Annotated in this window: 196 protein-coding genes, 1 pseudogene and 1 riboswitch (2 of these 198 only partly in view); of the genes and pseudogenes, 112 read left to right on the plus strand and 85 right to left on the minus strand. The window is 54.6% G+C overall.

All coding sequences use genetic code 11. The features are described from left to right. From dedD to hisP, 8 genes are all read left to right on the plus strand, one after another. On the plus strand, positions 1-107 hold the final stretch of the coding sequence (gene dedD, locus AC0Z7K_RS10510; RefSeq protein ID WP_485614324.1) for a cell division protein DedD. The gene continues 724 nt to the left of window position 1, outside the view; the window shows 107 of its 831 coding nt (coding positions 725-831); the start codon falls outside the window, past its left edge; it ends in the stop codon at positions 105-107. Positions 108-373: 266 nt separating this feature from the next. Beyond that, on the plus strand, positions 374-865 hold the full coding sequence (gene cvpA / locus AC0Z7K_RS10515) for a colicin V production protein (protein ID WP_034791821.1): 492 nt from the start codon (positions 374-376) through the stop codon (positions 863-865). A 30-nt stretch (positions 866-895) separates the two neighbouring features. Next, positions 896-2413, plus strand: a complete 1518-nt coding sequence (gene purF, locus AC0Z7K_RS10520) for an amidophosphoribosyltransferase (RefSeq protein WP_413529278.1) — start codon at positions 896-898, stop codon at positions 2411-2413. A gap of 130 nt (positions 2414-2543) precedes the next feature. Continuing rightward, complete coding sequence (locus AC0Z7K_RS10525; RefSeq protein WP_413529279.1) at positions 2544-3116, plus strand: UbiX family flavin prenyltransferase; 573 nt, start codon at positions 2544-2546, stop codon at positions 3114-3116. Between the two features lie 323 nt (positions 3117-3439). Continuing rightward, entirely contained in the window at positions 3440-4222 is a 783-nt protein-coding gene (locus AC0Z7K_RS10530; protein WP_485614327.1) for a lysine/arginine/ornithine ABC transporter substrate-binding protein, read from the plus strand. A gap of 105 nt (positions 4223-4327) precedes the next feature. After that, positions 4328-5014, plus strand: a complete 687-nt coding sequence (locus tag AC0Z7K_RS10535; RefSeq protein ID WP_112166868.1) for a histidine ABC transporter permease HisQ — start codon at positions 4328-4330, stop codon at positions 5012-5014. After that, positions 5011-5727 carry an ABC transporter permease gene (locus AC0Z7K_RS10540; protein WP_112166869.1) on the plus strand — a complete coding sequence of 239 codons (717 nt, stop codon included), beginning with the start codon at positions 5011-5013 and terminating at the stop codon, positions 5725-5727. Before AC0Z7K_RS10535 ends, AC0Z7K_RS10540 begins: the two co-directional genes overlap by 4 nt. Before the next feature lie 36 nt (positions 5728-5763). Then, positions 5764-6537, plus strand: coding sequence for a histidine ABC transporter ATP-binding protein HisP (gene hisP / locus AC0Z7K_RS10545; protein ID WP_413529280.1), 774 nt, complete (start codon positions 5764-5766; stop codon positions 6535-6537). A 40-nt stretch (positions 6538-6577) separates the two neighbouring features. Here hisP and pepT read toward each other — a convergent pair whose 3' ends face one another. Then, positions 6578-7810, minus strand: a complete 1233-nt coding sequence (gene pepT, locus AC0Z7K_RS10550; RefSeq protein WP_485614330.1) for a peptidase T — start codon at positions 7808-7810, stop codon at positions 6578-6580. Positions 7811-7967: 157 nt separating this feature from the next. Between pepT and AC0Z7K_RS10555 the strand changes: the two genes are divergently transcribed. After that, positions 7968-9563, plus strand: coding sequence for an ABC transporter substrate-binding protein (locus AC0Z7K_RS10555; protein ID WP_485614332.1), 1596 nt, complete (start codon positions 7968-7970; stop codon positions 9561-9563). A gap of 235 nt (positions 9564-9798) precedes the next feature. Here the strand turns inward: AC0Z7K_RS10555 and AC0Z7K_RS10560 are convergent, their stop codons facing one another. Both AC0Z7K_RS10560 and yfcG read right to left on the minus strand, forming a co-directional pair. Then, positions 9799-10695, minus strand: a complete 897-nt coding sequence (locus AC0Z7K_RS10560; RefSeq protein ID WP_485614334.1) for a TIGR01777 family oxidoreductase — start codon at positions 10693-10695, stop codon at positions 9799-9801. Between the two features lie 156 nt (positions 10696-10851). Beyond that, positions 10852-11496, minus strand: a complete 645-nt coding sequence (gene yfcG, locus AC0Z7K_RS10565) for a GSH-dependent disulfide bond oxidoreductase (RefSeq protein ID WP_413529284.1) — start codon at positions 11494-11496, stop codon at positions 10852-10854. Positions 11497-11824: 328 nt separating this feature from the next. On the opposite strand from yfcG, the gene yfcD reads away from it, so the two are divergent. Then, complete coding sequence (gene yfcD / locus AC0Z7K_RS10570; RefSeq protein WP_485614335.1) at positions 11825-12457, plus strand: NUDIX hydrolase YfcD; 633 nt, start codon at positions 11825-11827, stop codon at positions 12455-12457. A gap of 54 nt (positions 12458-12511) precedes the next feature. Here yfcD and AC0Z7K_RS10575 read toward each other — a convergent pair whose 3' ends face one another. Beyond that, entirely contained in the window at positions 12512-13528 is a 1017-nt protein-coding gene (locus AC0Z7K_RS10575) for a LacI family DNA-binding transcriptional regulator (protein ID WP_413529286.1), read from the minus strand. Positions 13529-13857: 329 nt separating this feature from the next. Here AC0Z7K_RS10575 and AC0Z7K_RS10580 point away from each other — a divergent pair, with 329 nt between their 5' ends. The 5 genes from AC0Z7K_RS10580 (at position 13858) to AC0Z7K_RS10600 (ending at position 18010) form a co-directional block, all read left to right on the plus strand. Beyond that, entirely contained in the window at positions 13858-14301 is a 444-nt protein-coding gene (locus AC0Z7K_RS10580) for a PTS sugar transporter subunit IIA (protein ID WP_112166883.1), read from the plus strand. A 119-nt stretch (positions 14302-14420) separates the two neighbouring features. After that, positions 14421-14702: a PTS sugar transporter subunit IIB gene (locus tag AC0Z7K_RS10585; RefSeq protein ID WP_413529287.1), complete on the plus strand. Its 282-nt coding sequence runs from the start codon at positions 14421-14423 to the stop codon at positions 14700-14702. A 46-nt stretch (positions 14703-14748) separates the two neighbouring features. Then, positions 14749-16125, plus strand: a complete 1377-nt coding sequence (locus tag AC0Z7K_RS10590) for a PTS ascorbate transporter subunit IIC (RefSeq protein WP_413529288.1) — start codon at positions 14749-14751, stop codon at positions 16123-16125. Positions 16126-16230: 105 nt separating this feature from the next. Beyond that, on the plus strand, positions 16231-17064 hold the full coding sequence (locus AC0Z7K_RS10595; protein WP_413529289.1) for a transketolase: 834 nt from the start codon (positions 16231-16233) through the stop codon (positions 17062-17064). After that, positions 17057-18010 carry a transketolase family protein gene (locus tag AC0Z7K_RS10600; RefSeq protein WP_485614337.1) on the plus strand — a complete coding sequence of 318 codons (954 nt, stop codon included), beginning with the start codon at positions 17057-17059 and terminating at the stop codon, positions 18008-18010. The genes AC0Z7K_RS10595 and AC0Z7K_RS10600 overlap by 8 nt, the downstream gene beginning before the upstream one ends. Before the next feature lie 97 nt (positions 18011-18107). Here AC0Z7K_RS10600 and pta read toward each other — a convergent pair whose 3' ends face one another. Next, complete coding sequence (pta, locus tag AC0Z7K_RS10605) at positions 18108-20246, minus strand: phosphate acetyltransferase (protein ID WP_413529530.1); 2139 nt, start codon at positions 20244-20246, stop codon at positions 18108-18110. Between the two features lie 183 nt (positions 20247-20429). Continuing rightward, positions 20430-21632, minus strand: a complete 1203-nt coding sequence (gene ackA, locus AC0Z7K_RS10610; RefSeq protein WP_413529291.1) for an acetate kinase — start codon at positions 21630-21632, stop codon at positions 20430-20432. A gap of 106 nt (positions 21633-21738) precedes the next feature. Here ackA and AC0Z7K_RS10615 point away from each other — a divergent pair, with 106 nt between their 5' ends. The 5 genes from AC0Z7K_RS10615 to AC0Z7K_RS10635 all read left to right on the plus strand — a co-directional run bounded on the left by AC0Z7K_RS10615 (position 21739) and on the right by AC0Z7K_RS10635 (position 25877). Beyond that, complete coding sequence (locus AC0Z7K_RS10615; protein ID WP_413529292.1) at positions 21739-21924, plus strand: hypothetical protein; 186 nt, start codon at positions 21739-21741, stop codon at positions 21922-21924. Between the two features lie 171 nt (positions 21925-22095). Then, positions 22096-22551: a terminus macrodomain insulation protein YfbV gene (yfbV, locus tag AC0Z7K_RS10620; RefSeq protein ID WP_112166900.1), complete on the plus strand. Its 456-nt coding sequence runs from the start codon at positions 22096-22098 to the stop codon at positions 22549-22551. A 199-nt stretch (positions 22552-22750) separates the two neighbouring features. Beyond that, positions 22751-23245 (plus strand): YfbU family protein, encoded by a 495-nt coding sequence (locus AC0Z7K_RS10625; protein ID WP_112166902.1) that lies wholly within the window; start codon positions 22751-22753, stop codon positions 23243-23245. A 27-nt stretch (positions 23246-23272) separates the two neighbouring features. Beyond that, the gene (locus tag AC0Z7K_RS10630) at positions 23273-23926 is read left to right on the plus strand and encodes a sugar phosphatase (protein WP_485614338.1); all 654 of its coding nucleotides are present in this window, start codon (positions 23273-23275) and stop codon (positions 23924-23926) included. A 118-nt stretch (positions 23927-24044) separates the two neighbouring features. Next, positions 24045-25877, plus strand: coding sequence for an SLC13 family permease (locus AC0Z7K_RS10635; protein WP_485614339.1), 1833 nt, complete (start codon positions 24045-24047; stop codon positions 25875-25877). Positions 25878-25921: 44 nt separating this feature from the next. Here the strand turns inward: AC0Z7K_RS10635 and yfbR are convergent, their stop codons facing one another. Beyond that, a complete protein-coding gene (gene yfbR, locus AC0Z7K_RS10640) occupies positions 25922-26521 on the minus strand; it encodes a 5'-deoxynucleotidase (protein ID WP_413529295.1) in 600 nt (199 codons plus the stop codon). A gap of 111 nt (positions 26522-26632) precedes the next feature. Then, positions 26633-27847 carry a pyridoxal phosphate-dependent aminotransferase gene (locus AC0Z7K_RS10645; RefSeq protein WP_485614340.1) on the minus strand — a complete coding sequence of 405 codons (1215 nt, stop codon included), beginning with the start codon at positions 27845-27847 and terminating at the stop codon, positions 26633-26635. Between the two features lie 990 nt (positions 27848-28837). On the opposite strand from AC0Z7K_RS10645, the gene lrhA reads away from it, so the two are divergent. From lrhA to nuoN, 14 genes are all read left to right on the plus strand, one after another. Next, positions 28838-29782: a transcriptional regulator LrhA gene (gene lrhA / locus AC0Z7K_RS10650; RefSeq protein ID WP_485614342.1), complete on the plus strand. Its 945-nt coding sequence runs from the start codon at positions 28838-28840 to the stop codon at positions 29780-29782. Between the two features lie 705 nt (positions 29783-30487). Then, positions 30488-30931, plus strand: coding sequence for an NADH-quinone oxidoreductase subunit A (locus AC0Z7K_RS10655; protein WP_112166913.1), 444 nt, complete (start codon positions 30488-30490; stop codon positions 30929-30931). 19 nt (positions 30932-30950) lie between these two features. Continuing rightward, the gene (locus tag AC0Z7K_RS10660) at positions 30951-31625 is read left to right on the plus strand and encodes a NuoB/complex I 20 kDa subunit family protein (RefSeq protein ID WP_112166915.1); all 675 of its coding nucleotides are present in this window, start codon (positions 30951-30953) and stop codon (positions 31623-31625) included. A gap of 68 nt (positions 31626-31693) precedes the next feature. Then, complete coding sequence (nuoC, locus tag AC0Z7K_RS10665) at positions 31694-33505, plus strand: NADH-quinone oxidoreductase subunit C/D (RefSeq protein WP_485614545.1); 1812 nt, start codon at positions 31694-31696, stop codon at positions 33503-33505. Positions 33506-33507: 2 nt separating this feature from the next. Next, positions 33508-34044, plus strand: coding sequence for an NADH-quinone oxidoreductase subunit NuoE (gene nuoE, locus AC0Z7K_RS10670; protein ID WP_244207705.1), 537 nt, complete (start codon positions 33508-33510; stop codon positions 34042-34044). Beyond that, complete coding sequence (gene nuoF / locus AC0Z7K_RS10675; protein ID WP_112166919.1) at positions 34041-35411, plus strand: NADH-quinone oxidoreductase subunit NuoF; 1371 nt, start codon at positions 34041-34043, stop codon at positions 35409-35411. Before nuoE ends, nuoF begins: the two co-directional genes overlap by 4 nt. Positions 35412-35554: 143 nt before the next feature. Further along, positions 35555-38281 (plus strand): NADH-quinone oxidoreductase subunit NuoG, encoded by a 2727-nt coding sequence (nuoG, locus tag AC0Z7K_RS10680; protein ID WP_485614343.1) that lies wholly within the window; start codon positions 35555-35557, stop codon positions 38279-38281. Then, positions 38278-39255: an NADH-quinone oxidoreductase subunit NuoH gene (gene nuoH / locus AC0Z7K_RS10685; protein WP_485614344.1), complete on the plus strand. Its 978-nt coding sequence runs from the start codon at positions 38278-38280 to the stop codon at positions 39253-39255. The genes nuoG and nuoH overlap by 4 nt, the downstream gene beginning before the upstream one ends. Positions 39256-39269: 14 nt before the next feature. After that, positions 39270-39812 (plus strand): NADH-quinone oxidoreductase subunit NuoI, encoded by a 543-nt coding sequence (gene nuoI, locus AC0Z7K_RS10690; protein ID WP_413529301.1) that lies wholly within the window; start codon positions 39270-39272, stop codon positions 39810-39812. 12 nt (positions 39813-39824) lie between these two features. After that, positions 39825-40382 carry an NADH-quinone oxidoreductase subunit J gene (gene nuoJ / locus AC0Z7K_RS10695; RefSeq protein WP_112166925.1) on the plus strand — a complete coding sequence of 186 codons (558 nt, stop codon included), beginning with the start codon at positions 39825-39827 and terminating at the stop codon, positions 40380-40382. Continuing rightward, positions 40379-40681, plus strand: a complete 303-nt coding sequence (gene nuoK, locus AC0Z7K_RS10700; protein ID WP_004936014.1) for an NADH-quinone oxidoreductase subunit NuoK — start codon at positions 40379-40381, stop codon at positions 40679-40681. The genes nuoJ and nuoK overlap by 4 nt, the downstream gene beginning before the upstream one ends. After that, entirely contained in the window at positions 40678-42525 is a 1848-nt protein-coding gene (nuoL, locus tag AC0Z7K_RS10705; RefSeq protein ID WP_413529302.1) for an NADH-quinone oxidoreductase subunit L, read from the plus strand. Before nuoK ends, nuoL begins: the two co-directional genes overlap by 4 nt. Positions 42526-42621: 96 nt before the next feature. Next, positions 42622-44151, plus strand: a complete 1530-nt coding sequence (gene nuoM / locus AC0Z7K_RS10710) for an NADH-quinone oxidoreductase subunit M (protein ID WP_413529303.1) — start codon at positions 42622-42624, stop codon at positions 44149-44151. Between the two features lie 6 nt (positions 44152-44157). Continuing rightward, complete coding sequence (gene nuoN / locus AC0Z7K_RS10715; RefSeq protein ID WP_413529304.1) at positions 44158-45618, plus strand: NADH-quinone oxidoreductase subunit NuoN; 1461 nt, start codon at positions 44158-44160, stop codon at positions 45616-45618. A 75-nt stretch (positions 45619-45693) separates the two neighbouring features. On the opposite strand, the gene AC0Z7K_RS10720 is transcribed toward nuoN, so the two are convergent. Then, positions 45694-48084, minus strand: a complete 2391-nt coding sequence (locus tag AC0Z7K_RS10720) for a putative mucin/carbohydrate-binding domain-containing protein (protein WP_485614360.1) — start codon at positions 48082-48084, stop codon at positions 45694-45696. Positions 48085-48486: 402 nt separating this feature from the next. Here AC0Z7K_RS10720 and AC0Z7K_RS10725 point away from each other — a divergent pair, with 402 nt between their 5' ends. The 8 genes from AC0Z7K_RS10725 to menE all read left to right on the plus strand — a co-directional run bounded on the left by AC0Z7K_RS10725 (position 48487) and on the right by menE (position 56696). After that, positions 48487-49002: a DUF1097 domain-containing protein gene (locus tag AC0Z7K_RS10725; protein ID WP_413529306.1), complete on the plus strand. Its 516-nt coding sequence runs from the start codon at positions 48487-48489 to the stop codon at positions 49000-49002. A 103-nt stretch (positions 49003-49105) separates the two neighbouring features. Further along, positions 49106-49414 (plus strand): DUF883 family protein, encoded by a 309-nt coding sequence (locus tag AC0Z7K_RS10730; protein WP_112166932.1) that lies wholly within the window; start codon positions 49106-49108, stop codon positions 49412-49414. 260 nt (positions 49415-49674) lie between these two features. After that, a complete protein-coding gene (gene menF, locus AC0Z7K_RS10735; RefSeq protein WP_485614362.1) occupies positions 49675-51012 on the plus strand; it encodes an isochorismate synthase MenF in 1338 nt (445 codons plus the stop codon). A gap of 22 nt (positions 51013-51034) precedes the next feature. Then, positions 51035-52708, plus strand: coding sequence for a 2-succinyl-5-enolpyruvyl-6-hydroxy-3-cyclohexene-1-carboxylic-acid synthase (gene menD / locus AC0Z7K_RS10740; RefSeq protein WP_485614364.1), 1674 nt, complete (start codon positions 51035-51037; stop codon positions 52706-52708). Further along, complete coding sequence (menH, locus tag AC0Z7K_RS10745; protein ID WP_485614547.1) at positions 52705-53502, plus strand: 2-succinyl-6-hydroxy-2,4-cyclohexadiene-1-carboxylate synthase; 798 nt, start codon at positions 52705-52707, stop codon at positions 53500-53502. Before menD ends, menH begins: the two co-directional genes overlap by 4 nt. Beyond that, positions 53489-54346: a 1,4-dihydroxy-2-naphthoyl-CoA synthase gene (gene menB, locus AC0Z7K_RS10750; RefSeq protein WP_213052189.1), complete on the plus strand. Its 858-nt coding sequence runs from the start codon at positions 53489-53491 to the stop codon at positions 54344-54346. The genes menH and menB overlap by 14 nt, the downstream gene beginning before the upstream one ends. Continuing rightward, positions 54346-55335 carry an o-succinylbenzoate synthase gene (gene menC, locus AC0Z7K_RS10755; protein WP_485614366.1) on the plus strand — a complete coding sequence of 330 codons (990 nt, stop codon included), beginning with the start codon at positions 54346-54348 and terminating at the stop codon, positions 55333-55335. The genes menB and menC overlap by 1 nt, the downstream gene beginning before the upstream one ends. Then, positions 55320-56696, plus strand: a complete 1377-nt coding sequence (menE, locus tag AC0Z7K_RS10760) for an o-succinylbenzoate--CoA ligase (RefSeq protein WP_485614367.1) — start codon at positions 55320-55322, stop codon at positions 56694-56696. Before menC ends, menE begins: the two co-directional genes overlap by 16 nt. Positions 56697-56768: 72 nt before the next feature. Here the strand turns inward: menE and AC0Z7K_RS10765 are convergent, their stop codons facing one another. Continuing rightward, positions 56769-58202, minus strand: coding sequence for a catalase (locus AC0Z7K_RS10765; RefSeq protein WP_485614369.1), 1434 nt, complete (start codon positions 58200-58202; stop codon positions 56769-56771). 336 nt (positions 58203-58538) lie between these two features. Between AC0Z7K_RS10765 and AC0Z7K_RS10770 the strand changes: the two genes are divergently transcribed. Together AC0Z7K_RS10770 and AC0Z7K_RS10775 are read left to right on the plus strand one after the other, a co-directional pair. Then, a complete protein-coding gene (locus tag AC0Z7K_RS10770) occupies positions 58539-59084 on the plus strand; it encodes a YfaZ family outer membrane protein (protein WP_413529312.1) in 546 nt (181 codons plus the stop codon). Between the two features lie 130 nt (positions 59085-59214). Then, positions 59215-60420 (plus strand): nicotinamide mononucleotide deamidase-related protein YfaY, encoded by a 1206-nt coding sequence (locus AC0Z7K_RS10775; protein WP_485614370.1) that lies wholly within the window; start codon positions 59215-59217, stop codon positions 60418-60420. Positions 60421-61100: 680 nt separating this feature from the next. Here AC0Z7K_RS10775 and yfaE read toward each other — a convergent pair. The 4 genes from yfaE to ubiG all read right to left on the minus strand — a co-directional run bounded on the left by yfaE (position 61101) and on the right by ubiG (position 66093). Beyond that, on the minus strand, positions 61101-61361 hold the full coding sequence (gene yfaE / locus AC0Z7K_RS10780) for a class I ribonucleotide reductase maintenance protein YfaE (protein ID WP_413529314.1): 261 nt from the start codon (positions 61359-61361) through the stop codon (positions 61101-61103). After that, positions 61362-62492, minus strand: a complete 1131-nt coding sequence (gene nrdB, locus AC0Z7K_RS10785; protein ID WP_413529315.1) for a class Ia ribonucleoside-diphosphate reductase subunit beta — start codon at positions 62490-62492, stop codon at positions 61362-61364. Positions 62493-62556: 64 nt separating this feature from the next. Further along, positions 62557-64839 (minus strand): class 1a ribonucleoside-diphosphate reductase subunit alpha, encoded by a 2283-nt coding sequence (gene nrdA, locus AC0Z7K_RS10790; protein ID WP_413529316.1) that lies wholly within the window; start codon positions 64837-64839, stop codon positions 62557-62559. 504 nt (positions 64840-65343) lie between these two features. Further along, entirely contained in the window at positions 65344-66093 is a 750-nt protein-coding gene (gene ubiG / locus AC0Z7K_RS10795; protein ID WP_485614372.1) for a bifunctional 2-polyprenyl-6-hydroxyphenol methylase/3-demethylubiquinol 3-O-methyltransferase UbiG, read from the minus strand. A gap of 260 nt (positions 66094-66353) precedes the next feature. On the opposite strand from ubiG, the gene gyrA reads away from it, so the two are divergent. Both gyrA and rcsC read left to right on the plus strand, forming a co-directional pair. Next, positions 66354-69005: a DNA topoisomerase (ATP-hydrolyzing) subunit A gene (gyrA, locus tag AC0Z7K_RS10800; protein ID WP_413529318.1), complete on the plus strand. Its 2652-nt coding sequence runs from the start codon at positions 66354-66356 to the stop codon at positions 69003-69005. A gap of 143 nt (positions 69006-69148) precedes the next feature. Further along, entirely contained in the window at positions 69149-72025 is a 2877-nt protein-coding gene (gene rcsC, locus AC0Z7K_RS10805; protein WP_413529319.1) for a two-component system sensor histidine kinase RcsC, read from the plus strand. Between the two features lie 92 nt (positions 72026-72117). Here rcsC and rcsB read toward each other — a convergent pair whose 3' ends face one another. After that, positions 72118-72768, minus strand: a complete 651-nt coding sequence (gene rcsB / locus AC0Z7K_RS10810) for a response regulator transcription factor RcsB (RefSeq protein WP_056782307.1) — start codon at positions 72766-72768, stop codon at positions 72118-72120. A 4-nt stretch (positions 72769-72772) separates the two neighbouring features. Then, positions 72773-75463 (minus strand): phosphotransferase RcsD, encoded by a 2691-nt coding sequence (rcsD, locus tag AC0Z7K_RS10815; RefSeq protein ID WP_485614374.1) that lies wholly within the window; start codon positions 75461-75463, stop codon positions 72773-72775. A 621-nt stretch (positions 75464-76084) separates the two neighbouring features. Here rcsD and AC0Z7K_RS10820 point away from each other — a divergent pair. From AC0Z7K_RS10820 to AC0Z7K_RS10835, 4 genes are all read left to right on the plus strand, one after another. After that, positions 76085-89884: an Ig-like domain-containing protein gene (locus AC0Z7K_RS10820; protein ID WP_485614375.1), complete on the plus strand. Its 13800-nt coding sequence runs from the start codon at positions 76085-76087 to the stop codon at positions 89882-89884. Between the two features lie 197 nt (positions 89885-90081). Beyond that, a complete protein-coding gene (locus AC0Z7K_RS10825; RefSeq protein ID WP_485614549.1) occupies positions 90082-91380 on the plus strand; it encodes a TolC family outer membrane protein in 1299 nt (432 codons plus the stop codon). 50 nt (positions 91381-91430) lie between these two features. Next, the gene (locus AC0Z7K_RS10830; RefSeq protein WP_485614377.1) at positions 91431-93608 is read left to right on the plus strand and encodes a type I secretion system permease/ATPase; all 2178 of its coding nucleotides are present in this window, start codon (positions 91431-91433) and stop codon (positions 93606-93608) included. A 17-nt stretch (positions 93609-93625) separates the two neighbouring features. Further along, entirely contained in the window at positions 93626-94795 is a 1170-nt protein-coding gene (locus AC0Z7K_RS10835; RefSeq protein WP_413529323.1) for a beta-barrel domain-containing protein, read from the plus strand. Between the two features lie 440 nt (positions 94796-95235). On the opposite strand, the gene AC0Z7K_RS10840 is transcribed toward AC0Z7K_RS10835, so the two are convergent. Then, the gene (locus AC0Z7K_RS10840) at positions 95236-96015 is read right to left on the minus strand and encodes an ABC transporter substrate-binding protein (RefSeq protein WP_485614379.1); all 780 of its coding nucleotides are present in this window, start codon (positions 96013-96015) and stop codon (positions 95236-95238) included. A gap of 51 nt (positions 96016-96066) precedes the next feature. Then, positions 96067-97221: a methionine aminotransferase gene (locus AC0Z7K_RS10845; protein WP_485614380.1), complete on the minus strand. Its 1155-nt coding sequence runs from the start codon at positions 97219-97221 to the stop codon at positions 96067-96069. 156 nt (positions 97222-97377) lie between these two features. On the opposite strand from AC0Z7K_RS10845, the gene AC0Z7K_RS10850 reads away from it, so the two are divergent. Beyond that, a complete protein-coding gene (locus tag AC0Z7K_RS10850) occupies positions 97378-98340 on the plus strand; it encodes a LysR substrate-binding domain-containing protein (protein ID WP_413529326.1) in 963 nt (320 codons plus the stop codon). Positions 98341-98352: 12 nt separating this feature from the next. Here the strand turns inward: AC0Z7K_RS10850 and bioA are convergent, their stop codons facing one another. Beyond that, positions 98353-99630: an adenosylmethionine--8-amino-7-oxononanoate transaminase gene (gene bioA / locus AC0Z7K_RS10855; RefSeq protein WP_485614382.1), complete on the minus strand. Its 1278-nt coding sequence runs from the start codon at positions 99628-99630 to the stop codon at positions 98353-98355. 137 nt (positions 99631-99767) lie between these two features. On the opposite strand from bioA, the gene bioB reads away from it, so the two are divergent. The 4 genes from bioB to bioD all read left to right on the plus strand — a co-directional run bounded on the left by bioB (position 99768) and on the right by bioD (position 103572). Further along, positions 99768-100805 (plus strand): biotin synthase BioB, encoded by a 1038-nt coding sequence (gene bioB, locus AC0Z7K_RS10860; RefSeq protein ID WP_112166958.1) that lies wholly within the window; start codon positions 99768-99770, stop codon positions 100803-100805. A gap of 3 nt (positions 100806-100808) precedes the next feature. Further along, positions 100809-101960 carry an 8-amino-7-oxononanoate synthase gene (gene bioF / locus AC0Z7K_RS10865; RefSeq protein ID WP_485614384.1) on the plus strand — a complete coding sequence of 384 codons (1152 nt, stop codon included), beginning with the start codon at positions 100809-100811 and terminating at the stop codon, positions 101958-101960. Then, on the plus strand, positions 101944-102750 hold the full coding sequence (gene bioC / locus AC0Z7K_RS10870) for a malonyl-ACP O-methyltransferase BioC (RefSeq protein WP_485614386.1): 807 nt from the start codon (positions 101944-101946) through the stop codon (positions 102748-102750). Before bioF ends, bioC begins: the two co-directional genes overlap by 17 nt. Before the next feature lie 144 nt (positions 102751-102894). Continuing rightward, a complete protein-coding gene (gene bioD, locus AC0Z7K_RS10875; protein ID WP_485614388.1) occupies positions 102895-103572 on the plus strand; it encodes a dethiobiotin synthase in 678 nt (225 codons plus the stop codon). A gap of 18 nt (positions 103573-103590) precedes the next feature. On the opposite strand, the gene AC0Z7K_RS10880 is transcribed toward bioD, so the two are convergent. After that, positions 103591-104301, minus strand: coding sequence for an ABC transporter ATP-binding protein (locus AC0Z7K_RS10880; RefSeq protein ID WP_213052199.1), 711 nt, complete (start codon positions 104299-104301; stop codon positions 103591-103593). A 989-nt stretch (positions 104302-105290) separates the two neighbouring features. Here AC0Z7K_RS10880 and uvrB point away from each other — a divergent pair. The 3 genes from uvrB to AC0Z7K_RS10895 all read left to right on the plus strand — a co-directional run bounded on the left by uvrB (position 105291) and on the right by AC0Z7K_RS10895 (position 108381). After that, positions 105291-107297, plus strand: coding sequence for an excinuclease ABC subunit UvrB (gene uvrB, locus AC0Z7K_RS10885; RefSeq protein WP_485614390.1), 2007 nt, complete (start codon positions 105291-105293; stop codon positions 107295-107297). Between the two features lie 77 nt (positions 107298-107374). Then, entirely contained in the window at positions 107375-107743 is a 369-nt protein-coding gene (locus AC0Z7K_RS10890; RefSeq protein ID WP_485614391.1) for a VF530 family protein, read from the plus strand. Positions 107744-107856: 113 nt separating this feature from the next. Then, positions 107857-108381: an isochorismatase family protein gene (locus AC0Z7K_RS10895; RefSeq protein ID WP_413529332.1), complete on the plus strand. Its 525-nt coding sequence runs from the start codon at positions 107857-107859 to the stop codon at positions 108379-108381. 62 nt (positions 108382-108443) lie between these two features. Here the strand turns inward: AC0Z7K_RS10895 and AC0Z7K_RS10900 are convergent, their stop codons facing one another. After that, complete coding sequence (locus AC0Z7K_RS10900; RefSeq protein WP_485614394.1) at positions 108444-109352, minus strand: gluconeogenesis factor YvcK family protein; 909 nt, start codon at positions 109350-109352, stop codon at positions 108444-108446. A 258-nt stretch (positions 109353-109610) separates the two neighbouring features. Beyond that, positions 109611-109766: riboswitch (molybdenum cofactor riboswitch) on the plus strand. Between AC0Z7K_RS10900 and moaA the strand changes: the two genes are divergently transcribed. The 6 genes from moaA (at position 109756) to AC0Z7K_RS10930 (ending at position 113302) form a co-directional block, all read left to right on the plus strand. Further along, positions 109756-110742, plus strand: coding sequence for a GTP 3',8-cyclase MoaA (gene moaA / locus AC0Z7K_RS10905; protein ID WP_485614395.1), 987 nt, complete (start codon positions 109756-109758; stop codon positions 110740-110742). It overlaps the preceding riboswitch by 11 nt. Positions 110743-110774: 32 nt before the next feature. Beyond that, positions 110775-111287 (plus strand): molybdenum cofactor biosynthesis protein B, encoded by a 513-nt coding sequence (moaB, locus tag AC0Z7K_RS10910; protein ID WP_485614396.1) that lies wholly within the window; start codon positions 110775-110777, stop codon positions 111285-111287. A 2-nt stretch (positions 111288-111289) separates the two neighbouring features. Then, the gene (moaC, locus tag AC0Z7K_RS10915; RefSeq protein WP_485614397.1) at positions 111290-111781 is read left to right on the plus strand and encodes a cyclic pyranopterin monophosphate synthase MoaC; all 492 of its coding nucleotides are present in this window, start codon (positions 111290-111292) and stop codon (positions 111779-111781) included. Next, positions 111778-112023 (plus strand): molybdopterin synthase sulfur carrier subunit, encoded by a 246-nt coding sequence (gene moaD, locus AC0Z7K_RS10920; protein WP_485614399.1) that lies wholly within the window; start codon positions 111778-111780, stop codon positions 112021-112023. Before moaC ends, moaD begins: the two co-directional genes overlap by 4 nt. A gap of 1 nt (position 112024) precedes the next feature. Then, complete coding sequence (moaE, locus tag AC0Z7K_RS10925; RefSeq protein ID WP_485614400.1) at positions 112025-112477, plus strand: molybdopterin synthase catalytic subunit MoaE; 453 nt, start codon at positions 112025-112027, stop codon at positions 112475-112477. Positions 112478-112591: 114 nt separating this feature from the next. Beyond that, complete coding sequence (locus tag AC0Z7K_RS10930) at positions 112592-113302, plus strand: Bax inhibitor-1/YccA family protein (RefSeq protein WP_013576373.1); 711 nt, start codon at positions 112592-112594, stop codon at positions 113300-113302. A 511-nt stretch (positions 113303-113813) separates the two neighbouring features. Here the strand turns inward: AC0Z7K_RS10930 and AC0Z7K_RS10935 are convergent. Then, the gene (locus AC0Z7K_RS10935; RefSeq protein ID WP_485614402.1) at positions 113814-115019 is read right to left on the minus strand and encodes a multidrug efflux MFS transporter; all 1206 of its coding nucleotides are present in this window, start codon (positions 115017-115019) and stop codon (positions 113814-113816) included. Positions 115020-115397: 378 nt separating this feature from the next. Here AC0Z7K_RS10935 and rhlE point away from each other — a divergent pair, with 378 nt between their 5' ends. Then, on the plus strand, positions 115398-116795 hold the full coding sequence (gene rhlE / locus AC0Z7K_RS10940; protein WP_413529340.1) for an ATP-dependent RNA helicase RhlE: 1398 nt from the start codon (positions 115398-115400) through the stop codon (positions 116793-116795). Positions 116796-116852: 57 nt separating this feature from the next. Here rhlE and AC0Z7K_RS10945 read toward each other — a convergent pair whose 3' ends face one another. Next, positions 116853-117509, minus strand: coding sequence for a helix-turn-helix transcriptional regulator (locus tag AC0Z7K_RS10945; protein ID WP_485614403.1), 657 nt, complete (start codon positions 117507-117509; stop codon positions 116853-116855). A gap of 120 nt (positions 117510-117629) precedes the next feature. Between AC0Z7K_RS10945 and AC0Z7K_RS10950 the strand changes: the two genes are divergently transcribed. The 4 genes from AC0Z7K_RS10950 to pbpG all read left to right on the plus strand — a co-directional run bounded on the left by AC0Z7K_RS10950 (position 117630) and on the right by pbpG (position 121779). Further along, the gene (locus tag AC0Z7K_RS10950) at positions 117630-119075 is read left to right on the plus strand and encodes an MFS transporter (RefSeq protein WP_485614405.1); all 1446 of its coding nucleotides are present in this window, start codon (positions 117630-117632) and stop codon (positions 119073-119075) included. Between the two features lie 58 nt (positions 119076-119133). Continuing rightward, the gene (gene dusC / locus AC0Z7K_RS10955) at positions 119134-120063 is read left to right on the plus strand and encodes a tRNA dihydrouridine(16) synthase DusC (protein WP_485614406.1); all 930 of its coding nucleotides are present in this window, start codon (positions 119134-119136) and stop codon (positions 120061-120063) included. 51 nt (positions 120064-120114) lie between these two features. After that, the gene (locus tag AC0Z7K_RS10960; RefSeq protein WP_413529344.1) at positions 120115-120540 is read left to right on the plus strand and encodes a VOC family protein; all 426 of its coding nucleotides are present in this window, start codon (positions 120115-120117) and stop codon (positions 120538-120540) included. Between the two features lie 300 nt (positions 120541-120840). Continuing rightward, on the plus strand, positions 120841-121779 hold the full coding sequence (gene pbpG / locus AC0Z7K_RS10965; RefSeq protein ID WP_413529345.1) for a D-alanyl-D-alanine endopeptidase: 939 nt from the start codon (positions 120841-120843) through the stop codon (positions 121777-121779). An 83-nt stretch (positions 121780-121862) separates the two neighbouring features. Here pbpG and AC0Z7K_RS10970 read toward each other — a convergent pair whose 3' ends face one another. After that, the gene (locus AC0Z7K_RS10970; RefSeq protein ID WP_019105993.1) at positions 121863-121946 is read right to left on the minus strand and encodes a small membrane protein YohP; all 84 of its coding nucleotides are present in this window, start codon (positions 121944-121946) and stop codon (positions 121863-121865) included. Between the two features lie 111 nt (positions 121947-122057). Further along, positions 122058-122699, minus strand: coding sequence for an aspartate/glutamate racemase family protein (locus AC0Z7K_RS10975; protein ID WP_485614408.1), 642 nt, complete (start codon positions 122697-122699; stop codon positions 122058-122060). A 270-nt stretch (positions 122700-122969) separates the two neighbouring features. On the opposite strand from AC0Z7K_RS10975, the gene AC0Z7K_RS10980 reads away from it, so the two are divergent. The 5 genes from AC0Z7K_RS10980 to AC0Z7K_RS11000 all read left to right on the plus strand — a co-directional run bounded on the left by AC0Z7K_RS10980 (position 122970) and on the right by AC0Z7K_RS11000 (position 128445). Next, positions 122970-123689: a gluconate 2-dehydrogenase subunit 3 family protein gene (locus tag AC0Z7K_RS10980; RefSeq protein WP_485614410.1), complete on the plus strand. Its 720-nt coding sequence runs from the start codon at positions 122970-122972 to the stop codon at positions 123687-123689. Between the two features lie 116 nt (positions 123690-123805). Beyond that, positions 123806-125515 (plus strand): GMC family oxidoreductase, encoded by a 1710-nt coding sequence (locus AC0Z7K_RS10985; RefSeq protein WP_485614552.1) that lies wholly within the window; start codon positions 123806-123808, stop codon positions 125513-125515. Between the two features lie 2 nt (positions 125516-125517). Further along, positions 125518-126828 carry a c-type cytochrome gene (locus AC0Z7K_RS10990; protein WP_485614411.1) on the plus strand — a complete coding sequence of 437 codons (1311 nt, stop codon included), beginning with the start codon at positions 125518-125520 and terminating at the stop codon, positions 126826-126828. A 222-nt stretch (positions 126829-127050) separates the two neighbouring features. Beyond that, positions 127051-127659, plus strand: a complete 609-nt coding sequence (locus AC0Z7K_RS10995; protein ID WP_485614412.1) for a hypothetical protein — start codon at positions 127051-127053, stop codon at positions 127657-127659. A 195-nt stretch (positions 127660-127854) separates the two neighbouring features. Further along, positions 127855-128445 (plus strand): Yip1 family protein, encoded by a 591-nt coding sequence (locus tag AC0Z7K_RS11000; RefSeq protein ID WP_485614413.1) that lies wholly within the window; start codon positions 127855-127857, stop codon positions 128443-128445. A gap of 144 nt (positions 128446-128589) precedes the next feature. Here AC0Z7K_RS11000 and dld read toward each other — a convergent pair whose 3' ends face one another. Further along, the gene (dld, locus tag AC0Z7K_RS11005) at positions 128590-130281 is read right to left on the minus strand and encodes a D-lactate dehydrogenase (protein ID WP_485614414.1); all 1692 of its coding nucleotides are present in this window, start codon (positions 130279-130281) and stop codon (positions 128590-128592) included. A gap of 161 nt (positions 130282-130442) precedes the next feature. On the opposite strand from dld, the gene phnC reads away from it, so the two are divergent. The 4 genes from phnC (at position 130443) to phnE (AC0Z7K_RS11025) (ending at position 134230) form a co-directional block, all read left to right on the plus strand. Then, positions 130443-131279: a phosphonate ABC transporter ATP-binding protein gene (gene phnC, locus AC0Z7K_RS11010; RefSeq protein ID WP_413529351.1), complete on the plus strand. Its 837-nt coding sequence runs from the start codon at positions 130443-130445 to the stop codon at positions 131277-131279. 68 nt (positions 131280-131347) lie between these two features. Continuing rightward, positions 131348-132280, plus strand: a complete 933-nt coding sequence (gene phnD / locus AC0Z7K_RS11015; RefSeq protein WP_413529352.1) for a phosphonate ABC transporter substrate-binding protein — start codon at positions 131348-131350, stop codon at positions 132278-132280. Between the two features lie 160 nt (positions 132281-132440). Then, entirely contained in the window at positions 132441-133304 is an 864-nt protein-coding gene (phnE, locus tag AC0Z7K_RS11020; RefSeq protein WP_112167018.1) for a phosphonate ABC transporter, permease protein PhnE, read from the plus strand. Then, positions 133304-134230: a phosphonate ABC transporter, permease protein PhnE gene (gene phnE / locus AC0Z7K_RS11025; RefSeq protein ID WP_413529353.1), complete on the plus strand. Its 927-nt coding sequence runs from the start codon at positions 133304-133306 to the stop codon at positions 134228-134230. Before phnE (AC0Z7K_RS11020) ends, phnE (AC0Z7K_RS11025) begins: the two co-directional genes overlap by 1 nt. 66 nt (positions 134231-134296) lie before the next feature. Here phnE (AC0Z7K_RS11025) and AC0Z7K_RS11030 read toward each other — a convergent pair whose 3' ends face one another. Together AC0Z7K_RS11030 and AC0Z7K_RS11035 are read right to left on the minus strand one after the other, a co-directional pair. Continuing rightward, positions 134297-135418 (minus strand): ribosomal protein uL16 3-hydroxylase, encoded by a 1122-nt coding sequence (locus tag AC0Z7K_RS11030; protein WP_485614417.1) that lies wholly within the window; start codon positions 135416-135418, stop codon positions 134297-134299. A 153-nt stretch (positions 135419-135571) separates the two neighbouring features. After that, a complete protein-coding gene (locus AC0Z7K_RS11035; protein WP_413529355.1) occupies positions 135572-136951 on the minus strand; it encodes an NAD-dependent succinate-semialdehyde dehydrogenase in 1380 nt (459 codons plus the stop codon). A gap of 360 nt (positions 136952-137311) precedes the next feature. On the opposite strand from AC0Z7K_RS11035, the gene AC0Z7K_RS11040 reads away from it, so the two are divergent. Together AC0Z7K_RS11040 and ddlA are read left to right on the plus strand one after the other, a co-directional pair. Continuing rightward, a complete protein-coding gene (locus AC0Z7K_RS11040) occupies positions 137312-137641 on the plus strand; it encodes a DHCW motif cupin fold protein (protein WP_485614418.1) in 330 nt (109 codons plus the stop codon). A 60-nt stretch (positions 137642-137701) separates the two neighbouring features. Continuing rightward, positions 137702-138799 carry a D-alanine--D-alanine ligase gene (gene ddlA / locus AC0Z7K_RS11045; protein ID WP_485614420.1) on the plus strand — a complete coding sequence of 366 codons (1098 nt, stop codon included), beginning with the start codon at positions 137702-137704 and terminating at the stop codon, positions 138797-138799. A gap of 189 nt (positions 138800-138988) precedes the next feature. Here ddlA and bhsA (AC0Z7K_RS11050) read toward each other — a convergent pair whose 3' ends face one another. The 4 genes from bhsA (AC0Z7K_RS11050) to AC0Z7K_RS11065 all read right to left on the minus strand — a co-directional run bounded on the left by bhsA (AC0Z7K_RS11050) (position 138989) and on the right by AC0Z7K_RS11065 (position 140787). Further along, the gene (gene bhsA, locus AC0Z7K_RS11050) at positions 138989-139246 is read right to left on the minus strand and encodes a multiple stress resistance protein BhsA (RefSeq protein ID WP_413529359.1); all 258 of its coding nucleotides are present in this window, start codon (positions 139244-139246) and stop codon (positions 138989-138991) included. Between the two features lie 151 nt (positions 139247-139397). Then, entirely contained in the window at positions 139398-139655 is a 258-nt protein-coding gene (bhsA, locus tag AC0Z7K_RS11055) for a multiple stress resistance protein BhsA (protein WP_413529360.1), read from the minus strand. Between the two features lie 168 nt (positions 139656-139823). Then, positions 139824-140081 carry a multiple stress resistance protein BhsA gene (gene bhsA / locus AC0Z7K_RS11060; RefSeq protein ID WP_413529361.1) on the minus strand — a complete coding sequence of 86 codons (258 nt, stop codon included), beginning with the start codon at positions 140079-140081 and terminating at the stop codon, positions 139824-139826. Between the two features lie 448 nt (positions 140082-140529). Further along, entirely contained in the window at positions 140530-140787 is a 258-nt protein-coding gene (locus AC0Z7K_RS11065) for a hypothetical protein (protein WP_413529362.1), read from the minus strand. Positions 140788-141019: 232 nt separating this feature from the next. On the opposite strand from AC0Z7K_RS11065, the gene AC0Z7K_RS11070 reads away from it, so the two are divergent. Then, positions 141020-141679 carry a TetR/AcrR family transcriptional regulator gene (locus AC0Z7K_RS11070; protein ID WP_413529363.1) on the plus strand — a complete coding sequence of 220 codons (660 nt, stop codon included), beginning with the start codon at positions 141020-141022 and terminating at the stop codon, positions 141677-141679. Between the two features lie 3 nt (positions 141680-141682). Then, positions 141683-142564, plus strand: a complete 882-nt coding sequence (locus AC0Z7K_RS11075; RefSeq protein WP_413529364.1) for an oxygenase MpaB family protein — start codon at positions 141683-141685, stop codon at positions 142562-142564. 5 nt (positions 142565-142569) lie between these two features. Here the strand turns inward: AC0Z7K_RS11075 and abgT are convergent, their stop codons facing one another. The 3 genes from abgT to AC0Z7K_RS11090 form a co-directional block, all read right to left on the minus strand. Continuing rightward, positions 142570-144093, minus strand: coding sequence for a p-aminobenzoyl-glutamate transporter (gene abgT / locus AC0Z7K_RS11080; RefSeq protein WP_485614421.1), 1524 nt, complete (start codon positions 144091-144093; stop codon positions 142570-142572). Between the two features lie 93 nt (positions 144094-144186). After that, positions 144187-145638 (minus strand): M20 family metallopeptidase, encoded by a 1452-nt coding sequence (locus tag AC0Z7K_RS11085; protein ID WP_485614554.1) that lies wholly within the window; start codon positions 145636-145638, stop codon positions 144187-144189. Beyond that, positions 145638-146954 carry an amidohydrolase gene (locus tag AC0Z7K_RS11090; RefSeq protein ID WP_485614423.1) on the minus strand — a complete coding sequence of 439 codons (1317 nt, stop codon included), beginning with the start codon at positions 146952-146954 and terminating at the stop codon, positions 145638-145640. The genes AC0Z7K_RS11085 and AC0Z7K_RS11090 overlap by 1 nt, the downstream gene beginning before the upstream one ends. A 178-nt stretch (positions 146955-147132) precedes the next feature. Between AC0Z7K_RS11090 and AC0Z7K_RS11095 the strand changes: the two genes are divergently transcribed. Next, positions 147133-148029 (plus strand): LysR family transcriptional regulator, encoded by an 897-nt coding sequence (locus AC0Z7K_RS11095; RefSeq protein ID WP_485614424.1) that lies wholly within the window; start codon positions 147133-147135, stop codon positions 148027-148029. A gap of 141 nt (positions 148030-148170) precedes the next feature. Further along, on the plus strand, positions 148171-149277 hold the full coding sequence (locus AC0Z7K_RS11100; RefSeq protein WP_112167052.1) for a suppressor of fused domain protein: 1107 nt from the start codon (positions 148171-148173) through the stop codon (positions 149275-149277). A 637-nt stretch (positions 149278-149914) separates the two neighbouring features. Here AC0Z7K_RS11100 and AC0Z7K_RS11105 read toward each other — a convergent pair. Beyond that, positions 149915-151411, minus strand: coding sequence for an MFS transporter (locus AC0Z7K_RS11105; RefSeq protein WP_485614425.1), 1497 nt, complete (start codon positions 151409-151411; stop codon positions 149915-149917). Between the two features lie 371 nt (positions 151412-151782). Here AC0Z7K_RS11105 and osmF point away from each other — a divergent pair, with 371 nt between their 5' ends. From osmF to AC0Z7K_RS11125, 4 genes are read left to right on the plus strand one after another with little or no spacing between them, the layout of a single operon-like run. Further along, entirely contained in the window at positions 151783-152697 is a 915-nt protein-coding gene (osmF, locus tag AC0Z7K_RS11110; protein WP_413529534.1) for a glycine betaine ABC transporter substrate-binding protein OsmF, read from the plus strand. 60 nt (positions 152698-152757) lie between these two features. Then, positions 152758-153927, plus strand: a complete 1170-nt coding sequence (locus AC0Z7K_RS11115; RefSeq protein WP_485614426.1) for an ABC transporter permease — start codon at positions 152758-152760, stop codon at positions 153925-153927. Beyond that, positions 153924-154868: an ABC transporter ATP-binding protein gene (locus tag AC0Z7K_RS11120; RefSeq protein WP_485614427.1), complete on the plus strand. Its 945-nt coding sequence runs from the start codon at positions 153924-153926 to the stop codon at positions 154866-154868. Before AC0Z7K_RS11115 ends, AC0Z7K_RS11120 begins: the two co-directional genes overlap by 4 nt. Then, positions 154865-155623, plus strand: coding sequence for an ABC transporter permease (locus AC0Z7K_RS11125; protein WP_413529371.1), 759 nt, complete (start codon positions 154865-154867; stop codon positions 155621-155623). The genes AC0Z7K_RS11120 and AC0Z7K_RS11125 overlap by 4 nt, the downstream gene beginning before the upstream one ends. A gap of 78 nt (positions 155624-155701) precedes the next feature. Here AC0Z7K_RS11125 and AC0Z7K_RS11130 read toward each other — a convergent pair. Then, a pseudogene (locus AC0Z7K_RS11130) lies at positions 155702-155803 on the minus strand (hypothetical protein); the annotation flags it as partial. A 224-nt stretch (positions 155804-156027) separates the two neighbouring features. On the opposite strand from AC0Z7K_RS11130, the gene yedA reads away from it, so the two are divergent. Continuing rightward, the gene (yedA, locus tag AC0Z7K_RS11135) at positions 156028-156942 is read left to right on the plus strand and encodes a drug/metabolite exporter YedA (protein ID WP_485614428.1); all 915 of its coding nucleotides are present in this window, start codon (positions 156028-156030) and stop codon (positions 156940-156942) included. A gap of 4 nt (positions 156943-156946) precedes the next feature. Here yedA and AC0Z7K_RS11140 read toward each other — a convergent pair whose 3' ends face one another. The 9 genes from AC0Z7K_RS11140 to AC0Z7K_RS11180 form a co-directional block, all read right to left on the minus strand. Then, positions 156947-157450, minus strand: coding sequence for a DUF3833 domain-containing protein (locus tag AC0Z7K_RS11140; protein WP_413529535.1), 504 nt, complete (start codon positions 157448-157450; stop codon positions 156947-156949). Positions 157451-157517: 67 nt separating this feature from the next. Further along, positions 157518-158045 (minus strand): chalcone isomerase family protein, encoded by a 528-nt coding sequence (locus tag AC0Z7K_RS11145; RefSeq protein WP_485614429.1) that lies wholly within the window; start codon positions 158043-158045, stop codon positions 157518-157520. Continuing rightward, on the minus strand, positions 158042-158533 hold the full coding sequence (locus AC0Z7K_RS11150) for a DUF2878 domain-containing protein (protein WP_485614430.1): 492 nt from the start codon (positions 158531-158533) through the stop codon (positions 158042-158044). The genes AC0Z7K_RS11145 and AC0Z7K_RS11150 overlap by 4 nt, the downstream gene beginning before the upstream one ends. Next, positions 158530-159762 carry a class I SAM-dependent methyltransferase gene (locus tag AC0Z7K_RS11155; protein ID WP_485614431.1) on the minus strand — a complete coding sequence of 411 codons (1233 nt, stop codon included), beginning with the start codon at positions 159760-159762 and terminating at the stop codon, positions 158530-158532. The genes AC0Z7K_RS11150 and AC0Z7K_RS11155 overlap by 4 nt, the downstream gene beginning before the upstream one ends. A gap of 2 nt (positions 159763-159764) precedes the next feature. Further along, complete coding sequence (locus tag AC0Z7K_RS11160; RefSeq protein ID WP_485614433.1) at positions 159765-160481, minus strand: DUF1365 domain-containing protein; 717 nt, start codon at positions 160479-160481, stop codon at positions 159765-159767. Next, entirely contained in the window at positions 160478-161839 is a 1362-nt protein-coding gene (locus AC0Z7K_RS11165; RefSeq protein WP_485614434.1) for an NAD(P)/FAD-dependent oxidoreductase, read from the minus strand. Before AC0Z7K_RS11165 ends, AC0Z7K_RS11160 begins: the two co-directional genes overlap by 4 nt. Before the next feature lies 1 nt (position 161840). Continuing rightward, positions 161841-162557, minus strand: coding sequence for an SDR family NAD(P)-dependent oxidoreductase (locus AC0Z7K_RS11170; protein WP_485614436.1), 717 nt, complete (start codon positions 162555-162557; stop codon positions 161841-161843). Next, the gene (locus AC0Z7K_RS11175) at positions 162557-163009 is read right to left on the minus strand and encodes a nuclear transport factor 2 family protein (protein ID WP_413529379.1); all 453 of its coding nucleotides are present in this window, start codon (positions 163007-163009) and stop codon (positions 162557-162559) included. The genes AC0Z7K_RS11170 and AC0Z7K_RS11175 overlap by 1 nt, the downstream gene beginning before the upstream one ends. Continuing rightward, positions 163009-163842: a MerR family transcriptional regulator gene (locus AC0Z7K_RS11180; RefSeq protein WP_485614437.1), complete on the minus strand. Its 834-nt coding sequence runs from the start codon at positions 163840-163842 to the stop codon at positions 163009-163011. The genes AC0Z7K_RS11175 and AC0Z7K_RS11180 overlap by 1 nt, the downstream gene beginning before the upstream one ends. Before the next feature lie 177 nt (positions 163843-164019). On the opposite strand from AC0Z7K_RS11180, the gene AC0Z7K_RS11185 reads away from it, so the two are divergent. Both AC0Z7K_RS11185 and AC0Z7K_RS11190 read left to right on the plus strand, forming a co-directional pair. Then, positions 164020-164589 carry a helix-turn-helix domain-containing protein gene (locus AC0Z7K_RS11185; protein ID WP_413529381.1) on the plus strand — a complete coding sequence of 190 codons (570 nt, stop codon included), beginning with the start codon at positions 164020-164022 and terminating at the stop codon, positions 164587-164589. Positions 164590-164616: 27 nt separating this feature from the next. Continuing rightward, a complete protein-coding gene (locus AC0Z7K_RS11190) occupies positions 164617-165153 on the plus strand; it encodes a GNAT family N-acetyltransferase (protein WP_485614440.1) in 537 nt (178 codons plus the stop codon). A gap of 688 nt (positions 165154-165841) precedes the next feature. Here the strand turns inward: AC0Z7K_RS11190 and AC0Z7K_RS11195 are convergent. Further along, positions 165842-167827, minus strand: a complete 1986-nt coding sequence (locus AC0Z7K_RS11195; protein WP_485614441.1) for a DUF4034 domain-containing protein — start codon at positions 167825-167827, stop codon at positions 165842-165844. Between the two features lie 18 nt (positions 167828-167845). Between AC0Z7K_RS11195 and AC0Z7K_RS11200 the strand changes: the two genes are divergently transcribed. Beyond that, entirely contained in the window at positions 167846-168049 is a 204-nt protein-coding gene (locus tag AC0Z7K_RS11200) for a hypothetical protein (RefSeq protein WP_485614443.1), read from the plus strand. Positions 168050-168605: 556 nt separating this feature from the next. Next, the gene (ompC, locus tag AC0Z7K_RS11205) at positions 168606-169733 is read left to right on the plus strand and encodes a porin OmpC (protein WP_112167089.1); all 1128 of its coding nucleotides are present in this window, start codon (positions 168606-168608) and stop codon (positions 169731-169733) included. 162 nt (positions 169734-169895) lie between these two features. On the opposite strand, the gene AC0Z7K_RS11210 is transcribed toward ompC, so the two are convergent. The 3 genes from AC0Z7K_RS11210 to AC0Z7K_RS11220 form a co-directional block, all read right to left on the minus strand. Continuing rightward, positions 169896-170282 carry a helix-turn-helix domain-containing protein gene (locus AC0Z7K_RS11210; RefSeq protein WP_056778417.1) on the minus strand — a complete coding sequence of 129 codons (387 nt, stop codon included), beginning with the start codon at positions 170280-170282 and terminating at the stop codon, positions 169896-169898. Positions 170283-170767: 485 nt separating this feature from the next. After that, on the minus strand, positions 170768-172540 hold the full coding sequence (locus AC0Z7K_RS11215; RefSeq protein WP_413529384.1) for a penicillin-binding transpeptidase domain-containing protein: 1773 nt from the start codon (positions 172538-172540) through the stop codon (positions 170768-170770). A gap of 220 nt (positions 172541-172760) precedes the next feature. Then, positions 172761-173003 (minus strand): DinI family protein, encoded by a 243-nt coding sequence (locus AC0Z7K_RS11220; protein WP_413529385.1) that lies wholly within the window; start codon positions 173001-173003, stop codon positions 172761-172763. A 195-nt stretch (positions 173004-173198) separates the two neighbouring features. On the opposite strand from AC0Z7K_RS11220, the gene AC0Z7K_RS11225 reads away from it, so the two are divergent. Genes AC0Z7K_RS11225 through AC0Z7K_RS11240 form a run of 4 tightly spaced genes read left to right on the plus strand, consistent with a single transcriptional unit; the run spans position 173199 to position 176741 of the window. After that, the gene (locus AC0Z7K_RS11225; protein ID WP_485614444.1) at positions 173199-173576 is read left to right on the plus strand and encodes a copper resistance protein; all 378 of its coding nucleotides are present in this window, start codon (positions 173199-173201) and stop codon (positions 173574-173576) included. A gap of 54 nt (positions 173577-173630) precedes the next feature. Next, positions 173631-175670 carry a protein-disulfide reductase DsbD family protein gene (locus AC0Z7K_RS11230; RefSeq protein WP_485614446.1) on the plus strand — a complete coding sequence of 680 codons (2040 nt, stop codon included), beginning with the start codon at positions 173631-173633 and terminating at the stop codon, positions 175668-175670. Further along, positions 175670-176254 carry a DsbA family protein gene (locus tag AC0Z7K_RS11235; protein WP_413529388.1) on the plus strand — a complete coding sequence of 195 codons (585 nt, stop codon included), beginning with the start codon at positions 175670-175672 and terminating at the stop codon, positions 176252-176254. Before AC0Z7K_RS11230 ends, AC0Z7K_RS11235 begins: the two co-directional genes overlap by 1 nt. Continuing rightward, a complete protein-coding gene (locus tag AC0Z7K_RS11240) occupies positions 176241-176741 on the plus strand; it encodes a protein disulfide oxidoreductase (protein WP_485614448.1) in 501 nt (166 codons plus the stop codon). Before AC0Z7K_RS11235 ends, AC0Z7K_RS11240 begins: the two co-directional genes overlap by 14 nt. Positions 176742-176823: 82 nt before the next feature. Here AC0Z7K_RS11240 and yejM read toward each other — a convergent pair whose 3' ends face one another. Together yejM and AC0Z7K_RS11250 are read right to left on the minus strand one after the other, a co-directional pair. Continuing rightward, positions 176824-178605, minus strand: coding sequence for an LPS biosynthesis-modulating metalloenzyme YejM (gene yejM / locus AC0Z7K_RS11245; protein ID WP_485614450.1), 1782 nt, complete (start codon positions 178603-178605; stop codon positions 176824-176826). A 24-nt stretch (positions 178606-178629) separates the two neighbouring features. Next, on the minus strand, positions 178630-178857 hold the full coding sequence (locus AC0Z7K_RS11250) for a YejL family protein (RefSeq protein WP_112167111.1): 228 nt from the start codon (positions 178855-178857) through the stop codon (positions 178630-178632). Between the two features lie 220 nt (positions 178858-179077). On the opposite strand from AC0Z7K_RS11250, the gene yejK reads away from it, so the two are divergent. Continuing rightward, the gene (yejK, locus tag AC0Z7K_RS11255; RefSeq protein ID WP_413529391.1) at positions 179078-180079 is read left to right on the plus strand and encodes a nucleoid-associated protein YejK; all 1002 of its coding nucleotides are present in this window, start codon (positions 179078-179080) and stop codon (positions 180077-180079) included. 93 nt (positions 180080-180172) lie between these two features. Here yejK and rplY read toward each other — a convergent pair whose 3' ends face one another. After that, positions 180173-180463, minus strand: coding sequence for a 50S ribosomal protein L25 (rplY, locus tag AC0Z7K_RS11260; protein ID WP_413529392.1), 291 nt, complete (start codon positions 180461-180463; stop codon positions 180173-180175). A 136-nt stretch (positions 180464-180599) separates the two neighbouring features. Continuing rightward, positions 180600-182363, minus strand: a complete 1764-nt coding sequence (gene radD, locus AC0Z7K_RS11265) for a DNA repair helicase RadD (RefSeq protein ID WP_413529393.1) — start codon at positions 182361-182363, stop codon at positions 180600-180602. 367 nt (positions 182364-182730) lie between these two features. Here radD and rsuA point away from each other — a divergent pair, with 367 nt between their 5' ends. Both rsuA and AC0Z7K_RS11275 read left to right on the plus strand, forming a co-directional pair. Further along, positions 182731-183438, plus strand: coding sequence for a 16S rRNA pseudouridine(516) synthase RsuA (gene rsuA, locus AC0Z7K_RS11270; RefSeq protein WP_485614452.1), 708 nt, complete (start codon positions 182731-182733; stop codon positions 183436-183438). Positions 183439-183470: 32 nt separating this feature from the next. Continuing rightward, a complete protein-coding gene (locus AC0Z7K_RS11275) occupies positions 183471-184676 on the plus strand; it encodes a Bcr/CflA family multidrug efflux MFS transporter (RefSeq protein WP_413529395.1) in 1206 nt (401 codons plus the stop codon). Positions 184677-184708: 32 nt separating this feature from the next. Here AC0Z7K_RS11275 and AC0Z7K_RS11280 read toward each other — a convergent pair whose 3' ends face one another. Together AC0Z7K_RS11280 and AC0Z7K_RS11285 are read right to left on the minus strand one after the other, a co-directional pair. Continuing rightward, entirely contained in the window at positions 184709-186064 is a 1356-nt protein-coding gene (locus AC0Z7K_RS11280) for an MFS transporter (RefSeq protein WP_413529396.1), read from the minus strand. A gap of 184 nt (positions 186065-186248) precedes the next feature. After that, positions 186249-187232 carry a LacI family DNA-binding transcriptional regulator gene (locus AC0Z7K_RS11285; RefSeq protein WP_485614453.1) on the minus strand — a complete coding sequence of 328 codons (984 nt, stop codon included), beginning with the start codon at positions 187230-187232 and terminating at the stop codon, positions 186249-186251. Between the two features lie 219 nt (positions 187233-187451). Here AC0Z7K_RS11285 and idnO point away from each other — a divergent pair, with 219 nt between their 5' ends. From idnO to AC0Z7K_RS11300, 3 genes are all read left to right on the plus strand, one after another. Then, a complete protein-coding gene (gene idnO, locus AC0Z7K_RS11290; protein WP_485614454.1) occupies positions 187452-188216 on the plus strand; it encodes a gluconate 5-dehydrogenase in 765 nt (254 codons plus the stop codon). A gap of 12 nt (positions 188217-188228) precedes the next feature. Then, positions 188229-188972 (plus strand): SDR family oxidoreductase, encoded by a 744-nt coding sequence (locus AC0Z7K_RS11295; RefSeq protein ID WP_485614456.1) that lies wholly within the window; start codon positions 188229-188231, stop codon positions 188970-188972. Positions 188973-189135: 163 nt separating this feature from the next. Next, positions 189136-189306, plus strand: a complete 171-nt coding sequence (locus AC0Z7K_RS11300) for an Ig-like domain-containing protein (RefSeq protein WP_485614457.1) — start codon at positions 189136-189138, stop codon at positions 189304-189306. Between the two features lie 65 nt (positions 189307-189371). Here AC0Z7K_RS11300 and AC0Z7K_RS11305 read toward each other — a convergent pair whose 3' ends face one another. Genes AC0Z7K_RS11305 through AC0Z7K_RS11315 form a run of 3 tightly spaced genes read right to left on the minus strand, consistent with a single transcriptional unit; the run spans position 189372 to position 193044 of the window. Further along, positions 189372-190775 (minus strand): c-type cytochrome, encoded by a 1404-nt coding sequence (locus tag AC0Z7K_RS11305; RefSeq protein ID WP_485614459.1) that lies wholly within the window; start codon positions 190773-190775, stop codon positions 189372-189374. Continuing rightward, the gene (locus tag AC0Z7K_RS11310; protein ID WP_413529401.1) at positions 190772-192427 is read right to left on the minus strand and encodes a GMC family oxidoreductase; all 1656 of its coding nucleotides are present in this window, start codon (positions 192425-192427) and stop codon (positions 190772-190774) included. Before AC0Z7K_RS11310 ends, AC0Z7K_RS11305 begins: the two co-directional genes overlap by 4 nt. Beyond that, positions 192427-193044 carry a sorbitol dehydrogenase family protein gene (locus AC0Z7K_RS11315; RefSeq protein ID WP_413529402.1) on the minus strand — a complete coding sequence of 206 codons (618 nt, stop codon included), beginning with the start codon at positions 193042-193044 and terminating at the stop codon, positions 192427-192429. Before AC0Z7K_RS11315 ends, AC0Z7K_RS11310 begins: the two co-directional genes overlap by 1 nt. 644 nt (positions 193045-193688) lie before the next feature. On the opposite strand from AC0Z7K_RS11315, the gene AC0Z7K_RS11320 reads away from it, so the two are divergent. After that, positions 193689-194033, plus strand: coding sequence for a YejG family protein (locus AC0Z7K_RS11320; protein ID WP_112167136.1), 345 nt, complete (start codon positions 193689-193691; stop codon positions 194031-194033). Positions 194034-194066: 33 nt separating this feature from the next. On the opposite strand, the gene yejF is transcribed toward AC0Z7K_RS11320, so the two are convergent. The 8 genes from yejF to AC0Z7K_RS11360 all read right to left on the minus strand — a co-directional run bounded on the left by yejF (position 194067) and on the right by AC0Z7K_RS11360 (position 204346). Beyond that, positions 194067-195680 (minus strand): microcin C ABC transporter ATP-binding protein YejF, encoded by a 1614-nt coding sequence (gene yejF / locus AC0Z7K_RS11325; protein ID WP_485614460.1) that lies wholly within the window; start codon positions 195678-195680, stop codon positions 194067-194069. Between the two features lies 1 nt (position 195681). Further along, complete coding sequence (locus AC0Z7K_RS11330) at positions 195682-196725, minus strand: ABC transporter permease (RefSeq protein ID WP_485614461.1); 1044 nt, start codon at positions 196723-196725, stop codon at positions 195682-195684. Beyond that, entirely contained in the window at positions 196725-197819 is a 1095-nt protein-coding gene (locus AC0Z7K_RS11335) for a microcin C ABC transporter permease YejB (protein WP_413529405.1), read from the minus strand. The genes AC0Z7K_RS11330 and AC0Z7K_RS11335 overlap by 1 nt, the downstream gene beginning before the upstream one ends. A 10-nt stretch (positions 197820-197829) precedes the next feature. After that, entirely contained in the window at positions 197830-199635 is a 1806-nt protein-coding gene (locus AC0Z7K_RS11340; RefSeq protein WP_485614462.1) for an extracellular solute-binding protein, read from the minus strand. A gap of 196 nt (positions 199636-199831) precedes the next feature. Beyond that, complete coding sequence (locus AC0Z7K_RS11345; protein ID WP_485614463.1) at positions 199832-201415, minus strand: cyclic di-GMP phosphodiesterase; 1584 nt, start codon at positions 201413-201415, stop codon at positions 199832-199834. Between the two features lie 178 nt (positions 201416-201593). Further along, entirely contained in the window at positions 201594-202169 is a 576-nt protein-coding gene (mepS, locus tag AC0Z7K_RS11350; RefSeq protein ID WP_112167147.1) for a bifunctional murein DD-endopeptidase/murein LD-carboxypeptidase, read from the minus strand. A 428-nt stretch (positions 202170-202597) separates the two neighbouring features. Then, positions 202598-203311 carry a phosphatase PAP2 family protein gene (locus tag AC0Z7K_RS11355; protein ID WP_413529408.1) on the minus strand — a complete coding sequence of 238 codons (714 nt, stop codon included), beginning with the start codon at positions 203309-203311 and terminating at the stop codon, positions 202598-202600. A gap of 51 nt (positions 203312-203362) precedes the next feature. After that, positions 203363-204346, minus strand: a complete 984-nt coding sequence (locus AC0Z7K_RS11360; RefSeq protein WP_485614464.1) for a CobW family GTP-binding protein — start codon at positions 204344-204346, stop codon at positions 203363-203365. 215 nt (positions 204347-204561) lie between these two features. On the opposite strand from AC0Z7K_RS11360, the gene AC0Z7K_RS11365 reads away from it, so the two are divergent. Both AC0Z7K_RS11365 and AC0Z7K_RS11370 read left to right on the plus strand, forming a co-directional pair. Beyond that, positions 204562-204870, plus strand: coding sequence for a hypothetical protein (locus tag AC0Z7K_RS11365; protein WP_485614465.1), 309 nt, complete (start codon positions 204562-204564; stop codon positions 204868-204870). Positions 204871-205109: 239 nt separating this feature from the next. Beyond that, positions 205110-205841, plus strand: a complete 732-nt coding sequence (locus AC0Z7K_RS11370; RefSeq protein WP_485614467.1) for an FCD domain-containing protein — start codon at positions 205110-205112, stop codon at positions 205839-205841. 65 nt (positions 205842-205906) lie between these two features. Here the strand turns inward: AC0Z7K_RS11370 and AC0Z7K_RS11375 are convergent, their stop codons facing one another. Together AC0Z7K_RS11375 and yeiP are read right to left on the minus strand one after the other, a co-directional pair. After that, positions 205907-207376 carry a mannitol dehydrogenase family protein gene (locus AC0Z7K_RS11375; RefSeq protein WP_485614468.1) on the minus strand — a complete coding sequence of 490 codons (1470 nt, stop codon included), beginning with the start codon at positions 207374-207376 and terminating at the stop codon, positions 205907-205909. Between the two features lie 270 nt (positions 207377-207646). Continuing rightward, on the minus strand, positions 207647-208219 hold the full coding sequence (gene yeiP / locus AC0Z7K_RS11380; protein ID WP_112167405.1) for an elongation factor P-like protein YeiP: 573 nt from the start codon (positions 208217-208219) through the stop codon (positions 207647-207649). A gap of 245 nt (positions 208220-208464) precedes the next feature. Here yeiP and AC0Z7K_RS11385 point away from each other — a divergent pair, with 245 nt between their 5' ends. Next, a complete protein-coding gene (locus AC0Z7K_RS11385; RefSeq protein WP_413529413.1) occupies positions 208465-208719 on the plus strand; it encodes a YkgJ family cysteine cluster protein in 255 nt (84 codons plus the stop codon). On the opposite strand, the gene AC0Z7K_RS11390 is transcribed toward AC0Z7K_RS11385, so the two are convergent. After that, positions 208716-209930: a sugar efflux transporter gene (locus tag AC0Z7K_RS11390; RefSeq protein WP_485614470.1), complete on the minus strand. Its 1215-nt coding sequence runs from the start codon at positions 209928-209930 to the stop codon at positions 208716-208718. The two genes, AC0Z7K_RS11385 and AC0Z7K_RS11390, sit on opposite strands and share 4 nt — an antisense overlap. A 472-nt stretch (positions 209931-210402) precedes the next feature. Between AC0Z7K_RS11390 and fruB the strand changes: the two genes are divergently transcribed. Genes fruB through fruA form a run of 3 tightly spaced genes read left to right on the plus strand, consistent with a single transcriptional unit; the run spans position 210403 to position 214184 of the window. Beyond that, positions 210403-211533 (plus strand): fused PTS fructose transporter subunit IIA/HPr protein, encoded by a 1131-nt coding sequence (fruB, locus tag AC0Z7K_RS11395; protein WP_485614471.1) that lies wholly within the window; start codon positions 210403-210405, stop codon positions 211531-211533. Then, complete coding sequence (gene fruK, locus AC0Z7K_RS11400) at positions 211530-212465, plus strand: 1-phosphofructokinase (protein WP_112167162.1); 936 nt, start codon at positions 211530-211532, stop codon at positions 212463-212465. The genes fruB and fruK overlap by 4 nt, the downstream gene beginning before the upstream one ends. Positions 212466-212480: 15 nt before the next feature. Next, positions 212481-214184: a PTS fructose transporter subunit IIBC gene (gene fruA, locus AC0Z7K_RS11405; RefSeq protein ID WP_413529416.1), complete on the plus strand. Its 1704-nt coding sequence runs from the start codon at positions 212481-212483 to the stop codon at positions 214182-214184. Between the two features lie 188 nt (positions 214185-214372). On the opposite strand, the gene AC0Z7K_RS11410 is transcribed toward fruA, so the two are convergent. The 14 genes from AC0Z7K_RS11410 to rutA all read right to left on the minus strand — a co-directional run bounded on the left by AC0Z7K_RS11410 (position 214373) and on the right by rutA (position 228376). After that, a complete protein-coding gene (locus AC0Z7K_RS11410) occupies positions 214373-215218 on the minus strand; it encodes a VOC family protein (protein ID WP_485614473.1) in 846 nt (281 codons plus the stop codon). After that, positions 215211-216320, minus strand: a complete 1110-nt coding sequence (locus AC0Z7K_RS11415; RefSeq protein WP_485614474.1) for an alkylhydroperoxidase domain protein — start codon at positions 216318-216320, stop codon at positions 215211-215213. Before AC0Z7K_RS11415 ends, AC0Z7K_RS11410 begins: the two co-directional genes overlap by 8 nt. After that, positions 216317-217378 (minus strand): putative FMN-dependent luciferase-like monooxygenase, encoded by a 1062-nt coding sequence (locus tag AC0Z7K_RS11420; protein ID WP_485614475.1) that lies wholly within the window; start codon positions 217376-217378, stop codon positions 216317-216319. Before AC0Z7K_RS11420 ends, AC0Z7K_RS11415 begins: the two co-directional genes overlap by 4 nt. A 10-nt stretch (positions 217379-217388) precedes the next feature. Next, positions 217389-219008 carry a dipeptide ABC transporter ATP-binding protein gene (locus tag AC0Z7K_RS11425; RefSeq protein WP_485614476.1) on the minus strand — a complete coding sequence of 540 codons (1620 nt, stop codon included), beginning with the start codon at positions 219006-219008 and terminating at the stop codon, positions 217389-217391. Continuing rightward, positions 219005-219868, minus strand: coding sequence for an ABC transporter permease (locus AC0Z7K_RS11430; RefSeq protein WP_485614478.1), 864 nt, complete (start codon positions 219866-219868; stop codon positions 219005-219007). Before AC0Z7K_RS11430 ends, AC0Z7K_RS11425 begins: the two co-directional genes overlap by 4 nt. Then, positions 219865-220821 carry an ABC transporter permease gene (locus tag AC0Z7K_RS11435; RefSeq protein ID WP_485614556.1) on the minus strand — a complete coding sequence of 319 codons (957 nt, stop codon included), beginning with the start codon at positions 220819-220821 and terminating at the stop codon, positions 219865-219867. The genes AC0Z7K_RS11430 and AC0Z7K_RS11435 overlap by 4 nt, the downstream gene beginning before the upstream one ends. Before the next feature lie 16 nt (positions 220822-220837). Further along, complete coding sequence (locus tag AC0Z7K_RS11440) at positions 220838-222478, minus strand: TIGR04028 family ABC transporter substrate-binding protein (RefSeq protein ID WP_485614480.1); 1641 nt, start codon at positions 222476-222478, stop codon at positions 220838-220840. Positions 222479-222714: 236 nt separating this feature from the next. Further along, positions 222715-224061 (minus strand): pyrimidine utilization transport protein G, encoded by a 1347-nt coding sequence (gene rutG / locus AC0Z7K_RS11445; RefSeq protein ID WP_413529423.1) that lies wholly within the window; start codon positions 224059-224061, stop codon positions 222715-222717. A 24-nt stretch (positions 224062-224085) separates the two neighbouring features. Continuing rightward, positions 224086-224649, minus strand: coding sequence for an NADH-dependent FMN reductase RutF (gene rutF, locus AC0Z7K_RS11450; RefSeq protein ID WP_485614482.1), 564 nt, complete (start codon positions 224647-224649; stop codon positions 224086-224088). Positions 224650-224678: 29 nt separating this feature from the next. Next, the gene (locus AC0Z7K_RS11455) at positions 224679-225269 is read right to left on the minus strand and encodes a malonic semialdehyde reductase (RefSeq protein ID WP_485614483.1); all 591 of its coding nucleotides are present in this window, start codon (positions 225267-225269) and stop codon (positions 224679-224681) included. Beyond that, complete coding sequence (gene rutD / locus AC0Z7K_RS11460) at positions 225254-226093, minus strand: pyrimidine utilization protein D (RefSeq protein ID WP_485614485.1); 840 nt, start codon at positions 226091-226093, stop codon at positions 225254-225256. The genes AC0Z7K_RS11455 and rutD overlap by 16 nt, the downstream gene beginning before the upstream one ends. Before the next feature lie 9 nt (positions 226094-226102). After that, a complete protein-coding gene (gene rutC / locus AC0Z7K_RS11465; RefSeq protein WP_485614487.1) occupies positions 226103-226492 on the minus strand; it encodes a pyrimidine utilization protein C in 390 nt (129 codons plus the stop codon). Positions 226493-226517: 25 nt separating this feature from the next. Then, positions 226518-227285 (minus strand): pyrimidine utilization protein B, encoded by a 768-nt coding sequence (gene rutB, locus AC0Z7K_RS11470; protein WP_485614489.1) that lies wholly within the window; start codon positions 227283-227285, stop codon positions 226518-226520. Continuing rightward, on the minus strand, positions 227285-228376 hold the full coding sequence (gene rutA, locus AC0Z7K_RS11475) for a pyrimidine utilization protein A (RefSeq protein ID WP_413529429.1): 1092 nt from the start codon (positions 228374-228376) through the stop codon (positions 227285-227287). Before rutA ends, rutB begins: the two co-directional genes overlap by 1 nt. Positions 228377-228803: 427 nt before the next feature. Between rutA and rutR the strand changes: the two genes are divergently transcribed. Both rutR and AC0Z7K_RS11485 read left to right on the plus strand, forming a co-directional pair. Beyond that, positions 228804-229484 carry an HTH-type transcriptional regulator RutR gene (gene rutR / locus AC0Z7K_RS11480; RefSeq protein WP_485614558.1) on the plus strand — a complete coding sequence of 227 codons (681 nt, stop codon included), beginning with the start codon at positions 228804-228806 and terminating at the stop codon, positions 229482-229484. A 10-nt stretch (positions 229485-229494) separates the two neighbouring features. Further along, entirely contained in the window at positions 229495-230484 is a 990-nt protein-coding gene (locus tag AC0Z7K_RS11485) for a metal-dependent hydrolase (protein WP_485614491.1), read from the plus strand. Between the two features lie 9 nt (positions 230485-230493). Here AC0Z7K_RS11485 and AC0Z7K_RS11490 read toward each other — a convergent pair whose 3' ends face one another. Beyond that, a protein-coding gene (locus tag AC0Z7K_RS11490; RefSeq protein ID WP_485614492.1) for an HVO_A0114 family putative DNA-binding protein crosses the window boundary here: on the minus strand, positions 230494-230686 show its 3' portion. The gene runs 188 nt beyond the window's last position; the window shows 193 of its 381 coding nt (coding positions 189-381); its start codon lies off the right edge, out of view — the gene reads right to left on this strand; it ends in the stop codon at positions 230494-230496.

The raw sequence follows: 230686 nt of genomic DNA on the forward strand, positions 1-230686 counted from the left end.
TTTACGTCGGCCCGGATGCGTCGAAGCAAAAACTGGAAGCGTCGCTGCCGCAGTTGCAGCAGCTCAGTGGATTAGGTGGGCAGGTGCGTGCCTACAGTGCGCACTGATTAAACTTCCTCGCCCTTCACAGGGTGAGGGGCGAAAACCCATCATTTAATCAGTATGAGGGCACAAGCGATTTGTGCCCTTTTTCTATAGAATAGGTTCGCTGAATTTTTATAGGTTTATGCTGCGATTGAGGTTTTTTTAATCGCTATTATTAATTTGTCTGACCGGCAGATTTCCCCTACGCAAACGTTTTCTTTTTCTGTTAGAATTCGCAGCGATTTGGATGCCGGGGTAGACGTGACTGGATTAGACACTGGAATAGTTAATGGTCTGGATTGATTACGTCATCATTGCGGTTATCGGATTTTCTGCCTTAGTCAGTTTGATTCGTGGCTTTGTTCGTGAGGCTTTATCGTTGGTAACCTGGGCTTGCGCCTTCTTCGTTGCCAGCCATTATTACCCTTACCTCGCCATCTACTTCACGCGTTTCGAAGATGAGTTAGTTCGAAACGGGATCGCAATTGCCATCTTGTTCATCGCGACGTTGATCGTAGGTGCAATTGTCAACTATGTGATTGGTTCGCTGGTGGAAAGAACCGGGTTGTCCGGCACTGACAGGGTGTTAGGTGTGTGCTTCGGTGCACTGCGCGGTGTGTTGATTGTCTCCGCGATGCTGTTCTTCCTGGATACCTTTACCGGCTTCTCACAAAGTGAAGACTGGAAACAATCTCAGTTGATCCCACAGTTCAGTTATATCATCAGGTGGTTCTTTGACTACCTGCAGAGCACGTCGAGTTTCTTGCCAAAACATCTTTAGTTTTGGCAGCGCTGAAGAGGAAAAGACAACATGTGCGGTATTGTCGGTATCGCCGGTTTCATGCCGGTAAACCAGTCGATTTATGACGCGTTAACGGTGTTACAACACCGTGGGCAGGATGCCGCAGGCATCGTCACCATTGACGCCAATAATAACTTCCGTTTACGGAAAGCGAATGGCCTGGTGAAGGATGTGTTCGAAGCCCGCCATATGCTTCGCTTGCAAGGCAACATGGGCATTGGCCATGTTCGCTACCCAACGGCTGGCAGTTCCAGCGCTTCAGAAGCTCAACCCTTTTATGTCAACTCTCCGTTCGGCATCACCCTGGCCCATAACGGTAACCTGACCAATGCCCATGAACTGAGAAGTAACCTGTTCGAAGGCCAGCGTCGCCATGTCAACACGACTTCCGATTCTGAAGTTCTGCTGAATATCCTGGCCAGCGAGCTGGATCGTTTCCAGCATTATCCGCTGGAAGCTGACAACATTTTCGCTGCCGTCTCGGCGGTGAATCTGAAAATCCGCGGTGCGTATGCCTGCGTGGCGATGATCATCGGCCACGGTATGCTGGCGTTCCGCGACCCGCACGGCATCCGCCCGCTGGTGATCGGCAAGCGTACGCTGGAAGGCGACCGTAACGAGTACATGGTGGCGTCTGAGAGCGTCGCGTTAGACACGCTGGGCTTTGAGTTCCTGCGTGACGTAGCGCCGGGCGAAGCGGTTTACATTACCGAAAAAGGCCAGCTGTTCACCCGCATGTGTGCTGAGAATCCGCAGTACAATCCATGCCTGTTCGAGTACGTGTATTTTGCACGTCCTGACTCATTTATCGACAAAATTTCCGTTTACAGCGCCCGTGTTCGCATGGGTGAAAAGCTGGGCGCGAAAATTGCCCGTGAATGGGAAGATCTGGATATCGATGTGGTGATCCCGATCCCGGAAACCTCCTGCGATATCGCGCTTGAAATCGCGCGTATTCTGAATAAACCGTACCGTCAGGGTTTTGTGAAAAACCGCTACGTGGGGCGTACGTTTATCATGCCGGGTCAGCAGGAACGTCGTAAATCGGTGCGTCGCAAACTGAACGCTAACCGCGCTGAGTTCCGTGATAAGAACGTATTGCTGGTCGATGACTCCATCGTGCGCGGTACTACTTCTCAGCAGATCGTTGAGATGGCGCGTGAAGCGGGCGCGAGACGCGTTTATCTGGCTTCTGCCGCACCGGAAATTCGTTTCCCGAACGTGTACGGTATTGATATGCCAAGCGCGAATGAGCTGATTGCGCACGGTCGTGAAGTCAGTGAAATCAATCAGATCATCGGTGCGGATGCGTTAATCTTCCAGGATCTCAGCGATCTGATCGCCGCAGTGAAAGAAGATAACAGCGATATCGAGAAATTTGAGTGTTCCGTATTTGACGGTATTTACGTCACCAAAGACGTTGACCAGAATTACCTGGAATATCTCGAAGCTCTGCGCAACGACGACGCTCAGGCGTTACGTGGCCAGCAGGAAGCCGAAAATCTTGAGATGCACAACGAAGGCTGATTAGCCGGTTGCTGACATCCGCTTAAACGCGCCCCTCCGGTGAACAGCCGGGCGGGCGCGTTTTTTTATGCCTGAATTTATGTCAGTATTAGCAGCATCGGGTCAGGTAACATTTTTCTAAGGCATTTTCATGAAACGACTTATTGTCGGCATTTCAGGCGCCAGTGGCGCAATTTATGGTGTCCGGTTATTGCAGGTGCTGCAAAACGTGCCCGATATTGAAACCCATCTGGTCATGAGCAATGCCGCACGGCAAACGTTGACCCTGGAAACCGATCTGACGCTGCGCGACGTTCAGGCACTGGCGGATGTGGTGCATGATTCCCGCGATATCGCTGCCAGTATCTCTTCCGGCTCATTCAAAACCACCGGCATGGTGATTTTACCTTGTTCGATTAAAACGTTGTCCGGCATTGTGAACAGTTACACCGACGGTCTACTGACGCGCGCCGCCGATGTGGTGCTTAAAGAAAGCCGCCGTCTGGTGCTGTGCGTGCGCGAAACTCCGCTGCATCTCGGGCATCTGCGCCTGATGACGCAGGCTGCGGAGCTCGGCGCAATTATCATGCCGCCGGTACCGGCGTTCTATCATCGCCCTGAATCGGTGGACGATATCATCAATCAAACCGTTAACCGTGTCATAGACCAGTTTGATATTGAGCTGCCCCAGGACTTATTTGTTCGATGGCAGGGCAGCCACTGAGAATTCCCTCTCTGTTACGCACCTATTTCTAGCATTTCACTAACATTGCACCAACGGTGATCACAAATTGATTCATTACGGTGCATTGTTAAGCGACCCTTACGCTATCCTTTCTACAGACCTCTGAATACTTTCAACTTCCTGATGTTTTTTTGACCGGTTTTCACTCTCTTTCCAGGGAAATTGCCCTTGCAGAGAAACGGCACGAAAAGTGCATGAGAGAATCTGGCAAAAAAGCCATTTGCATCGTTCAGCAAACTATAAAAAGACGTTCATTCACGCACACACAACCACAACAGATGAATAATCACTGAGGCTAATGTATGAAAAAGTTGTTCAAGGTTCTTCCGCTGGTTCTGGTCTTAGCCAGTGCAGGCAGTGCATTTGCTGCTGCGCCTAAAGCAATTAATATCGGCACCGATCCGACTTACGCCCCATTTGAATCAAAAGACTCCAGCGGTAAGCTGGTCGGTTTTGATATCGATCTCGCTAACGAAATGTGTAAGCGTGCGGCCATCAAATGTACTTATATTGAAAGTGATTTCGATGCGCTGATCCCTTCCCTGAAAGCCAAAAAAATTGATGCGATTATTTCCTCACTGTCGATCACTGAAAAGCGTCAGCAGGAAATTGATTTCACTGAGAAACTGTACGCCGCCAACGCCCGTCTGATCGCGCCAAAAGGCTCAAAAGTGTTGCCTGAACTGGACGCGCTGAAAGGCAAAAACGTCGGCGTATTACAGGGTTCCACTCAGGAAGCGTATGCCAATGCAATGTGGCAGCCAAAAGGCATCAATGTGGTGGCTTACCAGAACCAGGATCTGATTTATGCGGATCTGGCATCTGGCCGTCTCGACGCTGCATTCCAGGATGAAGTCGCAGGCAGCGAAGGCTTCCTGAAACAGTCTGCGGGTAAAGATTACGCGTTTGCGGGCCCTTCCGTGAAAGACGATAAATTCTTCGGCGTGGGTACTGGCATGGGTTTGCGCAAGACCGACACCGACCTGAAAGCTGCGCTGAACAAAGCGTTTGATAGCATGCGTAAAGACGGGACTTACGACAAGCTGGCGAAGAAATACTTCGACTTTGACGTATACGGCGGCTAATTGCCCGCTGTGTGATGTGCCGCAGGGGGCGGTGCGCCGCTCCCTGAGGTTCTGACGTGGGCCCTGTCTGGCCTGCGGCGGGATCCACTGAGACAGGAAAAAACCATGCTGTATGGGTATTCCCAGGTAATCATCCAGGGCACATTGGTGACTCTGGAACTGGCGATTTCGTCAGTGGTTTTAGCACTGGTGATAGGGCTCATCGGAGCGGGTGGGAAACTGTCAAAAAGCCGGGTTATCTCTGGTTTCTTTGGTTGTTACACCACGCTTATCCGCGGCGTACCTGATCTGGTATTGATGTTATTGATTTTTTACGGCTTGCAGATTGCGCTCAATAGCGTAACGGAATCCCTGGGATTGACCCAAATTGATATCGACCCGATGAGTGCCGGTATCATTACGCTCGGCTTTATCTACGGTGCCTATTTCACCGAGACATTCCGTGGGGCGTTTATGGCCGTACCTCGTGGACAAATCGAAGCGGCGACCGCCTTTGGTTTCTCCGGCTCACAAATTTTCCGTCGTATTCTTTTTCCGGCCATGATGCGTTTTGCGCTGCCCGGTATCGGCAACAACTGGCAAGTGATTTTGAAAGCCACCGCGCTGGTGTCATTGCTCGGTCTTAATGATGTGGTCAAAGCCACTCAGCTGGCAGGCAAGGGTACATATCAGCCGTTTTACTTTGCGATTGTCGCGGGTGTGGTTTATCTGATCTTTACCACGCTGTCGAACGGCGTGTTGTTATGGCTTGAACGCCGCTATTCGCTGGGTGTGAAGAGGGCTGAGCTATGATCGACATTCTTCAACAATATGGCTGGTCGCTGCTCTATAGCGATGGCTACCGGTTTACCGGTCTGGCTGTCACTCTGTGGCTGCTGATTAGCTCCGTCGTCATTGGTGGATTGCTGGCCGTACCGATGGCGGTGGGCCGTGTTTCTTCCAATAAATTTATCCGCTATCCGATCTGGTTATACACCTACATTTTTCGCGGCACGCCGCTGTACGTTCAACTGCTGGTGTTTTATTCCGGGATGTACAGCCTGGAAATCGTGCGTGGAACGGATTTTCTGAACGCGTTCTTTCGCAGTGGTCTGAACTGTACGATCCTGGCGCTAACACTCAACACCTGCGCGTATACCACGGAGATTTTCGCCGGTGCCATCCGTTCGGTGCCGCACGGCGAAATCGAAGCAGCGAACGCCTACGGATTTTCGCGCTTCAAACTCTACACCTGCATTATTTTGCCTTCTGCGCTGCGCACGGCGCTGCCTGCGTACAGTAACGAAGTTATCCTGATGCTGCACTCCACCGCGCTGGCCTTCACCGCCACCGTGCCGGATGTGCTGAAGATTGCCCGTGATATTAACTCGGCGACCTATCAGCCGTTTTACGCCTTCGGTATCGCGGCGGTGATTTATCTTTGTGTTTCTTTTGTTCTGATTGGTCTGTTCCGCAAGGCGGAAAAACGCTGGCTGGCGCATGTTAAGCCTCAGTCCGCTCATTAAAAAAAGCCAACTATCGACACCATTGCGGGAAACGTTATGTCAGAAAACAAATTAGCTGTTCTCGATTTACACAAGCGCTACGGCGACCATGAAGTGCTGAAAGGCGTGTCGCTTACGGCGAATGCCGGGGATGTGATCAGCATTATCGGGTCATCAGGCTCCGGTAAAAGTACCTTTTTGCGCTGTATTAACTTTCTCGAAAAGCCAAGCGAAGGCTCGATCAGCGTCAATAATCAGGACATCCGTATGGTGCGCGACACCGACGGCCAGCTGAAAGTCTTCGATAAGAAGCAGCTGCAACTGTTACGCACCAAACTGACAATGGTGTTTCAGCATTTCAACTTGTGGAGCCATATGACGGTGCTGGAAAACGTCATGGAAGCGCCGGTGCAGGTGCTGGGGCTGAGCAAAGCGGAAGCGCGCGAACGTGCCGTGAAGTATCTGGACAAAGTCGGGATCGACGCGCGTGCGCAGGGCAAATATCCGGTGAACTTGTCCGGTGGCCAGCAGCAGCGTGTCTCTATTGCCCGTGCGCTGGCGATGGAGCCCGAAGTGCTATTATTCGATGAACCGACCTCCGCGCTCGACCCGGAGCTGGTTGGTGAAGTGCTGCGCATTATGCAGAAGCTGGCGGAAGAGGGGAAAACCATGGTTGTGGTCACCCATGAAATGGAATTTGCCCGTCATGTGTCAAATCACGTGATTTTCCTGCATAAGGGTGTGATCGAAGAGCAGGGCAATCCTGCCGAAGTTTTCAGCAATCCGAAAAGCACGCGTCTGCAACAGTTTTTGTCGGGTGCGTTGAAGTAATAAAAGCTCCTCCCCTTCGCAGGGGAGGAGCTTAAAATCGTTAACCTTTCGCGGCCAGCAGGCACAGCTGCACGGTCAGTTCGTAGGATTTCACAAACGAATTGACGGGCAGAAACTCGTACTTTGAGTGGAAATTGTGCGCGCCGGTGAAGTAGTTCGGCGTCAGCAGACCTTTGGCTGACAACGCCGCGCCGTCGGTGCCGCCGCGCATCGGGATCACCTTCGGCTCAACGCCGATCTCTTTAAGCCCGGCAAAAATCAGATCAATCGCCCGGCGATCTTCGCCGATCGCACTGCTGATATTGCTATAGGTATCGCTGATATCCACCGAGACTTTGGCCGTCGGATACTGAGCGGCAATGGTCTTCGCCACATCCTGAATTTTCTGTTTACGCGCCGCGAAGCTGGCACTGTCGAAATCACGGATCGACGCTTTCAGCTGTGCGCCCTGCTGCGAAGCGCTCATGCCGTTGAACCAGACGTAGCCTTCGCGACCGTCGGTGTTTTCCGGCGTTTCTGCACGATCGAAATGGCTGATAAAATCTTGTGCCATCAGCAGCGGATTCACCAGCACGCCTTTGGCCGACATAGGATGCGCCGTCACGCCGGTAAAATCGATTTCCACCGCCGCTGCATTAAAGTTTTCATATACCACTTCACCCAATTCGCAGCAGTCGATGGTGTAAGCGAAATCCACGTCGAACCGCGCGAGATCCAACGCTTTTGCACCGCGCAGGCCGATCTCCTCATCGGGTACGAAGGCTACGACGATATCGCCGTACGCCTGATCAGCCGTGAGATTCTCAAGTACGGTCATCACCACGGTCACGGCAGCTTTGTTATCGGCACCGAGCACGCTGGTGCCGTCGCTGAAAATGATCTCCTCGCCCTGATAGGGCAAAATTTCCGGGCGTTCTGAAGGGCGCAGCCAGATGTCTTTTTCTTTGTTCAGGCAAACATCGTCGCCGGTGAAACGCAGCGTTTGCGGATGAATATCCGGGCTCAGGCCCACATCGACGGTATCAATATGCGTAATGAAACCAATGCGCGGGCCGCCCTGTTTGGTGCCCGGCTTCACCGCTGTGACGGTTGCATATTCATCAATCTGAATGTTTTCTAAGCCGAGCTGATGTAGCTCATCGGCCAGCAAACGCGCCATGTCGTGCTGACCTGGCGTGCTCGGTAAGGTATTCACACTGGCGTCACTTTGTGACGTCACGGAGAGATAGCGGTAGAAACGTTCGGTAAGCTGTTTTGCGAGAGTTGTCGACATCTTGACCTCTGAATGATCGCCAATGGGTTTACTTGTTATAAGATTTTCATATATAACAGAGTATTACTAGTTGTTACTCAGATGTTAATCTGTTTTTGCTTTGGGTTCCATGATGAAGAACTTTTAAATATTCTCCGGACAGGGGAAAAGGGAAAAAATGAAACACAACATCCTCAAAATAAGCACAGGGTTACTGGCTCTGGCAATCACTGGTGGTGTCTCCGCCAAAACGCTGGTTTATTGTTCGGAAGGTTCGCCGGAGCAATTCAATCCGCAACTTTACACCTCGGGAACGTCGGTTGATGCCAGTGCGGTGCCGATTTATAACCGTCTGGTCGATTTCAAAACCGGCACAACTGAGCTGGTGCCGAGTCTGGCGGAAAGCTGGGACGTCAGCCCGGACGGTAAAACCTATACCTTCCACCTGCGCAAGGGCGTGAAATTCCAGAGCAGCAAGCTGTTCAAACCTACCCGTGATTTCAACGCAGACGACGTGATCTTCTCGTTCATGCGCCAGAAAGACGAAAATAACCCGTACCATAAAGTTTCCGGCGGCACCTACCTGAACTTCGACAGCCTGAAGATGGGCGATTTGATTGGCAGCATTGATAAGGTTGATGACTACACGGTGCGTTTCAATCTGACCCGCCCGGAAGCGCCGTTCGTCGCCGATCTGGCCTGGTATTTTGCGTCCATCCTCTCGGCAGAATATGCCGATCAGATGCTGAAAGCCGGTACACCGGAAAAGCTCGACCTGAACCCGGTAGGCACCGGTCCGTTCGAGCTGGTTCAGTACCAGAAAGACACGCGCTTGCTGTACAAAGCCTTCCCGGAATACTGGCAGGGTAAATCTAAAATTGATCGTCTGGTGTACACCATTACCCCGGATGCCTCGATGCGTCTCGCAAAACTGGAAAAAAATGAGTGCCAGGTGATGCCGTTCCCAAATCCGGCAGATCTCGAGCGTATGCGCGCCAATAAAGATATCAATCTGATGAGCAAATCGGGCCTGAATACCGGTTTCCTGTCCTTCAACACCCAAAAGCCACCGCTGAATAACGTGAAAGTGCGTCAGGCACTGAGCATGGCGATCAACAAGCCGCAAATCATCGAGGCGGTATTCCGCGGCACCGGCACCGCGGCGAAAACGCTGTTGCCGACCGGTGTCTGGGGTTACAACGACAAGGTGACGGATTACGATTATTCACCGGAGAAAGCCAAAGCTTTACTGGCAGAAGCTGGCATGCCAGACGGTTTCGACATCGATCTGTGGGCGATGCCGGTACAGCGTCCTTACAACCCGAATGCCCGTCGTATGGCGGAGATGATTCAGTCTGACTGGGCGAAGATTGGCGTGAAAGCACACATCGTCAGCTATGAGTGGGGCGAGTATCAGACCCGCATCCGCAATGGCGAGCACATGGCCGCGCTGATGGGCTGGACCACCGCCAACGGCGATCCAGACAACTTCTTTGGCCCGTTGTTTACCTGCAACGCCGCGAAGGGCGGTTCTAACTCAGCGAAGTGGTGTTACGCACCGTTTGACCAGTTGATCACTGAAGCCAAAGAAACCACCGACCACGCCAAACGCGTCGCGCTTTACGAGCAGGCGCAGCAGATGATGCACGATCAGGCCCCTGCGGTGATGATTGCGCACTCGACGATTTTCGAACCGGTTCGCAAAGAAGTGAGCGGGTATGAGATTGACCCGTTTGGTAAACATGTGTTTTATCAGGTGGATGTGAAGGAGTAGGGTGAGATCGAGGAAATTCCGGTTTCTCATCGCTCTAACTTGCTGAATTTAAATGTATAAAACGAAACGCTTTGCGCCTCCCCCTGAGAAGGGGGAGGCTGAGAGGCGGTATGGCTGGTGATAAATTTGTCAAAGCACACTTCAGCTTTTTTGATTTGATCTTAATCTCCCACTCCAGCTCTCCCCTTCGCAGGGGTGGGCGCCGATCGATCCGTTTTGAAAAAACGCCAGTTCATCACCCCAGTAAATCCTCCAGCGCCCCCTTCAGTTCCTGATGCTGATACATAAACCCGGCTGCTTCCAGCCGTATCGGGACGGCCCGCTGGCCGCCCAGTACCAGTACTGATGATTCTCCCATCAGCAACCGTACAACCCCGGCAGGAGCCCGCATAAACGCCGGGCGGTGCAGGACTTCACCGAGCAGGGCGCTGAACTGTTCATTACGCGCCGGATATGGCGAGACCATGTTGAACGGACCCGTGAGGGTTTCATGCATCAGCAGGAAAATGATGCCGCTGACCATGTCGTCGATATGGATCCACGGCATGTATTGCTGACCATCACCGATCGGTCCGCCAAGACCGGCGCGGAAAGGCAGAACGATTTTTGCCAGTGCCCCGCCTTTGGCCGCCAGAACGATGCCCGTTCGCAGCAGACACACGCGGGTGCGCGGGCTTTCTGCCGTCAGCGCCAGCGCTTCCCAGCGGGCGCAAAGCTGCCAGGTAAACTGCTTATTAGGGGGTTCATCTTCCGGGACTAACGCCTGCCCCTGATCGCCGTAATAACCCACTGCCGAACCTGAAATAAAGACTGATGGTGGTGTCTGACTGGCGTTGATGAGCTGGGCCAGTTTTTCGGTTAACTGCCAGCGGCTTTCGCAAAGTTTGGCTTTGTATTCTTTCGTCCAGCGCTTATCGGCAATCGGCTCGCCTGCGAGATTGATCACCGCATCGAAACCGTCCAGCGACGTTTTGCCGTCCAGCGTTTCCCAGAGCTGAACCTGTGAACCCAGTATTTTTGCAGCGCGTTCGGGAGCACGGGTGAGGGCGGTAATCTGATGAGATTGCTCAACAAGTCTCTCCGTGAGCCTGCGACCAATGAGCCCGGTAGCGCCCGTTATCAGGATTTTCATATCAGGTTCCTTAACTGTCTGAATACGCGAATGAACTGTCTGTAATCATAGTTGAGTCGCCGCGTTTAACGCGCGATATGGAGCACAATTAGTGGAAATTATTTAAAGCGGGATTTTTAAAAGGAGAACCCCCGGCAGACACCGGGGACAGAGCGGTTATCGATTATTGATGCGGGTGGTATCGGCCAGTGCGTAGGCTTTTTGCGTCGCCGGTCGGGCTTTGACGCGCTCGAACCAGTTGCGAACCGCCGGATATTCCGCCAGATCAATGCGCTGTCGCTCATGCGCCACAATCCACGGGTAGGTCGCAATATCTGCAATACTATAAGTGTCTCCGGCGATATAGGCGTTTTTGGTCAGTTGGGTATTGAGCACGCCATACAGACGTTTGGTTTCCTGCTGAAAACGCTCGATGGCGTAGGGGACTGGCTGCGGGGCGTAATGGGTGAAGTGATGATTCTGTCCGAGCATCGGACCCAGTCCGGCCACCTGCCATGTTAACCACTCCAGCGTGGTTGTGCGTTCGCGCAGTTCTTTACTGAGGAATTTGCCCGTTTTTTCCGCCAGATACTGCAAGATTGCACCAGATTCAAATACGCCTATGGGTGCGCCGTTGTCTACCGGCAGGCTGTCGACAATGGCCGGGATTTTATTGTTAGGCGAGATGGCGAGAAACTCGGGTTTAAACTGGTCGCCTGCGCTGATATCAATTCGGTGAAGGCGGTAGGGCAATCCGGCTTCTTCCAAAAAGAGGGTGATTTTGTGGCCGTTCGGGGTGGGTGCGTAATAAAGATCAATCATATTGCCTCCTGCGTTATGTTAATCACTCTGTGGGAGCTGCGGGACGAGATACGCCAATGTGGAATCGTCAATCACACGTTTTTAAAGTGATTGAGTAGGGTATCATAACGCTGATGAATACCGGCCTGCGTCAGACCTTTGTCGGAGTTGTCTTATGGCGAAGTTTGTGGGGTGACATAACGTTTACCTGTCACCAACGCATCCATTGCTATTGAAGCCATGTGGCAGACCCAGATAGAATCTCCGGACATTGTCGACGTGTTGCACCAATTACTGCGCACAGACCCATTGCGCACAGACCAGCGCTTAAAACAGAAGGTTTCAGCGGATGTCAGAACAAGAGCAAAACATCAGTACGGAAGAATGGGTTGATATCGTCAACGAAGACAACGAGGTCATTGCCCAGGCCAGCCGACAACAAATGCGTGCTCAGGTCCTGCGTCACCGTGCCAGCTACATTGTGGTTCATGACGGAATGGGCAATATTTTGGTTCAGCGCCGTACAGAAACCAAAGACTTCTATCCTGGCTGGCTTGATGCAACGGCGGGTGGGGTGGTGCAAAGCGGCGAAAACATTCTTGATTCAGCTCGCCGTGAAGCGGAAGAAGAGTTAGGAATTGCCGGTGTGCCTTTTGCCGAACACGGCCAGTTCTACTTCGAGGAAGAGAACAAATGCCGCGTGTGGGGCGCGCTGTTCAGCTGTGTATCGCACGGCCCGTTCGCGCTTCAGGAAGAAGAGATTGATTCGGTGCGCTGGATGACGCCGGAAGAAATCACCGCGCGCTGCGACGAATTCACGCCGGATTCTCTGAAAGCGCTTTCGCTGTGGATGACTCGCAATAATGAGAAAGAACACGGCAAGCCGTTAACCCGCGAAACGGCTGCACCGGTTGCTGAAACGCAAGACGCTGAAACAGTCGATGTGGATGATGTGGGAAAAAATCAGAGTCCTTCTGTCTGATGATCTGAGAAAAGCGGGCGATATCACGTCGTCCGCTGCTTTTAAGCCCGAGCCTTAACAGCTGTCCCGCTTACACAATGACGAGGCGATCGTCACCTCTTCCCACTCTTCATCATGAATTCTTGCCAGCAATGCCTGCGCCGCGCGCGTGCCAATTTCTTTATGAGGAATAGCAATGGTGGTCAGCGGTGGCTGACAGACTTTGCTCACGTCGGCATTGCCAAAACCGACGACCGCCAGACTGTCCGGCACCTTGATACGCCTGCGCTGGCATTCATACAGCGCACCGCATGCGAGATCGTCGGAAACGCACACCAGCGCGTCGATCTCAGGCCACGCCAGCAGAAACTCCGGCAACTGCTGAGCACCGGTAGAGAAGCTCGCGGGCTCGGCGGCGTTGATCACCCGATGCGGGGACATATGCGCTTTCAGCATCGCTTTGCGCCATCCCTGCAAATGTTGCTGGAAAATCCACTGCTCCTGATTGGCGCACAGCATGCCGATGTTCTGGTATCCCTTTGCGACCACGGTCTGCGTGAGCTGAAACATCGCTTCGACATAATCAATGCCGATGTTCATATCAATGGGAGAATCGGTCAGAGCACCGATTTCCAGAACCGGAATCGTCAGATTGTCCAGCCACTGCCGCACGTTAGCGGAGTGCTCGACGGAGAGCAAAATCGCCGCGGCCAAATTGTATGACAGCAGCGTTTCCAGCAGCTTTTCTTCGCGCTCAATACGGTGCTGGGATTCAGCCAGCATTATCTGATAACCGGCGGGTTGCAGCACTTTTTGCAGGCCAGCGAACATCTCAGCACAGCCCGGTTCTGAGAGGCTCGGTACGATCATTGCGATGGTATAAGAAGAGGCGGAGGCCAGTGAACTGGCTGCCTGGTTGGGTAAATAACCCAACTGGCTGACAGCTTCTTCGATCTTTTCACGCAGCTTATCGGAGACTTGTTCAGGCGTGCGCAATGCGCGGGAGACGGTCATGCTACCCACGCCCGCCAACTGCGCCACATCAGCCAGCGTTACCCTCCCGGTACTGCGTCTTTTCTTATTAATGGACATTCACAATCCTGACTCCTATACCCGCAGGTATAGCGAAAAAAGCAAGCCGCAGCAGGGTGATACCCGAAGGTTCTGCGGCAGAATTGGGTAAATTATCGGTGATTTCCCGACAAAGTATACCGTTATTTGTGCGAACTGCTGTCAGGCGATACCGGAAGGTGACTATTTTTGATAGCGCTATCACAGTTCCCAATGATAGAAGTTTGGTAGCGCTATCTTTGTGAGATGTATCACAGATGTTAACGCTACCGGTGAGTAGAGTCAGGGCGTTGGTGTGGTCTCGGAGAATTCGGCACGCCAGCTCTTAAAAATAAACCGGAGCCCTACCTATGCTGAATGATTGGCTGACGTCTGACAGGATTCAGATCAGAACAGATATCACGGACTGGCGGCAGGCAGTGGAAGTCAGCGCTGAACCACTGTTGAAAGATGGCACTATCACGCCTGACTACCTGACGGCGATTTTTGCCCAGAGGGAAAAGTTGGGCCCATACTTCGTTCTGGCCCCGGGGATTGCGATGCCACATGCCCGGCCGGAAGAGGGCGCGAAAGGATTAGGACTGTCGCTGCTCACGTTGCCACACGGCGTGAAATTTAATTCCGAAGATAATGACCCGGTGTATACGGTGGTGATGTTATCGGCACCGGATAAACACAGTCATATCGAGTTAATTTCTGAACTGGCGGAGTTATTCTCCAGCGATGAAGAGATGCAGAAAATACATCAGGCAGCAGATATTAAAACCATTCAGGATGTCATCGCGAAATTCTGACCCTGAGCTCATCATTAATGGAATGACGTTAATTCATCACGGAAGTAGTGACCAGTAATGACATCAGAAAAAATTCTGATGCGTGAACCTACAAACTTTTAAAAACACAGGTGAATAAAATGAAAATCATGGCAATTTGCGGTTCCGGTTTAGGCAGCAGCTTTATGGTCGAAATGAACATTAAAAAAGTGCTGAAAAAATTAAATATTCAGGCTGACGTTGAGCACTCTGATTTGTCTTCGGCCATTCCCGGCGAGGCCGATCTGTTCGTGATGGCGAAGGACATTGCCGCCAGCGCTAACATCCCGGAAAGTCAGCTGGTTGTCATTACCAATATTGTGGATATTAACGAGCTGGAAGCTAAATTAGTGGCACATTTTGAAAAGCATCCGGTGTCCTGACGGTCACTAAACCCTACATATAAAACTAATAAAGTATGAGGTGGATATGTTTATCCAGGAAACGCTCAAGTTTGTGGTTGATATATTAAAAGTTCCGGCTGTTCTGGTAGGGCTCATCGCATTAATCGGCCTGGTCGCACAAAAGAAAAACTTTTCTGATGTGGTAAAAGGTACGGTAAAAACAATTCTGGGTTTTCTTGTTTTAGCAGGCGGTGCGACGGTATTAGTCGGCTCTTTAAATCCGTTAGGCGGAATGTTCGAGCACGCCTTTAATATTCAGGGCATTATTCCGAATAACGAAGCGATTGTTTCTATCGCGATGGAAAAATTCGGTGCACCCACCGCATTAATTATGGCCTTCGGTATGGTCGCGAACCTTATCGTGGCACGTTTCACCCGCCTCAAATACGTTTTCCTGACAGGGCACCACACGTTCTACATGGCCTGTATGATCAGCGTCATTCTGACGGTAGCCGGTTTTGAGGGCGTGGCGCTGGTCTTCACCGGTTCCCTGACACTCGGCCTTATCATGGCGTTCTTCCCGGCACTGGCGCAGCGTTATATGCGTAAAATTACCGGCAATGATGACATCGCTTTCGGCCATTTCGGCACCATCGGCTATGTGCTTTCCGGCTGGATAGGCAGTAAGGTCGGTAAAGGGTCACGCTCTACCGAAGAGATGAATCTGCCGAAAAACCTCAGCTTCCTGCGCGACAGCTCGATCTCCATCTCACTCACCATGATCATCATTTATCTGATCATGGCGGTGTTTGCCGGGCAGATTTTCGTCGAATCCACCTACAGCGCAGGCCAGAACTATCTGGTGTACTCCATCATAATGGCAATTACGTTTGCGGCCGGTGTATTCATCATCCTGCAAGGTGTGCGCCTGATTCTGGCTGAAATCGTTCCTGCATTCGTCGGCTTCTCCGAGCGACTGGTGCCGAATGCGCGTCCTGCACTGGACTGCCCTGTGGTGTATCCGTATGCGCCGAACGCAGTGCTGATCGGCTTCCTGTTTAGCTTCCTCGGCGGTCTGGTCGGGCTGTTCCTGCTGGGGCAGATGCACATGGTGCTGATCCTGCCGGGCGTGGTACCGCACTTCTTCACCGGCGCAACGGCGGGTGTGTTCGGTAATGCCACCGGCGGACGTCGCGGCGCGATGTTCGGTGCTTTTGCAAACGGTGTGCTGATCACCTTCCTGCCGGTTCTGTTGCTGCCGGTGCTCGGTGCCCTGGGCTTTGCCAACGCCACGTTCTCTGACGCGGACTTCGGTGTCATCGGTATCCTGCTGGGCAATCTGGCTCGCTTCATGTCGAAAGAAGCCATTATGGCGCTGATTGTCGGGATCTTTGCCGTTCTCGTCGCTTACAACTATCTCGGTAAAAAACCTGCTGCGGCGAAAGCAGTCAGCGAAGAGTAATTCATTCACTCATTACGTCTCTTATCACCATCCGGGAAACACCATTCAGACCTGTCAGCAATGACAGGTCTGGATAAGTGCTCACTAAAATAAGGACCCAACAAGATGAAAGATGTCCACGAGGTTCGTGATCTGGCCCGTCATATCCGCATCGAGACGCTGAAAATGCTGACCGGTCTGGGGTTCGGGCATTATGGCGGCAGTATGTCAGTGGTGGAAACGCTGGCGGTGTTATACGGCGATGTCATGCGCATTGACCCGAAAAAACCTGACTGGCAGGAGCGCGATTATTTTGTGCTCTCCAAAGGCCATGCCGGTCCGGCGCTGTATGCCACGCTGGCGCTGAAAGGGTATTTTCCGGTCAGCGAACTGAAAACGCTGAACGAAAATGGCACCAAATTGCCAAGCCATCCCGATCGCCTTCGCACCATTGGCGTCGATGCCACCACCGGTTCGCTCGGGCAGGGCGTGTCTATCGCCGCCGGTATGGCGCTCTCACATAAGCTGGCAGGTCGTACTAACCGCGTGTTCTGCATTCTCGGCGACGGCGAACTGAACGAGGGCCAGTGCTGGGAAGCCTTCCAGTTTATCGCGCACCACAATCTGCATAACCTCACGCTGTTTATCGATTACAACAAACAGCAGCTCGACGGCACGCTGGATGAAGTGATCAGGCCTTTCGACCTGGCCGGTAAATTCAGTGCCTTTGGGTTTGATGTGCAGACGATCAAAGGCGACGATGTGGTCGCAATCAGCGATGCGGTCACCCCGGTACGTCAGGGCGAGCAGCGCCCGCTGTTAGTAATCCTCGACAGTATTAAAGGGCAGGGCGTGACCTATCTCGAGCAACTGGCGAATTCCCACCATTTGCGCTTAACGCCGGATGTGAAACTGGAAATCGAAAACGCGATCGCTGAGCTGGAGGCCGCCCATGTTTGAAGTCTCTCTGGAATTACAAAAAGACGCCGTGGAAATGCGTAAAGTCTACGCTAACACCGTGCGTGAAAAGATTGTTGAGAACACGCCGATCATCGCGCTGGAAGCGGATCTGATGAGCTCAATGGCGATGGATGGCGTGCATAAAGACCATCCTTCCCATGTCATTAACTGCGGCATCATGGAAGCCAATGTGATCGGCGTGGCTGCCGGGTTATCTCTCACCGGCCGCGTGCCTTTTGTGCATACCTTTACCGCTTTTGCCAGCCGCCGCTGCTTTGATCAGTTGTTTATGTCGCTGGATTACCAAAAGAATAACGTCAAAATTATTGCATCCGACGCTGGCGTCAGCGCCTGTCACAACGGCGGTACGCATATGTCTTTCGAGGATATGGGCATCGTGCGCGGGCTGGCGAACTCGGTAGTGATGGAAGTGACCGACGCGGTGATGTTCCGCGATATTCTGTTGCAGCTAATGGATCTGAAAGGATTCTACTGGGTGCGGACAATACGTAAACAAGCGACACAGGTTTATCAGGAAGGTTCGACCTTCACCATCGGCAAAGCGAATGTGCTGCGTGACGGTACCGACGTGACGCTGATTGCCAACGGCATCATGGTGGCTGAAGCGCTGAAAGCGGCAGAAATGCTGGAGCGCGAGGGTGTGAGTGCGGCGGTGATCGACATGTTTACGCTTAAACCGATCGATAAAGATATCATCCTTAAATACGCCGCCAAAACGGGCAAAATCGTCACCTGCGAAAACCACAGTATTCATAACGGGCTTGGTTCGGCAGTGGCGGAAGTGCTGGTAGAAAACCATCCGGTGCCGATGCGTCGCGTGGGCGTGAAAGAGCGTTATGGTCAGGTCGGCACGCAGGAATTTTTACAGCAGGAATACGGGCTGACCGCCGAACACATTCTCGAGTCGGCAAAACAGTTGCTGTGAACGAGAAGTGTGGAAAGCAGAAAATAAAAACGCCGACGTGATGTCGGCGTTTTGCTGTCTTGCATACTGCTATTCGGACGTAAAATAATTCAGGGAATTATTTTGCTGCCTCTTCTGCCTGAGCAGACTGAATCGCAGTCAGTGCCACGGTGTAGACGATATCGTCTACCAGTGCGCCACGAGACAGGTCGTTAACCGGTTTGCGCATACCTTGCAGCATCGGCCCGATAGAGACCAGATCCGCAGAACGCTGTACCGCTTTGTAGGTGGTGTTACCGGTGTTCAGATCCGGGAAGATGAACACAGTCGCCTGACCTGCCACCGGTGAGTTCGGTGCTTTGGACAGAGCAACGTCAGCCATGATCGCGGCATCGTATTGCAGAGGACCATCGATGATCAGGTCAGGACGTTTTTCCTGCGCCAGACGGGTCGCTTCACGCACTTTTTCAACGTCGCTGCCCGCGCCTGAATTACCAGTGGAGTAGGAAATCATCGCCACGCGCGGTTCGATACCGAATGCTGCAGCGGAATCCGCAGACTGGATCGCGATTTCAGACAGCTGTTCAGCCGTTGGATCCGGATTGATCGCGCAGTCGCCGTAAACCAGAACCTGGTCAGGCAGCAGCATGAAGAACACTGAAGACACCAGGGAGCTGCCCGGTGCGGTTTTGATCAGCTGCAACGGTGGGCGGATGGTGTTAGCGGTGGTGTGAACAGCACCGGAAACCAGACCGTCAACTTTGCCTTGTTCCAGCATCAGAGTACCGAGAACCACGTTATCTTCCAGCTGTTCGCGCGCAACCACTTCGGTCATGCCTTTGCTTTTACGCAGCTCAACCAGACGTGCCACATACTCTTCGCGCACGGCAACCGGGTCGATGATTTCGATGCCTGCACCCAGAGTCACGCCCTGAGCCGCTGCAACGCGTTTGATCTCATCCGGATTACCCAGCAATACGCATTCTGCGATACCACGTTCAGCGCAAAGTGCTGCCGCTTTCACGGTACGCGGCTCGTCGCCTTCCGGCAGGACGATACGTTTACCGGCTTTACGCGCCAGTTCGGTCAGCTGATAACGGAACGCTGGCGGAGACAGACGACGTGAACGCTCGGAGTGCGCGCTCAGGGAGTCGATCCAGTCTGCGTTGATGTGAGAAGCCACGTACTGTTGCAGTTTCTCAACGCGCTGATGGTCGTCCGCAGGGACTTCCAGATTGAAGCTTTGCAGGCTCAGGGAGGTCTGCCAGGTGTTGGTATCTACCATAAATACAGGCAGGCCAGTCTGGAAAGCACGTTCGCAGAGGCTGTTAATACGTTCGTCGATTTCGTAGCCACCGGTCAGCAGGATAGCGCCGATTTCTACGCCATTCATTGCCGCCAGACAGGCTGAAACCAGCACGTCTGGACGGTCAGCGGAGGTCACCAGCAGTGAACCTGGACGGAAGTGTTCCAGCATGTGCGGAATGCTACGCGCGCAGAAGGTCACGGATTTCACGCGGCGGGTTTGCACGTCGCCTTCGTTGATGATGCGGGCATTCAGGTGCTTCGCCATGTCGATTGCGCGGGTGGCAATCAGCTCGAAGCTCCATGGAATGCAGCCCAGCACTGGCAGCGGGCTGTTAGCGAACAGCTGAGTCGGATCGATATTCGCCACGCTGGCTTTGTTGGAATCATCGAAGATTTCAGAAAGGTCCGGACGTGTGCGGCCCTGATCGTCAACCGGTGCGTTCAGTTTGTTGATGATAACGCCGGTGATATTGGTGTTTTTGCTGCCGCCGAAGCTGGAACGGGCCAGTTCGATTCGTTCTTTCAGCTGCGCCGGAGAATCGTTGCCCAGCGCCAGAACGAAGACGATTTCTGCGTTCAGGGTTTTAGCAATTTCGTAGTTCAGCGCGTTAGCAAACTGGTGTTTACGCGTTGGAACCAGACCTTCCACCAGCACCACTTCTGCGTCTTTGGTGTTTTCGTGATAACGCGCGATGATTTCTTCCATCAGCACGTCTTGCTGGTTTGAACTCAACAGCGCTTCAACGTGGCTCATTTTCAGCGGTTCAGCTGCGGTCACGGAAGAGTTGGCGCGAATGATGGTAGTGGTTTGATCAGGTGCATCGCCGCCGGCACGTGGCTGTGCGATCGGTTTGAAGATGCTCAGGCTGACGCCTTTTTGTTCCATTGCACGGATCACGCCGAGGCTGACGCTGGTCAGACCAACGCTGGTGCCTGTGGGGATCAACATAATTGTACGGGACACGGCTAAACCTCTTTAACGGTTGCCAGGCAGAGACGGTCGCAGGTTTGTGCAGAGGAGATAATGATCAGCATGAGCGCGATGATTATCCTGCGCGGTGCGTCCAAACGGGCGGCGTTTGCCTTGAGTTAAAAAATCACTGCCAGCGATCGCTGGCAGTGTTGAATCGAATTATGCAGTCAGACGCGCGGCGTCTTGCGCAATCACCAGCTCTTCATTGGTTGGGATAACCAAAGCGGTGCGGGTGCCTTCTTTGTTGATGGCACCGGATTTGCCGAAGCGCGCTGCAAGGTTGCGTTCGTGGTCAACTTCAAAGCCTAACAGACCCAGTTTGGCCAGAGACAGTTCACGCACCATGGCTGCGTTTTCGCCGATACCACCGGTGAAGACTACTGCGTCCAGACGACCTTCCATCAGGGAAGTATAGCTACCGATGTATTTCGCCAGACGGTGGCAGAATACGTCCATTGCACGTTTGGCATCAGGTTTGGTGGTGTAGTTGTCTTCAACGTAACGACAGTCGCTGGTGACTTCGGTCAGGCCCAACAGACCAGATTCTTTAGTCAGCATTTTGTTGATTTGATCAACGCTCATGCCCAGAGAGTCATGCAGGTGGAAAATGATCGCCGGGTCGATGTCACCGCTACGGGTGCCCATCACCAGACCTTCCAGCGGGGTCAGACCCATGGAAGTATCGACGCATTTACCGTTACGGATTGCACTGACGGAACCGCCGTTACCCAGGTGGCAAGTGATCAGGTTCACTTCTTCCACTGGTTTGTTCAGCATTTTCGCGGCTTCCTGCGTCACATAGAAGTGGCTGGTGCCGTGGGCGCCATAACGACGGACGTGGTGATCGCGGTACAGGCTGTACGGGAGAGCGTACAGGTAAGATTCTTCTGGCATGGTCTGATGGAAAGCGGTGTCGAAAACGGCAACGTTTTTGTCAGCCAGTTTAGGGAAAGATTTCAGCGCTTCGTCGATACCAATCAGGTGAGCCGGGTTGTGCAGCGGTGCAAACGGGATAGATTCTTTGATGCCTTCGATAACCGCATCGTTGATCAGCATGGACTTGGTCAGCTTTTCGCCGCCATGAACGATACGGTGGCCGATCGCAACCAGCTCTGCGGACAGCTCAGGTTTTTTGCTCAGGATGTTGTTAACGATGAATTTCAGCGCTTCGCTGTGTGCGGCACCGGCACCCAACGCGGCTTCTTCTTTGCCACCGTCCATTTTCCACTTAATGCGCGCTTCCGGCAGGTGGAAACATTCGGCTAAACCTGAAATGTGCTCTTCGCCGTTCACAGCATCAATAATTGCGAACTTAAGGGAAGAACTACCACAGTTAAGAACCAGTACAAGCTTACTCGACATGGAAGTACCTATTTATTGTTGGTGCTGTTTAAGGAAAAAAACAATACACGTGGTTAATAAATCGTCAGTCTGACATCAAGCGTAGCGCATAATGGCGGTGACAATTATGATTAACATCATGCCAGAGAGCCAAAACAGGCATGATAATGAAAAAGCTAAAGAATCGCAGGACGCTGGTTTTATCTGTGCGCGTAAATTGCCGAAAAGAACAGGCGGAGTGCACAAAATGTCTCTGTTTTACGTCTTTAGAATGTTATCTGTTAGTGAAAACCCTAACAAAAAATACAATTAGTAATTACAAAACACCTCAGCCCGAGGCACTATGCTTAATGATGAGGGTGTAAATGCTGCGACAGGATACCGGCACGTTTCAGCAAAAACAAAATATATTTTATCGTGGTAAACTCCAGTTTGTGTTTTACAAATATTTTTTAATTATTACACGTGAAGTTGAGGTGCAATTATGACGAGTAAGCCAACAGGCTCTGTAAGCTGGTTCCAGGTGTTCCAGCGTGGGCAGCATTATATGAAAACATGGCCGTCTGATAAGCGCCTGGCTCCGGTGTTTCCGGAAAACCGGATCTCCACAGCGACCCGTTTTGCAGTGCGCTTTATGCCACCGGTCGCGATCTTCACGCTGACCTGGCAGATAGCACTCGGCGGCCAGCTCGGCCCTGCCGTCGCCACGGCGATATTTGCCTGTAGTTTGCCGATGCAAGGACTGTGGTGGCTCGGCCGCCGTTCACTGACGCCGTTACCGCCAACATTGCTGAGCTGGTTCCACGATGTTCGCAACAAACTCGCCGAAGCCGGTCAGGCCCTCGCACCAGTGGAAGGCACGCCGACCTATCAGGCCCTCGCTGACGTTCTCAAACGTGCCTTCAAACAGCTCGATAAAACCTTCCTCGACGATCTGTAAGCCCGTTTTTCCTCGCTTACGGCGTCAGTTTCATGATTGTTAAGCTTCACTGCATTGCATATTGACCGGAGGGAAGTCTCCTCCGGTGATTATTTCACATGAGATCCAGACCCAAATCAAAGAATGGTGTGCTTGCGATTTCGCAGAAGTTTGCGCTATGCCATGCTTTGCTCATTATGCAGACATGAGGATTTTCACGATGGAAATGACTAACGCACAACGCCTGATCTTGTCGAATCAATACAAAATGATGACCATGTTGGATCCCGATAACGCGGAACGCTATCGCCGTTTGCAAACGGTGATCGAGCGCGGTTTCGGCTTGCAAATGCGTGAGCTTGACAGGGACTTCGGTGAACTGCCGGAAGAAACCTGCCGCACAGTGATTAACATTATGGAAATGCACCATGCAATGCAGGTGTCGTGGACCAATCTGAAAGACACACAAGGTCTGGATCGCCGCCGTATCGATTTTCTCGGCTTCGACGCAGCAACGGAATCCCGCTTTTTAAGCTATGTCCGCTTTATGGTGAACACTGAAGGACGTTACACTGACTTCGACGCTGGCACGCACGGGTTTAACTCGCAGACCAAAATGTGGGATAAATACCAGCGTATGTTGGCGGTCTGGCAATCGTGCCCGCGTCAGTATCATCTGAGCGCCGTCGAGATAGCGCAAATTATTAATGCCTGATTTGAATTAACTAAAGAGGAATTGCCTGTGGAGTGTAAAGGTTTCTTGTTCGACCTTGATGGAACGTTAGTGGATTCATTACCGGCAGTTGAGCGTGCATGGGTTAACTGGGCGCTCAGCTGGGGAGTCAGCCCGCAGGACGTTCTGGCCTTTATTCACGGCAAACAGGCGATCACCTCTTTACGTCACTTCATGGCTGGTGAAAGTGAAGAGAAGATTCAGCAAGAGTTTCTGAAGCTGGAAAAAATCGAAGCCACCGACACCGAAGGCGTCTGCGCGCTGCCGGGCGCACATTTATTGTTAAGCGAACTCAATCGCCAGAATATTCCGTGGGCGATTGTGACATCAGGCTCAATGCCGGTTGCCAGTGCACGCCATGCCGCGGCGCACTTGCCCGCGCCGGAAGTGTTCATTACCGCCGAGCAGGTTAAACACGGCAAACCTCAGCCAGACGCCTATTTACTTGGCGCAGAACGTTTAGGTTTGGCACCGCAAGATTGCGTCGTGGTGGAAGATGCCGCGGCGGGCGTCATGGCCGGTCTGGCGGCAGGCTGCAAAGTGATTGCGGTAAATGCACCCGACGATACGCCGGGGATCGAGAATGTCGATTTCGAACTGACCACCCTGGAAGCTCTTCTGGTGAACATTACAGAGCAGGGCGTCACAGTTAGCCTGCGTTAATTCATATTGTTGATTAAAAGTACACATTCATTGACCTGAACCTCGCTCCGGCGAGGTTTTTTTATGCCATGCTAAAACCCATTTTCAGTTTTCCATCTCAACGCAAAAGGAGTTTGTTTTGACCGGTGAATTAATCTGGGTTGTGGTACTGCTGCTGATTGCGATGGTGCTGTTCGCGCGCAATACGCTGCGTATGGACATCGTCGCTTTGCTGGTCATTATTGCCTTTGTGCTGAGCGGTACGCTGACTCTTAACGAAGCGCTGGCCGGATTTAGCGATCCGAACGTGATTTTGATCGCTGCTTTGTTTGTCGTCGGTCACGGGCTGGTGCGAACTGGCGTGGCGTATCAGGTGGGTGACTGGCTGATGAGGGTCGCCGGTCACAGCGAAATCCGGATGCTGATTTTGCTGATGCTGACTGTCGCCGGACTGGGGGCATTTATGAGTTCCACCGGCGTGGTAGCAATATTTATTCCGGTGGTGATCAGCGTTTCTGCTCGCATGAAAACCTCACCGGCGCGGCTGATGATGCCGCTGAGTTTTGCCGGGCTCATCAGCGGCATGATGACGCTGGTCGCCACGCCGCCAAATATGGTGGTGAACAGCGAGCTGTTGCGGGAAGGATTTGACGGTTTTGGCTTCTTTGGCGTCACGCCGGTGGGGCTTGTGGTGCTTATCATGGGGATCGGATATATGCTGATCGCCCGTCGCTGGTTGTCTGCTGAAGAGGCCTCGCAGGATAAACAGCGCTGGAAGCGCCGCACTTTTCGCGATCTGATCCGCGATTATCAGCTCAACGGACGCGCGCGCAGGATGACCATCCGTCCCGGCTCACCGCTGGTGGGGCGCACGCTGGACGATGTACATCTGCGTTCGCGCTATGGCGCCAACGTGGTGGGGATCGAGCGCTGGCGCAAGTTCCGCCGCGTGATGGTCAGCGCTACCGGTAACACTCAATTGTGCGCCCGCGACGTGCTCCTGCTTGATATGACTGACCCTGAAATTTCCGTCAGACAAATGTGCACCGATGAAATGCTGGAACCCCTGGTGCTGCGCGGCGAATATTTCTCCGAGCAGTCCCGCGACGTCGGGATGGCGGAAGTGTCGCTGATTCCTGATTCTGAGTTGTTGGGCAAAACATTGCGCGATGTGGCCTTTCGCTCCACGTACGGCCTTAACGTGGTGGGCATCCGCCGTCAGGGCGAAGCGCTGCCGGGCAAGCTGGTCGATGAGGAATTGCAGCTCGGCGACATGTTACTGGTCATTGGCGACTGGAAACTGATCCGTCAGCTTCAGCAGCAGATGCATGATTTCATTTTGCTTAGCCTGCCTGCTGAAGTGGATGATGTTGCCCCCGCGCTCAGCCAGGCACCTCACGCGCTATTCTGTCTGGCCCTGATGGTCGCCCTGATGTTAACCGACGACGTGCCAAATGCCATTGCGGCGATCATCGCCTGTCTGCTGATGGGCAAATTTCGCTGTATCACAATGGAAGGTGCGTATCGGGCCATTCACTGGCCGAGTCTGCTGCTGATCGTCGGGATGATGCCGTTTGCACTGGCGCTGCAAAAAACCGGCGGTGTGGCGCTGATTGTCGAAGGTCTGATGCAGGTAAGCGGCGGTTATGGACCGTACATGATGCTGCTGAGTTTGTTTATCCTTTGCGCCACCATCGGGCTGTTTATTTCCAATACAGCGACGGCGGTACTGATGGCACCGATCGCTATCGCGGCGGCGCATCAGATGGGCGTATCGCCATATCCGTTCACGATGATTATCGCTATTGCGGCCTCGGCGGCATTTATGACGCCGGTGTCATCCCCGGTGAATACACTGGTGATGACACCGGGGAATTACCGTTTTGGCGATTTCATGCGGATCGGGGTGCCTTTCACGCTGCTGGTGATGGCCGTCAGCGTGTTTCTGGTACCGGTGCTCTATCCGTTTTGATTAATGGCCGTGTTGAAAGTCAATTGCACGGTCTGTCAATGCAGTCAGAGCGATTCGTCGAGGCTTATTTCATCCAGAGAAAGGCTGAAGCTCGGTACGAAGATTTCCATGAAGTAGTCCATCTCCGGGCTTTTACGATCGGCCAGCGTTTTTTCCAGACGCGCCTTGGCCAGCGTGAATTCGTTGTTACCCGCTGACAACTCTTCCAGACATTTCAGATAGGCGCACAGGGCATCCGCCTGTTTCACAGTCAGCTTTTCATCATCGCTGTAATAATGCTCGTCGATCAGCGGACGGAAATCTTCCTGCAATTCTTGCGGCAGCATTTCAATCAGCTTTTGCTGAGCAATCTTTTCTATCTTTTTGTATTCATGCGCGATTTGCGGATTGTAATACTTGATAGGTGTCGGCATGTCGCCGGTCAGCACTTCGCTGGCATCGTGATACATAGCGAGCAGGGCGACGCGTTCGACGTTCAGATTGCCATCAAATTTGCGGTTTTTAATCACGGCCAGTGCGTGAGCCACGAAGGCGACCTGCAAGCTATGCTCGGAGACGTTTTCGGTGCGTACATTACGCATCAGCGGCCAGCGGCTAATCAGTTTCAGGCGGGAAAGGTGGGCGAAGAAATGGCTCTGATTCATAGCACTCTCATTAATAACGGCAAATGAGTGTCCATTGTGAGGAGTGTGACGGCAATCGGCAAGTGCTGTCAGAAAGATAAAGCAGGGCGCAGAATTCTGCGCCCGAGGGGATTACTGGCGGTAGGTTTCGAGGAACCGGCCAAGTTTATTAATTGCCATTTCCAGCTCATCGACGCGCGGCAGCGTTACGATCCGGACGTGGTCCGGATACGGCCAGTTGAACGCCGAGCCCTGAACCAGCAGGACTTTTTGCTGCAATAGCAAATCCAGCACCAGCTTTTGATCGTCATGAATGTTAAAACGTTTGGCGTCGATACGAGGGAACATATACAGCGCGCCTTTCGGTTTCACGCAATAGACGCCGGGGATTTGGTTGATCAGTTCCCACGCGCGGTCACGCTGTTCCACCAGACGACCGCCTGGCTGAATGAATTCATTAATGCTCTGATAACCGCCCAGCGCTGTCTGAATCGCGTGCTGCATCGGCACGTTGGCGCAAAGGCGCATGGAGGCCAGCATTTCCAGCCCTTCAATGTAGCCCTTGGCATGTTTCTTCGGCCCGTTCAGGACCATCCAGCCCTGACGGAAACCGGCGACGCGGTAGGTTTTCGACAGCCCGTTAAACGTGACGGTCAGTAAATCCGGTGCCAGTGATGCAATAGAAATGTGCTGGGCTTCGTCGTACAGGATCTTGTCGTAGATTTCGTCGGCGAAAATGATCAGGTTGTGTTCGCGGGCGATATCCACGATTTGCATCAGCAGTTCTCTGCTGTATACCGCACCGGTCGGGTTATTCGGGTTGATTATCACAATACCGCGGGTGCGCGGAGTGATTTTATCGCGAATATCGGCGATGTCAGGGAACCAGTCAGCCCCTTCATCACACAAATAGTGCACCGCATTACCGCCGGAGAGAGAAACCGCCGCAGTCCATAACGGGTAATCGGGAGCAGGTACCAGCATTTCGTCGCCGGTATTAAGCAGCGCCTGCATCGACTGAACGATCAGTTCCGAAACGCCGTTACCGATGTAAATATCTTCCACCGTCATGTCACGCATGTCGCGCGCCTGATAGTGCTGCATGATGGCTTTACGTGCGGAGAACAGGCCTTTGGAGTCACAGTACCCTTGCGCGGTCGGCAGGTTGCGGATGACGTCTACCAGAATTTCATCAGGTGCATCAAAACCAAACGGCGCGGGATTGCCGATGTTCAGTTTGAGGACTTTGTTACCTTCTTCTTCAAGACGTTTTGCTTCTTTGAGTACCGGGCCGCGAATGTCATAGCAGACGTTGTCCAGTTTGCGGGATTTTTCAATCGGGGACATGTAAATGTGAGCCTTTTGCAGTAAAGCCTGTTCTTCCCTGGCGCACAGCGCCGTAGAACAGTGCGAAGCGGCCAATTTACTCTCCAGACTCGGGCATGAGAAGGGCTGGGTACCGTTTTGGTGTAAAACAGTAGTAAAAGCGTGGGTGTTGGGGCTTTATGTCTAGCCCGGGGTTGTGAATTGGTTTTTTAATTCGATGGCTGCAAGTTTTTTGGTTTTAAATTCTACCAATGCCTGATTTTTAATCTAAAAATTCCCTATTTTAACTGCCTGACAGGTGTATATCTGACACGAGCCTGTAGATAAATCGAATAGTACATCACCAAAACTTACCAAACCTCGATAAATTCTGAAAAAAAACGCCCTGATTTCGAGATTCAGGCACAAGTCAAGAAGACGGATTTGTTTTATTTATCTAATGATTATTAATAACTGCTGGATGAATGATCATAAGATAAGCCTTTCATCGTAGATATTTTGTCAGGATTTATAAATGCGTTTTTTACATATATTTAATCAATTGGCTATAAAGAATTTTGGTGAAATGTAGAAAAATCTTAATGCCAGTTAAACTGATTTCATACAAAGGATAATGGATATCCTCGTGAGTTAATGAATTTGTTGAACTATATTTTAATGTCTCGCATGTGAATAATTAATGTTGCTTATGATTCTGGGTGGGGCGATGTCGCTCAATCGCAGGCGGCAGCAGGGAAATTGTATGAAAAGATGTCGGTTAAATAGTCAAAATGGTCTATTCTTTTTTTATTAAGCTTATCTAATCATTTACCCTTTGTGTGGAATTTCTGCGTCTGCATTTAAGGGGTTGAAAACCGCTTTGATGAATACTTTCATGCACAAATCTTTCTCGATCTCGCTTATCAAATGAGTGAGTGTCTGTCATATCTGGTATTCTGCTTATCGCGGGTACTTTGACGCATCAATCATCTGGGTAGCTTGTTATTAGATTCTATATAGCGAAGAAAAACTATGACAAATGCAAATCGTCCAATCCTCAATCTCGACCTTGACCTGTTGAGGACATTTGTAGCTGTAGCGGATTTAAATACGTTCGCAGCAGCAGCAGCTGCCGTGTGTCGTACTCAGTCGGCGGTCAGTCAACAAATGCAACGTCTTGAACAACTCGTTGGAAAAGAACTGTTTGCCAGACATGGACGCAATAAATTATTAACTGAACATGGCATTCAGTTATTGGGGTATGCACGGAAAATTCTTCGTTTTAACGATGAAGCCTGCACCTCTTTGATGTACAGCAATGTCCAGGGCGGGATAACCATCGGTGCTTCCGATGATACTGCTGACACTATTTTGCCTTTCCTGCTCAGCCGCGTGACGTCTGTGTACCCAAAATTGTCTATCGACGTTCGGGTGAAACGTAGTCCGTTTATGTTATCCATGCTGGAAAGTGAAGAAATCGATCTGGCCATCACCACAATGACGGGCACCGACCATCCGCATATCGTACTGAGAACGTCACCGACGCTGTGGTACTGCTCGGCTGACTTTGCCTATCCTTCTGGCGACAGCGTGCCGCTGGTGGTGCTTGATGAGCCTAGTCCTTACCGTCAGATGGCAACGGAGTATCTTAATCAGGCGGGTATCCCTTGGCGTATTGCCTATGTGGCATCTACCTTATCAGCGATTCGCGCCGCCGTGCGTGCCGGGCTTGGCGTAACCGCAAGACCTATAGAAATGATGAGCCCTGAATTGCGTGTGTTGGGTGAGCAGGACGGCTTACCGCGTCTGCCGGATACGCAATACGTATTGTATAAAAATGCCCGTTGCACTAATGAACTGGCCATGGCCATTTTCAATGCGGTTGAGCAGGGGAATGATCCCTATTCTCTGAGCGCTTACGGCCCTCGTCCTGTTCTAGATGACGATCAGGAACTGGTGGCGGATTCCAAAAGTTAATAAATTTGGCCTGTTTTACTTTCCGCCCATTGTCGTAAAGGGCGGAGGTAAAGGCATCTACTCCTTTTGGATAGTAAAACCTCTCCTTTTAGGAGTTCTGTTTACTATTTCCTCTCAAAGTGCGTTTTTTACCTGTTACGCCACCTCATCCCACGTCGGGACTGTTTTTCTCATCAATGAGCACCTCACTAAATCACGTAAATATCGACGTTTTTTCACGTTAAGAAAAACGCATGATTTTTGCCGTAATTCGCTTGCCGTTTTCTGTAATTCAACAAAACTTGTTAAAAGCATGGCTTTTTTGCTGTCGAAATTGATAGAACTCTGACCTGGATCAAAAAAATAACCCTAATAAGAGAGTGGAAGCGCTGTCTATTCCTGCGACAATAGGAAAGTGAGAAAGATGTCATAACTCCCGTCACAGGCTCATGCTTTATCACGGTATTTAACTGACACGATTTAGCTTAAGTGTCGTCGCATGATATGTTAATTAAATGATAAGCATGTAAACTAATGTGGAGATACTTTTGTCAAAGTTGACAAAAGGTTATAGAAAAGGGTAAAAAGCCCACAACAAATCACTGGCTTAATGCCTTATTGAGCCGTGAACTGTGTGGTTATTAATCCTTCCCTTGAATCGATGTGGTACGCAAACTGCCGATCCCATAGAGCAGATGCCAGAGTGCCACTTTTGATGAGTAAGCAATGCGTATGTCAACAGCCACTGAAGTCATCGCTCAACACTGGGCGTTCGCCGTTTTTCTTGTCGTTGCCGTTGGGCTTTGTTGCCTGATGTTACTGGGCGCCGCGTTCCTTGGCGGGAGAGCCAGAGCACGCTACAAAAACACGCCTTTTGAATCAGGTATCGCCTCGGTGGGCACCGCCCGCCTGCGTCTTTCCGCTAAGTTCTACCTGGTCGCCATGTTTTTCGTCATTTTCGACGTTGAAGCCTTGTATCTGTACGCATGGTCAACGTCTATTCGCGAAAGCGGCTGGACCGGATTCGTAGAAGCCACCATTTTCATTTTGGTACTGCTGGCTGGTTTGTTTTATCTGGTGCGGATTGGCGCACTGGACTGGACACCAACACGTTCGAAAGGACCTGTTAAACCAAGCCCGGCGATTAATACCAACAGTCACCCTCAGTAAGTCATAGCGAGGCAATAAGATGGAATATACGCTCACCCGCGTAGACCCGGACGGTGAGAACGACCGTTATCCCCTGCAGAATCAGGAGGTCGTCGGCGATCCTCTTCAGGAGCAGGTTAAGCGCAGCGTTTTCATGGGAAACCTTCAAGAATCACTGCACGGCATGGTGAACTGGGGACGCAAAAACTCCCTCTGGCCTTACAACTTCGGCCTTTCCTGCTGCTATGTCGAAATGGTGACGTCATTCACTGCGGTGCATGACGTTGCGCGTTTTGGTGCGGAAGTTCTGCGTGCATCTCCGCGTCAGGCCGATTTCATGGTGGTGGCGGGTACCTGCTTCACCAAGATGGCCCCGGTGATCCAACGTTTGTATGACCAGATGCTCGAACCGAAATGGGTGATTTCGATGGGCGCCTGTGCGAACTCAGGCGGCATGTACGATATTTATTCCGTGGTGCAGGGCGTGGATAAGTTCCTGCCTGTCGATGTGTATATCCCGGGGTGCCCGCCGCGTCCTGAGGCTTACATGCAGGCACTATTGCTGCTGCAGGAATCTATCGGTAAAGAACGCCGCCCATTGTCATGGGTCGTCGGCGACCAGGGTGTTTACCGCGCGAATATGCAGTCTGAAAAAGAGCGTAAACGTGCTGAACGCATAGCCGTGACAAATCTGCGTTCGCCGGACGAGATTTAACACTGCGGTCTGAGAGTCAACCCTGAGGGGTGGTGAACCCCTTACGGCATAAATGACCATTTAGTGTGGTGAAAAAAAATATGACAGATTTGACGACGCAAAATACCGTCCTGCCAGCATGGCATACCCGTGATCATCTTGATGATCCGGTGATCGGCGAGTTGCGTAACCGTTTTGGGCCCGAGGCCTTTACTGTTCAGCCGACCCGCACCGGAATTCCCGTGGTGTGGTTCAAGCGTGAACAGATCCTGGAAGCGATTACCTTTTTACGAAAACAGCCAAAACCTTACGTCATGCTGTTCGACCTGCATGGCGTTGATGAGCGTTTACGTACCCACCGCGACGGTTTACCGGCCGCGGATTTTTCCGTTTTCTACCATCTGATCTCCGTTGAGCGTAACCGTGACATCATGCTCAAGGTGGCATTGGCTGAAAACGATCTCCACGTTCCGACCCTGACCAAAGTATTCCCGAATGCTAACTGGTACGAGCGCGAAACCTGGGAAATGTTTGGTATTACCTTCGATGGCCACCCGCACCTGACGCGCATCATGATGCCGCAGACGTGGGAAGGGCACCCGTTGCGTAAAGACTACCCGGCACGGGCCACCGAGTTCGATCCTTATGAGCTGACTAAGCAAAAAGAAGAACTCGAGATGGAAGCGCTGACCTTCAAGCCGGAAGACTGGGGTATGAAGCGCGGCACCGAAAACGAGGACTTCATGTTCCTCAACCTCGGACCTAACCACCCGTCTGCGCACGGTGCGTTCCGCATTATCCTGCAGCTTGATGGCGAAGAAATTGTCGACTGTGTACCGGACGTCGGTTACCACCACCGTGGTGCTGAAAAGATGGGCGAGCGCCAGTCATGGCACAGCTACATTCCGTACACTGACCGTATCGAATACCTCGGCGGTTGTGTTAACGAAATGCCTTACGTGCTGGCTGTCGAAAAACTGGCTGGTATCGTCGTGCCGGATCGCGTTAACACCATCCGCGTGATGCTGTCTGAACTTTTCCGTATCAACAGCCACCTGCTGTACATCTCGACGTTTATTCAGGACGTGGGCGCGATGACGCCAGTGTTCTTCGCCTTTACCGATCGTCAGAAAATTTACGATCTGGTGGAAGCGATCACCGGTTTCCGTATGCACCCGGCCTGGTTCCGTATTGGTGGCGTTGCACACGACCTGCCGAAAGGCTGGGATCGTCTGCTGCGTGAGTTCCTCGACTGGATGCCAGCCCGTTTGGACTCCTACGTCAAGGCTGCGCTGAAAAACACCATTCTGATTGGTCGTTCCAAAGGCGTAGCAGCATACAACGCCGATGATGCGCTGGCATGGGGCACCACCGGTGCTGGCCTGCGTGCGACCGGGATTGACTTTGACGTGCGCAAATGGCGTCCGTATTCAGGTTACGAAAACTTCGACTTTGAAGTACCGGTCGGCGATGGCGTCAGTGACTGCTATTCCCGCGTGATGCTGAAAGTGGAAGAACTTCGTCAGAGCCTACGCATTCTGGAACAGTGCTACAAAAACATGCCAGAAGGCCCGTTCAAGGCGGATCACCCGCTGACCACGCCGCCACCGAAAGAGCGTACGCTGCAACATATCGAAACTCTGATCACTCACTTCCTGCAAGTGTCGTGGGGTCCGATCATGCCTGCGCAAGAATCTTTCCAGATGGTTGAAGCGACCAAAGGGATCAACAGCTACTACCTGACCAGTGACGGCAGCACCATGAGCTACCGCACGCGCGTCCGTACGCCAAGCTTCCCGCATTTGCAGCAGATCCCGTCCGTAATCCGTGGCAGCCTGGTATCCGACCTGATCGTGTACCTGGGCAGTATCGATTTTGTAATGTCAGATGTGGACCGCTAACGATGACAGATATCAATAAAGATTCAGGCGTTCAGTACATCAACATCAGCGAGCCGGTGGTTACTCCGGTGTTTGAGCTGAGTGATGCCGAACGCGAAGCGATTGAACACGAGAAACATCACTACGAAGATGCCCGTGCGGCCTCTATCGAAGCGTTGAAGATCGTGCAAAAAGCGCGTGGCTGGGTGCCTGACGGCGCTATCTACGCGATCTCCGATGTTCTGGGCATTCCTGCAAGCGACGTAGAAGGTGTGGCAACGTTTTACAGCCAGATTTTCCGCCAGCCGGTGGGTCGCCATGTGATCCGTTACTGTGACAGCGTGGTGTGCCACATCACCGGTTATCAGGGGATCCAGGCCGCTCTGGAACAACAGTTGCACATCAAGCCGGGCGAAACGACTGAAGACGGACGTTTCACTCTGTTGCCGACCTGTTGCCTTGGCAACTGTGACAAAGGCCCGTCGATGATGATCGACGAGGACACGCACAGCCGCCTGACACCAGAAGCTATCGGCCAGCTACTGGAGCGCTATGTATGACAATCAACGGTTATACGCCAAGACACATTGAACGCACGCCGGAAATGCATCCGCTGACATGGCGTATGCGTGACGATGAGCAGCCGGTCTGGCTCGACGAATACCGCAGTAAAAACGGTTACGTCGGCGCAGAAAAGGCGCTCAAAAGCATGGCGCAGGACGAGATCGTCAATCTGGTAAAAGACGCAGGCCTGAAAGGGCGCGGCGGCGCAGGTTTCTCCACCGGTCTGAAGTGGAGCCTGATGCCAAAAGACGAAAGCATGAACATCCGCTATCTGCTTTGTAACGCCGATGAGATGGAACCCGGTACTTACAAAGACCGCATGCTGATGGAGCAAATGCCGCACCTGCTGGTGGAAGGCATGCTGATTTCCGCGTTCGCGCTGAAATCTTACCGTGGCTACATCTTCCTGCGTGGCGAATACATCGAAGCTGCTGTGAATCTGCGTCGCGCGATTGCAGAAGCCACGGAAGCAGGTCTGCTGGGTAAAAATATTCTCGGTACTGGTTTTGACTTCGAACTGATCGTCCATACCGGTGCGGGTCGTTATATCTGCGGTGAAGAAACTGCGCTGATCAACTCACTGGAAGGCCGCCGCGCTAACCCGCGTTCCAAACCACCGTTCCCGGCCTCTGCCGGTGCGTGGGGGAAACCGACCTGTGTGAACAACGTCGAAACCCTGTGCAACGTGCCTGCCATTCTGGAGCACGGCGTGGACTGGTACAAAGGCATGTCAGCGGGCAAAAGCGAAGATGCCGGTACAAAGCTGATGGGCTTCTCTGGCCGGGTGAAAAATCCGGGCGTTTGGGAACTGCCTTTCGGGACCACTGCACGTGAAATTCTTGAAGACTATGCCGGCGGTATGCGCGATGGCCTGAAATTCAAAGCCTGGCAACCGGGCGGCGCAGGGACAGACTTCCTGACCGCCGACCATCTGGATCTGCCAATGGATTTCGCCAGTATCGGCAAAGCCGGTAGTCGTCTCGGTACTGCGCTGGCGATGGCTGTCGATCATGAGATAGGCATGGTGCCGCTGGTACGTAACCTGGAAGAGTTCTTCGCCCGCGAATCTTGTGGCTGGTGTACGCCGTGCCGCGATGGTTTGCCGTGGAGTGTGAAGATCCTGCGCGCGCTGGAGCGTGGTGAAGGCCAGCCGGGAGATATCGAAACTCTCGAACAGCTTTGCCGCCAACTGGGTCCGGGCAAAACCTTCTGCGCACACGCGCCGGGTGCTGTGGAGCCATTGCAGAGTGCGATTAAATATTTCCGGGAAGAGTTCGAGGCGGGCATCGCCAAACAGCATTACAGCAACGCGCGGGCGATTGGCGGTATTCAGCCAAACAACCTGCTGAAACAGCGTTGGTAGTGAAGGCAACAAGCAGCGGACGTGAGCCCGCTGTGCGCGAAATCCCAAAACAAGGGACGCGCTGTCGATTGATAGACGCCAACCCGGCAAGAATTTTTGATTAACGCCCGCCGTCAGGTGGGCCACGTGGAAGCATGCTGACTATGGCTACGATTCATGTAGACGGCAAAGAATACGATGTAGATGGAGCGGACAACCTGTTGCAGGCTTGCCTCTCTCTTGGCCTCGATATTCCTTATTTTTGCTGGCATCCGGCGCTGGGAAGCGTCGGCGCTTGCCGCCAATGTGCGGTTAAGCAATACCAAAACGCGGAAGACACGCGCGGTCGTCTGGTGATGTCATGTATGACACCCGCGTCCGATGGCACCTTCATCTCCATCGACGACGGCGAAGCGAAAGAGTTTCGTGAGAGCGTTGTGGAATGGCTGATGACCAACCATCCGCATGACTGCCCGGTGTGTGAGGAAGGCGGTAACTGTCATCTGCAGGATATGACAGTGATGACCGGCCACAGTATGCGCCGTTATCGCTTCACTAAGCGCACCCATAACAACCAGGATCTCGGCCCGTTCATCTCTCACGAAATGAACCGCTGCATCGCCTGCTACCGTTGTGTCCGTTATTACAAGGATTACGCGGACGGCACCGATCTGGGTGTGTATGGCGCGCACGACAACGTCTACTTCGGTCGCCCGGAAGATGGCCCGCTGGAAAGCGAGTTCTCCGGTAATCTGGTAGAAGTCTGCCCTACCGGCGTGTTTACTGATAAGACCCACTCCGAACGCTATAACCGTAAATGGGACATGCAGTTTGCGCCAAGCATCTGTCAGCAATGTTCCGTTGGCTGTAACACCAGCCCGGGCGAGCGTTATGGCGAACTGCGTCGTATCGAAAATCGTTACAACGGTACCGTAAACCACTACTTCCTTTGCGACCGTGGTCGTTTCGGTTATGGCTACGTCAACCTGAAAGATCGTCCTAAGAAGCCATTGCAGCTGCGTGGCAACGACTGGATCGAACTGAACGCCGAACAGGCGATGCAGGGCGCGGCAGACATTCTCCGTCAGGCGAAGAAAACCATCGGTATAGGTTCTCCGCGTGCCAGCCTTGAAAGCAACTTTGCACTGCGCGAACTGGTGGGAGCCGAAAACTTCTACACCGGGATCAACGCCGCAGAGCAAGGCCGTCTGCAACTGATGCTCAATGTATTGCGCAACAGCGGTGTTCACACACCTGCGCTGCGTGAAATCGAAGAGTACGATGCGGTGTTGGTACTGGGCGAAGACTTGACCCAGACCGGCGCTCGTATCGCGCTGTCTGTTCGTCAGGCAGTGAAAGGTAAAGCGCGCGCGATGGCCGCAGCCCAGCGTGTGGCTGACTGGCAAATCGCCGCGGTGCAAAACATCGGTCAGCATGCTAAACACCCGCTGTTTATCACCAACGTAGACAACACCAAACTCGACGACATCGCGGCTTACAATTACCGTGCGCCGGTCGATGAGCAGGCCCGTTTCGGCTTCGCTATCGCCCACGCGCTGGATAATTCAGCGCCAGCGGTCAGCGATCTGGCTGATGGCCTGAACAAGAAAATCGATGTGATCGTGCAGGCACTGACCGGTGCGCGCAAGCCACTGATCATCACCGGTTCAAACGCCGGTTCTGACGCTATCATTGAAGCGGCGGCCAACATCGCCAAAGCACTGAAAGTGGCAGGCAGCAATGTCGGCATCACTTTTGTGGCTTCGGCCGCCAACAGCATCGGTCTGTCGATGATCGGCGGCGGATCGCTGGATGAAGCACTTGAATTGCTGACCCGCGGCGACGCAGACAGCGCCATCGTGATGGAAAACGATCTTTACCGTCAGGCGCCTGAAGCGAAAGTCGATGCTGCGCTGGCCAATGTGCAGAACCTTTTGGTTGTTGACCATCAGCGCACGCGCATTATGGATAAAGCTACCCTGATCCTGCCAGCGGCGAGTTTCGCCGAAAGTGACGGCACGCTGGTGAATCAGGAAGGCCGCGCTCAGCGCTTCTTCCAGGTTTACGATCCGGCTTACTACGACACCACCGTCGCGATGCTGGAAAGCTGGCGCTGGATGCACTCACTGCATTCTACCGTCAACAGTCGTCACGTGGACTGGACGCAGCTTGATCATGTGATCGAAGCCTGCGTCGAGGCACTGCCGCAGTTGAAAGGCATGGTTGAAGCAGCGCCAAACGCCAGCTTCCGCATTCGTGGACAGAAACTGGCGCGTTCTCCAAACCGTTCCAGTGGACGTACGGCGATGCGCGCGAACATCAGCGTTCACGAACCGCGTCAGCCGCAGGACAAAGACACTATGTTTGCCTTCTCGATGGAAGGGAACAATAGCCCGACGGCCAACCGCAATCAGGTGCCATTCGCCTGGGCGCCAGGCTGGAACTCACCGCAAGCCTGGAACAAATTCCAGAGCGAAGTTGGGGGCAGCCTTCGCCACGGCGATCCGGGTGTGCGTCTTATCGAAGCAGGGGAGGGTAGCCTCGACTACTTCACCACGATCCCTGCTGTCTTCACCGCGACCGAAGGGAACTGGCGTATCGCGCCTTACTACCATCTGTTCGGCAGTGAAGAGATGACGCAGCGTTCTGCTGTCATTCAGCAACGTATGCCAGCACCTTATGTGATGGTTAACCCGGCCGATGCCGCTCAGTTAGGCGTGAACGCCGGTTCTCAGGTGGAATTCACCTGCGCCGGTCAGCTGCTGAAACTGCCGGTGCGTCTGAGTGAAAACCTGAACCAGGGCCAGCTTGGCCTGCCGCTGGGTCTGCCGGGCATTCCACCGATTCTGGTAGGCACTACGGTTGAAAATCTGCGGGAGGCAGCACAATGAGCTGGTTTACACCTGTCGTGATCGATTCACTGATCGCTATCCTGAAAGCCATCGTGATCCTGCTGGTCGTAGTGACCTGCGGGGCCTTCATGAGCTTCGGCGAGCGCCGCCTGCTCGGTCTGTTCCAGAACCGTTACGGACCAAACCGTGTCGGCTGGGGCGGATCCCTGCAGCTGGTTGCCGACATGATCAAGATGTTTTTCAAGGAAGACTGGGTACCTAAATTCACCGACAAAGCCATCTTTACGCTGGCTCCGATGATTGCGTTTACGTCCCTGCTGATCTCCTTTGCGATCGTTCCGGTCAGCCCGACCTGGTTCGCCGCAGATCTGAACATCGGTATTTTGTTCTTCCTGATGATGGCCGGTCTGACCGTCTATGCCGTGTTGTTCGCAGGCTGGTCCAGTAACAACAAATACTCGTTACTGGGTGCGATGCGTGCATCCGCCCAGACGCTGAGCTACGAAGTGTTCCTCGGCCTGTCGCTGATGGGGGTCGTGGCACAGGCAGGTTCTTTCAACCTGCAAGAGATCGTCATCTCTCAGGCGCACATGTGGAATATCATTCCACAATTCTTCGGCTTCGTGACCTTTGCGATTGCCGGCGTGGCCGTCTGTCACCGTCACCCGTTTGACCAGCCGGAAGCCGAGCAGGAATTGGCCGATGGTTACCACATTGAATATTCCGGTATGAAATTTGGTTTGTTCTTCGTGGGGGAATACATCGGTATCGTGACCGTCTCTGCGCTTATCGTCACCTTGTTCTTCGGTGGCTGGCAGGGGCCGTTCCTTTACCCGGTTATCTGGTTTGCGCTGAAAACGGCGTTCTTCATGGTGATGTTCATTTTGATCCGTGCTGCTTTACCGCGTCCCCGCTACGACCAGGTAATGTCATTTGGCTGGAAAGTTTGCCTGCCACTGACGTTACTTAATCTGCTGGCGACCGCTGCGGTCATCTTGTACAACGCGCAATAAGGGGTGATGAAACCATGACATTGAAAGACTTAGTGGTCGGGTTCGGGACCCAGGTTCGTAGCTTGTGGATGATAGGCATGCATGCCTTCGCCAAGCGCGAAACCCAGATGTACCCGGAAGTACCGGTCAATCCACCTCCGCGTTACCGTGGTCGTATCGTGCTGACGCGCGACCCCGACGGTGAAGAGCGCTGCGTTGCCTGTAACCTGTGTGCGGTAGCCTGTCCGGTAGGCTGTATTTCTCTGCAAAAAGCAGAGCATAAAGACGGCCGCTGGTATCCGGAATTCTTCCGCATCAACTTTTCACGCTGCATTTTCTGCGGTCTGTGTGAAGAAGCTTGCCCGACAACAGCAATTCAGCTGACGCCGGACTTCGAAATGGGTGAATTCAAGCGCCAGGATCTGGTGTACGAAAAAGAAGATTTGTTGATCTCTGGACCGGGTAAGTATCCGGAATATAACTTCTACCGGATGTCCGGTATGGCCGTTGACGGCAAGCCGAAAGGCGATGCGGAAAACGAAGCCAAACCGATCAACGTCAAAGGTCTGTTGCCCTAAGGAGCCGCAAGCATGGAATTTGCATTTTATATTGCAGCCCTGGTGGCCGTGTTGGCGACATTGCGTGTTATCACGCACACCAACCCGGTACATGCACTGCTGTATCTGATCGTCTCTTTGCTGGCGATTGCGGCGGTGTTCTTCTCGCTCGGCGCATATTTCGCCGGTGCGCTGGAGATCATCGTCTACGCCGGGGCCATCATGGTGTTGTTTGTGTTCGTGGTGATGATGCTGAACCTTGGCAACGTCCAGGAACAGGAGCGCGCATGGCTACAGCCTTCGACCTGGATCGGGCCATCGATTCTGGCCGTGGTGCTGCTGGGCGTGATGATCGCCTCTATCGTAGGTCTGCACGACCACGGTATCAAAGGCGACATGGTTGACGCGAAAGCGGTCGGTATCGCGCTGTTTGGTCCTTACGTTCTGGCGGTTGAACTGGCGTCAATGCTGCTGCTGGCCGGTCTGGTCGTAGCGTTCCACATTGGTCGTGAACATAAAGCGGGTGAAGTCTTTGGTGACGCACCGGCCACGACGGAAATGGCGAAAAGAAAAACGGAGGAGAGAGCATGATCCCTCTACAACATGGCCTGATCCTGGCCGCGATCCTCTTTGTGTTGGGTCTGACCGGACTGCTTGTTCGTCGTAATCTGCTGTTTATGCTGATCAGTCTGGAAGTGATGATCAATGCGGCGGCGCTGGCGTTCATTGTGGCAGGAAGCTATTGGGGTCAGGCAGACGGTCAGGTGATGTACATCCTGGCAATTAGCCTGGCTGCGGCGGAGGCCAGTATTGGTCTGGCGTTGCTGCTGCAACTGTATCGCCGTCGCCACACCCTGAATATTGATACTGTCAGTGAGATGCGCGGATGAACTTACTCTATTTAACTATTCTGTTCCCGCTGATTGGCTTCTTGTTACTGGCCTTCTCACGCGGTCGCTGGTCTGAAAATACGTCGGCTACGGTTGGCGTGGGTTCGATTGGTCTGGCAGCACTGACCACTGTGTATGTGGGCATCAACTTCCTCAGCAGTAAAGCGGCAGGCGTTGAAGTCTTCAATCAGACGTTGTGGAACTGGATGCAGGTCGGGGATTTCAATATCTCCGCAACGCTGACCCTCGACGGTTTGTCGATGACCATGCTCTCCGTGGTGACCGGCGTCGGCTTCTTCATCCACATGTTCGCTTCCTGGTACATGCGCGGTGAAGAGGGCTACTCACGCTTCTTCGCTTACACCAACCTGTTTATCGCCAGTATGGTGATTCTGGTACTGGCAGACAACTTACTGCTGATGTATCTCGGTTGGGAAGGCGTGGGCCTGTGCAGCTATCTGCTGATCGGTTTCTACTACACCAATCCGGCCAATGGCGCGGCAGCGATGAAAGCATTCATCGTGACCCGCGTGGGTGACGTGTTCCTGGCCTTCGCATTGTTCATCCTGTACCGCGAGCTGGGTACGCTGAACATTCGTGAACTGATGGTGCTGGCACCGCAGAAACTGGCGGTTGGCGATACGGCAATTACCTGGGCAACCCTGATGCTACTGGGTGGCGCAGTGGGTAAATCCGCACAGCTGCCGTTGCAGACCTGGCTGGCAGACGCCATGGCCGGTCCGACACCGGTTTCCGCGCTGATCCACGCCGCGACCATGGTGACCGCCGGTGTTTATCTGATTGCACGTACGCACGGCCTGTTCCTGATGGCGCCTGAAGTACTGCATCTGGTGGGCATTATCGGTGCGGTCACCCTGGTACTCGCGGGCTTCGCCGCACTGGTGCAAACCGATATCAAACGCGTACTTGCTTACTCGACCATGAGCCAGATTGGTTACATGTTCCTGGCGTTGGGCGTTCAGGCGTGGGATGCCGCAATCTTCCACCTGATGACGCACGCGTTCTTTAAAGCACTGTTGTTCCTTTCTTCCGGCTCGGTCATTTTGGCCTGCCACCACGAACAGAACATCTTCAAGATGGGTGGATTGCGTAAATCCATTCCGCTGGTGTACGTCTGCTTCCTGGTCGGCGGCGCAGCGTTGTCTGCCTTGCCAATCATCACCGCGGGCTTCTTCAGTAAAGATGAAATCCTCGCCGGTGCGCTGGCTAACGGTCATCTCAATCTGATGGTTGCCGGTCTGGTCGGTGCATTTATGACCTCGCTGTACACCTTCCGCATGATTTTCATCGTGTTCCATGGCGAAGAAAAAATCAAAGCCCATGCGGGGAAAGGCATCACTCACCACCTGCCGCTGCTGGTGTTACTGGTTCTGTCCACCTTCATTGGCGCCATGATTGTTCCGCCGTTGCAAGGCGTACTGCCGGAAACCACTGAGCTGGCGCATGGCAGCGTGCTGACCCTGGAAATCACGTCAGGTGTGATTGCGATTGCCGGTATTCTGCTGGCGGCAGCCCTGTATCTGGGTAAACGCTCGCTGGTCAATAGCATCGCGAAAAGCGCGCCGGGCCGTTTCTTCACGACCTGGTGGTTCCATGCCTGGGGCTTCGACTGGCTGTACGACATGATTTTCGTGAAACCTTATCTGGCTATCGCGAAACTCCTGCAGCGTGACCCGCTGAACTCGATGATGAATCTGCCTGCGATCTTTACCCGTCTGGGTAACCGCGGTCTGACCCTCAGCGAAAACGGTATGGTTCGCTGGTACGTCGCATCGATGGGGCTGGGTGCAGTGGTAGTCCTTGCACTGCTGCTGGTGATTTAAGCCTGTCTTACGGGTGTCATTATCAATGCCGGTTTGTCTGTCTGACGGCCGGCAAGTGAAATAGCCTACGGGCATAAAAGAAGGGAACGACACGCCATGCTATTACCTTGGCTAATATTTATCCCCTTTATCGGCGGGCTGCTGTGCTGGCAGACTGAGCGCTTTGGGAGCAAAGTACCGCGCTGGATCGCGTTAATTGCGATGGGGCTGACGCTGGCTCTTTCCGTGCAATTGTGGTTGCAGGGAGGATACTCATTAACATCACCTGCGGGCATTCCACAGTGGCAATCCGAGTTCTCGGTGCCGTGGATCCCTCGTTTTGGTATCAGCTTCCATCTGGCGCTGGACGGTTTGTCCCTGCTGATGGTTGTACTGACCGGTTTGCTCGGTGTACTGGCGATCCTCTGTTCATGGCGTGAAATCCAGAAGTATCAGGGTTTCTTCCACCTGAACCTGCTGTGGATCCTCGGCGGTGTTATCGGCGTGTTCCTCGCCATCGACTTGTTCCTGTTTTTCTTCTTCTGGGAAATGATGTTGGTGCCGATGTACTTCCTGATTGCTCTGTGGGGCCACAAAGCGTCAGACGGTAAAACGCGTATCAGCGCAGCAACCAAGTTCTTCATCTACACGCAGTCCAGCGGTCTGGTGATGCTGATTGCAATCCTGGGTCTGGTGTTTGTGCACTATAACGCGACCGGTATCTGGACATTCAACTACGCTGATCTTTTGAAAACGCCGATGTCGCGTAATGTTGAATATCTGCTGATGCTGGGCTTCTTCATCGCCTTTGCGGTGAAAATGCCGGTGGTACCGTTGCATGGCTGGTTGCCAGATGCGCACAGTCAGGCGCCAACCGCCGGTTCCGTTGACTTAGCGGGGATCTTGCTGAAAACCGCTGCTTACGGGATGTTGCGATTCTGTCTGCCGCTGTTCCCGAACGCTTCGCATGAATTCGCACCGATTGCTATGTGGCTGGGTGTGATTGGTATCTTCTACGGCGCGTGGATGGCCTTCGCACAGACCGATATCAAACGTCTGATCGCTTATACCTCTGTCTCGCACATGGGCTTCGTGCTGATTGCTATCTACACCGGCAGCCAGTTGGCGTACCAGGGCGCAGTGATTCAGATGATTGCACACGGTCTGTCCGCAGCCGGTATGTTCATCATCTGTGGTCAGCTCTACGAGCGTCTGCATACCCGTGATATGCGCCAGATGGGTGGACTGTGGGGACGCATAAAATACCTGCCAGCGTTGTCACTGTTCTTTGCCGTGGCGACCTTAGGGATGCCGGGTACCGGTAACTTTGTGGGTGAAATCATGATCCTGTTTGGCAGCTTCCCGGTTGTACCGGTGATCGCTGTCATCTCGACCTTCGGTCTGGTATTTGCCTCGGTGTATTCCCTGGTGATGATGCAGCGCGCTTACTACGGTAAAGCGAAGTCTGACCAGCCGCTGCCAGGCATGACCGCACGCGAATTGTCGATCATTCTGTTACTGGTGGTATTGCTGGTGGCGCTGGGCTTCTACCCGCAGCCTATCCTCGATACTTCAAGTGCCGCGATGAGCAACATTCAGCACTGGTTCGGGTCATCAGTTTCCACTATTTCAACGACAAGGCCGTAACTCGCCATGACATTTACACTTCAAAATCTGATCGCACTATTACCGCTGATGATCGTCGGATTGACGGTGGTGGTGGTGATGCTGTCCATTGCGTGGCGACGCGACCATTTTCTTAATGCCACACTGACAGTCATCGGGCTGAACGTTGCCTTACTTTCCCTGTACTACGTCGGGCAGGTCGGGCCGCAGGACGTCACGCCGCTGCTGCGTATTGACGGTTACTCGATGTTTTACATCGGGCTGGTATTGCTGGCGAGTCTGGCAACCAGCACGTTTGCTTACCCTTGGCTGGCCGGATATCCGGACAATCGCGAAGAGTTCTATCTGTTAGTGCTCATCGCAGCCATGGGCGGCATTCTGCTGGCATGCTCTAACCATCTGGCATCAATGTTCCTCGGAATCGAACTGATTTCCCTGCCATTGTTTGGCCTTATCGGTTACGCCTACCGCCAGAAACGCTCGCTGGAAGCCGCCATTAAATACATGCTGCTTTCCGCTGCGGCGTCATCTTTCCTGCTGTTCGGTATGGCACTGCTGTACGCACAGTCTGGTGATTTGTCCTTCGCGGCGCTGGGTAGAAACCTGGCCGATGGCGTGATGCTACACCAGCCGCTGCTGTTGGCCGGTTTGGGTATGATGATCGTGGGTCTGGGCTTTAAACTGTCGCTGGTTCCTTTCCACCTGTGGACACCAGATGTGTATCAGGGCGCACCTGCACCGGTATCAACTTTCCTGGCAACCGCCAGCAAGATTGCTATCTTTGCCGTGGTCATGCGTTTATTCCTGTACGCACCGGTGGCCGATAGCGAAGCGATTCGCATCGTGTTGGGCATTATTGCCTTCTGCTCGATTCTGGTCGGTAACATCATGGCGATCAGCCAGAGCAACATTAAACGCCTGCTCGGTTATTCCTCTATCGCACACCTCGGCTATTTGCTGGTGGCGCTGATTGCGGTGCAAACCCATCAGCTGTCGATGGAAACCGTCGGTGTGTATCTGGCCGGTTATCTGTTCAGCAGCCTCGGTGCCTTCGGTGTAGTCAGTCTGATGTCCAGTCCGTATAAAGGCCCGGATGCAGAATCACTGTTCTCCTACCGTGGTCTGTTCTGGCACAAGCCGATTCTGTCTGCGGTAATGACCGTGATGATGTTATCACTGGCCGGTATCCCGATGACCCTTGGCTTTATCGGTAAGTTCTACGTGATTGCGACCGGTGTGACCGCGCATCTGTGGTGGCTGACCGGTGCAGTAGTCGTGGGGTCGGCGATTGGTCTTTACTACTACCTGCGCGTGACCGTCAGCCTGTATCTCAGTGCGCCGGAAACGCTGGTACGTGACACCCCGAATAACTGGGCGTTAACGGCAGGCGGCGTCGTTGTACTGATTTCCGCGATTTTGGTGTTGTTGCTGGGTATCTTCCCGCAACCGCTGATTACGCTGGTGCAAATGGCACAACCGATGCTCTGATGGTTGTTGCAGCATGAAAGGCCGCTCAGATGAGCGGCTTTTTTTATTGATGCAAACTGCTTTCAAAACAACATATCACCCATTTTTATGCACATACTTAAACAGCGCTTTGCCATTTTGGTCGGCGATGGTGATTTGCAATGACGGTGAAACGTTATCCGCCGGATAGAGGGTTTTACTGACTACGGCTTCACATCCGCCGGTCTTCAGAGTGGCCTCATAGCTGAATTGTTCGCCGTCGGGTCTGGCCTGGAGGTTGAGTGTAAAACCATCGGTCAAAACATCCGGATCGGCATGCAGGCTGTTATGTGTCGAGATCACATCCTGGTACGTTTCCAACAGTTGTTCTTTTTGCGGGCTGGCGAATAGCGAGATGGCAGTATAAATATCGTCTTTAGAAGAGGCATATTCTGCTGCCAGCATTGATGGGATCGCGCGGATCTTATCGGCTTGATTGCTGATAGCCGTAAGCAGCGGAATAAAGGGATCGTTTTGTAATGCTTCGTTTACCAGACCTGCAGATGTTATTACAAAAGTATTGCTCGTTGATTTGGTATTGATCACGCCGGCAGCGGCCGGTGCCAGTTTCAGACGGGTCGACGTTTCCTGATGGAAAATAGCGATGCGGTAGCTGGTTTCAAAAGGAATCTCATCGTGCGATATGCTGGTCTTATCACCATTCATTGTGCGGTTAAACACAATATTTCCCTGCACATCATAGATTTCGATTTTCGCGTAAGCCGTGCCGGGAAAATAGGAATGTGGTGCTGAGTTGGTGACATCTACGATGATCTTGTGTGTGGAGTGATCCACTTTAAGTGAGCAGAAAAAGTCATCACCTAAACCCAGAAAATTAAAGGACTGATTAATTAACGGCGAACTGAGTTTTTCGACGTAGTTGATAGTCTGCGTGTTTCCGCCTTCTTTTACGACCGCATAGTAATCATCGATTTTGTACTTGGTACTTTTGCCCGTTGGCAGTTGGATTTTATACACGCCGACCGGTAGCTGTGAAAGGGTTAAGGTCGTGCCGCTGATTTCAATCGTTTTAAGCGGATGACTGACATCATCTTGTGTGATTAATACCTTCTCGCCGCTGATCTGTGCCGCGTCATCAATATTTAATGTGATCGTCAGATCGCTCTTTAACGACGTGGAAGCCAGTTGTGCCCCCGTTACCAATGACAGAGTGTTGTGCAAATTCAGGCTGGTTTTCAACGCTGTTGCCTGACTTTCGCTGACCAATTCTGTTAGCGGATAGACGGGTTTACTTTCACTGAAAAGATTAATTTCCCGCTGAGTATCGCGCATCGTGGCACCTGCGCGATAAACATAAGGCGTGACATCCACGCCAGCAATCTTAATGTAGCTATCAGAGAGCAACTCCAGCAGTTGATAATCGGCGACAGCAAAACATGTCTGATTACTGATGACACGATAGTTCTGGTAGAAATGCGTGAAAGCCGCATCGCTGGCACTGTCTTTCAACTGCATCAAAAAGAACAGTTTGGAGCGCAAATCCCAACTGTTAACCGGCACATTGTCTTTCAGGTTATTTTGAATTTGGGCGAGTACTGCGCTTTCCTTACCGTAGTTATACAACCAGCCTTTCTTATAGATCTGGTCACCCAGTATCTTGTATTGGAAAGTGGCCGCAAAAATATTGTTCCAGACCTCAGACGTTGAAATCACTGGATCGGACATAAATTTGCCTTCATACCCGTGTGCGATTTCGTGTAAGCATCCCCAGTTATCTTCAATCTTAGCGAGCCAGAAACTCGCAATGCTGGAGCTGGTTTGAGCCGTCCAGTCGGAGCCGTAGTAAGCCGCGCCCCAACCGTGTAAATCGGCTTTACCGAAGTAACGGTTGGGAATATTTTTATCGGTAGCAACGTCTGAATCAAAACCCACGCCCAGTAATGAATTATAGAATTCGAAGATCTGATTATAATTACCAATAACGCCGTTGAGATTCCCCGTTATTCCGGTATTTCTCATTTTTTCTTTATCAACTTTCGGTACCAGAATTTGAATGAACTGAGAATATATCAGCGCAAACTCAGCATCATGAGAATCCCATAATTGGAAAAATGGAAGTTCATCATCACACTCGTTATATACAGGCAGAGGCTTTGAAGTATTTGGGAAACTATATTCAATAACCGGCGCTATGGTTGAATACGGTGTGGTGATAAACGGGACGCTAGTCGTGGTAAAACTGATGTTCGCCGCAGTACTGGTTATGCTAAAGGATTTTTCTGTCTGATTGTCTGAGTTTAACAACCAGAGCGTCAGTGATCCCTTGAAATTGGGGTTAGTTTGTTTGATGGTAAGAACCTGACCTGCGGCGAGGATAAGTCCCAGATGCTGCCTGTCGTGATTTATTCCTTTATCGGTTCCCGAATTTTTTATCCAGGTAGGGTCTTGCAAGGTATAAAGTGTCTTTGTTCGTGAAATAGTACTCATGATTGTGACTCCGTGGGAGTTATTATTTGAATTTTATTAAGGGACTGGAATTTCCAGTCATTCAGTCTGGCGGGTGCGTTTTCAATTAACCACATAACTACTATAAGAATGTATTCACGTGTCAGAAAATAATAACGTCTAATAATCCTCATAAATAAGAACGTAAGGATAAAAAACATGATTAATAAAATAGATGTTCATGATTTAGTACTTTTTAGGAGGATCGCAACACGGCATGTTCTTTCAAACAGCCGGATATCTGCGTTAGGGTTTATGTGATGAATGTCACATTTTTATGTATGTTAAGTGCGAAATTACATTGAATTTGTGATCCAGCCCATTCCATTCTTCCCATCAATGAGTAAACTGCGCGCTTGTCCCAATTTGCGCAGGTTTTAAACCATGAATGTTTTAGTGATGATAGCGATCACCACCGGGATCCTCTCCGGTATCTGGGGTTGGGTGGCAATCAGCCTTGGCCTGATCGGCTGGGCGGGTTTCCTCGGCTGCACGGCATATTTCGCCTGCCCTCAGGGTGGCCTGCGCGGACTGGCGATCAGTACGCTGACCTGCATGAGCGGCGTGTTTTGGGCTGTCGTCATCATCGCGGGCAGCGCCATTCGCCCCGAGTGGAGCATTCTGGGTTATATGCTGACCGGCATCGTGGCGTTCCTGATGTGTATTCAGGCGCGCCAGCAATGGCTGGCCTTTGTGCCGGGTACGTTTATAGGTGCCTGCGCGACTTTTGCGGCACAGGGCGACTGGCGTTTAGTTGTCGTATCGTTACTGGTTGGATTGGTTTTCGGATACGCGATGAAAAACAGCGGATTATGGCTGGCGAAACAGCGCGAAAAGCAGCTGTCAGACGCGAAAAATCTTCATGCAATGGATCAACCAAAAGGCTCGGAAGGTTCTTAAAACCCCGTTTTTACGGAAGTTTATGTGATATCTCACAGGCATTTCATCCGGATCTGCGCTAGGGTTAAAGGCAAGTGAACGATCACATCATAAGGAGATAACCATGGCTGACCAATTTGAAGCACAGCAGAATTCGTTAGACGACGATTTACGCATGCTGACTGAAACACTGGAAGAAGTGCTGAAATCTTCCGGTGATAAAGCTGACGATAAATACGTTGAAATCAAGACCCGCGCAGAAGACGCGCTGAAAGACATCAAATCCCGTCTTGATCCGAAAGCCCGTTCATACTGCCGCAAAGCCCGTGACGTTGCCGAGCAAACCGACAGCTATGTACGTGAAAACCCGTGGCATGGCGTGGGTGTCGGCGCTGCGGTAGGTTTAGTTGTCGGCCTGTTGCTGCGTCGCTAAACACTGATAGCACCTTATAAATAACGTATCGCAGGGCAGCGCATAGCTGCCCTTATTTTTAAGTTTTTTCCCGCTTGGATAATCCTTTTTTCTCCTCCTATACTCCTTCCTATCTGACTGCACTCACTACAGCTTGATCTGTCGCATATTTTCATTTTTCGTAACGCCGCATAATTCATTCGTAATTGATCCAACCCGTTTTTTGATCCAGAAGGGTTTTTCTGCCCGTCACAAAACATCCGGTATGGCCCGAGGTAGCGGTGAAACAAATATCAGCAATCATTGACCAGCTTGATACAGCGCTCGCAGGCGAATGGCCTGACGCGCCGGGTGTCCGGCAGCTCAGTTATTCCCTGCAAAAACAGCCTGACGCGGGTCTGCTTGAATGGTTGTCGGCGCAACCCTGTTACCCGAAATTCTACTGGCAGCAGCGCGACGGCCATGAAGAAGCCGCTGTCTGCGGCGATGCCTGTTCTTTCGGCGATATGCAGCAGGCTCAGGAATTTATTCGCCAGCATCAGGACATTCCCGATTTGCACATCTGGGGGCTCAATGCCTTCAACGGTGCTGACTCTTCTGACGTCCCGGCTAATGCGCTGTTTTTGCCGCGCATCGAACTTTGCCGTCTTGGCAATACTTACTGGCTACGCTGCACGCTGTTTGCCGCGGTTTCGCTGCATGAAGAAGCGCGCCGCACGCGACGGTTCCTGCGTTCGCTTGTCGCCAGTCGTGCGTTACCGCCGATCACCTCCCGCGTCGTTCAGCACCAGCATTTACCCGCCGAGCCGCAGTGGAATCAGCTGATTACCCGCGCACTGAGAAGTATCAAACAGCAGACCTTCGACAAAGTCGTGCTGGCACGCAAAACCACGTTAACGCTTAGTCAGCCGCTGAATGCCTGTGCATTCCTCGCCGCAAGCCGCGCAGTGAATCACCACTGTTATCATTTTATGCTGGCGTTCACGCCGCAACAGGCGTTCCTTGGTTCCAGTCCGGAACGTCTTTTCCTGCGCGATCACACTGAGCTTTTTACCGAAGCGCTGGCGGGCACGGTAGCTAATCATTCTGATAATCAGAAAGCCCATGAACTCGGCGAATGGCTGCTCAGCGACGGAAAAAATCAGCGCGAAAACCTGCTGGTGGTCGATGATATCTGCCAGCGTTTGCAGGGCGGGGCGCATTCTCTGGATGTGATGCCCGCAGAAATCCTGCGTTTGCGCAAAGTGCAGCATCTGCGCCGTAGCATCCACGGTGAACTGACCGGCGCAGACGATGCAGGATGCCTGCAACGTCTGCAACCCACCGCCGCCGTGGCCGGATTACCGCGTCAGGCGGCGCGTAAATTTATCGCCGAGTACGAACCTTTTGACCGTCAGTGGTACGCCGGTTCCGCCGGATATCTGAGCACTGAACAAAGTGAGTTCACCGTCGCGCTGCGATCGGCTGCGGTGAAAGGACATCATTTGGAACTCTTCGCGGGCGCAGGTATTGTCGCCGGTTCTGATGCTGCACAGGAATGGCAGGAGATCGAAAATAAAGCCGCAGGATTGCGGACTTTGCTGGAAGAACACTACACGCCTGTCGTTCAGGCCGGATAATCCGTTGCCGGGAGAGTCATTTATGTCCGTTGCCGTCTTCAATCGCCGCTGGGCGACGCTGATCCTTGAGTCGCTAACGCGCCATCAGGTAAAGCACGTCTGCATTGCGCCGGGTTCGCGTTCCACCGCGCTGACGCTCGCAGCGGCAGCGCATCCCCATCTCATCTGCCACACCCATTTTGACGAACGCGGCCTCGGTCATCTGGCACTCGGTCTGGCGAAAGCCAGCGGCACGCCGGTGGCGGTGATAGTCACCTCCGGAACGGCGGTGGCGAATCTCTATCCGGCACTCATCGAAGCCAGTCTCACCGGCGAAAAACTGGTTCTGCTGACCGCCGACCGTCCGCCGGAATTGATTGACTGCGGCGCCAATCAGGCTATTCGTCAGCCGGGAATGTTCGCCAGCTATCCGGTGCAGGCGTTGGATCTACCACGTCCGACCCCTGAAATCAGTGCACGCTGGTTGGTGTCGGCCATCGACAATGCGCTGGCGCAGCAAACCCACGGCGCGGTCCACATTAACTGTCCGTTCGCTGAACCGCTTTACGGCGAGGACACCGGCGAATATACCGACTGGCTGGAGCAGCTCGGCGACTGGTGGCAGGGGCATCAGCCGTGGCTGAGTTTCACGCCGGTACAGCATTCTCTCGCGCAGCCAGACTGGTTATCCTGGCGGCAGAAACGCGGCGTGATTATCGCCGGGCGGATTAGCGCGCATGAAAGTGAATTACTGGTGCAGTGGGCTGATCAGCTTGGCTGGCCGTTGATAAGTGACGTACAGGCTGCGACCGGTAATCCGCTGCCGTGCGCCGATTTATGGTTGGCGTCGCCGCAGGCGAAAAGCGTGCTTGAGCGCGCACAGCTGGTGGTGCAGGTTGGCGGCGGGCTGACCGGTAAACGGCTGTTGCAGTGGCAGGCGGCGTGTCAGCCGGATGAATACTGGCTGATCGATGCGCTGCCGGGGCGTCTGGATCCGGCGCAGCATCGTGGCCGGCGTATTCAGACCCCTGTCGCGGGATTTCTGCTTCAGCATCCGGCGCAGCATCAGCCCGACTGGGCGCCTGAGCTGGATGAGTGCGCCGCGCGTGCGCGTCACGCCATCGAATTACATCTCGCCGGCAGGTTTGGCGAAGCCGTTGCCGCGTGGCAATTACCGTCTCTTTTACCGGAGCACGGCCAGCTGTTTCTCGGTAACAGTCTGATCGTCCGGCTGGCCGACGCCTTCGCGCAGTTGCCCGCCGGGTATCCGATTTTCGCCAATCGCGGCGCCAGCGGTATCGACGGTCTGCTCTCCACCGCCGCAGGTGTTCAGCGTGCTACCTGCAAACCGACGCTGGTGCTGCTCGGCGATATCTCCGCACTTTACGATTTGAACGCGCTGGCGTTGATGCGTCAATGCTCTGCGCCGACGGTGATCATCGTGGTGAACAACAACGGCGGGCAGATTTTCGCTCTGTTGCCTACGCCAGAAGCTGAGCGTCAGCGGTTCTACTGCATGCCGCAGAATGTTGATTTTCAACATGCGGCGGCCATGTTCGGGCTCGATTATGCCAGTCCGACATCCATGACTGAGCTACACGAGGCGGTCACGCAATGCTGGCAGCACGGTGGTGTAAAACTGGTCGAGCTAAAAGTGAATGAAACTGAGGGCGCGGAATGTCTGCGCAGTCTGGTCAGCGAGGTGAGCCAGTCATGACGCTGGCCTGTACGCGCCTGAATGCCGATGTGAAAGGGCGTCCGTGGCTGGTGTTTCTACACGGTCTGCTCGGCAGCGCCGACGACTGGCAGCCGCTGATAGCACAACTTTCCGGCTGGCCTTGCCTGCTGGTGGATTTACCGGGGCATGGCCGTTCGGCAGAGTTCACCGCCGCCGGATTCGCCGACGTCAGCCAGCTGCTCACCGACACGTTGCAGCAGCAGGGAATCACTTCGTACTGGCTGATTGGCTATTCGCTCGGCGGACGCATCAGCCTGTATCACGCCTGTCAGGGCGACAGCGCAGGGCTGATGGGCGTAGTGGTCGAAGGCGCACATCCGGGGCTTAACTGTCAGACAGAGCGCGCCCAGCGCCGTCATCACGACCAGCAGTGGGCAACGCGTTTTGTGCAGTTACCGTGGAAGCAGGCGCTCACCGCCTGGTATCGCCAGCCAGTATTTGCCAGCCTGACCGATGCGCAGCGTCAAAAGTTGGTTCTGCTGCGTGAAAGCAATAATCCTCACACCGTCGCCGCCATGCTTGCCGCAACGTCATTGTCGGTTCAGCCAGATTTACGTCAGAAGCTGCATCAGCTTTCCCTGCCGCTGGCGTGGCTTTGCGGCAGCGCCGATAACAAATTTATCACTCTCGCGCAGCAGTCCGGTTTCGAACTGCGCACCGTCGCCAATGCCGGGCATAACGCCCATCGTGACAATCCGGCGGAATTTGCCCGTCAGGCGCTGGCATTCATTACTTCACCTGTCTTAAAGGAAGTTGAGCATGATTTATCCTGATGAAAAAGTACTTTACGCGCCAGTGGAATGGCGTGATTGCACCGGAGATTTTGAAGATATTCGCTATCACAAATCCACCGACGGCATCGCTAAAATCACCATCAACCGTCCACAGGTGCGCAATGCCTTCCGTCCGCTGACCGTAAAAGAAATGATCCGCGCGCTGGATGACGCCCGCTATGACGAAGGTATTGGCGTGATCGTGCTGACCGGCGAAGGCGATAAAGCCTTCTGCGCAGGAGGCGATCAGAAAGTGCGCGGCGACTACGGCGGCTATCAGGATGCCAGCGGTGTGCATCATCTCAACGTGCTGGATTTCCAGCGCCAGATCCGCACCTGTCCGAAACCTGTTGTTGCGATGGTTGCTGGTTACTCCATCGGTGGCGGGCATGTGCTGCATATGATGTGCGATCTGACCATTGCTGCGGATAACGCCATATTTGGCCAGACCGGCCCGAAAGTGGGTTCGTTCGACGGCGGCTGGGGCGCGTCTTACATGGCACGCATCGTTGGCCAGAAAAAAGCCCGCGAAATCTGGTTCCTGTGCCGGCAGTACGATGCGGCCGCTGCGCTGGATATGGGGCTGGTCAACACCGTGGTTCCGCTGGCAGATCTGGAAAAAGAAACCGTGCGCTGGTGCCGTGAGATGCTGGAAAACAGCCCGATGGCGCTGCGCTGTCTGAAAGCGGCGCTCAACGCCGACTGCGACGGTCAGGCCGGTCTGCAGGAGCTGGCGGGTAACGCCACGATGTTGTTCTATATGACCGATGAAGGTCAGGAAGGCCGCAACGCGTTTGTTGAAAAACGTCAGCCGGACTTCAGCAAATTTAAGCGGAATCCATAATGCGCCGCGCCACGGTGTACCGGTACAGCCTGCCAATGGAGGCGGGCGTGGTGTTGCGCAATCAGCGACTGAAAACCCGCGACGGGCTGCTGGTTTCACTGTGGCAGGACGAGAAAACCGGCTGGGGGGAAATTGCTCCGCTGCCGGGGTTCAGCGTGGAAGATATTACCCAGGCGCAGGAAGCCGTAAAGCACGCCCTGAACCAGTGGATACAGGGCGCATCGCTGGCGGCGCTTGCTTCAGCATTCAGCGCCTTGCCTTCAGTAGCATTTGGCCTGAGCTGTGCCGACGCCGAGTTGCGCGGTGAGCTGCCTGACGTACTAAGCACCCGCTGTGCGCCGCTGTGTCACGGCGATCCGAATGAACTGTATGCACGTCTGGGGGCGCTGCCGGGCGAAAAACTGGCGAAAGTGAAAGTCGGATTTTACGAGTCGGTCGGCGACGGGCTGAACGTCAGTATGTTGCTGGAAGCGCTACCGGATCTGCGCTTGCGCCTCGATGCCAACCGCAGCTGGACGCTGGTGAAATCAGCAGGGTTTGCCCGCCACGTCGCGCCAGAATTGCGTTCGCGCATTGTCTTTATCGAAGAACCCTGCCAGACCCGTGAACAGTCCCGCGAGTTTGCCCGCGCTACCGGCATTGCTATTGCGTGGGATGAAAGCGTGCGTGACGCCGGTTTCACCGTGCAGGCTGAAACCGGGCTGGCGGCGATTATCATCAAACCAACCCTTACCGGTAGCCTGAACCGCTGCCGTCAGCTAATTTCTCAGGCGCGCGCCGCCGGGCTGGAGGCTGTCATCAGCTCTTCTATTGAATCCAGCCTTGGCCTGACGCAGCTGGCGCGCATCGCACAATGGCTGACACCGGATGCGGTGCCGGGCCTGGATACGCTGGATCTCATGCAGGCGCAGCTGATCCGTCGCTGGCCGGATTCTGTATTACCGGTGATGGCTGAACAGGATCTGGAGGTGATGTGGCAGAGCCATTGATAACGGACTGGCCGTGGCGAGTATGGGCGACGCGCTCACCGTTCGCCGTTGCCCTTAAGGCTGGGGGAATCAGCTGGTGCTGGCGCGATTTACGGCACCGCATTGATTCACTGGCCGCCGGTTTTATTCAGCAGGGTGTGCGTGAAACTTCAGGCGTGGTGCTGCGCAGTAAAAATACCCCCGACGCGTTGCTCTGTTATCTGGCTCTCTTGCAGGCCGGTGCGCGCCTGCTGCCGCTGAACCCGCAGCTGCCGCAAACCTTGTGCGATGAACTGCTGCCGCAGCTGAATATCGATTTTATGGTCGATCTCACCGGCGCGCCTTTAACACTCCCTTTCCCCGAATTATCTCTTCACCATGCCTTTTCAGAAAGCGCCGCCGACTGGCAGCCGGAACGCATCGCTACTCTGACGCTGACCTCAGGCTCGAGCGGCTTACCGAAAGCCGCGGCGCACAGCGTAGCCGCACACCTGGCCAGCGCAGAGGGCGTACTGGGGCTTATCCCCTTCACGCTGGCTGACAGCTGGCTGCTTTCGCTGCCGTTGTTCCACGTTTCGGGGCAGGGGATTATCTGGCGCTGGCTGACTGCCGGTGCCTCGCTGGTCGTTGCCGACGGGCAGTCGTTTGATGACGCGCTGGCGGAGTGCACCCATGCCTCGCTGGTGCCGACACAATTATGGCGACTGCTTCAGCAGCCTGTATTACCGGCAAGCCTGAAAGACGTCCTGTTGGGTGGCGCGCACATTCCACAGGAAATGACGGAACATGCTGAACGCATGGGAATTCGTTGCTGGTGCGGCTATGGAATGACCGAGGCTGCGTCGACGGTAACCGCAAAACGCGCTGACGGTTCGCCGGGCGTCGGTCAGGCGTTGACGGGTAAAGTCGTACGGCTGGTGAAAAATGAAGTTCAGATCCGTTCACGCAGTCTGGCGACCGGGTATTGGAAATCCGGACAAATTACGCCACTGCCTGGTGCAGATGGCTGGTTCAGCACCCGCGATCGCGGTATGTGGCAGGGCGATGAACTGCATATTGCCGGAAGGTTGGATAATCTATTCTTTAGCGCCGGAGAGGGGATTCAGCCGGAAGATATTGAGCGAGTTTTACAGTCGCACCCACAGGTGGAGCGCGTGTTTGTGCTGCCGCTTGATGACGCCGAATTTGGTCAGCGACCGGTAGCGCTGGTGGACTCCCACCCTGACGTTACCCTTGAGCATCTGGCTGATTGGCTGCAGGGAAAACTCGCCCGTTTTCAGCAACCGGTACGTTATTATGTTTTGCCACAGGAAGTTGCGCAGGGCGGCATTAAGATTTCCCGCCAGCAACTGAAACTGTGGCTGGAAAAACAGCCAGTCTGATAATGCATCAATGTAAAAAAGGGCTGCACTGCTTAAACAGCGCGGCCCTTTTATTTGATTGTCTGAGCGAAATTACGCTTTCAGTGCTTGTTCCACACCTGCGCCATAGGCAGGATCAACTTTATAGAACAGGTCGAGTTGGCGTTTTTGCGTTTCAGGCGAAGCATGCTTCAGTTCACCGGCGATGCGGCCAAACATGCGCTGATGTTCCTCATCAGACAACAGATTGAACAGCAAACGTGGCTGAGTGAAGTAATCGTCATCTTCGCGGTGATTCCAGTGATCCGCTGCGCCTTCGACAGACAATGGCGGTTCGCTGAAATCAGGTTGCTCCTGGAACAGACCGGCGCTGTTTGGTTCATACGTCACGCCGTTGCCGCTGTTGCCGTCAACGCGCATTGCGCCGTCGCGATGATAGTTATGGAACGGGCATTTTGGTGCGTTCACCGGGATCTGGTGATGATTCACCCCCAGACGGTAGCGGTGCGCGTCGCCGTAGGAGAACAGGCGCCCCTGCAACATACGGTCAGGTGAGAAACCGATGCCGGGAACCACGTTTGCCGGGCTCATAGCCACCTGTTCCACTTCGGCAAAATAGTTTTCCGGGTTGCGGTTCAGTTCAAACTCACCGACTTCGATCAGCGGATAATCACTCTTCAACCAGACTTTGGTCAGGTCGAACGGGTTATAGGGTAGTTCAGAGGCTTCATGCTCCGGCATGATTTGCACGAACAGCTTCCAGCGAGGGAAATCGCCGCGCTCGATGGCGTCATACAAATCGCGCTGAGAACTTTCACGATCGGTTCCCACCAGTTTCTCTGCTTCGTCATCCATCAGATTTTCAATACCCTGCTGGCAACGGAAGTGGAATTTCACCCAGAAACGCTCATTTTCAGCATTGATGAAGCTGAACGTGTGGCTGCCAAAACCGTGGATATGACGATATGACGTCGGCAGGCCACGGTCGCTGACGTCGATGGTCAGCTGGTGTAGTGCTTCAGGAAGATGCGAGAAGAAATCCCATTTGTAGGCCGGATTGCGCAGGTTAGTACGCGGGTCGCGCTTTACCACGTGGTTCAGGTCAGGGAATTTCAGCGGATCGCGCAGATAAAACACCGGAGTGTTGTTGCCGACTAAATCCCAGTTGCCTTGCTCGGTGTAGAACTTCATGGAGAAACCGCGGATGTCACGTTCTGCATCTGCTGCACCGCGCTCACCGGCGACGGTGGAGAAACGGATGAACATCTCGGTTTGCTTGCCAATTTCAGAGAAGAGTTTCGCGCGGGTGTATTTGGTGATGTCGTGGGTCACGGTGAAGGTACCGTAAGCACCTGAACCTTTTGCGTGCATACGACGTTCAGGGATTACCTCACGATCAAAGTGAGCCAGTTTTTCGAGAAACCAGACATCTTGTAGTAAAAGCGGTCCGCGACGGCCTGCGGTAATGACATTATTATTGTCGACGACGGGGGCGCCGGCAGCGGTGGTCAGTCCTTTCTTTTCCATAACCATCATTTCCTTGTATTGCGTGTTCGGGTGTGAAGTGCGAGATCAACGATCACTTTTGACAGCAAATTTCCTACATCCAGGCATGCTGTAGCCTTTCCATAGGAAAATTTACCTTAACGGCTAGTGTGTACCCATACGTTGATCAGGGGCAAATAGGTGGGGCTTATTACTCTGATTAAGAGAATAGGGATAGTGAATACAAATGCTTTTCTTTACATTTTATTTGCAGGCTAAGGGATTTTTAACGTTCTGAAAGATGTCACCTTTCGGCAAATTAATTTAGACTGCGCACTAAATATTTCCCCACTGTTATATGAATGTTCAGGAATGATGATGAAAAAAATTATTGTAGCGGGCGCGGCCCTTGGCATGCTGCTGACGGCGACGTCTGCGAGCGCAATTAGCGTAAACGGCGAAGTTGGCGAGCACTACACTCATCTGGGCGCTGGTTTCGGCACCACCTCTCCAGGTCTTGCGCTGACCGGCGATTACACCCATAACGACGATGACGGCGACGTTGCGGGTCTGGGTCTGGGCTACAACATTCCACTGGGTCCTTTCATGGCGACCGTTGGCGGTAAAGGCCTGTACACCAACCCGAAAGACGGTGACGAAGGTTACGCAGCGGCCGTCGGCGGTGGTCTGCAACTCCCAATCGCCAAAATGTTCACCCTGTACGGTGATTACTACTATTCCCCGGATTCACTGTCCAGCGGCATCGGTAACTACAAAGAAGCCAACGCGGGCGTGCGTCTGACCGCGATTCCGTTAGTGACCGTGAGCGTGGGTTACCGCTACATGGCGCTGGACGGCAAAGACGGCAACCGCGATAACATCGTGGCGGACGGCGCATACGTCGGCGGCGCGCTGAACTTTTAAGTTTTACGCCTGAATCATAAAGCCTGCTCAGCAGGCTTTTTTTTCATCTGTGCTATCACTTTGTGCCTATGAGATTGTGTTTCAGCGTCAGCCTTTCTACAGTGGAAGGACTAAACGAGAGGAGAAAGTGATGCTTAGGGTTGAGATGCTCAGTACCGGCGAGGAAGTTCTTCACGGTCAAATTGTGGATTCAAACGCCGCATGGCTGGCCAGTTATCTGTTCGATCAAGGTTTGCCGATGACCAGCCGTGAAACGGTGGGTGACAGTCTGGACGAGCTGGTCAACGTTATGAAAGAGCGCAGTCACATCGCCGATGTGCTGATCGTTAACGGCGGGTTAGGCCCGACCACTGACGATCTTAGCGCCCAGGCTGCAGCCATGGCCTGTGGCGTTGAACTGGTAGAGGATGCCGGATGGATTGCCACCATGCAGGCTTTCTTCAATGAACGTGGCCGTCCGATGGCCGAGTCTAACCGCAAACAGGCGCAGATCCCGGCCAACGCCGAATTGCTGGACAATCCGGTCGGCACCGCCTGCGGTTTCAGCGTCAGGCTCAACCGTTGCCAGATTTTCTTCACGCCGGGCGTCCCTTCAGAATTCAAAGTTATGGTCGAACAGCAAATCGTTCCGCGCCTGCACAAGCAGTTCCCTGCGCTGGAAGCTCCGCTGTGTTTGCGTCTGACCACTTTCGGGCGTGGCGAAAGCGATCTGGCGACTGAGCTGGATAAAATCGACATGCCGGAAGGCGTAGTAATGGGTTACCGCTCGTCTTCGCCGATCATCGAACTGAAAGTCACCGGCCCGCGTTCTCAGGAAGCAGCGATGCATCAGATTTTCGAGCGTGTGCGCGAAGTGGCGGGCGAGAGCACCATCTTCGAAGGTTTCGGCAGCCTGCCTGACCGTCTGGCAGAACGTCTGCTGACGCAAAACCTGCGTCTGGCGGTCAGCGAAAGTTATACCGGCGGCCTGCTGAACTGGCGTCTGCAAAGCGCTGGCGTCCCGCTGGCCAACGGCGAACTCCAGCCACAAGGTGATGAGGCTTCGCCAGAGAAATCCCTCGAAAACTTACTGGCACGCGCCCAGACGCTGGCCGAAACCAGCGGTGCACAGCTGGCATTGGCCGTCGGCGCATTATCCGGCGACAAGCTCAGCCTGGCGCTGCACACGCCGTCAGGAACCAGTGGATTAACCATCCGTTATACCGCGACGCGGCACGGGTTGGCGTTAAGGCAGGAGACTATCGCGATGGTGGGGATGGATATGTTGCGGCGGTATCTGAACGGGTGGGATCCGGTAGCGGAATATCCTTGGCTCGACCGAGTCGAGAAAGTCTAGTTATTCAAGGTCAACACCTTGGGCTGCCGCCCAAACTGGCCTTAAGGTCAACACCTTGGGCTGCTGCCCCAACCTGCTTTAAGGTCAAAACCGTGGGCGTCGGCCCACACCGACTTGGGGGGCGGCCTGTCGCCGCCGCCCCCCAAGACCCCCCGGGCTCTTTAAAACACGTGCCATGCATCCCGGCTCTGTTTCAGATACTCCTCCTATTGCCGCAAAAATCCGCCGCTGCGCGGTGCCCTTCGCTCGGGTTACAACCCGCGCAAAAAGACGCGCGGTTTTCCACCTCTCGCTCCGGCGTGATTTTTGAAAGCGGCCTGGGGCTTTTTAGGTCACAACTTCACCGGCTCAGGATGAGAAAAGAAAAGGGGCAACTAAAAAAGTCAAAGACGACTCGTTTCTGTTTTTAAAAATGGTGAGATGGCGCGATCAAAAAATCCTGCCGAACGGAGCGTCCTGAAGACCAAAGGCTTCAGGACCGAGAGAGGGCACCACGCAGCGGCAGAACATGTCCATCGGTCTGGCGATAGCGCGTGTTTTAAAAAACGCGGGAGTCCAGAGGGAGACGGTTTATTCTCCCTCTGGTCGATATGGGCCGATGCCCACGACCTTAAAGTTGAAGTTGGTTTTGAATTCGCTTTTAAAGCAGTTCTCAACATCGATCCGTGGGCCGAAACCCACTAAAATTCAATTTCAATATCCCCAACCGGCATGCAACAACAGGGTAAAATCTCGCCGTCTGAGATAAACGCCAGAGGTTTTTCACTGTACTTCACCGCACCGCTAACCAGCCGCATCCGACAGGAGCCGCAATACCCTTCACGACACTGATACTCGACGTCAACTTTATGATGTTCAAACACTTCCAGCAGATTGCTATGGCGGCTTTCGCACACCAGCTGAGTGCCATCGGCTGAAAGTGTGATGGTTCTGTCCGTCATTTAAAGCTCGAAATCACTCAGGTCGTCGGCGTGAACTTCTGAATCGATCTGACCGACCAGATAGGAACTCACTTCCACTTCCTGCGGGGCGACCTGCACATTGTCGGAAACCAGCCACGCGTTGATCCATGGGATCGGGTTCGAGCGCGTTTTAAACGGTGCGGTCAGGCCAACGGCCTGCATGCGGATGTTGGTGATGTACTCAACGTATTGGCACAAAATATCTTTGTTCAGGCCGATCATCGAACCGTCTTTGAACAGATATTCTGCCCAGTCTTTTTCCTGCTGTGCTGCCAGCACGAACAAATCGTGACATTCCTGCTCGCACTCTTTGGCGATCTCAACCATTTCCGGATCATCCTGGCCTGAGCGCAGCAGGTTCAGCGCGTGCTGGGTACCTGTCAGATGCAGCGCTTCGTCACGTGCAATCATCTTGATGATTTTCGCGTTGCCTTCCATCAGTTCACGTTCGGCGAACGCAAAGGAGCAGGCGAAACTCACGTAGAAACGCACGGCTTCCAGCGCGTTAACGCTCATCAGACAGATGTAGAGTTTCTTCTTCAGTTCACGCAGATTCACCACGACGGTTTTGCCGTTCACGGTATGCGTACCTTCGCCCAGCAGGTGGTAATAGCTGGTCATTTCGATCAACGTATCGTAATAGCCGGAGATGTCTTTCGCGCGCTTGAGGATCTCTTCGTTGGTGACAATATCGTCAAACACAATCGCCGGATCATTCACGATGTTACGGATGATATGTGTGTATGAGCGTGAATGGATAGTTTCTGAAAACGCCCAGGTTTCGACCCATGTTTCCAGCTCAGGAATAGAAATCAGCGGTAAAAGCGCGACGTTCGGGCTGCGGCCCTGAATGGAATCGAGCAGCGTCTGGTATTTCAGATTGCTGAGGAAGATGTGTTTTTCGTGATCCGGCAGCGCCTGAAAATCGATACGGTCGCGGGAAACGTCAATCTCTTCCGGACGCCAGAAGAAGGACAGCTGCTTTTCGATCAGCTTTTCAAAAATCTCATGTTTTTGCTGGTCGAAACGCGCAACGTTGACGGACTGACCGAAAAACATCGGTTCCAGCAGTTGGTTATTTTTGTTCTGAGAGAAAGTGCTATAAGCCATATTGTCCTCGGACAAAAGCCCCTGTTAAGGGGCTTTGTTTTAAATGATGAATCAAAACAGATGATTAGATTTTGCAGGCGCCGCTTTCGCAGTCATCAGCCACATCGGCTTTCATGTCTTCCTGCACATCATCAGCACCATCGCGGGTGTTCTGATAGTACAGTGTTTTGACGCCGAATTTGTAGGCTGTCAGCAAGTCTTTAAGCAACTGCTTCATCGGCACTTTGCTGTTCGGGAAGCGTGACGGGTCGTAGTTGGTGTTTGACGAAATCGCCTGGTCAATGAATTTTTGCATCACGCCAACCAGTTGCAGGTAACCGTCGTTATTAGGCATATCCCACAGCAATTCGTACTGATCTTTCAGACGCTCATACTCCGGCACCACCTGACGCAGGATCCCGTCTTTCGACGCTTTGATGCTGATGTGGCCGCGCGGTGGCTCGATGCCGTTGGTCGCGTTAGAGATCTGCGAAGAGGTCTCAGAAGGCATCAGCGCCGACAGCGTGGAGTTACGCAGGCCGTGCGTTTTGATGTCTTCACGCAGCTTATCCCAGTTGAGATGCAGAGGTTCACTGCAAATCGCATCCAGATCTTTCTTGTAGGTATCCACCGGCATAATGCCTTGTGAATAGGTGGTTTCGTTGAACCACTGGCACGCGCCTTGTTCTTTCGCCAGCTCGTTGGAGGCTTTCAGCAGGTAATACTGGATCGCTTCGAACGTCTTATGCGTCAGGTTGTTGGCGCTGCCGTCGGAATAACGCACGCCGTTTTTCGCCAGATAATAGGCGTAGTTGATGACGCCGATACCCAGAGTACGACGGCCCATCGCACCACGTTTAGCGGCTTTGATTGGGTAATCCTGATAATCGAGCAGGGCGTCGAGTGCGCGCACGGCCAGTACCGCCAGCTCTTCCAGATCGTCGAGGCTTTCGATAGCACCGAGGTTGAAGGCAGACAGCGTACACAGCGCGATTTCGCCGTTTTCGTCGTTCACGTCATCCAGTGGTTTGGTTGGCAGTGCGATTTCCAGACACAGGTTAGACTGGCGAACCGGCGCGATGGCCGGATCAAACGGACTGTGCGTGTTGCAATGATCTACGTGCTGAATATAGATACGGCCAGTGGAGGCGCGTTCCTGCATCATCAGCGAGAACAATTCGACGGCTTTCACTTTCTGCTTACGGATGCCCGGGTCTTGCTCGTATTTCTCGTACAGACGTTCGAACTCCTCCTGATCGGCGAAGAACGCATCGTACAGACCAGGTACGTCGGACGGGCTGAACAGCGTAATATCGCCGCCTTTCACCAGACGCTGATACATCAGTTTGTTGATCTGCACGCCGTAGTCCATATGACGGACGCGGTTGCCTTCAACACCACGGTTGTTTTTTAGCACCAGCAGACTTTCCACTTCCAGATGCCACATCGGGTAAAACAATGTCGCTGCACCGCCACGAACGCCGCCCTGAGAGCAGGATTTCACCGCTGTCTGGAAATGTTTGTAGAACGGGATACACCCGGTGTGGAACGCTTCACCGCCGCGGATCGGGCTGCCCAGCGCACGGATGCGACCGGCGTTGATGCCGATACCGGCACGCTGGGAAACGTATTTCACAATGGCGCTGGATGTAGCGTTGATAGAGTCCAGGCTGTCGCCGCATTCGATCAGTACGCAGGAGCTGAACTGACGGGTCGGGGTACGCACGCCAGACATGATTGGCGTAGGCAGAGAAATTTTGAAGGTAGAAATCGCGTCGTAGAAACGTTTGATGTAGTCCAGACGGGTTTCACGCGGATAGCCGGAGAACAGGCAGGCCGCGACCAGAATATAGAGGAACTGCGCACTCTCGTAGATATCGCCAGTCACACGGTTTTGCGCCAGATATTTCCCTTCCAGCTGCTTGACGGCGGCGTAAGAGAAATTCATGTCACGCCAGTGGTCAATAAAACTGTCCATCTGCTCGAACTCTTCAGCCGTGTAGTCTTCCAGCAGATGTTTGTCGTATTTACCCATTTCGACCATGCGGGTCACCTGATCAATCAGCTTAGGCGGCTCGAACTGACCGTACGCTTTTTTACGCAGGTGGAAAATCGCCAGACGCGCGGCCAGATACTGGTAATCCGGCGCATCTTTGGAAATCAGATCCGCAGCCGCTTTGATAATCGTTTCATGAATATCAGCGGTTTTAATCCCGTCGTAGAACTGGATATGTGAACGAAGTTCTACTTGGGAAACTGATACGTTTTGAAGACCTTCCGCAGCCCAGTCAATGACACGGTGGATTTTATCAAGGTTGATGCGTTCTGTGCGGCCATCACGTTTAGTTACAAGCAGACTTTGGTTCATTCGGGGCGATACCTCAAAGGTTTATAAAGGGTCTGACCTGACCGTCAAAAACAGCACGGCAGCACCACTCTATTCTAGTGTGCTGGTCAGGATATAAACACAATATATTGTGGGTTTGTTATTTTCTGATGACAAGATAGTGACTGAACGGCCCTTTGGCAAGTGAACAAAACGGCCGGATTTGTGGATAACTTGGGGAGAAATTTACGGGCCAAGCCTGAGGAGTCCGTCATTGCTGGCGCGACAAACCTGTCAATATCTGAGATACGATTTTCTTATATTTTTACGAAAGGTGATCGACTGCCGGTTTATTAAACGTTAGAAAAAAACGCTATATTGATCTGGATAACTATTCTAAAAAATCATGTTCCCGGGGCCGGTTCCACCAACGCCCTAAAAACTAAGGTTTAAGTAAAATCTGTGGCGGGCAGGGCGGATGAAATTCCGCTTAAGTCTGCCCGGAAGGCATCTTCCGGGCTTGACGCACGGGCAATTTAGAGTAGGTCAGATGACAGAACTTTCTTCTGACTGAGTGTGGATCATGTAATTGACGTCCACGTTCGGCCCGAGTTTAAAATGATCGGTCAGCGGGTTGTAGTGCAGGCCCATAATGTGGCGCTCCGACAACGACGTACGGTCAATCATGCCCAGCAACTCTGACGGTTTGATGAATTTTTTGATGTCGTGCGTGCCCTTTGGCACCATCTTCAGCACATATTCCGCGCCGAAAATAGCCATCAGCCAGGCTTTGTTGTTACGGTTGATGGTGGAGAAGAAGACATGCCCGCCGGGTTTCACCAGACGCGCACAGGCAGCCACGACGGACGCCGGATTCGGCACATGTTCGAGCATTTCCATGCAGGTGACCACATCGTATTGCTGCGGATGCGCCTCGGCGTGGGCTTCCACGGTTTCCTGTACGTAATCCACTTTCACGCCACTTTCCAGCGCATGCAGACGCGCCACCTGTAACGGTTCGCCGCCCATGTCCAGTCCGGTCACTTTCGCCCCGGCGACGGCCATGCTTTCGCTAAGAATACCGCCGCCGCAGCCGACATCGAGAACATTCTTCTCAAACAGGCCATCGGCGCGCTCAAGAATGTAGTTAAGGCGCAGCGGATTGATGCGGTGCAGCGGTTTGAATTCGCCTTCCAAATCCCACCAGCGCGAGGCGACCGCCTCAAATTTGGCGATTTCTTCATGGTCGATGTTTTGTGGCGCAGCGGAAGCCGATGTGGATGATGTGGTTGTCATGAGCGTGATGAACTCCTTATATCTTGATGTGGCCGATTATACCTATTTCGTCTGCTTTGGTTCAGATTTGTCGTAATGGCGAATCTTTATACGAAATGCGGCGCTTTACGCAAAGGTTTGAAACCCGTTGGATAATAGTAGGCAAAAGGGGGCGGTTGTTTTCCACGTTTGGCTGGTTTGTGGTATAGTTTTACACCTTTGCGCTATATATGCCTACGTGGGCAGCGGCCATGAATAATCAGTAGAGGGATAGCAGCTCCATGAGCGACCTTGCCAGAGAAATCACACCGATTAACATCGAAGAAGAGCTGAAAAACTCTTATTTGGATTATGCGATGTCCGTGATTGTCGGACGTGCGCTACCAGATGTGCGTGATGGTTTGAAACCGGTGCACCGCCGCGTACTTTTCGCAATGAACGTCCTCGGTAACGACTGGAATAAAGCCTATAAAAAATCGGCCCGTGTGGTCGGTGACGTTATCGGTAAATATCACCCACACGGTGATACCGCGGTTTATGACACCATTGTCCGTATGGCTCAGCCTTTCTCACTTCGCTACATGCTGGTGGACGGGCAGGGTAACTTCGGGTCAGTGGATGGCGACTCCGCCGCAGCCATGCGTTATACCGAAATTCGCATGTCAAAAATTGCTCACGAATTGCTGGCTGACTTAGAAAAAGACACCGTCGATTTCGTGCCTAACTACGATGGCACCGAGCAAATCCCTGCTGTTATGCCAACCCGTATTCCTAACCTGCTGGTCAACGGCTCGTCAGGTATCGCGGTCGGTATGGCGACCAACATTCCGCCGCATAACCTCACCGAGGTTATCAACGGCTGTCTGGCCTTCATTGAAGATGAGAACATCAGCATTGAAGGGCTGATGGAACATATTCCGGGTCCAGATTTCCCGACAGCGGCGATCATCAACGGTCGTCGTGGTATCGAAGAAGCTTACCGTACCGGCCGTGGCAAAATTTCGATCCGTGCCCGCGCTGAAGTGGAAGCGGACGCTAAAACCGGTCGCGAAACCATTATCGTTCACGAGATCCCGTATCAGGTGAACAAAGCCCGTCTGATCGAAAAGATCGCCGAGCTGGTGAAAGAAAAACGTGTTGAAGGCATCAGTGCGCTGCGCGATGAGTCCGATAAAGACGGTATGCGTATCGTCATCGAAATTAAACGTGACGCCGTCGGTGAAGTGGTTCTGAACAATCTGTACTCACTGACCCAGTTGCAGACTTCTTTCGGTATCAACATGGTGGCATTACACCGTGGTCAGCCGAAAATTTTGGGTCTGAAAGAGATTCTGTCCGCGTTTGTTCGCCACCGCCGTGAAGTGGTAACACGCCGTACTATTTTCGAACTGCGTAAAGCCCGCGACCGTGCTCATATCCTCGAAGCACTGGCGATCGCGCTGGCTAACATCGACCCGATCATTGAACTGATCCGTGCTGCACAATCTCCGGCCGAAGCGAAAGCGGGCCTGATTGCGCGTTCATGGGATCTGGGCAACGTTGCGGCGATGCTGGCAAGTGCCGGTGATGACGCTGCACGCCCTGAATGGCTGGAGCCAGAGTTCGGTATTCATGAAGGTAAATACTTCCTGACCGAGCAACAGGCGCAGGCTATTTTGGATCTGCGCTTGCAGAAACTGACCGGCCTTGAGCATGAAAAACTGCTTGATGAGTACAAAGAGCTGCTGGTGCAAATCGCAGAGCTGATGTACATCCTGTCCAACCCGGATCGTCTGATGGAAGTCATTCGTGAAGAGCTGGAAGCGATCCGCGATCAGTACAACGATCCGCGTCGCACCGAAATCACGGCGAACTCGTCTGACATCAACATCGAAGACCTGATCAACCAGGAAGACGTTGTGGTGACCTTGTCGCATCAGGGCTATGTGAAGTATCAGCCTCTGACCGATTACGAAGCACAGCGTCGCGGCGGTAAAGGTAAATCAGCAGCCCGTATTAAAGAAGAAGACTTCATCGACCGTCTGCTGGTGGCCAACACCCACGACACTATTCTGATGTTCTCCAGCCGGGGGCGTCTGTACTGGATGAAAGTCTATCAGTTGCCGGAAGCCAGCCGCGGTGCCCGTGGCCGTCCGATCGTCAACTTGTTACCGCTCGAGCCAAACGAACGTATCACCGCCATTCTGCCAGTACGCGAGTACGAAGAAGGCCGTCATGTGTTCATGGCAACGGCAAGCGGTACTGTGAAGAAGACCGCACTGACCGATTTCAGCCGTCCGCGTAGTGCCGGCATCATCGCCATCAACCTCAACGAGGGTGATGAGCTGATTGGTGTTGACCTGACCGACGGTAAAAACGAAGTCATGCTGTTCTCTGCAGCCGGTAAAGTGGTGCGCTTCTCCGAAGAAGCGGTGCGTTCAATGGGCCGTACGGCGACCGGTGTTCGCGGTATCCGTCTGGGCGAAGGCGACAGCGTCGTCTCCCTGATCATTCCACGCGGTGACGGTTGTATCCTGACCGTCACGCAGAATGGTTTCGGTAAGCGTACTGAATCTGCCGAATATCCAACCAAATCCCGTGCAACGCAGGGCGTTATCTCGATCAAAGTGAGCGAGCGTAATGGCCCGGTAGTTGGCGCGATCCAGGTGGATGAAGCGGATCAGATCATGATGATCACCGATGCCGGTACGCTGGTGCGTACCCGCGTGTCTGAAGTGAGTACCGTTGGCCGTAACACCCAGGGTGTGACGCTGATCCGTACCGCCGAGCAGGAACACGTGGTCGGTCTGCAACGTGTGGCAGAACCGGTAGAAGACGAAGAGCTGGATGGCGTTGCCACCGAAGCCGGCGAGCTGGAAGCGGCGCAAGCAGCCGATCTGCCAGACGACGCAGAAAGTGAAGACGACCAGGCAGCTGACGACGAAGAAGAATAAGTTTTCTTAGTCGGTTGAAAGGAAGGCATAACATGGCAACGTGTTATGCCTTTTTTATTCATTTCGAGTTTTTTAGAAAGTCCCTCAATAGTGTATTCTGATTCACATTCCGCTCACTGAGCCGTTACACCGATGGTTAATCCTTGAAATATCTTGCTTCGTTTCGAACAACGCTGAGAATCTCCCGCTACCTGTTCAGGGTGCTGGCACTGATGCTGTGGACGCTAGGGGTGCTACTGACCACCTTTTATGTGCTGAATATCTTCCACAATAAAGAGTCGGAGATCCGCGATGAGGATAACCTCAACTACGATCTGGCGCAGAGCTACGTCAAAAACTCCAATGACGTGATGCGCAGCATTAAGTTCATGGCCGAAAAGCGTCTGAGCGATTCAATGAACGGGCTGGATATCATCAACGGGATGATCAGCAGCAAGAACACGCCGCCGTCCTACCTTTCCCTTTTCCCTGATTCGGATTGCTCCCAGCTCAGCGACAGTTACCGTAACTCGCTGACGTCTCTGGGGAACATGATTCATTACTGGAAAGACAATTTTTCTGATGCCTATGACCTTAACCGCGTGTTCTTTATCAGCGGAGAAAACCTGTGTCTGGTCGATTTCGGCATCAGCAGCGAACCGTTTGAACGTGAAAGTCAGGATCAGCTGAAATCGCTGCATGAGAAAATCCTGCAATACCGCAACGGTAAAAATCAGGATAAAGAGAACAGCCTGTACTGGGTTTCACAGTCCAGTAACCGGGAGTCCGGTTATCTGTACGTGCTGACGCCGATTTATATCGGCAATAAACTGGAAGCGCTGATGGGTATTCAGCAAAACCTGCGTCTGGAAGATTTAGTCACGCCGAGCGCGCAACACACCAGCGTTACGCTGCTTGATGAGGACGATCAGCCGCTGCTCAGTCTTTCAGAAGGCGACCGCTACACCGCTGCGCTGGGGAATTATCCGCAGGAAAGCTCGTACTTCGGCTACATGAATGGCTACAAAGACTTGATTTATAAAAAGCCGCTGTCGCCGTCTTCGCTGAGCGTGGTGTATTCCATGCCGTTCAATATTGTTATTGAACGGTTCAAGATCATGATATTCAACGCGGTGCTGCTCAATATCTTCTCCGGCCTGTTGCTGTTTATTCTGGCCTGGGTGTTTGAGCGCAAGATGTTTTTACCTGCCGAGCAGAATGCCTTCCGGCTGGAAGAGCACGAGCAGTTTAACCACAAAATTGTCGCGTCGGCGCCGGTGGGGATTTCGATTCTGCGCATCAGCGACGGCGTGAATATCCTGAGTAACGAGCTGGCGCACAATTACATCAGCATGCTGACCCAGGAAGACCGCCAGCGTATTACGCGCATCATCTGCGATCAGCAGGTGAATTTTGTCGACGTCATCACCAAGAATAACAACAACATTCAGCTGAGCTTCGTGCATTCGCGTTACCGCAACGAAGACGTAGCGATTTGCGTGCTGATCGACGTCAGTGCGCGCGTGCGGATGGAAGAGTCGTTGCAGGAGATGGCGAATGCCGCCGAGCAGGCCAGCCAGTCCAAATCGATGTTCCTGGCGACCGTCAGCCACGAATTGCGCACGCCACTGTACGGCATCATCGGTAATCTGGATTTACTGCAAACACAGGGGCTACCGCAGGGTGTGGATCGTCTGGTGACGGCGATGAATAACTCCTCTGCGCTGCTGCTGAAAATCATCAGCGACATTCTCGACTTCTCGAAAATCGAATCCGAACAGCTGAAAATTGAACCGCAGGAGTTCTCATGCCGTGAAGTGATCACACACATTGCCGGTAACTATCTGCCTCTGGTGGTGAAAAAGCGCCTCGGACTTTACTGTTTTATCGAGCATAACGTGCCGCTGTCGTTCACCGGCGACCCGGTGCGTCTGCAACAGGTCATCTCGAATATTCTTAATAATGCGATTAAATTCACCGATACTGGCTGTATCGTGCTGAATGTCAGAACCTGTGGAAACTATCTGGAGTTCCAGGTTCGCGATACCGGCGTCGGTATTCCTGAGCGCGAAATCACCCGTTTATTCGACCCTTTCTTCCAGGTCGGTACCGGCGTGCAGCGTCATTTCCAGGGCACCGGCCTTGGGCTGGCAATTTGCGAAAAGTTGATCAACCTGATGGATGGCGATATTAACGTTGAATCCGAACCGGGTCTTGGCAGCTCTTTCACCGTGCGTATTCCGCTTTACAGCGCGGTGTTCCCGTCTGATGAACCGCTGGATCACTGGCAGGATAAAATCGTCTGGCTGGACGTGCGCAACGCATATCTCGAAAGTTACCTGATGCAGCTGCTGTGCCACCACGGTGCGAATATCCAGCGCTATGAGCCTGAGCTGGCGACCGGCGCCGAAGACGTGTTGATTACCGATACGCCGTTTATTCACATGGGTACGCTGCGCGCGCAGATTGAATTCTCGATAGACCATATCGGCCCGCCGGTGGAAACCCGACCGGGATATTGGGTACATGGCACTTCAACGCCGCTGGAAATCACCGCGCTGCTTAACCGCATTTATCAGATTGAGACGGCAGGGGACGAGGGCGGTCTGAACGCCCCGGCGGCTGAAACCGCTATCGCGCAGGACTACAGCGATATCACCCTGTTGGTGGTCGATGACCATCCCATCAACCGCCGTCTGCTCGCCGATCAGCTGGGGACTATGGGTTACATCGTGGTGACCGCCAATGACGGGATGGATGCGCTGGATGCCATGCGCGCGCATGAGATTGATATCGTGCTCAGCGATGTCAACATGCCACGCCTCGATGGTTATGGTCTGACGCAAAAACTGCGCGAGCTGGGCCATATCCTGCCGGTGATCGGCGTGACCGCTAACGCGCTGGCCGAGCAACGTCAGCGGTGTCTGGAAGCAGGGATGGATAACTGTCTGTCGAAGCCGGTGACGCTGGAAACGCTGCGCGATACGCTGAGCTATTACAGTGAACGCGTGCGCAAAGGGCACTATAAAAAAGAAGACTGAAGCGGCGGTTTGGCTGAAGGTCATCGATCAAAAAATAAAGGCACCGTGAAGGTGCCTTTTGTCTTTTAGCATTAAGACTGCTTTGCGAAAACTTAGTCTTTGTCGATCGGCATGGAGCTGATGGAAGACAGGTAGTTCAGCAGCGCGATATCGTTTTCCACACCCAGTTTCATCATGGCTGATTTCTTCTGGCTGCTGATGGTTTTGATACTGCGGTTAAGTTTTTTAGCAATCTCAGTCACCAGGAAGCCTTCTGCAAACAGACGCAGAACTTCGCTTTCTTTTGGTGACAGGCGTTTGTCGCCGTAACCGTTGGCGCTGATTTTTTCCAACAGCTTGGCCACGCTGTCCGGCGTGAACTTCTTGCCTTTCTGCAAAGCGGCCAGCGCTTTTGGCAGATCCGTTGGCGCGCCCTGTTTGAGGACAATCCCTTCGATGTCCAGATCCAGCACCGAGCTCAGGATCGCCGGATTATTGTTCATGGTCAGAACAATGATCGACAACTGAGGATAGTGACGCTTGATGTATTTGATTAGCGTAATCCCGTCGCCGAATTTATCGCCCGGCATAGACAGGTCAGTAATCAATACATGGGCGTCAAGTTTACTTAAGCTGTTGACCAGTGCCGTCGAGTCTTCAAACTCGCCGACAACATTCACCCATTCGATTTGTTCAAGTGACTTACGAATGCCAAAAAGGACGATAGGATGATCATCAGCAATAATTACGTTCATAGTATTCATGTGATTAGCTACCTTGCTGGAGCAGTCTGGAGACAAAAGAATCAATAAGATTGATGGTTTCAGTAATCTGTAATGCATCGCCATCTGCGATGTACTGTTCTAACTCTTCACACATTTGCTTGCCCGGGGTCAGGTTCAGCATAGCGAACACTCCCTTAAGGCGGTGTGCAGTTTGGGAAAGTGATGTGAAATCACGACGTTGGTTTTCATTATACAGTTTCTCAAGATCTTCCGGTACTGTCTCGACAAAAAGCTGATAGTAATCGCTTGATTTTAACTGCTTTTCATAATGGTCGGGAGAGTCTTCGCCGGGTTCTTCGGATGAAACACTGTCATCAGGAACGGCAAATTGCTGTTCAATTAACAGTAAGGTTGCGTCGATCAGCGCGCTGCTGATGTTGTAATTGACGCGAATATAATGCTTTTCAAGCTGCTGGAAACCGGACTCATCGTCGGTCAGCAGCAGCGTAAATTTGTCACTGTTTTGCGCATTATCCGTCAGCAGGACGTCGTATTCTCTTGTCAGTTGTCGCTCATCGGCCACGATACACACTGCGCCGTAAGCGTTCATCGTCCGGGTCACAATGCCGCGTACCTCGTCAGAGGTGATGTCGAGTAACGCGGTGACATCGGTCAGCAGCTTCTCGTGTTCGTCTTCCACTTCCTGCGTTTGCGGGCGTTGTTTCACGCGGACGGTATAACGCGTGCCGATGTCGAGTTTGCTGCGGATCTCAAGCTGTCCGCCCAGCTTTTTACACAGCTGATTGCACAGGAAAAACGTCAGGCCGGAGCCGTGATTAAAGCGATCAACTAACGTCTGGCTCAGGAAAGGATAATTCAGATTGCTCAATTCTTCCTTCGAAATTCCGCTGCCAGTGTCAGTTATGTGGAAAACAAGCTGATCCGGGCGATCTTCGTCCTGTTCGCTGGTCAGTGTGACCTTGCCGAGCGACGTGGTGACGATGGCATAATCAAGCAGCAGCGAGAGGATTTTCTTCACAGCCTGCATATCGCCGACGAACATTGCTTCCGGCGCGATATGGAAATGATTCAGCAAACCGAGGCCTTTCCGGCTGAGGCGGGGCAGGGCCTCAAGCAGGAGTTCATCCACCATAGCGGATAAGACATACGGCTGGCTGGCCGGCTGCCAGTCCTGCGTTTCCAGCCGGGTCAGCAGGGTGATGTTATCCACCAGCGTCAGCGCGTTGCGCGATTCGACCTGTAATTTTCCCTGAAGCGTCTGGCGTTCCTGTGGTTCTTCCACCGTCACCAGCGATTCCACCAGCCCGTTAAGCTCCTGCAACGGCTGATTCAGCTCGATGCCCAGATTGTGCAGCATCAGCTTGCGCGCCTGCAGGTTCTTTTCGAACTCACGCTTCGCCTGTTGCAGCGTGCGGTTAACCATCACTTCTTTGTCCTGATCGTGCAGCAGGAACAAGTAGGTCTCCGGGGAAATCTGGCTGCGGATCATGCGGATTTCATACACTTCATTGTTAACCGTGGCCTGAATCGAGCCGTTATGCTGCTCGGCCATATTGGCGATTTTATTCAGGCTCAGGTGCGGCAACAGCTGGTCGGCAATCTTATTACTGAGGATCACGCTGTGGTTGCTGAAGTTATAAACCAGCAGACCGAGTGGCAGCCCGGAGATGATTTCCTGATTCAGCGCCTGCTGCATATGCAGCTGCGCCGCCATATTTTCGCTCGGGCGGATGTACTGATGACGGATAAAGTAAATGCTGGTCATCGTCAGCCCGATCAGGAACAGATTGATGAGGATCAGCCAGAAGTTATTACGTGACAGATCCACCACCAGGCTGAACAACGGTACGTGGTAGGTCAGCGACAGCGGAGAGTTGCTGAGCGGCACGCTGAACACCAGTGACCAGCCCTGAACAGTGATGCTGCTGGTGGCGCTATCGTCAGAAGGATCGCCCTCATTCACCGCCGCGGTACTGCCGCTGAGCTGGAAATTATCCCGTGCCATGTTCAGCGGGATGAGATCACTCATCGGCAAATCAAAAGCGATCACCGTCGCCAGATGACCGGGATTATTGAACGTGGTGCGCAGCGTAAAGTTGTAGTCGCTGCTCTGGCGAGATTTACGCAGGGCGGAGTAGCTTTCGCGCTCGTCCAGCGTATTGGCCTGTTGCAACATTTCAGCACGGCGCGATTGCAGCGCACTGGTGAAATAGTTTTCTTTAAGGCGGGAATCCTGTTCCTCGAGCGGCACCGTGGTCACCAGCACCATGCTGTTATCCTGGCCGTTCAGATAATAGAGCGAATAGGGCAGCGTTTTAGCACCCCATTGTTCATCGAGGAAAGAAGAGATTTTCAGTGTCAGATCCAGCGTGGAGCTGTCATGCGTACCAAAAATCAGTGCGCCGGTTTTCTTGTGCGGCTTAGTGACATAGAACATGTCCTGACGCAGACGGATTTCCTGAGCGGAGACCACGTCCGGCGGCAGCGGCTGGCCGCTGAAATTGTCGTAAATCTGATATGTCATGTAACGATACTTATCGATACGTTTTTGCAACTGATCGGCGGTGGATTGCACCGTGCGCAGTTTATCGTTCAGATAAGCATTGGTGTAGTTATACCCGTAAAGACCCAGCCCCAGTGCCAGCAGCAAAATGAACAACCAAAAGAAACGCGTGATGTTGGTTGAGGTCAGCGATAAATATTTACCTGACATGATGATGAGTCTTTTCCTTCATGAAAAAACACCTGAGATTAAACAGACCGCACAGTTTATCAGAAACGATAAGTTTCAGTGATTGCGCGTAGTCTTAATTATTTTTGGCCTCAATACATTAAGCCCAAAATTCTTTATGGATAGTCACAAAATTGATAAGTCATTTTGATGTGCATTCTTCGATGTTACTCTTTGATTTTCTTAATGATGAGCACGCTCAATATTAAGTTTTATAATTTAAATGCATTACAAATCAACTAGATGATAAATAAATTCCCCGCTAGGCCATGATTTTACTCGCGTCAAACTTATAATTTTTAACACATCGATGAATAAAATTTATCACAAAGATAACTTTTTTTTAATACACTTAACTCAAATCATGCATATAACTTATGGAGTTGAGAGTAGAAAAATGCCTAAACGACACAACAGAAACACATAAAAAGCATCGCTAATAATAACTTTTGCCCGTTTTGTAGTCGCTCGTTTTACCCATCACCAGTTGGAAATTAACCCATTGCTTTAATGGTCTTCTCGATCGCGCAATAGCACCTCTCTGACGGGAGGGGTTGTTCGTGGCGGATTTGAGTAACAACTGGTCTCAGACAGGGGTACAACATGGCTCAGAACGGCGGCGTAGTTATTGATGTTCTTGCTCGTAAAGATGGTGCAGTAATCTCTCAGATTTCTGATGCCAGTCAGGATGTTACCCTCAACCAGATGAGCATCGTGCGCGTTCACGCAACGCGCGATGCGGTCACCAGCTACGAACGCGTGGGTAACGATCTGGTTATCCACATGAAAGACGGCCGTACGGTGCGTTATCACAGCTTTTTCGATACTGATGGCAAAGGCCACCACAGCGAGCTGATTTTTGACGATGGTGTTCACCCCATTGAACACGCCGCCTTTGTCGATACCGGCGCGACCGCAGGCGCGGTGACCGTCGTTCCTGCGTATGAAACCATCCCCGATGTTGGCGTCTTACTGCTCGACTCTTCTAACTTTGACCCTGCCATTCTCGGCGCCGTTCTTGGCGTTGTCGCTCTTGGCGCAGGCATTGCCATTGCCGCAGGCGGTGGTGGCGGTGGTGGTGGCAGCAGTAACAATGGCGGGAGTGATGGCGGCAACAACGGCGGTAATAATGGGGGCAACAACGGCGGAACGGGCGGCAATACCGGTGGGAACACGGGCGGCAATACCGGTGGGAACACGGGCGGTAATACCGGTGGGAACACAGGCGGCAATACCGGCGGAGAGACGCCAACCCTGACGCTGGCGACATTTGCCAACGACAATATTCTTAACAAAGCTGCCGCAGCCACGGCACAGAATTTCACCGGCAGCACCACTAACGCCACAGAAGGCAGCACCATTGTGCTGACCATTAACGGCAAAACGTTTACCACCACCGTCGATGGCAGTGGCAACTGGAGCATTCCGCTTTCAGCAGCAGAACTTCAAACGCTGGCGGACGGCACGTATGTCATCAGCGTCACGGTCACGAACACCACCGGTGAAAGTGTCACTAAAAGCGTGACCGTCGTTGTGGATACCACGCCACCCATTCTTACCGTGAATCCGATTGATGGCGATAACGTGATTGATGGTGAAGAGCATCAGCAGGCGCTGGTGGTCAGCGGTACAGCCTCTGTTTCAGAAGCGGGGCGAAGTGTGGATGTTCTTCTTAACGGCGTTCATTACAGCGCCACAGTGGGGACTGACGGCACCTGGTCGGTGACGGTTCCGGCTGATGCGGTAGCCGCTTTGGCACAAGGTAATTATACGGTTACCGCTTCCCTGACCGATGCGGCCGGTAACTCAACCTCGACGCCGGACAGCTTTGTCATCAACGACAATGCCGGTACGCTGACCGTCAACCCACTCTCCGGCGACGGCCAGTTGAATGCCGCTGAAGCGCAGGCTGCGCTGGTGATCACCGGCACCACCACCAACGTGCCTGTCGGGACAGAGATTACGATTACTGTCGGCAGCACAGTTTATCACACCACAACCACAGCAAGTGGCGGATGGAGTCTGAGTATTTCACCTGCTGACTTACAGGCACTGACCGACGGTTCGACTACCGTGACGGTCAGCATGGTAGATTCACAGGGCAATACCATCAGTCAGACCAGCGATCTGAATGTGGCTATTCACGGCGTTCCGCCGACGCTGGACCCGGCATTTGGCGGCGACAATACGCTGGATTTAGCGGACTCCGCGACCAGCCAGACGCTGACCGGCCACACCGGTTTGACCGGCGATGGGCAGACGGTGACCATTACCCTTGGTGGACAGCAGTTCACCGGTACCGTCGCACCTGACGGCACATTTAGCGTCACCGTTCCGTCATCCGTGCTCGGCACGCTGCCGCAGGGCAGCAATAACATCGTGGTTACCGTGACCGATCCGGCTGGTAACAACAACACCCTCACTACGCCGGTAACGGTAGACACTGTACCGCCAACCCTGACGGTCAATCCGCTGGAAGGCGACGGCTATATCAGCGTGGCGGAAGCCAGCGCAGAAATGATCCTGACCGGCACCGCATCAGTGACTGAAGCGGGCAGACCGGTGACCGTCATCATCAACGGTGTGGAGTATAACGGCGCCATCGTGCAGCCCGACGGCACCTGGAGTGTGACGCTTCCTGCCGGTTCCCTGAGCAATCTCAATCAGGATGTCAGCGTAGTTGCCACACTGACCGACGCCGCAGGAAATACCACTACCAATACCAGCACAATTCATGTCGCTTCCGATCCGTTACAGCCGCCGACCATTACCGTGAATACGTTTGCCGGTGACAACATCGTCGATGGTGCAGAAGTTAAAACCGCCCAGGTTCTGAGCGGTACCACCACCCTCGTTGAGGCCGGGCAAGTGGTGACTATCGTTCTGAACGGCCACACCTACACCGCCACCGTGCAGGCCAGCGGTAACTGGAATGTGATTGTTCCCGCTGCGGATATGGTTGTGCTGGCGGAGGGTTCCCAGACCATTAACGTCAGCGTGGCAGATAAAGCCGGAAACCCGGCGACCGGCAGCGAGTCGTTTAATGTCGTGTCCACTCAGGATGGCATCGCGATTGATCCGGTAACCGGCGACAACATGATCAACGCTGTGGAAACGGCAGACGGCATTCTGATCACCGGAACTACGCTGGGCGTTGCAGCTTTTGCACTGGTCACGGTCAACTTTGGATCGCTGGTTCGTCTGGCAATTGTCCAGCCCGATGGCCACTGGTCCTTGTCGCTGACCAGTGCTGATCTTGAAGGGCTGGACGTTTCCACTCTGCAACTTAGCGCCAGCGTTCAGGCGCTTGACGGCACTACTCTGACCAACAGCGTGTCCGTGGGCATCGATAATCAGAATCCGGTTCCTACTCTCAATACCCCCTTCGGCGACGGTTATCTCAATATTGCCGAAGCGGCAACCGCTGAAACCTTGTCCGGCACCACAGGTAAATCAGGTGACGGCCAGACCGTGACGGTAACCATTGGCGGCCATACCTACATCGCCACGGTGGATGGCACTGGCGCATGGTCGGTCAGCCTGCCGTCTGCTGATTTGCAGGCCTTACCGGCAGGCAATGCGGCAATTGTGGTGAATGTTACCGACGGCGCAGGCAACACTGCGACAATTAACGGTTCCGCAACAGTTGATCTGACTGCGCCAACGCTCATCATCAATCCGGTTTCGGGCGATGGTTATGTCAACAGCGTCGAAGCAACGTCTGATCTGGCCATCACGGGCTCGGCGTCGGTTTCCGAAGCCGGACAGACTGTGACAATCACTCTTAACGGCCAGAGTTATACCGGCATTGTTGGGGACAACGGCCAGTGGAGCGTGACCGTTCCGGCGGGGGCGCTGGCAGGCGTGGCGGACGGTCAGTATACGCTGACCGCGCAAATTGCTGATGCGGCAGGCAATAGCACCACCGTAACTTCGAACGTACAACTGGCGACCGATCCGGCCAACGCGCCGACGATCACCCTCAATACTTTTGCCGGTGACAACATTGTTGACGGTGCTGAGCAGCAAACGGCGCAGACGCTGAGCGGAACCACCACGCATGTCGAAGCGGGTCAGCTGGTTTCCATTACGCTAAACGGCGTGGTGTATACCGCAACGGTTCAGGCAGACGGCAGCTGGAGCACCAGCGTACCTGCCGCCGATCTGGCGGCTATCGTTAACGGCAACACGCAGATTGTTGCCAGCGTGGCCGATAAAGCGGGTAATCCGGCAAGCGGCACTGAAGACATTACGGTAAATAATCTGCAAAGCGGGGTGTCTGTCGATCCGGTAACCGGCGATAACTTGCTGAATGCAACCGAGGCGGCGGCCGGAGTCACCATCAGCGGGACGTCAAACAACGTGCCGGTGAACGGCGTTGTTACGATTATTCTCAACGGAAAAACCTATACGGCCACCGTGGGCGTGGGCGGCGCATGGAGCGCGCAGGTTTCGGCAGCGGATCTGGCGGCGCTGAGTGACGGCCCTAACACGATCAGTGTTAGCGCTACTGATGCTGTCGGCACGGTGGTGACGGGCACTGATACCCTGAATGTGGCGATCCACAACCTTCCTTCCGTAACGCTCAATCCACCGTTTGGTGATGGCATTCTCAATGCCGCTGAAGCGGGGGTGAATCAGACCCTGACCGGTAACACCGGTGTTTCTGGTAACGGTCAGACCGTGACGGTAACGCTGGGCGGGCAGGAGTACACGGCAACGGTCGCGGGCGACGGTTCGTTCACCGTTTCTGTTCCTTCAGCGGCGCTGGGTGCGCTTGGTCAGGGAACAACGACCGTGCAGGTTGCCGCAGCTGATGCTGCGGGCAATACCAGTTCCGTTGCTGTACCTGTCACCGTGGACACCGTCGCGCCAACCGTCAGCATTAATCCGGTAGCGGGCGATGGCATCATCAACGCCGCAGAAGCCGGGGCGGTCATTCCTGTTACCGGGAATACCGACGCGGCTGACGTCGGGCAGACGGTCACCGTCAGTATCGGCGGCCATACCTACACCGGCACCGTGGAAGCGGGCGGCGCATGGACCGTCAACATTCCGGCAGATGCCCTGGCCAATGTGGCGAACGGCACTTACACCCTGACAGCCTCGGTGACCGACGCTGCCGGAAATACCGGCACGGCCAGTACGCCAGTCACTGTGACCGCCGATCCTGCGCTGTTGCCGACCATCACTATTGACGCCTTTGCCGGGGATAACGTTCTTGATGGCGCAGAACGTCAGACTTCGCAGTTGTTAAGCGGCACAACGAGTCACGTGGAAGCCGGTCAGACGGTCACTATCATCCTTGGCACGCACACCTATACCGCGACGGTTCTGGCGAGCGGCGCATGGAGTGTTTCCGTCCCGGCTGCTGACTTGCAGGAGCTGACTGACGGCACGGCGACAATCAATGTGAACGTCACCGACCTTGCGGGTAACCCGGCCAGCGGTAGTGACCCGGTTACCGTGAACTCCACACTGGGCGGTATTTCCATCGATACCATCGCCGGTGATAACAACATCAACGTGGCAGAAGCCGCAGCGGGTGTGACCATCAGCGGTTCCACCATTAACGTGCCGGTCGATACGACCGTTACCGTGAAACTCGGTGGTGTCACTTACACCACCACCACGGACGCTGACGGTCACTGGAGTATTCCTGTTTCTCCGCAAGCGCTTGCAGCACTGGCCGAAGGCACCAGTCATGTGATTGCGACTACCGTGACTACCGATGCCGGTCCTGTGACCACCACGCTGGATATTGGTATTTACACCCAGCCTCCTGTCCCAACCATCAACCCACCGTTTGGCGACGGACAACTCGGTACGGACGAAGCTGGCGCGGCGCAAACGCTCACCGGTACGACTGGCCTGACCGGTGACGGTCAGACGGTTCAGGTAGTCATCGATGGCCATACCCTGACGGGCTCCGTAGCGACCGACGGCACCTGGACTGTGACCGTACCAGCAGGCACGCTGACCAATGCACCGGAAGGTACGACGCCGGTGGCGGTCACTGTGACTGATGCAGGCGGAAACACCGGGACAGTCAATGGCTCGGTCAATATCGACTTCACAGCGCCTACCCTCAGCGTGGCGCCGGTTGCGGGCGACAACGTGATTAACGCGCAGGAATTAGCCGGCGATATCGCGCTCTCCGGGACGGCTGACGTGGGCGATGCAGGTCGGACGGTCACGCTGCAAATCGACGGACAGACATTTACCGCTATTGTGCAGGGCGACGGCAGCTGGAACACCACCGTCCCTGCTGGAACGCTGAACGGCCTGGCGGACGGCAGTTACACGCTGACAGCCACCCTTGCCGATCTCGCTGGCAACACCACCACCGTTAATCTGCCTTACACCGTGGTGGCGACGCATATACCTGTGCCGACTATCGATACGCCGTTTGGTGACACCTTCCTGAACAGGAATGAAGCCGATTCTGCGGAAACGTTAACCGGCTCAACCGGCGTCACCGGTGCCGGTCAGACCGTGGTACTGAACATTGATGGTGTGGATTATCCTGCGACCGTCAACGATAACGGCACCTGGAGCGTTGACCTTTCTGCTGCCACGTTGCAGGGCATTGCGGAAGGGACGCAAATTATTCAGGTCACGGCAACCGACAGCGCTGGTAACGTCGGCACCGCCACCAGTGCGGTCACCGTTGACTTCACGCCGCCGACCCTCACCTTCAATCCGGTCGCCACCGACGACATCATCAATGCCGCCGAAACGCTGCAACCGGTGGTGATCAGCGGCACATCCGATGTGCCGGATGCGGGCCAGACTGTTTCTGTCGTCCTGAGTTTCAACGGCGTCACTTACAACGCAATAGTGCAACCGGACGGCAGCTGGAGCTTCTCACTGCCGAGTTCAGTTGTGCAGTCGCTGGCGGATACCACCTATACGCTGACGGCCACTATCACCGATGCGGCGGGTAACATCACCACCGGGACGCACACCTTCAGCGTTGATGCCGCTGCGGCAGATTTGCCAACGCTCACCATCACCTCCGTCTCCACCGACGATTATATTAATGCTATCGAAAAAGGATTACCGGTGCCGGTCACCGGGACATCCACCCATCTCGAAGAGGGGCGGGTGGTTCAGGTAGTGTTCAACGGCAATACGTATAACGCCACGGTCAATGCAGACGGTACCTGGACGGCGACTATTCCGGCCGCTGATTTGACCACGTTGTCAGACGGACCTCTGACGGTCACCGCGTCCGCCACCGACCTGGCTGGCAACCCGGCCACGGCGTCGCACAACGTTACGGTTATTGCCCAGCCGGGCGATTTGCCGACGTTAACCATCAATGCCATTTCCGGCGATGATCAAATCAATCTGCTTGAACACAACCAGGGCACGACCATCACCGGGACATCTACGCATGTACCGGTTGGCGGCACGGTGACACTGGTGATCACCGGTGAAAGCTATACCGCAACGTACACCGCCACCGTGCAGGCTGACGGCAGCTGGAGTATTCCGCTGACCGCCGCGCAGGTTCAGGCGTTGCCGGGCGGGAATAACGTCTTTACCGCAACGGCGGACGACGTCGCACAAAACGCGGCGACCGCCACTCAGAACGTGACCGTCGATACTATTCCGCCACTGCTTAGCGTGACGGTGGAAACCGGTGGAGACGGCATCATCAATCTGGCGGAAGCCGCGTTGGGTCTTCCTGTCAGTGGTGAGACGGATCCAAACCTGACCGTTACCGTCACCCTCAACGGCAAAAATTACACCACGACAGCGGATGGTTCGGGGATATGGAGCCTGACCATTCCGGCGGTGGATGTGCAGGCGATTACCACTGACGGTGACAAAGTCATTGGCGTCAGCGTCACCGATCCGGCCGGTAACAACGTGACGACCACCGCTGAATTCACGCTGGCGACCCATGCGTTGCCAACGCTGACGATTGGTGTGATTGCCGGAGACGGCATTTTGAATATCAGTGAAGCCACCGGCGGCTTCAACCTGAGCGGGACCAGTTCAGGTCTGGCGCCGGGAACTACCGTGCAGGTTACGATCCCGGGGCTGGCCGATCCAATTTCTGGCACGGTGAACCCCGACGGCCTCGGCTGGACGGCAGCGGTGCCACCGGATCTGCTGAGCGGGCTGACCACCGGCATCGTACAGGTGACCGTGACGGCGGCAGATGCGGCCGGTAACCCGGCTTCTTCCAGCGCAAGTCTGGATATTGAACTGACGGCGTTGCCGGTACCGACCATTAATCCACCGTTTGTGGATGGCATTCTCAATGCCACAGAAGCGGCTGCCACACAGCTTATCACCGGTTCCACCGGCATTACTGGCGCGGGTCAGACCGTTCTGGTGACTGTCGATGGCACGCCGGTGTTGGCAACGGTAGGTAATGACGGCACCTGGACGGCGACCGTGCCTTCTGCGGTCTTGCAGGGACTGACCGACGCCACGCATACCATCAGCGTGGTGGTCACCGACAGCGCGGGCAACACCAGCGCGGCGGGCACGCTTGATTTCACCGCGCTGACGCATGTTCTGCCGGTGGCAGGCATTAATATTCCGTTTGGCGATGGTGTGCTGAATCTGGATGAAGCCACGGCGGGCGGTACGATTACCGGCACCACCGGTATCACCTCACCGGGCCAGACCGTCACCGTGGTCATTAATGGTAACGCGGTACCGGTTGTCGTCGATTCTGATGCCGGTACCTGGACTGTTACCCTGACGCCAGCGCAGTTGCTCGGCTTGCAGGATGGTACATGGCCGGTAGTCGTCACCGTGACCGACAGTGCGGGTAACACTTCTGTGCTGCCGGCTTCGGTTGATGTGCAGATCCACAGTATTCCGCAACCGACCATCGACCTGCCGTTCGGTGACGGTACGCTAAACATTGCAGAATCCACGGCGTTGGGTGGCCAGACACTGACCGGTACCACCGGTGAAACGGGAGCCGGGCAAACTGTCCGCGTGACAATCGATGGAATGACCGACAGTCCGTTTGCGGCAATTGTAGATCCGGCGACAGGAAACTGGAGTCTGAACCTGACACCAGCTCAGTTGGAATCGCTCGGAACAATAACGGCATCGCACGACATTACCGTCACGGCGACCGATGCTGCCGGTAACCATAACGATACGACCATCAGCTTCACGTCGCATCTGTCTGCGCCAGTGCCGGTGATTGATACGCCATTCGGCGACGGCAGTCTGAATATTACAGAAGCGGCGGGTGTGAATGTCATTACAGGTAACACCGGGATTACCGGCGACAACCAGAACGTCAAACTGACCATTGATGTGAACGGCACAACGTATACCGCTACCGTCGATCCGGTGACCGGCGACTGGTCGGTGACGCTGCCTGCGGGCGTACTCAGCTCTCTGGGCAGTGGCGGGCACGATATCAACGTGACGGTGACGGATGCCGCAGGCAACAGTACGCCAGCGACCCTGCCATTCACCAGCTATCTCACCGTACCGGATGTCACCATCAACACGCCGTTTGGTGATGGTTATCTGAGCGCGGCTGAAGCTGCCACAGGACAGACGCTGACCGGGACAACCGGGCTGACGGGGATCGGACAAACCGTGGTGGTCACCATTGGTGGAGTACCGATCCCGGGCGTGACGGTGGATGCGAACGGAAACTGGACCGCTCCTCTGACGACGGGCGAAATCGCCGACCTGCCGCAGGGCGCACAACAAATCTCCGTGACCGTAACCGACGGTGGCGGTAACACCGGTTCCGCCTCAGTGGGCGTCGGTATTGCCGTAACCCTGTTGCCAACGGTGGCTGTCACGTCCTTTGCCGGTACCGGTTTTGATCTGACTTATGCAGAAAGCCAGAACCCGCAAACCATTACCGGTACCACGGTGAACGTGCAGGCTGGGCAGCAGGTGACCGTTTCTGTCGGCGGCATCAGCCATCAGGCAACGGTGCTGGGCAACGGGGCGTGGAGTGTCACTCTGACTCCAGCAGAACTCGCAACGCTCGACAGCACAGATACGATTACGGCTTCAGTGAGTGACCTGGCGGGTAACACAGCAAATCTGCCATTGCCTCAGGCGATTACCGTTGACCTGACGCCGCCGGTGACGCCAACGCTGAGCATCGATCCCGTTACCGGCGACAACGTGATCAACGTGGCTGACGGCACGCCGGCCAACATTACGATTTCCGGTAAATCCATCAACGTGCCGGACGGCACGCAGGTCGTAATAAGCGTCGGTGGGGTTCCTCATACCGCAACAGTGACAGGGAATATCTGGTCAGTTGATGTGGCGGCCAGTGAATTTGTTAATGGCTCATTGACGGTCGTCACTGCCAATACGTTAATCCCTGTCATTACCAGTGCCACACAAACTGTGCTGGTCGATACCAGCGCACCGGTGGTGACCATCAACGCCTTTACCGCCGACGACACCATCAACAACCTTGAATCGAAATCGGCGCAAACCATTTCGGGTACGGTGGTTGATAACAACAATAATGATGTGGGCAGCGTGGTCACCGTTTCGCTCAACGGCAAAACCTACACCACAACCGTGCAGACAGGCGGTGTCTGGTCGGTCAGCGTACCGGCAGCCGACTTGCAGGCGCTGCCGCAGGGCACGGGTAACACCATCACGGCCACAGTTACGGATGCCGCAGGTAACCTGGGGACGGCAACTCCGCATCCGATCACCGTCGATACCACCGCGCCGTTGCTGGCACTGGATGTGGTCGCCGGTAATAACGTCATTAACCTGGCAGAGTCACTGGTCAACGTACTGGTGGGCGGCACTTCCAGCGGGGCGGATGGTCAGACGGTGAACGTCACGCTGGGCGGTGCATCGATCGGTACGGCGCTTATTCAGCCAGGTGGGGCATGGTCGCTCAACCTGACGCCGGCGCAGTTGCTGTTGCTTAACGACGGCACCCTGACACTGGCGGCGACGGTAACGGATGCGGCGGGCAACACCACCAGCGTCAGTACTGGTCTGGATATCTTCTTCAACAAATTGCTCGATCTGACCGTCAACAGCGGTCTGGGGCTGGGCGACGGATTCCTCAATCTGGCGGAATCGCAGGTTGCGCAAACCATCAGCGGCACGGCGATTGGTGCGGGCGTGGGCTCGGTGATTTCGACGGTGATCAACGGTACGCCGCTGTCTGCCGTAGTAGGGGCGAACGGCCTGTGGTCACTGACGATCCCGGCGGCGGTGCTGGGCGCACTGACTGACGGTGCGCAGGTCATCAACCTGAACATCACGGATGCTGCCGGTAACGTGAAAGCTGAAGTCCTCAATCTGGATGTGATTAAAAGTATCCCGGTGCTGGGCGCGCTGGATCCAATCTTCGGTGGAAACGGCCTGCTGAATGCGGCGGAATCTCTGCTGTCTCAAACCATCGGTGGCGTAGCCACGGCGGTAGATGGCACGCAGGTGACCGTCACGCTGGGCGGCAAAACCTATAACACCACTGTCACAGCCGGGACGTGGAACATCAGTATTCAGCCGGGGGATCTGGCTACGTTGCTCGACGGCAACCTGAACCTCGGCATTACGCTGACGGATCCGGCGGGTAACACTTCTACCACCAATATTCCGGTGGGGATTGCTATCCACAACCTGCCGCAAGTGGTGCTCAACACCGTATTTGGCGACGGCGTACTGAATATCGCCGATCTGCTGGTCAATCAGACCGTCAGCGGTACTGTGTCGAACGTGGCAGCGGGTACGGCCATTGCGGTTCAGGTCGGTGCGCAAACCATTAACGGCGTGGTGGATGCCACCGGGCATTTCCTGGTCACCGTGACGCCGGATATTCTGGCGACGCTGACCGGCACAACGGCGGCGGTGAGCGTGTCGGTGGTTGATGCGGCGGGTAACTTGGGGACGGCGGCAGCGAGCGCGGTGCTGGATCTCATCAAACCGGTGATCAACCTGACTTCCGTGCTGGGCGATGGCCTGCTCAATGCGGCGGATGCGCTGACTACCCAGACCATTGGCGGTATCGTCAGCGGCGTGGCGGCGGGGACGCAGGTTCAGGTCACGCTGGGCGGGAAAACCTTCCTTGGCGCGACCGACGGTAGCGGCGCATTCAGCATCACCCTGCAACCGGGTGACCTGAAAGCGCTGGGTGACGGCACCTTCCCGGTTGTGGTTTCTGTTACTGACAGTGGCGGTAATACCAGCACCAGCAGCAGCACGCTGACCTCCATCATCAATGCAGTACCGAAAATTGTGCTGGATCCTGTTTTCGGTGCAGACGGTATCCTGAACACGGCGGAAGCGCTGCTGACACAAACCATCAGCGGTACGGTTACCAACGGGCATGTCGGTGAAACGGTCAATATTAACGTCGGCGGTGGCCTGATTAATCTGACGGCAACCGTAGGCAGTGACGGCAAGTTCTCCGCTTCGCTGACGCCGCTCCAGTTGTCCGGTCTGCTTGATGGCAACCTGACGGTTGTTACTACGGTGACCGATGCGGTGGGCAACACGGCGACTAACACCGTGGGGCTGAGTGTCGGTATCCACAATCTGCCGTCGATTGTCCTTAACCCGGTCTTTGGCGATGGCGTGCTGAACGTGGTTGATCTGCTGACCGGCCAGACCATCAGCGGTATCGCGACCAACGTTGCACAGGGTACGCAGGTACAGATATCCCTGAATGGCAAAAACTATCTGGCGAATGTAGGCGTCGGTGGGGCATTCAGCGTAACCGTGCCGGTAACCGACCTGACGGCGATTCTCAACGGCACGCAGAATGTGGTCGCCAGCCTGACGGATGCCTCCGGTAACCCGGCGTCGGTCACCAATCTGCTGAGCGTGGTGTCGCAGTCTCTGCCAACCATTACGCTCAATCCGCTGTTTGGTGATGGCCTGCTGAACGCGGCGGATGCGCTGCTGACTCAGACCATCAGCGGTACCACCACCAACGCGCAGGGCTCAACCGTGACCCTGAACGTTGGCGGCAATACCCTGACGGCGCTGGTGAAAGCGGATGGCACCTTCAGCGTGGCGATCCCGCAACTGACGCTCTCGAGCCTGCTCGACGGCACGTTAAACGTCGGTGCGTCGATCACTAACGCCGCCGGTCACTCGACCAGCGGCAGCGCAACGGCAACGGTCGGCATTCATACTTTGCCAACGCTGGTGCTGAACACGCTGTTTGGCGGTGACGGCTATCTCAACCTTTCCGAAGCCAGCAGTACTGAAACAGTCAGCGGGACATCGAACCTGCAAAGCGGTTCAGTGTCGGTCACCGTAGGTGGTGTGACGCACACCGGCACCATTACCGCAGGCGTGTGGAGCGTACCTTTCAGCTCCGCTGAGCTGAAAGGCATTGCCGACGGTTCTACCCAGGTTTCCGTCGTCGTCACTGACGCCGTGGGCAACGTCGCAACGTCGTCCAGCCTGCTCAACGTTCTGACTCACGAACTGCCGCTGGTGGCGCTCAACCCGTTACTGGGCCTGACGCTGGGCCTGGTAGGCGGGATCCTCGGCGGGCAAGGGCTGACGCTGAGCGGAACCAGCCGCAACATCACGCAGGGCGGTCTGGTCAGCGTCACGCTGCTGGGCAATACGCTGTCAGGCACGGTGCAGGCGGACGGTTCATGGACGGTCAAATTCAGCAGCGCCTTGCTGAGCAGTTACGGTCTGACCGGGTTACTGGCAGCCCTGCTGGGTGCGGTCGTCGAACTGAAAGCGGTCGATGCGGCCGGTAACGGATTTGATGCCCACGTCGGGCTGACCGTCGGTTCGACTTTACCGGCGGACACCAACGTTGTGGCGGCCACGATGTCCGTGGAGGATACCCACACGCTGGCGGCGGTACATACCACCGATACCAGCACTACGGACACCACAACCACCCATACCACCAGTACGCTGACGGATCCGCTGGTGACCACGGACACCAGCTCGTCAACGACCACCACCCACGACACCACCACGGCGGATACCACCGCGCACGCGGACACGGCGTTCTCAATCGGCGGTGTGACCATCGACCTGACGGCCACTGACGGCGTCGCCATCGGTGGCGCGGGCAACGATACCATCTCTGTGCATACGCTGGACTTCGGTCTGATCGACGGCGGCACCGGCACCGATACCTTGCTGCTGGCGGGCACCAATCAGCACCTGGATCTGACGCTGCTCGGGCTGAAAGTTGAACATATCGACATCTTTGATCTGGGCAACTCCGGCACCAACAGCATCTCGCTGAACCTGCACGAAGCGCTGACGGTGAAAGATAATCCGACCGATGAAGTGGTGATTAAAGGGGGCGAGGGCAGCCTGGTGAATCTGCAAATGGGCACCGACGGTGCATGGTCTGAAACCGGTCAACGCACGGTGGATGGCCTGACCTTCGACGTTTATCACAATGCATCAATGGACGCGTCCAATACGTAGGGAGACGTACTGGTACAGCACGGTTTACACGTTCAGCAAAACTAGTTGTCAATCTGAGCGCGGTCTGCTCCTCCCCCTTGGCAGGGGGAGGAGTTAAACCCATCTATCGGCGTAATTAAGTGGTGTCGGTAATGAAAAATAAGACAGTGGTATGGCTATTAAGCACATTGTGCGTGACAGGTTTAACAGGGAATCAGATGTTATGGGCGGCGAATAAACAGCCGGAATTTAACTGGCAGGCTGCGCCGACAGAAGAGATGCGCGCCAGCCTGTCGTTACGTGATGCGATTTTGCGGGCGTTTGCGCGTAATCCGCAAATTGCCGAGGCGGCGGCGCAAATTCGCGTCGGCAACGGCAATCTTGATGAAGCCAAAAGTGCGTGGTATCCGCAGATTTCCCTTCAGGGAACCGCGGGAAAATCTCACCAGACGGACTCGGCGGGCAGCCTGAGCAATAACGCCTCCGCCGGGATCCAACTCAGCCAGCTACTGTACGATTTTGGTCGTACCGGCGGCAGTATCGATCAGCAGGAATACCTGTCTGACTCTTATCGCTATTCCCTTTACAGCACCATGACTGACGTCGCGCTCAGCACGATGCAGGCCTATCTGTCGGTCAAACGCTATCAGGCGCTCAGCCTTGCGGCCCGCGACAATATTGTCTCTATCGAACGTGTAAAAGACACCGCCAGGCTGCGCGCCGATGCCGGGCTGAGTTCGCAGTCCGACGTGTTGCAGGCCGAAACCCGCATCGCCGGGATGCGCGCCACTGTCGAACAGTACCGCGCCCAGCAGCGCTCGGCGCAGGCGCAGCTGACGGTGCTGACCGGCGTGGTCTCCGATAATCTGCCGGACCTGCCGCAAAGCCTGCTTGATCAGAAAGTCACTCTCGACAAAATCCCCTATGAGAACAGCACGCTGGTGCGCGCGGCGCAGGCCAAGCAGCAGGCGGCGATCCAGCTGGTAAATCAGACCGAGGCGCAGCACTGGCCGACGCTGAAAATTCAGGCCGGTCGCACCCGTTACGAAAATACCGGCGGAGGCGGTTCCTACTGGGACGATCAGGTACAGCTGGCGGTGGATGCGCCGGTGTATCAGGGCGGCGCGGTGAGCGCCAAAGTGCGGGCGGCGGAAGGCCAGCGCCAGGCAGCGCAGGCGGATGTGGAAAAAGCCAAGCTCGATATCAACCAGAAAGCCTCGACCGCCTACGCCGACATGATCGGCGGTCAGCAACGTCAGGTGGCGGGCGAAGAACAGTACGCCAGCGCCACGCACACCCGCAGCGTCTATCAGGACGAATACAAACTCAGCAAGCGCAGCCTGAACGATTTACTCAGCGTCGAACAGGACGTTTTTCAGGCGGATACCATGCGCATCGGCGCACTGTATGACGGATGGGACGCCACGGTGCGCTACGCCGCGGCGGTGGACAATCTGGTCGATATGTTAGGCATCGACCGCCAGAAACAAACCGGTGACACCATCCCGTCGCTGTAAAGGTCAGGCACGACGGGAATGACCCAGAAGCATTCGATAACGAGGTTGAAATGAGCAATGAAACAGCAACACCTTTGTCGATAGACGTCTGGATAAGCGCCATGGGGCGCGTGGCCGAATCCTTCGGTAAGCCAGCCGATCCGCTTTATCTTCGCCAGCAAATGCGCTGGTTCGAACATCAGCCATTGCGCCGTCAGCTCGATCGCCTCAGCGGCCTGATGGGTTTACAGGTCGGCATGGTCAGCTGGAGTCAGGTGCGCTGGCGCCAGGAAGTATTGCCCGCCGTGGTCACACTGGAACAGGGTGGCATTGCGGTACTGGAAAATCTGCACGATGACGGCACGGTCGATTACTGGCTGAGCGACGGCGGCGATTTACTGCGGTCGATGGAACTGGCGACAATGCTCGAACAAAGCACCGGCACGGTCTTCTTAGTGGGCGTGGCACCGCGCGGGCGCGATCAGCGCATTGATCAGTTCGTGCAGCCGCACCGCAAACACTGGTTCTGGGAAAACTTTCGCGGATCAGGGCGGAAAATCGCCGAAATCTCACTGGCTTCGATCATCGGTAACGTGCTGGCGCTGGCCGGGATCCTGTTCTCAATGCAGGTTTACGACCGCGTCATCCCGGCGCAATCCTTCCCCACCTTATGGGTGCTGTTTTTCGGCGTGGTGCTGGCGGCGGGGCTGGAATATGTCATCCGCCTGATGCGCACGCTGGTGTCAGATCTGATGGGTAAACGCATCGACCTCAAAGTTTCCTCGCTGTTTTTTGTGCGGGCGATGAACATCAAAAATGACGACCGGCCAAAATCCACCGGTTCCTTTATCTCTCAGCTGCGCGAAATCGATCAGGTGCGTGAACTCCTCACTTCGACCACCGTCAGCGCTGCCGCGGATATGCCCTTCGTTTTGCTGTTCCTCGCCATTATGTTCTTTATCGGCGGCCCGCTGGTGATCATCCCACTGCTGGCGATCCCGCTGATCGTCATTCCCGGCATTCTCATCCAGTGGCCGATGGCAAAACTGGCGAAAGAGGGGATGCGGGAAAGTGCGCTGCGCAACGCCGTACTGGTGGAAACCATCGAAGGAATCGAAGACATCAAAGCATTGCAGGCTGAAGCCTACTTTCAGCGTCAGTGGGAACAGACGCACGAAGTGAGCGCGGCAGTTGGCATGAAGCAGCGGCTGTGGGGCGCGCGCCTGACCGGCTGGGCCTCGACGGTGCAGCAACTGACCTACGGCGGTATGTTGGTGTTTGGCGTGTACCTGGTGCTGAGCGGCGATATCACCACCGGTACGCTGGTCGCCAGCAGTATGTTGTCATCCCGCACCATCGCGCCGCTGATGCAGCTGACCATGGTGTTCTCCCGCTGGCAGCACGCCAAAAGCGCTATGCACGGGCTGGATGAATTGCTGAAAAAACCCATCGACCGTCCGGCCGATGCCGAACTGTCGCACTGCCCGACGCTGAGCGGTCACTTCAACGTGCGCAATCTGCAATATACCTACGACAAAGAGAATGCGCCGAACGTACTCGGCATCGGCCAGCTGGAGATCAAACCGGGTGAGCGGGTGGCGATCCTTGGCAAAGTCGGCGCGGGGAAATCCACGCTGCTGAAACTGCTTTCCGGCCAGGCCAGCCCGTCGCAAGGCAAAATCCTGATCGACGGCGTGGACATGACCAAAGTCGAACCGGCCGATATCCGCCGCCAGCTCGGCTATCTGTCGCAGGACTCGCGCCTGTTCTTTGGCACGCTGCGACAGAACCTGATGCTCGGTTATCCGCACGCTACCGATCAGGAAATGTTGCAGGCGCTGCGCATCAGCGGCGCGCTGTCGATGGTGCAGGCCGACGCCTCCAGCCTCGATAAAGTGATTAATGAAGGCGGGCGCGGGCTTTCCGGCGGCCAGCGGCAAATGGTGATGCTGAGCCGCATGATCCTGCGTAATCCGCAGGTGGTGCTGCTCGATGAACCGACGGCGTCGATGGATGAAGCGCTGGAAGAGTACGTCATCCGCCAGTTGCATACGTGGCTGGTGGGACGGACGCTGATCGTGGTGACGCACCGTCCGGCGTTGCTCAAGCTGGTGGACAGGATCGTGGTGATGGACAACGGCCGCGTTGTGGCCGACGGGCCGCGTGACAAAATTCTGGCGACCGCCGCCAGCAATACGCCTGTACCTGCCGTTGCGGCAGCCACCGACAACCGACAAGGCGCAGCCTGAGCTGCTGAGGACACCGCATGGCACATTTAACATTGCACGATGAGCTGGAAGCCGAAAGTCGTAAAGTCTCGTGGATTATCTGGGCATCGCTCGCCAGCCTGTTGATCTTCTTCATCTGGGCGCGGTTCGCGGTGCTCGATGAAGTGACGGTCGGCACCGGTAAAGTGACGCCATCGAGCAAAGCGCAGCAGATAGACTCCCTCGACGGCGGCGTGATTTTAAAACTGCTGGTGCAGGAAGGCTCGGTGGTTAATCGCGGACAGCTGCTGGCGCAGCTCGACCCGACCCGCTCGCAGTCTAACTTCGGTGAAGCGGCCTCGCGGGTGCGCACGCTGCGTGCGTCCTCCGAACGTCTGAGCGCCGAACTGACCGGCGCACCGCTCAGGTTCAGCCCTGAAACCATGAAATCGCCGGAGCTGGTGGCGCGTGAGCGTCAGCTCTATTTATCGCGCAAGCAGAACCGCGATGAAACGGTCAGCAACCTCCAGCAGTCGCTGAAACTGGTGAATGACGAAATCAATATGACGCAGCCGCTGGTGGCCAAAGGCGCGGCGGGGCAGGTCGAAGTGATCCGTCTGAAACGTCAGGCCAGCGAACTGCGCGGAAAAATCGATGATGCGATTAACCAGTATGCAGTGCGCGCGCGCGAGGAGCAGGTGAAAAACAACGCCGATCTGGACGCGGAAATGCAGGTAATGGCCGGTAAGGAAGATCAGGTGACGCGCTCAGAGCTGTATTCGCCGGTGCACGGTATCGTTAAAGACATTCAGGTTTCCACCGTCGGCGGCGTGTTACAGCCGGGCGGCAAGCTGATGGAAATCGTGCCTATCGAAGACCAGTTGCTGATCGAAACCCGCATCAACCCGCGCGACATCGCCTACATCCGTCCGGGCTTACCGGCCACGGTGAAAATCTCGGCCTACGATTCATCGATTTATGGCGATCTCGAGGGCAAAGTCGAAGGCGTATCGCCGGACACTTTGCAGGATGAAGTAAAACGCGATCAGTACTATTACCGGGTCTACGTGCGAACGGACAAAGCCTTCCTGACCAACAAAGCCGGTCGTCAGTTCCCGATTGTGCCCGGGATGGTGGCTAACGTGGATATCAAAACCGGCCAAAAAAGTGTGCTGGACTATCTGATTAAGCCATTGAATAAGGTGAAGGAATCATTGAGGGAGCGTTGATTATAAGTTTTGAACATCGGTTTGGGCTGGTTTGAAAGTCAACGTCGAGGTCAAGACCTTGGGCTCGCCGCCCAAACGGGCCCAGAGGACGCGTAAACGCGCGCCCTCTGGACTCTCGCGTTTTTTAAAACACGTGCCTTGCATCCCGGCTATGTTTCAGCCGCCGCAGCTATTGCCGCAAAATCCCGCCGCTGCGCGGTGCCCTCTGGTCGGGTTACAACCCGCGCAAAAAGACGCGCGGTTTTCCACCTCTCCCTCCGGCGTGATTTTTGAACGCGGCCAGGAGCTTTTTAGGTCACAACTTCGCCCGCTCGGATCATTTCAAAAAACCAAATACGTCGTGCAAATTTACTTTCTCTGTTTTTTTAAATGGTGAGATGGCGCGATCAAAAAACCCTGCCGAACGGAGCGGCAGGGTTTTTACGCCACGCACTCGGTATTTACTTCACACTCACATCAATATCACCAAAGTATTTCTTCGACATCGTTTTCACGGTGCCTTCCTGCTTCACTTTCGCGATGGCTTTATCGAGTTTCTCTTTGGTGGCGGTATCACCTTTGCGCAGGCCGAAGGCGATGCCGCTGCCGAGGATTTTATCGTCACGCACCGCGTCGCCGACAAATCCGTAATCTTTACCGTCCGGACGCGACAGGAAACCGGTCTGACCGGCCGGTGCCAGCACTAAGGTACCGTCGAGGCGGCCGGAGGAGAGATCCAGATAGACCTGGTTTTGATCCTGATACGAGACGACATCGACGCCTTTCGGTGCCCAGTGCGCCTGTGCGTAACTTTCCTGAATCGAACCCTGCAATACGCCGATATGTTTGCCTTTCAGCGACGCCACGTCAGGCAGCAGGCCAGAATCTTTTTTGGCGATCAGTTTACTGGGTACGCGATAAATCACGTCGGTGAAATCAATCGCCTGACGGCGTTTCTCGGTGACGTTCATCGCCGAGTTAATGGCGTCAAATTTGCGTGCCTGCAATCCTGCAATCAGGCTGTCGAATGAGGTATCAACCCAGTCGCATTTCAGGCTGGCGGCGGCGCAGACGGCGTTGCCCAGATCGATATCAAAACCCTGTAATTCGCCGGTGGCGCTTTTGGATTCAAACGGTGGGTACTGCGCTTCCAGACCGAATTTAAGCGTGGAGCCGTCGGCCAGTGCAGAAAAAGAGGCCACGGCGCAGCCTAACAGTAATGCGATTTTCAATTTTTTCATTATTCACACTTCCCCAGCGTTATGTAGACAGATAAAAGTCAGTGAAAAGGCTCAGACGCGACACAGACGGCGGGCGCCTTCGTACAACGTGTCGTTATCTTTCGCGAAACTCAGGCGGATAAGCCCGGTGGGTTTGCTATTGCTGTAAAACGCCGACAGCGGAATGGTGGCTATCTGATGATCACGGATCAGACTCAGCACAAATTCGTCATCGGAGAGCGGGCTGAAATGGCTAAAACGCGCCAGCATAAAGAAGCTGCCACGGCTTGGCAGCAATTCAAACCGGGATTCGCTGAGCGCATCGGCCAGTAAATCACGTTTTTGCTGATAAAAATCCGCCAGACCGAGATAACTCTGCGGATCGGCCATCGCTTCGGCGAAAGCGACCTGCATCGGCGTGTCGGCGGAGAACATCATAAACTGATGCACTTTGCGGATTTCACTCATCAGTTCAGCGGGCGCAAGGCAGTAACCCACGCGCCAGCCGGTGACGTGATAGGTTTTGCCAAACGACGACACAATCACACTGCGCTCGGCCAGCTGCGGATGGCAGGCCATGCTCTCATGGCGTTCGCCATCAAACACCACATGCTCGTAGACTTCATCGGACAAAATAATGATGTCGGTATTTTCGGTCAGCGCGGTCAGGCGCTCGATGTCGAAATCGGTAAAGATCGCGCCGGTCGGGTTGTGCGGGCTGTTGATGATGATCATCCGCGTGCGGCTGTTAATGGCGCTCGCCACCTGATCCCAGTCGATGCTGAAATCATCCATCGAAAGCGCAATCGCCACCGGCTTTGCGCCCTGCAGGCGGACAATTGGCGCGTAGCTGTCAAACGAAGGTTCGAAGTAAATCACCTCATCGCCCGGATGCACCAGCGCGCTGATGGCGGAATAGAGGCCTTCGCTGGCGCTGGCCATCACGGTGACTTCGGCGTCGGCATCGTAATGGCAGCCGTAGAGCGCATCGACTTTGGCCGACAGCGCGTGACGCAGTGCCGCCACGCCGCTCATCGGCGCATACTGGTTATGACCCTCGCGCATGGCTTTGGTCACGCTGTCGATAAGTGACGGCTGACAGGAGAAATTCGGTGCGCCCTGTGACAGGTTCAGGGCATTGTGCTCGGCGCTCAGCTGGCCAATCACGGTGAAAATCGTGGTGCCGACGTCGGGTAATTTTGACTGCGGTAACAGTGCGCTTTTCATAGCAGGCTTCCCAATAAATCAGGCCAGACGGCCATAAGCGGGTTAAAACGGGTGTTCACCGATTAAGCAACAGTTCCCCTGTGCCGACAATAGAAAATTTGTCATACTCGGCATGATCACCGATCATGGCTTAATGACGATTTAACCGAGGTGCATGTGGCCCTTTCTTCCGAGTTGTCCCATCTGAATGCCCTGAATTTGCCGTCACTCAACGTGCTGAAAACTTTTGCCGTGGTGGCGCAGACGTTGAATCTGACCCACGCCGCGACGCTGCTGCACATCACACAGGGCGCAGTAAGCCGGCAGATAACCGGGCTGGAAGTGTCGCTGGGTTATCCGTTGTTTTTACGCCAGGCACGCGGGCTGACCCTGACTCCGCGCGGCGCACAGTTGTTGCCGCCGGTGCAACAGGCGCTGGCGCTGATGGGCGAGGCGCTAAAACGCGTCGGTTCGCACCCGGACACGCTGCGTATCAAATGTCCGACTTGTTCGATGCGCTGGCTGTTGCCACGGGTGATCCAGTTGCAAAACGACCGGCCTGATATGCGGATCGAGTTAACGGCGTCCATTGCGCACGGTGTGGATTTCAGCAATGAGCATTTTGATGCGGCGGTGATTTTTGGGCGGCCGCCGGAATCCCAGCGGCGCGCGCATCATCTTTTTGATGAAGTGCTGACGCCGGTGTGTACGCCGGACTTTTTGCCGCGTCACAACGGGCGTACCGACGTGGGCGATTTAGCGGATAAAACCTTGCTGCACCCGACGCGGGATCGCCGCGACTGGCTGATGTGGCTGCGCGAAGAGGGCGTGCAAAGCCTGCCGTCAGCCAAATCGCAGCATTTTGATACGCTGGATCTGGCGATCAACTCAGCGCTGCAGGGCTATGGCGTGGCGATTGGCGATCTGACACTGATCGAAGATGATTTGCAGGCGGGAAGGGTGATCGCACCCTTCCCGCTGTGCGTGGCAAGCGGCGCGGCCTATACGCTGTTGTACCCGGAAAATCCGACGCCCGCGCTGACGGTGGCCATTGACTATCTCACCGAAGAAGCGCGGCTCAGCCGTGAAAAGCTGAACGCGCTGCTTTCGACGTCACACCGCCTGGTCAGCGCGGTGTAATTAAGGTCTGAATCAGTACAACGCAGCCAGCGCACTGGCAATCGCGGCGGTCAGGTGGCTCAGCTCTGCCGGTGAAATGATGTACGGCGGCATCAGGTAAATCAGCTTGCCGAACGGGCGGATCCACACGCCTTCGGCGACGAAGTGTTTTTGCAACTGCGCCATGTTCACCGGCTCACGCATTTCAACCACGCCAATCGCGCCGAGCACGCGCACGTCCGCCACCGCCGGGTGTTCCGCCAGCGGCTCCAGTTCGGTTTTCAACTGCTTTTCGATGCTAAACACCTGCGCCTGCCAGCGGTTCTCTGAGAGTAAGCGCAGGCTGGCGTCGGCGACCGCGCAGGCCAGCGGATTACCCATAAACGTCGGGCCGTGCATGAAACATCCGGCCTCGCCGTTGCTGATGACTTCCGCCACGTGGCGGGTAGTCAGCGTAGCGGAAAGCGTCATGTAGCCGCCGGTCAGCGCCTTGCCGAGGCAGAGAATATCCGGCGAAATTCCCGCGTGATCGCAGGCAAACAGCTTGCCGGTACGGCCAAACCCGGTGGCAATCTCATCGGCAATCAGCAGCACGCCGAAGTCATCGCACAGCTCGCGTACCCGCTTCAGGTAAGCCGGATGATAAATCCGCATTCCGCCCGCGCCCTGCACCACGGGTTCTAAAATCACGGCGGCGATTTTGCGGTGATGCTCTTCCAGCAGGCGGGCGAACGGCGCGATATCTGCTTCATCCCACGCCCCGCCGAAGCGGCTCTGCGGCGCATCGGCGAACAGATGCTGCGGCAGATAACCCTGATACAAACTGTGCATCGAATTTTGCGGATCGCACACCGACATCGCGCCGAAAGTGTCGCCGTGATAGCCGTTGCGCAGCGTCAGCAGCGTCTGACGTTTCTCACCGCGCGCCTGCCAGTACTGCATCGCCATTTTCAGCGAGACTTCCACCGCCACCGAACCGGAGTCGGCCAGAAACACGCATTCCAGCCCGGCAGGGGTCATCTCCACCAGACGTCGTGACAGCGCAATCGCCGAAGGATGGGTGATCCCGCCGAACATCACGTGCGACATTTTGCCGATCTGTTCGACCGCCGCCGCATTCAGCTGCGGGTGGTTGTATCCGTGTATTGCCGCCCACCACGAGGACATGCCGTCCACCAGCTGGCGGCCATCGGCGAGTTTTAGCATCACGCCGGACGCCGATTCGACCGGATACGCGGGCAGCGGTTTGGTCATGGAGGTGTACGGATGCCAGATATGGCGCTGGTCGAATTCAAGATCGGCGGGGTTCATAAAAGATTCCTGCGGGTGCAAAGTTGTAAACTAAAAAATATAATTATCGTTGACCGTAAACTAAAACGAATCGAGAATGGTTGACAGTATACCGACCATAAAAACGTTCACGAAACATTTATTTTGGAGTTGTCGCGATGACCACCCGCACCCAATGGACGCTTGAGAAGACTCAGGCACTGTTTAACAAACCCTTCCTTGAGCTGATGTTCGAAGCTCAGCAGATCCACCGCCAGCACTTTGATCCGCGTCAGGTTCAGGTCAGCACGCTGCTGTCGATCAAAACCGGTGCCTGTCCGGAAGACTGTAAATATTGCCCGCAGAGTTCCCGTTACAAAACCGGGCTGGAATCCGAACGTCTGATGGAAGTTGAACAGGTACTGGAATCAGCGCGTCAGGCGAAGGCCGCCGGTTCGACACGATTCTGTATGGGTGCGGCGTGGAAAAACCCGCATGACCGTGACATGCCTTACCTCGAGCAGATGGTGCAGGGCGTGAAAGAGATGGGGATGGAAACCTGCATGACGCTGGGCTCGCTAAATACCACGCAGGCGCAGCGTCTGGCCTCAGCCGGGCTGGATTTCTACAACCATAACCTCGATACCTCGCCGGAATTTTACGGCAGCATCATCACCACCCGCAGCTATCAGGAACGTCTGGATACGCTGGCGGAAGTGCGCGGCGCGGGCATTAAAGTCTGCTCCGGCGGCATTGTCGGCCTCGGTGAAACGGTCAAAGACCGCGCCGGTTTACTGATGCAGCTGGCAAACCTGCCGGTGCCGCCGGAAAGCGTGCCAATCAATATGCTGGTGAAAGTCAAAGGCACACCGCTGGCCGATAACGACGACGTCGATCCTTTCGATTTTATCCGCACCATCGCCGTGGCGCGCATCATGATGCCGCAATCCTACGTGCGTCTCTCCGCAGGCCGCGAGCAGATGAGTGAGCAGACGCAGGCGATGTGCTTTATGGCCGGTGCCAACTCGATCTTCTACGGTTGCAAACTGCTGACTACGCCAAACCCGGCGGAAGACAAAGATTTGATCCTGTTCGGCAAACTCGGTCTGAACCCGCAGGTGTTCGAAACGGAAATGGGCGATAACCAGCAGCAGGCCGCGCTGGCCGAACAGCTGGTTCACGCCGATACGCCGCAATTCTACAACGCTGCCGTCTGACCGATGAGCTGGCAAACGCGGATCGATGCCGCGATATTCGCCCGTAAACAGGCCGCCGCATTTCGCGTGCGTCAGCCTAACCGTGGCGGCAGTGCGCGCTTTCTGACCCAGGGCGACCGGCGTTATCTGAATTTTTCGGGTAACGATTATCTCGGCCTGAGTCAGGACGCTGAAGTGATTGCCGCCTGGCAGCAGGGCGCGCAGACATACGGCACGGGCAGCGGCGGTTCCGGTCACGTTACCGGTTACAGCGATGCGCACGCGGAGTTTGAGGGGCAACTGGCAGCGTGGCAGGGGTATCCGCGCGCGCTGCTGTTTATCTCCGGTTTTGCGGCCAATCAGGCGATTCTGGCGGCGCTGATGCAACGCCAGGATCGCGTGCTGGCGGATAAACTTAGCCACGCGTCTTTGCTGGAAGCCGCCGCGCACGCACCTTCGCAGCTGCGTCGTTTTCATCACAATCAGCCGGATTCTCTGCAAAGTCTGCTGGAAAAACCGGTGGCCGGCGAAACGCTGGTGGTGACCGAAGGCGTATTCAGCATGGACGGGGATGCCGCGCCGCTCGCCGGTTTGCACCGTTTGTCGCAGGCGCACGGCAGCTGGCTGATGGTGGATGATGCTCACGGCGTCGGGGTGATCGGCGAGCAGGGACGTGGCAGTTGCTGGCAGCAGGGCGTCCGCCCTGAGCTGCTGGTGGTGACCTTTGGCAAAGCGTTCGGATGCAGCGGAGCGGCGGTGTTGTGCGATGACGCAACGGCCGACTATTTGTTGCAGTTTGCCCGTCATCTGATTTACAGCACCGCGATGCCTGCCGCGCAGGTCTGTGCGTTGCAGGCCTCGTTGGCGCGGATCCAGCAAGACGACGGTCTGCGTGATAAACTGGCCGCCAATATTGCCCGTTTTCGCGCGGGTGCCGCCGGATTGCCGTACGGGCTGACCGGGTCACAGACCGCGATCCAGCCCGTTATCGTGGGTGAAAATCAGCCCGCGCTGGATCTGGCGGCAAGGCTGCGCGAGTGCGGGTTGTGGGTCAGCGCCATCCGTCCACCGACGGTGCCACCGGGCAGTGCGCGCTTGCGTATTACCCTGACGGCAGCGCACAGGCCGGAAGATATCGATTTTTTGCTGGAGTCCCTTCATGGGTGCAGTCACTGAATTAGTGAATAAACAAGCGGTGGCCGACGCGTTCAGTCGCGCCGCCATCAGTTATGAAAATGCCGCGCAGTTGCAGCGTGATGTCGGGGAGGAATTACTCTCTCTCGCCGCGCCGTACCTGACGATGTATGAACTTGACGGCGTGAAAAACACCGTGGTGGATGCGGGCTGCGGCACCGGCTATTTCAGCCGCCACTGGCGGGCGCAGGGCAATCATGTCATCGCGCTGGATCTCTCCGAGGGCATGTTAACGCGTGCCCGCGAGCTGGATTCGGCCGACGAATATGTGCCCGGTGACATCGAGCGTTTGCCGTTCGCCGACAACTCCGTCGACATCTGTTTCAGTAATCTGGCCGTGCAGTGGTGCAATGCCTTGCCGCGCGCGCTGGAAGAAATGCACCGCGTCACCCGCAACGGCGGGCTGGTGATTTTCTCCACGCTGGCTGAAGGCTCGCTGAACGAACTGGCTGCCGCATGGATGAAAGTCGACGGGCGCCGCCACGTGAACAAATTTCTGACGCCGGACAAAATCGCCGAAGCCTGCGCGCCGTATCGCCATGAAGTCACTTTCAGCGATCACGTCGCCGAATTCCCTGACGTGATGTCGCTGATGCGATCTTTGAAAGGCATTGGCGCGACGCACATCAAAAACGGTCGCATCGGCGGGCTGGGCGGGCGAGAGCGTCTGCAATTGCTGGAGAAACATTACGTCCGCCGCGACGGCATCCTGCCGCTCAACTACCGGATGGTCTACGGCATTTTGCAGGTGGAAGAACTGATCCCACGTTAATCTACTCCTCCCCCTGCGACGGGGGAGGTTGGGAGGGGGTTTTGCAGGCAACTTGAAAGCCAGAGTTGCCATTAATACCCCACCCCGGCCCTCCCCTTCGCAGGGGAGGGAGATAAACCAACTCCAGATTTGTTTAACTAAAACATGAAAAAATACTTTATTACCGGCACCGATACCGAAGTCGGTAAAACCGTCGCGACAAGTGCGTTTTTACAGGCAGCAGCACAGGCCGGACACTCCACCGCCGGGTATAAACCGGTGGCATCAGGCAGTGAAATGACCGCCGAAGGGCCGCGCAACAGCGATGCGCTGGCGTTGCAGGCGTTCAGCACTGTCGGGTTGCGCTATGACGAAGTGAATCCGTGCACCTTTGTCGAACCCACCTCGCCGCATATCGTCAGCGAACTGGAAAAATGCCCCATCGACCCGGCTGTATTATCGGCAGGCCTGCGTCATCTCGAACCGTTGGCGGACTGGGTGGTGGTGGAAGGCGCGGGCGGCTGGTATACGCCGCTGACCGCTGACTATACCTTTGCCGACTGGGTGGTTGCCGAGCAACTGCCGGTGGTGCTGGTGGTGGGGATGCGTCTCGGGTGCATTAATCACGCCGTGCTGACCGCACAGGCTATCGCGCAGAGCGGTTTACCGCTGGCGGGATGGATTGCCAACGACGTTCAGGAAACGGGGAAGCATCATCAGGCTTACATGGATACGCTCACGCGTATGCTGCCTGCGCCACTGCTGGGCGAGATCCCGTACCTGAGTGTCGGACCGGACGTCAATCTTGGGCAATATCTCAGTCTCGACCGTCTGAGTCACTAAAACCGTCAAAAACAGACATCAGAAGGTCAGATAGTTTTTGACCAGCGTATCGTCGAGCTGTGCCAGCGTGCCCTGCGCGACGTTTCGCCCGCCGTCGACCAGACAAAACCGGTCAGCGACGCTACGAATGAACGGCAGCTTGTGGCCCACCAGCAGCAGCGTCAGGCCGAGGTCGCGATTGAGCCGGTGAATGATGTTCCCCATATTCGCCGCCATCGCCGCGCTGGTGTGCTCGGTCGGCTCATCAAGGATCAGCAGTTCCGGCTGCTGAACCAGCGCCCGGCTGATGGCCAGCTGCTGTTGCTGGCTCTCATCAAGCTCACCCGCCTTGCGTGAACCCATTTCCTTAAGTACTGGAAACAGGTCGTACACCTGCTCAGGCACGCGACGCGTCTTATTGCGGCTGGACATCATGGCAATTTGCAGATTTTCATCGACGCTCATCTGCGAAAAGATCTGTCGCCCCTGCGGCACGTAGCCAATTCCCATTTGCGCCCGGCTTTCTACCGGCAGATTGAGTAAACTTTGCGGTTCTTCATTGGCGGACTGCCAGAAGATCGCACCGCTTTTGACCGGCAGATGCCCCATGATGCAGTTAATCAGCGTCGTTTTACCGACGCCGTTTCGCCCGATCAAACCGGTGCATTGCCCGCGGTAAAGTTCGAGATTGATATCCCACAAAATGTGTTTCTGACCGTAATACTGGTTAACCGATTTTACACTTAACATCAGACCTCCCTCGCTCACGGAGCGTTCCGCTGAACTTCACTTTGACGGCCACTGTCATTTTTCTGACATTTTTATTCCACTGTTCACGCCTTCTGCAGGGGAATGCTTCATAAAATCTCTCACAGCAGGGAATTTGCAACTCTCAGGCCAAGTTTCATAAAGCAGAATAAAAAGAGAAGTTACGGGGGTGTTAACGCTACGGCGGGCGGGGATTTCGGATTATTCATAAGCGTTGCTCAGGTTTTGATGTCGCTCACAGTGCATATGGAGAATAGCGCTGCACTTTGCCAGTGCCGGTCTCACTGATTTTGGTGCAAAGGATCCGGTGCGGGAATGTTTAAAGATCCTTTAGATCGTACTTTTTGATTTTTGCAAGAAACATCAGCACTGTAATTTAGGCAAAATAGGCATAAATGAGGAGATAAAAAAGATAAAAAATAACTAAAAAAGACCACTCAGAGGCCTGAATTGCCTGAAGGATGTTTTTTACCAACTCCCGCTGTGCGCGGCGTGCTGTGAGTTATCCACTATTCCTGTGGATAACCTTGTGCATGAGAGTGAGAAAAGATGCTACAGACGAGACGGGACGGGGGTTGCGCTCGGTTTGCCCGAATTCGCGGCTTTTTAATGATGTTCTTTTTTATCAAATGGTTAGTTAAAAGCAATACGGCCCCAATTCGTTCGCACTGACAGTGTCAGTTTTCGTCAACCTGTGGTCAGTAAGTTAACAGATGATAAATTTTGGGGAGGAATGTCATCTGATGGTGAAAAAACCGTTTTGCCGAGAACCTAAAAAAGTGCAGGTACGCCAACCAGTTAAACGCTGTGTGAGGAATAGTCATTGGAGGCTGGTTTTATATACAGTATTATAGTGGCGGCAAAAATCAGCAGTGGCAAAAAATGAGGAGTCTTCCATACTGATCCTCCGCCCCAGGTCCTGTTTTTGCCAATGGTCTTGTGCGTCTTCTTCTTCAGTCAGGTAGCCCGTCATGAGTAAAGTGTTCAAACTGCATTCCGAATTTAAACCGTCAGGCGATCAGCCTGAGGCAATCCGTCGTCTGGAAGAAGGGCTGGAGAACGGTCTGGCGCACCAGACGTTGCTTGGGGTCACCGGCTCCGGCAAAACCTTTACCGTGGCGAACGTCATTGCTGATCTCAACCGTCCGACGATGGTGCTGGCGCCGAATAAAACGCTGGCGGCGCAGCTTTACGGCGAGATGAAAGAGTTCTTCCCGGAAAACGCCGTTGAATACTTCGTTTCTTACTACGATTACTACCAGCCTGAGGCGTATGTCCCAAGCTCGGACACGTTTATCGAAAAAGATGCCTCGGTGAACGAACATATCGAGCAGATGCGTCTTTCTGCCACTAAAGCCCTGTTGGAACGCCGCGATGTGATCGTGGTGGCGTCGGTATCGGCGATTTACGGTCTGGGCGATCCGGATCTGTATCTCAAAATGATGTTGCACCTGACGAAGGGCATGATCATCGATCAGCGTTCGATCCTGCGCCGTCTGGCCGAGCTGCAATATGCCCGTAACGATCAGGCTTTCCAGCGCAGTACGTTCCGCGTACGCGGTGAAGTGATTGACGTCTTCCCGGCGGAATCAGACGATCTGGCGGTGCGCATCGAGCTGTTTGATCAGGAAGTCGAGCGGCTGTCGCTGTTCGATCCGCTGACCGGGCAGGTTCAGCATGAAGTGCCACGTTTCACCATCTACCCGAAAACGCACTACGTCACCCCGCGCGAACGTATCGTGCAGGCGATGGAAGACATCAAGGTGGAACTGGCCGACCGGCGCAAAGTGCTGCTCGGCAATAACAAACTGCTGGAAGAACAGCGCATCAGCCAGCGCACGCAGTTTGATCTCGAAATGATGAACGAGCTGGGTTATTGCTCGGGCATCGAAAACTATTCGCGTTATCTTTCCGGACGTGGTCCCGGCCAGCCGCCGCCAACGCTGTTTGACTATCTGCCAGCCGACGGCCTGCTGATTGTCGATGAATCCCACGTCACCATTCCGCAAATCGGCGGGATGTACAAAGGCGACCGTTCGCGCAAAGAAACGCTGGTGGAATACGGCTTTCGTCTGCCGTCGGCGCTCGATAACCGTCCGATGCGCTTTGAGGAATTCGAAGCCGCCGCGCCGCAAAGTATTTACGTCTCCGCCACGCCCGGCACCTATGAGATGGAAAAATCCGGTGGCGACGTCGTCGAACAGGTGGTGCGTCCGACCGGTCTGCTCGATCCCCTGATCGAAGTGCGGCCGGTGACCACTCAGGTTGATGACCTGCTGTCGGAGATCCGCAAACGCGTTGCCATCAACGAGCGTGTGCTGGTCACCACGCTGACCAAGCGCATGGCTGAGGATTTGACCGAGTATCTGGAAGAACACGGCGAGAAGGTGCGTTACCTGCACTCTGACATCGATACCGTGGAGCGCGTGGAGATCATTCGCGATTTGCGTCTCGGTGAGTTCGACGTGCTGGTCGGCATTAACTTGCTCAGAGAAGGGCTAGATATGCCGGAGGTTTCGCTGGTGGCTATTCTTGATGCCGACAAAGAAGGCTTTCTGCGTTCTGAACGCTCGCTCATCCAGACCATCGGCCGTGCGGCGCGTAACCTCAACGGTAAGGCAATTTTGTACGGCGACCGGATCACCAAATCCATGGCGAAAGCCATCGAAGAAACCGAGCGTCGCCGCGCCAAACAGGAACAGTACAACCTCGATAATGGCATCACGCCGATGGGGCTGAACAAAAAGATTTCCGATATTCTGCAACTCGGTCAGCCGAAGACCAAAAAGAACAAAGACAAGCGGGATGCCGAAGCAGCGCAAACCTTCAAATCGCTTACGCCAAAAGCGCTGGAGCAACGCATCAAGGAGCTGGAAAGCAAAATGTATGCGCATGCACAAAATCTGGAGTTCGAAGAGGCGGCCAATACCCGCGACGAACTGCACGCCCTGCGCGAACAGTTTATCGCTGTGTCCTAAACCCTCAGGCGCGCGGTGTCAGCAGCGAACAAAAGTGCTAGACTGCGCGCCCTGAATTTTGTTGAGCGAGCTTGCTGATGACTGATACACCACAAAACCCCGGTGCGGCGAAAGATCCGCTGCACGGCGTCACGCTGGAAAAACTGCTGACAACGCTGGTGGACAACTTCGGCTGGCCGGCGCTGGCGTCGCAGGTGAACATCAACTGTTTCAAAAGCGATCCGAGTGTAAAATCCAGCCTGAAATTCCTGCGCCGCACGCCCTGGGCGCGTAAGGAAGTGGAAACGCTGTATCTGGATTTCATCGAAGGCCATCTGCGCCCGGACATGAGCCGCAGCAAACGCCGCACGCCGCTGTCTGAAGTCAAAGCGCAAAAGCCAAAAGTCAGCACCGCCAAACCGGCCGCCGACAGTCCGTGGAACGATCATCCGTTGATGAAAAAATAAGACGATCCCTCCTGATAAATTCATTGTTATCAGCCTGTGAAAAAGCTCCGCATTGTGTAAAGTGATGCAGGGCTTTTTTCATTCTTGGGTTGTGATTGTTGAGGGAAAGGATTGTGGCAGAGCAAAACGTACTGATTGTTGTGGATATGCAAAATGGTGTGTTTGAATCCGAACGGTATGATCGTGCCGGACGTGCTGCACAGATTAATCAGATGATCGACCGGGCAGGGCAGGTTATCTTCATTCAGCATGCCGAGGGGGAGATGACCGAAGGCAGCGCGCTGTGGGATGTCTTACCGGAGCTGCATCGCCCGGATGGTGCAATTTCTGTCACCAAAACCGCCTGTGATTCCTTCTACCGCACAACACTGGAATCTGTTCTCAAAGAGCTGGATACCACGCGTTTCACAATTTGTGGCTGCGCCACCGATTATTGCGTCGACACCACCATCAAAATCGCGGCCAGCAAAGGCTACGCGGTGACCGTGGCGTCCGATGCACATACCACCGGCAACCGCACCCACGTGACCGCACAGCAGCTGATCGCTCATCACAACGAAGTCTGGGAAGGGCTTTCTGTGCCGGGCAATCCGGTATCGGTGAAAACGACCGCGCAGATTTTAGCGGACTGGCAATAAGTCACAGCCTGCAAAAATGACAAAGGCCGCATTGCGCGGCCTTTGTGTTATGGGGGCAGTCGTTACTGCATCTTTTGCAGCGCTTCTTCCAGCGCCATGCGCAGCATTTCGCGATCATGACGGTACGGAATGTCGCTGGCTTCCAGCGGGCTTTGAATAATCAGATGTTCAGCGGCGCAGTTGCCGACCTGCACTTTCGGCCCAACGATTGCCGCATCGGCACGACGGCCAATGCGTTTTTCGATCATGTCCAGCTTGTTGTCCAGCGTCAGCGAGGCGGCGGCGACGCTTAGCTCTTTCCCCAGATTGCCAATGTAAACAATGTGCGCGCGGCTGCGGCGCAGGGCGGTGGTGAGATCGTTCATCAGCAACAGCGGCATCAGGCTGGTGTAGAAACTGCCGGGCCCGATCAGTATCAGATTGGCTTCATCAATCGCCTGGATCGCCTCGCGGGTGGCGGGCACCTGGGGTTCCAGCAGCAGTTCGCGTGGCGTTTTTTGCAACTTATCGACATTCACTTCGCCATGCACACGTTCGCCGTCCGCATCAATCGCCGTGAGATCTACCGGATCTTCAGACATCGGGATCAGCTCCGCGTCCACTTTCAGCAGGCTGCGCACCAGATTGATCGCCTCCAGCGGTCGCACGGTCAGGTGATCCAGCGCGCGCAGCATCAGGTTGCCGAGGTTGTGTCCGTCCAGTTCGCCCTGACCGCTGAAACGATATTCAAACATCGCTGAGGCCAGACTCGGTTCAGTGATCAGCTGGTTCAGGCAGTTGCGCATATCACCCCACGCAATTCCGCCCACTGAACGGCGGATGCGGCCGGTCGAACCGCCGTTATCCGTTGTTGTCACGATGCCCGTCAGTCGTGGGCCCAGCGAAGAGAGCGAAGACATCACGCGGCCAAGCCCGTGGCCTCCGCCGAGTGCCACCACCCGATCGAGGTCAGCGAGAGTACGATTGCGCATAAGTTTCCTTGTAAGACGGGGGAGCACGGGAGGCTGAAATTTTATCCGGGGATTTTACCTAATTTTGCAACAGGATGTTATCAATTAGCCTTCCTGAAACACTTTTTCTATACCGCCGCTTTTATCGTTGAAAATGCAGCATTTTGCATTGAAAAGTCGTTATATATCAAAATACATAACGAAAACCACCTTGGCGATCCGGACTTTACGGCGTTAGAATATGCGCCGTTACCCGAATTCATGGCTTCTGCAAAGAAAGAAATGGATCAACTCCTAGCCTTTGCCCCTAAGTTGCTTTCTGACGATAGTCCCACAGAAACAATATGGTGCTCTGGCCGTGACGAATGTCACCAGGGTGCATGGCAGAAATGCCCGCATCTCCCGTATTTGGAAAGGTGTAAAGGTGCTTCAACTTACTGATGCTTTTGCCCGCAAGTTTTATTACTTGCGGCTGTCGATCACCGACGTGTGCAATTTTCGTTGCACCTATTGTCTGCCGGACGGCTACAAGCCGCACGGACACAGCAATAAAAGCTTTCTCTCGCTCGATGAAATCCGTCGGGTCAGCCGCGCGTTCGCTCAGTTAGGAACTGAAAAAGTGCGCCTGACCGGTGGCGAACCGTCGCTGCGCCGCGACTTCTGCGAGATCATCGCCGCCGTGCGCGAAAATCCCACAATCAAAACGCTGGCGGTGACCACCAATGGTTATCGCATGGCGCGTGATATCAGCAAATGGCGCGATGCCGGGCTGACCAATATCAACGTTAGCGTCGACAGCCTCGATGCCCGCCAGTTTCATGCCATCACCGGGCAGGACAAATTCCGTGAAGTCATGGAAGGCATTGATGCCGCGTTTGACGCCGGTTTCAGCAAGGTAAAAGTCAATACCGTGCTGATGCGCGACGTGAATCACGCCAGCCTCGGCACGTTCCTCGACTGGATCAAAACTCGCCCGATTCAGCTGCGTTTCATCGAACTGATGGAAACCGGCGACGGCGGCGATCTGTTCCGCAAACATCACGTCTCCGGCGAAGTGTTGCGCGAACAACTGGTGCGTCAGGGGTGGCAGTTGCAGATCCGTTCGCGCAGTGACGGCCCGGCACAGGTATTCAGTCATCCGGATTATCTCGGCGAAATCGGTCTGATCATGCCTTACGAAAAAGATTTCTGCGCCAGCTGTAACCGCCTGCGCGTCTCTGCCATCGGCAATCTGCATTTGTGTCTGTTTGGCGAGCAGGGCATTCCGCTGCGCGATTTACTGTCCGACGATATGCAGCAGGAAGACCTGATGGATCGCATTCAGGGCGGCCTCAGCCGTAAAAAACAGACTCACTTCCTGCATGAAGGCAATACCGGTATTACTCAGAACCTGTCGTTTATCGGCGGCTGAAACCGGCACCAAAGGGTTTAAGGAGCAAACTGATGAGCAAGGCCAGCAAAGAATTTTTGCCGTTATCCGTGGCTGTCATGACGGTGTCCGATCGCCGTACCGACGTGGAAGATACCTCAGGGCATTATCTGAAAGAGGCGGTGACAGAAGCCGGGCATCACGTCGTCGCACAGCAAATCGTGAAAGAAAGCATTTACAGCATCCGTGCGGTCGTATCCGCGTGGATTGCTGATGAAAAGATTCAGGCGATTTTGATTAACGGTGGCACCGGTTTTAACGTCGGCAACAACACACCGGAAGCCCTGAAGCCGCTGTTCGACCGCGAAATTGAAGGCTTTGGTGAACTGTTCCGCATGGTGTCCTTTGAAGATATCGGCACCTCGACCATTCAGTCTCGTGCCATCGCGGGCATCGCCAATCAGACCGTGATTTTCGCCATGCCGGGTTCCACCCGCGCATGCCAGACGGCCTGGGATAACATTATCGAAGCCCAGCTCGACGCCCGTCAGGGCCCGTGCAATTTCACTCCACATTTGAAGAAATAAGCATGTCAGAACTTACTCATATTAATGCTTCCGGCGATGCCCACATGGTGGACGTCTCCGGTAAAGCCGAAACCGTGCGTGAAGCCCGCGCAGAAGCCTTTGTCGAAATGGCCGAAAGCACGCTGGCGATGATCATCGGCGGTAATCACCACAAAGGCGACGTGTTCGCCACCGCGCGCATTGCCGGTATTCAGGCAGCGAAGAAAACCTGGGATCTGATCCCGCTGTGCCATCCGCTGTTGCTGACCAAAGTGGAAGTGAACCTGGAAGCGCAGCCTGAATTTAATCGTGTACGTATCGAATCCCGCTGTCGCCTGAGTGGTAAAACCGGCGTCGAGATGGAAGCGCTGACAGCGGCATCTGTCGCCGCGCTGACGATTTATGACATGTGCAAAGCCGTGCAGAAAGACATGGTGATTGGCCCGATCCGCCTGCTGGAAAAAAGCGGCGGGAAATCCGGTGATTTTAAGGTGGAAAGTAAGGCGGAAGCATGATCGAGATTTTATTCTTCGCGCAGGTGCGTGAAATTATTGGCACCTCAGCGCTGCAACTGCCGGCAGAATTCCCCACCGTTGACTGCCTGCATAACGCCCTGACGGCACGCGGCGACCGCTGGGCGCTGGCGCTGGAATCCGGCAAATTGCTGGTGGCGGTGAATCAGACGCTGACCGATATGGCGCATCCGCTGAAAGCGGGGGACGAAGTGGCGTTCTTCCCGCCGGTTACCGGAGGCTGAGATGGATCAGACCAAAATTATTGTTGATGTCGCGCCGTTCAGGGTTGGCGATGAATACAACTGGCTGGCGCAGTCTGACGCCGACGGCGCGGTGGTGACCTTCACCGGCAAAGTGCGCAATCACAATCTGGGTAATCATGTCAGCGCATTAACGCTGGAGCACTATCCGGGCATGACCGAGAAAGCGCTGGCAGAAATTGTCGCCGACGCTCGTACCCGCTGGCCGCTGCAACGGGTTTCGGTTTATCACCGCGTCGGACCGATGTATCCGGGCGATGAAATTGTGTTTGTAGGCGTCACCAGCGCGCACCGCGGAATGGCGTTCGAAGCGACTGAATTCATTATGGATCACCTGAAAACCCGTGCGCCATTCTGGAAACGCGAAGCGACCGAAGAGGGCGACCGCTGGGTTGACGCCCGTGACAGCGATAAAGACGCGGCAGCGCGCTGGTAAATCGCAGTTCAACCGCACGTAAGCCTCCCATGCTTTTTGCATTATCTGTGATACGCTTAGAAGATCGGGAGGCTGTGTTGGCCTCATTTTTCCTCCATGCAAAAGGTAATCATCATGGATCGATATCCACGCAGTAATGGTTCAATTGTTGAACGCGCGAATACCGGCATTCAGGCCTACATGGCGCAAGTCTATGGCTGGATGTTCTGTGGTTTGCTGCTGACCGCATTTGTCGCCTGGTATGCTTCCGGCTCTGAAAAAATCATGAGCTTTGTGTTCTCCAGCCAGATTACGTTCTTCGGTTTGATCATTGCGCAACTGGCGCTGGTCTTCGTGATTTCAGGCATGGTGAATCGCCTGAGCGGCACGGTCGCGACCGGTCTGTTCATGCTCTACTCGGCGCTGACCGGCCTGACGCTGTCCAGCATTTTCCTGGTTTACACCGGCGACTCGATCTTCGGGACGTTCATTGTTGCCGCCGGTATGTTTGGCGCGATGAGTGTTTACGGTTACGTGACCAAGCGTGATTTAACCGGCATTGGCAGCATGTTGTTCATGGCATTGATCGGCCTGGTGTTGGCTTCACTGGTCAATATGTGGCTGAAAAGCTCTGGCCTCGCGAACATTATTTCTTATGCCGGTGTGCTGATCTTCGTCGGTCTGACCGCTTATGACACCCAAAAGCTGAAAAACATGGGCGCGCAGCTGTCTGCGGATGACCGCGATAATTTCCGCAAATATTCGATTGTGGGCGCGCTGACGTTGTATCTGGATTTCATCAACCTGTTCCTGATGCTGTTACGCATCTTCGGCAACCGTCGTTAATCGGTTTTTGATGGCAAATTTGAGAGGGGCGCTGAAAAGCGCCCTTTTTTTATGCCATTGCCGGGCATAGAGCGGCTTTTTATAGCAAATTCAAGGTCAAGACCTTGGGCTGCCGCCCAAACCGGCCCAAAGGACGCGTAAACGCGCGCCCTCTGGACTCCCCCGTTTTTTAAAACACGTGCCGTGCAGACGGGCTATGTTTCAGCTGCTTCAACTCTTGCCGCAAAATCCCGCCGCTGTGCGGTTCCCTCGGTGCGGGTTACAACCCGCGCAAACAGACGCGCGGTTTTCCACCTCTTCCTCGGCGTGATTTTTGAACGCGGCCAACTCTTTTTCGGTCACAACTTCACCGGCTCGGATCATTTCAAAAAATCAAAACCACTCGTTCGGCTCCCTTCCCTTCGAGGGAGAGGAGCAAAGCAAAGCGGCTCAACCTTCTTTGTGGGCAGACGCCCACGGTTTAGCTTGAGCTTTGAAGCCGCTATTGCAGCGGCCTCCTGCAATCCAAACTCTACGGGATTCTGACTCTCCCCGTCGGCACCTGCCGGAAACTCCACCACACCTGCACTGTGTTAAACAACACCAGTATTGCCGTGACGATAAACACCCAGCGGAACCCCAGCACCGCCGAGGCGCTCGAGCCGATCAGTGGCCCGATAACATTCCCCAGATACATGAAGGACTGGTTATAACCAAAGATCCGGCCGGTGACCTGATCGCTGCTGTATTTAATCAGTAACGCCTGCACGGCAGGCATCAGCGCACCGTCGCCGAAACCGAGCATGAAGCGCAAAATGCCGAGCTGGGTCGGGGTGTTGATGAGCGCCATCAGGCAGAACAAGATGAAGCAAAAGACCAGCGCGGCGATGAGCACACGGTGCGCGCCGATGCGATCGCCGAGTTTTCCGAGTTTCGGCGCAGCCATCAGCGCCGAGACACCCGGAACGGCGGCGATCACGCCGCTGATAAAGGCGATATTACTGGAGTCTGAGGAGAGTTCGCGAATAAACAGCGTGAGGATCGGGCTGATGGAGCCGTTGGCCAGCTGAATCATCATGGTGGTCACGAACAGGCTGACGATAAGCCACGGATAGGGCAGCGTAGTGAAAACCGCTTTGCCGCTGAGCCGGTTGGCTTTGGTTACCGGCACCACGCGCTCTTTGATCAGGAATAACGTGATGAGGAAGCTGATAAACAGCATACCGCTGGTGACGAAAAATACCGTGCGCAGGCCGAGGTGATCGGCCATGAAACCGCCGAGCAGCGGGCCGATGATAACGCCTGACACCTGACCGGTCGAGAGCGTGCCGAGCGCCCAGCCACTTTTATCCCGCGGTACCTGCGAGGCGACCAGTGCCATGGCATTCGGGATATACCCGGAGGTTAATCCCATCAGCGTGCGCAGAATGAACAGCTGCCAGACGTTGGTGGCAAAGCCCTGCAACATCATGACAATCGCCATGCCCAGCGCCGCGCGCAGCAGCATTAACTTGCGGCCTTTGCGATCCGCGAGGCTGCCCCATAACGGCGCGACGATGGCGGAAACCAGAAATGTGCCGCTGAAGACCAGACCGGACCACAAACTGAGGGATGCGTGGTCGGTGACGCCCAGCTGTTCAATATAAAGAGGTAAAAAAGGCAGGATTTGACTCATCGCCATGCCGGTGAAAAAACACCCCAGCCAGACGGAGATTAAATTGATTTTCCAGGTTTCCATGTCGCTGCGGTATGGCCTTAATGGAGTGAAGAGGGAGCTGTCGCAAGCATAGCAAGTGAATATCTGGAGGGGGACGCAAAAAGTGGGAACGTATTGATGAGGTTTATAATTGATTATCCTGTATCAAGGTTTGGGACTATGACCGCAGATTATCCGGTCACAATTTTTCGCCCGCGTCTGTGATTGTCATCACTGGTTACAGGGCAACAGGAGATAATTTCACGCGTAGCGGCGTTCTGTGCTATTATCGCCCCAACTGGCGCACTGCAGTTTGTGCCGAATCCTCGTGGTAATGCCTCATTTGCCTCGTCTGATCATCCACTCTTGAAACTGCACCGAACCCCGTTCGGGTTAGAGTGGACTGGAGCTTTTCCTTATATGTCATTTGATTCCCTCGGCTTAAGTGCCGAAATTTTGCGTGCTGTTGAAGAACAGGGCTATCGCGAACCTACGCCTATCCAACGTCAGGCCATCCCTGTCGTGTTGCAAGGTCGTGACCTGATGGCGAGCGCGCAGACCGGTACCGGTAAAACCGCTGGTTTTACCCTGCCGCTGCTGAATATGCTCAGCCATACCAATGCGCAATTCAAAGGACGTCGCCCGGTTCGTGCGCTGATCCTGACCCCAACCCGCGAACTTGCGGCACAAATCGGCGAAAACGTTCAGGCTTACAGCAAGTACCTGACCTTACGTTCGATGGTGGTGTTTGGCGGTGTGAGCATCAACCCGCAGATGATGAAACTGCGCGGTGGTGTGGATGTTCTGATCGCAACGCCTGGCCGTTTGCTGGATCTGGAACACCAGCGTGCTGTTGATTTATCTCAGGTAGAAATTTTAGTGCTTGATGAAGCTGACCGCATGCTCGACATGGGCTTCATCCACGACATCCGTCGCGTGCTGGCGAAACTGCCTGCCAAGCGTCAGAATCTGCTGTTCTCCGCGACCTTCTCTGATGAGATCAAAGGCCTGGCGAGCAAGCTGCTGACGAACCCGGCTTCTGTGGAAGTCGCGCGTCGCAACACCGCGTCTGAGCAAATTGATCAGACCGTTCACTTTGTTGATAAAAAACGCAAAAGAGAACTGCTGTCCCAGATGATTGGCGAAGGCGACTGGAAACAGGTGCTGGTGTTCAACCGTACCAAACACGGCGCGAACCATCTGGCTGAGCAGCTGAATAAAGACGGCATCACTGCCGCCGCTATTCACGGCAACAAAAGTCAGGGTGCGCGTACCCGTGCACTGGCCGATTTTAAAGCCGGTTCCGTCCGCGTACTGGTGGCGACCGATATCGCCGCGCGCGGTCTGGATATCGACATGCTGCCGCACGTTGTGAACTACGAGCTGCCAAACGTACCGGAAGATTACGTTCACCGTATCGGCCGTACTGGCCGTGCAGAAGCCACTGGTGAAGCGGTTTCTCTGGTGTGCGTCGATGAACATAAACTGCTGCGTGATATCGAGCGTCTGCTCAAGCGTGAAATTCCACGCGTTGCACTGCCAGGTTATGAGCCAGATCCAAGCATCAAAGCAGAGCCTATCATCAATGGCCGTCAGGGCAGCGGTGGCGGCGGCGGTCGTGGTGCTCCACGTCAGGGCCAGCGTCCGGGCGCACCGCGCTCCGGTGCTCCACGTTCAGGCGCTCCGCGTCCGGGCGGAAGCAGCGCACGCAGCGGCACCTCAGAAAACCGTGGCACCGGTGAAAACCGTCCGGCCCGCGCGCGTCCTGCACATGCAGGCCAGCGTCGCAGCGGTCCTGCGGGCAGCGGCAACAAGTAAGCTTCTCTCAGTCCCAGACTAAACCGCCTTCACCGGCGGTTTTTTTTCGCCTGTTTTTTAAGATTCAGGGCTGACCACATAGGCGCAGCGGCGCGCCCCCTGCAAAATGTGCTCGGTACGTTCGACATGTGCTTTCAGCACGCTGCTGAACACATCGCGTTCCGCACGGCAGAAGCCCTGACAGGTCGCCGCCGCCGCGCAAATCGGGCAGTGGTTTTCCACCAGCAGATAACTGCCGTCTTCCTGTGGTGTCCAGTCGGCCATATAGCCTTCGCGGGTGCGGATTTCCGTCAGCCGTTGCAGCCGGTCTTCCAGGCAATCGGCACCGGCCATCGCCTGCCGGTAATTTTCCAGCGTCAGGTTTTCCCGCGAGGTGATCAGCTGTTCCAGCGCCGAATCACCCAAAGAAGTGCGGATCAGCTGTAAGAGTTGTACAGTCAGATCGGCATGCGCATCGGGGAAGTGCGCGTGGCCCTGCGCGGTCAGCTGCCAGAACTGCGCCGGACGTCCGACGCCCTGCGACACGGATTTGGCTTCCACCAGACCGTCTTTTGCCAGCTTAACAAACTGCTGACGTGCCGCTTCGCCGGTGGTACCCAGCAGATGACCGGCGTCGCTGGCCTGTAATTCCCCACGGGTTTTGAGTAACGTCAGGATGCGCTCAGCGACGCTTTGCCTGATGTCATTTTTATTTTCCAAGTCACTGCTTGACATATTACCTCGTCGGGTTCTAGATTACGTAAAACATATTCCAAGTAATTTCTTGTTTTAATCATACCACAACCACAACGCGCTTCAATGCGTGGAAAGAACAAACCAAAGGGATGCAGAGAAATGTCGGAAAGTCAGAGCGGGTGGAAGGATTTATTCAGCGCAGAAAACCGGGGGAGTGCGATCACCCTGAGTGCCGGAGTCGCGCTTTATGCCACCAACAGTTACATCGTGATCACAATTTTGCCGTCGGTGGTGCAGGATATCGGCGGGCTGGCGTGGTACGCGTGGAACACCACGCTGTACGTAGTCTGTTCCATTCTTGGCTCGGCACTCTCTGCGCGGCTGATGCGCAGCGCCGGACCGCGCGGCAGCTACCTCACCGCCGCGGCCATTTTCATTGCCGGTGCCGCTATCTGTACCGCCGCGCCGAGTATGCCGGTGCTGCTGCTCGGACGGGCGTTGCAGGGGCTGGGCGGCGGATTCCTGTTTGCGCTCTCCTACGCGATGATCAATCTGCTGTTTAAAGAATCGCTCTGGCCGCGTGCCATGGCACTGATTTCGGCGATGTGGGGTATCGCGACGCTGGTCGGTCCGGCGGTCGGCGGTATTTTCGCCGAACTTCATGCCTGGCGCTGGGCGTTCGGTTTACTGCTGCCGGTCACCGCCTTCTTCTGCTTCTGGGCCTGGCGGTTGCTGCCGAAATCCCAACGCGACAAGCAGCCGGAAGAGCCGCTGCCGTGGATGCAACTGGCACTTTTGACCGGTGCGGTGCTGGTAGTCTCGGCGGGGAGTTTATCCACCTCCGGCCTGACCAACCTGCTCGGTTTTGTGATTGCAGTAGTGATGATGCTGATTTTACGTCATCGCGAATTTACCGCCGATGTGCGCCTGCTGCCGCGTAATGCGCTGCGGACTTCATCGCCGCTGTACGGTTTATATCTGGTGATGACGCTGCTGATTATCGGTCTCGGCTGTGAGCTGTTTGTTCCTTATTTGCTGCAACATCTGCATGGCCAGACGCCACTGGCCGCCGGATACATTACGGCCGCCGCGGCGGCGGGCTGGACGCTCAGCGAAGTTGCCAGCTCCGGCTGGACAGGTCGCCGGGCAGATAATGCCATTGTCTTCGGGCCGCTGATCCTCGCCGCCGGTCTGCTGTTGCTGCTGTTCACCGTGCCGGTGGCTTTCGGGATGCCGTGGCTGAACATCAGCGGCGTGGTGCTCGGGCTGACGCTGGCCGGTTTCGGTATCGGCCTCGGCTGGCCACATCTGCTGACCCGCGTATTGCAGCAGGCGCCGGAGGAAGACCGTGAAAAAGCCGGTGCGTCGATAACCGTGGTGCAATCCTTTGCTGCCGCGCTGGGTGCGGCATTAGCGGGCACCGTGGCGAACTTTGCCGGGGTGAGTCAGGGGGATGCCGGTGCATCGAGCGCCGCATTCTGGATGTTCCTGTTATTCACCGTTCCCGCTTTGCTGTCCGTCTGGATTGCATGGCGTTCGGTGAAAGCGCGGCGTTCGCAAAGCGTCACGGAGAATCGCTTAAGCCGTGATTTGTCACAGGGGTAATTGCCGGAAGACGGGCCTTGCGGTACTCTTGCGCGTCATTTTTAAGGGTTGAACTGCAATGCGCGTATTACTGGCTCCGATGGAAGGTGTACTTGATCCCCTGGTTCGTGAACTTCTGACCGAAGTGAACGACTACGATTTGTGCATCACTGAGTTTGTGCGTGTGGTCGATCAACTGCTGCCCGCCAAAGTCTTCCATCGCCTGTGCCCCGAATTACATCACGACAGCCGCACGCCTTCCGGTACCCGCGTTCGCGTGCAACTGCTCGGGCAATATCCTGAATGGCTGGCTGAAAACGCCGCCCGCGCCGTCGAACTGGGGTCTTACGGCGTCGATCTCAACTGCGGTTGCCCATCAAAAATGGTCAACGGCAGCGGCGGTGGCGCAACGTTGCTCAAAGATCCGGAGCTGATTTATCAGGGCGCGAAAGCCATGCGCGCCGCCGTGCCTGCGCATCTGCCGGTTACGGTGAAAGTGCGCCTCGGGTGGGATTCTCTCGATCGTAGCTTTGAGATTGCCGATGCGGTGCAACAGGCTGGCGCGACGGAGCTGGCGGTGCATGGCCGCACCAAAGAGGACGGCTACAAAGCCGAGCGGATCAACTGGCAGGCGATTGGTGAAATCCGTCAGCGTCTGAGCATTCCGGTGATTGCCAACGGTGAAATCTGGGATTACGCCAGTGCGCAGGCCTGCATGCAAATTACCGGGTGCGATGCGGTGATGCTCGGGCGCGGCGCGCTAAATATTCCCAATCTCAGCCGGATGGTCAAGTACAACGCGCCACGGATGCCGTGGCCGGATGTCATGACCATTTTGCAAAAATACACCCGCCTCGAGAAGCAGGGGGACACCGGTTTGTACCACGTCGCCCGTATCAAACAGTGGCTGGGATATTTGCGCAAAGAGTACGCCGAAGCGACAGAGTTATTTACTGAAGTGCGCGTGTTGAATACGTCGAAGGATATTGCCGAACGCATTAACCGGTGATTTCCTTCCCTGGCTTCTCCACGCGGCAACGCTTAAAAATGGAGAAGTATCATGGAAAACAACGATATCGGCCTGAGCCACATTGCCTTTGCTGTAAAAGATCTCGATGCGAGCATCGCGTTTTATCAACAATTCGCCAACATGAAAGTCATCCACCGGCGTGGAGAGCGGGGCACAAGCGCCCGACCCGTCGCGTGGCTGAGCGACATGACCCGCCACTTCGCCATCGTTCTGGCGGAAGACCCTGAATCCAGAGATACCCAACTCGGCCCATTCGGCCACCTCGGCGTGGCCTGCGTGTCGAAAGAAGCAATGGATGCCAAACTGGCCGAAGCTCGCACCGCAGGCGTTCTGCGTCAGGAACCCACCGATTCCGGCGCACCCGTAGGCTATTGGGCTTTTCTCGATGATCCCGACGGCAATACGCTCGAACTTTCGTACGGGCAGGAGATCGGTTATCTGATTGAAAATCAGTAATTCACAGTGTCAGAACAACAGGGGAGCCGGTTTAAGCTTCCCTTTTTTATCTTTTTCTGACGCCTTCACCTGTTCGCCAATGACAGCCGTCAGCTGAAACCGGCGCTGTAAATTTCTGAGTATGGCTTTCTTCGTCACGCAAGTGCTCGCTTACTCGCCAAACCCGAGTCTGCGGGGCTTGAGTGACAGACTTTGTGACAAATAGATTTGCAAATTGCGAGTGCTAAGACTATTCACCTAACTTATAATTCGGCGGCTGTTTCGACATGAATTTATGACAACTTTCTTAAATACAGAGCAATGCATGTGAAAATCCGTCTTTTAGTTCTGAGCTTACTCGCCTTAAACACCGGCATGTTGTCTGCCCCTGCCGCCTTTGCTGCAAAGCAAGAGCAGGCTGTCGCCCCGATTGTTCAAATTGCTTCCGGCAGCGCTATGGTGGTTGATCTTAAAAGCCACGAAGTGATTTACTCCCGAAATCCTGATGAGGTGAGGCCGATTGCCTCCCTGACTAAACTGATGACCGCCATGGTGACGCTGGATGCGAAATTGCCGCTGGATGAAGTCATTAATATCGATATCAGTAATACCCCTGAGATGCGCGGCGTGTTCTCCCGCGTGAAACTCAACAGTGAAATTACCCGCCGTCAGATGATCCAGCTGGCGTTAATGTCCTCAGAAAATCGTGCGGCAGCCAGCCTGGCTGCGCATTATCCGGGCGGTTACGGTGCATTCATCAAGGCCATGAATGCTAAAGCTAAATCACTGGGTATGACCCATACCCGATATGTCGAACCGACCGGTTTGTCGCCGCGCAACGTCTCGACGGCGCGTGATCTTACCCGCCTGCTGCTGGCCTCTCAGCGCTATCCGCTGATTGGCGAACTGAGCACCACCTCGGAAAAAACCGCGGTGTTCAGCCATCCTGCTTATGCCTTGCCGTTTCGAAATACCAACCATCTGATCATGAATCCGTCGTGGAGCATTCAGCTGACCAAAACCGGCTACACTGATGACGCCGGGCACTGTCTGGCGATGCGCACTACGATCAACGGCAAACCGGTGACACTGGTCGTGATGGATGCTTTCGGGAAATTCACCGCCTTTGCGGATGCTAACCGTCTGCGCACCTGGATGGAAACCGGCAAAACCGTGCCTGTTCCTCAGATTGCGAAAAACTACCGTAAGCAGAAAGATCAGCAGAAAACCCAGCCAAGTGTGGAAGAAGCGCAGGACTAGTTCGCACTTGGTATCAAAACGAAAAGTCCGGCGCAGAGGCCGGACTTTTCGTTTATGCAGGGAAACTTTTTCAGACGCAACAATCAGAAAATCAGTTTAAATACCCCGGTCAGGGTAAGTAAGCCGACGATAAAGATAATGGCGATAATCCACAGAATAATTTTCATGTTTTTTCCTTAATTCTCTCTTAGCCTTCACCGGCCCGCGCAGCTAAGCCAATGATATTTCACCTTGAGTATAGACACTCTTGTGATTTTCGCCTGCCCGATGCCTGCAACCTATGCCTCCGGTTTGGCAACTACCGCGCGCAGGCCACATACCGGGCTGGTCAGCGGCACGCCGGTTTGTGTCAGCTCCGCGGCACCGGCCATCGACGCCTGCGCCAATACCACGCAGTTTGCGCCCTGACGATAAGCCGCATCAGCGGCGGCGGCAACGGTCTGTAAATATCCCGCCAGATTTCCCTGTTTGAATTTATCCCACGCGCCGTTTACCAGACGCACCTCAAGGGCCGCCTGCGGATGCTGTTCTGCCTGCTCAAACAGCGTTCGTGTTGGGCCGAGCGTGGTTTCCACTGCGCAGAGCACCACGACGTTTCCCGGCGTCTGCATCGCCTGTGCCGCCAGCGCCTGATCCACGCGCAAGACCGGCGCGGCGCTGCTTTCGTTGGCAAGCGTAGCCGCCGCACCGAGCGTTGAGCAGGTCAGCAATACCCGGTCGGCGGTTGCCGCCAGATTCATCAGCAAATCCGCCGTCTGCTGGCGCAGTTCAGCCGTCAGCCCTCCGGCACGTTCCGCCGCGGCGAGTAAATCAGGGCGCGAGAGATGCGTAATTTCATGATGCATAAGCCCAAGCTGGCGGGCGGCGTTGTCGAAAACGGCAATATTGCTGTCTGCCGTGTGTAAGCAGGTGATGCGCATGGTGGTCTCCGGGGGAAAGTCTTCGCCCTTACGTTAACGGTTTGTTGAGGTGTTGTGGAGGGCGTTTTGCCTGTAACTATTTGTTACTTAGTGTGCTAACTCACTACGAAAATCATAATGCATTGATATTTATTAAATAAAATATGAACCATGTGGTTCGAAATATCTTACTTTCATCTAACATCTTCGTATAATCTCCGTCACATATTCAAAGCCCACGTCCCTTTTGTGGGTACGCCCCGCCACAGTGCGTTAACAAGGAGAATTATCGTGAAACGCAGACATTTTCTGACCTCGATGGCCGTGCTGTTGTTCAGCAACGCGCTGAAGGTTAAAGCCAAAATCTTTTCGGGCGGTATGCCGTGGATTGTTCACTCGGTACGCCCGCCAAAACCCGTCGTTGCAGGGGAATGGACCTTCTTCACGCCGGATGAGGTCAGCCTGATTGAAACCCTGGCTGACCGCATTATTCCAGCCGATGAGCTGAGCATTGGCGGTAAAGAGGCCGGTTGCGCGGTGTTTCTTGACCGCCAGCTGAGTGGTGATTACGGCAACGCGGTGACGACCTACCGTCTCGGTCCGGTGATTCAGGATGGTCTGCCACAGGCGGGGCCTCAATATAAAGACACGCCTGCCGAGCGCTACAAGCTCGGTCTGGCGGCACTGAATGACGTCGCCAAAGCCCGCAACAGCGGAAAAAACTTCACTGAACTGACCGGCATTGAGCAGGATGATTTACTGCGCCGCATCGAGTCCGGCGAGATCCCGCTCAGCGGCGTAAACGGTCCACTTTTCTTTAACATGCTGGTGCAAAACATGCGCGAAGGCTTCTTCTCCGATCCGCTTTACGGCGGCAACAAGGATATGGCGAGCTGGAAGATGCTGGGTTTTCCCGGTGCGAAATATGACTTCCGCGATGTGATCGACCGCCGTGGCGAAGATCTGCACATCGAACCCGTCAGTATGCTGACCCGATACGAAAAATCATAAAAAGCCGTCCGTAAACGGCACGGGCATTTTGAGATCCTCAGGAGCACAAGAAAGATGACAATAAACGTGAGAAGGTCGATGCAGTGATCGTCGGCCTCGGATGGGCCGGTTCGCTGATGGCGAATGAGCTGACGCTGGCGGGGCTGAATGTCGTGGCGATTGAGCGCGGCTCATGGCGCGACACCAGTAATGATTTCCCGACCACCATTGATACTGACGAGCTGCGTTTCGTCAGCCGCCGCGCGATCATGCAGCCGACGGCGGTGGAAACCCTGACGTTTCGTAACAATCCTATCCAGCAGGCGCTGCCGCTGCGCGAATTCAACACCTATCAGTTCGGCATGAACGTCGGCGGTGCGGGCACACACTGGAACGGCATGACCTGGCGCTTTCTGCCGTACGATTTCCAGAGCTACAGCCAGACGGTGGAGCGCTACGGCAAAGAGAAATTCCTCGACGGGATGCAGGTGCAGGACTGGGGCGTCACCTATGATGACATCGAACCTTTCTACGACAAATTTGAACGCTACGCCGGGACGTCCGGTAAAGCGGGCAATATCAAAGGGCAGAAGATCGAAGGCGGTAACGTGTTTGAAGGCCCGCGCAGCCGCGATTATCCGCTGCCGCCGCTTAAGCGCACCGAGCTGTCGATGATTTTCGACAAAGCCACCCGTGAGATGGGCTATCACCCGTTTGCTGTACCGGCGGGCAACACTTCCGGCGCGTATACCAACCCGCTGGGAGTGAATATGGCGCCGTGCACCTACTGCGGCTACTGCGAATTCTTCGGCTGCGGTAACTGGTCGAAGAGTAGCCCGAATGCCTGCATTTTGCCTGCGGTCATGCAGCGCCCTAACTTCACGGTGATCACTGAATCTGAAGTGCTGCGTGTCAATAAAGCCGCCGACGGCAAAACCGCCACCGGCGTGACCTTCATCGGCAGCGATGGCGTGGTGTGGGAGCAACCGGCGGACATCGTGGTGATTTCTGCTTACCAGATGGACAACGTGCATCTGATGCTGCTTTCGGGCATTGGCCAGCCTTACGATCACAAAACCGGCGAAGGCGTGGTGGGGCGTAACTATGCCTATCAGACCGTGTCCGGCGCGGGTTTCTTCTTTGAAGATGAAATGATGAATCCGTTCATCGGTGCCGGTGCATTGTCGCAGGCGATTGACGATTTCAACGGCGACAACTTCGATCACACCGGTCACGATTTCATCGGCGGTGGTGTGGCGCTGGTGCACTCCACCAATGGCCGTCCGATCGGCTATTCCAATAACGTCCCGCCGGGCACGCCGCGCTGGGGTGCAGACTGGAAAAAAGCGGTCAAACACAGCTATCAGAACTACAACAACGTTTATTGCATGGGGAACAGTTACCCGCACCGCGATGTGTTCCTCGATCTCGATCCAGACTATAAGGACCGCCACGGCCAGCCTCTGCTGCGTGTGACCTTCGACTGGATCGAAAACGATAAGCGCTCCGGCAAATTCATGGCCGACCGTTCGGAAGAAATTGCCCACGCGATGGGTGCGAAAACTGTCGTGCGTCAGGAACCGACGGCGAAACCGTTCTCGCCGATGGACAACCTTTCTTCGCACACCACCGGGGGGGCGTGCATGGGCGACAATCCAAAAACCAGTGCCGTAAACCGCTATCTGCAAAGCTGGGATGTGCATAACGTCTTTGTGTGTGGGGCATCGGCCTTCGCCAATAACGGCGGATACAACCCGACCGGTACTGTGGGCGCGCTGACGCTGTGGGCAGCGGAAGCCATCAAAACTCAGTATCTGAAATCTCCGGGTCCGCTGGTGAGGGGTTAATCATGAGCGTGAAGAAAAAATTTGCGGTTCTTGTGGGTGTGGTCGCCCTTGGCGGCCTGGTTTTTGTCGGTTACAAAATTGGCCACAATTCGATTCAGTCTGGAGAATTTCAGGCACCGGCTGCGGCGACGATGACCGGTAAAACCGCTACCGAACGGGGTAAATATCTGGCGCTCGCCGGTGACTGCGTTGCCTGTCATACCGCGCCGGGCGGCGGTAAACCTTTTGCCGGTGGTTACGGCCTGAACACGCCATTTGGCACGATTTACGCCACCAACATCACACCGGATAAAGAAACCGGTATCGGTGGGTGGACCGATCAGCAGTTTATTAATGCGGTGCGAAATGGCAAGGGTATCAATGGCGAAAATCTCTATCCGGCAATGCCTTACAACGTTTACGCCAAAGTCAGCGATCAGGATCTGAAAGACATTAAAGCCTACCTGGACCAGGTGCCAGCGGTACATTACGATGGCCCGAAAACTGACCTGCCGTTCCCGTATAACATTCGCATGATGATGTTCGGCTGGAACCTGCTGTTCCTCGATACCGCACCGTTTAAAGCGGATCCGGCTCAGTCGGCGGAGTGGAACCGTGGCGCGTATCTGGTGGAAGGGCTGGGGCATTGTACGTCGTGTCACACGGCGAAAAATCCGCTGGGCGGCGATAACTTTGGTGTGCATTTGCAGGGCGGTGAATTGCAGGGCTGGTTTGCCCCTGAAATTACCGGCAATACCCGTCAGGGCATTGGCGACTGGGGAACAGACGAGGTGGTTCAGTACCTGAAAACCGGGGCTAACGCCCGCACCGTGGCTTCCGGGCCGATGGCCGAAGCGGTGACCAACTCGCTTCAGCATCTGTCGGATTCCGAGCTGCAAGCCATTGCGGTTTACCTGAAAAGTTTACCCGGCAGCAAAGATGCGTCGACGCCACTGGCGGCCAGCCCGGCGATGACCAGTGGCAAGGCCCTCTACGCGGATAACTGCGCGGCCTGTCACAAGAATTCCGGTGAAGGCGTACGCAACATGGTGCCGGCGCTGAAGGGTAACAACGGGGTGCAAGCCAGCGCACCGACCAACATCCTGCACGTACTGATGAACGGCGGGCAGGGAGCAGCAACGGCCAGCAATCCAACCAGCGCCGACATGCCCGAATTTGGCTGGAAACTGACCGACAGGCAGATGGCGGATGTGAGTACCTACATCCGTAACGCGTGGGGCAATCAGGCCCCGGCCGTCAGTGAAGAAGAAGTTACACAGGCGCGTAAAACTCAGGGCGGTGCAATGGCGCTGCAGAACCCGCAGCATCACTAAACTGCTTTCACCGTTAAACTGAAGCTGTAACCGAGCCCCGTAAGAGGCTCTTTTATTTGATATTTATTGGTTTGGTCAATGCAAATTTCGCAGGTATAGATACATAAATATTCGTGTATTAAACGAGTAATAAATTGATTTGAGGTGGATATTCATACAGTGCAATCTGCCTGCAGATTAAGGATGTCTGAACAGGGAAATTTACGTGAAGGATAGCAACGCATGTACCAACTCAGAACAATGGATATCTCGCCCGTCAATCCGATGCTCTATTTGCCTGGCGCGCCAGTCTGTCCGGAAGAACCTAAGGGAAGAATGCAAAGGAGGAAGTTAATGCAAAACCAGATCAATAATATCGAAAAACAAGGGATCAAAAACGGCGAGGAAATCGCCAGCCTGAATCTCAGAATGGGGAAGGTCGAACAGCAGGTTAGCAAGCTGACTGACGTTGTCACTGACACCAATCTGCGCGTGGGTAAGCTTGAACAACAGGTATGTCATATCAAGGAAGTGGTGACGGAGATGAATGTTCGTGTGGAGGCGCGCTTTGAAAAAATCGATCAGCGTTTCGACAAGATTGATCAACGTTTCGAGAAGATAGATCAGCGTTTCGACAAGATAGACCAACGTTTCGAGAAGATAGATCAACGTTTCGCCAGAATGGATGAAAGGTTCAGTGCTCTTGACGTAGCCGTGACAAAAATCCCCGCGATATTTGCTGAAAACGCGATGAAGCAGAGTCAGAGTTTAATTCGGGTGATCCAGTGGATTGTCAGTCTTATGGTGGTGTTGGTGGGCGTCACGTTTACCGCAGCCCGTTACATCCATTAAATTTCATAAACAGGCCCGAAAACGGCCAGTCTCTTTGCGCGGGGGATTGGCTGTATCAGCAGAGTCTTCAATAACGGCTATAATATAGACAGGTCGCCACCTTCTCTGTGCCCCTGTGAGACAAGATATCCGGGCATTACCGAAGGCTTATCTTCGCACGCCGCTGGCGGCTTTCGGCGTACAAGGGGGTGTTTCATGGTAAATCATGTCTGGGGGCTGATGTCCCATCCCGGTCCCGAACTGCAACAAATCCAGCGTGAACGGGAAACTGTATCACACGTGTATTCTCACCATGTGCTGCTGATGGCACTGATCCCGGTGATCTGTTCCTTTATCGGTACAACACAGCTTGGCTGGAATTTCGGTGACGGACAGAAACTGCTGGTTTCCATGTTCACCGCATCTTATATCGCCGTTATTTTTTATGTTCTGATGCTCGGCGCTGTCGCCCTGATGGGGCGGATCATCTACTGGATGGCGCGTCGCTATGACAGCCGTCCGACGCTCAACAGCTGTATTGTGTTCGCCGGCTACGTTGCCACACCGATGTTCCTCAGCGGTATTGTCGCGTTGTATCCGATGGTCTGGTTATGCCTGTTCGTCGGGATTATTGGCCTGTGCTACAGCGGTTATCTGCTGTATCTCGGTATTCCTAACTTCCTCAATATTGACCGCCGCGAAGGCTTCCTGTTCTCCAGCTCAACGCTGGCGATGGGGGTTCTGGTTCTCGAATTATTGCTCGCGCTGACGGTATTGATGTGGGGTTATGGCACGAAGTTATTTTAACGTTTAACAGATGAAGTCGCTTTGCTCCCAACCCTGCGAAGCGCAGGGTTGGGGTGGGCTATTCATGGCATCTTAATCGCCATAACCCATCCCAGCCTTGCGTTGATGAGTAGGGAGAAAAGTCATGCAATTCCGACCAGCGAATTACTCCCGCCAGTTTCTGAGTTTGCTGGTTTTGCCAATCCCCGGATTGAAGCTGTTGGTCGGATCGGCCTGCCGGTAAAATTCCTTCAGATGAGGTTTCGCCAGATAAAGATGCCCGACGTTATGCTCGGCGGGATATTCTGCGCCCTTGGCATCGAGCAATTCTAACATCCGATGTTTAAGGGCTTTGCTGTCAGCGCCTTTTTTGACGATGTAATCCTGATGGAAAACGTGGCACATGAAATGCCCGTAATAGAGTTTTGCAACCAGCTGGTTGTCGATCTCCTCCGGCAAGGTTTCAAACCAGTCGCGGTCGTTGCGGCGCAGTGCGATATCCAGCGCCAGAATATCTTCCACCTCTTTTTCATGCACCGCGTGATAACGCACGGCAGCACCGGCTGCGGCAAAGCGATGCAGGAACGCTTTCTTGCCTTCGTCGGCGGAACAGATAAAGAAATCCCCCTGACCATCGCTGAAGAAACGGGTCAGGAAGTTGCGTGCCTCATCGATGCCTGGACCAGACATTTTCAGCAGCAGATGATGTTCAAAGCGGTCGCGGTATTGCTTCATACGTGGCGGGAGATGATTAGGCAGGGCTTTACTCAGGCACTGCATCACGCGGTCGCTGAAGTTTTTCGGCAGGAAAGGGACTTTGCTGATATGCGCGTCAAATTTGCCTTTAGCGGTAAACATATCCGGCATTTTATCGGTGCCGAGTTTGTCGATCATCATGAACGTGTCTTTGCCGTAGACTTCGGTGATATCAAAAATATCGCGATGCATATATTCGCCCGCCACCGGCAGATTGGTGAAATCACGCAGGATCTGACGGCGCAGTTCGGTCAGAACATCGGTGTTGTTGGTGCCGATATAAAACACTTGCTGCTGGGTTTCGGCCGGGAAAGTGTCCAGACGCACCGCAAATACTGCCAGCTTTCCGGCGCAGCCTGAGGCCTCAAACAACCTGCGCTCATCGGCGTTAAAGCGCGATGGCGTATCGGCATCCACTTCGCGCACGCGTTCTGCATAATCGTGATCCGATGCCAGCCGCTGATCGTGCTGGATGTCGGCCTCGTGATAATCGGCCCGCTCCAGACGGCTCAGGATCTCCTCCGGCGTTTTACCAAGATTAATGCCCAGATGATTAATCAGCCGTAGTTCGCCGTGCTCATCTATCTGTGCATAAAGCGCCATTTCGGTATAGGCCGGGCCGCGCTTAACCAGCGAACCGCCTGAATTATTGCAGATCCCGCCGACGACAGACGCACCGATGCACGAAGATCCGATGACCGAGTGCGGTTCGCGGTTATACGGCTTGAGCATTTTTTCCAGTTTGTAGAGCGTGCTGCCGGGGAAACCTACTACCTGATGGCCGCCATCGAGCAGTTGGATCTGATCCAGCTTCAGGGTGCTGAAAATCACAATATCGCGATCGTAATCCTCGCCGCTGGGTGTTGAGCCCTCGGTGAGACCGGTATTGGCGGCCTGCATAATGACAATTTTGTCGGCGGCGATGCAGGCTTTCAGCAGTTGCCACTGCTGCAGCAACGTTTGAGGGAAAACGACCGCCAGCGCTTTGCCGCCACCGGAGCGAAAACCCTTCCGGTAGCGCTCGGTATTACTGTCTCCGGTGAGGACATGGCGGCTGCCGGCAATCTCTTTCAATGCGGCGATGAGTGTCTGATTATCCATTTCATCTTCCTTTTTTGACGTGATGCGCATTTGGCACCCTCCAATCATAGACTTAATCTCGTCTCTTTTTGTCACGCGCTGTCCATTAAATCGTCATTGATGTGTCATAAAACTCGCGCTTAATGAACGCCAGATAATGAAAGCAACCGAGAGACAGCATCATGGCGCAGGCACAACTTAAGCTGGCACAGGCTGAATATCCTCAGGCCGGGCCGCAGCATCTGAACAAAGTACTCGACGTCAAAGGCCTGGTGAAATCCTATAAATCCGGTCAGCGCGTCCTGAATGACATTAATTTTGATCTCCATGCCGGTGAGTTTGTCGCGGTTATTGGCCGTTCCGGCGCTGGGAAATCCACGCTGTTGCACGTCCTCAACGGTACCATTCCGTTAACCGAAGGCAGCGTGGTGTGTCATTACGAAAACGGTGAACAACAGCAACTGGCGGGGCTGACCGGTAAGGCGCTGCGCCGCTGGCGCTCAGGGTGCGGCATGATTTTTCAGGATTTCTGTCTGGTACCGCGTCTTGATGTGCTGACCAATGTTCTGCTCGGACGTCTCAGCCATACTTCCACATTCAAATCCTTTTTTAATCAGTTTGATGACGAAGACCGCGCCCGCGCGATTTCACTGCTCGAATGGTTGCACATGTTGCCGCATGCGTTACAGCGCGCCGAAAACCTTTCCGGCGGTCAGATGCAGCGCGTGGCGATTTGCCGTGCGCTGATGCAAAACCCCAAAATTTTGCTGGCCGATGAGCCCGTCGCCTCGCTCGATCCGAAAAATACCCTGCGCATCATGAATGCGCTGAAAAAAGTCAGCGAAGAAAATATTGCGGTAATGGTTAATTTACATTCAGTCGAACTGGTGAAAGATTATTGCACCCGCGTCATTGGCATTGCCAAAGGGCAGATTATTTTCGATGGTCACCCGGATCAGTTAACTGACGGGATTCTGCATCAGTTATACGGTGAAGAGCACGAAGCGGTGAACAGCTAAAATATAACGTTATTAATTTTGCAGTCCTTATTTCTACTTTCTCTCAATCTACACAAGGTCACCATTACATGAAGAAGTTATTACGTCTGGCAGTCTTTGTAGCAGGTTCTTTTACCGCAATGCACAGCATGGCAGAAGATGCGCCGAAAGAATTAAATATGGGTATTTTGGGCGGGCAAAATGCCACTCAGCAAATCGGTGATAATCAGTGCGTCAAAGATTTCTTCGATAAAGAATTAAATGTCGATACCAAACTGCGTAATTCCTCTGATTACTCTGGTGTCATTCAGGGGTTATTAGGTAAGAAAGTGGATATGGTATTAAGCATGTCACCTTCGTCTTTCGCCTCAGTCTATATTAATAACCCGAAAGCCGTAGACCTGGTTGGTATTGTTATCGACGATACGGATAAATCCCGCGGTTATCATTCCGTTGTTGTTGTTAAAGCCGACAGCCCTTACCAGAAACTGTCTGACCTGAAAGGTAAATCATTCGGCTTCGCTGATCCGGATTCCACTTCCGGTTACCTGATCCCGAACCAGACTTTCAAGAAAGAATTTGGCGGTACCACTGACAATAAATATAACAACTTCTTCTCCAGCGTGACCTTTTCCGGCGGTCATGAGCAGGATATCCTTGGCGTGCTGAACGGCCAGTTCGAAGGCGCCGTGACCTGGGCTTCAATGATAGGCGATCGTGAAACCGGTTATACCTCCGGCGCTTTCAACCGCATGATCCGCATGGACCATCCGGATTTGATGAAGAAAATCCGTATTATTTGGGAATCTCCGCTGATCCCTAACGGCCCGATTTTAGTGCGCAGCGATCTGCCGCCAGCCTTTAAAGCCAAACTGGTTTCTGCCATTAAGAAACTGGATAAAGAAGACCACGCCTGCTTCGTAAAAGCAGTCGGTGGTAAACAGCATATCGGCGAAACGTCACTGGCGGAATATCAGCAGATTATTGATATGAAACGCGAACTGACGAAAGGCGGTCGTTAAGCTTTAGCTTCTCTTCTGTGAATGGGGAGGCCGGGGTGGGGTATTAATGGCAATTCAGTACGCGAATGCTTTTATCATTAATGTTGTGGTAATACCCGCTCCTGACCTCCTCCTTCGCAGGGAGAGGAATAATGACTATCTGAAAATCGGAAATATTATTTTGAATAAAGACTTCAACCGTTATTATCAACAGATACGCGGTAAGCAAAAGCGGGAAGCGCTGATCTGGTCCGGGATAATGCTGATCTTATATCTGTGGTCTGGCAATGTTTCCGAACTGAATCTTAAAACCATTATTGTCTCCGCTCCGAGTTTCTTAGATTATATTCGCGAAACGGTGCCGGTATTGCACTGGTCTTTATTATTCGCCGACGGACATACGGAAGGTTCATTTGCCTATTGGGGTTACAGGCTGAATATTCAGTTGCCGTTGATTTGGGAAACTATTCAGCTGGCGCTTTCCTCGACGATTTTATCCACCGCGCTGGCTGTGCTGCTGGCTTTTCTCGCCGCCAATAATACCGATTCGCCTAAATGGCTGAAATTCAGTATCCGCACGTTTGTCGCGTTCTTGCGCACCATGCCGGAGCTGGCCTGGGCGGTCATGTGCGTGATGGCGTTTGGCGTCGGTGCTATTCCGGGCTTTATCGCGCTGACGTTACACACCGTCGGCAGTCTCACCAAGCTGTTCTACGAATCCATTGAAACAGCCTCGGATAAACCGGTGCGCGGACTGCGTGCTTGTGGCGCAGGGCGGCTACAGCGGATGCGCTTCGCCATGTGGCCTCAGGTTAAACCGATTTTTCTGTCTTACAGCTTTATGCGACTGGAAATTAATTTCCGCCAGTCGACGATCCTCGGTCTGGTCGGTGCCGGTGGCATCGGGCAGGAGCTGATGACTTCAATTAAACTCGATCGTTACGATCAGGTCAGCATGACCTTGCTGCTGATTATTCTGGTGGTGTCGGCGATGGATTATCTTTCAGGCAAACTGCGCAAACGCGTGGTGGAGGGCACTTTCTGATGCTAACCGACGCGCTCGAACCTCACATCGTGAACAGCCTGAAACAGCAGCATGCGCACCTGTTTGCCGCACAGCGCCGCTATCTGCGTTATCTGACGATACTGGCCATTGGCATCGCGCTGTATTACGTCTATTTCTTCAGTTATTTCGGCATTCCCTGGCACGATATGGTGCGCGGCACCCGCGAAGTCGGGCGCTATTTTTTGCGCATGTTCGTATGGCACAACGTGTCCGAATGGCCGTTTAAGTACTACTTTTCGCAAATTGCCATTACGCTGGCCATCGTATTTGCCGGAACCATCACCGCGTCTTTCCTGGCGCTGCCGCTGTCATTTCTGGCTGCGCGCAACGTGATGTCAACGCCGCTGCTGAAACCCGTTTCGCTGATTATCCGTCGACTTCTGGACGTTCTGCGCGGGCTGGATATGGCGATCTGGGGGCTGATTTTTGTTCGCGCCGTCGGCATGGGGCCACTGGCGGGCGTGCTGGCGATTGTGATGCAGGATTTAGGACTGCTCGGCAAACTGTTTGCCGAAGGACACGAAGCCGTTGAGCGCTCGCCGAGCCGCGGCCTGCGGGCGCTGGGTGCTTCACCGCTGCAAACCCATCGTTTCGGCATCTTCACGCAGTCCTTCCCGACGTTTCTCGCGCTTTCGCTGTATCAGATTGAGTCCAATACCCGCTCAGCGGCTGTGCTTGGTTTTGTCGGCGCGGGGGGGATCGGTCTGGTCTATGCCGAAAATATGCGACTGTGGAACTGGGATGTGGTGATGTTTATCACCTTGATTCTGGTCGTGATTGTGATGACCATGGATAAGATCTCCGCGATGCTGCGGGCAAAATACATTCATGGCGAAGAAATTGATTTGTTCGAGCCTGAAGAACGCAAATTGAAGACGCCGGTGGAGCTTTACCGGCCTGAGTAAAACATACAACGTAAAAAGGCGGCGTCCATCGGATGCCGCCTTTTTTGTTATCAACAGGTCTGATGATTAATCGTCAAAAAACCAGTAACCCTGATTCACCAGTTCGGTGAGCACGGCGATAAATTCCGGGTCCTGCAACGCATTTCCCAGCTCTTTTTTGCCGATAAGGGTGTAACGGCACAGCGCATCTGCAGCGGCGACATTCTCAGTCTCCAGCGCTTCGCTGTTGACGAAGAAACGACCGCCAACGTTCAGCACGCGCAGGCCGCTCAGACGCGTCAGGCTGTCGCCCTGCATCAGCGCATCGACGATTTCATGGGCTTCAAACGGTGGTTCGGCAGGGGCGATATCCAGCTCATGACGCGGCGTAGTGGCGAAACGCCCAAACCATTGTTTGAACTCTTCCGGCTGATTGATGAGCTCGTGCATCATGTTGCGTACGCGCTCAAGCTCATACTCTTCCACTTTGCCAACGTGATCGCGAAGCGTCAGATCCGGGTCGCTGTAGTGGTCGCCGCCCAGATCGTTTTCCAATGCATAGTCTGCAAAGCTGCTGATGAAGTCGCGGGTATTGGGGCCACGGAAACCGACGGAATAGTTCATCGCTGTTTCATGAGTAAAACCGTCGTGCGGGAAGCCCGGCGGAATATACAGGATATCGCCCGGCTCAAGATCTTCGTCGATGATGGGGGTAAACGGCTCAACGTGCAGCAGTGCCGGATGCGGGCAAAATTGTTTGAGTGGCAATTTATCGCCCACGCGCCAGCGACGGCTGCCCATTCCCTGAATGATAAACACATCGTACTGATCGATATGCGGGCCAACACCGCCGCCCGGCACGGAATAGGAGATCATGAGGTCATCAAGACGCCAGTCCGGCAGTACACGGAACGGGCGAACCAGTTCGGCAGAAGGTGCATGCCAGTGGTTAACGGCCTGAGCCAGCAGCGACCAGCCGGTTTCACCGAGATTATCGAAATGCTCAAAAGGTCCGTTACTCGCCTGCCACAAACCGTTCGCGTGGCTGACCAGACGGCTGTCCACCTCAGGCTCCATCGCCAGGCCTGCTAACTCATCCGGAGTTATCGGATCAATAAAATTTGTGAACGCTTTTTTAATGATAACAGGTTGTTTCTGCCAGTATTTTTCTAAAAACGCAGGCCAGTCGAGATTGAGTTCATATGCCATGTGATTCACCAGTGGGAAGACAAACGGCCTCGATTATAGAGAGGGACGCAGGCATGCCGCTTTGTTGTGAATCAAGGGATCACGAATGACAGGGAAGGGAGGAGAAATTCCCTCTCCGGGCGGAGAGGGAAGGCATCAGGAAAGATTAAAACGTTAAGACTTCGCGGCCAGCACCACCAGTTTTTGGTTTACAAACTCTTTGATCCCCAAATCTGACAGTTCACGGCCGAAACCGGAACGTTTCACACCACCGAACGGCAGCTCGGCGGCGGTGTCTGTCGGTGAATTGACGTACACCATGCCGGTTTCAATCTGGCTTGCCAGCTTACGGGCGCGGTTCATGTCTTTGGTAAATACTGAACCGCCGAGGCCGTAATGCGAGTCATTGGCCAGTTTGACCAGTTCCTCATCATTTTTCACCACATAAACCTGCGCGACAGGGCCGAAGAACTCTTCGAAATAGGCCGGATTATCGCGGGTGATGTGCGTCAGGATCGTCGGTTCAAAGAAGTTACCCGGATTGTCTGAGACTTTTTTGCCGCCGAAGTGCAATCTGGCGCCGTGTTTCACGGCATCGTCAACCTGCTTGCTCAGCGTTTTCACCGCATCGGCAGAAGATAACGGCCCCAGCGTGGTGGATTTATCGAGCGGATCGCCCATCTTCAACGCCCTGAAGTGTTCGGTGAATTTTTTCAGGAATTCATCGGCCACTTTTTCATGAATGATGAAACGTTTGGCAGCAGTACACACCTGACCTGCGTTGGAGACTCGCGCCTGCGCTCCGGCTTTCGCTGCTTTATCGATATCTGCATCGTCGAGTACGGCAAACACGTCGTTCCCGCCGAGTTCCAGCGTGGATTTTTTCAGCTTACCCGCGGCGCGGGCGGCAACGATCGCACCGGCTTTTTCCGAACCGGTCAGCGCAACACCCTGGACGCGATCATCATCAATGATGGAGGCCACCTGATCCTGCGAAATAAACAGGTTGGTATACGCGCCTTTTGGCGCACCGGCTTCGGCGACCAGTTTCTCGAAGGTCTCCGCACAGTGCGGCACGATGCTGGCGTGTTTTACAATCACGCTGTTACCGGACGCCAGATTTGGTGCCAGGACACGCATCAGCTGGTAGAACGGGAAGTTCCACGGCTCAACGGCCATGATCACGCCAATCGGATGGTGTTCAACCCAGGCTTCACCAAGGTCTGACTTATACGGCACTGGTTTGAGGAATTCTTCCGCTTTTTCGGCGTAGAATTTCGCAATATCGGCACAAATCTGCACTTCGCCACGGCTTTGCTCGATGAGTTTACCCATCTCGACACTGACCACTTTGGCCAGTTCATCGACGCGCGATGACATGATTTCTGAAAGCTTATGCAGCACTTTTACACGCTGCTGAATATCGCCTTGCGCCCAGTCTGATTTATACAGGGCATGTGCGGTCGCCAGCGCTTCCTCAACCTGCTTATCATTGTGAGTCTGGTATTCTTTGATGAGTTTGTTGTTGAACGGATTTATTGTTTGATATGGCATGTGTTGCTCCTTGTTTTGTGGCGCGCCGCGTTCAAAATTCAGCCGCGCGTTGGAATTGAGGTGCGTACGCCTTACTGCGTTTTGTTTCCGCTGTCTCATTCGAACAATAAGCATAGTCGATAAAATGTGAAGTCTGTCGCACAGACACCTTCCGCAACACAGTCTTTTGCTGCAATTTTATCATTTGCTTACAGGCCACAGCGCGCGCGGGCTGTGGCCTGTCTCTGAGATTAATCGTCTTTACGTAACTTTTCGTCCGCAGACAGTTTTCTTTCCAATGGTTTTGTTTCAGCAAGCGATTGATAAATTTAGCGGTCACTTTTATGCTGGCTTTCCTTCTTTTCCGACACTGAGAAACTCATGAAGCTTGATGCGATTCCGTTTTGCACCACGGACTGGAGTGAGGTCACGCCGACTCAACATCCGGGTGATGTGGGAATGGCGCTGTGGCGCACCCAAAAGTTCGGCGATATCCGCGTGCGCATTGTGGAGTATTCCGCCGGTTACGAAGCGGATCACTGGTGCAGCAAAGGCCACGTGCTGTTTTGTATGGAAGGGGAATTGCGCACGCGTCTGGAGGACGGGCGTACCTTTACGCTTTCGCCGGGCATGAGTTATCAGGTAGCGGACAACGCCGAAGCGCATCGTTCATCGACGCCGGTGGGCGCGAAATTATTTGTCGTCGACTAGATCTCTTGTTAACAGAAACATTTCGCCGTCAGCTGTGAGGCTGGCGGCAAGGAGCAGCAGGTGAGTAAATTACGGGTAGGCATCATTTTTGGCGGTAAATCAGCAGAGCATGAAGTGTCGTTGCAGTCGGCGAAAAATATCGTCGATGCCATTGATAAACAAAAGTTTGATGTCACGCTGTTAGGGATCGATAAGAAGGGCGAATGGCACATCAATGATGCCAGCAACTATCTGATCAATGCTGAGAATCCGTCGCTGATTGCCCTCAACCGCTCAAATAATCAGGTCGCACTGATCCCGGGCCAGACCGAAAATCAGCTGATCGAAACCCACAGCGCCAGCGCGTTGTCCCAGGTGGATGTCATTTTCCCGATTGTTCACGGCACGCTCGGTGAAGATGGTTCATTGCAAGGCTTGCTGCGTATGGCGAACATCGCCTTTGTCGGCTCCGGCGTGCTCGGCTCGGCGGTCAGCATGGATAAAGATGTCACCAAGCGTTTACTGCGCGACGCGGGTTTATCTGTTGCGCCATTCGTCTGCCTGACGCGCAATAACCGTCAGAAAAACACCTTTACAGAAGTCTCACAAAAACTTGGCACGCCGCTGTTTATCAAACCTGCCAATCAGGGATCTTCGGTTGGCGTGAGCAAAGTAAGCGACGAAGCGGCTTACCAGCGTGCGCTGGATGACGCGTTCAGTTTTGATCACAAAGTTCTGGTGGAATCGGCGATCAAAGGCCGTGAAATTGAGTGCGCGGTACTGGGCAATGACAATCCGCAGGCCAGCGTGTGTGGTGAAGTGATCCTGCACGATGAGTTTTATTCTTACGACACCAAGTACATCAACGAATCCGGCGCGTCGATTGCGGTGCCTGCGGATTTGCCACAGGAAACGCATGACCGTATCCGTGCTATTGCCTTGCAGGCATTCCAGGTTCTGGAATGTCGCGGTATGGCGCGCGTCGATGTTTTCCTGACCGGGCAGGGTGAAGTGGTAATCAACGAGATCAACACCTTACCGGGCTTCACTAATATCAGCATGTACCCGAAACTGTGGGCTGCCAGCGGCCTGAGTTACAGCTCGCTCATCACCCGCCTGATTGAACTGGCGCTGCAGCAGTATCAGCAGGATAACCAGCTGAAAAGCTCGGCGAACTGATTGGGTTCAGATGAATGAAAGGCAGGGAGAGATCCCTGCCTTTTGCTTTTACAGGCTCATTATTCAATGACCCGTTGCAGTGAGGACGAGCGAAAGCTGACGAAGAAAAGTTGAAGAGGAATATGACAGACACGAAAAAGGCGGCAAATGCCGCCTCTTCTGCTTACTGCTTTAAACGACCAACCGGACTTATTTGTACAATTCAGCAGTACCGTACAAATGGTTGTCACCGGAAGCACCGATAATGCGGTAAGAACTTGCACCGGCTTCGCTGGCTTTAGCATTCAGTTTGTTTTGCAGGCTGGTCAGGCTGTTACCGGAGGTCGCGCTGACGACACCGATAGCTTGCTGGCCTGCTGGTGCAGATTGAACTTCAGTGGCTGCCAGAGTCGAAAATGAAGCGGTGGCCAGTGCGAGAGCGGCGAGAGTCATAGTGATATTTTTCATGATAGTTTCCTCATTTCGTGTTTTGAAGCTTCGCCAGGCGTTGTCATCAACGTTCATTTAATGTGCAAAGCTGTCTTCTGTCCGATCAACATTTAATTTATTAATTGATAAGTTAAATGCTGTATACCCTTGTTACGAACATCCTGCGTGCTTATTTATATAGCTCAGCCGTACCGTACAGATGGTTGTCACCTGAAGCACCGATGATGCGATATGAGCTTGCACCGGCTTCACTGGCTTTCGCGTTCAGTTTGTTCTGCAGGCTGGTCAGGCTGTTACCGGAAGTCGCGCTGACCACACCGATGGCTTGCTGACCGGCTGGTGCAGACTGAACTTCGGTCGCGGCCAGTGTCGAGAATGATGCGGTAGCTAGGGCGATTGCAGCTAATGTCATAGTGATATTTTTCATAATGTCTTCCTTTTTAATTCTGTTTATCAGCAGATGATTTTTAGGTCCGACGTTATTTGTTAACGTTCGATAATTAAATCTTAGACCTGGATCACATTCTGTGCAACTAATTTATTTATTAATCGTTAACTAATTGTGCGGAACCTTTCGCTAACGCGTTCTTCATTCTTATTTGTACAGCTCAGCAGTACCGTAAAGATGGTTTTCACCCGAGGCACCGATGATGCGGTATGAGCTTGCACCCGCTTCTGTTGCTTTAGCATTCAGTTTTGACTGCAAAGTGCTCAGGCTGCCGTTTGAAGAAGCACTGATGGTGCCGACAACTTGCTGACCTGCCGGGGCGGATTGAACTTCAGTCGCGGCCAGAGTGGAGAAAGAAGCGGTGGCGAGTGTCAGTGCTGCGAGGGTCATTGCGATGGTTTTCATGATGTCTTTTCCTGTTCGTTCATTTTTGTTCGGGGCATCTGATCCAGAAGCCTCAGTTTTCAGGTGAACGCTATTTATTAGTTAACGTTCGATAAGTAAATGTTAGAGGTTGGCGACGGTTTGTGCAAGATGTTTTTTTAATGAGCGTTAACTTATTGTGCTGTGACGGGAGTCACATGAAATGAGGCATTTGTTTTGGTTCTGTTGATTTTGTGTTTCTAAAATGATTCGCCCATGACGAATGAAACATCGCTTATCCAATTTTGTGCTGAATGAATCTTTAATGATCGCTAAGTTAATGATTGGTTCTGACTGGCGCAGATGTTAAAACTGGGGCGTCTTTTTAAAGGATAAAGAGAAGAGGGTGCGCATTAAAAAGATAAGGCGACCAGAGCCGCCTTATCGTGATCCCTGCGCTGACATTCTTTAATCAGGCATCCGGTCTTCTTTAGTAGTAGATGGAAGCGGGCTGATGACCAGAAGTAGAAGGCGCAGGTGGCTGAGTCGGAGAAGTCGGGATTCGGCCTTGTGAGACTTTTTTACTCACATAGCTACCGGGTTTACAGAAATTACTGTCCCCGGTCACATTGACCATCGCCACTTCCTGACTCAGTAAAGGCATCATGATAACCTGCTGTGCGGCAACATTGGCAACCGGGACAGCGGTTAACGCCAGAACTGCAAGAAGGATTTTAAGATTACTCATGATGTTACGTCCTGGGTTGGTACCGTGTAAAAACGCTTATAGCTTGTGCAGCTTTGCGGGTTTGAGTGATTTTCTTATCGCTCGATAATTAAATGATAATCTCCACTGGACTTATGCGCAACTATTTTTAATAATGATCGTTAAGTTATTTTTGTCATGAAAAATTATCTCATGAAAACGTATAACGAAAAGTTTAAACAACCATAATCACATGGTGATGGAAGGAGGGTGTATGAGCACTGAACAGACGGCTTTGGTCCGGAAAAGTCGCGGTCGCCCAAAACAGTTCGACCGTGGAACTGCTCTGAGCAAGGCCTTGAATTTATTCTGGCGCCACGGCTATGAGGCCACGTCATTAGCGGATTTGGTCGAAGCCACAGGTGCTAAGGCTCCCACGCTGTATGCTGAATTTGGCAACAAAGAAGGGTTATTTCGCGCAGCCGTTGAACATTATCTGACTAACTTTTACGAAAAGAGCTCATGTTTATTGAGCAAAACAGATTTGTCCGTCGAGGAAACCATCGGTCAGTACCTGCGTGCTATCGCAGAATTGTTTACTGACTGCGATACGCCGAGCGGTTGCTTTATGATCAGCGCCTCATCCGGAATGTCTTCATCATCCGCGGATATCGCAGAAATGCTGCGCGCGCGCCATCTTTCTCAGGAACGCTCATTGTTCGAGTTCTTTGAGAAAAGAAAACAGTCAGGTGAACTGACATCTGTCATCGACAGCGCACTGCTGGCGAAGTACCTCGCCTGCACCATTCAGGGTTTCTCGGTTCAGGCACGTGACGGCGCAACTGCCGCCGAGCTGAATCAGCTGATTGATGTCGTTATGAAAATCTGGCCACAGCTGAGCAGAGCCACGGTTGTCAGCACTGCCGCGCACTGACGGATGTTGAGCATCAAAACGTTGTTAAGAAGTAAAATAGAACGCCAGGTGCTGAGTATTTCGGGCCTGGCGTTGGGCGGTATAGATTTTGAAAAACCGGCGGGTGACCCAGGGCTGTTTGGTCCGGAAAGCGTTACCTGGCGGATACACGGTGATTTCACATCCATGCTGTGCGGCGGCGTCAGTGCGTTGCTGTTGCAGATGCTTCACCCGCTGGCGCTCGCCGGTGTCTGGGATCACTCCTCATTTCGCGAAGACATGCTGGGCCGGCTGCGACGCACCAGCCAGTTTGTCTCCGGCACCACCTTTGCGCCGATACGCGACGCCAATGCGTTAATCGAAAAAGTAAAATTCATCCATTTGCGGGTGACCGGCACTGATGTGTACGGCACGCCGTATGCCGCCAGCGACCCGGACTTACTGGTCTGGGTGCACGTCACTGAAGCCTACAGTTTTCTACAATCCCATCTGCGTTATCGCAACCCGGCGCTGAGTCTGGCGGATCAAAACCGCTATTATCAGGAATTCGCACGGGTGGCGGAAAGTCTTGGCTCTGCCAGCGTGCCGGACAGCGTAACGGCGGTGGAAGCCTATTTTCAGGCGATGCGTTCGCAGTTGCGCTGTGACGATCGCACACTGGAAGTGGTGAGATTATTGCAGAACGCGCCCGCGCCCAGCCGTTTGGCGAAACCGGTAGGCAGCCTGCTGATTCAGGCGGGCATTGATCTTCTGCCTGAGTGGGCATCAAAACAGCTGGGGATTTCCCTTTCCCCTTTGAAACGCAAATCTGTCCGTTTTGGCACCCGCCGCATCGCGCACTTACTGCGCTGGGCGGTGCGTAACGGCTCATGGCACCGCGCCATGCGCCGGATGGGGCGTTTGTAATCAAGTTACATATGCGGATAAACGCCGGGCCCTATCGGTAAACCGAGCAGATACCAGCCCACCAGCATCAGCAACCACACCACGAAAAATACAATCGGATACGGCAACACCAGCGAATAATAGGTGCCGAGCTTCGCCTCTTTGTTGTACTTCTGGAGGAAACCGAGGAACAGCGGCACAAACGGCGACATCGGTGCCAGCGGGATCACCGAGGAATCGGCGACGCGAAAAACAATCTGTGCGAACGCCGGATGGAAGCCCAGCAGCATAAACATCGGCACAAAAATCGGCGCGAGAATCGACCAGATCGCCGAGCCGCTGGCGATAAACATACACAGCAATGCCGACAGAAAAATCAGCCCCAGGAACGCCGGAATACCGGTCATACCCAGATTTTCCAGCACGTCCGTCAGCCCGATCGCCATAAATTTCCCCATATTGCTCCAGTTAAAAAATGCCACAAACTGGGAGAGCGGAAAAATCATCACGATAAAGCCGGCCATCGATTTCATCGGATCGACCAGCAAATCTGGCACGTCGCTGGCGCTGCGGATCTGTTTGGTCACCATGCCGTAAGGCACGGAAATCACGAAGAAGAACAAAATGATCAGCGGGACAATGCCCTGAATAAACGGGGAAGGAATGATGCCGCCGGTTTTGGGATTACGCAGCGGCGCGGCTTCCGGCACCACCAGCAATGCCACCAGCCCGATGAACACCAGTGCTGCAATACCGCTCGCCATCAGTCCGCGATTTTGCAACGGCGTCAGTTTTTTCATTTCTTCGTTGCGCTCGCCCCGGAACACCGGCAGGCGCGGTTCTACGAATTTATCAGTGAGCACGGCCCCGACAATAGTCAGCAAAATCACTGACGCAGCCATAAAGTACCAGTTGTCGATCACGCTGACCTGCACCGCCGGATTGATCGCTTTCGCCGCTTCGGTACTCAGACCCGACAGCAACACGTCGGTAGTGACGATCAGTAAATTAGCCGTAAAGCCGCAACCGACGCCGGCGATGGCCGCCAGCAAACCGGCGACCGGATGACGCCCGACCGCCAGAAAAATCAGCGCACCCAGCGGCGGCATCACCACCAGTGCCGCATCGGATGAAATATGGCTGAAGAAGGCGATGAAAATCACCATGTAGCTGGCGTAGCGGGCGCTGACCTTCGACGCCATTTTGTACATCAGACTTTGCAGCAACCCGACGCGCTCCGCCAGACCTGCGCCAATCACCAGCGCCAGAATCGACCCCAGTGGAGTAAAACCGCTGAAGTTCTTGATGACGTTCGGCAAAATCCACTGAATACCTTCCACGCTCAGCAGATTTTTAACGTGAATGATTTCGCCGTTGCTGGGGTTCACCGCCGTAATATTCAGCCATGAAATGACTGCCGTAGCGACCATCAGCACCGCAATCAGATAAACAAACAGTAAAAATGGATTAGGAATTTTATTCCCTACACGTTCAACCCACTGAAGAAATCCCCCGGGGCTCTGGCCGCTTTCCTGTGCATCTACACTCATCGTTTTACCCTCTGTTATGTTTGCTTTTTTTATATTTATTCCGCTCATTCGCGCCGGAACGGGGCGCGAATGAGCGGTGGACTCACCAAAGATCTATTTCAAAGGCGAAGGTTTCACTCCGGCCGGGATAGGGCAGTGATAGGGACGACGGATGCGCAATGCGTCGCGCTCTTTCTGGCACGCGGCCAGTAAATCCGGCTGAGTAAACAGGGCAATGGCGGTGGAGGACATGACTTTAGCCGCCAGACACATGCCTTTGTGGGCGATGGACGTGCGCCCCTGCGAGACTATCTGCCAGGTGTGCAGCGGCGAACCGACCGCAAAGCACGGGCTGAAACATTGTGCCGTCGGCACCAGCCAGCTGACATCACCGACGTCGGTGGAGCCGTACAAAATATTGTTGTTTGGCGCGTAAGGGGCGACGGCATCGGTCAGCGGAGATGTGCGCAGCGTTTCGGCGAATTCAATGCCCTCGGCGCCGCTGGTGCGGGAAATATTCAGCAGATTATTGTCGATGTCCTGATCGGTCAGCGTGGCATGAATCGACGCCGCAAATGCCCGCTCTTCGTCGGTGTAATGCGGCGTGCCGAAAGCCTGCACGTACTGATACATCGCGCTTTCCAGCGTACGGTTCGGCACATAATTCGAACAGGCTTTGTCGAAGCGCATCGACATGGTGGTGCCGGTCATCAGCGCCGCGCCTTTGGCAATATCCACCACGCGGTCGAAAATCCCCTGTGCCTGATCCATCTGCGGCGCGCGCACCAGATACAGCACTTCGGCATCGGCCTGCACCACGTTCGGCGAAATACCCCCCGCGTTGGTGATGGCGTAATGCAACCGCGCTTCCTGAATGATGTGCTCACGCAGGAAGTTAGCGCCGGTGTTCATCAGCGTCAGGGCATCCAGCGCGCTGCGTCCGAGATGCGGCGCAGCGGCGGCGTGTGAGGACACGCCCTTAAAGCTGAAAGACGCCTGAATGTTGGCCAGCGTCTGGTTGCTGAACATGCCGCTGTAGGTTTCCGGGTGCCAGGTCAGTGCGGCATCGACGTCATCAAACAGGCCTTCGCGGGCCATAAAAGTTTTGCCGGATCCGCCTTCTTCGCCCGGACAGCCGTAAAAGCGTACCGTGCCCTGAAGGTTTTCGCGCTCCATCCAGGCTTTTACTGCCAGGGCGCCGCCGAGCGCCGCGGTGCCGAGCAGGTTGTGGCCGCAGCCGTGCCCGTTGCCGTTTTCAACCAGTGGCTGCGGGGTGTCGCACCCGGCTTTCTGGCTAAGTCCGGCCAGCGCATCGAACTCCCCGAGCAGGGCGATAACCGGTTTACCGCTGCCGAAACTGGCGATAAATGCCGTTTCCATGCCGCCGACGCCACGCTCCAGCGTAAATCCGCTGGCTTCAAGTTTATCGGCCAGTAAGGCTGAGGAAACGGATTCGGCAAAGCGGGTTTCCGGGGTGTCCCAGATAGCATCACTGATTTGCGCCAGCGCCGGTTGCTGGTTATCCATAAAGTCGTTGATGAAATTAACGATATGCGGATCTGCCATCATTTTTCTCCCTCAAATTCAGCAATGTTTAGCACCAGCGCGGCCAGCGTTTTGATGCCCTGCGCCATCACTTTTTCGTCGAAATCAAACAGCTCATTGTGATGGCCCGCGCTAAGGTCTGTGCCGAAAATCACGTAAGAGGCTTCGCCGCCGCGTGCCTTGACGCGTTCCATCATGTAGGTCGCGTCTTCGGAACCCGCCGCGCCTTCCTGACGATCAATGATCGCTTCGAACTCACCGAGTTTTTCCGCCTGACGGTGGATGTATTTCACCCAGGCTGCCGTCGGCGTACTGCTCTGCGCCGCGCCCATCAGTTTGATGTCGAATTTCACCTGATGCATTTCCGCTGCGCCGGAAATCACTTTCAGCGCCTGCTGGTAAATGAATTCGTTGACCTCATTGGTTGAGCCGCGCGTTTCGACTTTCATCATCGCGCCGGACGCGATCACATTTCGGCCAGTACCGGCCTGTAACACGCCGACGTTGACCCTTGAGCTGCCGCCGCTGTGGCGCGGAATTGCGTGCAAACCGAGCGTCGCCTGCGCTGCGGCCAGCAGGGCGTTACGGCCTTCTTCCGGCTTACCGCCTGCATGGGATGCCACGCCGGTGAATTGCACGTCCAGCTTGGTGGTCGCCATAAAGGTGTCGTTGCCGCAAACAATGTGATTAGCCGGAACGCCGGTGCCGATGTGTACCGCCGTGAAGAAATCGACGTCATCGACCACGCCCGCTGCGACCATCGATTTGGCGCCGCGCGTGCCCTCTTCGGCAGGCTGAAAAATCAGTTTGATGGTGCCGCAAAGTTGATCGCGCATTTGCATCAACACTTCCGCCAGACCCAGCCCGATAGTGGTGTGTCCGTCGTGGCCGCAGGCGTGCATCATGCCGTTATTGGTTGAGGCAAATCCTTCACGGAACGGGCGATGTTCTTCTTCGAGTACTTCGAATAAATCCAGCGCGTCCATGTCCACACGAAACCCCATCACCGGGCCGGGACGACCGGTTTCCAGCGTGGCGACAATGCCGGTGAAACCGCCGGAGAAATGCGGCATCCAGCGGGCAATCGCCCCCTGTTCCAGCGCACGCTGTTCCTGCTCGGCCAGAACGGTGGCAGAGGGCAGCCCCATACGTGAACCGGCGTCGATCACCTCTTTGCCGAGCTTCAGCGCGTAACCGAGTTTTTCCAGCCGGTCAGCGACCAGCGTAGATGTACGAAATTCCAGCCAGCCGGATTCGGCATATTTATGCAGGTCACGACGTTGTTGTTGCAGGGCAGGGAACAGCTGTTCAACACGTTCGGAAATTTCATTTACCATCACGGACTCTCTTTTTTTACAGATATGCAGGCTTTCTGCGGGGGAGGCAGAAAGGAGGAAACCTAAATCTGGGAGGGGCTCGACCGGCCTTATATGATTTTCAATGTACATAAAGCAACCAGGGCATATAAGATGCCAAAATCTTCTTAGTGATAATCAGGGGTTATCAAAGAGACTTATGCCATCACAAATAAAAATGCATCAATTGCGGGCGTTTGTGTCCGTGGCGCGACATGGCAGTATTCGTGCGGCCAGCCGGGTAATGGCTCTATCGCAGCCGGCGCTGACCAAATCGATTAAAGAGCTGGAAGAGAGTCTTGGGGCGAGATTGTTCGTACGCCGCCGTCAGGGCGTGACGCTAACTGATTGTGGTGAAGCGTTTTTTAACCGTGCTAGTCTGATTTTGGAAGAGCTGCGTGTGGCACAGGAGGATATCGCCCAACGTCTCGGCGCCACCAGCGGGAGGGTAAATATCGGCGTGGGTGCCAGCATCGCGCGCACTATTATGCCGGAAGTGATCGATCGTTTTCACCGCGAATTCCCCAATATGAAGGTGCGTATCGCCGAAGGTCAGCTGGTATCGATGATCCCGGAACTGCGTCAGGGCGAGCTGGATTTTACGGTGAATACGTATTATCAGGGTCCCTTTGATAACGAACTGTTATATGAAAAACTTATGGATAAAGAGTATCGCGTGGTCGCAAGGCGCGGTCATCCGATGGAAAATGCCCGCTCGATGAAAGAGTTGTTGCACTGTGACTGGACGCTGCCGACGCCGCGCGGAAGTTATTACAAATTGCTCAGCGAAGTCTTCAGCGATATGGACGCCGAGCCAAATATCAGCGTGATTTGCGAGACGTTTATGTCGTGCACCAGTCTGATCGCTAAAACGGATTTTCTCAGCGTATTGTCGGTGGACGTCATTAACGATCCGGTGATCGGTCAAAGCCTGGTGGCACTGGATCTTGACCTGCCGCTGCCCACCGCAACTTTCTATCTTATTCAGCGACGTGATACCACGCTGACGCCGATGGCGGCCTATCTGGCGCAGCTGTTCCGGCTGTATTGTCGATAACGGTGTCGTTTTGCTAATAAAGCGCGCGTTTTGATGATTTATCGGGGATTTTTGGGAATATTGCCCGTTATCGTCATTGCTTATACGTTCTACACTGACCATCACAGGGAATAATAAGCTTCCTAATATTGCCGAGGTCATATGCGCCAGTCCGATATTGTTGCTGAAGTCAGCAACGACAAACAAACCCTGACCGCGCTGGTCGAGCAGGACAACCGCGTGGTGTATTTCTACATATTCGCCCGTGAGGATTTGCGCGACCGTTTTCCGAAAATGCGCGCCTGCTGGGTGCGCAATCTGGTGCCCGCGCCGTTGCATGATGACAATGAAGCGATGGAGCACGGCATTTCGCCGATGCTGGCCGCGCAGTATTGCCGCAATCTGGAAGGTGAAGCGCCGCTGGATCCGTCGCAGATTCAGATCTTATGGAATGAAAGCGATGACGGCGCGGCGCTGTGGTATCAGGGCTTGCTGCTGGCGGTCATTCCGGGCTGGAGTTTGTATATCGATCACTCGGTGTGTTATTCCGCCGGATGTATCAAAGAGAATCCGCTGACCTTCCCGCTGGGTTCCGCTTCGACCAACACGCAGTGCGAGCTGGCGGAAAAGACCCGTCTGTTCTGGCGCGACTGGCAAAATGAATTCAGCAACCCGTGGCCGAAAATTCAGCGCAGTTTGCTGGAATCGTATGAAGACCGTTACGGCCCGTCGGTGAAATATTATCTGATCAATCAGGGAAGCTGGCCGCCGATGGCGATTTCCCAGCATGAAGATGAAGAGAATTATTACTTCTTCACCGTCGGCATGAGTATCCGCCCGATGCCGCAAATTGACATTATTTTCAATGATGACGCCGACAAACATCGCCGTATCGAACTGGCGTTTTCCGTCGGCAAAGAATATGTGAGCGAGGAGCACGCTGTGCAGATGGCGAGCGCACTTTCGGGTTACGCGCAGGTGCCCTGGACCACTCTGAGCTGGCTTGGCGAAGGCCACACGCTGATGTCCCCAATGGCACCGCTGGGCTTTGAAGGTCATGTAATTTCTTCCGCCCTGTGCGGCCCTGCCGATAAAATGCGTCTGCCGAAGGTCTATGGAGATCGGGTAAATCAGTTTTGGGTATCACCGGTGTTCGACAGTGAGCTGGCATTTTCACAGGCCAGGCCTAACGGCGGCATCGAGCTGGTGGCGGCGCTGATTGAGAATGGCGTGGGGTACGTGTTTGCACCGCGGGGCGCTGTGGTGTGAGGCGGGTGCCGCGCACTGGCGGCTTTTAAATATGACCGAGAATTTTTCGGTTTCTTAATTCAGTGATCACTTAACTCACCGCGCCGAAACCGACCAAGAGAGGGAAGTGCGTTCCCTCTCTTGGATCTCTCCCCGCTTTTTTAAACACGCGCTGTCGCAAGGCCGATGGACATATTCTGTGACTCCCGCATGTGGCGCAAAACCCTGCCGCTACGCGTTCCCTTCACTCGGTCTTCGAGCCATAGGTCTCGAAGCCGCTCCGTTCAGCAGGATTTTCTGATCGCGCCATCTCACCATTTTTTGAAAACAAATATAGATTGAGCAAGGAGTTTGGATTTTTTTCGAAAGGATCCGAGCCGGTAAAGTTGTGACCTCAAAAGCTTTGGCCGCCTTCAAAAATCACGCCGGAGGGAGAGGTGGAAAACTGCGCGTCTGTTTGCGCGGGTTGTAACCCGAGCGAAGGGCAGCGCGTAGCGGCGGGATTTTGCGGCAATAACGGCAGCTACTGAAACACTGCCCGTCTGCACGGCACGTGTTTTAAAGAGCCCGGGATTCTCAAGGGTGGTGGCGATAGACCACCCTTGAGGCCGGTTTGGGCGGCAGCCCAAGGTGTTGAGTTTGATTTTAAAGCCGCCTTTTAATGCCCGGCTTCGGCATTAAAATCCTCAGCATCCACATCATACCCCGACGGTTCCCAGCGTATCGCCGTCAGCACGATTAAGCCTGCCAATGGTGCCAGCGCAATCACCCAAAACACCCCGGTGCCCAGCGCAGCGGAAAGCACCGGAAACAGGAACAGCGATACGGTGGAGCTGCTGCGCATCAGCGTCTGGTTGAAGCCAACACCCATACCGCGCAATGACGTCGGGTAGCTCAGTGACGCAAAGGTCATGGTGTGCGAACCGGGGCCAAAGCCCTGACCGAACAGGAACAGCGCGAGCATCGCGATGGAAATCGCCGCTTCACCGCCGTCGGCAGGGCGGCCCACGACCGCCAGACCGATCATCGCGACAAGCTGGCAGGCGTAACCGGCGTAAGTCATCTTCCACGCACCGAATTTAGACACGTAGCGCACCGCAATCAGCCCGCCGACGAAGGCGAAGCACAGGTTCAGGCCGAGTGAAAACAGGATAGTACTGATCATCGACTGCTGAAGGAAACTCGACAGAATCACCGGCAGCCCGAATGCCACGGCGTTATAGGCAAATGACGACGCCACGGCAGTGACCGTCGCCAGCACGGTACGGCGCAGATAGACGCCCTGCAACAGCGTGCCATAGTTGCGCCATGCGGCTTTACGCACTTTCACCTGCGGCGTTTTATCGGCATCATCCGCAACCACCGCGTTGATATTATAAGACTTGCGCAGAATCGCCGCCGCGCCCTGTAAATCCCCCTGATTGGCAGCCCAGACCGGAGATTCGTTCATGTAACGATGACGGATAGCGATGATCAGAATCGCCGGTACCGCACCGAAACCGAGGATCAGGCGCCACAGCCAGTCGGTGTGCGTGGCGGGCAGCACGGCGTACAGCAACAGAACCAGCAGATAGGAGACGCTGATCGCCGCGTACCATGTCGGGCACCACATCGCCACGCGAGAGGCTTTATTGCCGCGCCCCTGAAGCTTCGAAAACTCTGCCAGAAACGCCATCGCTACCGGCAGGTCGATCCCGACGCCGAGGCCCATCACAAATCGTGAGCCGCCGAGCACCCATTCGTTGGGCGCAAACGCACAGGCCAGCGCGGCGATAACGAAGAAGAACATATCGGCCATGAATACGCGGTAGCGGCCAATTTTGTCGGTCAGATAACCGCCTAACAGCGCCCCGACAATCGCTCCGAAGGTGATCGCCGACGCCACAAACCCTGCGCCGGAAGGGGATAACCCGAACTGGTGGGTAATATCTTTCATCCCGAAGGCCAGCGCACCGAGGTCATAGGCGTCGAGGAAAACACCTCCCAGCGCAATGGCGATAACCACACGCGCGTCGCTCAGTCTGGCAGCGCCTCGGTTCACTAACTGAGTAATATCGGAGGCGGAACGAATCACCACCGGTTGATCAGACGCCGCATCCGCCGCGCTGTAGTTCCCTGAAGAAGCAGCCTTTGAGGCCGCAATAGAATCAGACATTATTGTGTTTACGCTTTTTGACAAAAAAACCAGCATAGAGGTGACGTGATGCCCGTCACAAGTGCTGAATAGCTGAGAAATGAAATCAAATGGCTATAACTTAAAACTAAGTGGTCTAAGGCTGTTTATCATCTGTTCCTGTCCCGCTGCGGCATTATCCAAATTTGAGATTTACTCCGCACGAATCCGCATTTCCTCTCCTCACGATCCTCTGTTTTGATAGCTGACCATCAGACCTCTTACCCAAAATTGAACTATCCTTGTTAGCACGCTGTTTTCACTGATGAAAGCGGGTTTGAGAAACCGTCGCCCGGCGACAAAATTCTAAAAAATCAAAAAGAGGACTGACCATGACTGCATTAACAGGGCGTATGCGGGGGCTGACCGCAGCAATGCTGGCGCTGTCGGCGATGAGCTTCACCGCGCATGCGGCGGATGAGACGGTTCGTGTGGGATCGAAAATTGATACCGAAGGCTCGCTGCTCGGTAACCTCATCATTCAGGTGCTGGAAGCCAACGGCATCAAGACCACCAATAAACTGCAACTGGGGACGACGAAGGTCGTGCGCGGGGCGATCACCGCCGGTGAGATTGATATCTACCCGGAATACACCGGTAACGGCGCGTTCTTCTTCTCTGACGATAAAGATCCCGCGTGGAAAAATGCCCAGGCCGGTTTTGATAAAGTCAAAAAGCTTGATTACGACCAGAATAAAATCGTCTGGCTCGATCCGTCTCCGGCGAATAATACCTGGACTATCGCGGTACGTAACGACGTGGCGAGCGCCCATGGCCTGAAGTCCCTTGCCGATTTGGGCAAATACATCAGCACCGGCGGCGATTTCAAACTGGCGGCGTCGGCGGAATTTATCGAACGCCCGGATGCTTTACCGGCGTTTGAAAATGCCTACGGTTTCAAGCTGAATCAGGCGCAGTTGCTGTCTTTAGCGGGGGGTGATACTGCGGTGACCATCAAAGCTGCGGCGGAGAAAACCTCCGGCGTCAATGCGGCGATGGCCTATGGCACCGACGGCCCGGTGGCGGCGCTCGGCCTGCAAACGCTGGAAGATCCGAAAGGTGTCCAGCCGATCTATGCGCCTGCGCCAATCATTCGTGAAGCGGCACTGAAAGCGCATCCGAACATTCCAGCGTTGCTCAAACCGGTCTTTGCCTCTCTGGATACCAAAACGCTGCAAACGCTGAATGCGAAAATTGCGGTCGGCGGCCAGGATGCGAAGAAAGTCGCGGCGAAGTATTTGCAGGAAAAGGGTTTCGTTAAAAAATAATCGGGCAGTGACGCCCTGAGCACGATCTGCGGATCGTGCTCACCGGACTCAGGTACTGTTTTGACTCATCACTCATTCGTCAAAAACCGCGTGTTGTTAACGCTGGTTTTGCTGCTATTGCTGGCCGGATACGGTCTGGCATTTCTCAGCCATGCGCCGAACCGGCTGGTCTCGGGGCAGGGCATTCCTTTATCGACGCTGCTGCACGGTTATTCCACGCTGATTATTCTGCCCGCCCTGTTACTGCTGGCGGCGGCTTTCCTGACCTTGTATGGAAAGAATCATCTGCTGGTGATGCTGCTGGCGGAAATCCTGCTGACCGCGCTGGTGTGGCTGGCCGGGCACAGTGCGGTCCAGCTGACCGGCGGCGATGAAGACAGCATTGCGCGCACGTCCCTCGGAGGCGGTTTCTGGGCGGCAGCGGCGCTGTGCCTGCTGATCGCCTCCGACGCCATCTCCCGTTTTACCCGCAATCACAGCCTGCGTATCGTGCTAAACGTGCAGATGATTTTGCCGGTGGTTGTGCTGCTGGCATATGGCCAGCTGGCCGAACTCTCGTTGTTGAAAGAATACGATAACCGTTCCGATGTGTTTAATGACGCGGTCTGGCAGCATCTGGGCATTTTGTTTGGCACGTTGCTGCCTGCGGTGCTGATCGGCCTGCCGGTCGGATTACTGTGTCATCGCAACCCGCGCTGGCGTGGGCCGGTGCTGTCGGTGCTCAATATCATTCAGACCGTGCCGTCGATTGCGCTGTTTGGTTTGCTGCTCGCACCGCTGGCCGGGCTCGCCAGAGCGCTGCCGTGGCTGGCAGAGCATGGTATCAGCGGCATCGGGCTGGCACCCGCGATTATCGCACTGGTGCTGTATTCCCTGTTGCCGCTGGTGCGTGGCGTGATAGCCGGGCTGGAGTCGGTGCCGGAAGCGGTGATCGAATCCGCACGCGGTATGGGCATGAACCGCGGGCAGATCTTTTTGCGCGTGCAGTTGCCCATCGCCTTGCCGGTTATTCTCACCGGTATCCGCATTGTGGCGGTGCAAACCGTGGGTATGGCGATGGTCGCAGCGCTGATAGGCGCGGGCGGTCTGGGGGCCATCATGTTTCAGGGATTACTCAGCAGCGCGCTGGATTTAGTGCTGCTCGGTGTTATCCCTGCGGTGCTGATGGCGGTGGTCGTCGACAGCGTCTTTAAATTCGCAGTCTCAATACTGGAAACCTCACGCAGATGATTCATTTCAAGCAGGTAAGCAAACACTTTGCCGGAAAAGCGGTCGTGCGTGACCTGACGCTGGAAATGGCCAAAGGCGAATTTACCGTGCTGATCGGCACTTCCGGCTCGGGTAAATCCACCACGTTGAAAATGATTAATCGGCTGGTGGAGCACGATCGCGGGGAAATTCTCTTCGCCGGTGAACCTATCGAAAAATTCCGTGCACAGGATTTACGCCGCCGGATGGGGTACGCGATCCAGTCGATCGGCCTGTTCCCGCACTGGACGGTGGAAGAGAACATCGCCACCGTACCGCAGCTGTTGAAATGGCCGAAGACCAAAATTCGCGACCGCGTCACCGAACTGCTGGAGTTGCTCAATCTCGATCCCAAACAGTTCCGTCATCGCTATCCGCATCAGCTTTCCGGCGGGCAACAGCAGCGTGTCGGCGTGGCGCGCGCGCTGGCGTCTGATCCGGAAGTGTTGCTGATGGATGAACCTTTTGGCGCACTTGATCCGGTGACCCGCGCGACGTTGCAGGAAGAGGTCGCGCGGATCCATAAAATGACTCACCGCACGATTGTGCTGGTGACGCACGATATCGATGAAGCACTGGCGCTCGCCGACCGCATCGTGCTGCTCAACGACGGGCAGGTGGTGCAGCAGGGCACACCGCTGGAATTACTGACCAAACCGGCGACGTCGTTCGTGCGTGATTTCTTTGGCGGCAGCGATATGGGTATCCGTTTGTTGTCGTTGCAGGAAGTGGGATCGCGTACGCGCCGCGGTGAGCTTTACGACGGCAGCCAAAAACCACTGGTGGCGTCAATGAGCCTGAGTCAGGCGTTGTCGAAATTTGTCGCGCAGCAGGTTCAGCACCTGCCTGTCATCGACGAGGACGGACAGCCCCTCGGCGTGCTGCATTTTGCCGATCTGACCGCACCAAGGAGCGAGGCATGAAACACGGTTTTCGACGGTTTATCACCGATCCGTTACCCTGGCTTTTTGCCGTGTTGCTGGCGCTCATCTTCGGCATGACGTCGCTCGGCGGGGTGTTTCACTGGATGTTTCCTGAGCTCAGCCGCCCGGTTTATCAGCAGGAAAGCTTTGCCTCACTGGTGCAGGCGCATCTGTTGCTGGTCGGAGTGTCGAGCCTGATTGCGGTGGTGATCGGGGTGGCGGCGGGCGTTGGGGTCACGCGCCCGGCGGGGAAAGAATTCCGCTCACTGGTCGAAACGCTGGTGGCGATGGGGCAGACCTTTCCACCGGTCGCGGTGCTTGCCGTGGCGGTGCCGGTCATGGGATTTAGTGAAAAACCGGCGATTATTGCGCTGGTGCTGTACGGCTTGCTGCCGATTTTACAGGGGACGATTGCCGGTATTGAATCGGTCTCTCCCTCGGCGCGCGAGATAGCGCAGGGCGTTGGGATGAGTCGCTGGCAGATGCTGCGTAAAGTGGAAATCCCGCTGGCGGCACCGGTTATTATCGCCGGGATCCGCACGTCGGTTATCATCAATATCGGTACCGCGGCGATCGCTTCAACCGTCGGCACATCCAGCCTGGGTTCGCCAATTATTATCGGCCTGAGTGGCTTTAACACCGCTTATGTATTGCAGGGCGCGGTGATTGTTGCGCTGCTGGCGATTTGCGTGGATATGCTGTTCGAACGCTGGAGCCGCTGGTTACATCGCTGGCAGCAGCGGTCGGCGGAGTGATCAGTTCGCGGAAGCGGAAGATGACGGCGCGGGAACGATGGAAGGGGCGTCGTTGTCGTTTGCCGGTTTGGCGTCATCCTGAATAACGACGGCGTAACCCGCGACCATCACACCGCCAATCGCGCCAATCGCCATCAGACCAAACAGCGCGATAAATAATTTTTTGCCAAGCGAATTCATGTTTCTTACCTCAAAAATATCAGCCCCGAATTATAAGTCCTTTGCGGCTACGGGCAACATACTATTCATGCGATGACTACTTTATCCCCCACGCTGCGTCATTTTTTGTCATATGCAGACATTTTTTAACAACATTTTGTCGCGATCGCACAGAATTCCTTGCCGTTAATCAGAGCAATAGCGTTAACTGTCTGCCTTCGTTATCACGCTAATAAGTTACTTCTATGCCTTCTGCTTCGCGTTCTCTGTTGCCGTTAATCGCTGCATTATTTGCGCTGTATTTTATCTGGGGCTCTACCTATTTTGTGATCCGCGTAGGGGTGGAAAGCTGGCCGCCGCTGATGATGGCCGGTCTGCGTTTCTTTGTCGCCGGATGTGTACTTTTTACGTTTCTGATGCTGCGCGGGCATAAATTCCCGAGCCTGAAACAGTGGCTCTCTGCCGCTGCGGTGGGGATTTTGCTGCTTTCCGTGGGCAATGGTCTGGTGACCGTCGCCGAACATATGCAGGTGCCGTCTGGTATCGCGGCGGTGATGGTGGCGACGGTGCCGCTGTTTACGCTGTGCTTTAGCCGTCTGTGGGGGATGCCAAACAGCCGTCTGGAATGGACGGGCGTCGGCATCGGCCTGTTCGGCATTGTGCTGCTCAATACCGGCAGCAATCTGGAAGGAAATCCGTGGGGCGCCGCGCTGATTTTGCTGGCGTCTTTGAGCTGGGCATTCGGTTCGGTGTGGAGTTCGCGTCTGACTCTGCCGGTCGGCTTAATGGCGGGTGCGGCGGAAATGATCGTCGCTGGCGTGGTGTTGCTCATCGCCAGCCAGCTGAGTGGCGAGCATCTGAGCACGACGCCCTCGCTGAACGGTTTTCTGGCGCTGGGGTATCTGATTGTGTTCGGCTCGATGATCGCCATCAGCGCCTACATGTTCCTCTTGAAAACCGTACGTCCGGCCCTTGCCACCAGCTACGCCTACGTGAATCCGATCGTCGCGGTACTGCTCGGCATTGGGTTTGCCGGAGAATCCCTTTCGCCGGTCGAATGGGTGGCGTTAGGGATTATCCTGTGCGCAGTGCTGCTGGTCACGCTGGGCAAATTCGTCTTCGGGCGCAGGAAGACGGTGATTAAAGAGGTGAAGGTATAAACTTTTACTTCTTCTCAAAGAACAGCGTTACCCGCGCCACTTCGACGCCGAATTTTTTCAGCGACGTGACGTTAAACAGATGCTGTTCGTCCTGCTGATAAATCCAGTCGTCGAAGGTCAGGCGGTAGGTACTGCCGCCTGATTTAACGTCCATCACGTAATTCCAGTTAAACGCGTTGCCTGCCGACTGGCCTTTTGCGGTGCCGATGATATCGCCTGCGGTGCCGGTATAGGTGCCATCGGCGAGTTTGCGGATGTGCCAGACGCGGGTTTGTTTCTCACCGTCGTCATACACAAAATCTTCGTGCAGCGTCAGCGTATCGGCCACCACATCACCGCGAATTTTCACTGCGAAGCGCCGCGTTTGTTTGTGGGTGTAATCCTGCACCATGCCGTAGGCGACGCTGTCGCCTTTGAAATAGGTGAAGATATCCAGCTTCGGCTGCGTTTGTGCGTAATCTTTAATGTCTGCGCTGCAACTGGTGAGTAACAGCACGCAAGCCGCCATCAGACCGAGAAACCCTTTGCGTAAAACAGAATGTGAAACGGTCATAAAACCTCCGGTCGGATTAAGGTTAATCTGACGCCGATGCGCCGATCAGTTTGCTGCGTAAGTCAGGATACTGCGTGGCGGGCGAGAGCCAGATCGCCAGAAAAGCGTCGCGAAATTCAGGGCTGAATGACTCACCGACCGGCGCGATTATTGCGCTGTTGGCTGCACGGCTGTAGAACTGGCCACCAGACTTCGTCGCCAGAAAAACGATTTCGCTGCCGTTGCTGACGTCCGGCCACGTTTTTCCGACAGCCTCCAGCCAGCCGTTCTTCTGCGCGTCATTTTCCATGCCCAGTTTCTGCCACTGTTCTTCAGTGGCTTTGGTCAGTTCCTGACTGTCGATGCTGCGCAAATATTCAATGGACAGCGCCTGCGGCCATTTCTGCGCCTGATATTTTCCATCGGGCGTCAGTAGTGACGAGTGGTACACCTCGAACGGTCCCCAGCTCAGGGTGGCGCGGCCAACCTGTTGCCACTGCGCCCAGGGCGTTGAGGCGAAGGCAGAAAAGGAAAACATCAGCGCCAGAGCGGCGGTCAGCAGGTTTTTCATTGCTTTCTCCTGTTGAGCAAAACTGGCAGGCTGATGAGTGGCAGAAAAATCGCCCAGCCCGCGGCCATCAGCAGCCAGACGTAAGACGGTGAGGCCAGAAGGTTCATCGCGCCGAGCCGCATACCCAGGTAATACGCCAGCGGACCGCTGACCGCGCCGAGAGGAATCAGCCAGTACCACGTCAGGCGAAGATGCCCGAGAAGCCACAGCCACCACGCGCTGAACCCCAGCCACAGCGCCATCATCCACGGCGGAACGCCCGTCGAACCGGTGAATTCAAACAGCCCGAGAATGCACCACAGCGAATCCAGAATAATGCCCAGCGAACAGACCACCGCCACCCACAAACGGCGACGCGACGGCGTAAACGCCAGCATCAGAAAACTGCTGATCAGCAGCAGCACAATAAATCGCTCGCGCCCCCACACGGCCAGCGTCCACCAGGCATCGAAGCCCAGTGTCAGCAGCCAGAAGCGCAGGGAATTCATGTGCGTCGCTCGGCGATCAGCTGAACGGTGCTGATGGTGCGGGCGCGGAATCCGGCTTCGCAGTAGCACAGGTAGAACAGCCACAGGCGACGGAAACGCTCGTCCTGCGCGCCCTCGTGCTGTGTGTTCCAGTAGCGCTGCACGCGTTCACGCCACTCGTGTAAGGTGCGGGCGTAGTCGAAACCGATATCGAACAGATCCCGCACCACCAGCCCGGTGCAGCGGGTCATGGTGTCATTCATGGCAGTGATGGAGGGCAGAAAACCGCCGGGGAACACGTAGCGTTGAATGAAATCGACGTTGCGGCTGTACGAGGCGTAACGCTGGTCGGCAATGGTGATGGCCTGAATCGCCATGCGTCCGTTAGGTTTGAGCAGGGCGTTGCAGCGTTTGAAGAAGGTTTTCAGATAGCGTTTGCCAACCGCTTCGATCATCTCGATCGAAACCAGCTTGTCGAACTGTCCGCGCAGGGCGCGATAGTCTTCGAACAGTACGGTGACGCGGTCGGTTAATCCGGCTTTTTCGATGCGCTGACAGGCGAATTCGTACTGCTCGCGGGAAATGGTGGTGGTGGTGACCTGGCAGCCGTATTCGCGCGCGGCGAATTCTGCCATCGCGCCCCAGCCGGTGCCGATTTCCAGCAAATGATCGCCCGCATGCAATTGCAACTGATCGCACAGACGGCGCATTTTCGCTTCCTGAGCCTGTTCCAGCGTCATCTGGGGTTCCTGATACCAGGCAGAAGAATAGAGCATCTTCTCATCAAGAAAGCCCTGATAAAAATCGTTGCCAAGATCATAGTGCGCAGAAATATTTTTGCGCGCCTGCGACGGGCTGTTGCGGCGAAAGAAGTGGATCAGGGTGTTGACCGGCGCAGTGACCCAGCTCAGACGGGCTTCGAGCTTATCGACCAGCTTGAGGTTTTCAGCCAGCAGTTGCAGTACGGTGGTCAGATTAGGCGTCGTCCAGTCGCCGTCAATGTAACTCTCCCCGGCAGCGATGCTGCCGCCGAGTAACACCCGACGGTAGGCGCGCGGAGTATGTACCTCGATTTCACCCTGCAAGGGCGCTGCCGGGTCACCAAAAAAGAGGGCATTTTCACCGGCTTCCCGCAGGGTCAGGCCGGCACCATCCAGCTGTTTTAAAACGCCGAGAATCAGTGCGCGTGCAGCCTTGCTGCGCCGGTTAGTCGCCCCATCGCGGGCGAGTTGCACTTCGGGTTGGCTCATGGTCAGTCCTTATCAACAGGAGGATGCGAATAAATCGGTGCCCGTTTCAGCCACAGTTTCACGGCCTGCCAGTAAATGGTCAGGGCGGTTTTTGCGGTCATCAGGGGCAGTCGCCACAATTGCCTGCGCAGCGCCTCGCGGGTAAGCGGAAGCGCTTTGAGCGACAGAGCGGCATCGAATTCACGTTCTTTGCGGTGATTTTCGATAGTGATGTGTAACTCTTTTCCCGGAGGTGTCAGCCGCCAGTGATAGACCATGTCCATCGGATTGAAGGGCGACACATGAAAGGCTTTTGGCACGGGCTGCGAGCCGTCGGGAACGACGGCGTAAGTGTGGCGTTCGTTCCACGGTGTGTTACGCACCTCGGCCAGCATCCAGCGCAAAACGCCAGTTTTGTCATAAAGGTAGTAAAAATTAACCGGATTGAAATAACAGCCGAAATAACACAGCTGACACAGCAACATCACGCGGCCATCGGGGCGTTCCCCGGTCAGTTCGGCAATTCTGTTCTGCGCTTTGGTTTTGATGTCACCACCGCCGAGATAATCTTTGCGGCGAAAGCTGGCGGCGGAAAATCTTTCCAGTTTGATGCCGACGGCGGGCAACTGCTCCAGCTCGTCGAGATCAATCAGCGGCATAAAAATGTCGTAGTCGAAGCGATGCTCAACCGGCGTAAACCGGCGATGGCGCACCGTGCCGACGTACAGCGTGCTGTTCATGACATTTCCAGCACAGCGGGCGTTTGTTGTTCAGCTTCGCGTTGCAGCTGCAAATCCAGTTGTTCGACCACGTCGCGGGCGCTGTTCACGCCGTCTTCATGAAAGCCGTTATACCAGTACGCGCCACAAAACCAGGTACGGTGATGGCCGTTGATGCGAAAACGCTGCTGCTGCGCGTGATGGCTGGCCAGATTCAGCACCGGATGCATGTAGGTTGCGCGGAACAGCACTTTGCTTTCATCAATCGGCGAAAGCGGATTGAGCGAGACGCAGAACGTCTGCGGTGCTTCCAGCCCCTGCAAAATATTCATGTTATAGGTCACGCTGGCGCGGCGGGTGTGCGCCGGGCTGGTATCGCGCATATCGGCACGGGAAGAAGATTTCAGCGAGTTGGGCAACTGATAGTTCCAGCTCGCCCACGCCCGTTTTTCACGCGGCAGCAGACGGGTGTCGGTGTGCAGGATAACGTCGTTGGCCTGATACGGCAGTGCGCCGAGAACTGCACGTTCTTCCGCCGTGGCGCTGTCACCTAAAATCGCCAGCGCCTGATCGGAATGGCAGGCGAAAATCACCTGATCAAATGTTTCCTCGCCGCGCGTGGTGGAGTGAAGCGTCACTTTGCCCGTGGTGCGGGTGATTTTGGTCACCGGCGTGTTCGTGCGAAGCGTCACGCGGCGCGGCAACTTTTCCTGCATCCGGCGAATGTATTCCCGCGAGCCGCCCGGCACGACCATCCACTGCGGACGGTTGGTCACATCGAGCAGGCCATGGTTGTCGAAAAACCGCAGAAACATCGACAGCGGGAAATTCGCCATATCGCTCAGGGAAGAGGACCAGATCGCCGCACCCATCGGCAACACGTAGTGAAGGGCGAAAAACGGCGTGAAACCGTTCTGATCGAGCAAATCGGCCAGCGTATCTTCGTCGTTGTGCGCATTGAGCAGACGCGCTTTACACAGTTTATTGAAGCGCAGGATTTCGCGAATAAATCGCCAGAACTGCGGCTTAAGCAGGTTGCTCCGCTGAGCAAACAGGCTGTTGAGCGAATGGCCGTTATACTCCAGTCCGCTCACCGGATTGCGTACCGAGAAACTCATTTCGGTCGGCTGTCCTTCAATGCCCAGCTCTTTCAGCAAAGCAATGAAATGGGGATAAGTCCGGGTGTTATAGACAATAAAACCGGTGTCGATGGCGTACGTTTTACCGTCGCAAACCACGTCCTGCGTGGCGGTATGCCCGCCCGGCGTCGCTGCAGATTCAAATACGGTGATTTCTGCATCAGGCTGGCGCTGTGCCAGTAACCACGCACAGCTCAGGCCGGAAATACCGCTGCCGACGATCGCCACTTTTGTTGTCATGTTATCTCACCATTTTTCGGCTTAACCATTTTTGAATGCTGACCGGCAGCAGCGAGGCGACCTTCAGTAAGCGGGCAAAAAGTGGCGGGAAGGCAATTTCACTGGCACCGTGTGCCAGCTTTTTACGAATATGTGCCGAGGCCTGACGGACGGTCACCATCATCGGCATCGGGAAGTCATTACGTGAAGTGAGGGGCGTGTCGACAAAGCCCGGCTGGATCAGCGAAACGTGGATGTTCCGCGCTATCAGGTCGACCGACAGCGAACGGGCGAAATACGCCAGTGCCGCTTTGGATGCGCCGTAAGCTTCAGCGCGCGGGAACGGCAACAATGAGGCGGTGGAACCGACCAGCGCGACGCGACTGCCCGCCGCTAAGCCCGGCAGCAGGGCATCGAGACAGTTAACCGGCCCCATAAAATTGGTGCTGATGACCCGCGCCACTTTTTCAGCCTCAACCACGCCATTATCCAGATACTCACAGGTTCCGGCGCAGAGGATGATTAAATCCGCCGTCACGCCCCGTAATGCCTGACGTGTTTCATCCAAATCCGTAATATCAAAACGCAGCGGAATAATCAGAGGACTGTGGGCGGCCACGGCGTCGAGTTTGGCGGCGTCGCGCCCGCAGGCGGTCACTTCCCAGCCTTCATCGGCGTAATCCTGCGCCAGTTGCTGACCGATACCCGAACTGGCACCGGTAATCAGTACGCGGCGCATTATTTCAACCTGGCTTTAATGGCGCGGACGGCACCGCCGAGCATGGGGACGTGCTCGTAAATCATGGCACCAAGATCGTAATAATCGCGCTGATAGATGATACGGTTTTCCGCCAGGCGCAAATGACTGGCGCCGTTAAGCGACATCGCGTGGCCTTTTTTCAATGACGGATGGGAATACTCCATCCGCCAGAATAACGACGCTTCATCGCCATGAACCAGTGCAGGCTGAATATCAAAGCGGCAGTAGTTCACTTTTTTGAGCAGTTGGGCGAAGTAACGCTCCAGCGCGTCGACGCCGTCGTAATGCGATACCGGATCGATAAACACCACGTGAGGATGATAGATGCGCGAAAGCTGCGGGAGCAGGCTCGTATCCAGATGACGGTAAAAGTCGCAGAGCCGCGTCAGAACGTCGGCGGACAGGGGAGGTTCAGGAAAATGTTTAATCATTATTTTTCCTTAAATTTGTGTATCGGGACGATGGTCGGATCATCGAAAGGAACGTCTTCTGCCTCCTCCTGACTGCCTGCCTCCGCTGCCAGCAACACCGAGGCGCTGCCAAGCAAAGTGATCGTAAGCCCTTGTTCCACCCACTGCGCCATCCGCAAACGCTCAATCTGCGTCAGTTTTCCTTCGGCCCACACATAAATCAGATCGCATAACAGATTGTCTAAATGTGGATCTTCGAGCGGCGCGGGCAGAACTTCCACCTGCATCCCTTCTTCACAACGCACTATCGCTTCCAGCCACAGTTCGGCGGTGTCGATGACGCCCCAGCCCAGCACAACAGCCCGAATACCCGGCCGTTTACGGGCGGCATTCATGCACATCACCGCGTGCTCAATCACTAAACCGTCAAACAGGCTGCGCAAGGTACGCAACCGGTGATCGCCGGGGTTAAGGCGTGCACGCAGGGGGCGGAAAACGTTATTGACCAGCGCTGCGGCCGGATATTCGCGCCCCAGTTCGGTTATCACCTGACGCACTTTCTGGCTCTGGCCTTTTTGCAACGCGGTCAGCAGCCGGTGTTCGGATTCTGACCAGTCGCCGGATATTGCCTCGACTTTGCCTTCGAGCAGAGATTTGACCTGACCGACCGGAATGCCGCGTTCTATCCAGCCAAGAATGGTGCGGATGGTGTCAAGATCGTCTTCATTAAACAGCCTGTGGCCGCCTTCGGTGCGCTGCGGTTTAAGCAGACCATAACGGCGTTGCCACGCGCGGAGCGTGACCGGATTGATACCACAAATGCGAGCAACCTCGCCGATGCTGTAAAGTGACATTCGCTACCCAAATATTCATAAGACTAATGTTAACTCTAGCGTCTTGGCTCAAAGTTGTACAACTTTATTATTTTTGTACAACTTGGCTAATACTAACGGATTACATTATTTTAACTTGCCAGCTTCCCTGATTAGAGATAATTTCCCTGTATTGAGAATTTATGGATGGGGAAGGGAATGGAAGACGTACAGGATAACCACGATGTACGGCTGGCAGAACGGCTGGCGGAGTTACGCATCGGGCAGGGGTGGTCGCTTGAACAGCTGGCGCAGCGTACCGGGATCAGCCGGGCCACGCTGTCGCGCATCGAACGGGCGGAAACCAGCCCGACGGCGTCGGTACTGGGCAAGCTGAGCGCGGCGTATGGCCTGACGACGTCGAGGCTGCTGATGGCGCTGGAAGACAATCCACCGGAGCTGATTCGCGCCGCCCGGCAGCCGGTCTGGCATGATCGCGAAACCGGTTTCGAACGTCGCTCGGTATCCGCGCCTGCACCGGGTTTTCGCGCTGAACTGATGTGTGGCCGGTTAAAAGCCGGTGCCACCATAGTTTACGATTCCCCGCCGGTTATCGGCCTGGAGCAGCACATCTGGATGCTGGAAGGCGTGCTGGATTTTACGCTGGATTCTCGCTGTTACCGGCTTGAGCCGGGCGACTGCCTGCGATTTCATCTTCACGGTGCATCCTCCTTTTATGTCCCGGGCCCGGCCGATGCGCGCTATGCGATCGTGATCTCCCGTCCTTAATCTCAGTCAGAAATAAGGTGTAACGCTATGCAAAGCGCGAGTGAAATAGTGATCAATGAAGTGCAGGGCGGTGTGCTACTGGCAGCCGATCTCGATGCCTTAGCGGAGACGCTCATGCAGTCGGTTGCACTGGGTGCGAGTATTGGTTTCGTACTGCCGTTTGGGTTTGTGCAGGCGCAGGCCTTCTGGCAAAAGCTGTTGCCCGCTTTCGAGCGCAAAGAGCGACGTTTGCTGGTGGCACGCCTTGATGGGATTATTGTCGGTACGGTGCAACTGGTGGTCGATCAGCCCGCTAACGGTGAGCATCGCGGTGACGTGGTGAAAATGATGGTGCACCCGGATGGCCGCCGCAAAGGCATAGCCCGTCTGTTGATGGAGCGGGTTGAAACGCTGGCGCGCGAAGCAGGCAAAACGCTGCTGGTGCTTGACACGGTAACCGGCAGCCCTGCGCAGACACTTTACGAAAATCAGGGGTTTACGCTGAGCGGCACGATTCCGCATTACGCGATGTCGACCGGGGGGATTCTGGAGTCAACGAGTGTGATGTATAAGGTGTTGGTTTGAGTGCAGGAGAACACTGCACCCTGGATGCCTAAGTCGGATCGAGAATATTACGGTTTTTGCGTTGCTCCTGGCTGATTTAAAATGGATCGAAAATATTTCGGTTTCTCACGAACAGCGATCACTTACCCGACTGTGCTGAAACCGCCCAAAGAGGGCCAGGACGGGCCCTCTTTGGAATCTCCACGTCTTTTAAAACACGCACTATCGCTGGAACGAAGGACGTGTTCTGTAGCTCCCGCGTGTGGCGCAAAACCCTGCCGCTACGCGGTGCCCTCTCTCGATCCTGAAGCCATAGGTCTTCAGGCCGCTCCGTTCGGCAGGATTTTTTAATCGCGCCATCCCACCATTTTTAAGACAAAACAAATGTGATTTCAGCAAGGTATCTGGTTTTGGAAATGGTCCGAGTGGGTGAAGTTGTAACCTAAAAAGCTCTGGCCGCTTTCAAAAATCACGCCGGAGGGAGAGGTGGAAAACCGCGCGTCTGTTTGCGCGGGTTGTAACCCGACCGGAGGGCACCGCGTAGCGGCGGGATTTTGCGGCAATAACTGTGGCTGCTGAAACAGAGCCGGGATGCATGGCACGTGTTTTGAAGAGTCCGGGATTCTTAAGGGCGGCGGCGATAAGCCGTCCTTAAGGCCGGTTTGGGTGGCAACCCAAGGTTTTGACCTTGAAGTTGATTTTAAAGCCGCTATTGCAGCGGCTCCTGTCGAAACACCTGAATCGGATCGCTATCCTCACTTTTCCTCTTGTCCTGCCACAAATTCATCCGCGCTCTCAGCGACCCGTTAAGCTCTTCATGAACCTGTCTGGCCGCCTCCGATTCGGGATTCATTTCCAGTACGAACGCCATAAACTGATCTGCGATGTAGCGGTTTTTCTTCACACCTGTCCCAGTCAGCCAGGCCATGCCCAGCGTATAAGCCGCTTCCGCGCGATCCGGGTGTTCGGCATTGTGCAAAATTTCCGGCAGCCAGTGTTCGACAGCCTGACGTTTTTCAGCGTCAGAGCCGTTATCCAGTGCGCAGCTGGCGCGCCAGTAGGCGGCGGATAAGTGTCCGGCGTCCATTGCACGCTGATACCACTGCATTGCCTGTTGGTAATCCGGTTCGCCGCCAAGACCTTCACGCAGGGCGTTAGCACAGGTGAACATCGCCGGGACCATCCCGGAGCGCGCGGCGCTCAGCACGCAATCCATCGCATTGCTGTCATTGTGATACTGAGCCGGGACGTCCTGATGCCAGGTGTTGCGATAGAAAAAGTACAGCTCATAACAATGGATGGCGCTGCCGTGGCGGGCCATCTCGGTCATCAGAAAATGTGCAGCGTCCAGATCGTCGTTGATCGCCATGTCGTGCGCCAGCGTGACCAGATCTTTAGCAGGCTGATCGTCGCCGGATTGCTGCATCAGCGACCACGCGTGATCCATCAACCCGCTGCACAACTCTGGTTTTGCCGGTAAGCCGTATAAGCCGGACTGAAGCGCTGCGGCGGCAAAGGCCACCAGCGTCGGGTTATTGGCCTGACTGAGCGCGCGGGTAAGAAGCTGCGTAAGAACCGGCAAACCTTCTTCATGACCGTTCGCCAGTACCGCGCGGGAAATAAACATCGTGGCGAAATGCCCCGGCATAGCTTGCGAAGAAACGGCAAACAGCGCGTGATAAACGGCTAATCCAGCCTGATCGTCATCCTGCCAGTAAGCGACGCAGATACCTGCCAGATCCAGCAAACGGATACGCGTGGCGGGGTCGAGAGATTGCCCCAGCAGATCAGCCAGACGTTGTTGTAATTCGAGGGCACGCGGCGAGTCGCGATCGGCAATATCGCCAGACAACGCGTCGCACAGGGCGTTCGCGCGAAACTGATTACGTTCTTCTTCGCTGAATTCCGCGCACAACGGGCTGTCGATAATCAGCATCTGTTGCTCGTCGCTGCCGCCCCAGAAGGCGGAATGGAACAGCAGATAGGATTCCATGGTGCCGACGTCGGCATGACGCACCGACATCGCCATGCGCAGCCAGTGATCCACCGCCTCTTCACCGGTTTTACGGGTGTCCTGCAAAGCGGCGGGTAAGGTTTGCGGCCAGTGGGTGGCGGGTTCAAACCCGAGGGCGTGGATGTGCGCGATACCGGCCTGCCAGATTTCATTGCCCTGAATCGAAAACTTTTCATGCAATGGCAACGGGATTTCGCCAGCGAACAGGGATTTCAGCCAATAGGGTTCGCCGAAGCCGCCGCTGAGATTCATCATATGGCGGTAGGCGTGGGTCGGGCGCTGATGCAATTCAATTGCGCGTAAAAAAGCCAGAACGGCGTAGTCGCAGCAAAGCTGTGCGCCCAGCCACTGGTGGTCCTCAACTTCCTGACCGGCCTGCGTCTGACGGATAAGCCAAGCATTTTCATGCCAGACCATACCGAGTAAGACGTGGGCGTGATAGCTCTGCGGGCATTGCTGTGCCCAGTCGCTGAGAATTTCCAGCGGATTGAGCGCAGGAGATTCGGTACCGGTAAACAGCGTCGCCGGGTGCATCAGCAGGCCATAAGCGCTGTGATCGTCAGTCTGGTTCTGCCAGCCACGCATCAGTGACAACAGCCACTCGTCGAGTTTAAGAAAACGGCGGGTTGCCAGCAGCATTCTGGCTTTGGATATGTTGTCGGACTGATCCTGTTGTGGCATGAGTTTCCCTGAACGGTTATGAAGCCTGAACTGTCGGATAAAGAAGGTAAAACGTGGCAACGCAGTCTAACGTTGTTGAGTGCGCAGATCAGCGAGATTGCTCTGACTTTGCTTATACTACCGGATCCGTTCCTGAGTGACGAACAAACCCTGCATAATTTATCGGTTAATAATCAGGCTTTATTTCCTTTCAAATTCCTGCATTTAGATATCAGATATTAATAAAATGGTGGTGTGAAATAAGGAGAAAACATGAATTAATTATGGAGGAGGAATGTCAAGGTGTGTAATAACCACTGCGAAGTAATATCACCTGCTGTGAGTATTTTTTTAAATCCAAAAAAAAACAGACCACAATGGGTCGGCTGTTGTTTCCACAAAACGGGGAATGAGGGTAATTCAATAACAAATAATGATGATAGCGAGATGAAGTATATATTAATACTGAGGGTTTGCTTTATCAGTTAGTGCGGTAATTATCTCTATTATTTTATTGATTTTAAAGGTTATTATATAAAATTAGCTTTGCGTGCTTTATTTTAACATAGATAAATAGAGGTAAATTTACCATTTTTAAATATTTTGTTACATTTTATCGTATATAGGAAATGCCTTAACTAACTTAGTAGCATTTTCTCTCTGGATTAATAGTAATTATAACCAGAGAATGAATTCGCCATGTCGGGCCAAAAATTAAAAAAGTTTTACCTCAGTAAAAAAGTAAAAACGATACTTTACATTCAGTGGCACGGCTCGACACCTATCGAGGATAAATATAATGAAACTCCGTGTTCTCTCGCTCATGATCCCAGCATTAGTGGTAGCGGGCTCAGCAAGTGCGGCAGAAGTCTATAATAAAGATGGCAATAAACTGGACCTTTACGGTCTGGTTGACGGTTTACACTATTTTTCCAACAACGCCGGTTCTGACGGCGATCAGAGCTACATTCGTTTAGGTTTCAAAGGCGAAACGCAGATCACCGATCAGCTGACCGGCTACGGCCAGTGGGAATATCAGGTTCAGGCCAACCAGGCCGAAAGCTCTGACGACGGCGACCGTGCATTCACCCGTTACGGGTTTGCCGGTCTGAAATTTGGTGATATGGGCTCATTCGACTATGGTCGCAATAACGGCGTGCTGTATGACGTGGCGGCATGGACCGACATGCAGCCTGAGTTCGATGGTTCCACCTACGGCGCGGACCAGTTCCTGTTCCAGCGTACGAACGGCGTAGCCACTTACCGTAACGATAATTTCTTCGGTATGGTCGATGGCCTGCACTTTGCCCTGCAATATCAGGGTAAAAATGACAGCGGCGGTGGTGAACCGGGCACGCGTGATGTGCTGACGCAGAACGGCGACGGTTACGGGATGTCCCTGAGCTACGACATTGGCGCTGGCGTCAGCGTAGCGGGTGCCTTCTTCAACTCTGACCGCACTGACGAGCAAAACTCTGCACCTGGGATCATGGGCGACGGCAAAAAAGCCGAAGGCTATACCGGTGGTCTGAAATATGACGCCAATAACGTCTATCTGGCGGCCATGTTCACTCAGGCGTACAACGCGTCCCGCTTCGGTTCTACCGATTCAGAAGCTTACGGTTACGCCAATGAGTCGCAGGCATTCGAAGCCTACGCCAGCTACCAGTTCGACTTCGGTCTGCGTCCGTTCGTGGCGTATAACCAGACTCGCGGCAAAGATTTAGGCACAGACCGTCTGGGTAATAACTACCAGGATCAGGATCTGGTCAAATTCGTCGATCTGGGTGCGACCTATTACTTCAACAAAAACATGTCGGCCTACGTTGACTACAAAATCAACCTGATCGACAGCAGCACCTTCACCGACAACGCCGGTATCAATACCGATGACGTGACGGCGGTCGGTCTGGTTTACCAGTTCTAAGCGTGCCTTTCTCAGACACAGAATGCGTTTAGAATTGTGCAGTAAAGAATGAGCAGTAAAAGTGCGCGGCCATCAATGGCCGCGTTTTTTATGGGCAAGATTTGTGTGAGAACCCTGTTAATCGCCACCATCGGGCCTGAGTGAAATGGGGGGCTGACAGCCTCAGGCTGATTTCTGGTGGATCAAATGCAACGGGGGAGAAACATCGAGTTTGATGTCGGGGTTTTGGCGAAATTCATGAGGCGTAATGTTGAAACGCTTGCGGAACATGTAGGTGAAATGCGACTGCGAGCCGAATCCGAAATCCATCGCGATATCAAAAATCGGTGTTTCACTGCTGCTCAGCTGATAGACAGCGCTCGCCAGACGACGTTCCCTGATGTACTTCCCCAGAGAAATGCCTGTCGATTCCTTAAACAGTTTTTGCATGTGCCAGAGCGAATAGCCTGAGTACTCAGCCAGTTCTTCGAGGTGGATCACGCGGCCAAGGTGGCCTTCGATCCATTTGCTGAGTGCGCTGACGATTGCGAGATGAATGTCTTGAGCCATAACCAGTCTGTATTAATGTCGAATATCGCTATTATACACGACTTCGCCCTGATGGCGTGGCAGGTGTTGCTCAGGAGAGGGGGGAACAAAATGGCCCGCGGATCAGAACTGCGCGTGCAGTCTGGTGGGCCATGATTTAGCGTAACAGGAACCAGTGAATTAACCGGGCAATGCCGTCGTCCAGAAGTACCATTCCGGCGAGGATAAGAACGATCAGAATGATAAAGTTCTTACGCGTTGGCATAAGTTACCTCAGTTACCAGGGGCCACTGCCCTGCATATTCAGTGCGATAACACCCAGACAGACCACAACAAAGACCAGCAAAACGATAAAAAGGCGTTTCATTCTTTTTTATCAGAGCCTGAGCTCTTCCTCCAGCATAGGGACATAATCTGCAAACTTCCTGAAACTGAATTTCAGGAAGCAAATCACGCGAACGTTAACCCTATTTTCCACACAAATCCAGTGAACTTGTGACGCAGATCTACTCTTCTGTCGCCGGACGTCTCACCAGATCGGTCTTCTGCCCGCCGTTGATGACGGTGGTTGGCGGCGTTTCAGGCACCAGCGCGTCCGGGGCGATATTCATGTGGTTAAGCACTTCACCCATGATTTGTCCGAATATAGGGCCTGCCACCGAGCCGCCGAAATGTTTACCGGCCTGCGGATTATTGACCATCACCACCAGCGCTACGCGCGGATTACTTGCCGGTGCGACGCCCGCCGTATAGTTGATGTAACCGCCGTCGTATTTACCGCTGGCGCCCATTTTTTCTGCGGTACCCGTTTTGATTGCCAGCCGATAACCGGGAACCGCCGCGCTGAGGCCGGAGCCGCCGGGCAGGGCGTCACTTTCCATCATGTGAATCACGGTGCGCACCACATCAGCGGACATGATCCGGGTGCCGAGCACCGGAGGCGTCACTTTAGTGATCGACAGCGGGCGATAGATGCCTTCTGAGCCGATGGTGGCGTATTCGCGGGCGATTTGCAGTGGCGTGACGCGCAAACCATAGCCGAAGGAGAAGGTGGCGCGTTCGATATCTGCCCAGCGCTCACGGTGCGCCGGGAAGTAACCGCTGCTCTCGCCACCGATGCCTAAATCGGTCGCTTTGCCTAAACCGAAGGACTGATAGAGCTGCACCAGCACATTCGCTGGCATCGCCAGCGCGATATGCGAGACGGCAATATCACTGGATTTCTGCAAAATGCCGGTGATGGTCAGCGCTGGCCAGTGGCCGACGTCTTTGATCAGGTGACCGTTGACAGTGTACGGATGGGTATCCAGCACAGAGTCTGGACGGATCATCTTACGTGCCAGACCGGCCATCACCACCAGCGGTTTCACGGTTGAACCTGGCTCGAAGCTGTCGCTGATGGCGACGTTGCGCATGTCTTTGACCGCCACGCCAGCGTAGTTGTTCGGGTTATAAGACGGGAACGACGCCATGCCTAAAATTTCACCGGTATTCACATCCACCAACACCGCTGCGCCAGATTCTGCCTGATTGAGTAACACGCCGGTGCGCAGACGCGAGTACAGAACGTACTGCATAAAACTGTCGATGCTCAGGTTGATGGTCGGTGGCTGCTGTGGTGCGACTTCTTTCAATACGCCGATGACGTTACCGTGGCGATCCTGACGGTACTCGCGCATGCCCGGTTTACCTTCTAACAGCGCGTTGAAGCCTTTTTCAATGCCGTTCAGACCTTCGTTATCGGTGCCAACCACGCCGACCAGATTGGCCGCCGCTTCGCTCATCGGATAGTAACGGCTGTCGTCATGGATGCTGCTGATGCCACCGAGATGCAACTGACCGATATCTTCGGCAATACCTTCTTCAATTTTTCGACCCAGATACACGAAGCGGCGCTGCGGATCACTATTAATGGTTTGCTGCAATTGCGACAGCGGCATATTTAGCGCGGAGGCCAGATACTGCCATTTCGGGCTGTTCAGATCGCTGTGTAATTCGAGAATGCGAAAGGGGTCGGCAACAATATCTTTGGAAGCGACGCTTAACGCCAGCGGATGGCCGTTGCGATCGGATATCGTCCCGCGCACGGCTGGAATAATATTGGAACGCAGTGAGCGCGAATCGGCTTCTTTTTCCAGCATCGGCTGGTTGAGCAGTTGCAAATAGCCCACCCGGCCAAGCAGAAGCGCCATACAACAGACAATGCCGAGGCAAATCAGCGCAAAGCGCTTGGCGTAAAAATGGGGTTGGGCGCTGGATTTTTTTGAGCTCGGTGGCATGGCGGTTTCGCAAAGTCATTGACGCATTTGAAGCGAAAAGCGAAGGTGCGCGGGACAATAAAACCGGCTTTCTGCGCCCGGTTTGTACCCAATATAATGCGACTCATCGCTCTGATTGATAATGAATTTCGTATATCACCAGTATCTTATATTAAGCCCAAGCTATGGATTGTTTATTTCAATTGCGCTTTGTAAGCAAGTGCAACCGCAACGCCGTTTTTTATTCGACGGACAGCCATTCGTCGGCTTCTTCGAACATTTCCTCTAGCATTTGGTTTAATTGTGAACGTTCCTGCTTACTGGCACCGTGGGTGTTGAGCCCGTTAGCCTGCATCGGTTTCACTTTCACGTCGGCATCCGGGAACATTCGGTGCACGCGCCTGGCCAGCTCGGCTTCAATTTTTTCACTGGCATTAGGGATGCCGGCGACATTCCGTTTGTCAAAAATCAGTTCAACCCGCATAACTTTCCTCGTTATTATCCAATGTCATTAACTGGCTAAATATACAGTAACCGGGCGGGGTGCTCTAGCTGTTTTTCATCGGTGAACTGGAATCAGTTTCATCTTTTTGAGCGTAAATTCATGTAATTCGCGACCCATGGCTCTTGTGAATGTTTTGTTGCCAGTTAGAATGGCGGCGATATAGATGAGGGAACTGTGAATAAACACCGGCGTTCAGCACTGATTTTCTTCTGCCTGGCATGTCTTGTCATACTAACCTGTATGACGCAGCGCATCGCCGGGCTGAATGCGTTGTCTGCCCTTCTGAAACAGGATGCGGTGACGCTTTCAGGTTCACCCGCGCTAAATGAACAGCCTTCTGACCTCTCGTCTATTCCCACCCCGTGCGAACTGGCCAGCAAATCGCTGCTGTCTGTGCCGCCCCTGCTTTTAGAATTTGCGTTTCTGGCGCTGAGCCTGCTGCTGGCTTTTTTGTCACGCGGCAACATGGCGGCCATTCGCTGTCTTCTGCCCGAGGCCGTGCCTGTACCGCGACTGCGGGTACATCTGCGGCTGTGTGTTTTCCGGGAATAAAAATCCGCCTGCGTTTTTCTACAGGACGTGATCTTTTATTTTTGGAGAAAATCTATGCGAAGTTTATTCAGAGCGGCGTTCGGCTGCTTTCTGGTGCTCTGGCTGAACGCCGGGACAGCGGCCGATTCCGGCTGGCTGCAAAGCCCGCAAAATACCCATGTGAAGGTGCGTTTGCAGGCTCAGCCTGCGGACGATAATGCGCAACACTCCCGACTGCTGCTGTCTGTCAGTCTCGAAAAGGGCTGGAAAACCTACTGGCGATCGCCGGGCGAGGGCGGTATTGCACCGTCGATCAGCTGGCAGGATGCTGCCGTGGGCAAATCAGCCATCTGGTTCTGGCCGTCGCCGTCGAGGTTTGATGTCGCCGGTATCACCACCCAGGGCTACCACGGTGAAGTGAGTTTGCCGCTGGTGTTGGCCGGTAAAACGCCGAAAACCCTCTCCGGCACGCTGACGCTGCCGGTGTGCAGCAACGTTTGCATCCTGACCGATTATCCTTTCAGTCTGGATCTGCGTAAAACCACCGACAATGAGGATTTTGCCCGTCAGTTTGCTGTGGCGATGGGCAAGGTGCCGATTGCGCAGGGGCTGACGGATAAGGCTTCGGCGGGGTATCGTAGCGGAAGTTTGCAGATTACCGCTCAGCGCGCTCAGGGCTGGCAGAAGCCGGAACTGTTTATTGATACGCTGGAAGGCAGCGCGTTTGGTAAACCGGTGGTGAAGGTTGAGGGTGAGCAACTGCGGGTGACGCTGCCGGTGACCGATGAGTGGGGCGATATTGCCGGTGAACTGAGCGGTAAAACCGTCAGTGTAGTGCTGAACGATGATGGCCTTGCGCAGCAGATAAGCCTGAAGGTTGGCGCACTTCCTGCGCAGTCGGGAAATGGCATGGCGTTGTGGCAGGTTGCGCTGATGGCGCTGGCGGGAGGATTTATTCTCAATCTGATGCCATGCGTGCTGCCGGTGCTCGGCATGAAGCTGGGCAGCATCTTGCAGATGGCCGAGCGCGACCGGCAACGCGTCCGCGTGCAGTTTCTGGCATCCTCTGCCGGGATTATTACCTCGTTCCTTGCGCTGGCGCTGCTGATGACGGTATTACGCCTCACTCAACAGACACTGGGATGGGGAATTCAGTTTCAGAATCCGTGGTTTATCGGGCTGATGGTACTGGTCACCGCGCTGTTTACCGCTAATTTGCTCGGCCTGTTTGAAATCAATCTGCCTTCCCGCATGACCACCCGCTTAGCGACGCAAAAACGCGGCGGATTAGCCGGTCACTTTGCCGAGGGTGCGTTTGCGACCCTGCTGGCGACGCCGTGCTCCGCGCCGTTCCTCGGCACCGCCGTGGCGTTTGCGCTGGCGGCATCGCTGCCGGTGCTGTGGGGCGTCTTCCTGATGTTAGGGGTGGGCATGAGCCTGCCGTGGCTGATGATTGCGCTGTGGCCCGGACTGGCGCTGCGCCTGCCGCGTCCTGGCCGCTGGATGCTGCGCCTGCGGCTGACGCTCGGGTTCCTGATGCTCGCCGCCTGCCTGTGGTTGCTCAGCCTGATGCAAAATCACCTTTCCGTTCAGACGGTTATCATCGCCGCCGCCGTGTTGTTACTGGTACTGATCGGCGTTTCTGCCCGTCACTACGGTATACGCGGCACGGCGGCTGCGACCGGTCTCGGGCTTATTGTCACGGCGATCATTTTCTTTGGTCTGACTTTCAGCTCTGGCAAACCATCCAGCCGGGATGCTATTCGCTGGCAACCGCTGTCCGAGCAGGCTATTGAAGACGCGCTGGCGCAGAAAAAGGGGGTGTTTGTGGATGTCACTGCTGACTGGTGTGTTACCTGTAAAGCCAATAAATACAATGTCCTGATGCGTGATGACGTGCAAAAAGCGCTGACGGAAAACAACGTGGTCGCCCTGCGCGGTGACTGGAGTTTGCCGTCGAAAACGATCACTGAATTTCTGCAAAAACGCGGCAACGTCGCCGTGCCTTTCAATCAAATTTATGGCCCGTCCCAGCCGGAGGGCGAAATTTTATCGCCACTGCTGACCCGTGAAGCCGTTTTACAAGGGCTCAAAAAAGCCCGCGGAGCTGAATAATGAAAATATTAATGCTGATGTTAATGATGATAATTTCCCCGGCAGTGCTGGCGATGACGCCGGAAGAGACGCTGTTCAACAACCCGGCTACGCCGCACTTTGGCGCGAAAAATCCGCGGCTGACCATTGTGTCATTCACCGATTACAACTGTCCGTATTGCAAACAATTCGATCCGCTGCTGGAGCGGGTGGTGAAGGAAAACCCGGACGTGTCGGTGGTCATCAAGCTGCTGCCGTTTCGCGGTGCCAGTTCGATCATTGCCGGTCGCGCGGCGATGACCGTCTGGGAACAGCATCCCGAAAAGTTTCAGGCGTTGCATCAGCGTCTTATGTCTAAAAAAGGGCCGCATGATGAAGCCAGCGCCGTAGAGGCAGTGAAAAGCGTCGGGCTGGCGCCGATCACCGTTACGCCCGCCAGCTATCTTGAGCTGAAAACCAACGTTGAAATCGCCGAAGTGCTGGGCATTCAGGGCACTCCGGCGACCATTATTGGCGATCAGCTGGTGGCGGGCGCGATCGGGTGGGATGACCTTAATAAGCTGGTGAAAGAACAGCTGGCTAAGGTGAAACATGACAAAGCTTAAACGCTGGGCGCGCGAGCTCGGCGTTCTGGCGCTGCTGATATTTGCGGTGATGTCAGGGGTGGATTTTCTGCGCGCGCCCCAGGCACCGGCTGATTTCGGCCATCAGCCTTTGCAAGTAGTTGACGGTCAGAACATCACGTTACTTGAACAAAGTCAGCAGCGCCCCCTGCTGGTGTACTTCTGGGCGACGTGGTGCGGTATATGCAAAATGACCACTCCGGACGTCGCGAAGCTGGCGGAAGAGGGCGGGAACGTCCTTTCGGTGGCGTTGCGCTCGGGTGATGAAGACAAAATCCGGGAGTATCTGGCTGCGAAAAATATCGCGATGCCGGTGGTGAATGACCCGCGCGGTGAGCTTTCCGCACAGTGGGACATCGGCGTGACGCCGACGTTCGTCATGATCGATAAAGGCAACGTAGTGAGCACAACCACTGGCTGGACATCGTACTGGGGGATGAAAGCCAGATTGTGGTGGGCAGGGTTCTAATCCCCATTCGGGCAAAACAAAAAGGCCTTCACTGACGGATCGGTGAAGGCCTTTTTCATGCTGCGGCGTAATGCAAAACTTATCAGTTGGCGAGGAAGCGTTTCTCGTCGGTCAGAACCTGAAGCAGAAGGCTTAGTTCAGGTTTCTGATCTTTTATACGCTTACCGTTCTCATCGAACGCACGGTAATCGCCGTCGCTTTCCAGTTCCAGCGTCTGGGTCGGCGTGGTGATCACCAGCGTGCCATTGTCGTTGGTGGTGACCCAGTTATGACGACGTTTTGCCGCAAACAGATCTTCACCCTGTGAATAATCCGCAGGCGAAGTGGTCACGTGCAGCAGACGCTGCATCAGCGTGGTCATGACATCCGCATGCGCCGTCAGCTTGTCGATATTCTGCGCCGGGGTACCCGGCCAGTGAATGATCAGCGGAACCTGCATCTGCTGGCGGTTCATGGTATTGCCCGAACCCCATGTGCCGTTCTCGTTGAATTCTATGCCGTGCGAAGCGGTGATCACCACCACGGTTTTATCCAGCTCTCCGCGCGCTTTGAGCGATTGCAGGATGCTGCTGATTTGCTGATCAACATCCTGTGCACCGCTCTGATAACGGTGAATAAAGGTGTTGCCTACCGGCACGCTGTCGCCGTTCTTACGCAGCGCGGAGCTGATGCCGTTCAGATTGACGTAAGAGAACCACGGGCCGTTACCGCGCACGTTCAGCCATTGTTGCCACTGCGCGACCGTCTGCTGATCGGTCTGTTTGACCGCCGCAGGCAGCGTAAAGTCGGTCAGCAGCGCCTGACGGTACAACGGATTATCAAAGCCGTCGGAGGCGAACAGACCAAATTCGTAACCCTGATGTTCCAGAGATGTGACCAGCGCCGAAGGTTTGCGCGCCGCCAGAATTCCCGGCATATAAGTCGGAGAGATACCGTAGAACAGGCCAAACTGGCCGGTATCTTCGCGGTTACCGGAGCTGAAATGCTGCTCGAAACGGATGTTCTGCCTGGCGAACTCGGCAAGCGCGGGCATATCTTGGTTCAGCGTGGACGTGTGGACACCGTCGAGCACCACCATCAGCAGATTGTATTTGGTGCCGGTGGCGTTGAAAGTGATGTTGTTCAGTGGATATTCCACCGCCAGCGCTTCAGGATTCCCCTGTTCAACAAGACGCTTCTGGTATTCAGCGGCATTCAGCAGGCCATGCTTCTCAAGGAATTTACGTGCCGTCATCGGATAGGACAGTGGCAGATTGGAGCGCTGCATGGTGATCGGACGATAGAAATTGGCATCCGCCCAGATGTACATCAGGTGCGAGGCAAAGAAGCTGACGATAAACAGCACCACGATGGGCTTGGCGAAATTGCGACGGTTCAGGCTGCGCAGCTTCTGCCACGCCCAGGTACCAAACAGCATTTCAATCAGGAAAATTACCGGCACGGCGATAAACATCAGCTGCCAGTCGCGCGCCATCTCACCCCGTCCGGGATTGACGACCAGCTCCCACACCACAGGATTAATGTGCAGGTGAAAGCGGGTAAAGACTTCGGTGTCGACCAGCAGGAGGGTGAGCCCGGTGGTCGCCAGTATCGCTGACAGGAATCGCAACAAGCGTTGCGACATCACCACAAAGGTCAGTGGGAAGATGATCAGCAGATAGGCGGAGAAACCGATAAAACTGAAATGCCCAAGCCAACTGACGAACGCGTAAACGCGACCTTGCAGCGAGGAAGGCCAGTCAGAAACAAACAGGTAGCGGCTGCCTAGCCCAAGAATGAGCAGGATATTAAACAGGGCGAACCAGTGGCCCCAGCTGATCATCTGGGAAACTTTTTCGCGATAGCGCTGACTATTTGTCACCATGAGAGGGTTTGGGCAAGTAAAGGATTAATGGGCTTTATCTTCTCTTATCGACGCTTGCAGAGCACTTGCGAAAGACTGAGATAACGCTTTGCGCTGTGCAGGAGCGACGCTGGTATTGATAAGGTTAGTCACCATATTGCCCAGAACCATCAAAGAAAGATCGGTTGGGGCGCGGTGCTTTTCCAGAACAGTTGCCAGCTCGGAAAGGAGTTGTTCAACGTGTTCGTCACTGTAACGGGATGATTGTGCCATAGAGTAATGTGCTTCTTGATCTGACAAAGTCCAATATCTTAACGTAACGCGCCCCCATTTTCCGCATTTTTATAACGAAGATAACGTTGCGTTATTGATCGCATCTATTAATCGGTATTTCCACGGTGGGAGTGGTTGCGGCTTTGGCACTTCAGTGTTTGAATACGCCCCGCAGGAAAACCCCTCTTACACGGCTGCATTTCAAACAGGAGAAAGTCCCATGAGTCTGGATATCGAGCAGATCGCTCTGCACCAGTTGAACAAGCGCGATGAGCAAACGCTGGATGTTGTGCTGCGCGATACGCTTTTGACGCCGAATGCTGCCGTTGACGAAATGATGGCTGAACTGCACCGCGTCTATAGCGCAAAAAGCAAAGCCTATGGTCTGTTCAACGAAGACAGCGAGCTGAAAGAAACGTTACGCAGCTGCCGCAAAGGGGACGATGATTTCCTGTCATTCAGCCGCGCCGCCACCGGCCGCCTGCGTGATGAACTGGCTAAGTATCCATTCGCCGAAGGTGGCGTGGTGCTGTTCTGCCATTATCGTTTCTTAGCCGTTGAATATTTGCTGGTCGCGGTGCTCAGCAGCCGCAGCAGCATGCGCGTCAACGAACAGCTGGACGTCAGCAGCATTCATTATCTCGACATCAACCATGCAGATATTGTGGCGCGTATCGATTTGACTGAATGGGAAACTAATCCTGAATCCACCCGCTATCTGACCTTCCTGAAAGGCCGGGTAGGGCGCAAGGTCTCTGATTTTTTCATGGATTTCCTTGGCGCAGGGGTCGGGCTGGACACCAAAGCGCAGAATCGGGGCTTATTGCAGGCGGTCGATGATTTCTGTACGGAAGCGCAGCTCGATAAAAATGAGCGTCAGAATTACCGCCAGCAGGTGTACACCTACTGCAACGAGCAGTTACAGGCGGGCGAAGAGATCGCGCTGGATGATTTGTCTGAAGAACTGCCGCCGTGGAATGACAAAAAATTCAAAGAATTTACCCAGGAGCAGGGCTATCAGCTGGAAGAAACCTTCCCGGCAGATCGCAGTACGCTGCGTCAGCTGACCAAATTCGCCGGCAGCGGCGGCGGTCTGACTATCAACTTTGATGCGATGCTGATGGGCGAACGTATTTTCTGGGATCCGGCGACCGACACGCTGACCATCAAAGGCACACCGCCGAATCTGCGGGATCAGCTACAGCGCAAATCCGGCAAGTAAAACCCGGATCCCACCCAATAAAAAACACCGCCTGGGCGGTGTTTTTTATTTGTTCTCGCACGGCGTCCCGATGCGCAACAACTCTGTCAGCGATTAAACGCGAACGAAGTCGATGTGAGCCAGTTTTGGCTTGAACGGGTGACGCTGTACAGCCTGAACTTTAACTTTGGTTTCTTTACCGTCGATAACCAGAGTGATAGTTTCAGAGTAGAACTCCGCTTTAACTTCCATGTTCTTTACAGAATCATGGTCCAGTTTGATGGAAACTGGAGCAGCTGAGCCACCGTAAACGATAGCTGGGAATTTGTTTTCTGTACGCAGGCGGCGGCTCGCACCTTTGCCCTGCTCTGCTTCTGGACGTAATTCAACATTGATAGTGAACATGTTTTATTTCTCTATTAGAAAGTTTGCCCCGCCACCTGCGACCGAGTGACGAGTTGAGTATTGCTGCTTCCACGCATGGCGAAAGCGGGCGGTATGATACCGGAATACCCGTGGGACTAAAAGTCCTATCTGGATATTATCCGCGCAGCTCGTTGGCGCGCCGGTAACGCCCCTCGTAATCAAACATCTTTTCCCGCACCTGCCAGAACTGGCCTTTCATGCGCGCAACCACAAAATCCGGATGTCGCAACAAAACCTGCTGCGCGACAATGTCCGCTGCCGTGTTCCATTCCAGCGTTACGCCCGGCGCGCGCTGATGTGGCCGCAGGAAATTATGTAAAAACGCCATTCGCTGGGCGGGCGTGCTGAGCCGGTAACGTTCTGAGACGTCCGCGCCATCTTCATCGTAATAGGTGATTTTCAGCCATTCGCCTTTATCGTCGCGACCGTGTTCCAGATTCATGCCGCCGCAGCGCAGCACCAGCGCATCCTTCAGGCGCAGTGCGGCTTTGAGCATATCGTCAGGATCGACCAGAATTTCTTGGCACTGATGGCAGCGGCGCGCGGCAATGTCGTTCTCTGCGCCGCAGTGCGGGCAGCTTTTGAAGCGAAAGCGGAAGTCACACTGTTCGCGGTTGCCGTCGTCATCTTCCAGCACGCCCTGACAGCGGCGGCCAAAATGCTCGATAATCGTGCCGTCTTCGGTGGTTTTCCCCCAGAAGATATTGGCGAAGCCGCAGGCCGGGCAGAACACCTGCACCGGTTTATTATCGCCAGCCGGTTTATGGCTGCCAACTTCCGGCGTGAAAAGGTCGTGCGGATTTCCGGCGTAATCGAGGATCAGACAGTCGGTTTTGCCTGGCGCGAGCCGCAGCCCGCGCCCGACGATCTGTTGGTACAGGCTGACGGATTCGGTCGGACGCAGAATGGCTATCAGGTCGACATGCGGTGCATCGAAGCCGGTGGTCAGCACTGAGACATTCACCAGATAGCGCAGCTGCTGCTGTTTAAAGGCAGTGATCAGTCGGTCACGCTCGACCGCATGGGTTTGTGCGCTGATCAGCGCCGCTTCGCCTTTCGGCAGTAAACCGAAAATCTCCCCCGCGTGTTCGACGGTAGAGGCAAAGATCATTACGCCTTTGCGATCCTGCGAGAATTCGACAATCTGGCTGATGATGTGCGGCGTGATGCGTTTTTGCTGGCGCAGTTCGTTGTTGAGATCCGCTTCGCTGAATAGCCCGTTGCTGTTGGCTTGTAAACGGCTGAAATCGTAACTGACCACCGGCATGTCCAGCCGCTCCGGCGGCACCAGAAAGCCATTTTTGATCATGTAACGCAGCGGCAGTTCATAAATACAGTCGCGAAACAGGCTGTTGGCGTCGCCGCGCACGATGCCCTGATGGTGATACTGATAAATCCAGCCTTTGCCGAGACGATAGGGCGTGGCCGTCAGCCCGAGCAGCCGCAGACGCGGGTTCTGCGTTTTCAGGTGGGTGATGATTTGCTGGTACTGGCTGGTGTCATCGTCGGAGATGCGGTGGCATTCGTCGACGATCAGCAGGGAAAACTCACCGCTGAACGCCGCAAGATTGGGGGCGACGGACTGCACGCTACCAAACACCACTTTGCCGCTGCTTTGTTTGAGATTCAGCCCGGCGGCAAAGATATCCGCCTCCAGACCGTAGGAAAGATATTTGCTGTGATTTTGCGCGACCAGCTCTTTGACGTGCGCCAGCACCAGCACGCGACCACGCGCCACGCGGGCCAGTTCGGCAATCACCAGACTTTTCCCCGCGCCGGTGGGCAGCACGATCACCGCCGGTTCATCGTGTTGGCGGAAATGACGCAACGTGGCGTCCACGGCATCTTGCTGATAAGGGCGGAGTGTAAAAGCAGTCACGGTTGGTCAGTCACCTTTTGGTTTTCCTGTAAATAACCACAGTGGTGAAGTATGCCAAGAAATCCGCCGGATGGCGATGAGCAATCAAATCACCCGACGTGAATGTTTAGCCTGCTTATTTTTATGCTTTCCTTCTAGGATGCACCGCTAAGCGCGGCTATACTCTCTGTCTCAATGCGGCAGTGCGTCTGCCCCCTCGAAGTAATAACCACGTTTTGCACTTATTGCGAATCGAAAGTATTGCGAATTGAAAGTATTACGAATCGAATAACCCTGAACCCTGTCAGTTGCTTGAATGCGGCGGCGGGGTCTTGTGTTTTATCAGTAACGCGGTCACTCAGATCGCCATGTAAGGCAAGCCGATCCAATGCGTCTGGACAAGTTTTTATCTCAGCAATTAGGTGTAAGCCGCGCGCTCGTGCTGCGTGAGCTTCGCAATAAACGTGTCACCGTTGACGGTGACATCGTCAAAACTGGCGCGATGAAAATCAGCCCCGAGCAGGTCGTCGCCTTCGACGGTAACGTGCTCGATCAAATCACCGGTCCGCGTTATTTCATGCTCAACAAACCACAGGGCTACGTGTGTTCTACGGACGATCCCGATCATCCGACCGTGCTGTATTTCCTCGAAGAGCCGGTAGCGTACAAACTGCATGCGGCAGGGCGTCTGGATATCGACACCACCGGTCTGGTGTTAATGACCGACGACGGCCAGTGGTCGCACCGTGTTACATCGCCTCGCCATCAGTGTGAAAAAACCTATCTGGTGACGCTCGAAAATCCGCTGGCTGACGACACCGCCGCGCAGTTCGAAGCGGGCGTGCAACTGCACAACGAAGATTCCCTGACCAAACCGGCGCAGCTCGAGCAAATCGATGAGCGCGTGGTGCGTCTTACCATCAGCGAAGGCCGTTACCATCAGGTGAAACGCATGTTTGCTGCGGTGGGCAACCACGTGGTAGCGCTGCACCGTGAACGTATCGGCGAGATCGTGATGGATGAAGATTTAGAGCCGGGTCAGTACCGTCCTTTAACTGAACAGGAAATTGCCAGCGTTGGCATGCCTGGACGATAGTTTTACTTTGTCTTATTAATTGGGTGGTGAACGTGCAGGAAAAACCGGTATCCCACATTGGATTGATTTTCATTCTGGGATTGATATCGATGCTGATGCCTTTGGCTATCGATATGTATCTGCCAAGTATGCCCGTGATCGCGCAGGAATATGGTGTTCCGGCGGGCAGTGTGCAAATGACCCTCAGCGCGTACGTGCTGGGTTTTGCGATAGGGCAGCTGTTTTACGGGCCGATGGCGGACAGCCTCGGACGTAAGCCGGTCATTTTCTGGGGCGTAATGATCTTTGCGGTAGCGGCCGGTGCCTGTGCGATGGCGCAGTCGGTCGAGCAACTGGTCTGGATGCGTTTCCTGCACGGTTTAGCCGCTGCGGCCGCCAGCGTGGTGATCAATGCGCTGATGCGCGACATGTTCACCAAAGACGAGTTCTCGCGGATGATGTCTTTTGTGGTGCTGGTGATGACCGTCGCGCCGCTGCTCGCCCCGATGCTTGGCGGCGTGCTGATGGTACTGTTCAGCTGGCACGCAATTTTCTGGGCGATGGCAATTGCCGCGCTGATTGCTGCAACGTTGGTGGCGGTGTACATCAAAGAAACGCTGCCCAAAGAGCGAAGACAAAAATTCCACCTGCGCACCAGTATCGGCAACTTCGTGTCGCTGTTTCGTCATAAACGCGTACTGAGTTACATGCTGGCAAGTGGATTCTCGTTCGCCGGGATGTTCTCTTTCTTAAGCGCCGGTCCGTTTGTGTATATCGAACTCAACGGTGTTTCGCCTCAGCACTTCGGCTTTTACTTTGCGCTGAACATCGTGGCGCTGGTCATCCTGACCATCATTAACAGCCGCAACGTCCGCCGCGCCGGCGCGGTGAAAATGTTCCGCTTCGGCCTGTTTGTGCAGCTGGTGATGGGTATCTGGCTGGTGGTGGTCTGTCTGCTTGGTTTGCCGTTCTGGGCGATGGTGATGGGCGTGGCAGGTTACGTTGGCGTGATTGCGATGGTGACGTCGAATGCGATGGCGGTGATCATGGATGACTTCCCGCACATGGCAGGCACGGCGGCGTCTCTGGCGGGAACGATTCGTTTCGGTACCGGTGCGGCGATCGGTTCCGTCCTCTCGTTGTTTACCGCGAAAAGCGCCTGGCCGATGGTGGGTTCGATGGCGTTTTGCGTGATTGCCGCGACCTTGCTGTATCTGTACGCCAGCCGCCCTACGAAAGTGGCGGCCGAAGCCGCCTGATGTCAACTCCCCTGCGAAGGGGAGTCATTTTCCTAGCCAGCAATCTCCGCTTTAACTCCCTGAACCCTGCGTGCCGCTTTGGCTCTGGCATATTCATCTGCCATCGCCTTGGCTTTTGCACCGGGGATCAGCGCCATATCACACTCTTTCGGCAGTAACGTAGTGACCGCTGCCGCTATCAGCAGGGAGGCGACCAGCGCGTAAATCGCCGTGCTCTGACCGTACAAGCTGACCAGTACGCCGACCAGATACGGGCCGCAGAAACCGCCCAGATTTCCCAGACCATTAATGACACCCCGCGCACTGCCGGCCACTTCCGGCGTGGTGACTTTGCCCGGAATGGTCCAGAAGGCGCTGGTGGCGGCCTGCAGGAAGAAACCGGCACCGACCAGGAAACCGTAGGCTGCCATGATGTTGTGACCAAACGTCACCGATGCCGCCAGACAGGCCGCGAATCCACACAGCGGCAGGGCGATGAACATGCGACGTTTACCGGTTTTATCAGACATCACCGACATCGCCAGGATCCCCAGCATAGTGCCCACGTAAGGAATGATGGCCAGCATGCCGACTGAGCTCATGTCGCCGCCGGTCAGGTTTTTCAGGATGGTTGGCAGCCACAGCGTGTAGCCGTAAATACCGGTCTGATAGAAGAAGTTAATGATGATCAGTTTGACGATGGAACCGTTGCGAAACACCTCTTTCAGCGGCGCGTTATTCACCGGCGCCAGTGCGCGCAGGGCTTCGCGTTCGCGGTTCAGCTCGGTCACCAGATAATCACGTTCGCGTTCAGACAGCCATTTGGCCTCTTCCGGACGGTCGCTGATGGTGAACCACCAGAACAGCATCACTACGAAGGACAATGCCCCTTCGATGATGAACAACCAGCGCCAGTCGAGCGTGTCCAGAATCAGGCCAGACAGAGGAGCCGTGATCATCCCGCCCAGCGGTGCGAACATCAGTACATAGGCATTGGCGCGGCCACGTTCTTTGTCCGGGAACCAGTTGCTGACCATGGTCAGCACCACCGGCAGCATCCCGCCTTCAGCCACGCCCAGCGCAAATCGCAGGAACAGCAACTGATACTGGTTAGTGATAAAGCCGGTGAGAATGGAAATGATTGCCCAGGCAATCAGCGAGCAGGCGATAAATTTGCGTCCGCTGCCGTGAACGGCGAGGCTGCCGCCGGGGACCTGCAGGAATAAATAACCGATAAAGAAAATACCCGCCGCCAGTCCGGCCATCGAGGCGGTAATACCTAATTCGGCATCCATTCCGCCGGGCATGGCGAAACTAATATTCACCCTGTCCATGAACGAAATAATGCAGGCGATAAGAATGGGAGCAATGACGCGTAACCAGCGGGCCTTAGGAATCTTATTATTCATATTCTTTCCTCTGTGTACTTGTATCCGGCGATGACCTAATAAAAGCATTTTGAGGAAACTATTTAGTGACATGAGTCACGTTGAATTATGTTAAGAAAACGTGTTACCCGTAACGTGATCCTGCGCCACACTTCGGGCGCGATACTGGAGGTTTTAATTCACAGGGAGAAGGGTGGAAGCCGCGTTAAATTGTACCACCGAGGGAGATCCGGTAGTGTAAATCGACGCGTTCAATGGTCGGCAGGTTTTTGATTTTCTTCAATAATATCTCAGCCACTACTTTGCCCATTTCGAAGCGCGGAGTGATAACGCTGGCCAGCAGCGGCGTGGTTGCCAGGCCGATATCCAGGCCGTGAAAGCCCGAAATCGCCATGTCCTGCGGAACACGGATACCCAGCTTCAGGCATTCCTGTAACACGCCCACCGCAATATCATCGTTGGTGCATAAAATCGCGTTTGTCTGCGGATCCAGCTGGCGCGCCATCGCTAACATGCCTGCGCCAATCGACACTGAAGAGACTTTATTCGGTGTGATGTGCAGCGGCGTCAACCCGCGTTCGGCCATGGCGCGGCAATATCCCTGATAACGTTTCTGGTCGCGTGCGTCGGACATCGATCCGAAATAGACCACATGCTCTTTGCCGCTGGCGAGTAGCGTATTAGCCATATCGTAACCGGCCTGCTGATTGTCAAAACCGACGGCGATGCGCCCATGCGTATCATCAAGATCCATCACCTGCGCGACGGGAATTTCGGCGGCATTGAGGTATTTATCGGCTTTCAGCGTATGCACGGAATCAGTAAGGATCAGCCCCGCCAGCTGATAACCGAGCAGGTTGATGATGTGCTCTTCTTCACGATCTTTACTGTAATCGTAATTGACCACCAGCGTCTGGTAGCCCTGCGCGGCGGTGACCGATTCAATCCCGGCCAGCAGATCGGAGAAAATCTGGTTATTGAACGACGGCACCAGGATGCCGATGCGCGGCGCTTTAACGGGCCCGCGCGCTTCCTCCAGCGGATACCCGACCTCTTCCATGACTTTGGTGATGCGCTCACGGGTTTCAGGAGACACTTTTTCCGGCGTGCGCAGAAAACGGCTGACCGTCATCTTGGTAACATCCGCCAGTTGGGCAATGTCCTGTAGTGTCACGCGCTGATTTCTCATGCTTGTTGTCCTGATTTTCCTGACTGCTTTGCTCAATAACGTTACCTGATTATTGAAACAGAAAGCGCCGGAGATTGTTATCAAAATGATGATGATCACATCAGCGGTAACAGGTTTTTTTAACATCCTTCAAAGTGATCTGCATCACAGTTTGCTCGCGCCTAAAACGTTGTAGTGTGGCTAACTTCCTGGAACCGCTTCCTTCATAAGGTCAACGCTATGACAAATCTCTTCTCACTGGATAATAAAAAGATACTGGTCACCGGCTCCACGCGCGGTCTGGGTTTCCTGCTGGCGAAAGGGCTGGCGCAACACGGCGCCGAAATTATCGTTAACGGCACACAGCCTGAATCTACGCAGAAAGCGGCTGAAGCACTACGCGCCGAAGGGTTTATCGCCCACGCCGTCTCGTTTGATGTCACCAACAGTCAGGCGGTAAATCAGGCAATCGATCACATCGAAAGCAAAATCGGCCCGATCGATGTGCTGATCAATAATGCCGGGATCCAGCGTCGCCATAAGTTTACTGAGTTCCCGGAAAAAGACTGGGACGATGTGATTGCCGTGAACCAGAAATCTGTATTCCTTGTTTCGCAGGCAGTGGCGCGCTACATGATCCAGCGCGAGCGCGGCAAAATCATCAACATCGGTTCGATGCAAAGCGAGCTGGGCCGCGACACTATCACGCCTTACGCTGCGTCTAAAGGCGCGGTGAAAATGCTGACGCGCGGGATGTGCGTGGAGCTGGCGCGCTACAATATTCAGGTGAACGGCATTGCGCCGGGCTATTTCAAAACCGACATGACGCAGGCGCTGGTGGATAAGAAAGAGTTCTCCGAGTGGCTGTGCAAACGCACGCCAGCTGCACGCTGGGGAGATCCCCAAGAGCTGGTCGGCGGTGCGGTGTACCTGTCTTCCAAAGCCTCGGACTTCGTCAATGGTCATCTTCTTTTCATTGATGGCGGCATGTTAGCTGCGGTTTAAGAAGGAATGACGATGAAGAAGACAGCACTCATCACCGGCGGTGGCAGCGGTATCGGGTTAAGCGCCGCGAAGGCACTGGCCGCCACCGGATTCACAGTGATTCTGGCCGGACGCAATATTGAAAAACTGGAGCAGGCCGTCGCGCAGTTCCCACAAGGACAGGCGGTGGCGCGGCAGTTAGACGTCACCAGTCCGCAGTCCGTGACGGCGCTGTTTACGGAAATACAGCAAACTTTCGGAAGGCTGGATTTGCTGTTCAATAACGCCGGTAATAACGTGAAAGATGTCCCCATCGAAGAGCTCGCGGTAGAAGACTGGCTGTCAGTAATTAATACCAATCTGACCGGTGCATTTTTGTGTACTCAGGCGGCGGTAAAACTGATGAAACAGCAGTCGCCGCAGGGCGGTCGTATCATCAATAATGGATCGATTTCTGCGCAATCTCCGCGCCCGAACTCGGCTCCTTACACCGCCAGCAAACATGCCATTACCGGCCTGACCAAATCCACGGCGCTCGATGGCCGCGCGTTTAACATCGCCTGCGGGCAGATTGACGTGGGGAATGCGGCGACGGACATGGGCAACAAAGCGCTGGCGGGCAGGATGCAGGCCGACGGGCAGATCGCCGAAGAGCCAGTGATCCCGGTCGAGCGCGTCGGAGAGGCAGTGGCGTTTATGGGGGGCTTACCGCTCGATACCAACGTCCTGACGATGACCGTGATGGCAAGCGCCATGCCGCTGGTCGGGCGGGGATAATACAGTCTCTTCACCAGAGATAATCGCTGCAAATTATTTCGGTGAAGAGCGTTTTATAATTTACCCATATTATTAAAAGATAATATTTAAAAATTCCTCCTACCCTGTCCCTAGTGCGGACTCTGTAACCATTGATAACCCGGTAAAAAGTGTAGATGGATCCTTGATTCCGCCAACGGATATCAGTAACAACGGTGTTTACGACAATGGAAAAATTACGTGGTCGGAAATTCCAGCCGGAACTGATGGCGTCACATTTGATTTTAACCAGACCATTACTGTCGACGGTATGGAAGTGACATATAGCGGGTCAGTGGTTCAATACGTAGAATAAAGACCAAGCTTGTAAAAACGGCCCAATCGGGCCGTTTTGCATTCTATTTCCACATCGGCTGAATGTTACGCCGTTTTGTGTTTACGCCTTCTGCCAAGCCAGAAAATCAACACCAGCAGAATCACCACGCCTGCGACCATCGCCGGAGCCATGAACGGTTGCAACTTCGCCAGCAAGGTGACCGGACCGCCTGCGCGTAACACCGCAACATCCTGCGCGTTCACCTGAATGGTCGGGTTGCCGTAATTCTTCAACACGTAGTTGGAGATGTCAGCGATTTGCTGATCGTCGAGCTGACCGACATACGAACCCACGCCAAATTTCGGCATCAGCACGTGATGGTCACCGACCTGACGATCCACGCCGTAAAGGATGGCGGAAATCAGGTTAGAGGCGTTGCCCATGCCGGTGGCAGTATTGTTGAACAGCGAAGGATACGCCTGATTTTTGCTGCCTGAGCCATCCGGCTGGTGGCAGCTGGCGCAGTAGCCGCTGAACAATGCCGCACCAGTGTCGATGGTATGGTTGGCGTTGTACGGATGCGCGCCGCGCAGACCCTGTTCCACATTCACCGGTTTACCAAAGGTATCCGCTGCCTGTGTATCACGCGGGTCACGCACCGGCGTACTGTTTTTCAGGTAGAAGGCGATGGCATTGAGATCGGTATCAGACATGTATTGCAGACTGTTTTGCACCGCTTCTGCCATGCCACCGGCGGCCTGATTTTTACCGGCTGTTTTGCCGGTTTTCAGATATTCCACCAGCTGAGGCTGTGACCAGTTACCGATGCCACTCACCGGATCAGAACTGATGTTCGGCGCATACCACGGCCCGACCATACCGCCCGCCAGCGGTTTGTCCGTCACAGAACCCATCATCAGGTTACGCGGTGTGTGGCAGGTATCACAGTGACCGGCACCGTTCACCAGATAGGCACCCCGGTTCCATTGCTCGCTTTTGGTCGGATCCGGCTTAAACGGCGTGCTGTCGAGATACATCATGTTCCAGCCAGCCATCGCAATACGCATGTTGAACGGGAACGGCAGGGCGGTTTCAGTATTCGGCTGCTCGACCGGCTTCACACCTTCTTTGAAATAGACATACAGCGCATGCATGTCCGCATCGCTCATATGGCTGTAAGAAGTGTAAGGCATGGCCGGATAGAGGTTTGCGCCGTCAGGGCGCACCCCTTCGCGCACCGCACGGACAAACTGCTCTTCGGTGTAATTGCCGATACCAAACTGTTTCGACGGCGTGATATTGGTGGTGTAAATCGTGCCCATCGGCGAGTGGATTTCATAGCCACCGGCAAACGCTTTACCGCCTTCCGGCGCGGTATGACAGGCCTGACAGTCGGCCGCGGTCGCCACCTCGTGCCCCTGGCGAATCAGCTCCGCCTGATTGTCCTGGGCGACGGCAAATCCGCTTAGCGAGGTACCTAACAGACAGGCGATAAGGATTTTTTTCATGCTGCACCCGCCAGTTTTTTCGCCATATCATCGGCTGCTTTCAGGCCCAGTGCGGCCATGGTCAGCGTACTGTTGACCACGCTGGAGGAAGGAATCGCTCCGCCGCCCGGCAGCCACAGGTTGGCATGGTCGTGCGCACGGCATTCGCCGTTGACCACGGAATCTTTCGGATCGCTGCCCATGATGGTGCCGCCCATGATGTGGTTATTGGCGTTGAGGCTGGTGGTGATGTTGAATTCTTCCGCCATAAACAGCGAGCCGATGTGTTCCAGCTGCTTGTGCGCTGCTTCCGCGCCTTTGCGCACATAATCGCCGACGTCGTAATGAATGTCCGGGCACGGCAGGCCATGCGGATCTTTGCGCGTGGTGCTCAGCGTCAGGCGATTGTTTGGATCCGGCAACGGTTCCAGGCTGATGGATAAATCCACGCCGAAGATAGAGCGGCGGCGGATTTCTTCGTCCAGCTCTTTACCTACCAGACCCATCTGCAACGCTTTGGACGTCGCCGGGATTACGCGGCTGATGTTGTTGAGGATCATCTTATTGGCGGAATAATCCTTGCGGAAATCACCGTCGCGCGGGCCGACCAGACAGCTGCTCTGTGCCGGACCACGGCCAATCCACAACGGTTCTTTGGCAATGAACGTACAGTGGAAACCGGAGTGATCCATCATGTTACGACCCACGTGATCGGACGAGTTGGCGATACCGTTCGGGTTTTTGTCATTGGCTGCCATCAGCAGCAGACGCGGGGTTTCGATGCCGTTACAGGCCAGCGCAAACACTTTGCCGGTCGCCTTGTGTGATTTCTTCTGATTATCCAGCCAGTGAACCGCCGTCACATTGTTGTTTTCGTCGGTATCAATCTTGTAAACCACGGCTTCGGCCAGCACCACGGCACCTTTATTTTCGGCACGTTCGACGTGGGCGATACCATTATACATGGCGCCGATCGGGCAGATTGGCTGGCAGTTATTGTTACCACAGCAGGTCGGGCGACCGTTCCACGGACGCGTGCTGCGGCCCTGCGGGATAGGCACTGAGCGGTAACCGTGCGGGTTTACGATTTCCGCAAAGCGGGTATCGCCGTAACCGTAAGGCACCTGTTCCATCGGATAAGGTTTGCTGCGTTCCACAGGGGATTGCAACGCCGGGTCGTTCGGACCGGCTACACCGATTTCTTCTTCCGCACGACAGTAGTAGGGCTCGAGTTCGTCATAGGAAATTGGCCAGTCGCGACCCACGCCGTACAGCGTTTTCATTTTGAAATCGTTAGGAACGTGACGCCAGCAGGATGCCGCCCAGTGCCAGGTGGTGCCACCGACGGTGCGCAGATAACCCTGTTTAAAGCTGCTTGCGCTCGGGCCGGTCAGATGCACATAGTTATTTTCAGGGAAGTACAGCGGTGCGGGGGCGTTCTCTGACTGCGGATAAAGCCCCTGGAAATCAGAACCGGCACGGTTATCAAACGGCATGTTGCGCCAGTTTTCGACTGCCTGTGCGCGCTCGATACGCAAACCGGCTTCCAGCACCAGTACGGAATATCCCTGGCTGACCAGTTGATCGGCAATCATGCCGCCTACGACGCCGGAACCGACAACGATGACATCAGCAGACGCATCGCCGTCTGCGGTAAATTCGGGTTTTTTCATCAGGCTTTGCTCACATCAGCAGATTCAGAAGTATTGGTAAAACGGTCAGCATTCATGGATTCAGGCATCGCGGCGTCGGGCGGCGCGGCGGTGAAGTACAGTGGACCGTTGCCGCAGTAGGTCGGCACGATCAGGCCGTCGCTTACCGGGCGGTACATCAGGGCATCTTTATAAGAAATTAGAATGGAATCGATACCATGGCCAACGGTGCCGGTGTACCACGCGGTGACGATGCTGGTCACCAGTTCACCCAGGCCATTTTGCTTCGCGGCTTCCTGCAATGCGTTGGCTGATTGCCCCGGCCTGACCAGCGCGTGGAGCTTACTGACCTGTGCGGCGAAGTCCGGCTGCGAGCGGTGGAATGCGTTGAAAATCTGGGCTGAAGAGCCTTCGCTGATATTTTTATGTTCAGTAATGGCCTGTGAGACCAGATAGAACTGCCCGAAGATCACCGGAGCCTGCGTGGCGGTCTCTTTTTCGGCCTGACTCAGGAAAGGAAAGCCGAGCAGGGTGGTGGCGACCATCGCTGAGGTTAAACCTTTCAGCAGTTGACGACGGCTGAAACCGGTTCCATTTACGGTTGCATTGCTTCCATTGATTGAAGGATCGTTTTCCATCTCATTTCTCGCTGGGTTGGGTGTGAGCCAAATGACTCAGGAATGCATAATTCAATGACTCATTATGATATTTATCAGAAGGTTAAGGCGGGTGTCTTTCATCCTGACAGGGTATATCAGTAATAACGATGCGGATCATAAGCCAATAATGAGGGTTTTGTGCAAACAAATTGTGCGGATTTATTAACATTAGATCCAGATTTTAACGTATTATGCGCCGCGATAAAAATGTTACCAACCGGTTCATTTCAGCCTGAAATTAGTGACAGTGTCAGGAAATATGCTATCGGTTAAAAGGCTTATTATCCTGATTTTTATCGATTTTAAAATGTGGTGGTTTTTTTCGCCCCACGCAATTTGTATATTAATTGTAAAGAAATAGAAGTTAAAAAGTAGCTGTTAATGATGAAAATGGTTGTTAAATAAGGCTGAAAAGGTTACAAAGAAGCCAAAATGAGATCTGGCTCTCAGAACCATCAGGAGCGGACAGAAAAGGGTTATAGTTTACGGGTGTGTGCTGATTGCGTTAATTTAATGTTAATTATTTGAGCATAAAGTGGGCAAAGCACGTTCCGTCGTCTATAACTGGTATTGATGTAACGAATTTGTAGGTGATTTGTTTAAATCATTGTCTGGGGAATTCCGTGAATAATATTCAACTTTCGGTAGTACATCGTTTGCCGCAAAGTTATCGCTGGATGTCAGGTTTTGCAGGTATCAAAGTTGAACCGATTCCGCTGCCTGGTAACGAAGAAGATAACAATCTGATTGGCCTGAAATTGTTGAGCCATGAGGGTGAGTTTGCCTGGCAGGTGATGCATCAGTTGACCAACGCGCTGGAAGATATCCAGGTCAAAGCTGCGATTGTCGAAATCGACGGCGAACCTTGTCTGTTTGTGCGTCGCGAAGATGAAAGCGCTACGCTCTGCTGCCTGAAGAATATCGGGGCGGCCATTGCCGAGTCGATCACCGCACTTTATCCATTCTGACAGCCTGACGATAACTGAGTCAGGCGTCTCCTTTCACTCCTTCTGCGTATCAAACGCATCTGACGCGGCCAGCAACTCGCGGGTATAAGCCTGCTGCGGCGCGGTGAAAATCTGCTCACAATCCCCTTGTTCCACGACTTCTCCGTTTTGTAACACAATCAGCTGGTGACACAACGCCCGCACGACGTGCAAATCATGACTGATAAACAAATAGGTCAGGCTGCGACGTTGTTGCAGTTCGCTCAGGATCGCCAGAATTTGCGCCTGCACCGATTTATCCAGCGACGACGTCGGCTCATCAAGGATCAGCATTTCCGGCTCTAAAATCAGGGCGCGGGCGATGGCGATGCGCTGACGCTGGCCGCCTGAAAACTCGGTCGGGTAACGGTGGCGGGTGTGCGGATCCAACCCCACGTCCTGCATGGCAAGGATCACCGCCTGTTCGCGCTCTTTTTCCGTCACTTTGCGATGAACCAGCAGGCCTTCGGCGATGATTTGTTCGACGGTAAAGCGTGGGTTCAGTGCCGAGAAGGGATCCTGGAACACCACCTGAATCCGGCTGCGGAAGGGCAGCATTTGCTGGCGCGAATAAGTATGCAACGGCTGGCCGTCGAACCAGATTTCGCCTTGTGATTTCAGCAGGCGCAGCAATGCCAGCCCGGTTGTGCTTTTCCCCGAACCGGATTCGCCGACCACGCCGAGGCTTTCCCCGCGACGCAGCTGGAAACTCATCTGATTTACCGCGTGTTTGACGCTGACCGTGCGGCGCAGCAAGCCGCGTCTGACCGGAAACCCGACGTTCAGATTCTTCACTTCCAGCAATACAGGCGGTTCGCCCGTAAGCGGCTGAGGACGCCCCTGTGGCTCGGCCTGCAATAACTGTCGCGTATACGGATGCTGTGGCTGGCTAAACAGCGTGGCCCGCGGTTGCTGCTCCACCAGGCGCCCATGCTGCATCACCGCGACGTTATCCGCCAGACGGCGCACGATGCGCAGGTTATGGGTGATAAACAGCATCGCCATACCCATTTCCTTCTTCAGCTCGTCGAGCAAGGAGAGGATCTGCGCCTGCACCGAAACATCCAGCGCGGTGGTAGGCTCGTCGGCAATCAGCAGTTTGGGCCGGGTCAGCACGGCCATAGCGATCATCACACGCTGGCGTTCTCCGCCGGAGAGCTGGTGCGGAAAATCTTTCAGCCGCGAGGCAGCCTGACGAATACCCACGCGATCGAGACAGCGGATAATCTCGTCGCGCGCCGCATCACCGCGCAAACCCCGGTGCAACATCAACACTTCGGCCAGCTGTTTTTCAAGCGTATGCAGCGGGTTCAGTGAAACCATCGGCTCCTGAAAAATCATCGAAATCTGGTTGCCGCGAATACCGCGCAGCGTGCTTTCATCGGCGTGCAGCAAGGATTTTCCGTCGAAAAGAATATCGCCCTGCGGATAATTCACCTGCGGCGAGGGCAGCAGGCGCAGCACCGACAGCGCGGTGACACTTTTGCCTGAACCGGATTCCCCCACCAGCGCCAGTGTTTCCCCGGCGCGTATATCCAGCGACACGTCGCTCACTACCTCGCGCAGCTGATTTCCCTGCCGGAAAGCCACGCTGAGATTTTTGATTTGTAAAAGAGGTGTGTCTGTCATTTCAGCGCGCCTCATGGTGTTGTGCAGACGGATTAAAGGCGTCACGAACCGCTTCACCAATGAAAATGAGTAGTGTCAGCAGCGAAGCCAGCACCACAAAGGCGCTGATGCCCAGCCACGGCGCCTGCAAGTTGTTTTTACCTTCCATCAGTAATGTGCCGAGCGAAGGCGAACCGAGGGGCAGACCAAAACCGAGGAAATCCAGCGAGGCAAGCGTGGTAATCGAGCCGCACAAAATAAACGGCAGATAGGTCAGCGTGGCGACCATCGCGTTAGGTAGCATATGTCGCAGCATAATGGCGCGATCGCTGACGCCCATCGCCTGCGCCGCGCGAATGTAATCAAAGTTTCGGGTACGCAGGAACTCCGCCCGCACCACGCCGACCAGAATCATCCAGCCGGAAAGCACGCTTATCAGCAACAGCCACCAGAAATTCGGCTGCACGACGCTCGCCAGCATGATGATCAGAAACAGCGTCGGCATGCCTGACCATACTTCGATAAAGCGCTGCCCGATGAGATCAATTCGCCCGCCGTAATAGCCCTGCGCGGCACCGGCCGTCACGCCAATCAGCGATGAGAACAACGTCAGCAAAATACCAAAGAACAGCGAGATCCGCAGACCATAAAGGATTTGCGCCAGCACGTCGTGCCCGTTGCTGTCGGTGCCCAGCCAGTTTTGCGCTGAAGGCGGAGAAGGGAAGGGCTGGGTGGTGGCAAAATTGATGGAGTTAAAGCTGCTGCGGATCGGTGCCCAAATTACCCAGCCGTGGTCTTGCAGCTGGCTGAGCACAAAGGGATCCTGATAATCGGCAGGCGTTTCCAGTTCGCCGCCGAAGGTGGTTTCGCTGTAGTTAACCATGAAAGGCACAAACCAGTGGCCCTGATAGCGTGCCAGAAGCGGTTTATCGTTGGCCAGTAGGTTGGAGAGCAGCGCCAGAACGAAGATCACCAGGAAAATCCACAGCGACCAGAAACCGCGCCGGTTCTGGCAAAAACGCGCCCAGCGTGCCTGATTCACCGTGCTTACATTAAGAAAGGGCATCAGTGGCGTCCCTCGAAGTCGATACGCGGGTCAACCAGCGTGTAGGTGATATCGCTGATGATATTCAGCAGCAGGCCAATCAGCGTGAAGATGTACAACGTGCCAAACATTACCGGGAAATCGCGCTGCACAATGGCGTCGTAGCCGAGTAATCCCAGGCCCTGCAAGGAGAACATCACTTCAATCAGCAACGAACCGGTGAAAAACATGCTGATAAACGTGGCTGGAAAACCGGCGATCACCAGCAGCATGGCGTTACGGAAAACATGGCGGTACAGAATCTGCTTCTCGTTCAGGCCTTTGGCGCGCGCCGTCACCACGTACTGTTTGCCCACTTCATCCATAAACGAGTTTTTGGTCAGCATGGTGAGCGTCGCGAAACCGCCAATCACCGTGGCCAGCACTGGCAGCGTGATATGCCAGAGATAATCGGTGACTTTACCGTACCACGGCAGGGTATCGAAATTGGGTGATGTCAGGCCGCGCAGCGGGAACCAGTCGAGATAGCTGCCGCCGGTGAATAACACAATCAGCAAAATGGCGAACAGGAACGACGGCACCGCGTAGCCGATAATGATGAATGTACTGCTCCACGTATCGAATTTAGTCCCGTTACGCACCGCTTTGCGGATACCCAACGGGATCGACACCAGATAGATAATAAGCGTGCTCCACAAGCCAATGCTTACCGACACCGGTAGCGCACTTTTCACCAGCCCCATGACCGATGAGCCACGAAACAGACTGTCGCCAAAATCAAAGCGCACATAACTCGATAGCATCTCGAAATAGCGGACATGGAGCGGTTTATCGAAACCGAAGCGATGGGTGATTTCAGCAATGACTTCCGGATCCAGGCCGCGAGCGCCACGGTATTGGCCTTCACCAAACTGCGCAACGCCCGGCGAGGCTTTGCCGTTACCGGAGTCACCGCCCGCGCCGGGCAGCCCGCTGGAATGTCCCATCTCAATGGCCGCTATGGCCTGATCGACGGGGCCACCGGGTGCTATCTGCACGATAAAGAAGTTGATGGTGATGATAGCCCACAGGGTAGGGATCACCAGAAGCAGTCGTCGTAATAAATAGGCGGCCACGGCGTTCTCCTTAGCGGCGTTCCGCAGGTAAGCGGGCGGCCCGGTTCATGTCATACCACCAGGTATCCAGCTCCATCCCGTTAGACGGCGCAACGGCAGGCATCGAGAATTTATCCCAATAAGCATAACGCTCGTGGTTGGTGTACCACATTGGGATCATCACCATATTCCACGTCAGTACGCGATCGAGCGCATGGCCGAGTGAAAGCAGCGCGTCAGGATTGCCCTGATTGGCGGCGATCTCTTCAGTCAGCTTGTCGATGGCCGGATCACTAATACCCGATTTGTTGTAAGTTGAATCGAGATATCGGGTATTCCAGTAAATCTGCAAATCGCTGCTCGGATAAGAATTGGCAGGATAAACAGCCGGGATCATGTCGTAATCGCGCTGGCGCATCCGGCGTACGAACTGGGAACTGTCGACTTCACGAATTGACATTTTAATACCCAGACGTTGCAGATTATGTTGGAACGGCAAAACGTACTGTGAGTTCCCCCCGCTCGGCAACAGCAGTTCGAAGGTAAAAGGTTTGCCGGTTTTACCGTTCACCAGCACCTGATTTTTCACTTCCCAGCCAGCTTCTTTGAGAAGCTGCGTGGCTTTTAACAGATTAGCCCGGTCGTTACCGCTGCCGTCGGAGCGCGGCGGCTGATACAGTTTGCTGAACACTTCAGCCGGCACTTTACCTTTCAGTGGCCCCAGCCACGCCAGTTCGGCAGAGTCAGGGTAGTCTTTCGCGGCATACTGCGTGTTCTGAAAATAACTGTTAACGCGCTGATAGGCACCGAAATAGAGTGCTTTATTCATCCAGTCAAAATCGAAAGCCAGCGTTATGGCCTCACGGACTTTGCGATCGGCAAACTGCGGGCGATGCAGATTAAACGCCAGCCAGCGGGTATCCTGTGCGGCCTGATTTTCCTCATCTGCCTTCACAATAAAGTTTTTGCTGAAATTGCCGCCCTGATACTGCGTTGACCAGTTCTTCGGTGAGGTTTCCATGCGGAAATCAAACGCACCGGACTTAAAGGCTTCCAGCGCCACATTGTCGTCGAGGTAGTAGTCGTAGCGGATAGTATCGAAATTATAGCGGCCACGGTTGACCGGCAAATTAGCTGCCCAGTAGTCGTGCACGCGCGAATAGGTGATGTACTGGCCAAGTTTGTAATCGCTGATGCGATAAGGCCCGCTGCCCAGCGGTGGGGTATTGAGCGGTTCGTTGAATTTGTGTTTTTCCCAAAACGCCTGCGGCAGGATCGGCAAACCCAGCAGCCCGAGCATCATGTCTTTGTCCGGCTTCGGCAGCTCGATGCGTACGGTGAGGCGCGAAATGGCTTTCACCTCGACGCCTTTGTATACCACGCGAAACTGCGAGACGCCTTCGGTCATGAATTTTTTAAATGAGAAGGCGACGTCGCTGGCGGTAATTGGGGTGTTATCGTTAAAACGCGCGCGCGGATTGATATCCACTTCCACCCAGCGGTACTGGCTGTCGTAACGGGCAGAATCGGCGATCAGCGGATAATAGCTGCCGATCTCATCGCTGGAAGTGGTGAACAGGCTGTCGTAGAGCGATCCGCTGCGCACGGCCGGATTGCCGCGGGAAGCGAAGCGGTTGAAGTTGTCATAGGTGCCGATGGCTGCGAGTGTAACCTGACCGCCCTTAGGCGCGGCAGGGTTGACGTAGTCAAAATTACTGAAGTTGGACACGTATTTCGGTTCGCCTAAAATCGCGAACGCATAGCTGTCCTGAATGACTTCAGCCTGAGCCCCGAGGCTCAGCAGGCACAATGCTGCGGCAAACACGCGAGAAAACATCCTGAATCTGCACTCCTGTGATGACAACAGCAAGTTGCGGCTTAGGCGCGGGCTGTCGTTCAGTGATGAGTAAATTATGGCTAAGGCCTTGTAACGCGCCAGTTTTCGGCGACTTCCCTGATTTCGGCCTTTTTATCATATTCAGCTGCAGACGCCTAAAAGAAAAATAGACTCTCAAAGGGCAGCAGTTGGCGGCTCAGATGTGATAGCACGCCTCTTTCTCGTTGAAGTCGCGGATGAAGTCCATGAGTACGGTGATGCTCAGCGGTTTACTGTACAAAAAACCCTGCAGGTAAGTGACGCCGTGATTGCGCAGATAGTCGGCCTGTTGGTGCGTTTCTACGCCTTCGGCTACGGTTTTCAGCTTCAGCTCTTCGGTCAGCTTGAGTACGGTATCCAGGACTGGTGCGATCAGGGTTTTCTGATCAATCGACATCACGAAACCCCGGTCGATTTTGAGATAATCGAGCGTGAATTTTTCCAGATAAATTAACGCGCTGTGGCCGGTGCCAAAATCATCTATGGCGATTTCGATTTTATGTCTGCGCAGCCAGTTAAACTCGCGTATCGCCGCCTCGGTATCAATCATTCCCCGTTCGGTGATTTCGAAAACCACCTGAAACGCGTTTTCCGGCAGCGCTTCGACAAAGTTCAGGACATCATCATGGAAGCCCACTTTGTTCATGTGATGCGGGGAAATATTGATGCTCAGCTTGGCTTTATCGGGGAATGCATGTTGCAGCCCATGCGCATCCGCTGCAACTAACGCCATCATATGTTGGGTCAGCTGAACTATCAGCCCCTGGGTTTCCGCATAAGCGATAAACAGGTCAGGAGGAATGCGACCTTCAATCGGATGCTGCCAGCGTAACAATGCCTCGACGCCGGTAATCTTCATGCTGCGCGATTCTATTACCGGTTGATATTCTACAAAGAATTCTTTGTTTTTCAGCCCGCGCAGGATCTCTTTTTCCACGTTGTGGCGATTGAGAAAGCTATGGTAAATCAGCATGCAGACGAAAATGCTCAGCAGCAAACCGCCCAGCAGCGTAAAACGAAGATTGTCGGCAGTGAGGGAAGGGGAGTAGAGGCGGATGGTGAAAGGGTAGTCGCCAGCTTTGATCTCGGTGTAATGGCTGCGCGGCAATTTGTTAAGCGAGACTAACCCTTCTTCTGTAGATATCAGCGCCGCGTCGCCGACCAGCAGGGCAAATCCGCGATATCCCGTACCGGGCTGTGTAAATAACATGTATGGCGATAACGTCAGTTCGAGCGTGGCGATCACGCCGTCGTCAAATGAGCCAGGATTACGTTGCCAGACGATGATCACCGGGCGGTTCGGTACCGCGGCGGTGCCCATCTGCAAATTGACGGCCATCGGTTGGGTAAAATCTATGCCCTGCAGCGTGGTATTGGCCGGAACGTTCTGATTACCTGAGGCCGACGAACAATACACAATGCCATCACGCACCAGCTGGAAGTCCCGTACGCCGATGCTGAACGCTGCATCCCGGTTAATTTCGTGGGTAACGGACGCGCAGGGTTCGGCGGTGAGCAAGCCCAGCCGTCGCATATTGTCGGTTAACTGGTGAAAATAGTGGGCGCTGAATTGCTCAGTTCTTTTAGCAATCTCATTTTGTTCGCGGGAATTATTGGCTTTGATGACACTGAGAGTGATGAGGGTAAATAAAATAAAAAATAAGACGGAGAAAAAAAGGCTTCTTTTTAAATAACGGCGTTTTGGCAATACGCTGTGCGTAAGCGCCGCTTTTAAACCCATGGGAGTTAACCTTTATCTGACTGATGAAATCAAAGTATAACTCAGCCAAAAAAACATCAGTCTTTTATTACGAGGCATAGTGAATGGGAAAATCGGGGCATAAAAAAACGCCATCCGAAGATGACGTTTTTTTATTCGCTTGGCATAGAACAACAAGAGCTAAATCATGGGGTAACGGTTAACCGTTAGCCAATACGCGTCTTGCTTCACGATAACGTGCATTCCAGTAAGTTTCTTTCAGATTTGAAATCATCACACCGTTGCTGGTGGAGGCATGAACAAACTGATCGTTACCTAAATAAATACCGACGTGACGGCCTGTTGAGCCGGCGCGGAACAGAACCAGATCACCCGGACGCAGTTTCGTGCGCTGGATTTTCTTGCCTTTTTCTTCCTGTTCATACGTTGAACGAGGCAAATCCATACCAAATTGTTCGCGGAATGTTACCTGAACGAAGGCTGAGCAATCGATACCACGCTTGCTGTCACCACCTAAACGATAACGAACGCCTTTCCAGTCAGCATACTGATCCATAATTTTGGATTTTACGTTGACGCTGCGAACCATTGCTTCGAATTCATCCTGAGAGGCTTGCAGTAGAAGACCGTCTTTGTCATTTACTGCACGCATATCAGTTTGCGCGTTTTCTGTGTTCGAAGAATGTGTACCACTACACGCAGTGAGAATAATTGCTGCGCCAATCGCGGGAATTATCCGCGTGATATATCTCAGAAACGGTTGAGACTTGACCATTATTGTTGTTATCCCTTGCTGTCCTTAACGATAAAATCGTTATTAAAATTGCCAAACGAAGCGAGACTACCCGCCGCGCACAGTCGGGACAAACACCTGAATGATAAAATGTGCGTCAGAGCACGTTTTTATCTTGAAGCCGGGTGTTTTTGCCACATTTCTGTGCAGGCGAATTGGAGGTTACCGTAATGAATAGGGGATTGCGAGAGGTATTATGAGATTTTTTATAAGAAATTGTGATGTAAGCTAATGTAAGTAAAGATGTAAAAAAAGATGGTTTATTTTTATGCTAATTTGGATTAAAACCGCGCCACACGCGGGTTTCTTGTTAACATTTCAGCTAAGTATGTCTGGGATTTGTCTTAAAAAAAGACCCGTCAGACAGCAAAACGTCGACGGGTCATAATGAAATGATATGTATCAATGAATCACGCGTTCTTAATGGGATTTTTATTACCGGGTAACTTTCTTTCCAGCCAGTTAATCAGCATGTCGCTGGCAGGTGTCATCAGCCACCAGCTGGCGCCGACCAGCACAACGGACATTGAACCGACCGCGATATCCGTGAACCAGTGCGCACCAATCATCACACGTGGCAGCGAGAAGATAATGGTAATAAGCACTGCAACGGCAAAAGCGCCTTTGCTTAAATAACGCAGCATAAAGCACGAGAAGATAATCAGCATCATGCCGTGGTCACCTGGGAAACTGTCCGAAGAGGCATCTTTGGTCGGAATGCCGGTCAGTTTACTCACACGATTAACATCCGGGAAACTCAGCGATGGGCTTTTATGGCTGACTGGCAGTAGATGGCCGAGCTGGTTAAGCACCACAGCGGTAAGCAGCATGACAAACCCAATAATGACCAGACGACGGCGCCCCAGTGGATCTTGCTTGAGGAAGAAACACAGATACAGCGCACCCATCGCCAGCAGCGAAATGCTGTCAAAAGCCCGGTTATTGGTCACAGCCACCAGATGCAGAAACCAGTGGTCGGTCGCCAGATGCTGATTGAAGAAGAAGAAAATCGACTTATCAATCGGGAACCAGAAACCATGATTCGCTGGCAGGTAATAGGATAAAAACAGGGCAACGCCTAATACATTGAGTATCAGGATTGCGGGTATATTTCGGCGCCACATAAATGAAAACCTATACTTAGCAGGGTAATGAATAAATTAGTCAGCGTTAACTTAATCCTTACAACTTAAACGAACCTTCAACAAGAGTGATTGTAGTTCATTCCATTGCGCAACATCTCGTGTAATCAGCTCGATTCTGCTGTCCAAGGGGGCCACCGGTTTTGTCTCAATATGCAGATCGTTTCCCTGGCGGTTAATCAACAGCGTCCCTTCCTTTATGCGCATAATGCCTTTCACCCGGTCAACCGGCACCCTACGCGCCCAGTCGAGGAGGCCTGCGGTATCAAACTGCGTGTCAGCATCAAAAATCCAGCCACAGCTGGTATAGCCGTCACCCTGATTCACTGCGCGACGCCAGCGCTGCATCCCCGGCAGGCTCAGTGCCGCCAGTCCGCGTTTATCCGCATGTGCATGATGATGTTTGCCATCCGGCAGTTGCGTCTGATTAAAGCGCGGCAAATCGAGCAGGGCGGGGTCGACAGCACCCTGTGACGCAATTACCAACTGACGTCCGCCGCCGTTCAGCCCATACCACGTATCGAGCGCCTGCTGATCCTGCGGCTGCGCCACATCGGATTTATTGGCGACGATCACATCCGCGCAAGCCAGCTGGTCGCGGAAGTTTTCATTGTCGATAACGCGTTGATTGCTGAGCTGGCGCGGGTCCAGTAAACAAAGCGTGGCATTGAGCGTTATCCAGTTGCTATAAACCTCAGACGTCAGCAGCGACAGAATTTGCTTAGGATGACCGAGCCCGGTTGGCTCGATCAGCAAGCGATCGGGTTTTGCCTGCTGCAATAGCATGTTCAGTCCCACCTGCATCGGCAACCCATTCACACAGCACATGCATCCGCCGGGTATTTCTTTCAGTACAGCACCGCTGTCAGCCAGCAAGGCGCCATCAATGCCGATTTCGCCGAATTCATTGACCAAAACCGCCCATTTCTCACCTTCAGGCTTCTGAGCCAGTAAATGGCGCAGGGTGGTGGTTTTTCCGCTGCCGAGAAAACCGGTGATCAGGTTAGTTTTGGTCATGACTGCCTATCCTTATTAGAAAAATTCACCCGACAATGTGCAACGGGCATTAAAGAAAATCCAGCGCTGTGCCGATGTTTGTTCCTGAGGCTTGAATTTGACGTGCATTATCCCCAATTTTTTCGCCCGCACAGTGCGAATTTGGTTAGGTGTATTAATGTTAAATGGACGTTGGCTAAATATTAAAAAATCTATTTTCATATGAGGGTGTGACCATGAACAGAATCATGTGGGTACTGTTTTTGGGATTGTTAACCTCAGGGATGACTCAGTTTGCAACTGCTGGAAATAGCGGCACTATCCATTTTTATGGTGCGATTGTGGATGGCGGATGTACCTTTGATACCGTTAATAACAAGGTGACCAGCAAGTGCGAGAGCGGCGGAAAAACCGTGACCGAGGTTCGGGCAGTGAATACGCAAGACCCGCTGAATTATAGCCTGCCGCTTTCTCTGGGTTCGGTGAAAACTGAGCATGTGAATAATGATCCGCATCTTGCGATCATGACTGTGGTTTACAATTAAATCTTAAATATTTTTTAATAATTTAATTAAGTAACTTTTCTGGTCGGAGGCAGAGTTAGCGCCTCTGGCCTGACAATCTCTAAACTGGCCGGCCCAATCTTGATCGGGCCGTCAGTTTTCAGTTCTCATTCTTTTCCCTTTATCCCTGCGTGTTATAATTTTTCCTCTTAATTCAGGCATCGTGGCAGCAAATCAATCGCTTGCAGATGTCAGACCAATTGAACGCCAGAGGCAACCTTATGCGACTTTATCAGGAGATTGGCGGGCATTTACGTCGTGATATTCACGCCGGAAAATATGCCCCCGGTGACCGTTTGCCGCCGGAACGCGATATCGCGGAATCTTTCTCCGTAAGCCGCAGCGTGGTGCGTGAAGCTCTGATCATGCTGGAACTGGAAAAAGTGGTGGACGTGCGCAAAGGCTCCGGCGTTTATGTGTTGCCGCCCCCCGAAAATAGCCAGTCAGACGCTGCGGACAGCGGTTACGGCCCGTTTGAATTGCTTCAGGCGCGGCAACTGCTGGAGAGCGAAGTTGCCGCCTTTGCTGCAATGCAAGCCACCAAAACCGATATTCTGCAAATGCGCGACGCCATTGATGCGCAGCGCGATTGTATTGAGCGCGGCGTTTCTGATGACGCCGAGGATCAGCGTTTCCACGGTTTGCTGGCGCAGGCGTCGCAGAACAGCGTACTGGTCAAACTGGTGGACGATTTGTGGGTGATCCGTCAGCGCAGTTCTATGTGGCAGGGGATCCATCAGCACGTAGGCGATAAAAATTACAGTCAGATCTGGTTGCAGGATCACCAGAGCATTTTGCAGGCGGTGCTCCGCCGGGATCCGAAAGCGGCAAAGCAGGCGATGTGGCAGCACCTGGAGAACGTCAAAGATATGTTGTTGCAGGTGTCTGACGCGGATGACCCCTCATTCGACGGATTTTTATTTTCATCAGTACCTTCTGAACTCAATGACTGATGCATCGGTTCCAATAAAAACGGCTGCCGCTGCAGCCGTTGCTTTTAATCTCATCACATTGAACGTTAACTGACGTACTTCGCCACCGCTTTCTTCGCGCCGACGCGTTGCAAATCTAAATATGCCGCCAGAATTGCCTGCACTACTTTCTCTTCGTGCGGCAGTTGCTCACCAAACACTGCATTAAGCGCCAGCAGGGCTTTTACACGCTCTTCGCCGTCAGCGGTAGATGCCACGATTTCAGCGAGCTTCTCAGCCATCGGATCTTTGATTTCAATTGGCTGACCGGCATCATCTTTACCATCGATATAGCGCATCCAGCCGGCAACACCCAGCGCCAGCAGCTCGTAAGAACCGCCGTTTTTCACATGCCAGCGGATCGAGTCGAGCATACGTTGCGGAAGCTTCTGCGTACCGTCCATGGCGATTTGCCAGGTGCGGTGTTTAAGTGCCGGGTTGCTGTAGCGTGCTATCAGGCTGTCGGCGTAGGCATTCAGATCTACACCTTCAACGCTCAGCGTCGGAGCCTGTTCTTTCAGCATCAGACGATGGGCAGCGGTTTTGTAATGCACATCTTCCATACAATCGTTAATGTGCTGATATCCCGCCAGATATCCCAGATAGGCCAGGAAAGAATGGCTGCCGTTGAGCATTCGCAGTTTCATCTGCTCGAAAGGCAAAACGTCGGAGACCATCTGCGCACCGGCTTTTTCCCAGTCAGGACGACCAGCGACAAAATGGTCTTCCACCACCCACTGAATGAACGGTTCGCACGCGATACCGCAAGGGTCAGCCACGCCGCCCAGCGCTTGAGTGATTTCTTCCAGCGTATTTTCTGTCGCTGCCGGAACGATACGATCCACCATAGTGCTCGGGAAGGAGACGTTTTCGGTGATCCATTTCGTCAGTTCTGCGGAACGCGCTTTCGCCATGCCCAGAACGGCATTTTTGACTACCAGGCCGTTCTCCGGAATGTTGTCACAGCACAGCACGGTAAAGCCCGGCAGGCCATGCTCATGGCGCAGACGTAGCGCTTCGACCAGCACGCCTGGTGCGGTACATGGCGCTTGTCCGCCGGCCAGATCCTGCTGGATTTTGGGGTTCTGTAAATCCAGCTGGCCGGTGCCCGGCTCGATGCAATAGCCTTTTTCGGTGATGGTCAGCGAGACTATCGCCACCTGAGGCTCGGTCAGTTTTTTGAGGACGGCATCCAGGCCGTCAATTACGCCGTGCACTGAATCATGGGCTGAGCCGACAATAATGGCCTGATTGCCCTCTGCGCCTTTTTCCAGCACCGTGAACAGGTGGTTCTGCTCGCGTAACGTTTTGATCAAGGTTTCATTGCCGAACAGGCTGATTTCACAGATGCCCCAGTCGCCGCCCTGTAAATTCAACACCCGGTTGGTCAGCAGCGCCTGATGTGCGCGGTGAAAAGCGCCAAATCCAAGGTGAACAATACGGCTTTTCAGTGCATCGCGATCGTAAGCAGGCAATGACACGGCTGCGGGCAGGGACGCAGTGGCAATAGTTTTCATGCAATACTCCAGGCAAGTCAGAAAATAAATAATTGGTCAGGCCAAATAGGGGCTGTTTACCCGTCAGTTCAATTTCATGCTGGATAAAGCGACGATTTAAGCCGAAATCAGGGCTTTTAGTGTAAAGTCATATGATAGAAAGGGGAATTGGTAAGTCCGGATGGCCTCTCGTTTTGTGAGGTAGATCGAGAGTCTGGGGCATTTTTAGCAAACTTATGGCAATAAAAAAGGAACGCCGAAGCGTTCCTTCAATTTCAGGGGGAGCAGGGATTAATCTGCGCGGCCCATATAACGACGTTCAGCGATATGGATGCGGATTTTGTCGCCGGTGCTCAGGTATTCTGGAACCTGAATGTTCAGCCCGGTTGCCATTACAGCCGGTTTAGTGCGTGAACTGGCAGAGGCGCCTTTGATGCCTGGTGCTGTTTCCATAATTTCCAGATCGACGGTTTGTGGCATTTCCAGCGCCAGCAGCTGGCTGTCGAGCGTCAGAACCTGCATACCTTGCAAACCTTCTTCGGGAATAAACAGCAGTTCTTCTTCGATCTGTGATTTGTTGAAGGTGTAAGGCGTGAAGTCTTCGTCATCCATAAAGATGTATTCGTCGCCGTCGACGTATGAGAAATTCACTTTACGGCGGGTAAGGCTCACGGTGTCGAGAATGTCGTCACCCTTGAAGCGTTCTTCCACTTTGCCACCGGTACGCACGTCGGCGAAACGCATTTTGTACAAAGTGCTGGCGCCACGGGCGCTTGGGCTTTGAACATCGATATCTTTTACCAGCAGCAATTTGCCGTCGTAGTTCACAACGAAGCCGCGTTTAATTTCGTTAGCACGAGCCATATAAATACCTGTCGAGATAAAGGGGAAAATAATTTGCGACACGTTACTCGCGGCGCCGGTTTCAGGCAAGCAGATAGCGTAAAAAGAGTCGGGAAAGTCCGCATTATTACGCATTTTTTCAGGCCAGCCCGTTGACGTTTAAAATGGGCGGCCAACTGTGTTAAAGAGTAGTAAATATTTCGCTGGTGGCGCAGTAAAGTGCCTGCTATTGTCGCGCCTCGAAACCAGGCCTGAGGAGGCTGTTGATGGACTGTCGTACTGATTGCGGAGCCTGTTGCATAGCGCCTTCAATTTCCAGCCCGATCCCCGGAATGCCGGAGGGCAAGCCTGCGAATACGCGTTGCGTTCAGCTGGCGGATAATTTCCTGTGCAAGATTTTTACCTCACCGTTGCGCCCGAAAGTTTGCGCCAGTTTGCAGGCCAGCCGCGAGATGTGTTTCACCCATCGCGATCAGGCCCTGACCTATCTGATTAAACTGGAAGCAGACACCGCACCTTAAGTTTCTGGTGCGACAGTTTCTGTGATCGAATCTTCCACGTTTTTCACGTTCCAGATACACAGCAACGAGCCCACCACCATGGCCAGCGCGGCGTAAAACACGGCGTGATAATTCCAGAACTGCGCAATTACACCGGCCAGCGATCCGGCGAGGATCCAGCCCGCGCGCGTTGAGTTAGTGAACAGCGTGGTGGCCGCACCCGCCTGACCCGGCATCAGATCCTGAAAATACAACATCCCGATACCGGCCAGAATGCCGATGAAAATTGCGTTCAGCAACTGTAAAGCAATCAGCATGACCGCGCCGGTAGTAAACAACAGACACCCGTAGAAAATCACCCCGGCGATGACCGCCAGTCGCATCAGGAAGCGTTTACCGAGCTGTCTCGCCAGATATCCGGCGATCAGCATGGTAGGGATTTCCAGACAGGCTGCGCTGCCCATCAGCACGCCCGCTAGTTTCTCCGGCAGACCCAGCTCGCGAACCACATACAACGGCATATTGATCAGATAAATACTGTTGGCCGCCCACATCAGCGAGCATGCGATAAACAGCATCAGCGTGTCACGACGGTTTCGGCGCGGTGCTTCAAGTGTTGCTGAAGTCTTCATCCGCGCTTTCGGCATCGACGGTAAAAACACGTATACCATCGCGCCGCATACCAGAAATGCCAGCGTCGCTGCGCAGTACATAAAGGTAAAACCGAAGCCCATGGAGAGCGCAAACGCCAGCGGCGGTCCTACGACCCACGCCAGTGAAACCTGCGCGCGCAAAATAGAGCTGAACATTACGGCTTCACGCCCGGTTTTCTCAGCATGTTCACGCGCCAGTGCAAACATCTGCGGGTTAGCGGTGGAGCCAAAGCTCGACAGCAATACGCCGATAAACAGCAATATAAAGTAGTTGCGGTTGAAGGCGAACAGCACGCAGGCCAGCGCACCGAGCAGGCAGCAATAGAGGATCAGTGTTTTACGATCGCCGCGTTTATCCGACCACGTGGCCAGCAGCTGGCTGACGAAAATGCCGATCACCGCGCTGCCGGTAAAGAAAATGCCGACCATGAACGGGCTGACGTGGACCTGAGAGGTCAGAAACAGGCTGAGCGTCGGGGTTTGTAACGCGCCCGCGATACCGGTGAGAAAGGCAATGATCAGAAAGGCCGTCGAGGTCATGTCGGGGAGGCGGCGGGCCGACGCTGTAGATGTTCGCATTGAGATAACTGTGCCAGAAGTAGGGAAGGGACAAAATTTGCGCGAATGTTACGACAGTTTAAAAAAAACAAAAACAGGTTTTGATCATCAAAAATGTAAACCCGGATGAATTTGCCATACTGAATAATAAAACCGCACTTTGTGTTAAAAATAGCCGAAAGGGAGGGCCCGATAGCGTCATCAAAAACTGTTAGCTGACGTCAGCTTTTGACGTTGAAGTCTGAATACAATCGCGTCAGCCTGATTTCAGCATTTGTGTTAAGTGAGCAGACTCAGACGTTCTGAATAAAGGAAACTGTGCGTAGCATCAAAAAATCATCACGTAGAATCAGGGAAAACTTGCTTTAAAAGCGAGGCCGATTAAGACTTCCTGAAACGTTTCAGCGTTATCGATTTCAACAACGAAATCTGGTGACGCTCCTTTTTTCTCAGTAAAGCTGAAACGATTCAATTTCAGCAGGAGAGGAGAATTATGTTCCAACTGTCACAGCAAGATATTCACCTCGGCGCAGCTGCCAGCGACAAGCAGGAGGCCATTCGTCAGGTCGCCGCTGCGCTGACTCAGGCGGGCCGCGTCAGCGAAGGTTATGTAGACGGCATGTTAGCCCGTGAACTGCAAACCTCCACTTACCTCGGTAATGGCATCGCTATCCCTCATGGCACCACGGATACCCGTGATCTGGTGCTCGATACCGGCGTTCAGGTTTTTCAGTTCCCACAGGGTATTGCCTGGGGTGAAGACCAAACCGCTTACATCGTTATCGGTATTGCCGCCCGTTCTGATGAACACCTCAGCCTGCTGCGTCAGCTGACGCACGTCTTAAGCGACGACAGTGTGGCAGAACGCATGGCAAAAACAGATTCCGCTGAAGAGCTGCGCAGCCTGCTGATGGGCGAGAAGAACGCCGCTGAATTCCTGTTTGATACGCAACTGATTGCAGTCGATGTCGCGGCTGAAAACCTGATCACCCTGCAGGCGCTGAACGCCGGTCGTCTGCAACAGATGGGGGCGGTCGATACGGCCTTCGTCAGTGACGTGATCAGCCGTAAACCGCTGAATCTGGGCCAGGGCATCTGGCTGAGTGACAGCACCGAAGGCAATCTGAAAAGCGCGGCGACGGTCAGTCGTGCTCAGCAGACCTTCGAACTGGACGGTGAAAAGGTGGCATTGCTGCTGACCATTTCCGTCGCCGATGACCAGCCTCTGAACGTGCTGAACTACTTAAGCGACCTGCTGATTGCCAACAAAGCTGAACGCTTGCTGACGGCCGATGCCGTGGGTGTGCTGGCCTTGCTGACCAGCGAAGTCGCAGAAGAAGCCAACGTGCTGACTGCAGAATACGTGATCCGTAACGAACACGGTCTGCATGCGCGTCCGGGTACGGCCTTGGTCAACGTGATCAAGCAGTTCACCAGCGAAATCACCGTTACCAATCTTGATGGCAGTGGTAAACCGGCCAACGGCCGCAGTCTGATGAAAGTCGTTGCGCTGGGCGTGAAAAAAGGTCATCACCTGCGCTTTACTGCCAGCGGTGAAGATGCCGAACTGGCATTGAAAACCATCGGTGAAGCCATTTCCGAAGGTCTGGGGGAGGGCGCATGAGCCGCAGAGTCGCCACAATTACCTTGAACCCGGCATACGATTTAGTGGGCTATGTGCCTGAGATCGAGCGCGGTGAAGTGAATCTGGTGCAGACCACTGGCCTGCACGCCGCAGGTAAAGGCATCAACGTTGCGAAAGTACTGAAAGATCTCGGCATTGACGTCACCGTGGGTGGTTTCCTCGGTAAAGAAAATCAGGATGGTTTCCAGTTACTGTTTAGCGATCTGGGCATCGCCAACCGCTTTCAGGTGGTCAATGGCCGTACCCGTATCAACGTCAAACTGACCGAAAAAGACGGCGAAGTCAGCGACTTCAATTTCTCCGGATTTAACGTGACGCCGGCGGACTGGGAACGTTTCGTGACGGATTCCCTGTCATGGCTCGGCCAGTTCGACATGGTTTGCGTGAGCGGCAGCCTGCCAGCGGGCGTCGATCCTGACGCATTTACCGACTGGATGAAACGTCTGCGCGCGCAGTGTCCGTGCATCATTTTCGACAGCAGCCGTGAAGCACTGGTTGCTGGCCTGAAAGCCGCGCCGTGGTTGGTTAAACCAAACCGCCGTGAGCTGGAAATTTGGGCTGGCCGTAAATTGCCAGAACTGAGTGACGTGGTAGAAGCCGCGCACGCCTTGCGTGACCAGGGTATCGCCCATGTGGTGATTTCTCTGGGTGCAGAAGGTGCCTTGTGGGTTAACGCATCCGGTGCGTGGATCGCCAAACCGCCAGCTTGTGAAGTTGTCAGCACCGTTGGTGCCGGTGACTCCATGGTCGGCGGCCTGATCTACGGTTTACTGATGCGTGAATCCAGTGAACATACGTTACGACTGGCAACCGCCGTTGCCGCCCTGGCTGTCAGCCAGAGTAATGTCGGTGTCACCGACCGTCCGCAGCTCGCGGCGATGATGGCCCGTGTTGATCTGAAACCCTTTTAATCCGCAGGAGGCAGAATGAAAACGCTGCTGATGATAGACAGTTCGCTGGGACAGGCTCGCAGCCATCTGGCGAAAAATTTGCTCGCTGCTGCCGTAGCGAAAGCCGGGCACCAGTTAGTTGAGCAGGCTGCTGACGCTGAAATCGTGATCGTCGCCGGTGAAACCGTGCCAAACGACGCGGCGCTGACTGGCAAAAATATATATACCGGTGATGTGGCTGCTGCGGTTCGTGAACCTGAGGCTTTCGTGCAACGCGCACTGGCCGAAGCGAAACCTTACGTTGCTTCTGCCGCTGTGGCTGCTGTTTCCGCACCGGCGGCTAATGGTCCAAAACGTATTGTGGCGATCACTGCGTGCCCGACAGGCGTCGCGCACACCTTCATGGCGGCTGAAGCCATCGAAAGTGAAGCTAAAAAACGCGGCTGGTGGGTGAAAGTTGAAACCCGTGGTTCCGTGGGTGCTGGCAACGCCATCACGCCTGAAGAAGTTGCAGCAGCCGATCTGGTGATTGTTGCGGCTGACATTGAAGTGGATCTGGCTAAGTTTGCCGGTAAGCCGATGTACCGTACCTCAACGGGTCTGGCACTGAAAAAGACCAAGCAAGAACTGGATAAAGCGCTGGTTGAAGCTGAAGTGTTTGCCCCTAACGCACAGGGCGCCGCTTCAACGACGAAGAAGAAAGAAGTGGGCGGTTCAGGCCCATACCGTCACCTCCTGACCGGCGTGTCTTACATGCTGCCGATGGTTGTTGCGGGTGGTCTGTGTATCGCGCTGTCCTTCGTATTCGGTATTAAAGCCTTTGAAGTGAAGGGCACACTGGCGGCTGCACTGATGCAAATCGGTGGCGCTTCCGCCTTCGCGCTGATGGTGCCGGTTCTGGCCGGTTTCATTGCCTTCTCCATCGCTGACCGTCCGGGTCTGACGCCGGGTCTTATCGGCGGTATGCTGGCTGTCAGCACCGGTGCGGGTTTCCTTGGCGGTATCATTGCCGGTTTCCTGGCCGGTTACGTGGCGAAAGCCATCAGCGGCAAGCTGAAGTTACCGCAAAGTATGGAAGCCCTGAAGCCTATCCTGATTATTCCGCTGGTAGCGAGTCTGATTACCGGTCTGGTCATGATTTACGTAGTCGGTACGCCGGTCGCTAAAATCATGGCAGGTCTGACAGCATGGTTACAATCTTTGGGTACAGCGAATGCGGTACTGCTGGGCGCAATCCTTGGTGCGATGATGTGTACCGATATGGGTGGCCCGGTGAACAAAGCAGCTTACGCGTTCGGCGTGGCACTGCTGAGTTCTTCCGTCTACGCACCAATGGCTGCCATCATGGCTGCCGGTATGGTGCCACCGCTGGCGATGGGCCTGGCAACGCTGCTGGCGCGCAATAAGTTCGAGGAGAGTGAACGTGAGGGCGGTAAAGCGGCGCTGGTTCTGGGCCTGTGCTTTATCTCCGAAGGTGCGATTCCGTTCGCAGCCCGTGACCCGATGCGCGTACTGCCTTGCTGTATCGTGGGCGGTGCGGTGACAGGTGCTCTGTCGATGGCCTTCCACGCACAGCTGATGGCTCCGCACGGCGGTCTGTTCGTTCTGCTGATCCCTGGCGCAATCACACCGGTTCTGGGTTATCTGATTTCGATCATTGTGGGTACCGTGTTGGCCGGTGGTGCTTACGCCATTCTGAAACGTTCAGATGCGGCGGTAGCGGCTAAAGCCGTCATCTAAAAGTTTTTAAATTTGTTGAAAGGCGCGACGTGAAAATGTCGCGCCTTTTTTATTGCAGTGTTTGCTGCAATGGGGCAGTTTTCAGGTACTTTTTGAACACGTCCAGAAGCTATATCAAACAATGCTCAGTCTGCTTCTGCCCTTAGCAGGGGGAGAGCAAACGGGCCGGGTTTTGCCTGATGTTGACTTTATTCTTCCCGAAACGCCAACGCGACACCCAGTGAATCCGCTGCGCGAACTAAAATCCGACGGGTTAAATCATCAAACGGGATTTCACCTATCCGCAAACTATTACGCACTGCCTCCAGTGACCGCGTCGCAAACTCCAACCCGACCATTCGCGCACTGCCGCCATCACCTTCGGGCACAATGGCGAATTCTGCCGTGGCCTGCTTTGATGTCACAAACCGGACGGTAGCGCGCCCGGCACGCAGGGTCACGGCATCGGCACCACTCTGTAAGGCTTCAGCGCCAAACAACTCCCCGTAGACCTTGGCCGAAGCCTGCGGGTCAGCGGCGGAAATCACAAAGCCGGTAATGTCAGCGACACCGTTGGGGTGGTGCTGCCATTCGTTGCGCCAGACCAGCTCCGGTGTCAGGTGATGACAGAAGAAACTGCGGCCATTGGGCACGCGATCGGCAGCCAGCGGAACGGTGCGGAACCGCGCATTTGGCGAGGTTCCGTCGTTGAGTGCCACCGGACGGAAGAATTCAGCGGGAGGCGACCCGGCGATATTTTGCTTTTGCAGATGATGGTAAACCGCCGCCGAATTCTGCGTTTTCCACACCAGACCGGTCAGACCGAGCGGAGCCTGCCATAAGTCGGTGCGGATGTGGGCATTATCCGGTTCATAACCGAGCAGTTCGAGATAGTTTTCGCTGAAGATTGCCAGATGATTGCTCGATCCCAGTGAGTGGTGGCCGCGCGCGGTGAGATGAAATCCTAACCGACGAAACTGTAGTTCGGAATGATTGAGCTGTTCGGCGACGTTGATCACCACGTGGTCGAGCTGCGGGCGAAGGGACTCAGTCATTGAACGGTTCTCCGAGCGTTAACATCAGACGGTTTGCCCAGGCGAAAAACGCCGTGGACTGCGCTAAATCGACGATCTCCAGTTCACTCAGACCCTGCTCGCGCAAGGCCGCGATGTGCTGAGCAGTGGCGACCGGCGGCGTGGCGGAGAGTGCGGCGGCAAAGTCAATTTCTGCCTGCCAGCGCGGAGACTGGTCTTTGCTGAGAATGCCGCCCGGTGCGGTGTCGATCAGGCGCTGAACGTCGTCGGTTTGCTTTGACAGCTGGCTGGCTTTGCGCGAATGCACCGACGCGCAGAAAATACAGCCGTTGATTTTACTGGCCACGGTGGCGGCCAGTTCACGCTCTTTACGCGGCAGGCCGCCGGAGGTAAAGAAAATGCCTTTGTCGGTCAGCGTACGTTGCTCCAGCACCGGCAGGTTGCGGCCTAACAGGCGGAAATAGTCGGAATCTGTATGGCCAAATTTCGCCAGAATCGCCTGCTGAGCTTCATCGAATTCTTCCAGCTTTTTCGCCGGGATCCACGGCTCCCAGCCGAGCTCTTCCTGCGTGAACGCTTGCGGTGCGTCACGACCATTGTGGGTATTTGGATCAGTGCGCCAGAACGCTGCGCCAACCGGTTTGTTGCTGCCGTTTTCCACCGGTTTACCGCCGATCAGCCGGTAGCTGCGCAACGCGCGGCTCTGGAAACTGACGAAGGAAATCAGCTGCGACAGCGTGACAATCGCATCCACCGACCAGCCCGCTTTTCTCAGCGCCTGCAAATGCGCGGGCGTGGCGCTGGCGGGTTTGAAACTCAGACGTTCACCGTGCGTCAGCGCCGCATCGAGGCGGGCGGTTTCATCGATGTCGGGCAAATCCTGCAAACGTTCGGAATAGTGGTTACTGAGCTGGGAATCACCGTGCCAGCGCGCCACGTTTTGCGCCAGACGCAGGCGCTCCGCCAGCGTGAAATCCACGCCATCCTGTTCAGTGAATAACGCGTCGTAGCTGCCCTGCGCATGGCGGGTGGCGGCATCGCGTGTGTCGCGCGCCAGTTTCAGTTCAGACGCCGGGGCGATTTCGGCCAGTTTTTCCAGCAGGTCGGTCGAATAGTCGGTCATTGGGTTTCCTTGGAGAAAGTGGTATCGGAGGAAGACGTGGAAACGGCGCGTGACGGCGTGCGGCGAACCCAGCCGAGGGCCGGTGCGACGTGACGGGCGATCAGTTCGATGGAGCGCAAAATATACGGATGTGGTGGATCGATGGAGTGCACCTGAAACGCCAGATCGGTGACGCGGGCCAGCGCGGTATCGGCCTGTAACGAGGTGGTCACCTGCGCCGCGGTGCCGAGATGGACGTCAAACGCGCGGATGTAATCATCCAGCGTATCGCCTTGCACGATTTGTCCGCTGGCGCGGTGATTTTCGGCCTGACGGCGCAGGCCTTTTTGGGCCAGTTCACGGGCTTCATCGCCATTCTCGGTGACGAACGCGGTGCGCGATCCCATGATGCGCGGCGCAACACCGTCAGGCAGCGCATCAAGATAGGCATCAATGATCGGGTTTTGCAGTTCGTCGAGGCGCAGATCCGGGGCATCTGCCGGTCGTGGCTGGGTGCGCGACAGCATCAGACCATCGCCGGATTTACCCGCACGCGCGCCACCGTCCACGGAGAATGTTGCCTGCCAGACGCGGTGCGCCAGGTGCGGCGCTGCCGGATACAGGCAGTTGTCGGTGCCCGCAAGTTTTTCGCCGCGCCATGCGGTGAGCAGGGTATGCAGATTATGGGCAAACGCCGCGCCGCGCTGGCCACTTTCCAGGCCGAACGGTGGGAAGGACGTCGGCGTGCCGCCGGATCCGAGGCCGATCTCCAGCCGTCCGCCACTGAGCAAATCCAGCACGGCGGTGTCTTCGGCCACGCGCAGCGCATTTTCCATTGGCAGCGTAATCACACCCGTACCCAGGCGGATAAAACGGGTGTGTGCCGCCACCTGCGCAAGGAACACCAGCGGTGCGGGCAGACCGCCTTCGGCTTCTTGGAAATGGTGCTGCGCGACCCATGCGGAATCAAAACCCAACTGCTCGGCGTGAATGATTTGCTCGGTCGCCAGCCGGTAGCGCTCCTGCGCGCTGGTGTTGTCCAGAAGGCGGGTAAAAAATCCAAGACGTTTACTGCTCATAATTTTCCTCTCAGGCGGCGCGATGTCGGCCGGGAATGGCATCAATAAGCTGGCGGGTGTAATCGCTGGAAGGCAGCGCAAATACCGCTTCCACTTCGCCGGAATCGACCTGTTGCCCGCGATGTAACACCGAGACGCTGTGGGAGATTTGCCGGACGGTCGCCAGATCGTGCGAGATAAATAAATAGGTCAGACCAAGCGAATCCTGTAGCTGCGCAAGCAGCGTGAGGATCTGCGCCTGTACCGTGACATCGAGCGCCGAGGTGGCTTCATCGAGGATCAGTACCTTGGGCTTGAGGATCAGGGCGCGCGCAATGGCCACGCGCTGGCGCTGACCGCCGGACAGTTCACGCGGTTTGCGACTGAGCAATTCCTCCGGCAGCGCCACGCGGCGGGCGATATCCAGCACGCGCTGACGGCGTTCGGCGGACGGAATTTTTTCGAAATTCAGCAGCGGCTCTTCAATCACGCTGAACAGCGTTTGTGACGGATCGAGTGAGGCAAACGGATTCTGATAGACCAGCTGAATTTTCTTGCGCAGCTGGCGCAGCGGTTCTCCCTTGAGGCGGGTGATGTCTTCGCCGTCGATCAGCACACGGCCTTTATCCGGTTTCTGAAAACCGAGCAGAATACGCGCCAGCGTGGTTTTTCCTGAGCCTGATTCACCGACCAGCGAATGGGTTGTCCCGCGCGGAATGCTAAAAGAGACGTTATCCACCGCGCGGAAGGCGGCACGACTTTTACCGCCAAGCGTGAAGTCGTGCGTCACACCGTCGACCACCAGCACCGGTTCGGCGGTGGCCGGACTCTGCGCACGGTGGCGGCCTGACAGGGCAGGGGCATCGGCGAACAGCTGGCGGGTGTAGTCGCTTTTCGGTGCGTTCAGCACCCCGGCGGTGATGCCCTGTTCCTGCACTTTGCCGTGACGGAAAACCAGCAGCCGATCGGCCCGTTCGGCGGCAATTGCCAGATCGTGCGTGACCAGCAATACGGCGGTGCCAAACTCGCGGCGCAGATCGTCGATCAGATCCAGAATGCGCTTTTGCACCGTCACGTCCAGCGCGCTGGTGGGTTCATCGGCGATGATTAGCGCCGGTTGCAGGGCGATGGCAATCGCAATCAGCACGCGCTGTTTCATACCGCCGGACAGCTCGTGCGGATACTGTTTCGCGCGCTGCTCCGGATGCGTGAGGCCGACGCGGGTCAGCAACTCGACCACGCGTTCATCGCGCTGTTTGCGCGGCAGGCGCTGATGGATGTCGAGAATTTCCGCCACCTGAGAGCCGATGGTTTTCACCGGATCAAGTGAACTGGTCGGATCCTGCGGGATCAGGCTGATGCGTGCGCCGCGCAGAGCGTCGAGACGTCGCTGCGACCACTGGCTGATGTCGGTGCCGTTGAGGCGGATTTCGCCCTGATCGATATGACCATTTTCCGCCAGCAGGCCGATGATCGCCTGCGCGGTAGTGGTTTTGCCGGAGCCGGATTCGCCCACCAGCGCCAGCACCTCTCCGGCGTGAATGGTAAAGGACACATTGTGCACCACTGGTTTGCCGTCGTAGGCAATTGACACATTCTCCAGTTCGAGAACCGGCGGGGCGTCATGTTTTAACGTGGCCTGTGCGTTCATCGTGTTCTCCTGCGTAATGACTGGCTGATGCGGTTGGCGGAAAGCACCACCAGCACCACGACGATGCCGGGGAAGGTGGTCAGCCACCAGGCGGTGGAAATGTAATTACGGCCTTCGGCGATCAGCAAACCCCATTCCGGCGTCGGCGGTGGTGTGCCGTAGCCGAGAAAACTCAGGGTGGAAATTGCCAGTATCGCGCTGCCGAACTGCAACGCCGAGAAGGCGATGACTGAGGTCAGCGAGTTAGGCAAAATATGTCGCCAGAGGATTGAGAAAAATGTCCCGCCGCTGCCGTAGGCGGCTTCGACGTAATCGCTGTGGCGCACCAGCACCACTTCGGCGCGGGCGAGGCGGGCAAAGTTGGCGACCGAGGTGACGCCGACCGCAATCGCCGCATGCACCGTACCGAAGCCGAGCAGAATGATCACACTCAGCGACAGCAGCAGGCCGGGAATCGAGAGAAGCACGTCATTAATACGCATGACGATGGCGTCAACGACGCCGCCGCTGGCACCGGCCGCCAGCCCTAATGCGGTGCCGAACACCAGCCCGAGTGCCACGGCCACCAGCGCACCGGACAGCGAATGTGATGCGCCGTACACAATGCGCGCGTAGACGTCGCGGCCAAGCTGATCGGTGCCAAGCCAGTGTCCGGCCTGCGGCGCCAGACGTTGCGCGCCCGCGATGCCTTCGGTGCCGCTGTAATCCGTAAACCAGCCGGGCGCGATCGCCCAGAGAATAACGGTCGCCATCACCAGCCAGGCTAAAATCAGCGCCGGTTGCAGGCGGCCAGTTTTCCAGCGGCGACGCTGCGTGAGGGGTAAAGAAATTGTGCTTTTGCCAAGCGGTAAGCTGCTCATGAGGTGGCTCCGGCGGTACGTTTAGCGGACGTTTTCAGACGCGGGTCGAGCAGCGGATAGAGCAAGTCGACCAGTAAATTGATGCCGACAAAGGCGGCGGCGGAAATCACCACAATCGCCTGTAATACAGCGACATCCTGATTATTCACCGCCTGCTGCGTCAGCTGACCAAGGCCGTTGAGGCCGAACACGGTTTCGGTGATAAGCGCCCCGGCAATCAGCTCACCGAACAGCAGGCCGGCAATGGTCAGCGCGGGAAGCAGGGCGTTGCGCGCCACGTGACGCCACAGCACGCCGCTGCGGCTCGCCCCTTTGGCACGGGCGACGGCGACAAACGGCTGGGTCTGTACCTGATCGATACTGCGGATCAGGATTTGTGCCAGCGGCGCGGAAATTGGCACCGCCAGCGTCACGACCGGCAAAATCAGCCCGACCCACTCGCCGGGGTTAATCACCGGGATCCAGCGCAGATGGAAGGAGAAAATCTGGATGAGCACGATGCCCAGCCAGAAGGTCGGGATGGAAATAAACAGCGACGGCACTGACTGCAACAGGTTTTTCAGCCAGCCGAAGTGCAGCAGGCTGGAGAGAAACGCCAGTGCAAAGGCCACCACGGCAGCCAGTGCAAAGCCAGTCAGCGCCAGTCGCAGCGTCGGCGGGAAGTTGGTGCTGAGTAATTCAGTGACCGGTACGCCAGCCTGAATCGAATACCCCAAATCCCCGCGCAGAAAATTGCCCAGTGTGTGCAGATATTGCTGCACCAGCGGCACATCCGCACCGTAGGCCGCGCGCATATCGGCGATTTGCGCCGGGCTTAATCCCATGTCCGGGTTTTGGAATTTAATCAGAATCGCGTCGCCCGGCAGCACCTGCAACAGGATAAAGGAGACGGTAAACGCCGCCCACAACACCAGTAAAGCCTGACCCAGACGACCGCTCACGTATCGGTTCATCATTCACTCCTGCCTGTTAATACTTTTCCAGCCATGCGCCGTAGAAGCTCGGACGACCAACGGCTTCGAAATTCACGCCTTTCAGATACGGCGCACCGGCAAACACCTGCGGCTCTTCGAAAATGGGAATGATGTAAGCCTGATCGAGCAAGTAGTTCTGCACGTCAGCGGTCAGCGCCAGACGTTTTTGCGGATCCACTTCTGCCGAAATGGCGGTCAGCAGGTCGTTAAGTTTGTCGTCGCGGAAACTTTTCACCTTGCTGCTCAGGCCACCTTTTTGCAGCAGCGCATCGCGGTTGGTCGGATAGAAAGAACTTTTGATGACATCGGGATCGGCGCGTCCCACTTCGACGACGTTAGCCGGTGTTTTTTCCGGATCCAGGTTATCCGCCACGCGGCTGCCTGCGTCACCGGCCAGAATGTTCAGCTTCGCGCCGACCTGGCTCCACTGCTGGGAAACCAGCTGCAACACCTCTTTGTTCTGCGGCTGCGGCAGGGATTCATAAATCGTCAGCGCCAGCGTTTTGCCGTCTTTCTGACGGATGCCATTCGCGCCCGGTTTCCAGCCCGCTTCGTCGAGAAGCTTTTTGGCAAGCGTCGGGTCATAAGTCAGCTTATGGCTGAGATCGACGTAACCGGCGGCGGTTTTGGCAATGACAGAGGTGGCCTGCGGATAGTTTGGCGAGAAGAGGGTATCGACCACCTGTTTGCTGTTGGTGGCATGCAGCAGTGCCTGACGGACTTTGAGATCAGCGACCAGCGCGTTATCCGGGCGGAACGCGATGCCGTCGTTCACGCCCTTGGTCGGCGCGGCATAAATCGGGAAGTTCTGCTCTTTGGCCTGTTTTTCGTCATACGCCTGAACCTGACGGATGAAATCCGCCTGACCCGCGAGCAGCGCGCCGATGCGTACGCTGTCTTCGCCGGTGACGATCACTTTAATGCCGTCAAGATTGGCGCGGCCCTGCTGTTTGAGATTTTTCGGCCCCCAGTTGTACTCTTTGCGCGCGGTCAGATCGACTTCACGTCCGAGGGTTTCTTTGCTCACCACAAACGGGCCGGAGCCGATGATGTGTGTCGCATCGCCCAGCGCATCAAAATTGCGGTTCAGCGTGCTCAGTGAAACCAGCCCCGAGCCAATGGTGGCCGTCCCTTGCAGGAAGCCCGGAGAGGATTTTTTGAAATAGAACTTCACGGTCAGCGGGTCGATCACTTCGCTGTGGTCGTAATTATTGATGACTTCGGACACCGGCAGATGATGCTCTTTGTTGCCCAGACCGTAGGTATCAAAGTTTTTGGCGACCGCGTTGGCGTCGAGCGGCGTCCCGTCGGAGAAAGTCACGCCCGGACGCAGTTTGAAGGTGTACTCGGTTTTGTCGGCGTTAAACGTCCAGGATTCGGCAATCCAGGGTTCCACTTCCAGCGTCTGCGGATTCTGATAAGTCAGTTTATCGGTGATCTGATTGAGAATGCCGCCGTTCGGGTAGAAACCGCCCGCCGGAGGATAAAGGTTAGTATGTGCCTGCTGTTCGAGATAAATCAGTGTTCCGCCCTGAACCGGTGCGCCGTCGGCGGCAAATACGGTGGACGTGCTGGTGAGAAGAACCCCTAAAGCCAGTGCGCGAGCAATGGCGCTTTTCCGGCGAATGTTTTGCATAGTTAACCCTTTTCTTATAGGCAGATGAATCACTTTTCCGTTCTCATAGAACGAAAGTGCTGGATCCATAACAAACCAATTTAAAGGGCAGGTGAACGAAGGAAATCTGCATTGCTTAGCTGGAAAACAGGAATGGGGAGGACAGAAAGAAAAAAACCAGCGGCTAATCCGGACGGGTGGACCGGCTAACCGCTGGCGATCATCAAAAATGATGAGCTAAGGAGAAACTGAGGTCGTCAGTGATCTTTTAATGCAGCTTCTGTGCCAGTTTCTGAAACAGGCAACGTTTTTTCTTTGTTGCTGCGACTCAGGAAGGCATTGAGCAGGATTGCGCCGAATGTTGCCGTGCCGATACCGCCCATACTGAAACCGCCAAGGCTCAGGGTAAAGTTGCCTGCGCCCAGTACCAGCGTCACCGCGACCATGATCAGATTGCCGTTAAGACCCAGATCCACCTGGTTTTGTACCCAGATGCGCGCGCCCGCTACCGCAATCAAGCCGAACACTACAATCGACGCGCCGCCAAGTACCGGGCCGGGAATGGTGTGGATCAGTGCACCAAATTTGGGCGAGAAGCCCAACACGATGGCAACAACGGCTGCTGCAACGAAAATCAGCGTGGAGTAAATTTTGGTGACCGCCATGACGCCGATGTTTTCCGCGTAAGTGGTGACGCCGGTACCGCCCGCCGAGGCGGAAAGTAACGTCGCCAGACCGTCGCCGACAAATGCGCGGCCCATATACGGGTCGAGGTTTTTGCCGGTCATACCGGCGACCGCTTTAATGTGGCCGAGGTTTTCTGCCACCAGAATCACCGCCACCGGCGCTATCATCAGCATGGCGTGCGAGCTGAACACCGGCGTGGTAATGGTTGGAACGCCAAACCATGGCGCCTGCGCCACGGCAGAGAAGTCTACCGGCGCGCCGAGCCCCAGTCCGTTGGTCACTACCATGTAAATCAGATACGCGGCGATAAGGCCGAGTAACAGCAACAGGCGTTGCACCAGACCGCGCGTGAACACGGCGACAGAGCCGATGCACAGCACGGTCACCACCGCCATCCAGCTGTCAAAAGAAGAGGCAGACACGCTGTTGATGGCGATGGGCGCGAGGTTCAGACCTATCGCCATCACTACCGCACCGGTCACCACCGGCGGCATCAGGCGTTCAATCCAGCGCGTGCCCACCGCCATTACCACAAAGCCTATCAGCGTATACACAACGCCGCAGGCAATAATCCCGCCTAGCGCCACGCCGATATTCGGGTTGGCGCCGTGGCCGCTGTAGCCTGTCACCGCGATCACCAGCCCGACAAATGCCGCGCTGGAACCGAGATAACTGGGAACGCGCCCGCCGACCACCAGGAAGAACAGCAGGGTGCCGATGCCGGACATCAGGATCGCCATATTGGCGTCGAAACCCATCAGCAGGGGCATCAGTACCGTGGCACCAAACATCGCCACCGTATGTTGCAGCCCCATCACCACGGTCGGCCCTAACGGCAGCCGCTCTTCCGGAGCGATCACTGCGCCATCTAAATTGCCTTCTCTTTTACGCCATGTTGGAAAGTAAGTGTTTGCCATGCTGTGTTCCCTAATCAGGTTAAATTAACAGGCAGACTGACGCATCAGCGGATGATAGCGGCGGTCGAAATACACCAGTCCGTGGCGTTCGTCGTTACGTCGCAGCGCGACGGCTTCACAGATAAGAATGTCATGGGTACCGACGCTGGTAACCTGTGTGACTTTGCAGTCAAACGACACCAGTGCATCGGTGAGAACGGGCGATCCGGTGGCAAGGCGTGCCCACTCGGCGGCTTCGAAGCGTTGCTCCATGGGCGTTTTTCCGCCGAACAGGTTGGACAACGATTCATGGCAATCCGCCAGCGTGTTCACGCACAGCACCTGATTCTCCTTAAACACCGGGTACACCGAGGCGGAACGGTTGAGGCATACCAGCAACGTTGGCGGGGAGTCGGTGACGCTGCACACGGCCGAGGCGGTGAATCCGGCACGGCCTGCGTGGCCGTCGGTAGTGATGATGTTCACGGCGGAACCGAGGTGCGCCATTGCATCGCGGTACTCCATTTTCTCGACGGCAGCTTTTTTCTCAACGGCATTGGGCGTGGCGGGTGCAACGGGTAAATCCACAGCATTCAGGGTGGTTTGCATGATCGGGTCCTCAGAGTTCTGTCAGTGACTTACAGCACGCGGCAGGCGCGGTCGAAATCAAGTCGCGGCGCGCGCGGATACACCTTGCTGGTATCGCCGTAACCGATGTTAATCAGAAAATTGGATTTCCAGCCGGTGTCCGCCAGGAAGGTTTCATCCACTTTAGCATTGTCAAAACCGGACATCGGGCCGGTATCGAGCCCCAGCGAGCGGCAAGCGAGGATCAGGTACGCTGCCTGCAAACTGCTGTTGCGAAACGCCGTAGCGTGCGCCAGCTCCGGGCTGGAGGTGAACCACGACCGGGCATCGCCGGAGGGGAACAGTTCGGGCAGCAGCTCGTAAAACGCCGGATCCCAGGCAACGATCGCCGTAACCGGCGCGGTCAGGGTTTTTTTCAGATTTCCGCTGGATAACGCCGGTACCAGTTTCTCTTTGGCTTGCGCGCTCTGAATAAACACGATGCGCACCGGGCTGCAGTTGGCGGAGGTCGGCCCCATGCGTGCCAGATCATAAATTGTTTTCAGCTGTTCACCTGTGACCGGTTTGTTCTGCCAGCCATTGTGGGTGCGGGCTTCGGTGAATAAAGTCGCCAGTGCGCTGGCGGTTAATGCTTCGGCCATGATGTCTCCGTGGGCAGGCGGCTGGACGGTGTGGCAGTGTTTTGCGATGAATGCCGTAGCAGCCAGTCCAGTAAAATAGGGTTAAAGGTATCTGGATCGGTCACGCTCATTGCATGGCCGCCGTATAACATTTGCGTGTGTTCGCCGTTGGGCAGACGGGCGGCGAGATCGGCGGAACGCATCCACGGCACCAGCAAATCATCCTTGCAGCTCAATGCCAGCGTCGGGGCGATCACCTGCCCGAGCGTTTCGCTCAGATCGGATGCCATCAGCGCCTGTAAGCGGTGCAGCAGGTTTTCCATCCCCTGAAAATTCGCCACCTGATGCTGGCGCTCCTCTTGCAACAATGCTTCGTTTTCAGAAAGCCAGTCGCCGGGATACAGAAACAGCGGCTGCGCCTGCACGTAGGCGTCGACGCCGCTGTTGAGCAGCAGATTCTGGCGTACTTCAAAGCAGCGGCGGGTCTGGCTGTCGAGCTTTGTCCAGCCGTTGATCACCACCAGGCTTTGCAGCAGCGCCGGATAACGCAGGGCCAGGTGCAGGCCGATAATGCCGCCAAGCGCGTGACCGACCAGATGACAGCGGCTGACGTCCAGTTCGTTGAGCAGCCCTGCCAGTTCGTCCGCCATATCTTCCATCCGGTAACCGGCAGGGACGCTGCCCTGACTGGCGCCGGTGCCGTGTTGGTCATAGACCACCACGCGGAAATGCGCATTCAGCATCGGGAGTTGCGGCTGCCAGAAACCGCCCGAACCGCCGAGGCCGGAGGAGAGAACGACGGTTTCGGCATCTGCATTTTTCTTACCTGACACCTTGTAATACATAGCGTTACCTCACGGCTTACCGAGATGAGCAATCGACGCGATTTCAATCAGTGCACCAGGTTTGACCAGCCCGCACTGAATGCAGAACCGCGCCGGTTTTTCGCCGGGGAAATACTCCGCGTAAACCAGATTCACCGCCGCGTAGTTCGCCCAGTCGGTGATGAAAATCGAGTTCATAGTGACGTCATCCATCGTGCCGCCCGCGGTTTCAATCACGCTTTTAATGATCTCCAGCACATGGCGGGTTTGTGCCGCGGCGTCTCCCAGATGCACGACGTTATTGTCTTTATCGAACGGCAGCGTGCCGGAGACATACACCACGCCATCGGCCAGCGTGCCCGGAACAAAAGGTGCCAGAGGAGCGCCGGTACCGGCTGGGATAATTGCACTTTTAGGCATACGAATTTTCCTTATCTGCTGCCGGTCAGGCTGCGTTTTGTTCAGATTTGTAACCCACCGCATCGCAGAAACTGCGTACGTCCGACACCCAGCCGAAGAAGGTTTCGATATTGTAGATCGCCGCTTTTTGCGCAAACTCCGGGCCGGCCTGATGGGTGGCGTCTTCCAGTACCACGCCGAAATACTCAAGGAAGAAACCGTCGCGCAGCGTGGATTCAACGCACACGTTGGTAGCGATGCCGGTGAAGACCAGATGATGAATGCCGTAGCTGCGCAGCAGGCTGTCGAGTTGAGTGTTGAAGAACCCGCTGTAACGCGGTTTTGGCAGCACGATATCGCCTGGCTGCGGCTGGAGTTCATCCACCAAATCGTAATCCCAGTCGCCTTTCGCCAGCAGTTTGCCCATCAGCTCAGGGCGCTTGCGCATGGTTTTCAGTGCATTGGATTTGTGGAAGTTGGGCGAACCTGGACCGCCTGCTTCGACGTACTGATTGTCCCAGCCGTTCTGGAAGAAAATCACTTTAATGCCCGCGGCACGCGCGGCGGCAATCGCCACTTTGATGTTGACAATCACCGGTGCAGTGGCGGAAACGTCAAAACCTGCCAGATCAAGATAGCCGCCCTGTGACGCGTAGGCATTCTGCATATCCACGACGATCAACGCCGTTTGCTGCGGGGTGAAGGCGATGGCTTCCGGACGGGCAGTGAGAATAGTTTCATCGCCGGTATTTTTCGGCTCGCGGCGGACAACCGTCTGACTTTCAACCGCTTTAGGTTTCTCAAAAACAGTCATTACGCGACCTCTTTCTGTTCTGCCGCGATGTGCTGGCGGGTTTTCATTAATGGCTGAATGTAGCGGCCGAAGTTTTCAATGCCTTCGACGAAATCATCAAAGGTCAGCAGAATGCCTTCTGCGCCCGGCACGGTGTCGATTTCATCGAGCATTTTGGCGACGCTGGCGTAAGAACCGACCAGCGTGCCCATGTTGATATTGACCGCAGAAGTCGGGTCAGCCATCTGGCGCACGTTGGTGTCCGCACCGGATTTAGTATCTTTGCTGCTCTGATCGGTGAGCCATGCCAGCGCATCGGCGTCGGCGCCGGATTTATACAGCTCCCATTTGGCGCGGGCGGCGGCGTCGGTTTCATCGGCGATAATCATAAACAGCACGTAAGAAGAGACGTCGCGACCTTCGGCTTCTGCGGCGGTTTTCATACGGGCTGCGGTCGGTGCGAAAGCGGTCGGCGTGTTGACGCCTTTGCCGAAGCAGAAGTTGAAGTCAGCGTGTTTGGCGGAGAACGCCATGCCTGCGTCGCTTTGTCCGGCGCAGATGACTTTCATTTCGGCCTGCGGGCGCGGGCTGACGCGGCAGTCGTCCATCTTGAAGAACTCGCCGTCGAGCGTGCAGTGGCCGGTGCCCCACAGATCGCGCAGCACGCTGACGTATTCGGTCAGGTAATCATAGCGGCGGCTGAAATAGTCATCGCCCGGCCACATGCCCATCTGCTCGTATTCCGGTTTCTGCCAGCCAGTGACAACGTTGACGCCAAAACGGCCGTTGGAGATGGAGTCGATAGTCGCCGCCATGCGTGCCACGATAGCCGGTGGCATCACCAGTGTGGCAGCTGTGGCGTAAAGCTGGATGCGGGAGGTCACGGCGGCGAGGCCTGCCATCAACGTGAACGACTCCATATTGTGTTCCCAGAACTCGGTTTTGCCGCCGAAGCCACGCAGTTTGATCATCGACAGCGCGAAATCGAAATTGTAGTGCTCGGCTTTTTGCACGATGGTTTTGTTCAGTTCGAAAGTCGGTTTGTACTGCGGCGCGGTTTCAGAAATCAACCAGCCGTTGTTACCGATAGGAATAAAGACGCCGATTTTCATAGCTCACCTCATGACAGATTTTTGAAAATTAGAGATCAAAACAAGGGCTTGCGAAATTCTCTGCGCGGCTTGAGTGCGTCCTGCGGGTTCCGAATTGCACCGGGCTGAAATTTCCTGACGTGAGAACTATTGCAAAGGGGATGCCACTTTTATAATCACTATGATATTCAGTGAGTTAAAAAATGATTTCGGGTTGAGGTGGACCAGATGGTCTGTTTCAGACCATCTGGTCAAAACTAACTGCACGTAAATCAGGCAGGATTGAACAGAAATGGTGCAAATTTGTTAAATTTATAATCCTTTGTGGTTACGTGGTGTTAGATAAGATGTTGCGTTCATCATGCGGATGCATAGCGATAGTCGCTTCTATCCCCATTTGTTATGATTTCTGCCTTGCCGTTTGTCTCAGGGAGACATTGTGAAGCCAATGGATGAACATCCGCAGCCTGCCGAGGGGAGAAATCACACCCGTAAAGCCGCAGCGAAAGCCCCGACGCGACGTTCGCGCGCCGTCGCCGCCAAGCGTGGCAATATCATGGCGGCGGCGTTGGAATTTTTTTCGTTGTACGGTATTCATGGCACCAGCCTGGATCAGGTCGCCGAGCGCGCCGACGTCTCGAAAACCAATCTGCTGTACTACTTTCCATCGAAGGAAGATTTGTATATCGCAGTGCTGAAAGGCCTGCTCGATATCTGGCTGGCGCCCCTGAAAGCGTTGCAGTCGGATCAGCATCCGCTGGAAGCGATCCGCGAATACATTCGTCTCAAGCTTTGTGTTTCACGCGACCATCCGCAGGCTTCGCGCCTGTTCTGTCTGGAGATGGTACAGGGCGCGCCGCTGCTCAGGCAGGAACTCGGCGGCAGCCTGAAAACGCTGGTGGAAGATAAATCTGACGTGATCCGAGGCTGGATAAAAGACCAGTTAATCGCGCCGGTTGATCCGATGCAGCTGATATTTATGCTGTGGGCGACGACCCAGCATTATGCGGATTTCGGTGTACAGGTCGAAGCCATCACCGGCAAAACGCTCAACGATCCTGAGTTCTTCGAGCAGACCGTGAGTAACGTGCAGCGCATTATTACCGAAGGTATACAGCTTCGGGCTTAAAGAGGTCAGGATGGATTCGGTATCACAATTAGTCTTGGGCGCTGCGGTAGGTATCGCGGTGATGGGCAAACGCGTACCGGTGTGGAAGGCTGCGCTGGCGGGTGCGGTGTGCGGAACCTTGCCGGATCTCGACGTGTTTTACGATCACGGTGACGCCATCAGCAATATGACGCTGCACCGCACGGAGAGCCACGCGCTGTTTTATCTGACGCTGGTGTCCCCGCTGATTGCCTGGCTGATGGCCAGACTGTTCAGCGCCGGGCAGCATTTCCGGCACTGGTGGGGCGCGGTCTGGCTGGCGCTCATTACGCATCCGCTGCTGGATCTGATGACCGTCTACGGTACGCAGCTTGGCCTGCCGTTTACCAATACGCCGTTTGCAGTCGGCAGCATCTTCATCATTGATCCGCTCTATACCTTGCCGATGATTATCGGCGTCGGGCTGGCCCTGTATCGTGAACGTCAGCGCGGCATCGTCTGGAACAACGTGCTGTTGGGCGTAAGCTGCCTGTATCTGGCCTGCACCGTGGTCGAACAACATCAGGTGACGGTGCACGTCGGCGATGAGCTTCAACGCCAGAACATCCAAAGTACGCAGGTTCTGGTGACCCCGACGCCGCTCAATACGCTGGTCTGGCGCGTGGTGGTGATGACCAAAGATAGCTACGGTGAAGGATTCACTTCGTTGCTGCACCCTGACTCGCCGATCCGTTTCCGCTTTTATCCTCGCGGCGAAGCGTTATATGAAGCCCACAAAGACAACGCATTTCTGGCGCGCGTCGCCTGGTTCAGCCACGGCTTCTTCAGCGTAAAACAGCAGGGCGACCATATTCTGGTCAGCGATTTACGCATGGGGCAGGAGCCGGATTACAGTTTTGTGTTCGATCTCGGCGACATGAACCCCGGTGTACCACCGGCGTTACCGGTGAAAGTCGCTTCGGCGAGGCCATCAGCGACCAAAATGCTGCAACAGTTTTGGCAGGCGTTAGAGGTGGAGTAGGTGCGGCAATCAGGCGGCCGCACTCGCTGTTTTAGAGGGGAATTGTTCAGTTCGGATTTCAAAATCAGTAAACAGAGCGACAGGTTTGACTGAGTTTTTTCCCTTCACTTTTTTAACAAAACCATGTTTTTCTAATGTTGTAATGGTATTAGAAAGATTACTAACTTCGCGGCCGGAGAGTCTGGCAAGTTCCGTAATACTT

This window comes from Rahnella sp. 1L-D-7-B-C2 (genome assembly GCF_057290995.1).

Bases quoted from the DNA above. Each gene is read 5' to 3' on its own strand.
- yfcG (WP_413529284.1), bottom strand. From the start codon at position 11,496: ATGATTGATCTTTATTACGCACCCACCCCGAACGGCCACAAAATCACC.
- bioD (WP_485614388.1), top strand. From the start codon at position 102,895: ATGAAAAAATACTTTATTACCGGCACCGATACCGAAGTCGGTAAAACC.
- phnC (WP_413529351.1), top strand. From the start codon at position 130,443: ATGGCGCAGGCACAACTTAAGCTGGCACAGGCTGAATATCCTCAGGCC.
- nrdB (WP_413529315.1), bottom strand. From the start codon at position 62,492: ATGGCTTATAGCACTTTCTCTCAGAACAAAAATAACCAACTGCTGGAA.
- uvrB (WP_485614390.1), top strand. From the start codon at position 105,291: ATGAGTAAAGTGTTCAAACTGCATTCCGAATTTAAACCGTCAGGCGAT.
- AC0Z7K_RS10530 (WP_485614327.1), top strand. From the start codon at position 3,440: ATGAAAAAGTTGTTCAAGGTTCTTCCGCTGGTTCTGGTCTTAGCCAGT.
- yfbV (WP_112166900.1), top strand. From the start codon at position 22,096: ATGACGAGTAAGCCAACAGGCTCTGTAAGCTGGTTCCAGGTGTTCCAG.
- pbpG (WP_413529345.1), top strand. From the start codon at position 120,841: ATGCATGTGAAAATCCGTCTTTTAGTTCTGAGCTTACTCGCCTTAAAC.
- AC0Z7K_RS10985 (WP_485614552.1), top strand. From the start codon at position 123,806: ATGGCGAATGAGCTGACGCTGGCGGGGCTGAATGTCGTGGCGATTGAG.
- AC0Z7K_RS11220 (WP_413529385.1), bottom strand. From the start codon at position 173,003: ATGCGGGTTGAACTGATTTTTGACAAACGGAATGTCGCCGGCATCCCT.
- AC0Z7K_RS10825 (WP_485614549.1), top strand. From the start codon at position 90,082: ATGTTATGGGCGGCGAATAAACAGCCGGAATTTAACTGGCAGGCTGCG.
- AC0Z7K_RS10960 (WP_413529344.1), top strand. From the start codon at position 120,115: ATGGAAAACAACGATATCGGCCTGAGCCACATTGCCTTTGCTGTAAAA.
- AC0Z7K_RS10890 (WP_485614391.1), top strand. From the start codon at position 107,375: ATGACTGATACACCACAAAACCCCGGTGCGGCGAAAGATCCGCTGCAC.
- AC0Z7K_RS11145 (WP_485614429.1), bottom strand. From the start codon at position 158,045: ATGAAAAACCTGCTGACCGCCGCTCTGGCGCTGATGTTTTCCTTTTCT.
- AC0Z7K_RS11155 (WP_485614431.1), bottom strand. From the start codon at position 159,762: ATGAGCCAACCCGAAGTGCAACTCGCCCGCGATGGGGCGACTAACCGG.
- AC0Z7K_RS11280 (WP_413529396.1), bottom strand. From the start codon at position 186,064: ATGAATAATAAGATTCCTAAGGCCCGCTGGTTACGCGTCATTGCTCCC.
- AC0Z7K_RS11165 (WP_485614434.1), bottom strand. From the start codon at position 161,839: ATGACAACAAAAGTGGCGATCGTCGGCAGCGGTATTTCCGGCCTGAGC.
- AC0Z7K_RS10775 (WP_485614370.1), top strand. From the start codon at position 59,215: ATGCTTAGGGTTGAGATGCTCAGTACCGGCGAGGAAGTTCTTCACGGT.
- AC0Z7K_RS10930 (WP_013576373.1), top strand. From the start codon at position 112,592: ATGGATCGATATCCACGCAGTAATGGTTCAATTGTTGAACGCGCGAAT.
- menC (WP_485614366.1), top strand. From the start codon at position 54,346: ATGCGCCGCGCCACGGTGTACCGGTACAGCCTGCCAATGGAGGCGGGC.
- AC0Z7K_RS11170 (WP_485614436.1), bottom strand. From the start codon at position 162,557: ATGCGCCGCGTACTGATTACCGGTGCCAGTTCGGGTATCGGTCAGCAA.
- yedA (WP_485614428.1), top strand. From the start codon at position 156,028: ATGCCTTCTGCTTCGCGTTCTCTGTTGCCGTTAATCGCTGCATTATTT.
- AC0Z7K_RS11140 (WP_413529535.1), bottom strand. From the start codon at position 157,450: ATGGCGGCTTGCGTGCTGTTACTCACCAGTTGCAGCGCAGACATTAAA.
- ackA (WP_413529291.1), bottom strand. From the start codon at position 21,632: ATGTCGAGTAAGCTTGTACTGGTTCTTAACTGTGGTAGTTCTTCCCTT.
- moaB (WP_485614396.1), top strand. From the start codon at position 110,775: ATGAGCAAGGCCAGCAAAGAATTTTTGCCGTTATCCGTGGCTGTCATG.
- bhsA (WP_413529359.1), bottom strand. From the start codon at position 139,246: ATGAAAAATATCACTATGACTCTCGCCGCTCTCGCACTGGCCACCGCT.
- AC0Z7K_RS11125 (WP_413529371.1), top strand. From the start codon at position 154,865: ATGAAACACGGTTTTCGACGGTTTATCACCGATCCGTTACCCTGGCTT.
- AC0Z7K_RS11425 (WP_485614476.1), bottom strand. From the start codon at position 219,008: ATGAACGCACAGGCCACGTTAAAACATGACGCCCCGCCGGTTCTCGAA.
- AC0Z7K_RS11345 (WP_485614463.1), bottom strand. From the start codon at position 201,415: ATGGGTTTAAAAGCGGCGCTTACGCACAGCGTATTGCCAAAACGCCGT.
- yfbR (WP_413529295.1), bottom strand. From the start codon at position 26,521: ATGAATCAGAGCCATTTCTTCGCCCACCTTTCCCGCCTGAAACTGATT.
- nuoH (WP_485614344.1), top strand. From the start codon at position 38,278: ATGAGCTGGTTTACACCTGTCGTGATCGATTCACTGATCGCTATCCTG.
- AC0Z7K_RS11000 (WP_485614413.1), top strand. From the start codon at position 127,855: ATGGTAAATCATGTCTGGGGGCTGATGTCCCATCCCGGTCCCGAACTG.
- AC0Z7K_RS10560 (WP_485614334.1), bottom strand. From the start codon at position 10,695: ATGAAAATCCTGATAACGGGCGCTACCGGGCTCATTGGTCGCAGGCTC.
- AC0Z7K_RS11075 (WP_413529364.1), top strand. From the start codon at position 141,683: ATGTTGAGCATCAAAACGTTGTTAAGAAGTAAAATAGAACGCCAGGTG.
- bhsA (WP_413529361.1), bottom strand. From the start codon at position 140,081: ATGAAAACCATCGCAATGACCCTCGCAGCACTGACACTCGCCACCGCT.
- phnD (WP_413529352.1), top strand. From the start codon at position 131,348: ATGAAGAAGTTATTACGTCTGGCAGTCTTTGTAGCAGGTTCTTTTACC.
- menB (WP_213052189.1), top strand. From the start codon at position 53,489: ATGATTTATCCTGATGAAAAAGTACTTTACGCGCCAGTGGAATGGCGT.
- AC0Z7K_RS10575 (WP_413529286.1), bottom strand. From the start codon at position 13,528: ATGTCCATTAATAAGAAAAGACGCAGTACCGGGAGGGTAACGCTGGCT.
- yejF (WP_485614460.1), bottom strand. From the start codon at position 195,680: ATGACAGACACACCTCTTTTACAAATCAAAAATCTCAGCGTGGCTTTC.
- AC0Z7K_RS11095 (WP_485614424.1), top strand. From the start codon at position 147,133: ATGCCATCACAAATAAAAATGCATCAATTGCGGGCGTTTGTGTCCGTG.
- AC0Z7K_RS11390 (WP_485614470.1), bottom strand. From the start codon at position 209,930: ATGCGAACATCTACAGCGTCGGCCCGCCGCCTCCCCGACATGACCTCG.
- rutB (WP_485614489.1), bottom strand. From the start codon at position 227,285: ATGACTGTTTTTGAGAAACCTAAAGCGGTTGAAAGTCAGACGGTTGTC.
- AC0Z7K_RS11210 (WP_056778417.1), bottom strand. From the start codon at position 170,282: ATGGCTCAAGACATTCATCTCGCAATCGTCAGCGCACTCAGCAAATGG.
- rsuA (WP_485614452.1), top strand. From the start codon at position 182,731: ATGCGTCTGGACAAGTTTTTATCTCAGCAATTAGGTGTAAGCCGCGCG.
- bioF (WP_485614384.1), top strand. From the start codon at position 100,809: ATGAGCTGGCAAACGCGGATCGATGCCGCGATATTCGCCCGTAAACAG.
- abgT (WP_485614421.1), bottom strand. From the start codon at position 144,093: ATGAGTGTAGATGCACAGGAAAGCGGCCAGAGCCCCGGGGGATTTCTT.
- AC0Z7K_RS11215 (WP_413529384.1), bottom strand. From the start codon at position 172,540: ATGCCACCGAGCTCAAAAAAATCCAGCGCCCAACCCCATTTTTACGCC.
- ubiG (WP_485614372.1), bottom strand. From the start codon at position 66,093: ATGACAACCACATCATCCACATCGGCTTCCGCTGCGCCACAAAACATC.
- nuoN (WP_413529304.1), top strand. From the start codon at position 44,158: ATGACATTTACACTTCAAAATCTGATCGCACTATTACCGCTGATGATC.
- AC0Z7K_RS11250 (WP_112167111.1), bottom strand. From the start codon at position 178,857: ATGGCACAATCATCCCGTTACAGTGACGAACACGTTGAACAACTCCTT.
- AC0Z7K_RS11090 (WP_485614423.1), bottom strand. From the start codon at position 146,954: ATGGTAAATGAAATTTCCGAACGTGTTGAACAGCTGTTCCCTGCCCTG.
- nuoE (WP_244207705.1), top strand. From the start codon at position 33,508: ATGACAGATATCAATAAAGATTCAGGCGTTCAGTACATCAACATCAGC.
- bioC (WP_485614386.1), top strand. From the start codon at position 101,944: ATGGGTGCAGTCACTGAATTAGTGAATAAACAAGCGGTGGCCGACGCG.
- AC0Z7K_RS10595 (WP_413529289.1), top strand. From the start codon at position 16,231: ATGAAAGATGTCCACGAGGTTCGTGATCTGGCCCGTCATATCCGCATC.
- AC0Z7K_RS11070 (WP_413529363.1), top strand. From the start codon at position 141,020: ATGAGCACTGAACAGACGGCTTTGGTCCGGAAAAGTCGCGGTCGCCCA.
- AC0Z7K_RS10835 (WP_413529323.1), top strand. From the start codon at position 93,626: ATGGCACATTTAACATTGCACGATGAGCTGGAAGCCGAAAGTCGTAAA.
- AC0Z7K_RS11285 (WP_485614453.1), bottom strand. From the start codon at position 187,232: ATGAGAAATCAGCGCGTGACACTACAGGACATTGCCCAACTGGCGGAT.
- AC0Z7K_RS11365 (WP_485614465.1), top strand. From the start codon at position 204,562: ATGAACAGAATCATGTGGGTACTGTTTTTGGGATTGTTAACCTCAGGG.
- AC0Z7K_RS11360 (WP_485614464.1), bottom strand. From the start codon at position 204,346: ATGACCAAAACTAACCTGATCACCGGTTTTCTCGGCAGCGGAAAAACC.
- gyrA (WP_413529318.1), top strand. From the start codon at position 66,354: ATGAGCGACCTTGCCAGAGAAATCACACCGATTAACATCGAAGAAGAG.
- yfaE (WP_413529314.1), bottom strand. From the start codon at position 61,361: ATGACGGACAGAACCATCACACTTTCAGCCGATGGCACTCAGCTGGTG.
- purF (WP_413529278.1), top strand. From the start codon at position 896: ATGTGCGGTATTGTCGGTATCGCCGGTTTCATGCCGGTAAACCAGTCG.
- AC0Z7K_RS11340 (WP_485614462.1), bottom strand. From the start codon at position 199,635: ATGTTTTCTCGCGTGTTTGCCGCAGCATTGTGCCTGCTGAGCCTCGGG.
- bioA (WP_485614382.1), bottom strand. From the start codon at position 99,630: ATGAACCCCGCCGATCTTGAATTCGACCAGCGCCATATCTGGCATCCG.
- AC0Z7K_RS10660 (WP_112166915.1), top strand. From the start codon at position 30,951: ATGGAATATACGCTCACCCGCGTAGACCCGGACGGTGAGAACGACCGT.
- menD (WP_485614364.1), top strand. From the start codon at position 51,035: ATGTCCGTTGCCGTCTTCAATCGCCGCTGGGCGACGCTGATCCTTGAG.
- AC0Z7K_RS10590 (WP_413529288.1), top strand. From the start codon at position 14,749: ATGTTTATCCAGGAAACGCTCAAGTTTGTGGTTGATATATTAAAAGTT.
- moaC (WP_485614397.1), top strand. From the start codon at position 111,290: ATGTCAGAACTTACTCATATTAATGCTTCCGGCGATGCCCACATGGTG.
- nuoF (WP_112166919.1), top strand. From the start codon at position 34,041: ATGACAATCAACGGTTATACGCCAAGACACATTGAACGCACGCCGGAA.
- AC0Z7K_RS11230 (WP_485614446.1), top strand. From the start codon at position 173,631: ATGCGAAGTTTATTCAGAGCGGCGTTCGGCTGCTTTCTGGTGCTCTGG.
- AC0Z7K_RS10645 (WP_485614340.1), bottom strand. From the start codon at position 27,847: ATGTCCCCGATTGAAAAATCCCGCAAACTGGACAACGTCTGCTATGAC.
- AC0Z7K_RS10935 (WP_485614402.1), bottom strand. From the start codon at position 115,019: ATGGAAACCTGGAAAATCAATTTAATCTCCGTCTGGCTGGGGTGTTTT.
- AC0Z7K_RS10845 (WP_485614380.1), bottom strand. From the start codon at position 97,221: ATGAAAAGCGCACTGTTACCGCAGTCAAAATTACCCGACGTCGGCACC.
- AC0Z7K_RS10540 (WP_112166869.1), top strand. From the start codon at position 5,011: ATGATCGACATTCTTCAACAATATGGCTGGTCGCTGCTCTATAGCGAT.
- AC0Z7K_RS11065 (WP_413529362.1), bottom strand. From the start codon at position 140,787: ATGAGTAATCTTAAAATCCTTCTTGCAGTTCTGGCGTTAACCGCTGTC.
- mepS (WP_112167147.1), bottom strand. From the start codon at position 202,169: ATGGTCAAGTCTCAACCGTTTCTGAGATATATCACGCGGATAATTCCC.
- rutR (WP_485614558.1), top strand. From the start codon at position 228,804: ATGGATGAACATCCGCAGCCTGCCGAGGGGAGAAATCACACCCGTAAA.
- AC0Z7K_RS11150 (WP_485614430.1), bottom strand. From the start codon at position 158,533: ATGAATTCCCTGCGCTTCTGGCTGCTGACACTGGGCTTCGATGCCTGG.
- nuoG (WP_485614343.1), top strand. From the start codon at position 35,555: ATGGCTACGATTCATGTAGACGGCAAAGAATACGATGTAGATGGAGCG.
- AC0Z7K_RS10615 (WP_413529292.1), top strand. From the start codon at position 21,739: ATGATTAACATCATGCCAGAGAGCCAAAACAGGCATGATAATGAAAAA.
- AC0Z7K_RS10725 (WP_413529306.1), top strand. From the start codon at position 48,487: ATGAATGTTTTAGTGATGATAGCGATCACCACCGGGATCCTCTCCGGT.
- AC0Z7K_RS10945 (WP_485614403.1), bottom strand. From the start codon at position 117,509: ATGTCAAGCAGTGACTTGGAAAATAAAAATGACATCAGGCAAAGCGTC.
- nrdA (WP_413529316.1), bottom strand. From the start codon at position 64,839: ATGAACCAAAGTCTGCTTGTAACTAAACGTGATGGCCGCACAGAACGC.
- nuoJ (WP_112166925.1), top strand. From the start codon at position 39,825: ATGGAATTTGCATTTTATATTGCAGCCCTGGTGGCCGTGTTGGCGACA.
- AC0Z7K_RS11185 (WP_413529381.1), top strand. From the start codon at position 164,020: ATGGAAGACGTACAGGATAACCACGATGTACGGCTGGCAGAACGGCTG.
- AC0Z7K_RS10830 (WP_485614377.1), top strand. From the start codon at position 91,431: ATGAGCAATGAAACAGCAACACCTTTGTCGATAGACGTCTGGATAAGC.
- dld (WP_485614414.1), bottom strand. From the start codon at position 130,281: ATGGATAATCAGACACTCATCGCCGCATTGAAAGAGATTGCCGGCAGC.
- AC0Z7K_RS11040 (WP_485614418.1), top strand. From the start codon at position 137,312: ATGAAGCTTGATGCGATTCCGTTTTGCACCACGGACTGGAGTGAGGTC.
- AC0Z7K_RS11085 (WP_485614554.1), bottom strand. From the start codon at position 145,638: ATGGCAGATCCGCATATCGTTAATTTCATCAACGACTTTATGGATAAC.
- AC0Z7K_RS11415 (WP_485614474.1), bottom strand. From the start codon at position 216,320: ATGACCGACTATTCGACCGACCTGCTGGAAAAACTGGCCGAAATCGCC.
- bioB (WP_112166958.1), top strand. From the start codon at position 99,768: ATGACCACCCGCACCCAATGGACGCTTGAGAAGACTCAGGCACTGTTT.
- nuoM (WP_413529303.1), top strand. From the start codon at position 42,622: ATGCTATTACCTTGGCTAATATTTATCCCCTTTATCGGCGGGCTGCTG.
- AC0Z7K_RS11370 (WP_485614467.1), top strand. From the start codon at position 205,110: ATGCGACTTTATCAGGAGATTGGCGGGCATTTACGTCGTGATATTCAC.
- rutA (WP_413529429.1), bottom strand. From the start codon at position 228,376: ATGAAAATCGGCGTCTTTATTCCTATCGGTAACAACGGCTGGTTGATT.
- pta (WP_413529530.1), bottom strand. From the start codon at position 20,246: ATGTTGATCCCCACAGGCACCAGCGTTGGTCTGACCAGCGTCAGCCTC.
- yejK (WP_413529391.1), top strand. From the start codon at position 179,078: ATGAGTCTGGATATCGAGCAGATCGCTCTGCACCAGTTGAACAAGCGC.
- fruA (WP_413529416.1), top strand. From the start codon at position 212,481: ATGAAAACGCTGCTGATGATAGACAGTTCGCTGGGACAGGCTCGCAGC.
- AC0Z7K_RS10840 (WP_485614379.1), bottom strand. From the start codon at position 96,015: ATGAAAAAATTGAAAATCGCATTACTGTTAGGCTGCGCCGTGGCCTCT.
- rutG (WP_413529423.1), bottom strand. From the start codon at position 224,061: ATGGCAAACACTTACTTTCCAACATGGCGTAAAAGAGAAGGCAATTTA.
- nuoL (WP_413529302.1), top strand. From the start codon at position 40,678: ATGAACTTACTCTATTTAACTATTCTGTTCCCGCTGATTGGCTTCTTG.
- AC0Z7K_RS10655 (WP_112166913.1), top strand. From the start codon at position 30,488: ATGCGTATGTCAACAGCCACTGAAGTCATCGCTCAACACTGGGCGTTC.
- phnE (WP_413529353.1), top strand. From the start codon at position 133,304: ATGCTAACCGACGCGCTCGAACCTCACATCGTGAACAGCCTGAAACAG.
- AC0Z7K_RS11190 (WP_485614440.1), top strand. From the start codon at position 164,617: ATGCAAAGCGCGAGTGAAATAGTGATCAATGAAGTGCAGGGCGGTGTG.
- AC0Z7K_RS10535 (WP_112166868.1), top strand. From the start codon at position 4,328: ATGCTGTATGGGTATTCCCAGGTAATCATCCAGGGCACATTGGTGACT.
- AC0Z7K_RS10525 (WP_413529279.1), top strand. From the start codon at position 2,544: ATGAAACGACTTATTGTCGGCATTTCAGGCGCCAGTGGCGCAATTTAT.
- AC0Z7K_RS11160 (WP_485614433.1), bottom strand. From the start codon at position 160,481: ATGAACAGCACGCTGTACGTCGGCACGGTGCGCCATCGCCGGTTTACG.
- AC0Z7K_RS10990 (WP_485614411.1), top strand. From the start codon at position 125,518: ATGAGCGTGAAGAAAAAATTTGCGGTTCTTGTGGGTGTGGTCGCCCTT.
- AC0Z7K_RS10730 (WP_112166932.1), top strand. From the start codon at position 49,106: ATGGCTGACCAATTTGAAGCACAGCAGAATTCGTTAGACGACGATTTA.
- AC0Z7K_RS11200 (WP_485614443.1), top strand. From the start codon at position 167,846: ATGAAGCCTGAACTGTCGGATAAAGAAGGTAAAACGTGGCAACGCAGT.
- AC0Z7K_RS11410 (WP_485614473.1), bottom strand. From the start codon at position 215,218: ATGACTGAGTCCCTTCGCCCGCAGCTCGACCACGTGGTGATCAACGTC.
- AC0Z7K_RS10580 (WP_112166883.1), top strand. From the start codon at position 13,858: ATGCTGAATGATTGGCTGACGTCTGACAGGATTCAGATCAGAACAGAT.
- moaE (WP_485614400.1), top strand. From the start codon at position 112,025: ATGGATCAGACCAAAATTATTGTTGATGTCGCGCCGTTCAGGGTTGGC.
- AC0Z7K_RS11385 (WP_413529413.1), top strand. From the start codon at position 208,465: ATGGACTGTCGTACTGATTGCGGAGCCTGTTGCATAGCGCCTTCAATT.
- nuoK (WP_004936014.1), top strand. From the start codon at position 40,379: ATGATCCCTCTACAACATGGCCTGATCCTGGCCGCGATCCTCTTTGTG.
- rutD (WP_485614485.1), bottom strand. From the start codon at position 226,093: ATGTATTACAAGGTGTCAGGTAAGAAAAATGCAGATGCCGAAACCGTC.
- rutC (WP_485614487.1), bottom strand. From the start codon at position 226,492: ATGCCTAAAAGTGCAATTATCCCAGCCGGTACCGGCGCTCCTCTGGCA.
- lrhA (WP_485614342.1), top strand. From the start codon at position 28,838: ATGACAAATGCAAATCGTCCAATCCTCAATCTCGACCTTGACCTGTTG.
- AC0Z7K_RS10995 (WP_485614412.1), top strand. From the start codon at position 127,051: ATGTACCAACTCAGAACAATGGATATCTCGCCCGTCAATCCGATGCTC.
- AC0Z7K_RS11455 (WP_485614483.1), bottom strand. From the start codon at position 225,269: ATGGCCGAAGCATTAACCGCCAGCGCACTGGCGACTTTATTCACCGAA.
- menH (WP_485614547.1), top strand. From the start codon at position 52,705: ATGACGCTGGCCTGTACGCGCCTGAATGCCGATGTGAAAGGGCGTCCG.
- AC0Z7K_RS11330 (WP_485614461.1), bottom strand. From the start codon at position 196,725: ATGCCCTTTCTTAATGTAAGCACGGTGAATCAGGCACGCTGGGCGCGT.
- AC0Z7K_RS11305 (WP_485614459.1), bottom strand. From the start codon at position 190,775: ATGAAAAAAATCCTTATCGCCTGTCTGTTAGGTACCTCGCTAAGCGGA.
- yejM (WP_485614450.1), bottom strand. From the start codon at position 178,605: ATGGTGACAAATAGTCAGCGCTATCGCGAAAAAGTTTCCCAGATGATC.
- AC0Z7K_RS11355 (WP_413529408.1), bottom strand. From the start codon at position 203,311: ATGTGGCGCCGAAATATACCCGCAATCCTGATACTCAATGTATTAGGC.
- bhsA (WP_413529360.1), bottom strand. From the start codon at position 139,655: ATGAAAAATATCACTATGACATTAGCTGCAATCGCCCTAGCTACCGCA.
- AC0Z7K_RS11105 (WP_485614425.1), bottom strand. From the start codon at position 151,411: ATGTCTGATTCTATTGCGGCCTCAAAGGCTGCTTCTTCAGGGAACTAC.
- AC0Z7K_RS11375 (WP_485614468.1), bottom strand. From the start codon at position 207,376: ATGAAAACTATTGCCACTGCGTCCCTGCCCGCAGCCGTGTCATTGCCT.
- rutF (WP_485614482.1), bottom strand. From the start codon at position 224,649: ATGCAAACCACCCTGAATGCTGTGGATTTACCCGTTGCACCCGCCACG.
- pepT (WP_485614330.1), bottom strand. From the start codon at position 7,810: ATGTCGACAACTCTCGCAAAACAGCTTACCGAACGTTTCTACCGCTAT.
- AC0Z7K_RS11240 (WP_485614448.1), top strand. From the start codon at position 176,241: ATGACAAAGCTTAAACGCTGGGCGCGCGAGCTCGGCGTTCTGGCGCTG.
- fruK (WP_112167162.1), top strand. From the start codon at position 211,530: ATGAGCCGCAGAGTCGCCACAATTACCTTGAACCCGGCATACGATTTA.
- AC0Z7K_RS10720 (WP_485614360.1), bottom strand. From the start codon at position 48,084: ATGAGTACTATTTCACGAACAAAGACACTTTATACCTTGCAAGACCCT.
- AC0Z7K_RS11195 (WP_485614441.1), bottom strand. From the start codon at position 167,827: ATGCCACAACAGGATCAGTCCGACAACATATCCAAAGCCAGAATGCTG.
- cvpA (WP_034791821.1), top strand. From the start codon at position 374: ATGGTCTGGATTGATTACGTCATCATTGCGGTTATCGGATTTTCTGCC.
- AC0Z7K_RS11175 (WP_413529379.1), bottom strand. From the start codon at position 163,009: ATGATTAAACATTTTCCTGAACCTCCCCTGTCCGCCGACGTTCTGACG.
- osmF (WP_413529534.1), top strand. From the start codon at position 151,783: ATGCGGGGGCTGACCGCAGCAATGCTGGCGCTGTCGGCGATGAGCTTC.
- rplY (WP_413529392.1), bottom strand. From the start codon at position 180,463: ATGTTCACTATCAATGTTGAATTACGTCCAGAAGCAGAGCAGGGCAAA.
- AC0Z7K_RS11435 (WP_485614556.1), bottom strand. From the start codon at position 220,821: ATGAACCGATACGTGAGCGGTCGTCTGGGTCAGGCTTTACTGGTGTTG.
- dusC (WP_485614406.1), top strand. From the start codon at position 119,134: ATGCGCGTATTACTGGCTCCGATGGAAGGTGTACTTGATCCCCTGGTT.
- AC0Z7K_RS11100 (WP_112167052.1), top strand. From the start codon at position 148,171: ATGCGCCAGTCCGATATTGTTGCTGAAGTCAGCAACGACAAACAAACC.
- AC0Z7K_RS11180 (WP_485614437.1), bottom strand. From the start codon at position 163,842: ATGTCACTTTACAGCATCGGCGAGGTTGCTCGCATTTGTGGTATCAAT.
- AC0Z7K_RS10625 (WP_112166902.1), top strand. From the start codon at position 22,751: ATGGAAATGACTAACGCACAACGCCTGATCTTGTCGAATCAATACAAA.
- AC0Z7K_RS10765 (WP_485614369.1), bottom strand. From the start codon at position 58,202: ATGGAAAAGAAAGGACTGACCACCGCTGCCGGCGCCCCCGTCGTCGAC.
- yfcD (WP_485614335.1), top strand. From the start codon at position 11,825: ATGTCAGAACAAGAGCAAAACATCAGTACGGAAGAATGGGTTGATATC.
- AC0Z7K_RS11440 (WP_485614480.1), bottom strand. From the start codon at position 222,478: ATGCAAAACATTCGCCGGAAAAGCGCCATTGCTCGCGCACTGGCTTTA.
- AC0Z7K_RS11310 (WP_413529401.1), bottom strand. From the start codon at position 192,427: ATGAAAAAACCCGAATTTACCGCAGACGGCGATGCGTCTGCTGATGTC.
- AC0Z7K_RS11420 (WP_485614475.1), bottom strand. From the start codon at position 217,378: ATGAGCAGTAAACGTCTTGGATTTTTTACCCGCCTTCTGGACAACACC.
- AC0Z7K_RS11035 (WP_413529355.1), bottom strand. From the start codon at position 136,951: ATGCCATATCAAACAATAAATCCGTTCAACAACAAACTCATCAAAGAA.
- AC0Z7K_RS11235 (WP_413529388.1), top strand. From the start codon at position 175,670: ATGAAAATATTAATGCTGATGTTAATGATGATAATTTCCCCGGCAGTG.
- AC0Z7K_RS11315 (WP_413529402.1), bottom strand. From the start codon at position 193,044: ATGGAAAACGATCCTTCAATCAATGGAAGCAATGCAACCGTAAATGGA.
- AC0Z7K_RS11120 (WP_485614427.1), top strand. From the start codon at position 153,924: ATGATTCATTTCAAGCAGGTAAGCAAACACTTTGCCGGAAAAGCGGTC.
- AC0Z7K_RS10880 (WP_213052199.1), bottom strand. From the start codon at position 104,301: ATGTTAAGTGTAAAATCGGTTAACCAGTATTACGGTCAGAAACACATT.
- AC0Z7K_RS10900 (WP_485614394.1), bottom strand. From the start codon at position 109,352: ATGCGCAATCGTACTCTCGCTGACCTCGATCGGGTGGTGGCACTCGGC.
- idnO (WP_485614454.1), top strand. From the start codon at position 187,452: ATGACAAATCTCTTCTCACTGGATAATAAAAAGATACTGGTCACCGGC.
- AC0Z7K_RS11430 (WP_485614478.1), bottom strand. From the start codon at position 219,868: ATGAGCAGCTTACCGCTTGGCAAAAGCACAATTTCTTTACCCCTCACG.
- AC0Z7K_RS10585 (WP_413529287.1), top strand. From the start codon at position 14,421: ATGAAAATCATGGCAATTTGCGGTTCCGGTTTAGGCAGCAGCTTTATG.
- AC0Z7K_RS11295 (WP_485614456.1), top strand. From the start codon at position 188,229: ATGAAGAAGACAGCACTCATCACCGGCGGTGGCAGCGGTATCGGGTTA.
- yeiP (WP_112167405.1), bottom strand. From the start codon at position 208,219: ATGGCTCGTGCTAACGAAATTAAACGCGGCTTCGTTGTGAACTACGAC.
- AC0Z7K_RS10770 (WP_413529312.1), top strand. From the start codon at position 58,539: ATGAAAAAAATTATTGTAGCGGGCGCGGCCCTTGGCATGCTGCTGACG.
- AC0Z7K_RS10600 (WP_485614337.1), top strand. From the start codon at position 17,057: ATGTTTGAAGTCTCTCTGGAATTACAAAAAGACGCCGTGGAAATGCGT.
- moaD (WP_485614399.1), top strand. From the start codon at position 111,778: ATGATCGAGATTTTATTCTTCGCGCAGGTGCGTGAAATTATTGGCACC.
- AC0Z7K_RS10970 (WP_019105993.1), bottom strand. From the start codon at position 121,946: ATGAAAATTATTCTGTGGATTATCGCCATTATCTTTATCGTCGGCTTA.
- rhlE (WP_413529340.1), top strand. From the start codon at position 115,398: ATGTCATTTGATTCCCTCGGCTTAAGTGCCGAAATTTTGCGTGCTGTT.
- AC0Z7K_RS10975 (WP_485614408.1), bottom strand. From the start codon at position 122,699: ATGCGCATCACCTGCTTACACACGGCAGACAGCAATATTGCCGTTTTC.
- rcsD (WP_485614374.1), bottom strand. From the start codon at position 75,463: ATGTCAGGTAAATATTTATCGCTGACCTCAACCAACATCACGCGTTTC.
- AC0Z7K_RS10950 (WP_485614405.1), top strand. From the start codon at position 117,630: ATGTCGGAAAGTCAGAGCGGGTGGAAGGATTTATTCAGCGCAGAAAAC.
- AC0Z7K_RS11030 (WP_485614417.1), bottom strand. From the start codon at position 135,418: ATGGCATATGAACTCAATCTCGACTGGCCTGCGTTTTTAGAAAAATAC.
- nuoI (WP_413529301.1), top strand. From the start codon at position 39,270: ATGACATTGAAAGACTTAGTGGTCGGGTTCGGGACCCAGGTTCGTAGC.
- AC0Z7K_RS11485 (WP_485614491.1), top strand. From the start codon at position 229,495: ATGGATTCGGTATCACAATTAGTCTTGGGCGCTGCGGTAGGTATCGCG.
- fruB (WP_485614471.1), top strand. From the start codon at position 210,403: ATGTTCCAACTGTCACAGCAAGATATTCACCTCGGCGCAGCTGCCAGC.
- hisP (WP_413529280.1), top strand. From the start codon at position 5,764: ATGTCAGAAAACAAATTAGCTGTTCTCGATTTACACAAGCGCTACGGC.
- AC0Z7K_RS10820 (WP_485614375.1), top strand. From the start codon at position 76,085: ATGGCTCAGAACGGCGGCGTAGTTATTGATGTTCTTGCTCGTAAAGAT.
- rcsB (WP_056782307.1), bottom strand. From the start codon at position 72,768: ATGAATACTATGAACGTAATTATTGCTGATGATCATCCTATCGTCCTT.
- AC0Z7K_RS10555 (WP_485614332.1), top strand. From the start codon at position 7,968: ATGAAACACAACATCCTCAAAATAAGCACAGGGTTACTGGCTCTGGCA.
- ompC (WP_112167089.1), top strand. From the start codon at position 168,606: ATGAAACTCCGTGTTCTCTCGCTCATGATCCCAGCATTAGTGGTAGCG.